219 protein-coding genes (2 of these 219 cut by a window edge) are annotated in these 226,216 nt (G+C 64.4%); 122 read left to right on the top strand and 97 right to left on the bottom strand.

Translation table 11 applies throughout. From position 1 onward, the window contains the following. From rpsG to rplQ, 32 genes are all read left to right on the top strand, one after another. On the top strand, positions 1-366 hold the 3' portion of the coding sequence (rpsG, locus tag GQB03_RS02420; RefSeq protein ID WP_159683699.1) for a 30S ribosomal protein S7. 105 nt of this gene lie to the left of the window's left edge; only the last 366 of its 471 coding nucleotides appear in the window; the start codon falls outside the window, past its left edge; its stop codon occupies positions 364-366. Between the two features lie 107 nt (positions 367-473). After that, positions 474-2,567 carry an elongation factor G gene (gene fusA / locus GQB03_RS02415; protein ID WP_159683697.1) on the top strand — a complete coding sequence of 698 codons (2,094 nt, stop codon included), beginning with the start codon at positions 474-476 and terminating at the stop codon, positions 2,565-2,567. A 37-nt stretch (positions 2,568-2,604) separates the two neighbouring features. Then, the gene (gene tuf / locus GQB03_RS02410) at positions 2,605-3,795 is read left to right on the top strand and encodes an elongation factor Tu (RefSeq protein WP_159683694.1); all 1,191 of its coding nucleotides are present in this window, start codon (positions 2,605-2,607) and stop codon (positions 3,793-3,795) included. Between the two features lie 56 nt (positions 3,796-3,851). Next, the gene (gene rpsJ, locus GQB03_RS02405; protein ID WP_159683692.1) at positions 3,852-4,163 is read left to right on the top strand and encodes a 30S ribosomal protein S10; all 312 of its coding nucleotides are present in this window, start codon (positions 3,852-3,854) and stop codon (positions 4,161-4,163) included. Between the two features lie 105 nt (positions 4,164-4,268). After that, positions 4,269-4,913 (top strand): 50S ribosomal protein L3, encoded by a 645-nt coding sequence (gene rplC, locus GQB03_RS02400; protein ID WP_159683689.1) that lies wholly within the window; start codon positions 4,269-4,271, stop codon positions 4,911-4,913. After that, the gene (gene rplD / locus GQB03_RS02395; protein ID WP_159683686.1) at positions 4,913-5,533 is read left to right on the top strand and encodes a 50S ribosomal protein L4; all 621 of its coding nucleotides are present in this window, start codon (positions 4,913-4,915) and stop codon (positions 5,531-5,533) included. Before rplC ends, rplD begins: the two co-directional genes overlap by 1 nt. Then, positions 5,530-5,835, top strand: a complete 306-nt coding sequence (gene rplW, locus GQB03_RS02390; protein ID WP_159683683.1) for a 50S ribosomal protein L23 — start codon at positions 5,530-5,532, stop codon at positions 5,833-5,835. The genes rplD and rplW overlap by 4 nt, the downstream gene beginning before the upstream one ends. 5 nt (positions 5,836-5,840) lie before the next feature. After that, complete coding sequence (rplB, locus tag GQB03_RS02385) at positions 5,841-6,668, top strand: 50S ribosomal protein L2 (protein WP_159683680.1); 828 nt, start codon at positions 5,841-5,843, stop codon at positions 6,666-6,668. Between the two features lie 10 nt (positions 6,669-6,678). Next, the gene (rpsS, locus tag GQB03_RS02380) at positions 6,679-6,954 is read left to right on the top strand and encodes a 30S ribosomal protein S19 (protein ID WP_159683677.1); all 276 of its coding nucleotides are present in this window, start codon (positions 6,679-6,681) and stop codon (positions 6,952-6,954) included. Between the two features lie 10 nt (positions 6,955-6,964). Next, positions 6,965-7,294: a 50S ribosomal protein L22 gene (gene rplV / locus GQB03_RS02375; RefSeq protein ID WP_159683674.1), complete on the top strand. Its 330-nt coding sequence runs from the start codon at positions 6,965-6,967 to the stop codon at positions 7,292-7,294. 9 nt (positions 7,295-7,303) lie between these two features. Next, complete coding sequence (gene rpsC, locus GQB03_RS02370) at positions 7,304-8,131, top strand: 30S ribosomal protein S3 (protein WP_159683671.1); 828 nt, start codon at positions 7,304-7,306, stop codon at positions 8,129-8,131. Beyond that, positions 8,100-8,513, top strand: coding sequence for a 50S ribosomal protein L16 (rplP, locus tag GQB03_RS02365; protein WP_159684095.1), 414 nt, complete (start codon positions 8,100-8,102; stop codon positions 8,511-8,513). The genes rpsC and rplP overlap by 32 nt, the downstream gene beginning before the upstream one ends. A 2-nt stretch (positions 8,514-8,515) precedes the next feature. After that, positions 8,516-8,710: a 50S ribosomal protein L29 gene (gene rpmC / locus GQB03_RS02360; RefSeq protein ID WP_159683668.1), complete on the top strand. Its 195-nt coding sequence runs from the start codon at positions 8,516-8,518 to the stop codon at positions 8,708-8,710. Next, positions 8,707-8,982, top strand: a complete 276-nt coding sequence (rpsQ, locus tag GQB03_RS02355; protein WP_159683665.1) for a 30S ribosomal protein S17 — start codon at positions 8,707-8,709, stop codon at positions 8,980-8,982. Before rpmC ends, rpsQ begins: the two co-directional genes overlap by 4 nt. A gap of 147 nt (positions 8,983-9,129) precedes the next feature. Further along, positions 9,130-9,498, top strand: a complete 369-nt coding sequence (gene rplN / locus GQB03_RS02350; RefSeq protein WP_159683662.1) for a 50S ribosomal protein L14 — start codon at positions 9,130-9,132, stop codon at positions 9,496-9,498. Positions 9,499-9,506: 8 nt separating this feature from the next. After that, entirely contained in the window at positions 9,507-9,824 is a 318-nt protein-coding gene (gene rplX / locus GQB03_RS02345; protein ID WP_159683659.1) for a 50S ribosomal protein L24, read from the top strand. Positions 9,825-9,835: 11 nt separating this feature from the next. Further along, the gene (gene rplE, locus GQB03_RS02340) at positions 9,836-10,375 is read left to right on the top strand and encodes a 50S ribosomal protein L5 (protein WP_159683656.1); all 540 of its coding nucleotides are present in this window, start codon (positions 9,836-9,838) and stop codon (positions 10,373-10,375) included. 7 nt (positions 10,376-10,382) lie between these two features. Continuing rightward, positions 10,383-10,688 (top strand): 30S ribosomal protein S14, encoded by a 306-nt coding sequence (gene rpsN, locus GQB03_RS02335; protein ID WP_159684090.1) that lies wholly within the window; start codon positions 10,383-10,385, stop codon positions 10,686-10,688. Between the two features lie 10 nt (positions 10,689-10,698). Further along, positions 10,699-11,094, top strand: coding sequence for a 30S ribosomal protein S8 (rpsH, locus tag GQB03_RS02330; RefSeq protein WP_159683653.1), 396 nt, complete (start codon positions 10,699-10,701; stop codon positions 11,092-11,094). Between the two features lie 13 nt (positions 11,095-11,107). Then, positions 11,108-11,641, top strand: a complete 534-nt coding sequence (gene rplF / locus GQB03_RS02325; RefSeq protein ID WP_159683650.1) for a 50S ribosomal protein L6 — start codon at positions 11,108-11,110, stop codon at positions 11,639-11,641. 12 nt (positions 11,642-11,653) lie between these two features. Continuing rightward, on the top strand, positions 11,654-12,007 hold the full coding sequence (gene rplR, locus GQB03_RS02320) for a 50S ribosomal protein L18 (RefSeq protein ID WP_159683647.1): 354 nt from the start codon (positions 11,654-11,656) through the stop codon (positions 12,005-12,007). Between the two features lie 12 nt (positions 12,008-12,019). After that, positions 12,020-12,544 carry a 30S ribosomal protein S5 gene (rpsE, locus tag GQB03_RS02315; protein WP_159683644.1) on the top strand — a complete coding sequence of 175 codons (525 nt, stop codon included), beginning with the start codon at positions 12,020-12,022 and terminating at the stop codon, positions 12,542-12,544. A 3-nt stretch (positions 12,545-12,547) separates the two neighbouring features. Then, positions 12,548-12,730 (top strand): 50S ribosomal protein L30, encoded by a 183-nt coding sequence (gene rpmD / locus GQB03_RS02310; RefSeq protein ID WP_159683641.1) that lies wholly within the window; start codon positions 12,548-12,550, stop codon positions 12,728-12,730. A 1-nt stretch (position 12,731) separates the two neighbouring features. Then, the gene (gene rplO / locus GQB03_RS02305; protein WP_159683638.1) at positions 12,732-13,169 is read left to right on the top strand and encodes a 50S ribosomal protein L15; all 438 of its coding nucleotides are present in this window, start codon (positions 12,732-12,734) and stop codon (positions 13,167-13,169) included. A gap of 11 nt (positions 13,170-13,180) precedes the next feature. Next, positions 13,181-14,506, top strand: coding sequence for a preprotein translocase subunit SecY (secY, locus tag GQB03_RS02300; RefSeq protein WP_159683636.1), 1,326 nt, complete (start codon positions 13,181-13,183; stop codon positions 14,504-14,506). 4 nt (positions 14,507-14,510) lie between these two features. Beyond that, a complete protein-coding gene (gene infA, locus GQB03_RS02295) occupies positions 14,511-14,729 on the top strand; it encodes a translation initiation factor IF-1 (RefSeq protein WP_159683633.1) in 219 nt (72 codons plus the stop codon). A gap of 31 nt (positions 14,730-14,760) precedes the next feature. Beyond that, positions 14,761-14,874: a 50S ribosomal protein L36 gene (gene rpmJ / locus GQB03_RS02290; protein ID WP_159683631.1), complete on the top strand. Its 114-nt coding sequence runs from the start codon at positions 14,761-14,763 to the stop codon at positions 14,872-14,874. A gap of 53 nt (positions 14,875-14,927) precedes the next feature. Continuing rightward, positions 14,928-15,290 carry a 30S ribosomal protein S13 gene (gene rpsM / locus GQB03_RS02285; RefSeq protein WP_159683628.1) on the top strand — a complete coding sequence of 121 codons (363 nt, stop codon included), beginning with the start codon at positions 14,928-14,930 and terminating at the stop codon, positions 15,288-15,290. Positions 15,291-15,302: 12 nt separating this feature from the next. Beyond that, positions 15,303-15,692 carry a 30S ribosomal protein S11 gene (rpsK, locus tag GQB03_RS02280; protein WP_159683625.1) on the top strand — a complete coding sequence of 130 codons (390 nt, stop codon included), beginning with the start codon at positions 15,303-15,305 and terminating at the stop codon, positions 15,690-15,692. Positions 15,693-15,706: 14 nt separating this feature from the next. Further along, entirely contained in the window at positions 15,707-16,336 is a 630-nt protein-coding gene (gene rpsD, locus GQB03_RS02275; RefSeq protein WP_159683622.1) for a 30S ribosomal protein S4, read from the top strand. Between the two features lie 42 nt (positions 16,337-16,378). Further along, the gene (locus GQB03_RS02270; RefSeq protein WP_159684087.1) at positions 16,379-17,359 is read left to right on the top strand and encodes a DNA-directed RNA polymerase subunit alpha; all 981 of its coding nucleotides are present in this window, start codon (positions 16,379-16,381) and stop codon (positions 17,357-17,359) included. Positions 17,360-17,389: 30 nt separating this feature from the next. Further along, positions 17,390-17,785, top strand: a complete 396-nt coding sequence (gene rplQ, locus GQB03_RS02265) for a 50S ribosomal protein L17 (protein WP_159683620.1) — start codon at positions 17,390-17,392, stop codon at positions 17,783-17,785. Between the two features lie 117 nt (positions 17,786-17,902). Here rplQ and GQB03_RS02260 read toward each other — a convergent pair whose 3' ends face one another. Genes GQB03_RS02260 through GQB03_RS02250 form a run of 3 tightly spaced genes read right to left on the bottom strand, consistent with a single transcriptional unit; the run spans position 17,903 to position 20,063 of the window. Continuing rightward, on the bottom strand, positions 17,903-18,271 hold the full coding sequence (locus tag GQB03_RS02260; protein ID WP_235026904.1) for an RNA-binding S4 domain-containing protein: 369 nt from the start codon (positions 18,269-18,271) through the stop codon (positions 17,903-17,905). Between the two features lie 21 nt (positions 18,272-18,292). Beyond that, positions 18,293-18,832, bottom strand: coding sequence for a response regulator transcription factor (locus tag GQB03_RS02255; protein WP_159683615.1), 540 nt, complete (start codon positions 18,830-18,832; stop codon positions 18,293-18,295). Further along, complete coding sequence (locus GQB03_RS02250) at positions 18,825-20,063, bottom strand: ATP-binding protein (protein ID WP_235026903.1); 1,239 nt, start codon at positions 20,061-20,063, stop codon at positions 18,825-18,827. Before GQB03_RS02250 ends, GQB03_RS02255 begins: the two co-directional genes overlap by 8 nt. 87 nt (positions 20,064-20,150) lie before the next feature. On the opposite strand from GQB03_RS02250, the gene GQB03_RS02245 reads away from it, so the two are divergent. The 5 genes from GQB03_RS02245 (at position 20,151) to GQB03_RS02225 (ending at position 24,013) form a co-directional block, all read left to right on the top strand. Beyond that, entirely contained in the window at positions 20,151-20,705 is a 555-nt protein-coding gene (locus tag GQB03_RS02245; RefSeq protein ID WP_327515940.1) for a copper chaperone PCu(A)C, read from the top strand. Between the two features lie 91 nt (positions 20,706-20,796). Continuing rightward, entirely contained in the window at positions 20,797-21,819 is a 1,023-nt protein-coding gene (gene galE / locus GQB03_RS02240) for a UDP-glucose 4-epimerase GalE (protein WP_159683609.1), read from the top strand. A 150-nt stretch (positions 21,820-21,969) separates the two neighbouring features. Beyond that, complete coding sequence (locus GQB03_RS02235) at positions 21,970-23,184, top strand: cation:proton antiporter (protein WP_159683606.1); 1,215 nt, start codon at positions 21,970-21,972, stop codon at positions 23,182-23,184. Positions 23,185-23,234: 50 nt separating this feature from the next. Continuing rightward, positions 23,235-23,537, top strand: coding sequence for a LapA family protein (locus tag GQB03_RS02230; protein ID WP_159683604.1), 303 nt, complete (start codon positions 23,235-23,237; stop codon positions 23,535-23,537). 95 nt (positions 23,538-23,632) lie between these two features. Beyond that, positions 23,633-24,013: a DUF2237 family protein gene (locus GQB03_RS02225; protein ID WP_235026902.1), complete on the top strand. Its 381-nt coding sequence runs from the start codon at positions 23,633-23,635 to the stop codon at positions 24,011-24,013. Positions 24,014-24,031: 18 nt separating this feature from the next. On the opposite strand, the gene GQB03_RS02220 is transcribed toward GQB03_RS02225, so the two are convergent. Both GQB03_RS02220 and uvrA read right to left on the bottom strand, forming a co-directional pair. Continuing rightward, positions 24,032-24,328 (bottom strand): hypothetical protein, encoded by a 297-nt coding sequence (locus tag GQB03_RS02220; protein WP_159683601.1) that lies wholly within the window; start codon positions 24,326-24,328, stop codon positions 24,032-24,034. Positions 24,329-24,421: 93 nt separating this feature from the next. Further along, a complete protein-coding gene (uvrA, locus tag GQB03_RS02215; RefSeq protein WP_159683599.1) occupies positions 24,422-27,256 on the bottom strand; it encodes an excinuclease ABC subunit UvrA in 2,835 nt (944 codons plus the stop codon). Positions 27,257-27,322: 66 nt separating this feature from the next. On the opposite strand from uvrA, the gene GQB03_RS02210 reads away from it, so the two are divergent. Then, complete coding sequence (locus GQB03_RS02210) at positions 27,323-28,528, top strand: MFS transporter (RefSeq protein WP_235026901.1); 1,206 nt, start codon at positions 27,323-27,325, stop codon at positions 28,526-28,528. A 29-nt stretch (positions 28,529-28,557) separates the two neighbouring features. Then, positions 28,558-29,040, top strand: a complete 483-nt coding sequence (ssb, locus tag GQB03_RS02205; RefSeq protein WP_159683596.1) for a single-stranded DNA-binding protein — start codon at positions 28,558-28,560, stop codon at positions 29,038-29,040. 115 nt (positions 29,041-29,155) lie between these two features. Here ssb and GQB03_RS02200 read toward each other — a convergent pair whose 3' ends face one another. The 3 genes from GQB03_RS02200 to GQB03_RS02190 form a co-directional block, all read right to left on the bottom strand. Then, positions 29,156-29,812, bottom strand: coding sequence for a ZapG family protein (locus GQB03_RS02200; RefSeq protein ID WP_159683594.1), 657 nt, complete (start codon positions 29,810-29,812; stop codon positions 29,156-29,158). Between the two features lie 140 nt (positions 29,813-29,952). Continuing rightward, positions 29,953-31,134, bottom strand: a complete 1,182-nt coding sequence (locus tag GQB03_RS02195; protein ID WP_159683591.1) for a MalY/PatB family protein — start codon at positions 31,132-31,134, stop codon at positions 29,953-29,955. Between the two features lie 44 nt (positions 31,135-31,178). Continuing rightward, entirely contained in the window at positions 31,179-31,442 is a 264-nt protein-coding gene (locus tag GQB03_RS02190) for a hypothetical protein (RefSeq protein WP_159683587.1), read from the bottom strand. 218 nt (positions 31,443-31,660) lie between these two features. Between GQB03_RS02190 and GQB03_RS02185 the strand changes: the two genes are divergently transcribed. Beyond that, positions 31,661-32,602 (top strand): MBL fold metallo-hydrolase, encoded by a 942-nt coding sequence (locus GQB03_RS02185; RefSeq protein WP_159683584.1) that lies wholly within the window; start codon positions 31,661-31,663, stop codon positions 32,600-32,602. 75 nt (positions 32,603-32,677) lie between these two features. Here the strand turns inward: GQB03_RS02185 and GQB03_RS02180 are convergent, their stop codons facing one another. After that, a complete protein-coding gene (locus GQB03_RS02180) occupies positions 32,678-33,355 on the bottom strand; it encodes a tetratricopeptide repeat protein (RefSeq protein ID WP_159683582.1) in 678 nt (225 codons plus the stop codon). A 105-nt stretch (positions 33,356-33,460) separates the two neighbouring features. On the opposite strand from GQB03_RS02180, the gene GQB03_RS02175 reads away from it, so the two are divergent. Then, on the top strand, positions 33,461-34,252 hold the full coding sequence (locus tag GQB03_RS02175) for a tRNA threonylcarbamoyladenosine dehydratase (RefSeq protein ID WP_159683579.1): 792 nt from the start codon (positions 33,461-33,463) through the stop codon (positions 34,250-34,252). A 6-nt stretch (positions 34,253-34,258) separates the two neighbouring features. Here the strand turns inward: GQB03_RS02175 and GQB03_RS02170 are convergent, their stop codons facing one another. Continuing rightward, positions 34,259-35,113 (bottom strand): peptidoglycan DD-metalloendopeptidase family protein, encoded by an 855-nt coding sequence (locus GQB03_RS02170; RefSeq protein WP_159683577.1) that lies wholly within the window; start codon positions 35,111-35,113, stop codon positions 34,259-34,261. 98 nt (positions 35,114-35,211) lie between these two features. Between GQB03_RS02170 and GQB03_RS02165 the strand changes: the two genes are divergently transcribed. The 9 genes from GQB03_RS02165 to GQB03_RS02125 all read left to right on the top strand — a co-directional run bounded on the left by GQB03_RS02165 (position 35,212) and on the right by GQB03_RS02125 (position 47,947). Further along, entirely contained in the window at positions 35,212-35,583 is a 372-nt protein-coding gene (locus GQB03_RS02165; protein ID WP_159683574.1) for a sirohydrochlorin chelatase, read from the top strand. A gap of 7 nt (positions 35,584-35,590) precedes the next feature. Further along, on the top strand, positions 35,591-36,082 hold the full coding sequence (locus tag GQB03_RS02160; protein WP_159683571.1) for an ATP-binding protein: 492 nt from the start codon (positions 35,591-35,593) through the stop codon (positions 36,080-36,082). A gap of 79 nt (positions 36,083-36,161) precedes the next feature. Beyond that, positions 36,162-37,214 carry an efflux RND transporter periplasmic adaptor subunit gene (locus GQB03_RS02155; RefSeq protein ID WP_159683569.1) on the top strand — a complete coding sequence of 351 codons (1,053 nt, stop codon included), beginning with the start codon at positions 36,162-36,164 and terminating at the stop codon, positions 37,212-37,214. 11 nt (positions 37,215-37,225) lie between these two features. Then, positions 37,226-40,474, top strand: coding sequence for an efflux RND transporter permease subunit (locus GQB03_RS02150; RefSeq protein WP_159683566.1), 3,249 nt, complete (start codon positions 37,226-37,228; stop codon positions 40,472-40,474). 74 nt (positions 40,475-40,548) lie between these two features. After that, positions 40,549-40,767, top strand: a complete 219-nt coding sequence (locus GQB03_RS02145) for a YgaP family membrane protein (protein ID WP_159683563.1) — start codon at positions 40,549-40,551, stop codon at positions 40,765-40,767. 99 nt (positions 40,768-40,866) lie between these two features. Beyond that, entirely contained in the window at positions 40,867-45,087 is a 4,221-nt protein-coding gene (locus tag GQB03_RS02140) for a PAS domain S-box protein (protein WP_159683560.1), read from the top strand. Beyond that, positions 45,072-45,974, top strand: a complete 903-nt coding sequence (locus GQB03_RS02135) for an ATP-binding response regulator (protein ID WP_159683557.1) — start codon at positions 45,072-45,074, stop codon at positions 45,972-45,974. Before GQB03_RS02140 ends, GQB03_RS02135 begins: the two co-directional genes overlap by 16 nt. Positions 45,975-46,051: 77 nt before the next feature. Next, a complete protein-coding gene (locus GQB03_RS02130) occupies positions 46,052-47,632 on the top strand; it encodes a SpoIIE family protein phosphatase (protein WP_159683553.1) in 1,581 nt (526 codons plus the stop codon). Between the two features lie 3 nt (positions 47,633-47,635). Continuing rightward, on the top strand, positions 47,636-47,947 hold the full coding sequence (locus GQB03_RS02125; protein ID WP_159683550.1) for a PilZ domain-containing protein: 312 nt from the start codon (positions 47,636-47,638) through the stop codon (positions 47,945-47,947). A gap of 8 nt (positions 47,948-47,955) precedes the next feature. On the opposite strand, the gene GQB03_RS02120 is transcribed toward GQB03_RS02125, so the two are convergent. From GQB03_RS02120 to GQB03_RS02110, 3 genes are all read right to left on the bottom strand, one after another. Then, positions 47,956-48,456, bottom strand: coding sequence for a disulfide bond formation protein B (locus GQB03_RS02120; RefSeq protein WP_159683547.1), 501 nt, complete (start codon positions 48,454-48,456; stop codon positions 47,956-47,958). A 66-nt stretch (positions 48,457-48,522) separates the two neighbouring features. After that, complete coding sequence (gene ybiB, locus GQB03_RS02115) at positions 48,523-49,440, bottom strand: DNA-binding protein YbiB (RefSeq protein ID WP_159684075.1); 918 nt, start codon at positions 49,438-49,440, stop codon at positions 48,523-48,525. A 72-nt stretch (positions 49,441-49,512) separates the two neighbouring features. Further along, positions 49,513-51,288 (bottom strand): ATP-binding protein, encoded by a 1,776-nt coding sequence (locus GQB03_RS02110; RefSeq protein WP_159683544.1) that lies wholly within the window; start codon positions 51,286-51,288, stop codon positions 49,513-49,515. Between the two features lie 105 nt (positions 51,289-51,393). Between GQB03_RS02110 and GQB03_RS02105 the strand changes: the two genes are divergently transcribed. Genes GQB03_RS02105 through GQB03_RS02095 form a run of 3 tightly spaced genes read left to right on the top strand, consistent with a single transcriptional unit; the run spans position 51,394 to position 53,671 of the window. After that, on the top strand, positions 51,394-52,293 hold the full coding sequence (locus tag GQB03_RS02105) for an NAD(P)-dependent oxidoreductase (RefSeq protein WP_159683541.1): 900 nt from the start codon (positions 51,394-51,396) through the stop codon (positions 52,291-52,293). Then, the gene (locus tag GQB03_RS02100) at positions 52,290-53,183 is read left to right on the top strand and encodes an NAD(P)-dependent oxidoreductase (RefSeq protein WP_159683538.1); all 894 of its coding nucleotides are present in this window, start codon (positions 52,290-52,292) and stop codon (positions 53,181-53,183) included. The genes GQB03_RS02105 and GQB03_RS02100 overlap by 4 nt, the downstream gene beginning before the upstream one ends. Further along, positions 53,180-53,671 carry an LEA type 2 family protein gene (locus GQB03_RS02095; protein WP_159683535.1) on the top strand — a complete coding sequence of 164 codons (492 nt, stop codon included), beginning with the start codon at positions 53,180-53,182 and terminating at the stop codon, positions 53,669-53,671. Before GQB03_RS02100 ends, GQB03_RS02095 begins: the two co-directional genes overlap by 4 nt. Before the next feature lie 9 nt (positions 53,672-53,680). Here the strand turns inward: GQB03_RS02095 and GQB03_RS02090 are convergent, their stop codons facing one another. The 3 genes from GQB03_RS02090 to mtnA all read right to left on the bottom strand — a co-directional run bounded on the left by GQB03_RS02090 (position 53,681) and on the right by mtnA (position 58,368). Continuing rightward, entirely contained in the window at positions 53,681-56,533 is a 2,853-nt protein-coding gene (locus GQB03_RS02090) for a bifunctional diguanylate cyclase/phosphodiesterase (protein ID WP_159683532.1), read from the bottom strand. A 141-nt stretch (positions 56,534-56,674) separates the two neighbouring features. Further along, complete coding sequence (locus tag GQB03_RS02085; protein WP_159683529.1) at positions 56,675-57,313, bottom strand: class II aldolase/adducin family protein; 639 nt, start codon at positions 57,311-57,313, stop codon at positions 56,675-56,677. After that, complete coding sequence (gene mtnA, locus GQB03_RS02080; RefSeq protein ID WP_159683526.1) at positions 57,310-58,368, bottom strand: S-methyl-5-thioribose-1-phosphate isomerase; 1,059 nt, start codon at positions 58,366-58,368, stop codon at positions 57,310-57,312. Before mtnA ends, GQB03_RS02085 begins: the two co-directional genes overlap by 4 nt. Positions 58,369-58,493: 125 nt before the next feature. On the opposite strand from mtnA, the gene GQB03_RS02075 reads away from it, so the two are divergent. From GQB03_RS02075 to GQB03_RS02045, 7 genes are all read left to right on the top strand, one after another. Next, positions 58,494-59,651, top strand: a complete 1,158-nt coding sequence (locus GQB03_RS02075; protein ID WP_159683523.1) for a pyridoxal phosphate-dependent aminotransferase — start codon at positions 58,494-58,496, stop codon at positions 59,649-59,651. Positions 59,652-59,775: 124 nt separating this feature from the next. Next, a complete protein-coding gene (locus tag GQB03_RS02070) occupies positions 59,776-60,024 on the top strand; it encodes a PP0621 family protein (RefSeq protein ID WP_159683520.1) in 249 nt (82 codons plus the stop codon). A gap of 11 nt (positions 60,025-60,035) precedes the next feature. After that, positions 60,036-61,568, top strand: coding sequence for a sensor histidine kinase (locus GQB03_RS02065; RefSeq protein ID WP_407644526.1), 1,533 nt, complete (start codon positions 60,036-60,038; stop codon positions 61,566-61,568). Beyond that, on the top strand, positions 61,565-62,944 hold the full coding sequence (locus tag GQB03_RS02060) for a sigma-54-dependent transcriptional regulator (protein WP_159683517.1): 1,380 nt from the start codon (positions 61,565-61,567) through the stop codon (positions 62,942-62,944). The genes GQB03_RS02065 and GQB03_RS02060 overlap by 4 nt, the downstream gene beginning before the upstream one ends. After that, positions 62,941-63,504 carry a 1,6-anhydro-N-acetylmuramyl-L-alanine amidase AmpD gene (gene ampD / locus GQB03_RS02055; RefSeq protein ID WP_235026900.1) on the top strand — a complete coding sequence of 188 codons (564 nt, stop codon included), beginning with the start codon at positions 62,941-62,943 and terminating at the stop codon, positions 63,502-63,504. The genes GQB03_RS02060 and ampD overlap by 4 nt, the downstream gene beginning before the upstream one ends. 115 nt (positions 63,505-63,619) lie before the next feature. Beyond that, positions 63,620-64,123 carry a peptidoglycan-binding protein LysM gene (lysM, locus tag GQB03_RS02050; RefSeq protein WP_159683514.1) on the top strand — a complete coding sequence of 168 codons (504 nt, stop codon included), beginning with the start codon at positions 63,620-63,622 and terminating at the stop codon, positions 64,121-64,123. Between the two features lie 447 nt (positions 64,124-64,570). Continuing rightward, positions 64,571-65,269 (top strand): transglycosylase SLT domain-containing protein, encoded by a 699-nt coding sequence (locus GQB03_RS02045; protein ID WP_159683511.1) that lies wholly within the window; start codon positions 64,571-64,573, stop codon positions 65,267-65,269. Between the two features lie 54 nt (positions 65,270-65,323). Here GQB03_RS02045 and GQB03_RS02040 read toward each other — a convergent pair whose 3' ends face one another. Both GQB03_RS02040 and GQB03_RS02035 read right to left on the bottom strand, forming a co-directional pair. Then, a complete protein-coding gene (locus GQB03_RS02040; RefSeq protein ID WP_159683508.1) occupies positions 65,324-66,496 on the bottom strand; it encodes a pyridoxal phosphate-dependent aminotransferase in 1,173 nt (390 codons plus the stop codon). 153 nt (positions 66,497-66,649) lie between these two features. After that, the gene (locus GQB03_RS02035) at positions 66,650-68,485 is read right to left on the bottom strand and encodes a phosphoenolpyruvate carboxykinase (GTP) (RefSeq protein ID WP_159683506.1); all 1,836 of its coding nucleotides are present in this window, start codon (positions 68,483-68,485) and stop codon (positions 66,650-66,652) included. 366 nt (positions 68,486-68,851) lie between these two features. Here GQB03_RS02035 and GQB03_RS02030 point away from each other — a divergent pair, with 366 nt between their 5' ends. From GQB03_RS02030 to pbpG, 3 genes are all read left to right on the top strand, one after another. Next, complete coding sequence (locus tag GQB03_RS02030; RefSeq protein WP_159683503.1) at positions 68,852-71,128, top strand: NADP-dependent malic enzyme; 2,277 nt, start codon at positions 68,852-68,854, stop codon at positions 71,126-71,128. 94 nt (positions 71,129-71,222) lie between these two features. Next, the gene (locus GQB03_RS02025; protein WP_159683500.1) at positions 71,223-72,401 is read left to right on the top strand and encodes a patatin-like phospholipase family protein; all 1,179 of its coding nucleotides are present in this window, start codon (positions 71,223-71,225) and stop codon (positions 72,399-72,401) included. 157 nt (positions 72,402-72,558) lie between these two features. Beyond that, a complete protein-coding gene (pbpG, locus tag GQB03_RS02020; protein ID WP_159683498.1) occupies positions 72,559-73,611 on the top strand; it encodes a D-alanyl-D-alanine endopeptidase in 1,053 nt (350 codons plus the stop codon). Between the two features lie 60 nt (positions 73,612-73,671). Here the strand turns inward: pbpG and GQB03_RS02015 are convergent, their stop codons facing one another. Next, positions 73,672-74,457 carry an IclR family transcriptional regulator gene (locus GQB03_RS02015; RefSeq protein WP_159683495.1) on the bottom strand — a complete coding sequence of 262 codons (786 nt, stop codon included), beginning with the start codon at positions 74,455-74,457 and terminating at the stop codon, positions 73,672-73,674. Positions 74,458-74,678: 221 nt separating this feature from the next. Between GQB03_RS02015 and GQB03_RS02010 the strand changes: the two genes are divergently transcribed. The 3 genes from GQB03_RS02010 to GQB03_RS02000 all read left to right on the top strand — a co-directional run bounded on the left by GQB03_RS02010 (position 74,679) and on the right by GQB03_RS02000 (position 77,609). Then, positions 74,679-75,629 carry a D-2-hydroxyacid dehydrogenase gene (locus GQB03_RS02010; RefSeq protein WP_159683493.1) on the top strand — a complete coding sequence of 317 codons (951 nt, stop codon included), beginning with the start codon at positions 74,679-74,681 and terminating at the stop codon, positions 75,627-75,629. 79 nt (positions 75,630-75,708) lie between these two features. Then, positions 75,709-76,965 (top strand): putative Na+/H+ antiporter, encoded by a 1,257-nt coding sequence (locus GQB03_RS02005; RefSeq protein ID WP_159683490.1) that lies wholly within the window; start codon positions 75,709-75,711, stop codon positions 76,963-76,965. 128 nt (positions 76,966-77,093) lie between these two features. After that, positions 77,094-77,609 (top strand): Mut7-C RNAse domain-containing protein, encoded by a 516-nt coding sequence (locus GQB03_RS02000; protein WP_159683487.1) that lies wholly within the window; start codon positions 77,094-77,096, stop codon positions 77,607-77,609. A gap of 67 nt (positions 77,610-77,676) precedes the next feature. On the opposite strand, the gene GQB03_RS01995 is transcribed toward GQB03_RS02000, so the two are convergent. Then, the gene (locus tag GQB03_RS01995; protein ID WP_159683485.1) at positions 77,677-79,086 is read right to left on the bottom strand and encodes an aminotransferase-like domain-containing protein; all 1,410 of its coding nucleotides are present in this window, start codon (positions 79,084-79,086) and stop codon (positions 77,677-77,679) included. Positions 79,087-79,329: 243 nt separating this feature from the next. On the opposite strand from GQB03_RS01995, the gene GQB03_RS01990 reads away from it, so the two are divergent. Together GQB03_RS01990 and GQB03_RS01985 are read left to right on the top strand one after the other, a co-directional pair. Continuing rightward, complete coding sequence (locus GQB03_RS01990; RefSeq protein ID WP_159683482.1) at positions 79,330-79,692, top strand: YncE family protein; 363 nt, start codon at positions 79,330-79,332, stop codon at positions 79,690-79,692. A gap of 149 nt (positions 79,693-79,841) precedes the next feature. Continuing rightward, positions 79,842-84,500 (top strand): CHASE domain-containing protein, encoded by a 4,659-nt coding sequence (locus GQB03_RS01985; protein ID WP_159683480.1) that lies wholly within the window; start codon positions 79,842-79,844, stop codon positions 84,498-84,500. 64 nt (positions 84,501-84,564) lie between these two features. On the opposite strand, the gene GQB03_RS01980 is transcribed toward GQB03_RS01985, so the two are convergent. From GQB03_RS01980 to GQB03_RS01970, 3 genes are all read right to left on the bottom strand, one after another. After that, the gene (locus GQB03_RS01980) at positions 84,565-85,101 is read right to left on the bottom strand and encodes a phasin family protein (protein ID WP_159683477.1); all 537 of its coding nucleotides are present in this window, start codon (positions 85,099-85,101) and stop codon (positions 84,565-84,567) included. 171 nt (positions 85,102-85,272) lie between these two features. After that, on the bottom strand, positions 85,273-86,115 hold the full coding sequence (locus tag GQB03_RS01975) for a Rossmann-like and DUF2520 domain-containing protein (RefSeq protein WP_159683474.1): 843 nt from the start codon (positions 86,113-86,115) through the stop codon (positions 85,273-85,275). Positions 86,116-86,140: 25 nt separating this feature from the next. Then, entirely contained in the window at positions 86,141-86,590 is a 450-nt protein-coding gene (locus GQB03_RS01970; protein ID WP_159683472.1) for a MarR family winged helix-turn-helix transcriptional regulator, read from the bottom strand. A gap of 217 nt (positions 86,591-86,807) precedes the next feature. Between GQB03_RS01970 and GQB03_RS01965 the strand changes: the two genes are divergently transcribed. Beyond that, entirely contained in the window at positions 86,808-87,902 is a 1,095-nt protein-coding gene (locus GQB03_RS01965) for an HPP family protein (protein WP_235026899.1), read from the top strand. Between the two features lie 17 nt (positions 87,903-87,919). Here the strand turns inward: GQB03_RS01965 and GQB03_RS01960 are convergent, their stop codons facing one another. From GQB03_RS01960 to GQB03_RS01930, 7 genes are all read right to left on the bottom strand, one after another. Further along, on the bottom strand, positions 87,920-89,125 hold the full coding sequence (locus GQB03_RS01960) for an ABC transporter permease (RefSeq protein WP_159683467.1): 1,206 nt from the start codon (positions 89,123-89,125) through the stop codon (positions 87,920-87,922). Then, on the bottom strand, positions 89,122-89,841 hold the full coding sequence (locus tag GQB03_RS01955; RefSeq protein ID WP_159683464.1) for an ABC transporter ATP-binding protein: 720 nt from the start codon (positions 89,839-89,841) through the stop codon (positions 89,122-89,124). The genes GQB03_RS01960 and GQB03_RS01955 overlap by 4 nt, the downstream gene beginning before the upstream one ends. A 5-nt stretch (positions 89,842-89,846) precedes the next feature. Next, positions 89,847-91,130 carry an efflux RND transporter periplasmic adaptor subunit gene (locus tag GQB03_RS01950; protein ID WP_159683461.1) on the bottom strand — a complete coding sequence of 428 codons (1,284 nt, stop codon included), beginning with the start codon at positions 91,128-91,130 and terminating at the stop codon, positions 89,847-89,849. Further along, entirely contained in the window at positions 91,127-92,566 is a 1,440-nt protein-coding gene (locus GQB03_RS01945; protein ID WP_159683459.1) for an efflux transporter outer membrane subunit, read from the bottom strand. The genes GQB03_RS01950 and GQB03_RS01945 overlap by 4 nt, the downstream gene beginning before the upstream one ends. Positions 92,567-92,590: 24 nt before the next feature. Then, positions 92,591-94,795, bottom strand: coding sequence for a PepSY domain-containing protein (locus GQB03_RS01940; protein WP_159683456.1), 2,205 nt, complete (start codon positions 94,793-94,795; stop codon positions 92,591-92,593). A gap of 231 nt (positions 94,796-95,026) precedes the next feature. After that, a complete protein-coding gene (locus tag GQB03_RS01935) occupies positions 95,027-95,578 on the bottom strand; it encodes a Spy/CpxP family protein refolding chaperone (RefSeq protein WP_159683453.1) in 552 nt (183 codons plus the stop codon). A gap of 819 nt (positions 95,579-96,397) precedes the next feature. Beyond that, complete coding sequence (locus GQB03_RS01930) at positions 96,398-97,720, bottom strand: amidohydrolase (RefSeq protein ID WP_159683451.1); 1,323 nt, start codon at positions 97,718-97,720, stop codon at positions 96,398-96,400. Positions 97,721-97,854: 134 nt separating this feature from the next. On the opposite strand from GQB03_RS01930, the gene GQB03_RS01925 reads away from it, so the two are divergent. Continuing rightward, complete coding sequence (locus GQB03_RS01925) at positions 97,855-98,754, top strand: LysR family transcriptional regulator (RefSeq protein ID WP_159683448.1); 900 nt, start codon at positions 97,855-97,857, stop codon at positions 98,752-98,754. A 34-nt stretch (positions 98,755-98,788) separates the two neighbouring features. On the opposite strand, the gene GQB03_RS01920 is transcribed toward GQB03_RS01925, so the two are convergent. Continuing rightward, positions 98,789-99,643: a LysR family transcriptional regulator gene (locus tag GQB03_RS01920; protein ID WP_200832068.1), complete on the bottom strand. Its 855-nt coding sequence runs from the start codon at positions 99,641-99,643 to the stop codon at positions 98,789-98,791. Between the two features lie 93 nt (positions 99,644-99,736). Between GQB03_RS01920 and GQB03_RS01915 the strand changes: the two genes are divergently transcribed. Beyond that, a complete protein-coding gene (locus tag GQB03_RS01915; RefSeq protein ID WP_159683446.1) occupies positions 99,737-100,117 on the top strand; it encodes a tautomerase family protein in 381 nt (126 codons plus the stop codon). A gap of 159 nt (positions 100,118-100,276) precedes the next feature. Here the strand turns inward: GQB03_RS01915 and GQB03_RS01910 are convergent, their stop codons facing one another. The 3 genes from GQB03_RS01910 to GQB03_RS01900 form a co-directional block, all read right to left on the bottom strand. After that, on the bottom strand, positions 100,277-101,365 hold the full coding sequence (locus GQB03_RS01910) for a DUF6515 family protein (protein ID WP_159683443.1): 1,089 nt from the start codon (positions 101,363-101,365) through the stop codon (positions 100,277-100,279). A gap of 17 nt (positions 101,366-101,382) precedes the next feature. Next, positions 101,383-101,949: a glycine zipper family protein gene (locus GQB03_RS01905; RefSeq protein WP_200832067.1), complete on the bottom strand. Its 567-nt coding sequence runs from the start codon at positions 101,947-101,949 to the stop codon at positions 101,383-101,385. A 103-nt stretch (positions 101,950-102,052) separates the two neighbouring features. After that, a complete protein-coding gene (locus GQB03_RS01900) occupies positions 102,053-103,537 on the bottom strand; it encodes a M48 family metalloprotease (protein ID WP_159683441.1) in 1,485 nt (494 codons plus the stop codon). 160 nt (positions 103,538-103,697) lie between these two features. Between GQB03_RS01900 and GQB03_RS01895 the strand changes: the two genes are divergently transcribed. Beyond that, entirely contained in the window at positions 103,698-104,384 is a 687-nt protein-coding gene (locus GQB03_RS01895) for a response regulator transcription factor (protein WP_159683438.1), read from the top strand. A 4-nt stretch (positions 104,385-104,388) separates the two neighbouring features. Next, positions 104,389-105,726, top strand: coding sequence for a sensor histidine kinase (locus GQB03_RS01890; RefSeq protein ID WP_159683435.1), 1,338 nt, complete (start codon positions 104,389-104,391; stop codon positions 105,724-105,726). Here GQB03_RS01890 and GQB03_RS01885 read toward each other — a convergent pair. From GQB03_RS01885 to GQB03_RS01860, 6 genes are all read right to left on the bottom strand, one after another. Continuing rightward, positions 105,698-107,053 carry a HAMP domain-containing sensor histidine kinase gene (locus GQB03_RS01885; RefSeq protein WP_159683432.1) on the bottom strand — a complete coding sequence of 452 codons (1,356 nt, stop codon included), beginning with the start codon at positions 107,051-107,053 and terminating at the stop codon, positions 105,698-105,700. The genes GQB03_RS01890 and GQB03_RS01885 overlap by 29 nt on opposite strands. A gap of 26 nt (positions 107,054-107,079) precedes the next feature. Beyond that, on the bottom strand, positions 107,080-107,766 hold the full coding sequence (locus GQB03_RS01880; protein ID WP_159683429.1) for a response regulator transcription factor: 687 nt from the start codon (positions 107,764-107,766) through the stop codon (positions 107,080-107,082). Next, entirely contained in the window at positions 107,763-108,188 is a 426-nt protein-coding gene (locus GQB03_RS01875; RefSeq protein WP_159683426.1) for a hypothetical protein, read from the bottom strand. The genes GQB03_RS01880 and GQB03_RS01875 overlap by 4 nt, the downstream gene beginning before the upstream one ends. A gap of 100 nt (positions 108,189-108,288) precedes the next feature. Then, entirely contained in the window at positions 108,289-108,534 is a 246-nt protein-coding gene (locus tag GQB03_RS01870) for a hypothetical protein (protein ID WP_200832066.1), read from the bottom strand. 144 nt (positions 108,535-108,678) lie between these two features. Further along, positions 108,679-110,304, bottom strand: a complete 1,626-nt coding sequence (locus tag GQB03_RS01865) for a methyl-accepting chemotaxis protein (RefSeq protein ID WP_159683423.1) — start codon at positions 110,302-110,304, stop codon at positions 108,679-108,681. Positions 110,305-110,407: 103 nt separating this feature from the next. Beyond that, positions 110,408-110,962 carry an antibiotic biosynthesis monooxygenase gene (locus GQB03_RS01860; RefSeq protein WP_159683420.1) on the bottom strand — a complete coding sequence of 185 codons (555 nt, stop codon included), beginning with the start codon at positions 110,960-110,962 and terminating at the stop codon, positions 110,408-110,410. Between the two features lie 140 nt (positions 110,963-111,102). Between GQB03_RS01860 and GQB03_RS01855 the strand changes: the two genes are divergently transcribed. Together GQB03_RS01855 and GQB03_RS01850 are read left to right on the top strand one after the other, a co-directional pair. Next, positions 111,103-112,089: an efflux RND transporter periplasmic adaptor subunit gene (locus tag GQB03_RS01855; protein ID WP_159683417.1), complete on the top strand. Its 987-nt coding sequence runs from the start codon at positions 111,103-111,105 to the stop codon at positions 112,087-112,089. Beyond that, positions 112,086-115,220, top strand: coding sequence for an efflux RND transporter permease subunit (locus tag GQB03_RS01850; protein WP_159683414.1), 3,135 nt, complete (start codon positions 112,086-112,088; stop codon positions 115,218-115,220). Before GQB03_RS01855 ends, GQB03_RS01850 begins: the two co-directional genes overlap by 4 nt. A gap of 37 nt (positions 115,221-115,257) precedes the next feature. Here GQB03_RS01850 and GQB03_RS01845 read toward each other — a convergent pair whose 3' ends face one another. Continuing rightward, complete coding sequence (locus tag GQB03_RS01845; protein WP_159683411.1) at positions 115,258-116,070, bottom strand: helix-turn-helix domain-containing protein; 813 nt, start codon at positions 116,068-116,070, stop codon at positions 115,258-115,260. 242 nt (positions 116,071-116,312) lie between these two features. Here GQB03_RS01845 and GQB03_RS01840 point away from each other — a divergent pair, with 242 nt between their 5' ends. The 3 genes from GQB03_RS01840 (at position 116,313) to GQB03_RS01830 (ending at position 120,247) form a co-directional block, all read left to right on the top strand. Further along, entirely contained in the window at positions 116,313-117,770 is a 1,458-nt protein-coding gene (locus GQB03_RS01840; RefSeq protein ID WP_159683408.1) for an alanine/glycine:cation symporter family protein, read from the top strand. A gap of 66 nt (positions 117,771-117,836) precedes the next feature. After that, the gene (locus GQB03_RS01835; RefSeq protein ID WP_159683405.1) at positions 117,837-119,240 is read left to right on the top strand and encodes an aspartate ammonia-lyase; all 1,404 of its coding nucleotides are present in this window, start codon (positions 117,837-117,839) and stop codon (positions 119,238-119,240) included. Next, positions 119,237-120,247 (top strand): type I asparaginase, encoded by a 1,011-nt coding sequence (locus GQB03_RS01830; RefSeq protein WP_159683402.1) that lies wholly within the window; start codon positions 119,237-119,239, stop codon positions 120,245-120,247. The genes GQB03_RS01835 and GQB03_RS01830 overlap by 4 nt, the downstream gene beginning before the upstream one ends. Positions 120,248-120,413: 166 nt before the next feature. Here GQB03_RS01830 and GQB03_RS01825 read toward each other — a convergent pair whose 3' ends face one another. Together GQB03_RS01825 and GQB03_RS01820 are read right to left on the bottom strand one after the other, a co-directional pair. Further along, positions 120,414-121,034, bottom strand: coding sequence for a LysR substrate-binding domain-containing protein (locus tag GQB03_RS01825; protein ID WP_159683399.1), 621 nt, complete (start codon positions 121,032-121,034; stop codon positions 120,414-120,416). 3 nt (positions 121,035-121,037) lie between these two features. Continuing rightward, positions 121,038-121,334, bottom strand: a complete 297-nt coding sequence (locus GQB03_RS01820; protein WP_159683396.1) for a LysR family transcriptional regulator — start codon at positions 121,332-121,334, stop codon at positions 121,038-121,040. A 93-nt stretch (positions 121,335-121,427) separates the two neighbouring features. Here GQB03_RS01820 and GQB03_RS01815 point away from each other — a divergent pair, with 93 nt between their 5' ends. The 3 genes from GQB03_RS01815 (at position 121,428) to GQB03_RS01805 (ending at position 123,201) form a co-directional block, all read left to right on the top strand. After that, the gene (locus GQB03_RS01815) at positions 121,428-122,162 is read left to right on the top strand and encodes a sulfite exporter TauE/SafE family protein (RefSeq protein WP_200832065.1); all 735 of its coding nucleotides are present in this window, start codon (positions 121,428-121,430) and stop codon (positions 122,160-122,162) included. A 5-nt stretch (positions 122,163-122,167) separates the two neighbouring features. Next, positions 122,168-122,344, top strand: coding sequence for a hypothetical protein (locus GQB03_RS01810; protein ID WP_159683390.1), 177 nt, complete (start codon positions 122,168-122,170; stop codon positions 122,342-122,344). 71 nt (positions 122,345-122,415) lie between these two features. Continuing rightward, positions 122,416-123,201: an SIR2 family NAD-dependent protein deacylase gene (locus GQB03_RS01805; RefSeq protein WP_327515875.1), complete on the top strand. Its 786-nt coding sequence runs from the start codon at positions 122,416-122,418 to the stop codon at positions 123,199-123,201. 15 nt (positions 123,202-123,216) lie between these two features. On the opposite strand, the gene GQB03_RS01800 is transcribed toward GQB03_RS01805, so the two are convergent. Genes GQB03_RS01800 through GQB03_RS01785 form a run of 4 tightly spaced genes read right to left on the bottom strand, consistent with a single transcriptional unit; the run spans position 123,217 to position 127,469 of the window. Beyond that, positions 123,217-123,858: a DUF2894 domain-containing protein gene (locus GQB03_RS01800; RefSeq protein WP_159683387.1), complete on the bottom strand. Its 642-nt coding sequence runs from the start codon at positions 123,856-123,858 to the stop codon at positions 123,217-123,219. After that, positions 123,851-124,495 carry an OmpA family protein gene (locus tag GQB03_RS01795; protein ID WP_159683384.1) on the bottom strand — a complete coding sequence of 215 codons (645 nt, stop codon included), beginning with the start codon at positions 124,493-124,495 and terminating at the stop codon, positions 123,851-123,853. Before GQB03_RS01795 ends, GQB03_RS01800 begins: the two co-directional genes overlap by 8 nt. A gap of 2 nt (positions 124,496-124,497) precedes the next feature. Further along, entirely contained in the window at positions 124,498-126,708 is a 2,211-nt protein-coding gene (locus GQB03_RS01790) for a DUF802 domain-containing protein (protein ID WP_159683381.1), read from the bottom strand. Then, positions 126,705-127,469 (bottom strand): DUF3348 domain-containing protein, encoded by a 765-nt coding sequence (locus GQB03_RS01785; RefSeq protein WP_159683378.1) that lies wholly within the window; start codon positions 127,467-127,469, stop codon positions 126,705-126,707. Before GQB03_RS01785 ends, GQB03_RS01790 begins: the two co-directional genes overlap by 4 nt. Positions 127,470-127,816: 347 nt before the next feature. Between GQB03_RS01785 and GQB03_RS01780 the strand changes: the two genes are divergently transcribed. Together GQB03_RS01780 and GQB03_RS01775 are read left to right on the top strand one after the other, a co-directional pair. Continuing rightward, positions 127,817-128,650 carry a substrate-binding domain-containing protein gene (locus tag GQB03_RS01780; protein WP_159683375.1) on the top strand — a complete coding sequence of 278 codons (834 nt, stop codon included), beginning with the start codon at positions 127,817-127,819 and terminating at the stop codon, positions 128,648-128,650. A gap of 40 nt (positions 128,651-128,690) precedes the next feature. Next, a complete protein-coding gene (locus tag GQB03_RS01775; protein WP_159683372.1) occupies positions 128,691-130,901 on the top strand; it encodes an EAL domain-containing protein in 2,211 nt (736 codons plus the stop codon). A gap of 46 nt (positions 130,902-130,947) precedes the next feature. On the opposite strand, the gene GQB03_RS01770 is transcribed toward GQB03_RS01775, so the two are convergent. Beyond that, on the bottom strand, positions 130,948-131,136 hold the full coding sequence (locus tag GQB03_RS01770) for a hypothetical protein (RefSeq protein ID WP_159683369.1): 189 nt from the start codon (positions 131,134-131,136) through the stop codon (positions 130,948-130,950). Between the two features lie 630 nt (positions 131,137-131,766). Here GQB03_RS01770 and GQB03_RS01765 point away from each other — a divergent pair. Continuing rightward, positions 131,767-133,002, top strand: coding sequence for an RtcB family protein (locus GQB03_RS01765; RefSeq protein ID WP_159683367.1), 1,236 nt, complete (start codon positions 131,767-131,769; stop codon positions 133,000-133,002). Between the two features lie 34 nt (positions 133,003-133,036). On the opposite strand, the gene GQB03_RS01760 is transcribed toward GQB03_RS01765, so the two are convergent. Both GQB03_RS01760 and GQB03_RS01755 read right to left on the bottom strand, forming a co-directional pair. Further along, on the bottom strand, positions 133,037-133,948 hold the full coding sequence (locus GQB03_RS01760; protein WP_159683364.1) for a hydrogen peroxide-inducible genes activator: 912 nt from the start codon (positions 133,946-133,948) through the stop codon (positions 133,037-133,039). A gap of 164 nt (positions 133,949-134,112) precedes the next feature. After that, a complete protein-coding gene (locus GQB03_RS01755) occupies positions 134,113-134,550 on the bottom strand; it encodes a hypothetical protein (protein ID WP_159683361.1) in 438 nt (145 codons plus the stop codon). Positions 134,551-134,614: 64 nt separating this feature from the next. On the opposite strand from GQB03_RS01755, the gene katG reads away from it, so the two are divergent. After that, a complete protein-coding gene (katG, locus tag GQB03_RS01750; protein ID WP_159683359.1) occupies positions 134,615-136,786 on the top strand; it encodes a catalase/peroxidase HPI in 2,172 nt (723 codons plus the stop codon). 365 nt (positions 136,787-137,151) lie between these two features. Here the strand turns inward: katG and GQB03_RS01745 are convergent, their stop codons facing one another. From GQB03_RS01745 to GQB03_RS01730, 4 genes are all read right to left on the bottom strand, one after another. Beyond that, positions 137,152-137,808, bottom strand: coding sequence for a hypothetical protein (locus GQB03_RS01745; protein ID WP_159683356.1), 657 nt, complete (start codon positions 137,806-137,808; stop codon positions 137,152-137,154). Next, positions 137,805-138,485: a hypothetical protein gene (locus tag GQB03_RS01740; protein WP_159683353.1), complete on the bottom strand. Its 681-nt coding sequence runs from the start codon at positions 138,483-138,485 to the stop codon at positions 137,805-137,807. Before GQB03_RS01740 ends, GQB03_RS01745 begins: the two co-directional genes overlap by 4 nt. A 1,062-nt stretch (positions 138,486-139,547) precedes the next feature. Beyond that, a complete protein-coding gene (locus GQB03_RS01735; RefSeq protein WP_159683350.1) occupies positions 139,548-139,946 on the bottom strand; it encodes a hypothetical protein in 399 nt (132 codons plus the stop codon). Positions 139,947-140,068: 122 nt separating this feature from the next. Next, positions 140,069-142,267: a phospholipase D-like domain-containing protein gene (locus tag GQB03_RS01730; RefSeq protein WP_159683347.1), complete on the bottom strand. Its 2,199-nt coding sequence runs from the start codon at positions 142,265-142,267 to the stop codon at positions 140,069-140,071. Between the two features lie 263 nt (positions 142,268-142,530). On the opposite strand from GQB03_RS01730, the gene GQB03_RS01725 reads away from it, so the two are divergent. Then, a complete protein-coding gene (locus GQB03_RS01725; protein ID WP_159683344.1) occupies positions 142,531-142,731 on the top strand; it encodes a hypothetical protein in 201 nt (66 codons plus the stop codon). Positions 142,732-142,810: 79 nt separating this feature from the next. On the opposite strand, the gene GQB03_RS01720 is transcribed toward GQB03_RS01725, so the two are convergent. Next, positions 142,811-144,127 (bottom strand): enoyl ACP reductase FabMG family protein, encoded by a 1,317-nt coding sequence (locus tag GQB03_RS01720; RefSeq protein ID WP_159683341.1) that lies wholly within the window; start codon positions 144,125-144,127, stop codon positions 142,811-142,813. A gap of 147 nt (positions 144,128-144,274) precedes the next feature. On the opposite strand from GQB03_RS01720, the gene GQB03_RS01715 reads away from it, so the two are divergent. From GQB03_RS01715 to GQB03_RS01670, 10 genes are all read left to right on the top strand, one after another. Further along, positions 144,275-144,667 (top strand): hypothetical protein, encoded by a 393-nt coding sequence (locus GQB03_RS01715; RefSeq protein WP_159683338.1) that lies wholly within the window; start codon positions 144,275-144,277, stop codon positions 144,665-144,667. 106 nt (positions 144,668-144,773) lie between these two features. Then, on the top strand, positions 144,774-145,988 hold the full coding sequence (locus GQB03_RS01710) for a TolC family protein (RefSeq protein WP_159683315.1): 1,215 nt from the start codon (positions 144,774-144,776) through the stop codon (positions 145,986-145,988). Continuing rightward, complete coding sequence (locus GQB03_RS01705) at positions 145,985-146,530, top strand: hypothetical protein (RefSeq protein WP_159683312.1); 546 nt, start codon at positions 145,985-145,987, stop codon at positions 146,528-146,530. The genes GQB03_RS01710 and GQB03_RS01705 overlap by 4 nt, the downstream gene beginning before the upstream one ends. Continuing rightward, on the top strand, positions 146,527-147,648 hold the full coding sequence (locus tag GQB03_RS01700) for an efflux RND transporter periplasmic adaptor subunit (RefSeq protein ID WP_159683310.1): 1,122 nt from the start codon (positions 146,527-146,529) through the stop codon (positions 147,646-147,648). The genes GQB03_RS01705 and GQB03_RS01700 overlap by 4 nt, the downstream gene beginning before the upstream one ends. A gap of 3 nt (positions 147,649-147,651) precedes the next feature. Next, positions 147,652-150,750 carry an efflux RND transporter permease subunit gene (locus GQB03_RS01695; RefSeq protein ID WP_159683307.1) on the top strand — a complete coding sequence of 1,033 codons (3,099 nt, stop codon included), beginning with the start codon at positions 147,652-147,654 and terminating at the stop codon, positions 150,748-150,750. A 29-nt stretch (positions 150,751-150,779) separates the two neighbouring features. Beyond that, positions 150,780-151,232 (top strand): hypothetical protein, encoded by a 453-nt coding sequence (locus tag GQB03_RS01690; RefSeq protein ID WP_159683304.1) that lies wholly within the window; start codon positions 150,780-150,782, stop codon positions 151,230-151,232. A 40-nt stretch (positions 151,233-151,272) separates the two neighbouring features. Continuing rightward, positions 151,273-151,761, top strand: a complete 489-nt coding sequence (locus tag GQB03_RS01685) for a hypothetical protein (RefSeq protein WP_159683302.1) — start codon at positions 151,273-151,275, stop codon at positions 151,759-151,761. Next, a complete protein-coding gene (locus GQB03_RS01680; protein WP_235026898.1) occupies positions 151,758-152,195 on the top strand; it encodes a c-type cytochrome in 438 nt (145 codons plus the stop codon). The genes GQB03_RS01685 and GQB03_RS01680 overlap by 4 nt, the downstream gene beginning before the upstream one ends. A gap of 14 nt (positions 152,196-152,209) precedes the next feature. Continuing rightward, on the top strand, positions 152,210-152,656 hold the full coding sequence (locus GQB03_RS01675; protein WP_159683299.1) for a DUF411 domain-containing protein: 447 nt from the start codon (positions 152,210-152,212) through the stop codon (positions 152,654-152,656). An 86-nt stretch (positions 152,657-152,742) separates the two neighbouring features. Next, positions 152,743-153,084, top strand: coding sequence for a hypothetical protein (locus GQB03_RS01670; RefSeq protein ID WP_235026897.1), 342 nt, complete (start codon positions 152,743-152,745; stop codon positions 153,082-153,084). A gap of 9 nt (positions 153,085-153,093) precedes the next feature. Here the strand turns inward: GQB03_RS01670 and GQB03_RS01665 are convergent, their stop codons facing one another. The 3 genes from GQB03_RS01665 to GQB03_RS01655 all read right to left on the bottom strand — a co-directional run bounded on the left by GQB03_RS01665 (position 153,094) and on the right by GQB03_RS01655 (position 155,435). Next, positions 153,094-153,495: a VOC family protein gene (locus GQB03_RS01665; protein ID WP_159683296.1), complete on the bottom strand. Its 402-nt coding sequence runs from the start codon at positions 153,493-153,495 to the stop codon at positions 153,094-153,096. 75 nt (positions 153,496-153,570) lie between these two features. After that, positions 153,571-154,761 (bottom strand): MFS transporter, encoded by a 1,191-nt coding sequence (locus tag GQB03_RS01660; RefSeq protein ID WP_159683294.1) that lies wholly within the window; start codon positions 154,759-154,761, stop codon positions 153,571-153,573. An 8-nt stretch (positions 154,762-154,769) separates the two neighbouring features. After that, positions 154,770-155,435, bottom strand: coding sequence for a hypothetical protein (locus GQB03_RS01655; protein WP_159683291.1), 666 nt, complete (start codon positions 155,433-155,435; stop codon positions 154,770-154,772). A 134-nt stretch (positions 155,436-155,569) separates the two neighbouring features. Between GQB03_RS01655 and GQB03_RS01650 the strand changes: the two genes are divergently transcribed. Further along, complete coding sequence (locus GQB03_RS01650) at positions 155,570-157,201, top strand: methyl-accepting chemotaxis protein (RefSeq protein WP_159683288.1); 1,632 nt, start codon at positions 155,570-155,572, stop codon at positions 157,199-157,201. Positions 157,202-157,221: 20 nt separating this feature from the next. Here GQB03_RS01650 and GQB03_RS01645 read toward each other — a convergent pair whose 3' ends face one another. Then, a complete protein-coding gene (locus tag GQB03_RS01645; protein WP_159683285.1) occupies positions 157,222-158,529 on the bottom strand; it encodes an amino acid deaminase in 1,308 nt (435 codons plus the stop codon). A 196-nt stretch (positions 158,530-158,725) separates the two neighbouring features. Here GQB03_RS01645 and GQB03_RS01640 point away from each other — a divergent pair, with 196 nt between their 5' ends. The 3 genes from GQB03_RS01640 (at position 158,726) to GQB03_RS01630 (ending at position 160,826) form a co-directional block, all read left to right on the top strand. Then, a complete protein-coding gene (locus GQB03_RS01640; RefSeq protein ID WP_159683282.1) occupies positions 158,726-159,652 on the top strand; it encodes a hypothetical protein in 927 nt (308 codons plus the stop codon). A gap of 137 nt (positions 159,653-159,789) precedes the next feature. Continuing rightward, positions 159,790-160,500: an AzlC family ABC transporter permease gene (locus GQB03_RS01635; RefSeq protein WP_159683279.1), complete on the top strand. Its 711-nt coding sequence runs from the start codon at positions 159,790-159,792 to the stop codon at positions 160,498-160,500. Next, positions 160,497-160,826: an AzlD domain-containing protein gene (locus GQB03_RS01630; protein ID WP_159683276.1), complete on the top strand. Its 330-nt coding sequence runs from the start codon at positions 160,497-160,499 to the stop codon at positions 160,824-160,826. The genes GQB03_RS01635 and GQB03_RS01630 overlap by 4 nt, the downstream gene beginning before the upstream one ends. Positions 160,827-160,828: 2 nt before the next feature. Here GQB03_RS01630 and GQB03_RS01625 read toward each other — a convergent pair whose 3' ends face one another. The 19 genes from GQB03_RS01625 to GQB03_RS01535 form a co-directional block, all read right to left on the bottom strand. After that, the gene (locus GQB03_RS01625; protein WP_235026896.1) at positions 160,829-161,221 is read right to left on the bottom strand and encodes a ferrous iron transport protein A; all 393 of its coding nucleotides are present in this window, start codon (positions 161,219-161,221) and stop codon (positions 160,829-160,831) included. Continuing rightward, positions 161,218-163,188, bottom strand: coding sequence for a ferrous iron transport protein B (gene feoB, locus GQB03_RS01620; RefSeq protein WP_159683273.1), 1,971 nt, complete (start codon positions 163,186-163,188; stop codon positions 161,218-161,220). The genes GQB03_RS01625 and feoB overlap by 4 nt, the downstream gene beginning before the upstream one ends. A 119-nt stretch (positions 163,189-163,307) precedes the next feature. Then, a complete protein-coding gene (locus GQB03_RS01615) occupies positions 163,308-164,393 on the bottom strand; it encodes an alpha-hydroxy acid oxidase (RefSeq protein WP_159683270.1) in 1,086 nt (361 codons plus the stop codon). Beyond that, positions 164,390-165,073, bottom strand: a complete 684-nt coding sequence (locus tag GQB03_RS01610) for a Fe2+-dependent dioxygenase (RefSeq protein WP_159683267.1) — start codon at positions 165,071-165,073, stop codon at positions 164,390-164,392. Before GQB03_RS01610 ends, GQB03_RS01615 begins: the two co-directional genes overlap by 4 nt. 55 nt (positions 165,074-165,128) lie before the next feature. Next, positions 165,129-167,435, bottom strand: a complete 2,307-nt coding sequence (locus tag GQB03_RS01605; protein WP_159683264.1) for a TonB-dependent receptor — start codon at positions 167,433-167,435, stop codon at positions 165,129-165,131. A gap of 357 nt (positions 167,436-167,792) precedes the next feature. After that, positions 167,793-168,215 (bottom strand): ExbD/TolR family protein, encoded by a 423-nt coding sequence (locus GQB03_RS01600; RefSeq protein ID WP_159683261.1) that lies wholly within the window; start codon positions 168,213-168,215, stop codon positions 167,793-167,795. Beyond that, the gene (locus GQB03_RS01595) at positions 168,215-168,976 is read right to left on the bottom strand and encodes a MotA/TolQ/ExbB proton channel family protein (protein ID WP_159683258.1); all 762 of its coding nucleotides are present in this window, start codon (positions 168,974-168,976) and stop codon (positions 168,215-168,217) included. The genes GQB03_RS01600 and GQB03_RS01595 overlap by 1 nt, the downstream gene beginning before the upstream one ends. Beyond that, a complete protein-coding gene (locus tag GQB03_RS23120; protein ID WP_159683255.1) occupies positions 168,973-169,770 on the bottom strand; it encodes an energy transducer TonB in 798 nt (265 codons plus the stop codon). The genes GQB03_RS01595 and GQB03_RS23120 overlap by 4 nt, the downstream gene beginning before the upstream one ends. Positions 169,771-169,939: 169 nt before the next feature. Then, on the bottom strand, positions 169,940-170,416 hold the full coding sequence (gene bfr, locus GQB03_RS01585; RefSeq protein ID WP_159683251.1) for a bacterioferritin: 477 nt from the start codon (positions 170,414-170,416) through the stop codon (positions 169,940-169,942). Then, positions 170,413-170,640: a (2Fe-2S)-binding protein gene (locus tag GQB03_RS01580; RefSeq protein WP_159683248.1), complete on the bottom strand. Its 228-nt coding sequence runs from the start codon at positions 170,638-170,640 to the stop codon at positions 170,413-170,415. Before GQB03_RS01580 ends, bfr begins: the two co-directional genes overlap by 4 nt. Before the next feature lie 217 nt (positions 170,641-170,857). Then, positions 170,858-171,280: a hypothetical protein gene (locus GQB03_RS01575; protein WP_159683245.1), complete on the bottom strand. Its 423-nt coding sequence runs from the start codon at positions 171,278-171,280 to the stop codon at positions 170,858-170,860. Positions 171,281-171,284: 4 nt separating this feature from the next. Continuing rightward, positions 171,285-172,487 (bottom strand): porin, encoded by a 1,203-nt coding sequence (locus GQB03_RS01570; RefSeq protein WP_159683242.1) that lies wholly within the window; start codon positions 172,485-172,487, stop codon positions 171,285-171,287. Next, a complete protein-coding gene (locus tag GQB03_RS01565; RefSeq protein WP_159683240.1) occupies positions 172,484-174,925 on the bottom strand; it encodes an EAL domain-containing protein in 2,442 nt (813 codons plus the stop codon). The genes GQB03_RS01570 and GQB03_RS01565 overlap by 4 nt, the downstream gene beginning before the upstream one ends. Positions 174,926-174,950: 25 nt before the next feature. After that, positions 174,951-176,324: a malonyl-CoA decarboxylase domain-containing protein gene (locus GQB03_RS01560; protein WP_200832064.1), complete on the bottom strand. Its 1,374-nt coding sequence runs from the start codon at positions 176,322-176,324 to the stop codon at positions 174,951-174,953. Between the two features lie 261 nt (positions 176,325-176,585). After that, a complete protein-coding gene (gene lgt, locus GQB03_RS01555; RefSeq protein WP_159683234.1) occupies positions 176,586-177,401 on the bottom strand; it encodes a prolipoprotein diacylglyceryl transferase in 816 nt (271 codons plus the stop codon). A 39-nt stretch (positions 177,402-177,440) separates the two neighbouring features. Next, the gene (locus GQB03_RS01550) at positions 177,441-178,133 is read right to left on the bottom strand and encodes a YceH family protein (protein WP_159683232.1); all 693 of its coding nucleotides are present in this window, start codon (positions 178,131-178,133) and stop codon (positions 177,441-177,443) included. A gap of 122 nt (positions 178,134-178,255) precedes the next feature. Continuing rightward, positions 178,256-178,840, bottom strand: a complete 585-nt coding sequence (locus GQB03_RS01545; protein ID WP_200832063.1) for a DUF3501 family protein — start codon at positions 178,838-178,840, stop codon at positions 178,256-178,258. A gap of 18 nt (positions 178,841-178,858) precedes the next feature. Beyond that, positions 178,859-180,205: a heterodisulfide reductase-related iron-sulfur binding cluster gene (locus tag GQB03_RS01540; RefSeq protein ID WP_159683227.1), complete on the bottom strand. Its 1,347-nt coding sequence runs from the start codon at positions 180,203-180,205 to the stop codon at positions 178,859-178,861. Positions 180,206-180,297: 92 nt separating this feature from the next. Beyond that, entirely contained in the window at positions 180,298-180,723 is a 426-nt protein-coding gene (locus GQB03_RS01535) for a rubrerythrin family protein (protein WP_159683224.1), read from the bottom strand. A 218-nt stretch (positions 180,724-180,941) separates the two neighbouring features. Between GQB03_RS01535 and ilvD the strand changes: the two genes are divergently transcribed. Next, positions 180,942-182,792, top strand: coding sequence for a dihydroxy-acid dehydratase (gene ilvD, locus GQB03_RS01530; RefSeq protein WP_159683221.1), 1,851 nt, complete (start codon positions 180,942-180,944; stop codon positions 182,790-182,792). Between the two features lie 132 nt (positions 182,793-182,924). Here the strand turns inward: ilvD and GQB03_RS01525 are convergent, their stop codons facing one another. Continuing rightward, entirely contained in the window at positions 182,925-183,563 is a 639-nt protein-coding gene (locus GQB03_RS01525) for a phosphoribosyltransferase family protein (protein WP_235026895.1), read from the bottom strand. A 65-nt stretch (positions 183,564-183,628) separates the two neighbouring features. On the opposite strand from GQB03_RS01525, the gene GQB03_RS01520 reads away from it, so the two are divergent. Next, positions 183,629-184,129, top strand: coding sequence for a YbaK/EbsC family protein (locus tag GQB03_RS01520; RefSeq protein WP_159683219.1), 501 nt, complete (start codon positions 183,629-183,631; stop codon positions 184,127-184,129). Here the strand turns inward: GQB03_RS01520 and GQB03_RS01515 are convergent. The 4 genes from GQB03_RS01515 to GQB03_RS01500 all read right to left on the bottom strand — a co-directional run bounded on the left by GQB03_RS01515 (position 184,126) and on the right by GQB03_RS01500 (position 188,640). Further along, positions 184,126-186,150 (bottom strand): M1 family metallopeptidase, encoded by a 2,025-nt coding sequence (locus tag GQB03_RS01515; RefSeq protein WP_159683217.1) that lies wholly within the window; start codon positions 186,148-186,150, stop codon positions 184,126-184,128. The genes GQB03_RS01520 and GQB03_RS01515 overlap by 4 nt on opposite strands. Further along, positions 186,147-187,061, bottom strand: a complete 915-nt coding sequence (locus GQB03_RS01510; protein WP_159683215.1) for a ChaN family lipoprotein — start codon at positions 187,059-187,061, stop codon at positions 186,147-186,149. The genes GQB03_RS01515 and GQB03_RS01510 overlap by 4 nt, the downstream gene beginning before the upstream one ends. An 81-nt stretch (positions 187,062-187,142) precedes the next feature. Then, positions 187,143-187,955 (bottom strand): HDOD domain-containing protein, encoded by an 813-nt coding sequence (locus GQB03_RS01505; protein WP_159683213.1) that lies wholly within the window; start codon positions 187,953-187,955, stop codon positions 187,143-187,145. Between the two features lie 49 nt (positions 187,956-188,004). Next, positions 188,005-188,640 (bottom strand): glutathione S-transferase family protein, encoded by a 636-nt coding sequence (locus GQB03_RS01500; protein ID WP_159683211.1) that lies wholly within the window; start codon positions 188,638-188,640, stop codon positions 188,005-188,007. 71 nt (positions 188,641-188,711) lie between these two features. Between GQB03_RS01500 and rhtB the strand changes: the two genes are divergently transcribed. The 3 genes from rhtB to hypF all read left to right on the top strand — a co-directional run bounded on the left by rhtB (position 188,712) and on the right by hypF (position 193,486). Next, positions 188,712-189,329 (top strand): homoserine/homoserine lactone efflux protein, encoded by a 618-nt coding sequence (gene rhtB / locus GQB03_RS01495; protein WP_159683209.1) that lies wholly within the window; start codon positions 188,712-188,714, stop codon positions 189,327-189,329. A gap of 587 nt (positions 189,330-189,916) precedes the next feature. Continuing rightward, a complete protein-coding gene (locus GQB03_RS01490) occupies positions 189,917-191,041 on the top strand; it encodes a hypothetical protein (RefSeq protein WP_159683207.1) in 1,125 nt (374 codons plus the stop codon). An 84-nt stretch (positions 191,042-191,125) separates the two neighbouring features. Next, positions 191,126-193,486, top strand: coding sequence for a carbamoyltransferase HypF (gene hypF, locus GQB03_RS01485; RefSeq protein WP_159683205.1), 2,361 nt, complete (start codon positions 191,126-191,128; stop codon positions 193,484-193,486). 57 nt (positions 193,487-193,543) lie between these two features. Here the strand turns inward: hypF and GQB03_RS01480 are convergent, their stop codons facing one another. Then, the gene (locus GQB03_RS01480; protein WP_159683203.1) at positions 193,544-193,840 is read right to left on the bottom strand and encodes a hypothetical protein; all 297 of its coding nucleotides are present in this window, start codon (positions 193,838-193,840) and stop codon (positions 193,544-193,546) included. Positions 193,841-194,029: 189 nt separating this feature from the next. Between GQB03_RS01480 and GQB03_RS01475 the strand changes: the two genes are divergently transcribed. From GQB03_RS01475 to GQB03_RS01465, 3 genes are all read left to right on the top strand, one after another. Further along, positions 194,030-195,061 (top strand): patatin-like phospholipase family protein, encoded by a 1,032-nt coding sequence (locus tag GQB03_RS01475; RefSeq protein ID WP_159683200.1) that lies wholly within the window; start codon positions 194,030-194,032, stop codon positions 195,059-195,061. Positions 195,062-195,167: 106 nt separating this feature from the next. Further along, positions 195,168-198,008 carry a type VI secretion system Vgr family protein gene (locus GQB03_RS01470; RefSeq protein ID WP_159683198.1) on the top strand — a complete coding sequence of 947 codons (2,841 nt, stop codon included), beginning with the start codon at positions 195,168-195,170 and terminating at the stop codon, positions 198,006-198,008. A gap of 13 nt (positions 198,009-198,021) precedes the next feature. Then, a complete protein-coding gene (locus tag GQB03_RS01465; protein ID WP_159683195.1) occupies positions 198,022-200,259 on the top strand; it encodes a M23 family metallopeptidase in 2,238 nt (745 codons plus the stop codon). A 638-nt stretch (positions 200,260-200,897) separates the two neighbouring features. Here GQB03_RS01465 and GQB03_RS01460 read toward each other — a convergent pair. The 3 genes from GQB03_RS01460 to GQB03_RS01450 all read right to left on the bottom strand — a co-directional run bounded on the left by GQB03_RS01460 (position 200,898) and on the right by GQB03_RS01450 (position 203,896). Then, positions 200,898-201,350 (bottom strand): YaiI/YqxD family protein, encoded by a 453-nt coding sequence (locus tag GQB03_RS01460; RefSeq protein WP_159683192.1) that lies wholly within the window; start codon positions 201,348-201,350, stop codon positions 200,898-200,900. A 71-nt stretch (positions 201,351-201,421) separates the two neighbouring features. Beyond that, a complete protein-coding gene (petA, locus tag GQB03_RS01455) occupies positions 201,422-202,057 on the bottom strand; it encodes a ubiquinol-cytochrome c reductase iron-sulfur subunit (RefSeq protein WP_159683190.1) in 636 nt (211 codons plus the stop codon). 141 nt (positions 202,058-202,198) lie between these two features. Continuing rightward, the gene (locus GQB03_RS01450) at positions 202,199-203,896 is read right to left on the bottom strand and encodes a sensor histidine kinase (protein ID WP_159683187.1); all 1,698 of its coding nucleotides are present in this window, start codon (positions 203,894-203,896) and stop codon (positions 202,199-202,201) included. A gap of 196 nt (positions 203,897-204,092) precedes the next feature. Here GQB03_RS01450 and GQB03_RS01445 point away from each other — a divergent pair, with 196 nt between their 5' ends. The 6 genes from GQB03_RS01445 (at position 204,093) to GQB03_RS01420 (ending at position 208,900) form a co-directional block, all read left to right on the top strand. Continuing rightward, on the top strand, positions 204,093-204,809 hold the full coding sequence (locus GQB03_RS01445) for a response regulator (RefSeq protein WP_159683184.1): 717 nt from the start codon (positions 204,093-204,095) through the stop codon (positions 204,807-204,809). Between the two features lie 288 nt (positions 204,810-205,097). Continuing rightward, positions 205,098-205,646, top strand: coding sequence for a general stress protein (locus tag GQB03_RS01440; RefSeq protein ID WP_159683181.1), 549 nt, complete (start codon positions 205,098-205,100; stop codon positions 205,644-205,646). 49 nt (positions 205,647-205,695) lie between these two features. Continuing rightward, entirely contained in the window at positions 205,696-206,178 is a 483-nt protein-coding gene (locus tag GQB03_RS01435; protein ID WP_159683178.1) for a hypothetical protein, read from the top strand. Between the two features lie 12 nt (positions 206,179-206,190). After that, positions 206,191-206,928 carry a YfdX family protein gene (locus GQB03_RS01430; protein ID WP_159683175.1) on the top strand — a complete coding sequence of 246 codons (738 nt, stop codon included), beginning with the start codon at positions 206,191-206,193 and terminating at the stop codon, positions 206,926-206,928. Then, positions 206,925-208,121, top strand: a complete 1,197-nt coding sequence (locus tag GQB03_RS01425; protein ID WP_159683172.1) for a patatin-like phospholipase family protein — start codon at positions 206,925-206,927, stop codon at positions 208,119-208,121. The genes GQB03_RS01430 and GQB03_RS01425 overlap by 4 nt, the downstream gene beginning before the upstream one ends. Positions 208,122-208,123: 2 nt before the next feature. Next, positions 208,124-208,900: a 3-hydroxybutyrate dehydrogenase gene (locus GQB03_RS01420; protein ID WP_159683169.1), complete on the top strand. Its 777-nt coding sequence runs from the start codon at positions 208,124-208,126 to the stop codon at positions 208,898-208,900. Between the two features lie 46 nt (positions 208,901-208,946). Here the strand turns inward: GQB03_RS01420 and GQB03_RS01415 are convergent, their stop codons facing one another. Then, positions 208,947-210,533: an inorganic phosphate transporter gene (locus GQB03_RS01415; protein ID WP_159683166.1), complete on the bottom strand. Its 1,587-nt coding sequence runs from the start codon at positions 210,531-210,533 to the stop codon at positions 208,947-208,949. A gap of 399 nt (positions 210,534-210,932) precedes the next feature. Between GQB03_RS01415 and GQB03_RS01410 the strand changes: the two genes are divergently transcribed. Beyond that, positions 210,933-211,205: a hypothetical protein gene (locus tag GQB03_RS01410; protein ID WP_159683163.1), complete on the top strand. Its 273-nt coding sequence runs from the start codon at positions 210,933-210,935 to the stop codon at positions 211,203-211,205. Here the strand turns inward: GQB03_RS01410 and GQB03_RS01405 are convergent. Further along, complete coding sequence (locus GQB03_RS01405; RefSeq protein WP_159683160.1) at positions 211,202-212,563, bottom strand: HD-GYP domain-containing protein; 1,362 nt, start codon at positions 212,561-212,563, stop codon at positions 211,202-211,204. The two genes, GQB03_RS01410 and GQB03_RS01405, sit on opposite strands and share 4 nt — an antisense overlap. A gap of 172 nt (positions 212,564-212,735) precedes the next feature. Between GQB03_RS01405 and GQB03_RS01400 the strand changes: the two genes are divergently transcribed. Together GQB03_RS01400 and GQB03_RS01395 are read left to right on the top strand one after the other, a co-directional pair. After that, a complete protein-coding gene (locus GQB03_RS01400; RefSeq protein WP_159683157.1) occupies positions 212,736-214,259 on the top strand; it encodes a mechanosensitive ion channel family protein in 1,524 nt (507 codons plus the stop codon). 137 nt (positions 214,260-214,396) lie between these two features. Beyond that, positions 214,397-214,648: a hypothetical protein gene (locus tag GQB03_RS01395; protein ID WP_159683154.1), complete on the top strand. Its 252-nt coding sequence runs from the start codon at positions 214,397-214,399 to the stop codon at positions 214,646-214,648. 54 nt (positions 214,649-214,702) lie between these two features. Here the strand turns inward: GQB03_RS01395 and GQB03_RS01390 are convergent, their stop codons facing one another. The 8 genes from GQB03_RS01390 to GQB03_RS01355 are packed head-to-tail and all read right to left on the bottom strand — an operon-like array spanning position 214,703 to position 221,927. Beyond that, the gene (locus GQB03_RS01390; RefSeq protein ID WP_235026894.1) at positions 214,703-215,632 is read right to left on the bottom strand and encodes a metal ABC transporter solute-binding protein, Zn/Mn family; all 930 of its coding nucleotides are present in this window, start codon (positions 215,630-215,632) and stop codon (positions 214,703-214,705) included. 2 nt (positions 215,633-215,634) lie between these two features. Further along, positions 215,635-216,507 (bottom strand): metal ABC transporter permease, encoded by an 873-nt coding sequence (locus tag GQB03_RS01385; protein WP_159683151.1) that lies wholly within the window; start codon positions 216,505-216,507, stop codon positions 215,635-215,637. Continuing rightward, positions 216,504-217,253, bottom strand: a complete 750-nt coding sequence (locus tag GQB03_RS01380; RefSeq protein WP_200832061.1) for a metal ABC transporter ATP-binding protein — start codon at positions 217,251-217,253, stop codon at positions 216,504-216,506. Before GQB03_RS01380 ends, GQB03_RS01385 begins: the two co-directional genes overlap by 4 nt. Then, positions 217,250-217,405, bottom strand: coding sequence for a hypothetical protein (locus tag GQB03_RS01375; RefSeq protein ID WP_159683148.1), 156 nt, complete (start codon positions 217,403-217,405; stop codon positions 217,250-217,252). Before GQB03_RS01375 ends, GQB03_RS01380 begins: the two co-directional genes overlap by 4 nt. 40 nt (positions 217,406-217,445) lie before the next feature. Then, entirely contained in the window at positions 217,446-217,880 is a 435-nt protein-coding gene (locus tag GQB03_RS01370) for a Fur family transcriptional regulator (protein WP_159683146.1), read from the bottom strand. A 42-nt stretch (positions 217,881-217,922) separates the two neighbouring features. Continuing rightward, positions 217,923-218,453, bottom strand: coding sequence for a poly-beta-1,6-N-acetyl-D-glucosamine biosynthesis protein PgaD (gene pgaD / locus GQB03_RS01365; RefSeq protein ID WP_159683142.1), 531 nt, complete (start codon positions 218,451-218,453; stop codon positions 217,923-217,925). Then, positions 218,408-219,682, bottom strand: coding sequence for a poly-beta-1,6-N-acetyl-D-glucosamine synthase (gene pgaC / locus GQB03_RS01360; protein ID WP_159683139.1), 1,275 nt, complete (start codon positions 219,680-219,682; stop codon positions 218,408-218,410). The genes pgaD and pgaC overlap by 46 nt, the downstream gene beginning before the upstream one ends. Positions 219,683-219,692: 10 nt before the next feature. Next, the gene (locus GQB03_RS01355; RefSeq protein ID WP_159683137.1) at positions 219,693-221,927 is read right to left on the bottom strand and encodes a PgaA family protein; all 2,235 of its coding nucleotides are present in this window, start codon (positions 221,925-221,927) and stop codon (positions 219,693-219,695) included. Positions 221,928-222,149: 222 nt separating this feature from the next. Between GQB03_RS01355 and GQB03_RS01350 the strand changes: the two genes are divergently transcribed. From GQB03_RS01350 to GQB03_RS01330, 5 genes are all read left to right on the top strand, one after another. After that, complete coding sequence (locus tag GQB03_RS01350) at positions 222,150-223,040, top strand: PEP-CTERM sorting domain-containing protein (RefSeq protein WP_159683134.1); 891 nt, start codon at positions 222,150-222,152, stop codon at positions 223,038-223,040. Between the two features lie 85 nt (positions 223,041-223,125). Beyond that, a complete protein-coding gene (locus GQB03_RS01345) occupies positions 223,126-223,446 on the top strand; it encodes a hypothetical protein (protein WP_159683131.1) in 321 nt (106 codons plus the stop codon). Positions 223,447-223,614: 168 nt separating this feature from the next. After that, entirely contained in the window at positions 223,615-224,979 is a 1,365-nt protein-coding gene (locus GQB03_RS01340; protein WP_159683128.1) for a TonB-dependent receptor, read from the top strand. A 12-nt stretch (positions 224,980-224,991) separates the two neighbouring features. Further along, on the top strand, positions 224,992-225,897 hold the full coding sequence (locus GQB03_RS01335; RefSeq protein WP_159683125.1) for a metal ABC transporter substrate-binding protein: 906 nt from the start codon (positions 224,992-224,994) through the stop codon (positions 225,895-225,897). Continuing rightward, positions 225,894-226,216, top strand: partial view of a metal ABC transporter permease gene (locus GQB03_RS01330; protein WP_159683123.1) — the start only. Its footprint extends 430 nt past the window's final position; 323 of the gene's 753 nt are visible here — the first part of the coding sequence; it begins with the start codon at positions 225,894-225,896; its stop codon lies off the right edge, out of view. The genes GQB03_RS01335 and GQB03_RS01330 overlap by 4 nt, the downstream gene beginning before the upstream one ends.

Below are 226,216 nucleotides of genomic sequence, written 5' to 3'. Positions count from 1 at the left end.
AAGGCTGTTGCCGAACGCATCGTCTATGGTGCCTTTGACCACATCTCGTCGAAGTCGGGCAAGGATCCCCTTGAGGTCTTTTCCGCTGCGCTGGGAAATGTGAAACCGGTGGTCGAGGTCAAGAGCCGTCGTGTGGGTGGTGCGAACTACCAGGTGCCGGTCGAGGTTCGTCCCTCCCGTCGCATGGCCTTGTCGATGCGCTGGTTGCGCGAAGCTGCCCGCAAGCGCTCGGAGAAGTCCATGGCGCAGCGTCTCGGGGGCGAGCTCCTCGAAGCCGCCGAAGGTCGTGGCGCAGCCATGAAGAAGCGGGAAGAGGTTCACCGCATGGCCGAGGCCAACAAGGCGTTCTCGCACTATCGCTTCTGATTTTTTCGGATTGCGAAGCATCGGCCCCTTACGGGGCCCGATTGTTTTGTAAAGCAATGTTCAAGAATCGCGGCCCTGGTCGCTGTTCAACAAGGTAGGAATACATCGTGGCTCGCAAGACTCCCATCGAGCGATATCGCAATATCGGTATCTCGGCGCACATCGACGCTGGCAAGACGACGACGACTGAGCGCATCCTCTTCTATACCGGCGTCAATCACAAGATTGGCGAGGTGCACGACGGCGCAGCCACCATGGACTGGATGGCGCAGGAGCAGGAACGCGGCATCACGATCACGTCAGCCGCGACGACGTGTTTCTGGAAAGGCATGGCTGCCAACTTCCAGGAGCATCGCATCAACATCATCGACACCCCGGGACACGTCGACTTCACCATCGAGGTGGAGCGTTCGATGCGGGTTCTGGATGGCGCGTGCATGGTCTACTGTGCTGTGGGCGGTGTTCAGCCCCAGTCTGAGACCGTGTGGCGTCAGGCCAACAAGTACAAGGTGCCGCGTCTTGCCTTCGTGAACAAGATGGACCGCCAGGGTGCCAACTTCTTCAAGGTGGTCGATCAGATGCGCACTCGCCTGAAGGCTGCTCCCGTGCCCATCGTCATCCCCATCGGTGCAGAAGAGACCTTCGTCGGCGTGGTTGACCTCGTCAAGATGAAGGCGATCTACTGGGACGAAGCATCCCAGGGGATGAAGTTCGACTACACCGATATCCCTGCGGAACTCCAGGCCGAGGCCGACAAGTGGCGCTCGGAGATGGTCGAGGCGGCTGCCGAGGCGTCGGAAGAGCTGATGGACAAGTACCTCGAGGAAGGCGATCTTTCGGAAGCCGACATTCTTGCCGGTCTGCGTCAGCGGACCCTTGCGTGCGAGATCCAGCCGATGTTGTGTGGCACCGCGTTCAAGAACAAGGGCGTTCAGCGCATGCTCGACGCAGTTATCGAGCTGCTGCCTTCGCCGGTTGATGTTCCGCCGGTTGCGGGTACCGACGAGGACGAGAAGGAAGTCTTCCGCAAGGCGGATGACGCCGAGAAATTCTCGGCTCTTGCGTTCAAGCTGATGACCGACCCGTTCGTGGGTCAGTTGACCTTCATTCGTGTCTATTCGGGTGTTCTGGCGTCGGGTTCGACGGTCTACAACTCGGTGCGAGGCAAGAAAGAGCGTATCGGTCGTATTCTGCAGATGCATGCCAACGAACGGGCCGAGATCAAGGAAGTGCTTGCTGGCGACATCGCTGCGTGCGTGGGTCTGAAGGAAGTGACCACCGGCGAGACGCTGTGCGATCCGGATGCGCCGATCATTCTCGAGCGCATGATCTTCCCCGATCCGGTGATCCACGTTGCGGTCGAGCCCAAGACCAAGGCAGACCAGGAAAAGATGGGTATCGCGCTGGGCCGTCTCGCCGCAGAGGATCCTTCCTTCCGCGTGCGCACCGATGAGGAGTCGGGGCAGACCATCATCTCGGGTATGGGCGAGCTGCACCTCGAGATCATCGTTGACCGCATGCGCCGCGAGTTCAACGTGGAGGCTTCGGTAGGTGCGCCGCAGGTGGCCTATCGCGAGGCGATCCGCAAGGCCGTCGAGCAGGAAGGCAAGTTCGTCAAGCAGTCGGGCGGTCGCGGTCAGTATGGTCACGTGTGGATCAAGCTCGAGCCGAACGAAACCGGCAAGGGCTACGAATTCGTCGATGCCATCAAGGGCGGCGTGGTGCCGCGCGAGTACATCCCGGCGGTCGACAAGGGTTTGCAGGACACGCTGCCGAACGGTGTGCTCGCCGGCTTCCCGGTCGTCGATGTCAAGGTCACGCTGTTCGACGGTTCGTACCACGATGTCGATTCGAACGAAAACGCTTTCAAGATGGCCGCTTCGATGGCTTTCAAGGACGCGATGCGCAAGGCCAACCCCGTCCTGCTCGAGCCGATGATGGCGGTCGAGGTCGAGACGCCTGAAGATTACATGGGTAACGTGATGGGTGACCTCTCCGGGCGTCGGGGTATCGTTCAGGGGATGGAAGACATTCCGGGCGGCATCAAAGCGATCAAGGCAGAGGTTCCTCTCGCAGAGATGTTCGGCTACGCAACGCAGTTGCGCTCGTTGAGCCAGGGCCGTGCGACCTATTCGATGGAGTTCAAGCACTACTCCGAGGCGCCGAGGAACGTGGCTGAAGCGGTAATCAACAAGAAGTAACCAGATTCTTATTATTTGATCTATAGGAAAACAGGAAATGGCTAAGGGTAAGTTCGAGCGGACGAAGCCGCACGTAAACGTCGGTACGATTGGTCACGTTGACCACGGCAAGACCACGCTGACGGCGGCGATCACGACGATCCTGTCGAAGAAATATGGTGGCGAGGCAAAGGATTACGCCTCGATCGACAGCGCGCCGGAAGAGAAGGCACGTGGTATCACGATCAACACCGCGCACGTCGAATACGAAACCGAAGGCCGTCACTACGCTCACGTGGATTGCCCGGGTCACGCCGACTACGTGAAGAACATGATTACCGGTGCGGCGCAGATGGACGGCGCGATTCTGGTGTGCTCGGCCGCTGACGGCCCGATGCCGCAGACCCGCGAACACATTCTGCTTGCTCGCCAGGTTGGTGTGCCGTACATCATCGTCTTCCTGAACAAGTGCGACATGGTCGACGACGAAGAGCTGCTCGAGCTGGTTGAGATGGAAGTGCGCGAACTGCTCTCGAAGTATGACTTCCCGGGCGACGACATTCCCATCGTCAAGGGCTCGGCGCTGAAGGCGCTCGAAGGCGACCAATCGCCGATCGGCGAGCCGGCGATCTTCGAACTGGCTGCTGCGCTGGATTCGTACATCCCGACGCCCGAGCGTGCGATCGACAAGCCCTTCCTGCTGCCGATCGAAGACGTGTTCTCGATTTCGGGCCGCGGTACCGTGGTGACGGGTCGTGTTGAGCGCGGCATCGTCAAGGTTGGCGAGGAAATTGAGATTGTCGGTATCAAGCCGACCGTCAAGACCACCTGTACCGGTGTTGAGATGTTCCGCAAGCTGCTTGACCAGGGCCAGGCCGGTGACAACGTCGGCGTGCTGCTGCGCGGCACCAAGCGTGAAGACGTCGAGCGTGGCCAGGTGCTGGCCAAGCCGGGTTCGATCACCCCGCACACCCACTTCACGGGTGAAGTGTACGTGCTGTCGAAGGAAGAGGGCGGTCGTCATACCCCGTTCTTCAACAACTACCGTCCGCAGTTCTACTTCCGGACGACCGACGTGACCGGTTCGATCGAGCTGCCGGAAGGCACCGAGATGGTCATGCCGGGCGACAACGTGTCGATCACCGTCAAGCTGATCGCGCCGATCGCCATGGAAGAGGGCCTGCGTTTCGCGATTCGCGAAGGTGGTCGTACCGTCGGCGCCGGTGTGGTTGCCAAGGTCATCGAATAAGTGACTTTTCGGGTGGCGGTACCTTTGCCGCCACCATCTGCTCTTTGGAAATAATCATGCAAAATCAGAAAATCCGCATTCGCCTCAAGGCCTTCGATTACCGTCTGATCGATCAATCCGCTCAGGAAATCGTTGAAACTGCGAAGCGTACCGGTGCAGTAGTGCGTGGTCCGGTACCGCTCCCCACCCGAATCGAGCGTTTCGATCTGTTGCGTTCGCCGCACGTCAACAAGGCTTCGCGCGATCAATTCGAGATCCGTACCCATCAGCGTCTGATGGATATCGTCGATCCCACCGACAAGACTGTCGACGCGCTGATGAAGCTCGATCTGCCGGCTGGCGTGGATGTGGAAATCAAGCTGCAGTAAGGCTTGCGGTTTGACTGCAAGGGCCGGTATAATCCGGCCCTTGCGTTTTTTGCGCATTTGTAACCAATGGCCCCGGTCAATCGCAACCGGGATTAGGAGAAAAAAATGAGTCTAGGCCTTGTCGGGCGCAAGGTCGGCATGACTCGCATTTTCGCCGAGGATGGTCGTTCCATTCCGGTGACAGTGCTTGACGTGTCCGACAATCGTGTGTCCCAGATCAAGACGCCTGAAGTCGACGGCTATGCCGCGGTTCAGGTGACTTTCGGCAAGCGTCGCGCTAGCCGGGTGAGCAAGCCCCTTGCGGGCCATCTCGCCAAGGCCGGGGTTGAAGCCGGCCACGTCCTGAAAGAATTCCGCGTTACGCCCGAGCAGCTGAGCAGCCTCAAGGCTGGCGATGTGATCAACGTCGACGTCTTTGCGGTCGGTCAGATGGTTGATGTTTCCGGGACCTCGATCGGTAAAGGTTTTGCTGGCGCAATCAAGCGGCATAACTTCAGCTCGCAGCGGGCGTCGCACGGCAATTCGGTGTCGCATAATGCGCCGGGTTCAATTGGTATGGCGCAAGACCCGGGTCGGATCTTCCCGGGTAAGCGGATGGCCGGTCATCTGGGCGACGCCAATGTGACGCAGCAAAATCTCGAAGTGGTGCGCGTCGATGTCGAGCGGCAGTTGCTCCTGGTCAAGGGGGCTGTGCCTGGGTCCAAGGGTTCGGATGTCGTTGTTCGTCCGGCAGTCAAGGCGGGGGCGTGATGGAACTGACACTGTTGAATGAGCAGGGGCAGGCCGCTGCAACCATGCAGGCGTCCGACACCCTTTTTGGTCGCGACTACAACGAGGCGTTGATCCATCAGGTTGTAACGGCATACATGGCTAACGCGCGTTCGGGCAACCGCGCGCAAAAGGGTCGTGCCGACGTGCAGAAATCGACTCGCAAGCCGTGGCGCCAAAAAGGTACCGGTCGCGCACGTGCTGGTATGGCGTCCAGCCCGGTCTGGCGTGGGGGTGGTCGTGTCCACCCGAACAGCCCGGACGAGAACTTCACCCAGAAGGTGAACCGGAAGATGTATCGCGCTGGCGTGGCTTCGATTCTTTCGCAGCTTGCGCGCGAAGATCGTCTTGCTGTTGTCGAGTCTTTTGGCGTTGAGGCGCCCAAGACCAAGCTTCTCTCGCAGAAGCTCAAGGGCATGGGGCTCGAGTCGGTGCTCGTTATTACTGACAACCTCGATGAAAACCTCTTCCTGTCGTCGCGCAATCTGCCGCACGTTCTGGTTCTTGAGGTAAGTGAAGCCGATCCGGTGTCGCTGGTTCGCTTTCCGAAGGTGCTGGTGACCCGTGGTGCGGTCGCCAAGATGGAGGAGATGTGGCAATGAGCAACTTCAGCGAAGCGCGGCTGATGCAGGTTCTGCTCGCCCCGCAAATCTCCGAAAAGGCAACCTTCGTGGCCGACAAGAACGAGCAGGTTGTGTTCCGCGTCGCGTCCGATGCGACCAAGCCTGAAGTCAAGGCGGCCGTTGAGCTGCTGTTCAAGGTCGAGGTTGAGTCAGTGCAGGTCGCCAACGTCAAGGGCAAGGTCAAGCGCTTCGGTCGCAACTTTGGCCGCCGCAAGGACTGGAAGAAGGCCTTCGTCTGCCTCAAGCCTGGCCAGGAAATCAACTTCGCGGCCGGGGAGTAATAGATATGGCACTCGTAAAAGTCAAACCGACCTCGGCAGGGCGCCGGGGCGTCGTGAAAGTCGTGAATGCCTCCCTGTACAAGGGTCGTCCGCATGATGCACTGATCGAGAAGAAGACCAGCAAGGCTGGCCGTAACAACTATGGTCGGGTTACCGTTCGCCATCAGGGGGGCGGTCACAAGCAGCACTATCGCGTGATCGATTTCCGTCGCAACAAGGATGGTATTGTCGCGAAGGTTGAGCGTATCGAGTACGACCCCAACCGTTCGGCAAATATTGCGCTGGTCTGCTATGCGGACGGCGAGCGCCGCTACATCATCGCGCCGCGTGGCCTCGAGGTTGGTGCGCAGTTGGTGTCGGGTGCGGAAGCCCCGATCAAGGCTGGTAACACCCTTCCGATCCGCAATATCCCGGTGGGTAGCACGCTGCACTGCGTTGAATTGTCGGCCGGCAAGGGCGCACAGTTGGCGCGAGCCGCAGGAACTTCCGTTCAGCTGCTTGCGCGCGAGGGTAGCTACGCGCAGCTTCGTCTGCGCTCAGGCGAGATTCGTCGTGTGCACGTCGAGTGTCGCGCGACGATCGGCGAAGTGGGCAATTCCGAGCATAGCCTGCGCAAGATCGGCAAGGCCGGCGCCAATCGCTGGCGCGGGATTCGTCCGACCGTTCGCGGTGTTGCGATGAACCCGGTCGATCACCCGCATGGTGGCGGCGAGGGTCGTACCGGCGAAGGTCGTGTTCCGGTCAGCCCGTGGGGAACGCCGGCGAAGGGATATCGTACGCGAAACAACAAGCGCACCGATTCGATGATTGTGCAGCGTCGCAACAAGCGTTAAGGGGTAAGAAATGGCACGTTCTATCAAGAAAGGCCCGTTCATCGACGCTCACCTGCTCAAGAAGGTTGACGCTGCACGTAACGGTCAAGACAAGCGCCCGATCAAGACCTGGTCGCGTCGCTCCACCATTCTCCCGGATTTCGTTGGACTCACGATTGCAGTCCATAACGGCCGCTTGCATGTGCCGGTCTATATCTCCGAGAACATGGTCGGTCACAAACTCGGCGAATTCGCGCTGACGCGTACCTTCAAAGGTCACGCCGCCAGTAAGAAAGCGAAGCGGTAAGGGGTGAGCTATGGAAACTAAAGCCATTCTCCGCGGTGTTCGGCTCTCTGCCCAGAAAGGGCGGCTTGTTGCTGATCAGATCCGCGGCATGAAGGTGGAGCAGGCGTTGAATACTCTCGCCTTCTCGCCGAAAAGGGGTGCGCAGATCATTCGCAAGGTCGTCGAGTCTGCGATCGCGAACGCTGAGCACAACGACGGTGCGGATATCGATGTGCTCAAGGTAAAGACGATTTACGTTGAGGAAGGCATGTCGCTGAAACGCTTTACGGCACGCGCCAAGGGTCGGGGCAACCGGATCCTTAAGCCGACCTGTCATATTTATCTGTCGGTCGGGGACTAAGGAGTTCGTATGGGACAGAAGATTCATCCTACCGGGTTCCGCCTCGCGGTGACTCGTGACTGGAACTCGCGCTGGTTCGCGCCTAGCGGTGATTATTCGAAGATGTTGCTCGAGGACCTCAAGGTCCGTGAGTACCTCAAGAAGAAGTTGTCGCACGCCTCCGTTGCGAAAGTGCTCATCGAGCGCCCGGCGAAGAATGCCCGCATTACCCTGTTCAGCGCGCGTCCGGGTGTCGTCATCGGCAAGAAAGGTGAGGATATCGAGCTGCTCAAGCGCGACCTTCAAGGCATCATGGGCGTTCCAGTCCACGTGAACATCGAAGAGGTTCGCAAGCCTGAAGTGGACGCTCAGCTGATTGCCGATTCTATCGCCCAGCAGCTCGAGCGCCGCATCATGTTCCGTCGCGCGATGAAGCGTGCGATGCAGAATGCCATGCGTCTCGGTGCCCAAGGCATCAAGATCATGAGTGCCGGTCGCCTGAACGGCGCGGAGATCGCCCGGACCGAATGGTATCGCGAGGGGCGTGTGCCGCTTCATACCTTGCGTGCCGATATCGATTACGGCGTCTCGGAAGCTAAGACGACCTACGGGATCATCGGTATCAAGGTCTGGGTATACAAGGGTGACATTCTCGCCCGCAACGAACAGCCTGCTGCAGGCGAAGCCGATACGGAAAACCGCCGCGGGCGGCGTGCTCCGCGCGGCGACAACGACCGTCCGGGCAAGCGCCCGGCACGTCGTGCCGGTGGTGAGCAAGGGGATGCCGACAAGTCCGGCAAACGCGTGAAGAAAGCAGGAGCGAATGATGCTGCAGCCGTCGAGAAGGAAGTATCGTAAGGAGCAAAAAGGCCGTAACACCGGCGTTGCTACCCGCGGTACCAAGGTCAGCTTCGGCGAATACGGACTCAAGGCAATTGGTCGCGGGCGTTTGACTGCCCGCCAGATTGAGTCCGCTCGTCGTGCAATGACCCGTCACATCAAACGTGGTGGTCGGATCTGGATCCGGATTTTCCCGGACAAGCCGATCTCCAGAAAGCCCGCCGAGGTTCGGATGGGTAACGGTAAGGGCAACCCCGAATACTGGGTTGCTGAGATCCAGCCCGGTAAGGTGCTGTATGAGATGGATGGCGTTGACGAGACGCTCGCACGCGAGGCCTTCCGCCTTGCAGCGGCAAAGCTGCCGCTTGCGACGACCTTCGTGACGCGTCAGGTGGGGTAATCATGAAAGCGAGCGAACTCCGCGCCAAAGGCGCGACAGAACTCAACAAGGAGTTGCTTGATCTGTTGAAGGCGCAGTTCAGCCTGCGCATGCAGCATGCAACTCAGCAGCTCGGCAATCCCGGTCAGCTGAAGACGGTACGCAGGGACATCGCGCGGGTGCGCATGGTCCTGGCTGAGAAGGCGGTGCAGAAATGACTGAGCAGATCGAAGCAGGTTCGTGCACACGCAGCCTCGTTGGGCGCGTGGTGAGCGACAAGATGGAAAAGACGGTGACCGTGGTGGTCGAGCGTCGAGTGAAGCACCCGCTGTACGGCAAGGTGATCACTCGTAGTGCGAAATACCACGCACATGTCGAGGATGGCAGCGCGTCCGAAGGCGACCTGGTGGAGATCACGGAATGCCGCCCGATCTCCAAGACGAAAGCCTGGAAGGTTACGCGCGTAGTCGAGAAGGCTCGCCTGGTCTGAGAAATTTTGACCGGTTGGAAGAAACTGCTTGGCAGGAAACTGCCAAGCAGTTATACTTTTAAGTCTTTGCGGCCCGTCCGGGTCGTGATCCTGCCCAGACGGGTTCCAAGACTGACCGCGCCGCGGATTAAGTTGGAGAGTTAATCAATGATTCAAATGCAGACTGTCCTTAACGTCGCCGACAACACCGGTGCGCGTTCTGTGATGTGCATCAAGGTGCTCGGCGGCTCCAAGCGGCGCTACGCAGGCATTGGCGACATCATCAAGGTGTCGATCAAGGATGCTGCGCCTCGTGGGCGAGTGAAAAAAGGTGATGTCTACAACGCTGTGGTGGTTCGTACTGCCAAAGGTGTTCGTCGTCCCGATGGTTCGCTCGTCAAGTTCGACGGCAATGCCGCTGTTTTGCTCAATACCAAGCTGGAGCCGATCGGCACCCGTATCTTCGGGCCGGTTACGCGTGAACTGCGTACCGAGCGCTTCATGAAGATCGTGTCCCTGGCGCCGGAAGTACTCTGAGGTTGGCGATGAACAAGATTCGTAAAGGTGACGAGGTTGTGATCCTCGCCGGCAAGGATCGGGGGCGTCGCGGTGCTGTCCTGCGTCGCGTCGATGATGAGCATGTTGTGGTTGAGGGAATCAATCGCGTAAAGAAACATGTTCGGCCCAATCCGATGAAGGGTCAGGTTGGTGGCATTGTCGAGAAAGAAATGCCGATCAATGTTTCCAACGTGGCGCTGTTCAATCCCGCAACGCAGAAGGCTGACCGTGTCGGCATCAAGGTGCTTGAGGATGGCCGTAAGGTTCGCTTCTTCAAGTCCAATGGCGAAGTGGTTGAGGCTTAAGGATAGACACAATGGCCCGCTTGCAAGATTTCTATAAGGAAACGGTTGTACCCCAGCTGCGCGAGCAGTTCGGCTACAAGTCCGTCATGGAAGTGCCCCGCATTACCAAGATCACGCTCAATATGGGTGTGGGTGAGGCGGTTGGCGACAAGAAGATTCTCGACAACGCGATCGGTGATATGACCAAGATTGCAGGTCAGAAGCCGGTTGCAACCAAGGCGCGCAAGTCGATCGCCGGTTTCAAGATTCGCGATGGCTATCCAATCGGTTGCATGGTGACGCTGCGTGGTCCGCGCATGTTCGAATTCTTCGATCGCCTGGTTACGGTCGCGATGCCGCGTATCCGTGACTTCCGCGGTATCGCGTCCAAGGGTTTTGATGGGCGTGGCAACTACAACCTCGGTGTGAAAGAGCAGATTATTTTTCCCGAGATTGAGTATGACAAGATCGACGCGCTTCGTGGCATGAACATCAGCATCACGACCACCGCGAAGTCCGATGAAGAAGCGCGCGCTCTGCTTGCCGCGTTCAAGTTCCCGTTCAAGAATTGAGGGTGATATGGCGAAACTGGCCCTGATCAACCGCGAGGAGAAGCGTGCCAAGCTGGCGGCGAAGTACGCTGCCAAGCGCACGGCGCTTGTCGCTCAGATCAATGACACCGGTCTTTCGGAAGAGGATCGTATGGCTGCGCGGCTGAAGCTGCAGCAGCTTCCGCGCAATGCAAGTCCGTCAAGGCAGCGCAATCGTTGCAACCTGACGGGCCGTCCGCGTGGTGTTTTTCGCAAGTTCGGTCTTTGCCGTAACAAGCTGCGCGAGATCGCATTCCGCGGCGAAGTTCCCGGCATGACCAAGGCGAGCTGGTAAGGAGAGAAATATGAGTATGTCCGATCCGATCGCCGATATGCTGACGCGCATCCGCAATGGTCAGCAGGCGCAGAAATCCACGGTCAGCATGCCGTCTTCGAAGCTGAAGATGGCCATTGCAAAGGTGCTCAAGGATGAAGGCTACATTGACGATTTTGCTGTTCGTGCAGAATCCGGCAAGCCTGAGCTTGATGTCGCCCTCAAGTACTATGCAGGTCGTCCGGTAATCGAGCGCATCGAGCGTGTGAGCCGTCCTGGTCTGCGCGTCTACAAGGGCAGTGGTGATCTGCCTCGTGTCATGAATGGCCTAGGGGTGGCGATTGTCTCGACCCCGAAAGGTGTGATGACAGATCGTGCAGCGCGTGCCAGCAGGGTTGGCGGCGAAGTGCTTTGCATCGTCGCATAAGGGAGGCTGAACAATGTCTCGTGTAGCAAAGAATCCGGTTGCGCTGCCGTCAGGTGTTGAGTTCAAGAATGATGGCGGCGTGATCTCGATCAAGGGGCCGCTCGGTACGCTGGTTCAGCGTGCGGTTCCGGCGGTAAGCGTCGAGCTCGAAGATGGCGCGGTGGTCTGTCGTGCTGTTGAGGGTGTTGCCAATGCAAACGCGTTGTCGGGTACCTATCGCGCACTGGTCAATAACATGGTTACCGGTGTTTCGAAGGGCTTTGAACGCAAGCTTACGCTCGTCGGCGTTGGCTATCGTGCTCAGGCCCAGGGCGACAAGCTCAATCTCACGCTCGGTTTCTCGCATCCGGTGGTGCATCAGATGCCTGCCGGTGTAAAGGTCGAAACACCTACCCAGACCGAGATCGTAATCAAGGGTACCGATAAGCAACAGGTCGGCCAGGTCGCTGCAGAGGTGCGCGCCTACCGGCAACCCGAGCCGTACAAGGGCAAGGGCGTCCGTTATTCGGACGAGGTTGTGGTGCTCAAGGAAACCAAGAAGAAGTAAGGGCTGGCACTCATGAACAAGAAAGTCGCACGTTTGCGCCGGGCACGTAAAACCCGTGCCAAGATCGCGGAACTGAAGGCTGTCCGTCTGACTGTCCATCGTTCCAACTGCCACATATACGCCCAGATTATCTCCGGTTGCGGTTCCAAGGTGCTCGCCGCGGCGTCCACCGTCGAAGCCGAAGTGCGTAGCCAGATTCCGAATGGCGGCAACGTCAAGGCTGCGGAATCCGTGGGCAAACTGATTGCCGAGCGCGCCAAGGCCGCGGGCATCGAGTCGGTGTCGTTTGACCGTGCCGGCTTCCACTATCACGGCCGGGTCAAGGCCTTGGCTGAAGCCGCTCGCGAAGGCGGCCTCAAGTTCTAAGCGAGGAAGGCAATGGCTAAGCAGCAAAGCAGGAAACCGCAGGTGGCCGATGAGCGTGACGACGGTCTGCGGGAAAAAATGGTGGCGATCAATCGCGTCACCAAGGTCGTGAAGGGTGGTCGCATCCTTGGTTTCGCGGCGCTGACGGTGGTCGGCGACGGCGATGGCGGTATCGGAATGGGCAAGGGCAAGGCGCGTGAAGTGCCGGTTGCCGTGCAGAAGGCAATGGACGAGGCTCGTCGCAAGCTGGTCAAGGTGTCGTTGAAGGGCGGCACGCTGCACCATACGGTGGTTGGTAAGCATGGCGCGGCCTCCGTGCTGATGCAGCCGGCCCCGAGCGGTACCGGCATCATCGCGGGCGGTCCGATGCGCGCGGTGTTCGAGGTGATGGGTGTTACCGACATCATCTGCAAGTGCCTGGGTTCGACCAACCCCTACAACGTGGTGCGTGCGACCCTGAATGGTCTGACCGCCGTGAATAGCCCGTCGGAGATTGCTGCCAAACGCGGCAAGTCCGTCGAAGAGATTCTGGGGTAAACGATGTCTGACAAGAAAGTTACAGTCACGCTCGTCAAGAGCGTGATCGGCACCAAGCAATCGCACCGGGCGACGGTCCGCGGGCTTGGCTTGCGCCGGCTGCACCAGACGGTGCAACTCGAAGATACGGCAGCGGTACGCGGCATGATCAACAAGGTTTCGTACCTGCTGAAGTGGGAGTCCTGAGATGAGACTGAATACCATCAAGCCGGCGGCGGGTGCCAAGTCGGCGGCCAAGCGTGTCGGTCGTGGAATTGGTAGTGGCCTCGGCAAAACCTGTGGTCGCGGTCACAAGGGGCAGAAGTCCCGCACCGGTGGATTCCACAAGACTGGTTTTGAGGGCGGCCAGATGCCGTTGCAACGTCGCTTGCCCAAGCGTGGCTTCGTGTCGCTGACCCGTGCTCGCAACGCGGAAGTTCGGCTTTCGGAACTTGCCCTGTTGCCTGTCGAGGATGTGGATCTTCTCGTCCTGAAGCAGGCTGGTCTTGTGGCTGGTGATGCACTGGCAGCGAAGGTTGTACTGTCGGGTGCGATCGACAAGAAGGTCAATCTCCGTGGTATCGGGGCGACCAAGGGGGCGCGTGCGGCCATTGAGGCAGCGGGCGGCTCGGTGGCGGCCGAATAAGGCACGAAGACGTGGCTAACCAGGCAGCAAAAGTCGGTAGCACCGGCAAGTTCGGCGATCTGAAAAACAGGTTGCTGTTCTTGCTGGGGGCGTTGATCGTCTACCGGATCGGCGCGCACATTCCTGTACCTGGCATCGATCCAGATCAGCTGGCACAGCTGTTTCAGTCGCAGCAAGGCGGCATCTTGGGCGTGTTCAACCTGTTTTCGGGTGGGGCGCTGTCGAGATTCACCATTTTTGCACTCGGGATCATGCCGTACATCTCTGCCTCGATCATCATGCAATTGATGACCGTGGCCAGTCCGCAGCTGGAAGCGCTGAAGAAAGAGGGTGAAGCTGGCCGGCGCAAGATTACCCAGTACACGCGCTACGGGACTGTCGCGCTGGCGCTCTTTCAGGCCTTCGGTATTGCTGTGGCGCTTGAGAGTCAGCCTGGACTTGTGCTCGATCCCGGGTTCATGTTCCGGCTTACAGCAGTCACGACGCTGGTTACTGGCACGATGTTCTTGATGTGGCTCGGTGAGCAGATTACCGAGCGCGGTGTCGGTAACGGCATCTCGATGATCATTTTTGCCGGCATTGCTGCAGGGCTCCCCAACGCGATCGGCGGGTTGTTTGAACTCGTACGTACCGGCGCGATGCATCCGGTCACTGCGTTGTTTATTTGTGTTCTGGTTGTCTTGGTGACGGCGGCAGTGGTGTTCGTGGAGCGTGGCCAACGTAAGATTCTGGTGAATTACGCGAAGAGGCAGGTCGGGAACAAGGTCTATGGTGGTCAGGCGTCGCACCTTCCGCTGAAACTCAACATGTCTGGCGTAATCCCACCGATTTTTGCATCGAGCATCATCCTGTTCCCGGCAACGTTGGGGCAGTGGTTCGGTGCTTCGGCGGGAATGGGGTGGTTGAAGGACATAGCTTCGACGCTTTCGCCTGGGCAACCAGTGTATGTGTTGGTGTACGCCGCGGCCATCGTGTTTTTCTGCTTTTTCTATACTGCGCTGGTCTTCAATGCGCGTGAGACTGCAGACAACCTGAAGAAGAGCGGGGCGTTCGTGCCGGGGATCAGGCCTGGTGAGCAGACGGCCCGCTATATCGACAGGATCCTGATGAGGCTGACGATGGCTGGTGCGGTCTACATCACGCTGGTTTGTCTGCTGCCCGAGTTTCTTATCCTGAAATGGAATGTGCCGTTCTATTTTGGAGGAACGTCCTTGTTGATCATCGTGGTCGTTACCATGGACTTCATGTCCCAGGTGCAGGCTTATGTGATGTCACATCAGTACGAAAGCTTGTTGAAGAAGGCGAACTTCAAGGGGGCGGGTCTGCCGCTGAGGTGAGTCGATGTCGAAGGAAGACATGATCGAGATGCAGGGTGAGGTTGAAGAAACCCTGCCAAACGCAACCTTCAGGGTTCGCCTCGAGAATGGGCATATGGTACTCGGCCATATATCCGGAAAAATGCGCATGCACTATATCCGCATTCTTCCTGGTGACAAGGTCACGGTCCAGCTAACGCCCTACGACCTCACGAAGGGTCGGATCGTGTTCCGGGCGAAGTAGTGGTACCAAGTTCAGTTTTTGGAGCAAGAAAATGAGAGTTCAAGCATCCGTAAAGCGGATCTGCCGTAACTGCAAAGTCATCCGTCGCAAAGGCGTGGTGCGAGTAATTTGTACCGACCCGCGCCACAAACAGCGTCAGGGTTGATCGGGTAGCCGTAATCGGTTAATATTTAACGTTTAGCTTTCTGGGGTGATCGAATGGCCCGCATTGCTGGGGTAAACATTCCCAACCACAAGCACACCGAAATCGCGCTCACCGCGATCTTTGGTATCGGTCGTACCCGCGCTCAAAAGATTTGTGATGCTGCGGGTGTGTCTCGTTCAGTCAAGATCAAGGATCTGACTGATTCTGACATGGAGCGGCTGCGCGAACAGGTTGGCAAGTTTGTGGTGGAAGGTGATCTTCGTCGCGAAGTGACGATGAGCATCAAGCGTCTGATGGATCTGGGTTGCTATCGTGGCGTGCGTCACCGCCGTGGTCTTCCGCTGCGTGGTCAGCGGACCCGTACGAATGCGCGTACCCGGAAAGGGCCGCGCAAGGCGATCGCCGGCAAGAAGTGATAGGAAAAACGAATGGTCAAGACTGCAGCTAAGGTTCGCAAGAAGGTCAAGAAGAACGTTGCCGAAGGCATCGTTCACGTTCACGCGAGCTTCAATAACACCATCATCACGATCACTGATCGCCAGGGTAACGCATTGTCGTGGGCGACTTCAGGTGGTGCAGGGTTCAAGGGTTCCCGTAAGAGCACTCCGTTTGCCGCTCAGGTGGCAGCCGAGGCCGCCGGGAAAGCCGCTCAAGAGTGCGGTGTCAAGAATCTTGAGGTTCGGATCAAGGGCCCTGGCCCGGGTCGAGAATCTGCGGTTCGTGCCCTGAATGCGCTGGGCATGAAAATCACCAGCATTACCGATATTACGCCTATTCCGCACAACGGCTGCCGTCCGCCGAAAAAGCGTCGTATCTGACAAGGAGTTGAGAAGTGGCTCGTAATCTTGATCCCAAGTGCCGTCAGTGCCGTCGCGAAGGGGAAAAACTCTTCCTGAAAGGCGAGAAGTGCTTTACTGACAAGTGCTCGATCGAACGTCGCGCGTATGCGCCTGGTCAGCATGGCCAAAAGTCCGGTCAGCGCCTGTCGGGCTATGGCGTGCAGCTCCGCGAGAAGCAAAAGATCCGTCGCCTTTACGGCGTTCTCGAGCGTCAGTTCCGCAAGGTCTATGCAGAAGCTGATCGTCGTAAAGGCCAAACCGGCGAGAACCTTCTGCAACTGCTTGAAGGCCGTCTTGATGCCGTTGCCTATCGTATGGGCTTTGGCGTGAGTCGTGCCGAAGCACGCCAGATTGTCCGTCACAACGGTGTTTTGGTGAACGGTCAACGGGTTAACATCCCCTCGTACACACTCCGTCCGGGTGACGTGGTTGAGCTGGCCGAACGCGTTCGGGGCCACCTCCGGGTGAAGGCTGCGCTTGAAGCAGCTGAATCGCGCGGTTTTCCGGAATGGATCGAGGTCGATGCAAAAGCCGGCAAGGGTACCTTCAAGGCTTACCCGCAACGCGCGGAACTCCCCGCTACAATCAACGAAGGTCTGGTCGTGGAACTCTACTCGCGTTAATTCGCGAGGTATCGAGTCGAACACAGATCCAAGGGAATGTCGATGCAAAGCAATGCTCTGCTGAAGCCCCGTATTATCGACGTACAGAACGTCTCCCCTGTTCACGCGAAAGTGACCATGGAGCCGTTTGAGCGGGGTTTTGGACACACGCTCGGGAATGCGCTTCGCCGTATTCTTTTGTCCTCGTTACCGGGCTACGCTCCGACCGAAGTTTCGATCGAGGGTGTGCTACATGAATATTCCACCCTGGATGGCGTACGGGAAGACATCGTCGACCTGCTGCTGAATCTCAAGGGCGTGGTTTTGAAGCTTCACAGCCGTTCCGAGGCTACGCTTCAGCTCAGCAAGAGCGGGGAAGGCGTGGTGACTGCGGCCGACATCGAGGCTACCCACGATGTCGAGATCATCAATCCGGACCACGTCATCGCGCATCTCGCGCCAGGCGGCAAGCTGGACATGCAGATCAAGGTCGAACAGGGGCGTGGTTACGTTCCGGGCAACGTGCGGACACCGGTTGGCGAAAACAAGGCAATCGGACACATCGTTCTGGATGCTTCGTTTAGTCCTGTTCGCCGGGTTAGCTATCTTGTTGAAAGCGCGCGTGTCGAACAACGTACTGACCTGGACAGGCTGGTTTTTGATATCGAGACCAACGGCTCGGCAGATCCGGAAGAGGCCATTCGGTATGCTGCGCGTGTGCTGATGGATCAGCTGTCGGTCTTTGCGGAGCTTGAAGGGACCCCGGCTGCGGTAGAGCAACCCAAGGCGCCGGCAATCGACCCAATCTTGCTGCGTCCGGTGGACGATCTCGAGCTTACGGTTCGCTCCGCGAACTGCCTCAAGGCAGAGAACATCTACTACATCGGCGATCTCATCCAGCGTACCGAAACGGAGTTGCTCAAGACGCCGAACCTCGGGCGGAAATCGCTCAACGAGATCAAGGAAGTGCTCGCGTCCCGTGGTTTGACGCTGGGCATGAAACTGGAAAATTGGCCGCCTGCCGGGCTCGAAAAGCTGGGCTGATTCGGCGGATAGACGAATAAAGGAACGAACATGCGTCACCGTCACGGTCTTCGCAAACTTAACCGTACCAGCGCACATCGCCAGGCGATGCTGCGAAACATGACGAATTCCCTGCTTAAGCACGAGGTTATCAAGACCACGTTGCCTAAGGCGAAGGAGCTTCGTCGAGTGGTTGAGCCCATCATCACGCTTGGCAAGAAGCCCAGCCTCTCTAATCGCCGCCTTGCCTTCAGTCGGTTGCGCGATCGTGACATGGTCGTGAAGCTCTTTGACGAGCTTGGTCCGCGCTTCGCAAGTCGAAACGGTGGTTACCTGCGCATCCTGAAGTTTGGTTTTCGCCAAGGCGATAATGCGCCGATGGCACTGATCGAGCTTATGGATCGCCCGGAAGGTGGCGAAGTGGTTGAGGTTTCGGACGCCGATTAAGGGGCGTTGTCGATCGAATAGGAAACCGGGGCGTGCCCCGGTTTTTTTTCGACAAAACGTTCGTCTGAGATCGTTTGTGATGTTGGGGTGGCCCAGGCGTTCATCCTTGGCATCGCTTCATGAGTCCCGCAGGCGCTGTATCCGGCGACGATCCTGTTTTGTTGGACGCCCGTGTCGCGATTGCTCTGGTTCCGGTGCAAATCTGCGTAGTTCAGCCAGTGTCGCCCGGTTGGTGGCACTTTCGATCGTTTCCCGGTACAGCTGTTGGGCAACCGCCGCAGGACCTCGCAGCGCAGACAGGGCTAGCAGGATCAACGAGCGCGGCTCTCCGCCCACGGGAAGAGATATTTCGTCGCCAGGCATGACTGACGTTGCGCGCTTGGCCTTGACGCCATTTACCGTTACCCGACCTGCATCGATCTGCGCGCTTGCAAGACTTCTTGTCTTGAAGAATCGGGCAGCCCATAGCCATTTGTCGAGGCGCATCCGCGCATCCTGGGGCATCCTTTACTCCTTCACCGGGCGCTTCTGAAGCTTGCGTTGGAGGGTTCTGCGGTGCATCTTGAGCGCTCGCGCAGTTGCGGAAACGTTTCCCTGTTGTTCGGAAAGCACTCGCTGTATGTGCTCCCACTCGAGGCGTTCTACGCTCATCGGCTGCGCTGGAGGCTGCTCATCGGGTACTGTGGGGTAGCGTCCAAGTGCTAGGAGGATACTGTCAACGTCCGCGGGTTTCGCAAGGTAGTTGTGGGCACCGAGTTTGACTGCTTCGACTGCGGTTGCGATGCTTGCGTATCCGGTTAAGACGAGGATGCGGCAGTAAGGGCTCGCATCCATCAAGGGTTTCAGGAGTGCCAAGCCCGATTGTCCGTTCAGATTAAGGTCAAGTACAGCCATTTCAGGTTGGAACTGCTTTGCAAGGCCGAGCGCCTCGTCAGGTGTTTGTGCGGCATGAACCCGGAGGTTTCGCTGCTCCAAGGCACGAGCGAGGATGCGGTTGAAAACGGGATCGTCATCGACAACGAGGATTTGGGGGTTCCTGTCAGGCATGGGGGGATTCGACCGGGAGTGTAATCGTCGCAACGGTTCCACGAGAGGTGGCGAACGAGAAATCAAGATGTCCGTTTGCACGTTCGATACTCGCTCGCGAGAGTACCAGGCCTATTCCCAGGCCGCGCTTAGGGTTTTCGCTCGATGCTCCGATCGTGCCGTCGAAGCCGCTCCCTTCGTCGATGACAGATATCTCGAGGGTGCTCGGCGTGGGAAGGCGGGCTTCTACCCTGACCGGTGCGCTTGACGCGTCCGCAGCGTTGTTGATGATGTTGAGTAAGGCATGCTCGACGTTTGCATCAAAGGTGGCCTCGATCTCTGCGAGCTCTTCGGTTAGAGCGAGCCGAACTGATGCCTCGGGACGTAGAACCTGCCATCTTGAGCAAAGCTTGCGGAGCCAGCTTCCGATGTCTTCACTTGGACTTTCGGCTGCACGTGGCAATCCGGCTTGCTGGGTGAGTCTGGTAAGGATGTTCTTACAGTTCTTCACTTGGGTGCGCATCATGTCTAGATCCTCCCTTGCTTGTGCAGAGTGCTCGGGGGTGCGGAGTTGCTCGCCGATCAGCACCGCGAGAGTGCCGAGTGGGGTGCCAAGTTCATGCGCGGCTCCGGCTGCCAGGCTTCCAAGGGCCAGGATCCGCTCGTCGCGGAGCGCCCGTTCGCGGGCTTGGGCAAGGGCGAGATCCCTTGAGCGGATGGCGGCCGTCATGCGGACGATGTAGAACGTGATCAAGGCAGCGGAAATCGAGAAGGTCAGCCACATCCCGGCAAGGTGCCAGTTGATCGCTAGTGCGGAGTCATAGACGTCAAGTGGGCGGTGATATTCCCACAACAATGTGTATGCTCCGATCGCAGTTCCAGCGAGGGCCCACGCGTGCGTTGCCGGCAACATCGCCGCACCAATTGCGACAGGGGGGAGCAGAATCGAGATTGCCGGATTCGTGGCGCCACCGCTGTAATAGAGGAAAGCGCTCCAACCGGCGAGATCAATGCTCAGGTGGATCCAGGTTTCGAGCGACGTGATCGGGAGCGCTCGTCGGTTCGGTGCGATCCCGAATAGCGAAGCCAGGGCAAGAATGCCGATGACCACCAGGAGAGGTGTCGCCGGCAGCGGTATTGCCAGCAAAGCCGGAACGAGGATGATCAGCGACAGCATTGCCGCGATCGAGAGCAACCTCAGCGTGAGTAGCCTGTTGCGAGTTCGGTCCCGAATGATAGGTATCGTTTTCATGTGTCGTTGCGATATGCCAGCCTGTGTGGCTCTACAGATAATATCGTCTGACAGGTCAAGGCCAATGCCTCCAATCGTGGGTGGACCATGCGACATAATGCCGCAACCCGCTTCAGGGCATTCAGCTTAAGATTTCCGGTTTCCACTCTTGGGGTGACTCAAATGCGCTTTAGGATGCTTGTTGGGGGAATTGTCGGGCTGGTGGTCGTCGGTAGTGTCTCCGCGGCAGATCTGGCTATCAGCAGCCCGTGGGTGCGTGGCACAGTTCCTGCGCAGAAGGCTACTGGTGCGTTCATGACCCTTTCCAGCAAGGCCGGCGTAAGGATCGTCGGTGCTTCGAGTCCGGCCGCGGGGGTGACCGAGCTGCATTCTATGGTCGTGGAGAATGGGGTCATGAAGATGCGTCCGATCGAGTCGCTCGCCGTTCCGGCTGGTGGATCGGTAGAACTCAAACCGGGCGGCTATCATGTCATGCTGATGCAACTGAAGGGGCCCGTGACTGAGGGCTCGACTGTCCCGATCACCCTCATGGTGGAAGGTGCCGACAAGAAGATCGAAGCCGTATCGGTAGATGCTCCTGCGCAGTCCCTTTCAGCCACGGGCGCAGTGATGAAGCACGAAGGCATGCATATGTCGCATTGAGAAGGCCGGCTTCATGGCCAGGCAGATCACGATCTTGCTGACTCCGCGGTATCATCGGCGGCGTTAGCGAAATCCTTGCAGGAGCTGCCGCATGAGTCTGGTGCTAGTGACCGGGGGCGCCGGTTACATTGGAACGCATACCTGTGTAGAACTGATGGCGGCCGGGCACGAAGTCGTGGTGGTCGACAATTTCAGCAACAGCAAACCCGAAGCGTTGCGCCGAGTAGTCGAGATTACCGGTCACGAGCTTGCCGGCAAGCACTGCGCGGATGTGCGGGACCGGGCGGCCTTGAGCGAAATTTTTGGTCGGTATCCGATCGATGCCGTGATTCATTTTGCGGCGCTCAAGGCCGTGGGGGAATCCGTCAGGGTCCCCCTTGCTTACTACGATAACAATATTGCTGGCACCGTGGCGTTGGCTGACATCATGGGTCAGAAGGGCGTCAAGGCTCTTGTCTTCAGTTCCTCTGCCACTGTATACGGCGATCCGGCGAGCGTGCCGATCCGAGAGAGCTTTCCGACTTCGCCGACCAACCCATACGGGCGGACGAAGTGGATGATGGAGTACGTGCTGCAGGACGTGGCTGCGGCAGATCCGGAGTGGCGAATTGCGTTGCTTCGATACTTCAACCCGGTTGGCGCGCATCCGAGCGGCCGAATCGGCGAGGACCCGAACGGAATACCGAACAATCTGCTGCCCTTTGTCAGCCAAGTGGCCGTGGGGCGGTTGGATAGACTGCAGGTCTTCGGTGACGATTACCCGACGTCCGATGGCACAGGGGTGCGGGATTATATTCATGTGATGGATCTGGCTCAGGGGCACGTCCGCGCGGTTGAGCGGCTTGCCGAACGGACTGGTGTCATGACGCTCAATCTGGGAACAGGGCGCGGATATAGCGTGATCGAAATGGTGAGGGCTTTCGAGCGTGCGAGCGGCCGTCTCGTACCATACCAGATCGCGCCGCGGCGGCCTGGGGACATTGCCCAGTGCTGGGCAGATCCCGCCTTGGCCGAAACGGAGTTGGGTTGGCGGGCCGACCGGGGCATCGATGCCATGTGCGAGGATGCGTGGCGCTGGCAATCGGCGAATCCGAACGGCTATCCCGATTGCTGACATGGCCCGACCGCAAGGGCACCGTTCGTTGCGTTGCGGTATGCTGGGGTCACCACAAACATCGATACAGGTGTTGGTGATTGGTCTGCTCCCGGGTTTCGGCTGGGCATTGCCCACCCATCGGCCCGGCCATATCAACAGAGAGACAGCATGCAGGGCTCCTTTCTTCCCGCCTGGCCGTTGGAGATCAATGGCTTTGTAGCCTTCAGTTTACTGATCTTGTCCGGCCTGCTTGGCGGACGGTTGGCGCAGCGCACCGGCGTGCTGCCGCGGATTACGGGCTTCATCGTTATCGGCTTCGTGCTCGGCCCGAGCGTGGCGGGGCTGTTCAGCCACGAAATGCTCGCCGGATCACAGGTTTTCGTCGATATTGCGCTCGGCCTGATTCTCTTTCAGCTCGGTCGCCTGCTCGATGTAGAACTTGCGTGGCACGAACGGCCGTTGCTTGCAGCATCCGTATTGGAGTCCGCTCTGTCATTTGCTGCGATTTACACGGTGCTGGCTTGGTTGGGGCTGACGCCGATTCACGCTGCGCTGGCGGCAGCCATCGGTATTTCGTCATCCCCTGCGGTAGTGCTGCTGGTCGTCAAGGAGCTTGGGGCCAAGGGGCCGATGACGGATCGGACCCTGATGCTGGTCGCGCTGAACAACATCCTTTCCTTTCTCGTCTTTACCGCGCTGTTGCCGCTCGTCCACTATGCGGTGCACAAATCGAGCTGGACACAATCCCTGCTGGCTCCCGGGTATGTGCTGCTGATCTCCATACTGGTAGCGGTGGCGCTCGCATGGTTGTTGCTCGGTCTCGCGTCGGTCCTGCCGCGTGACGAGATGACTCAGTTCGTGTTGGTCATCGGCATGATCGTCGGTGCAGTGGGCCTCGCGAAGTTGCTGAACGGCTCATCTTTGCTCACGCTGCTGGCCCTCGGTCTGCTGGTGCATAACATGGATGGCAAGGAAGTGTTGCTGCCCGTTGATTTTGGCAAGGGGGCCGAGCTGTTCTTCGTTATCCTGTTCGTTGTCGCCGGGGCAAAGTTGCATGTTGGCGATCTCGCCACCGCGGGTCTGAGTGCCGTCGCTTTCGTTGTGGCGAGGTTTCTCGGCAAGAGCATCGGCGTGATGGCGCTGTGCTCGGGCGAGATGTCCACGCGTCAGGCCGGCCTGACGGGACTTACGCTGGTGCCTATGGCCGGGATGGCGATTGGTTTGACGCAGACACTCACCGATTCGTTTCCGGGGTATGCCGAAACGCTTGCCGCGATCGTTCTTGGAGCGATCGCAATCCTTGAGACCTTCGGGCCGGTGTCTACCGAATACGCGCTCAAGCGCAGTGGAGAGGTCGATTCGGGGGCGAGCGTGCAACACTGAGCGGGCCGGCTTGAGCCGGTGCCGGCGGTCAGTAGTCAGAAGGGGGATTCATGCGCAGCGTGCTGTTGACCATTCTTGCCGTTCTTGGTGGCGTTTTCGCAATCCAGAACGTTGCCCCGGTGCCCATTACCTTTGTCGTCTGGCATGCCGAAACCTATCTGGCGGTTGCGATTCTGGGGGCCTTGCTGCTGGGTTTCCTGATCGGTGCGATCACCGTATTGCCTTGGGGCATTCGGGCGCGGAAGGATGCGAAAGGCGCTCACAAGCGGTTGGCAGCGCTAGAAGCGCGCACCGGCACGCCTGGCGCTCCTTCGCCGACGACATCGGGTACGGTTGCTGATGGTTCAGACTGAACCCGCGATGCTGATTCCAAGAGCGCGGAGCTCGGGCGGGAGCGCGAAGTTGTCGATCCGGAACGCGGTGAAGCTGGAACGGGTAAGGAGGTATCGTGAGTGGAGTAATTCAGAGCGGGGCGGTCAATGTTCTTGGCGAGCCTTTGCTCGCCTGTTCCTACGCGCCATTGACGGGATTCTTTCGCACGGGATGCTGCGAATCAACGCCCGATGATCCGGCGCGTCATCTCGTGTGCGCAAAGATGACCGAGGCGTTTCTCACGTTCTCCAGATTGCGCGGCAACGATCTAAGCACGCCGCGGCCCGAGTATCGATTTGCGGGACTCAAGCCTGGAGATCGTTGGTGTCTGTGCGCGGTACGCTGGCTCGAAGCGTACGAGGCGGGCGCAGCGCCACTGGTGGTGCTGGCTGCGACTCACCGTGATGCCCTGAAGATCATCACGCTCGACGCACTGCGCAGACATGCGGCCGATTGAGACGGCCGGCTGCCAAGACTACCAGTCGCGCCTGATGCGGTTCCGGTACTGCACGTCATGCGGCAACCGTGGCTGCATTTGCTCTAGCCCCTTGAGGAGTTGCTGGGCTGCCTCGTCGATCAGCTCTGCGGGAAGCAAGGGCAATTCACTTGGTCGTGCGAGAGATTTCGCCAGGTTCCGGGCCTGCCGTTTGCGCATGAATTCGTCGCTGGGCAGGTAAACCGCCAATTCGCTGCGCTCGAGCAAGGCCAGGAACTTCAGTCTGCTTTCGATGCGGTGCAGATACCTTTCGCGCGCTTCTTCCGGAGTGGCCATTGATGGACCTCCATCCCGTGATTTGTTCGAGACTATCACCAAAGAGGTATGTGGAGGGCGCCGTTTGCCAGTCCGGCACCGCCGCTCGCCAGTTCAGGACTGGAGTCGCGAGGCGAGAAGCGGGGCCAGATAGTGCCCCGTGTGTGACTCCGCGGTGACCACGATCGTCTCGGGCGTGCCGCAGGCCACGATCCGGCCGCCTCCGCCGCCGCCCTCGGGGCCGAGATCGATGATCCAGTCGGCGGTCTTGATGACGTCGAGGTTGTGCTCGATCACGATGACTGTGTTGCCATGGTCACGCAGCCGCTGCAGCACTTTGAGCAGCATCTCGATGTCGGCGAAATGAAGGCCTGTGGTCGGTTCGTCGAGGATGTACAGCGTGCGGCCTGTGTCGCGTTTCGAGAGTTCGAGTGCGAGCTTTACCCGCTGCGCCTCGCCGCCGGAGAGCGTCGTTGCGCTTTGACCCAGGCGGATATAGCCGAGGCCGACGTCGGCCAGGGTTTCGAGTTTTCGGGCGACTGCGGGGACCGCGGAGAAAAACGCCAGCGCCTGTTCAACCGTCATTTCGAGTACTTCGAAAATGGTCCGTCCCTTGTATCGAATTTCGAGCGTTTCACGGTTGTAGCGTTTGCCATGACAGACATCGCAGGGAACGTACATGTCCGGCAGAAAATGCATTTCGACCTTGATCAGCCCGTCCCCCTGACAGGCCTCGCAGCGCCCGCCCTTTACATTGAAGCTGAAACGTCCCGGTCCATAGCCGCGACCCTTCGCATCGGGCACGCCCGCGAAAAGCTCGCGGATTGGTGTCATCAGCCCGGTATATGTGGCGGGATTGGAGCGTGGCGTACGGCCGATCGGGGACTGGTCTACGTTGATGACCTTGTCGAAAAAGGCCAGGCCATCGATTTCGCGGTGCGGCGCCGGGTCCAGGTTGGAGCCATAGAGGTGTCGTGCAGCGACCGCGTACAGCGTGTCATTGATGAGAGTGGACTTTCCCGAGCCGGAGACGCCCGTGACGCAGGTGAGCAGTCCCACAGGTAGGTCCACGTCGATCGACTTCAGGTTGTTTCCTGCCGCGCCCCGGATCCGCAGCTGTCGCTCCGGTAGCGGTGGCGTACGCGTCTCGGGAATGGCAATCGACCTGCGCCCTGAAAGAAAGGCGCCGGTGAGTGACGCCGCACTCGCAGCGATGTCACCCGGCAAGCCCTCCGCGATTACCTGGCCGCCGTGCACACCTGCGCCGGGGCCCATGTCGACCACGTGATCGGCCGCGCGGATGGCGTCTTCGTCGTGTTCGACCACGATCACGGTGTTGCCCATGTCGCGCAGGCGTTTGAGTGTATCGAGCAGGCGGTCGTTGTCTCGCTGGTGCAGGCCGATCGAGGGTTCGTCGAGCACGTACATCACGCCGGTGAGGCCCGAGCCGATCTGGCTGGCCAGGCGGATGCGCTGCGCCTCGCCACCGGAGAGCGTGTCCGCCGAGCGGTCGAGGGTCAGGTAGTCGAGGCCGACATTGATCAGGAATTGCAGGCGGCTGGAAATCTCCGAAACGATCTTGTCGGCAACCTGGGCGCGGTGTCCGCTGAGTCGGAGCTGGTCGAAGAAAGCCCGGCAGCTGGCCAGCGGAAGCGCGCTCACCTGGGGCAGGTTGCGCTGGCCGACCCTGACGTATCGCGCTTCACTGCGCAGGCGGGTCCCCTCGCAGGCGGGGCAGGCATGGGTGGCACGGTATTTCGATAGTTCCTCGCGCACCGCAATCGAATCGGTTTCGCGGTAGCGCCGCTCGAGGTTGGGGATGATGCCCTCGAAGCTGTGCTCCTTCAGTGTCATCCGCCCGGCGTCGGAGAGGTAGCGGAAGGCGACCTTGGTCTTTCCCGAGCCGTACAGGACCACGTTGCGAATGTCTTCGGAAAGTTCGGCAAAGATGGTGTCGATGTCGAACTTGTAGTGCTGGGCGAGGCTCGACAGCATCTGGAAGTAGAACTGGTTGCGCCGGTCCCAGCCGCGGATCGCGCCAGAGGCAAGAGACAGGTCCGGGTGGGCGACGACGCGGGCCGGATCGAAAAAGTCCACGATGCCGAGGCCGTCGCATTTCGGGCAAGCGCCGGCCGGGTTGTTGAAGGAGAACAGCCGCGGCTCGAGTTCGGCGAGCGCGAAGCTGCACACCGGGCAGGCGAAACGGGCCGAGAAAAGATGCTCGGTCCCACTGTCCATTTCGACAGCCAGGGCACGCCCCTCCGCATGGGCCAGTGCGGTCTCGAAGCTTTCGGCGAGCCGTTGGCGCGATTCGGGGCGCACCTTGAGCCGGTCGATGACGACGTCGATGTCGTGGCGGATGTTCTTGTCGAGCTTCGGCAGCGCGTCGATTTCATGGATCTCGCCGTCCACGCGGATACGAACAAAGCCCTGGGCGCGCAACTCGCCGATCAGGTCGAGCTGTTCGCCCTTGCGGCCCGCCACCACCGGGGCGAGGATCATCAGCCGGGTGTCTTCGGGCAGTGCCAGTACGGTATCCACCATCTGCGATACGCTCTGCGCTTCCAGCTGGTGCTCCGGATGGTCCGGGCAATGGGGCGTGCCGGCGCGGGCGAAGAGCAGGCGCAGGTAGTCGTGAATCTCGGTGACGGTGCCGACCGTCGAGCGTGGATTGTGGCTGGTGGCCTTCTGCTCGATCGAGATTGCGGGTGAAAGGCCCTCGATCAGGTCGACGTCGGGTTTCTCCATGAGCTGCAGAAACTGGCGGGCGTAGGCCGACAGCGATTCAACGTATCTGCGCTGGCCTTCGGCATACAGTGTGTCGAAGGCCAACGACGACTTGCCCGAGCCCGACAACCCGGTGATTACCGTCAGCCGGTCGCGCGGAATATCGAGGCTGATGTTCTTGAGATTGTGGGTGCGGGCGCCGCGAATCCTGATGTAATCCATGTGTCCGACGGGTGCGGTGAGCAACCTGCTAATATACGCAATTCACCTTGCCTGACCAAACCCCGCATGTCCAAGACCGCGTCAGACCGGATGAGCCCCGAAGAGCGTCGTGTTGGTGCCACGTTGGCCTCGATCTTCGGCTTGCGCATGCTCGGCCTGTTTCTCATCCTCCCCGTCTTCGCTGTCTACGCCAAGACGCTTCCCGGAGGCGAAGACCTCTCCATGGTAGGGCTGGCGCTGGGGGCCTATGGTCTGACCCAGGCCTGCCTGCAACTGGCCTTCGGAGCCGCATCTGACCGCTTTGGCCGAAAACCGGTGATCGTGTTTGGCCTGTTGCTGTTTGCCCTCGGCAGCATGCTTGCCGCGATGGCAACCAACATGCACATGATGATCGCCGGCCGGGTGCTGCAAGGCGCGGGCGCCATCTCTGCCGCGGTGACCGCGCTGGCGGCCGACCTGACCCGAGAGCAGCACCGCACCAAGGTGATGGCGATGATCGGAGCGTCGATCGGTCTCGTTTTCGCGGGCTCGCTGGTGCTCTCCCCCGCGTTGTACGCGTGGATCGGGATGTCCGGCATCTTCTGGCTTACGGCGGTGCTCGCGCTGCTGGCAATCGTCGTACTGCTCACCGTGGTGCCCGCAGCGCCGCCGGTGCCGCGTGCCACCGGCCGGATCGTCGATATCCTGCTCGATCCGCAGTTGATGAGGCTGAATTTCGGGGTTTTCTGCCTGCATTTGATGCAGACGGCAATGTGGGTGCTGGTGCCGTCGGCGCTGGTGGCGACGGGGCACCTGCCGCTCGCCGAGCACTGGAAGGTCTATCTGCCGGCGGTGCTGGTTTCCTTCGTGTTCATGGTGCCGGCCGTGATAGTGGCGGAGAAGCACGGACGCATGAAGCTGGTTTTCAACCTGTCGATCGGACTTCTGTTGGTGGTGCAGATGGGCTTCTACCTGTACGGCCATGGCCTGATGCCACTGGCTTTGTGGCTGACGCTTTTCTTCGTGGCCTTCAATATCCTCGAGGCAACCCAGCCGTCGTGGATCTCTAGGGTGGCACCGGCCAGCGCCAAGGGGACCGCGCTCGGGATCTACAATACCCTGCAGTCGATCGGTCTTTTCCTGGGCGGGGCTTTGGGCGGGTGGATCGCCAAGCATCATGGCGCGGGAATGGTGAATCTCTTTTGCGGCGGCCTGGCCATCTGCTGGCTGCTCGCGGCGGCCGGCATGGTGGCGCCGGCAGTGCGCGCCCGTACAAGCGCGACCGCAAGCTGAATCAATAATTTCGAGAAGAGGAGTCTGGCATGGCATCGCTGAACAAAGTAATCCTGATCGGCAATCTGGGCGCCGATCCGGAAACCCGATACGCGCCTTCGGGCGACGCGATCTGCAATCTGCGTCTGGCCACGACCGAAACCTGGAAGGACAGGAACAGTGGTGAGCGCAAGGAAAATACCGAATGGCACCGGGTCGTGTTTTTCGGAAAACTCGCCGAGATCGCCGGCCAATACCTGCGGAAGGGTAGCCAGATCTACGTGGAAGGCCGCATTCAGACGCGCAAGTGGCAGGACAAGGAGGGGCAGGACCGCTACACCACCGAGATTCGTGGTGACGAGATGAAGATGCTCGGCAGCCGTCAGGGTATGGGTGGTAGTGATGCGCCATCGCGGGGCAGCGACCCGGGTGACTTCGATGCGCCGCAGAGTCGTCCTGCGCCATCTGCCCGCAAACCGGCGGCGCCGTCGAGTGGCGGTTTTGGCGATTTCGATGACGATATCCCATTCTGAGCCAATATCCCCTGTTCTGCCGTAATGGAAAGGCCCCGCACGCGGCGGGGCCTTAGTTTTTCTGGGGGCCGGACGGGGCACGCTTGCCCGCACCGCCGGTGAGATGTGCAGCTGCTCAGGGACGTTCGCCGCTCTCTTTTTCGGGTGACGAAGCGTCGTTTCTGTAAAGCTCGCCGAAGGTCTTCTCGGTGGGTTCGTCCGGGCTTTCGTCTCGAAGCACGGTCTGGGCGGCATCCCGCGATGAAGGGGCCGTGGCCTCCTCCGATGGCACCCCCGCCGGCTCGGCAGCAGGGGCCTCGGTACTGCCGTCCGGTGGGGTCGTCTGAGTCGGTGCTGGCCCATCGTCTTCACCCGATGGGGCTGGTTTGGTCGGGTCGATGGTTTCGGCGTCTTCCGCATCGACCCGGTTGGCAGCCTCACTGTCCGACCAGGTGGCGGAGGCTGCCGCGCCGCCCAGCAGCAGTCCGGTCACCCGTTCCCTGAAGAGAGCCTGCGTCGATCCGCTGGCGAGCTTCTCGTAGCCGGACGAGAGGTGTTCGAACAAGTCCCTGTAAGAGCCCGCCATCGAGGCGACCAGGCCAGCGGTCTTGTCGAAGTGGGACTCGACCTCCCGTTTGTAGTCGGAGATCTCGTCTTTCTGGCGCGACACCTCCGCCTCGAGTTCTTCGACGCGCTTCCTGGCACCCCCGAAGCCGCGGCCGATGAAGAAACCGACCACGGCTGCGGCAAACACTGCCGCGACGCCCACGAGCCACCACGTCTGTTCGGTCATAGCGATCCTCCTTTGAATTGATGCGTTATGCCTGGCCGCGAAACCCGGCCATGCGAGGCTTGTTGCAGGGGACCGGAGGGCGCTTCTCGCCGACGTTCTTCATGTCGGCGCAGGCGTGTTGTCGATGTCGAGTATATCGGTCATCCGGGCGACGCATGGTCCGGGCGGCCTGACACGGCCTTCCTGATGCGGGTGAGGCCCTCGTCAAGGATTGCCGGCGGACAGCCGAAATTTAGCCGGACGAAGCCCGGCGCACCGAAGGGCGCCCCGTCGGAAAGGCCCACTCCGGCCTCCTCGAAGAAGCGTACCGGCGAATCGATGTTGCGTTCGGCGATGAGTTGCCGGCAGTCGATCCATGCCAGATAGGTCGCTTCTGGCATCGTGCAGGCAAGTCCGGGAAGGCGCGCGATTTCGTCGACTACCTTTTGGCGGTTCTGCCTCAATACCTCGAGCAGTTCCAGCCGCCACGCTTCGCCGTGCGCGTAGGCTGCCTCGGTGGCGACCATGCCGAGGACGTTGGGGTGGGGCACTATGCCGCGCATCGCGCGCCGGTAGCGGGCGCGCAGTGTTGGGTCGGGAATGATGGCGAACGCGCAGTAGAGCGCGGCGATGTTCCAGGTCTTGCTCGGCGCCATGAGCGTAATCGTACGACGGGCCACGTCCTGGTCGAGCGAGGCAATCGGAATATGTGGGGTCGTATCGTCGAGCACCAGGCCGCAATGAATCTCGTCGGAGCAGATCACCATGTCATGTCGTTCGGCAATGATTGCGATTCGTTGCAGCTCCTCGCGGGAGAACACCCGGCCGACGGGATTGTGCGGGTTGCACAGCATGAAAAGGCGGCTTTCGGGGGTGAGCGTGCGCTCCACGGAGGCCCAGTCCCACTCCCAGCGACCGTCACGCAGTACCAAGGGGCATTGCTGCAGCTTGCGGTCGGCATTGCCGGGCGCCGAGAGAAACGGCGGGTATACCGGCGTCGCGGTAAAGATTCCGTCACCCGGTTCGCCGACGATCCGGCAGGCGAGATTGAACCCGGTGACCACCCCTGGCAACCAGACCAGCCAGTCGGCCTCGATCCGCCAGCCGTGATCCCTTTCGATGCCGGCGATCACGGCATCCGCAAGGCCGGGCCATGCATCGGCATAGCCGAACACGCCATGATCGATGCGTGTGTGAAGCGCGTCCAGGACGACTGGCGGGGCCGCGAAATCCATGTCGGCGACCCACATCGGGATGACGTCGCGATCATGATATCGACCCCACTTCTCGCCCGGAACGCTCCGGCGGTCGATGGTGTGCTGAAAGTCTGAGATGCTGGACATGCAGGGCTCCGGTGATGGCAGCCCCGAGTTTAACGTCTGCTCGCCTAAAGCCCGCCGCCGTGATGCTCGACGTAGTGTTTGAGTACCATCTTGAGCATCGCCACACGGCGCTTGTCGCCCTTGGCGCGTGCGTCGTCGAGGTCGTCGCAGATCATCCGTTTGATGCGCTTTTCACCACTCGGCGTATGCACCAGATACGAACCGAGTTCGACCGCGACCATTTCCGGAATATGCTCGTGTTCGGCAATGGCGAGAATTTCTTCCTCGTCCAGGTCCGATAGTTCGATGCAGTCTTGTAGCGTGAGCATGATGTTCCCTCCATTTTTGCCTTTGGACAGGCTTCAGGGATGTCCGACGCCGTCTGCCTGAGCGGTCGTACGCTTCTCTTTCTCCCCGTTCTGATGTCAGTAAAGCACTGAATCGGCTGCCGGGCATTGACATGGGGCAACGGGATCACGATTGCTTGCCCATCAGACTGTAGAATCGCCGTCTTCACTGAATCCGCAATGCAATGGAGAGAGACCAGATGAAAGAGCTCCGCACCCATCCGGACGGAATCCATGCGCTCGATTCCGGTTACGGTCGGCCACTGCTCGATGCAATTCATCTGGTCGAGCACTCGGGGCGTGTGGCCGTGATCGACACCGGTACCAACGACTCGGTGCCGCGCGTGATGGAAGCACTTGCGTACCTCGGCCTGTCCGTTTCGGCCGTCGATTTCGTCATGCTTACCCATATTCATCTTGATCACGCGGGAGGGGCTGGCGCGCTGATGCGGGCGTGTCCCGAAGCGAGGCTGGTGGTCCATCCACGTGGTGCGCGCCACATGGCTGATCCGTCGAAATTATGGGCCGGATCCGTCGCGGTATACGGGGAGGAGACGGCGCGGCGACTCTATGGCGAGATCATCCCCGTTGCGCAGGAGCGCATCATCGAGGCGGTAGACGGATGTGTCATCGAGATGGGGGGACGGCGATTCGAGTTCCTTGATACGCCGGGCCATGCGCGTCATCACGTCTGCATTTTCGATCACGGCGCGCGTGCCTTCTTTACCGGAGACACCTTTGGCCTTTCCTACCGCGAACTCGATGTGGACGGCCGCCCTTCAGTATTTCCGACGACCACGCCAGTACAGTTTGACCCGCAGGCCATGCATGCGTCGATTGACCGGCTTGTCGCCTATCAGCCCACCGCCATGTATCTGACTCACTACAGTCGGGTCACCGAAGTCCCGCGCTTGGCGGCGGACCTGCATCGCCTGATCGATGCGCACGTGGCGATCGCGGAGGCTGCGGTCGGTGAGGGTGTGGATCGGCATCGCAGGATCCGGGCGGGGCTGGAGGCGCTCGTGGATGACGAGTGTCTGAGACAAGGTTGGCCGCTGGATGGCGCTGCACTGCGTACCTTGCTTGAGATGGACATCGAACTCAACGCGCAGGGCCTCGGGGTCTGGCTCGATAGCCGCTGACCTTCTCTGGCGGTTTCGGCGATGGCCGTCCGTCGCCCGGGCACCAGTCTGCGGGGGTCGATTGGCCGGGAGTCCTCAGCGCCCGGCCGCGGCCTTGAGTTCGGCAGACAGGGTTTCGTACTTGATGCGGGCGGCGGGGTCGCCCTGTTCGGCGGCCTGACGGTACCAGTAGGCCGCCAGCCGGGTATCCTTGTCTTTCCCGTACCCCTCTTCGAACATGTGACCAATGATGTATTGCGCGCCGGGGTCGCCCGCCTCGGCTGCGGCCTGGTACCAGCGGGCAGCGAGCCTGTAGTCCCGGGGAACGCCCTGTCCGACGAAATACTGGGTGGCGAGACTCATCTGGGCGTCTCGCAAACCCTGTCCGGCCGCGCGGCCAAACCATTCGTGGGCAACTGCATAGTCGCGCTTCACGCCATCCCCGTGTTCATATAACAGCCCGAAATTGTATTGGGCCTGCGCCAGCCCGGCTTGCGCTGCGCGGCGAAGCCAACGCCATGCGGCGTTGCTCTCGTCGGAGTCGATTTCTCCCCGGTAAAGCATCATTGCGTAGTTGAAGCTCGCTAGCCGATTGCCGCCACGCGCACCAAGTTCAAACAGGCGGGCGGCTTCCGTAAGGTCGCCCTTGTCGTAGGCGGCGACACCTTCGGCGCTGAACTGCGCGGCATCCAACGGCTGGGCCATGGCCGACATGGCCGGAACGGCACTGGCGAGCGCTACGCAAACCAGAATTCTGAGCAGAATGCGGGGCATCGGGATCGTCCTCCTTGCGTGCTTCGATGGTAGCGGCGCCAGGGAGTTCAAGTGCGTGCGGGCCCTGTGTATGATCCGCCTCTGCATCGATTCAGGCTGTCCTTCATGAATGATCCCGAACGCACCGATCACATCCCCGTCGCGGCGGCCAGCGAGCGGCGTTTTGGCGGGGTTGCCCGGCTTTACGGCGACGCGGCGTTCGCCCGCATCCGCGCAGCGAGCGTGGCCGTGATGGGCATCGGTGGCGTTGGCTCCTGGGCTGCCGAGGCACTGGCGCGAAGCGGGGTCGGGCACATCGTGCTCATCGATCTCGATCATGTGGCCGAATCGAACATCAACCGCCAGATTCATGCGCTCGAAGAGACTCTGGGTGCCGCCAAGGTTGAAACCATGGCGCAGCGAATCAGGGCAATCGATCCCGCCGCCCGGGTTGATGCGATCGATGAGTTCGTGACGGCCGAGAACGCCGAATCGCTGCTGGCCGGTTGCGACTGGGTAATCGACGCGATCGATCAGGTCAAGGTCAAGGTGGCGGTGATCGGATTGTGCCATCGTCTCGGGATTCCGGTGGTCACCGCCGGCGGTGCCGGCGGCAAGACCGATCCGGCGAGGATTCGGGTGGATGACCTGTCGCGTACCGAGCAGGACCCGCTGCTGGCCAGGGTGCGCAAGAGCCTGCGCCAGACACAGGGTTTTCCGAGGGACCCGCGTCGGCGTTTCGGTGTGGCTGCGGTCTACTCCGATGAGCGCCTGCGCTACGCAACGGAGAGGGGCTCGGGCGAGGCACCCCAGGGATTGAGTTGCGCAGGATACGGGTCGAGCATGGTGGTTACCGCCAGCTTCGGACTCTTTGCCGCCGCCCAGGTCATCGACGGCCTGGCCCGCGGCGATGCCTGAGTCGCGTCAGCGGCCCGGTGCAGTCCGGCCGGGAAGCAGCAGAGCCGGATCTACGGCAGTGCCATTCAGGAATACGCTCCAGTGGACGTGCGGTCCCGTCGCGCGTCCGGTCGCACCGGCAAGGCCAATGATCTGCCCGCGCTCGAGGACCTGGCCAATCTTTACGTCGATGCGCTCGAGGTGGCAAAGCATGCTGATAAGGCCTTGCCCGTGGTCTATGAAAACGGTTTTGCCGTTGAAGAAATAGTCTCCGGTCAGGGTGATCTCGCCACCACCCGGTGCCGCGACGGGGGTGCCTTTCGGAACGGCAATGTCGAGCCCGCGATGGGGCGCTCTCGGCTCGCCGTTGAAGGTACGCCGGAGCCCGAACGCGCTCGAGTGCCGGCCGTTTGCAGGGAGTGAAAGAACCGGTTCATCCGTGTCGATCGCACGCCAGATCAGCTTGGCATCGTCCTGCAGGCGCTTTTCCTGCTCCCAGCGGGCAAGATCTTCCGGATCGGGGTCGACATGGCGCTTGTTGCGGACCACGAGGTGCTGCACCGGATAGCGCTTGTCGTGAATGTCGAGTTCCCTGGTTTCCAGTCGCCCCTGCTCGTCTGAGATGATGAGCGGGTAGGCGCCGGGCGTGGTGTCGAGCGGAATGCCGACAAGCGCCTGCCAGTTCCCGTTGTTCCGGTATACGAGCACCGGCTGGTCGCCGAATCGGGCGTGCGGTCGGGCCGAAGCTTCCGGGCCGAGGGGGACGCGGACGATTCCGCCCGGGACGGGGGCGTCCTGGAGTGCCAGGGCAAAGCCCGGCAAGAGCATCGCGAGCACGGCTGCGGCGAATCGGTTGGCAAGGAGGGGGAAGGGCTGCGGCATGAGCGGGGTCGTCTCGGCGTTTGATAATGATATGGTGTCATGAATGCACGGGTCGAGTGACCCGCCCGGAGCGGGTTCATTTTACGGAGAGATCCCATATGAAGCAGGCCGTCGTATTGTTTGCCCACGGGGCACGTGATCCGGCGTGGGCTGGGCCGGTGCGGCGGCTTGCCGCAACGATCGCCGAAACGGCCCCGGACTTGGTGGTCGAGGTCGCCTTTCTCGAGCTCATGGAGCCGCGTCTCGATGAAGCGATCGATCGCCTGGTGGAGCGCGGAGTGCGGCAGGTTCGTGTCGTGCCCGTATTTCTGGCGGAGGGCGGGCACCTGAAGCGCGACGTGCCGGTTTTGATCGATGCCGCCCGCGATCGGCATCCGGGATGCGAGCTTGTGCTGGTCCGCGCCGTCGGGGAGGACGAAGGCGTGATTCGTGCGATGGCGGCTTACGCCCTCGCCGGCTCGGGCGGCTGACTCGTTCATGGGTTGGCACTTCGGGCCGCTCGGTGGTGATTCGGCCGAGGGATGCGCCAGCTTTTCGCGCCGTGGCGAGGTGCCGGCGTTGGCTGCACGTCTTGCGCAGCTCTGTGCCAATGCCGACCTCGTTGAGCTCGGCTTGAATGAATTGATGCTCAATGCGATCGAACACGGTTTGCTCGGTATCGGCTTCGAGCGCAAGCGCACATTGATTGAATCGGGCTGCTGGCCGGCCGAAGTTGAGTGGCTCGAGGCTCGGCGGGAGCCCGGGATGGGCAGCGTGGTAGTGCAGTATCGACGGATCAATGAACTGATCTGTTTTACTGTCCGCAATCCCGGTGACGGTTTCGATTGCAGTGCTTACATGTCGGTCGCGCCGGCGCACAGTTCCGCCCCCAATGGGAGAGGGATTGCAATTGCCCGACAGCTGTGCTTCGAGTCTCTCTGTTATCGCAATGGCGGGCGCGAGGTCGAGGCGCTGGCCATCGCAAGATGACGCGGAGATCGGGATCGGGAAGCGCAGGTTTCCTCCGAGCGTGATTGACTTTCAATAGTATAAGCATATACTAATATTCATGAAGATCATTTCACCTACCCTGTCCTCGCTGATTCTCACGATCGGACTGGCGACGGGCATCGCAGCCGCCGCGGAGCCGGCGGTCGGGATTGCCCGAGTCGAATCCGGCCCTGTCGCGTCGAGCTACCCGGCGGAGGCATTCATCGAAGCGCTGGATGCATCGACCGTCGCCGCCCAGGTGCAGGGCCGGGTGATCGACGTCAGGGTTGACGCCGGAAGCCACGTCAAGCGCGGCGACGTCCTGATGAGGATCGACGCATCAGAAGCAGATCAGGCGGTTGCTGCCGCCGACGCCCAGGTGGCTCAGGCGCAGGCGAATTTGTCCAACGCCCGTGCCGCTTACGACCGAAGTCGCAGTCTCGTTGCGCGAAATTTCATTTCCAGGTCGGCGCTCGACCAATCCGAGGCGGCCTGGCGGGCTGCCGAAGCGCAGCTCAGGGCGGCTGTGGCGGGGCGCGCCCAGGCAACGACCAGCAGAGGCTTTGCCACCGTTACCGCGCCGATTTCCGGAGTCGTCTCGGAACGTCTTATCGAGCAGGGCGAAATGGCCCAGCCCGGGCGGGCGCTGGTCGCGATCTATACGCCAGGTTCAATGCGCGCGGTGGCAGACCTGCCCCAGTACAAGCTGGATGAGCTTCGCCGGGCCCCGCTGCAGGCTCGTGTGGAATTTCCGGCCGAGGGCCGCTGGGTGGATGCTTCGTCGGTCACGCTGTTGCCTGCGGCAGACCCGCGAACCCATACCGTACGGGCCCGTGTCCAGCTGCCGGCCAATGTGCCGGGCATTGTGCCGGGCATGTTCGCACGCGTGCATTTCCTGAGTGGTCAGGTTCCCCGACTGACCGTGCCCGTGGCCGCGGTACTGCGACGGGGCGAGGTGACCGCGGTATATGTAAGCGATGGCAAAGGCGGATTCCGGATGCGGCAGGTACGTCTCGGCGAAACCATCGGCGAGGGCCGTGTCGAAGTGCTGGCGGGGCTCGCGGGTAGTGAGGATGTGGCGCTGGATCCGGTGCGCGCGGGCATCGCGGTCAGATCCGCGGCCGGAAACTGAACGGAGGCGACATGTCCGAATCAGCCTCGCGTCTCGGTATCTCCGGCAGCATCGCTTCGGCCTTTCAGCGCAATGCACTGACCCCGTTGCTCGCCCTCGTGCTCTTCTTGATGGGCGTGTTCGCGACCCTCGTGACACCGCGCGAGGAAGAGCCGCAGATCGACGTGACCATGGCGAACGTGTTCATCCCGTTCCCCGGCGCATCCGCAAGAGACGTTGAATCGCTGGTGTCGACCCCTGCGGAGCAGGTGCTCTCGCGCATGGCGGGCGTAGAGCACGTGTATTCGGTGTCGCGACCCGGTATGTCGGTCATCACCGTGCAGTTCGAAGTCGGGGTGCCCAACCAGACAGCGCTGGTGCGACTCTATGACACCATCAACTCGAATCGCGACTGGGTAAGTCCACAGCTGGGAGTCGGCGATCCGATCATCAAGCCCAAGGGCATCGACGATGTGCCGATCGTCAGCCTGACCTTGTGGACGCCGGATCCGCAGCGCTCGGCTTTCGATCTGCAGCAGGTCGCTCGGGCGACGGAGATCGAGCTGAAGCACATTGCCGGCACCCGTGACGTGAGCACCATCGGTGGTCCCGGCCATGTGGTGCGGGTGCAGATGAATGCCGAGCGGATGAGTGCCTTTGGCGTCACCGCCCAGGATCTGCAGGCCGCCTTGCAACTCGCAAATGCCTCGCAGCCGGCCGGCAGCCTGGTGCGCGGCAACCGCGAGGTGCTGGTGCAGACCGGTACCTACATCGAGTCGGTGAACGATGTCCGGCGCCTTGTCGTCGGCGTTGCCGACGGCAAGCCGGTGTTCATGGCCGATGTGGCCACGGTGGATGACGGGCCGGACCAGGCCACCCAGTACGTGTGGTTCGGCACCGGCGCGGCTGCGGACAAGGCCGGGATCGACGCGAGCGGCCGTTTCCCCGCGGTGACCCTGCAGATCTCCAAGAAACCCGGTGTGAATGCGGCTGACGTGGCCGATGCGATTCTTGCCCGTACCAACGCGCTCAAAGGTGCGGTGATTCCGGATGGTGTCGAGTTCACCGTCACCCGCAATTACGGTGTCACGGCAAATGACAAGGCCCAGAAGCTCATCGGCAAGCTCGTTTTTGCGACCTCGGCGGTGGTCCTGCTGGTCCTGCTGGCGCTGGGCTGGCGCGAGGCGGTGATCGTCGGTCTGGCGGTGACGCTCACCCTTGCCGCGACGCTGTTCGCCTCGTGGGCCTGGGGCTTCACCCTCAACAGGGTAAGCCTGTTCGCGCTGATCTTCTCGATCGGGATACTCGTGGACGATGCCATCGTGGTTGTGGAGAACATCCACCGCTGGCAGCAGCTCGAGCCGCAGAAGCCGCTCTGGCAACTGATTCCGAAGGCAGTGGACGAAGTCGGCGGGCCGACCATCCTGGCGACCTTCACGGTGATCGCCGCATTGTTGCCGATGGCCTTCGTGACCGGGCTGATGGGCCCCTACATGAGCCCGATCCCGATCAACTCTTCGATGGGCATGTTCATCTCGCTGGCGGTGGCATTCGTGGTAACGCCGTGGCTCGCCCAGAGAATGCTCAAATCGGCGGATGCGCATCACCACGAGGGTGAGGACAAGCTGACCCGCAGGCTCGATGGCTTCTTTCGCCGCATCATGGGCCCGTTGCTCGACCCGCAGCGGGGTGGCCGGGCGCGCGCCGGACTGTGGGCCGTGGTGCTGGTATTGATTGCCGGTTCGGTGTCGCTTGCCGCTGTCGAGCTGGTTGTCCTGAAGATGTTGCCCTTCGACAACAAGTCGGAATTCCAGGTGGTCCTCGACATGCCGCCGGGCACGCCGCTGGAGGATACCAACAGGGTCCTGCACGAAATCGGCGACTATCTCGCCGAGGTTCCGGAAGTAACCGATTACCAAACCTACGCCGGTACGGCTGCGCCGATCAACTTCAACGGGCTGGTGCGTCAGTATTACCTGCGCAGCAACCCGGAGATGGGCGACGTTCAGGTCAACCTGGTCGATAAACATCACCGCGACCGCAAGAGCCACGAGGTCGCGATCGCGGTACGTGACGAGGTGATGGCGATTGCCCGGCGCAGCGGAGGCAATGCCAAGGTCGTCGAGGTCCCTCCGGGGCCGCCGGTGCTGTCGCCGATCGTTGCCGAGGTCTATGGACCGGACTATTCCGGCCAGATCGCCGTTGCGAAGACCGTTCGCGAAGCCTTCGAGGGCACCGCTGACATCCTCGGGGTCGACGATACGGTCGACGAGGTGGCGCCCAAGGTCGTGCTGCAAGTCTCCCAGGCCAAGGCCGCGTTGATGGGCGTATCCCAGGCCGACATCGTTTCAGTCGTGCGGCTCGGGCTCGCGGGCGAAGACGTCACTCCGGTCCATGGCGGCGACAACAAATACGAAATTCCGGTTCGTATCCAGTTGCCGGCAAGGGCCCAGTCCGGTGTGGACGCCCTGCTCAAGCTGAAGGTACGGGCTCGTGACGGAAAGCTGGTGCCGGTGTCCGAGCTCGTCGAAGTGCGCCCGACCAACCGCGATCAGGTCCTCTACCGCAAAGACCTGCTGCCGGTGGTCTATGTCACCGGGGACATGGGCGGAAAGCTCGATTCACCCCTCTACGGCATGTTCGCGATCCGCGACAAGCTCAAGGATCTGCCGCTGGTCGGCGAGCGCCTCGGCGGCACGCTTGACGAGTGGTTCATCCGTCAGCCGGTCGACCCGTACGCGGGCTACAGCATCAAGTGGGACGGCGAATGGCAGATTACCTACGATACCTTCCGTGACATGGGCATTGCCTACGGCGTGGGGTTGATCCTCATCTACCTGCTGGTGGTTGCCCAGTTCAGGAGTTACCTGGTGCCGCTCATCATCATGGCGCCGATTCCGCTGACCATCATTGGCGTCATGCCCGGCCACGCGCTGCTGGGTGCGCAATTCACCGCCACCTCGATGATCGGCATGATCGCGCTTGCCGGCATCATCGTGCGGAACTCGATCCTGCTGGTGGACTTCATCAACCATCAGGTCGGTGAAGGTATCGCCTTTGCCGAGGCGGTGATCCGTGCCGCGGCGGTACGAGCCAAGCCGATCGGCCTGACCGCGCTCGCGGCAATGATCGGTGCGATCTTCATCCTTGACGATCCGATCTTCAACGGACTGGCGATCAGTCTGATCTTCGGCATCCTCGTGTCGACCGTGCTGACACTCGTAGTGATCCCGGTGCTGTACTACGCCGCGTTCGCGCGTCGTTCCACATCACCCGATTGAGGGGGGCAGACCGGGGGGCGATTCCGTTGCCCGCCCCGGGCCCTGCCTCCAACCCGACCTAAAGGAGCAAGACCATGACCGTAAACCAGTTCGTCCGCATCTTCGCCGGCGCCTTCGTGCTGATCTCGCTGGCGCTTGGCGTGGAAGCCTCGCCGTTGTTCGTCAGCAAGAATTTCCTGTGGTTCACCGCCTTCGTCGGACTGAACCTGTTCCAGAGCGGGTTCACCCGTTTCTGCCCGCTGGAAAACATCCTGCGCAAATGCGGGGTGAAGGATTCCGTCGGCTGCGCCTGAGTCCGGGCGATAACTGCGTCGCGCTGCGCGGGCGCGCGGCGGGGTTCTTTCGCTCGCGACGGCCTCAAGTCATGAGCCGGCGATGCCGTTACGGCATGAATGCCGAACCATGCACGCAGCGCGTCCGATCCCCCTCCGGAATCACCGTATGATGCCGATCGCGTCGGGTCGGACGATGCCCGTCTGGTACCACGTTCCCCGCTGATCCTTGCGTTGGTGGTGTTCGCGGTCTGCATGGCGCTCGTCTTTGCGGTGGCCGAGCGACTGTGGGCGACCAGCGAGGCCCGCGAACTCGAGGCGACGCGTCACGAAGCCCGCCTCGTTGCCGAGGAGCTCAAGGACCGTTTTGAAAGTCTTGCGCATCTGCTGACCGGTGCAGCCGCTTTTGTGCGATCTTCCGATCGGGTGTCGACGAGTGACTGGCAGAGCTATCTGCACATCGCCCTCTCCCAGGTTGCCGCGCGGTCCGTCGTGCAGGGCGTGGCCTTCATACAGCAGGTCGATAAAGATCAGCTGGCAGCATTCGAGTCGATGCCCGATAGACCTGCCGGACATCCGGTGCGCGTGTTTCCGGCCGGTGAGCGGTCGCGTTACTTCCCGATTCGTTTCATCCAGCCTGCAACGCCCGAGAACAACAGGGTGCTCGGCTTCGATCTCTACACGGAGCCGGTTCGTCGCGCCGCGGTCGACGCAGCCCTTCGCAGTGGTCTGCCGACATTGTCAGGCCCGCTGGTACTCAAGACCGAACTCGGCGAGCGGCGGGTCGCGGCGGTGATGCTGTTACGGGTTCCGGATCGTCCAGAGGGACGGGGGCCGGACCAGCTCAGGGGCTTTACGCTCGTCGGATTCCGCTACGCGGATCTGATTCTCGGGATCGCGGATCGTCACGCCGCGACACTCGGCATTTCGGTCTCCGACGTCGGCGCTGCGGGGCAGATGCAGACGATTTTCGAGGAAACCCGGGGCTGGCCGGTGGCGCCCGGGCTCGGTCGATCCGTGACTGCCGGTGGGCGCACATTCGCACTTGCCTTCCATCCCGCTCCATCGCAAGCGGCGCTAACGGATGCCAGGGTGGCTTTCGCTGTCGGGACCTTGTTGAGCCTGCTGCTGGCGCTCCTGTCGTACAAGCTGCGCGTCGCGGAAGCGTGCGCGTCGGAACGTGCGAGGCACGCCACGACCGATCTCGCTGCCAGCGAGCGGCGTTTTGCGCTGGCGATGGAGGCAGCGTCGGAGGGCGTATGGGAATGGCGCGTGGGTGGCGCCAGCGTCTTCCTCTCGGCGCAGTGCAGTGCGCTGCTCGAGCCGCGGGTGGCGAACGACCGCGAGGGATTGCGCAGCCTGCTGCGCTTGCTTGGTCAGGCTGATCGTAGGGCGCTTCTGGCGAGCATCCGGGCTCTGGTGCGGGATTCGGTGCCGTGCGAGGTTGAGATCGATTTCGACGCGGGGTCGCGCGGGGCGAGGTGTCTGCGTGTCAGGGCCAGCGCAGACCGCATGCCGGATGGCTCCATGCTGGGAATTGCCGGCTCATTGTCCGACATTACCGATTTGCGCGAAGGCGAGCGGCGGTTGCGCCGGACCGAGAGTTTCCTTTCTCACCTTGTGGACGTGGTACCGGACGCCATTCTGGTAACGGATGCGGATTGTCGCGTGGTCATGCTCAATCAGGTTGCCGAACGTCTGTTCGGTCTCGAGCACGCGGCGGCGACCGGGCGAACCCTTTCGGAGATATTGGGTGACTCCTTCGGCACAAGGATGGAGCGCGAAGATCGGTGGGTTCTCGCGCACCGATCGGCGACCGCGCGAGAGGACGTTTTCGACGGACGTCCGCCCCGCCAGGTTCACCTCATGGTCCGCAAGGTGCCGATCCTGGATGTGAGCGACAGACCGGCGGTCGTGACGGTGCTCAATGACATCACGTCGCTGCGCAATGCCGAGCTGGAATTGCGGGCGTCCCTCGAGGAGTTCGATGCGCTGTTCCGCAATGCATCCCTTGGTTTCGTGCTGGTCGATCAAGCGGGTTTGATCCGAAAGTGCAACAGCGCCTTTGAAGGGATCATCAAGCGGGCCGAGGAAGAGTTGCTGCTCCTTGATTTCCGCAAGCTTCTGCCTGCAACGGAGGACGAGGTGTTCGAACCGATGTGGGAGCAGGCCTTCACGCAGGGTCGTTTCGGGCCGCTCGAGGCCCGGTGTCGAAGGTTTGACGGCGAAGTCGTGGCGGTCCGCATCGCGGGTGCCCGGGTCTCCCAGCTTGGAGGTGTCGGTGGCGTATGGTGCATCGTCGAGGACATATCGAGGGAGCACGCCGCGGACCGGGCCCTCGCGGCGGCGAATGCCGCCAACCGGACGATCCTTGCAGCACTGCCGGATGTCCTGGTCCAGGTGGACGAGTGTGGTCGATTCGTCCATGTGCATGCGGCGGATCCGTCCGAACTGACGGTCGACACCGAACATTTCCTCGGCCGGACGATCGAGGAGGTGTTGCCGCCGCAGCGTGCCGAGGCCTATCGGGCGTCGATCGCCAGGGCTGTCGCTGGCGGTGGCCCCCAGATCGTCGAGTATGCCGCCCGCGACCAGCGCGGCGAAATCCAGGACTACGAAGCGCGCACGACGCCGGTCCGCAGCGGTGGTGTGATCACCATCGTAAGGCGCATCACCGACCGGAAGAGGGCTGAGCGCGCGTTGCGCGAAAGCGAGTTGCGCTGGCAATTTGCGCTCGAAGGCGCGGGGGACGGTGTCTGGGACTGGAGTCTGCCCGCCCGCGAGGTCGTGCGTTCCGCCCGCTGGTATGCGACGCTTGGCTACGAGACCGATACCCAGCGGGGACAGTCCCGCCGCGACTGGCTTGCAATGGTCCATCCGGACGATCTGGCCAGCACCCGTGATCGTGTCGCGGCGATCGAAACCGGGAAGACCGACAGTTACGTCAATGAATACCGCCTGCGCGCCGCCGACGGTTCATGGCGCTGGGTGCTGAGTCGTGGCAAGGCGGTGTCTTTCGATCAAAACGGTGCCGTGACACGTGTGATCGGCACCACCACCGACATTTCGGAGCGCAAGCGCGCAGAGGCGGCCTTGCGCGAGAGCGAGGCGCGTTTCCGACGCATGGCGGATTCGGCCCCCGTGCTCATCTGGGTATCCGATGAACATGGCGAGCGCAGCTATCTGAACAGGACGTGGTGCAAGTTCGTGGGGGCTTCACTGGCTTCGCTGCTCGGTAGCGGTTGGCAACAGCATATCCACCCGGACGATCGGGCGGCCTACGTGTCCGCGTGCAAGGCGGCGATTGCCTCGGGTCAGGACTTTTCCGCCGAGCTGCGGCTGCTGCGTTCGGACGGGAGCTACCGCTGGCTTCTCGATACCGGCCTGGTGGCGCGCGATGCCGACGGACAGTTGAAAGGGTTCATCGGCAGCTGCGTGGACGTGACGGTGCTCAAGATGGCGGAGGGCGAGTTGCGGCGCCATGGCGAGCGTCTGTCGGAGCTGGTGGAGGAGCAGACGCGGGACCTGCGGCATGCCAAGGAAGTCGCGGAGGCCGCGAGCCAGGCGAAATCGATGTTTCTTGCAAACATGTCGCACGAGCTCAGGACGCCGCTGCACGCAATCCTCAGTTACGCTCAGCTCGGCGAGAATCGCGCCGGAGGTGTTCCGCCGGAGCGTCTCAAGGATTATTTCGGCCGCGTGAAGAGAAGCGGGGCCCGTCTGCTCGAACTGCTCAATGATCTGCTCGACCTGTCCAAGCTGGAAGCGGGGCGAATGACGATGTACCTGGATGACTGCAATCTGCGAAACGTGATCGACGAGGCGGTGCACGAGTTCGACGGGTTGGCGCACGTAAAACGGCTGGCCGTGGGTGTCTCGAGCCCGCCCGATGGCGTGGTCGCCCGCGTTGATGCGAAACGCATCGGTCAGGTCGTTCGAAACCTGTTGTCAAACGCGATCAAGTTTACGCCGGAGCATGGGCGAATCGAGATTTCGCTCACGGAATGCCGGATTCCGGCCGGGCGTCGCACCACCGATTCCGGTGCGACGCCCGGCGTGCGGCTCGTTGTTTCCGACTCGGGCGTCGGCATTCCGGCGGCAGAACTGGAGAAGATCTTCGACAAGTTCGTGCAGAGCACCGCCACCGCCTCCGGTGCGGGCGGCACGGGGCTCGGGCTGTCGATCTGTGCCGAGATCGTAAACGCCCACAAAGGACGCATCCATGCCGAATGCAATGCCGGCGGTGGCGCGGATTTCATCGTTGAGTTGCCGCTGGCCGCGGATACCCAGGGCGGACCCCGTCCCCGGACCGCGGAGCCGGCTGAATGGGGTTGCCTGTGAAGCAAATGCACATCCTCGTCGTTGACGACGAGCCCTTCAATCGCGAGATCCTGGCCGAGGTCCTCGATGATCCGGCCTACCGGATAAGTGTCGCGGAGGATGGCGGCCAGGCATGGGATCGCCTGACTGCGGACGGAGAATCATTCGACCTCGTCCTGCTTGACCGGATGATGCCCGGAATGGACGGGCTCGAGGTGCTCCGGCGGATGAAGGACACGCCGCGGCTGCGCGATCTTCCGGTAATCATGCAGACCGCAGCCGCTTCGCCGGATCAGGTGCGGGAAGGGATTGCGGCAGGGGCATATTACTATCTGACCAAGCCGTTCGAGCTCGAAACCTTGCTGACCATCGTGCGGGCCGCCCTCGACGATGCAAACCAGCGTACGCGCCTGCAGCAGCAGCTCAACGATCATGCGGGGTCGCTAGCCCTGGTGGTCAATGCGCGCTTCGAGTTCCGCACGCTCGAGGAGGCGCAGCACCTGGCAGTGGTCATCGCCGGCATGTGTGCGAATACCGAACTGGTCGCGATGGGGCTGTCCGAACTGCTGATCAACGCCGTCGAACACGGCAATCTGGGTATCACCTTCGAAGAAAAGACGCGTCTGAAGGAGCAGGACGGTTGGCAGGAGGAAGTCGAGCGGCGCCTTGGCCTGCCGGAAAATCTAGCCAAGCGGGCGGTGCTGTCGGTACGTCGCATTGAGGGGGGGTGGGAATTCGAGGTCTGCGACGAGGGCGAGGGGTTCGACTGGCCGCGCTTTCTGGAGCTTGCTCCGGAGCGCGCCTTTGCCCCGAACGGGCGGGGTATCGCCCTCGCGCGGCAACTCGCGTTCAGCGAACTCGAGTATCTCGACGGCGGCAGGAGAGTACGGGTAAGGACGGACGCCTGATCGGCCTCCGTTCATGCAATCGGGAGTTTTTGTCACCCAGGCGCAGTACCGCGCCGCAGGTCTCGAACAGGTTTGAAATGACACAACAGCTCGGTCTGAAGGTCCTCGTGGCGGACGATACCGCTGCCAACCGCAACATGATGGACGCGTTCTTGCGGAAACTCGGCTTCTCGTGCGTCACCGCGCGGGACGGGCGCGAGGCGGTCCAGGTGTTCGAGCACGAGCAACCCGATCTGGTGCTCATGGACCTGATGATGCCGGTGATGGATGGATTCGAGGCGACCCGGCTGATTCGCCAGAAGCAGGGCGCGCGCTGGGTCCCGGTGGTCATCCTGTCGGCGCTCAGCACGGAAGAGGACATCATTGCGGGTCTCGATTGCGGTGCCGACGACTATCTCACCAAGCCGATTTCGTTTGCCGTGTTCTCCGCGAAGATGCGCACGATGATCCGCCTGCTGACCATGCAGCGTTCGGTCTCCGACGCGCTCGAGCGCGTCAATGCAATTTCGAACGCGGTGATCGACGGGGTCATGTCGGTCGATGAGGACGGCATCATCCAGTCGAGCAACCGTGCGGCCTGTCAGTTGTTCGGTTACGACTGCGTCGAGCTCGTCGGCAAGAAGGTCGACATGCTGCTTGCCGACCCTGACGGGGCGGCGCTCGACCACATCGTGCGGCCCTGTCTGGCGGGCGGAGAGCCTCATTCGATCGGCCGTATCCGGGAATTCACCGCGCGCAGGAAAGGCGGCGGGACCTTCGTCGCCGAAATCGGTGTGAGCGAGATGAAGCTTGCTGACCGCCGGCTCTTCATCGCGGTGACCCGGGATGTGACCGAACGCCGGCGCGTGACGCGCCAGCTCGCCGAGAACGCCGACCGTCTGCAGCGTTTTCATGACGAACAGAAGGTCGAGCAGGACCTCGCCCGCTCTATCATGGAGCGTCAGATTCGGAGTGAATGGCTGCGAGATCCGAGAGTTGGGTTTGCGGTCATGCCCGCCAAGCATTTTTCGGGTGATCTGGTGCTGGTCGCGCGCTCGAATCAGAACCGGACCTATGCCATGCTCGCCGATGCCACCGGGCATGGTCTTGCCGCGGCGGTCAGCGTGCTGCCGGCACTCTCGCTGTTCTACCGTCTCGCGACGAGCAACGTACCCCTCGCGCACATGATCAGGGAGCTGAACGATCAGCTCCGGACGGCTCTGCCGGTCGGGCGCTTCGTCGGTGCGGGTCTGGTCTGCCTCGAAGAAGATGGTCTCGCCGGGGAAGTCTGGGTCGGTGGTGTTCCCGAAGTGCTGCTTGTGGCGCCGGATGGTTCGGTTGCCGGGCGCTTTGCCTCGCAGCAGTTGCCGCTCGGCATCGTGCCCAGCACACCCTTGGCGTCGCAGCCGGTGATCTTCGAGGCGAAACCCGGTCAGCAGATCGTGCTGTACTCCGATGGCCTCACCGAGGCGACAAACGCGGCGGGCGAAATGTTCGGCGAGGCACGCCTGCTCGAGGCGCTCGGCCGGGCGGGGCCCGCCGGACGTCTGGACGCGACCCGGACCGCTCTGGCGCAGCATCTTGCAGGTGTTCCTAACCAGGACGATGTCTCGCTGCTCCTGCTTGCCTGCGAGCCGACGCCCCGCAACGGCGATCCGAAAAACCCTATGGATCGATAGTGCATGGACAGACTGAAGCTTGATCCGGAGCGGCGTCGCAATCGCCGCATGGCGCTGGGCTGTGGTGCGAGGCTGTTCGTGCACGGACGGGGCGACCCGCTCGAAGCGGTCTGTACCGAGCTTGCGGTGGGCGGGCTGACCGTCCGGGCGGCCTACGTGCCGCGCGCAGGCGAAGTCCTGAAAGTGCAGGTCGCGTCACCGCCAGGCGGTATTGCACGACCGCCGTTGCAGGTGCGGGCGACGGTGCGTCGTTGCCAGCGGCTTTCGTCGGGCCAGTACGAAATCGGTCTCGAGATCGTCGAGGTGCTCGAATGAGCAGGGGTTCAGCGCGGGCGGCGCAAGGCCACCAGGACGCCGAACAGTGCAATGACCGCAAAGCAGACGAGTGACCAGTTCGCGATCGACAGACCGAGAAAGGTCCACGCCCGCTCGGTGCAATCGCCTGCACCGCGGAAGATCATCGGCAGCGCGTCGGCGAGCGGGAAACTCTCGAGCATGAATTCGAGTCCGGGGCCGCATTCCGAAACGGCGGGCGGATAAATCTGGATCCAGCTCTGTCGCGCGGCCACTCCGCCACCCGCGAGCGCAGCGACCAGCAACAGAAGGCCGTAGCCACGCCGCGCGCCGCCACCGGATCCGTGGAGCCCGGCGATCAGCGCGATCAGTGCGACCGCGACGAATGCGTAGCGCTGCATGATGCACATCGGGCAGGGTTCATAGCCACCGTAATACTGCAGGTAAAGACCGAAACCGAGCAGGCCGACGCAGGTTGCAAAGAGCAGCAGGAAGGGGTGTCTCGGGTGCTTGAGCAATGAGGCGATCATGTGACGTGGTGGCTGCTTTCGAGAGGCAATGGACAGGATCTGCGGGCCCTGGTTCCCGGTAGGCCTTTAGTCGTGGGCCAGTGCGCCGAGTGCGTCCGCTTGCCGCAACAAGGGGGTCGGGATGGGGATCTTGCCCGCCAGCATGTCGCGTATGGTTGCGGCGTTGGCAGCCGGCGAAATGCCCTCCGGCATGTCAGGCAACGGCGGCGCCCCGCCTTCGTCGCCCGGGTTCAGCAGCAGCCGTTCGCCATCGCGGTATCCGGCCAGCCTGGGCATGCGCCGCGGATTGGCGTAGGCCTCGCCCTCGGTGCCGCGCAGCAGCATGGCTCGGCCGCCGTCGTGGGCAAGAAAATCATCCATGCGTTCGAGGTATTCCGGGTGCGTGACTGCCACGACACGTACGCTTCGGCCGGGGCACGGATCCAGCAGCTTCGCCATGGTATGGCCGACACTGCGGACACCGAGTGTCAGTCGGGTGGCCAGCAGTCCGTCAAGGCCCGGAGAAAGCAGTCCGAGACCGACACATGCGGGTTTGCCGCTGGCGATCGTGCGGCTGGCCGCTTCGAGGGACGGGGCCTGTTCGACCCCGAGCGCTGCCAGCAGATCGAAGGGGCTGATCCGCGACTCGAAATCATGGCGCCCCTGTATCGCTACCGGTATGCCGCGCTCCGTCAGCATCATTGCCAGCAAGGGCATCAGGTTGGGTTGCCGGCGGGCGCCATTGTAGCTGGGCAGTATTACGCAGCGGGGGCCGTCAGGGATGCTGAGGCGAGGCGTGCGGCTGTCCAGCGCGCGCTTGAAACCAATCAGCTCCTCGGTGGATTCGCTCTTGATGCGCAGCGCGATGAGGATCGCACCGAGCTCCAGCGGCGGGACCTTGCCGTCGAGCATGTCACCAAACAGTGTTTCTGCCTGATCGGTCGACAAGGAGCGGGCACCCTTGGCGCCGCGACCGAGTTCCTTGATATAGGGGGCGTAGTTCATGGTCGGCATTATGGCCAATACCGGCGCTTGCTGCAGCGCAATCTCGCTGCGTTCGCGCGTGGCCATGCCGCTTCAGACTGCACGGCCGAGTGCATTGTGCAGGCAGGCCGCAAGCTGGTCGAAGCGGAAGGGTTTGATGAGGTAATCGTTCATGCCGGCGGCGAGGCAGAGCTCGCGCGTTCCGGTCACGACGTCGGCCGTGAGCGCGATGATCGGTACCGCTGGTGTGCCGTCCGCCTGCTCCCGCGCCCGCCAGCGGCGCGTCACTTCGTATCCGTCCATGCCGGGCAGACCGCAGTCCATGAGTACCGCGCGGTAGCGGTCCGATTGCATCTCGAGTGCCTGCTCGCCACTGTCCGCGACCTCGCATGTCAGCCCCAGGCGGTTCAGGCAATTGCTGGCGACGAGCTGGTTGGTGAGGCTGTCCTCGACGAGCAGTACGCAGCCACTGAGGGTGGGAGTCGGAGGCGGTGCGCGTCGATTGGCCGGTGCGCTTCTGCAGGGCAGGTCGAGCGTGAAGCGGCTGCCTTTGCCGGGTGCGCTGTCGACATGAATCGTTCCGCCGAGCAGGCTGGTCAGCTCACGTACGATCGCCAGCCCGAGGCCGCTTCCGCCGAAGCGTCGCGCATGAGAATTGTCAGCCTGGGTGAATGCATCGAAGATCCGATCCTGATCCTGACCTGAAATGCCGATCCCGGTGTCGTTGACGACGAGCTTCAGAACCCGCAGTCCGGGTGTCGCGCCTTCGGTCTCGCTGGCGATGAGCGTCACGCTCCCGCTGCCAGTGAACTTGATCGCGTTCCCGATCAGGTTGAGCAGTACCTGCCGGATCCGGCCCGCGTCGCCGGCCAGCGTCGGTGAAAGTTCCCCCGTGATCTCCAGGCGACAGTCGAGTCCCTTTGCACGGCCGCGCGGAAACATCAGCGTGGCGAGGTCTTCGAGCAGTTCACGCGGTGAGAATGCCTGGATGTCGAGCTCCATGCGGCCGGCCTCGATGCGCGAAAAATCGAGCACGTCGTCTATCAGTCCCAGCAGATGCTGGCCTGAATTCTCGAGGGTGCGGAGATATTCGCGCTGACTTGAATCGAGCGGTGTGAGCGTCAGCAGCTGGCACATGCCGAGCACGCCGTTCATCGGGGTGCGGATCTCGTGACTCATCGTTGCGAGAAAGCGGCTCTTCGCTTCACTGGCCTGTTCGGCCGCGTGGCGGGCGCTGTTCGCCTCTTCGAGCGCTCGCGAAAGCTGCAACTGGAGCAGGTTATTCGCCCGACTCACACCCGCGACCCGTTTTCCGTTGAAGATCAGCGAAACGACGAAAAGGGCCAGCGCAAGAGCGACGAGTTGATCGGTAAACGTGTTCCTGAGTGCGAAGGCGATGACGTTCGGCAGCAGCATCAGCCCGAAAAACCACAGATACGCGGGCAGCAGGCTGGTCAGGCTGACCATGCCGGAAGCCGCGACACCCATCAGGATGAGCGGCAGGATGGTTTGCAAGGCGATGTTGTCTGGCGTGTATAGCAGCAGACCGCTGGCACCCCAGATACCGCCGGCCAACGCGGCGCCGGTGATGAATCGCCGTGACCATTCACGTACGCTGCGCCGCTCTGGCGAGGCTGCGTACTGTCTGAATTGCCGCAGCCGCCACAAGGACACCAGGTTGTTGAGGCTCCACCATGTCGGCAAGGTCCACCATGGCTGTATGTCGTTGCGATAGAAAAACCAGATCAGGCTGCTGATGACCGCCGAAAACGGAAGAACGGAGGTTGCCAGGCGAGCGTGCAGGGCAAGCATCCGCTGCTGCAGAAGGGCTTCCGGAACGTCCGGGCGCGGATCGGGTGGGTTTTCCATGCTTCAGCGGATATCGGTTAGGATCTGAGCAACTTTAGGTGCTTCGGCCCGGGCAGCTTCGGGAGAAACACCGGATCTGAAATCGATCGTTCAACAGGAGCCAGCATGGAAACCGGATTCATTGGACTGGGACTCATGGGCCGTCCGATGGCGCTTAACCTTCTCAGGGCCGGGCATCGCGTGCGGGTATGGAGCCGCCGCGAGGCCTCGCTCGAGCCGCTTCTCGAGGCTGGTGCGAGCGCGTGCCGGAATGCCCGCGAGGTCGCCGCCTCGTCCGAGATCGTCATCAGCATGGTGGCCGACGCCCCGGACGTCGAGAAGGTCGCGCTGGGCAGCGATGGTGTCGCCGATGGCGCGCGGCCCGACGCGATCTTCATCGACATGAGCACCATCGCACCGAGCGCGGCGAGGTCGATCTCGGCACGACTCGCCGAACGTGGCGTGTGCATGCTCGATGCCCCTGTTTCGGGCGGCGAGGCGGGGGCGATCGCCGGCACCCTGACCATCATGGTCGGTGGCCCTGAGGCCGCCTTTCGCAAGGCCTTGCCGCTGTTCGAGGCGATGGGCGGGAAGATCACCCATATCGACGAAAAGCCCGGTGCCGGGCAGGTCGCCAAGGCCTGCAACCAGGTCATCACCGGTGTTGGTGTGGCCTCGCTTGCGGAGGCCCTGAATTTTGCCCGCAGCAGCGGCGTCGATCTTGCGGCGGTTCGCCAGGTGTTGATGGGTGGGCTGGCGAACAGCCGGATTCTCGAAAATCACGGACAACGAATGGTGGCGCGTGATTTCGCACCCGGCTTCAAGTCGTGGATGCACCTCAAGGACATGCGCATCGTGCTGAGCGAGGGCCATGCGCTGCACGTTCCGCTGCCGACCGCCGCGGCCGCGGCGCAACTGTACTCGGCGATGCTGGGTTCCGGCTTGGGTGAGGAGGATTCGGTCGCGATGTTGAAGCTGTTCGAGTCGATGAGCGGTTCGAGCGAAATGCGGGAGGAAGGCCAATGAAAGTCGGTTTTGTCGGACTGGGCGCGATGGGGCGCCCGATGGCGGAAAACCTTCTGCGCGCGGGGTTTCCGGTGGCCGTATGGGCACGACGTGCGCAGAGTGCGGCACCGCTCGAGGCGGCCGGTGCCGTGCTCCGTCCGACCCCGGCGGCGCTTGCGGCCGACGTCGATGTCGTGATCTCGATGGTGACCGGCAGCGGTGACGTCGAAGCTTTGGTGCTCGGTGGGGAGGGCCTGCTCGCAGGGTTGCGTCCGGGGGCGGTGCACGTGGACATGAGCACGATCGCGCCGACCACTGCGCGCGCGCTTGCGGCGCGCTGCAGTGAAAAGGGCGTGGTCTTTCTCGATGCGCCTGTCTCGGGTGGTGTCGCCGGTGCGGTCAACGGGACGCTCGCCATCATGGTCGGGGGAGACGAGGGCGCGCTTGAAAAGGTGAAGCCGGTCCTCGAGGCGATGGGCAAGACCATCCTCAGGGTGGGGCCCAGTGGTGCGGGACAGGTCGCCAAGGCCTGCAATCAGATGATCTTCGTTACCGCGGAACAGGCTTGTGCCGAGGCGCTTCGGCTGGCCGCTGCCAGCGGTGTAGATCCGGCCCGGGTCCGCGAGGCATTGCTGGGTGGTTCGGCCTGGTCCAGAGCGCTGGAAGGCTGGGGTGAGAAGATGGTCCGCCGCGACTTTTCGGGTGGTGTAGAGGCGCGCCTTCATCACAAGGACTTCGGAATCCTCATGGACGAAGCGATGCGCCTGGGCGCGCCGCTGCCGATTGCCGCGCAGGTGTGGCAGCAGCTCGACGCGCTGATGAGCAACGAGTGGGGGCGCAAGGACACTTCCATCCTGCTGCGGGTGCTCGAGCGAAGCGGTGGGGTGGACAGCGGTGAGGAGCGGATGTGATCCCGCGCAGGCGCGCCCTGCTGTCCGCCGCCGTGGCAGGCCTGCTGGCCGCAGCCTGTGCATCGGTGCCGATTGGTCTCGAGGCGCCGCAGGTGAGTCTCTCCGACGTCTCGCTGCAGGGCGGTGGCCTGTTCGAACAACGCATCGGACTGGTGCTGCGGGTGGTCAATCCGAACCGTCGGGCCCTGGCAATCGACGGCATGAGTTTCGACGTGGAACTCAACGGCAAGAAGTTCGCCCATGGCGTTTCCGACAGAGCGGTCACGATTCCCGGGCTCGGTGAAGCGCTGATCGACGTAACCGCAGTCACGTCGCTTGGCGATGCGCTGCGCCAGCTGGGCGCGTTCGGAGAGCATCGGGGTGTCGCGTATCGCCTGTCCGGGAAGGTGTTGATGAGTGGTTTCGGTTCGTTGCCCTTCGAGCGCAAGGGCGAGGTCAGCCTGCCCGATCCGTCCCGTGGGAGCGGGGGTGCGACCAGCCGCTTCTGAACGTTGTCGTCAGGCCCGGGTGGCGTCGGACGAAATGCTGCGTTGTACCGGGGCCATCGTGCCGAGCATGCGGGTGATTGCATCGGCCGGCAGCGGTCTCGAGAACAGGAAACCCTGATAGGCATCGCATTGCCACTCGCGCAGTAGTTGCAGTTGTGCGTCGTTCTCGACACCTTCGGCGATCACCCGGATGCGCAGGGTTCTGGCCATGGCGATGATCGTCTGCGCAATCGCCGCGTCATCGGGTTCATCGACGATGTCCTGGATGAATGATCGATCGATCTTGAGTTGGGAGATCGGGAAGCGTTTGAGATAGGCGAGGCTCGAGTAGCCGGTGCCGAAATCGTCGACCGAGATCTTGAGTCCCAGATTCTGGCATGCGCGCAGGATTTCGGTGGTGCGTTCCGGATCGCGCATGACCATGCCTTCGGTGAGTTCGAGTTCCAGCATCTGCGCGGCAAGCCCGGTGCCGGCAAGTGTGTCGGAGATCGTGCTCAGCAGATCGTTCTGGTCGAACTGTCGCGCGGACAGGTTCACCGCTACGGGCACTGCGGCGAGACCCTCCCGATGCCAGGTCTGGTTCTGGCGGCAGGCGGTTTCGAGTACCCACTCGCCTATGGGTACGATCAGCCCGCAATCTTCGGCGATCGGGATGAACTTGTCGGGCGGGATCAATCCCTGCTCTGGATGGCGCCAGCGCAGCAATGCCTCGAAGCCGATCAGTTCGCCCGACGCAGTGTCGAGCTGGGGCTGGTAATGAAGTTCGAACTCCTTGCGTTGCAGCGCTACGCGCAGCTGGGCCTCCAGCCGAAGTCTTTCGGAAACATGGCTGGTCAGATGGTGCTCGAAGAACTGGTAATTGTTGCGGCCCTGCTCCTTCGCGAGGTACATCGCGGCGTCCGCGTTCTTGATCAGTGATTCGGCGTCATTGCCGTCGCGCGGGAAAAGCGCGATGCCGATACTCGGGGTGACCGTGAGGCTGTGTTCGCGGATGTCGAAGGCGCGCTGCAGCGCATCCAGAATACGCGCCGCGACCTCGGCCGCCTGGCTGAGCCCCTGGATGTTGCGCAGCAGGATCACGAACTCGTCGCCGCCCATGCGGGCCACGGTGTCGTGCTCGCGGACGCAGTCGAGAAAGCGCTTCGAAACCTGCTGCAGCAGCATATCGCCCGCGTGATGCCCGAGAGAATCGTTCACGTACTTGAAGCGGTCCAGATCGAGAAACAACACCGCGGCCTGGTGATGTCGATCGCGGGCCGCGTCGAGCGCCTCTTCGATACGTGCATTGAGAAGGCTGCGGTTCGGCAGCTCGGTGAGCGCATCGTAGTGGGCGAGGCGCTGCATGGTCTGTTCGGTTTTCTGACGGTAGGTCATGTCGCCACAAATTCCGAGATAACCCTCGACCGTGCGAGAGCCGGGGTTGCGGAGCGTGGAGATCGACAGGCTGGCGGGAAAAAGGTGGCCGTCGCGATGACGCATCTGGATCGAGCGGGGTTCGCCGGGGGTGCGCTGGGCGGCGCTCACCAGCGCTGCGAACGCCTGCCGTTCGTCACCGTTGCCCCAGCGAGCGACATCGGCAGGGTCATGGAAAACGATCGGCGTCCGTTTTCCGACGAGTTCCTCGGCCGGCCAGCCGAATATCCGCTCGGCTGACGGATTGGCAAGCTGGATGATGCCGTCCGTGTCGGTGGTGACAATGGCGTATTCGGTGCTCTCGAAGATCGCCTTCTGCAGCGTGGCGCTTGCCGTCAGCTTGGCATCCGAGCGCATCCGGCTGTTGATCTCTTCCTGAAGCCAGCGATTGGTGCGGGCAAGTGCCATCGTCTGACGCTCGACCCGGCGTTTGATGCTGCGGCCGCGGTCCTGCAGAAAGAACACGATCAGCGCGGCGAGCGCACTTGCCGCCATGCCGAGAAGCAGCATGCCTTTTAGCGTTGCGCTCGGCGCCAGGCTGTAGTCACCGGCACGTGGTCTCGCGGTCACCACCCATTGCCTGCCGGCAAACGCGATCGTGCGACTGTAATCCAGCGGCGCGGGGTGATCCGATCCGAAGACGGGGCGCCGCGCGCCGTCCGTTTGATCCTCGACGCTTACGTCGAGCGGACTGGGTGCCGTTTCGGCGCCTGGCTCGAGGGCATGTCTGACCATTGCCGCGCCGTAGACGATGAGGCTGGCAACGCCTTCCAGGGGTGTGTTCGCGGTGTCGGCCCGCGGGCGGATGATCGGCGCGAACAGGATGAGTCCTTCCGGCTTGTCGAGCGTGATCTGACCGGCAAGCCGGATGGGTGGCGTGGCAACGATGGATCCGCTGCTGCGGGCCTGGTCGAGCGCGGATGCGCGCGGGCCGCGTCGGTCGGTTTCCGGGCCTTCGGGCAGGACGTCGGAAATCGCGTCGAAACCGATGAGCTCCTGAAAGGGCTTGAGCGGAGCGATGTATCGGTAGGGAAAGTATTCTTCCGCTGCGCGCCGCACGCCAAGTCCGCCCGAGGGCCGGTATTCGGTAATGGGTGTGGCGCCGTGTTCGCGCTCGAAACGAGGCCGATCCGTATCGGCGACCCGCGGTGAAAAGCATGCTGCGGTGACGTAAGGGTGGCGTTCGAGCAAGGCCTGGGTGACATGCGCGAAGCCTGCCTGGGTCAGTTCGGTGCTGGCCTCGATTGCGGCGCGCAGCATGCGCAGGTTACCGGTCAGGGCATCTGCTTCGGCCGTAATTGCAGCGACATGCTCTGCCGCCTGTTGTTCGAAGCGCTGACGGGTGAAGTCGCGCTCTGATTCCAGCGCATTCCGGTAGACGGACCACGTCATTGCCGCAAGCGCCACCAGCACGGCCAGCGCGGGGAAGGCACGTAACGCTCGGTGCATTGCCGTTCTGGCCGGGGACATCATGGCGATCGCGTTCTCTCTGGATAATCACGCAGTCCATTGCGAACCGGCTGCGTTTAGATCTGGCCAGAGAAATTACGGCGCGCCGCCAGGAAACTTGAATGCACGGTACTCCGGGGTTCAGCCTGGCGGCTGCCCGTAGCTGTCGAATCTGGCAAGAACCTCGGTCATCTCGTCCGGGCTCAACAACGCCGGATTGCCCAGACGCATGCTCTCGAGGTAGTGCCGGCAAAGTGCCTCGAACTCGATGCCGAGGGCGAGTGCGTGTGCGCAATCGCGGCCGAACACGATCATTCCGTGATTGGCCAGCAGGCAGGCCGAGCGATCCTCGAGCGCTTCGAGCGCATGGTCGGAGAGCGCCTGGGTTCCGAATGTGGCGTAGTGGGCGCAGCGCACGTTCGAGCCGCCAAAGCGCGCGATCATGTAATGGAAAGCAGGAATTCCCTGTCGGTGGCAGGCGATCGCCGTTGCGAACGGCGAGTGCGCATGCAGGATCGCCCCCGCCTCGGGCCGCGCGCGATAGATGTCGCGATGGATTCGCCATTCGCTCGAAGGTGCGCGCACGCCGCTCGATCTGCCGCCCATGGTCATCGCCACCATGTCGTCCGCACCGCACTGCTCGAAGGGCAGGCCGGTTGGCGTGATCAGAAAGCCCCTCGCGCGGCGTACGCTGAGATTGCCGGCGGTGCCTACGCTGAGTCCCGCTGCGTTCATGCCCCTGGCGGCATCGAGGAGCCGTGATGCAAGGGTGGAGGTCATGCGTGCTCCGGAAAGAGATCGGTCAGCGCGCCGGGTGCGCTGATTCCGCATTCCGTGATGATGCCGGTGATCAGCCGTGCTGGCGTGACATCGAAGGCGGGGTTGCGGCAGGCGACTTCCGGATTCGCGAGATGGACCGTCCGTAGGCAATCGGCTGCGTCCGGGGCGCTCAGCTGTCGTATTTCCTCGCCGCCGCGGTCTTCGATCGGAATCAGGCCGCCGTGCGGGCATCCGAAATCGATGGTCGATGCGGGACTGGCGATATAGAACGGGACCGCGTTGTCGTTTGCGGCGAGTGCCTTCAGATAGGTGCCGATCTTGTTGGCGCTGTCGCCGTTGGCTGCCACGCGGTCGGCGCCGGTGATCACCAGGTCCACGTCCCCGCGGGCCAGCAGGAAGCCCGCGGCATTATCGGCTATCAGGTTGAAAGGCACGCCCGATTCGCCGAGTTCCCAGGCGGTAAGCAGTCCCTGGTTGCGCGGCCGCGTTTCACTCACCCAGACCTCGGTGGGGATGCCGGCCTCGCGAGCCGCGTAAACAGGCGCGAGCGCAGTGCCGTAGCCGCAGGTGGCCAGCCATCCCGCGTTGCAATGAGTCATTACGCGCACGGGTCCCGGGCGTGCCGCGGCAATGGTGCGGATCAGTGCCAGTCCGTGTTCTCCGATGCGTCGGTTGGTGTCCGCATCCTCGGCGATGATCCGGTGCGCCTCCCGGGCCGCGGCCGCTGCACGGTCGCGTTCGGGGAGCGGCCGCAGCAAACGCGCGAGACGCTCCAGTGCCCACCGGAGGTTCACCGCAGTCGGCCGGGTCGCGGCGAGGCGGTCCAGCGCTTGCGCGAGGGCCTCGTCGTCGGCTTGGTTGCGCAGCGCGATCGCCACACCGCATGCAGCGGTGGCGCCGATCAGCGGCGCGCCGCGGACTTGCATGGAGCGGATTGCATGTGCCACCGCATCGAGGCTGTCGAGCGTGCACGTGGCACGCCGATAGGGCAGCGCGGTCTGGTCGAGAATGACCGCATGGTCGTCGCGAAAGCTGAGCGTCGTAAGGGTCTGCACGGCGGGAAAGGGGGTTCGAAAGCCCGCATTCTATCGGCCAGATGCGCATCGCAGTGCAATGGTCGCATCCCGTCGCCGCAGCCCGATAGAATGCGGAGTCTCTTCCCGCACCGAGATCTCCCGCCATGCCGACTTTCCCTGCAGCCATCCGTTCCCGTCTGCCGAACGTGGGTACGACCATTTTCACCGTGATGTCGCAAATGGCGCATGACGCAGGGGCAATCAATCTCTCGCAGGGGTTTCCCGACTTTCAGGCGGAGGACGCGCTTTTCGAACGGGTCGCACACTGGATGCGCGCGGGCGCCAATCAGTACGCGCCGATGGCCGGTGTGCCGTCGCTACGGGAAGCCATCGTCGCCAAGGTCGAGGCGCTTTATGGTGCGCGCTACGATGTGGCCGACGAAGTGACCGTGGTGGCCGGGGCCACCCAGGGATTGTTCACCGCAATCGCCGCGATGGTGTCGCCGGGCGACGAAGTGATCGTCTTCGAGCCTGTCTACGACTCGTATGTGCCGGCGATCGAATTGCAGGGTGGGGTGGTCGTGCGGGCGGTGCTCGGCGCGCCGGACTACAGGCCCGACTGGGCTCAGGTCGCCGCGCTCGTCACACCGCGTACCCGCATGATCATGATCAACACGCCGCACAATCCGACGGCGACCGTGTGGACGTCCGAAGACATGCGGGCGCTGGAGGCCTTGCTTCGCGGCACGGACATCGTCGTGGTGGCCGATGAAGTCTATGAGCACATCGTCTTCGACGGTCGTCGCCATGAAAGCGTGATGCGCTACCCCGGTCTGGCCGAGCGCAGCTTCGTGGTGTCGAGCTTCGGCAAGACGTATCACGTCACGGGCTGGAAAGTCGGCTACGTCCTCGCTCCGCGGGCGCTCATGAGCGAGTTCCGCAAGGTCCACCAGTTCAACGTGTTCACAGTGGCTACGCCTTTGCAATTCGCGCTGGCCGATTACATGGGCGATGCGTCGCGCTACCTTGGGCTGCCCGCGTTCTACCAGGACAAGCGCGACCGGTTTGCGGCGCTCATGCGGGCCAGCCGTTTCGAACTCCTTCCCAGCGCCGGCACGTATTTCCAACTCGCGGCTTATCGGCAGATCTCGGATCAGCCCGATACCGATTTCACCCGCTATCTGATCCGCGAAGCCGGCGTGGCGGCGATCCCGGTTTCAGCCTTCTATGCCGACCGGCGCGATGACCGGGTGATCCGTTTCTGCTTCGCCAAGAATGCCGAAACGCTCGTCGCGGCGGCAGAGCGTCTGGTGCGCCTGTGAGACGGTTGCCCGGGTTGCGGGCATCGGATCGCATGGTCGGCGGATGGCGGCGCAGGTCCGCGGAAGCTTTCTGCTAGACTGCGGCGAGCGTTCCCGCCATGCACATGCCGGACCCCCTTCAGTCGTGAACAAGCTGCTCCTATTCGTCCTTGTAATGCTCGCCGTCTATTGGGGGCGGCGTGCCTTTTCCAAGCCCGCAGCGCGTTCGGGCAAGGACCCTGCGGCCGGACGCGCCGGTCGAGCGGCCGAACCGGAGAAAATGCTTGCCTGCGTACATTGCGGCATTCACGTGCCCGAAAGCGAGGGCGTGCGCGACGACCATGATTTCTACTGCTGTGCAGAGCATCGGCGCCTGCATCACTCGCGGCATTGAGGCCGTCCCTGGTGTTGACCGCGAACCCGGATACCAGCTTTGACGCGGCCCGCTGGGCCGCAATGCGCTACTTCAATCTCTTTCGCCTGGTCATCGCCGCCGTCTTCCTGACGGTGGGGCGGGCCCTGGACCTCGGCCAGCAGGCTCCGACGCTGTTCATCGCGACTGCGGGCGCCTATCTGCTGGCTGTTTTGCTGCTCGGTTTCCCGGACGCGGGCAGGCGCCTGGGCATGAGCCGGCTGCTGACGATCCAGGTGCTGATCGATGTGGCCGCGCTGACCATGTTCATGTGGGCCAGTGGCGGTTATCGCAGCGGCATCCCCCTGCTGATGCTGGTGGTGCTCGCGGGCGCGGGGCTGGTCGCGGAGGGCCGGATGGTCCTTTTCTATGCCGCCCTGGCGACCGTCGCGGTGCTTGCCGAAAGCGGCCTGCGTCTGTTTCGTGACGGTTCCGCAGATTTCTTTTCCGTCGGGCTGCTGTGCATCGGTTTCTTCACCGTCGCGCTGGTGGCGCGGCTCCTGGCGCTGCGCGCTCAGGCCAACGAACGCCTTGCCCTGGAGCGGGGTGAGGACCTGCAGCGGCAGCAGGCACTCAACGAACAGATCATTCGCGACATGCCCGATGGCGTTGTCGTTCTGGCTGCGGATGGAAGGGTGCGCATGTTCAACCCGCGCGCGACAGACCTGCTCGGTGACTGGCTCGCTCCCGGCGAGCTCTTGTCGGCCCACGTTCCCGCCCAGGGGTTCGACTTTGTCGACCCTCGTCAATGCCGTGTCGAACATGGCAGCAAGACGCTGCAATGCAAGTCGATGGGGGTGGTCAATGACGCCGGCGACGTGCTGATATATCTCGAGGACCTGGACCGGGTTCAGTCCCAGGCGCAGCAGATCAAACTGGCTGCGCTCGGGCGTCTGACCGCGAGCATTGCCCACGAGATCCGCAATCCGCTTTCGGCGGTCACGCACGCGGCGGAATTGTTGCGCGACGAAAAGCGCAGCGAGATGCAGGTCAGGTTGATCCGCATCATCAATGACAACTCCCTGCGCATCGAGCAACTCGTCCGGGACGTGCTCGCGCTCGGGAGGCGCGATCAGGCGCTCACCGAGAAACTTCAACTCGATGCGTTCGTACGCGATTTCCTCGATGAGTTCACCGTCCACGATCTCGTGGAGCGCGCGGTGTTCCGGATCGAGCTGCCGGCCGATCTGACGATCGCCTTCGATCGTGCCCACCTCCACCAGATTCTCTGGAACCTGCTCGGCAATGCCCGGCGGTATTGCAGCGGGCTGCCGGGATCGATCCGACTTGTCGGAAGCGCGCTTGCAGACGGGCGCACGGCCCTGTCGATCATCGACGATGGCCCCGGCATTCCGGCCGAAGCGCGCAACCACGCGTTCGAACCTTTCTACACAACGCACTCCAAGGGTACGGGGCTGGGGCTTTACATCGCGCGCGAACTGGCCGACGCCAATCGCGCTTCCATCGATATCCTCGAAAATCAGCCGGGCGCCCAGTTGCGCCTGAGTGGACGCAGCACGCCATGATTCAGCAGGACCGACGCAGCCGATCAAAGACCCCCGAGGTACTCATTGTCGACGATGAGGACGACATCCGCGAACTGCTCGAGCTGACCCTCATCCGCATGGGGCTGATGGCGGACGGGGCCGCAACCGTGGCCGATGCCAAACGCCTGCTTGCGGAGCGCGAATACCGCCTCTGTTTGACCGACATGCGCCTGCCCGACGGAGACGGACTGGAGCTGGTTGCCCATATCAGCAAGCACTGCCGGGATTTGCCGGTGGCTGTCATCACGGCGTTCGGCAGCATGGAGAACGCGGTCACGGCCCTCAAGGCCGGTGCCTTCGACTACCTCGCCAAGCCGGTGTCGCTCGACCAGCTGCGCGCCCTGGTGAAATCGGTATTCCGGGTGCCGGGCGCCTCCTCCAGCGGCGAAGGTTCTCCTTCGAGCTCCCTGCTTGGCGATTCGCCAGCCATGGAACAGGTCCGAAGCATGATCGGCAAGCTCGCCCGCAGCCAGGCCGCAGTGCATATATCGGGTGAGTCGGGCAGCGGCAAGGAGCGTGCCGCGCGGCTCATTCACGAGTCGGGTTCGCGTGCCGACCATTCTTTCATCGCGGTGAACTGCGGCGCGATTCCGGAAAACCTCATGGAGAGTGAGTTTTTCGGTTACCGCAAGGGGGCGTTCACCGGCGCCGAAGCCGATCGTGATGGGTTCTTCCAGGCAGCCAATGGCGGCACCCTGTTTCTCGATGAGGTCGCCGACCTGCCGCTTTCGATGCAGGTCAAGCTCCTGCGGGTCATTCAGGAAAAGCGCGTGCGGCGTATCGGTGACACGGCCGAGACGCCGGTCGATGTGCGCATCGTCTCGGCGACACACAAGAACCTTCGGGCGCAGGTCGATGACGCGCTGTTCCGGCAGGATCTGTTCTACCGGCTCAACGTGATCGAGCTGCGCATGCCTTCGCTTCGCGAGCGGCGTGAGGATATCGAGGGTCTCGCCGTCGCCCTGTTGGCCAAGATCGCCGAGGGGGCGGGCAGCCCGCCGCCCACGCTGTCGCGCGCCGCGCTCGAGGCTCTTTCCCGCTACGGTTTCCCCGGTAACGTGCGGGAACTCGAGAACATCCTCGAACGGGCGCTTGCACTGTCGGGTGGTTCGGTGATTCATGAGGAGGATCTGCTGCTCGATCCGGTCGATGGGGAGGCGGGAACCCGCGGTGCGAGCGGTAGTGGTGAGGACCGGCCCTTGCAGGAGTACCTCGACGGCATCGAGCGTGCGGCGATTTCCGGCGCGCTGCAGAAGACGACCGGCAATCGCACGGCGGCTGCCCGGCTCCTCGGCATCACGTTCCGTTCGTTGCGATATCGCATGGAACGCCTGGGCATGAAAGACGGCTCGTGAGGATCGAGATAGACGCCTCCGGATGGGGACTTGGCGTTGAGCGCATCGAGTCGCCAAACCAGGATGAACGGCCGGCCGGCTGCGAGGTGGAGCTTGCGGTGATCCATGCCATCAGCCTTCCGCCGGATCAATTCGGTGGTCCGGGCGTGATGCAACTCTTCTGCAATACGCTCGATCCCGCAGAGCATCCGTATTATCAGGAGATCGCTCACCTTCGCGTGTCGGCGCATTTTTTCGTGCGACGGGATGGCAGGCTGATCCAGTTCGTGCCGACTACGCACAGGGCGTGGCATGCCGGGCAGTCGACTTGGCGGGGACGCTCTCGCTGCAATGATTTTTCGGTCGGTATCGAGCTCGAGGGGTGTGACACGCAAGGCTTTGAAGAGCGTCAATATCAGGTGCTCTGCGCGTTGCTGGCGGGACTTGCGAGGCGACATCCGATCGTCTCCGTGATGGGGCACTCGGAGATAGCTCCCGGACGAAAGACCGATCCGGGCCCGCTGTTTCGCTGGGCCAACCTCGAGTTGGCGCTCGCCGGATCGGGTTTGGTGCGCGCCTGACGGGCGCCGCACGGCCGGCGAATTGACACCAAATTTATTGCGGCAAAGCTGGTCTGTGCAGTCTGTCTGTCGTATAAGTTTTGGGTTGCAGCCATTTTCACTTCAGGAGATCAGCATGGGTTTGTTCAGTTTCATCAAGGATGCCGGGGAAAAACTGTTTGGTAGCGGTGAGGCTAAAGCCGCCCAGGAGGCAGCCGCCACGAACCCCACGGCCGACAACGTTGCCGCCGCCAACGACAAGGCCGCGGCTGCAATCAAGCATTACATCGCCACCCTGAATCTGGCGCCCGCCGATCTGGTCGTGTCCTTCGATGGCAGCACTGGCGTCGTCACCGTTTCGGGGACCGCGCCGGATCAGGCTGCGAAGGAGCGCATCCTGCTGGCTGCCGGCAATGTGCAGGGCGTCGGGGAAGTGCAGGACAACATGAGTGTCTCTTCGCCGGAAGCCGAAGCCGTTTTCTATACGGTCAAGCGCGGCGATACGCTCTCGGCGATTGCCAAGGCGCAGTACGGCAACGCCAACAAGTACATGGCGATTTTCGAGGCCAACAAACCGATGCTTTCTCACCCGGACAAGATCTATCCGGGCCAGGTTTTGCGCATCCCGCCGCAGGCCTGATCGCGCATCCGCTACCGCCCGTCGCGCGGCGTTCGGATCAGGAAGGGCGCCTCCGCGGAGGCGCCCTTACATTTTGTGTCAATGTTGTGAACCCGCGTGATTGTTCGCGTGCACGCTCGCCCGGAGCGGAAACGATGGTGGGGCGCGGCTTTCCGGCCGATTGACTTTAGCGGGGGCGGTACATAGAATCCGCTCCGTGCTGCATGGCAGCATTCTGCTTTTCAGGTGCGGTGATGCCCGTAATCGCGGGTACACAATCAATATGGACGTTCGCACCACGTGGATCGTCGTCTGGTTGCGGCGGCGGTCTTGACGACTACTGGCGACCATCGTTGCCCGGCCCGCGCTCTGCAGGTTGTGGCGAGCAAGCGAAGTTCCCGTTTCAGGCTTCATGGCGAGACCAGGGGACGCGCTTGTGCTCAAACGGGGCCACAGCGGGGAGGTACCATGAAAATCGCAACTTGCTTGTCGGCAGTACGCAATCGTCTTGCTCCCCGTCTTGGTCGCGTGATCCATGGAGGGCTCCTCACCGTCGGTCTGGTCACCACGGCCTATCATGGCGCGAGCTTCATCCAAAGCGGCTCGTTGGCATTTGGTGGCGCGGCCGTCGGTGCTGCCAGTGCCGCCGAATTGCACGCGCCCGATCTTGGCGATGCGGTGCCAACGCCAGTGGCCTCGCGGACCGTCAAACTGAGCCCGGAGATGGAGCGCGTAAAGCGTTTCGTGTCGCGGCGCTACAAGGTTTCGCGGGTCGCCCTGAGGCCGATTCTCGCCACAGCGGAGTCGACCGGACGCAAGCTTGGCCTCGATCCGCTGCTGCTGGTTGCCGTGATTGCCGTCGAGTCCAGCTTCAATCCGTTTGCCGAGAGTGGGGTTGGTGCGCAGGGTCTGATGCAGGTCATCCCCCGCTTCCACATGGACAAGATCGGCGACGATGCGGGCGAGGACGCGCTGTTCGATCCGCTCACCAACATTCGGGTCGGGGCGATGGTGCTCAAGGAAGGCCTTCAGCGAACCGGCTCTCTGCAGGCTGCGCTGCAGTATTACGGTGGCGCGAGCAATGACGCGCAGGCGCGCTACGCGAACAAGGTCCTCTCGATGCAGTCGCGCCTTGCGGTTGCCGCACGGGGTTCTGCCGACGCTTGAGTCGCGGGGCTGCGTAGTGAGAAGAACGGGCCGGCATCGCCGACCCGGGTTCGCTCAGCCACGGCGCAGTGTGCTTGCTATCCGCTCTACGGCCTCTTCGAGGCGTTCGTGTGATGTGGTGTAGGCGATGCGCAGATGTTCGTTGGCCCTGTGGTGGCCGAAATCGGTACCCGGTGTCGTCGCGACGAAAGCCTCTTCGAGCAGCCGTGCCGCCAGTCCCTCCGCGTCATTGCTGATGCCGGTTACGTCCGCATAGATATAGAACGCGCCCTGCGGTTCGGCCGCGATGCCGAAGCCGAGATCCCGCAGTGCCGGCAACAGCAGATCACGCCGTTCCCTGAAAATATCGCGCCGTTCTTCCAGCAGGGCCTGGGTTGCTGGTTCGAAGGCGGCGAGTGCGGCATGCTGTGCCGGTGTCGACGGCGAGATGAAGAAATGCTGGGCCAGTTTTTCGACCTCTCCGACATGCGATCGTGGCGCGACCAGCCAGCCGAGCCGCCAGCCCGTCATGCCGAAGAACTTCGAAAAGCTATTCACCACGAATACGTCGTCGTGGTGGGCAAGTGCGGTGTGGTCATCCGTCCCGTAGGTCAGCCCCTGATAGATCTCGTCGACAAGCAGGATGCCGCCGCGCTTCCTCACTGCCGCGTTGAGGCAGTCGATTTCCTCCGCCTCCAGCACGGTCCCGGTGGGGTTCGAGGGGGTTGCAACCATAAGGCCCCGTGTATTGGGTGACCATGCTGCCTCGACCTGGGCAAGCGTGGGCTGGAACGCGGTCGAAGCGTCGACCGGCAGCGATCTTGCCGTGCCTTCGAAGGCACGCACGAAATGCCGGTTCGATGGGTAGCTCGGGTCGGGCACGAGCCATTCGTCCCCTGGGTTCGTGGTGACCCCGAGTGCGAGCATGAGCGCTCCCGAGGCCCCATTTGTGACGATGATGCGTTCCGGTTCGACGTCGATGCCGAATCGATCATCGTAGAAGCGCGCGATCGCGTCGCGCAGCTGCGGTATGCCGGCCGCGCCGCTGTAGTGGACGTTGCCGGTGGCGATGAAGCGTGCGGCCGCTTCGCAGATCGGCGGCGGGGTCGGGAAATCCGGTTCGCCGACTTCCATGTGGATCACGTCGCGCCCCTGTGTCTGGAGTTCATGGGCGCGTACCAGAATGCGCATTGCACGAAAGGGCTGGATGTCGCGCATGCGTCGGGCAAGCGGGAGGTCGCGTTGCATGAAAGCTCTCCTGAGTGGCCTCTTCCCGAGACCACAGGTTCATGGGTCGGATCGGCCGGCATGGCCCCCGGCGTGTCGATGGCGGCAAACAAGCAAAAAAGGCCGGCGAACGCCGACCTTTCCTGTCCCGGGGCGGCGCAATGCCGCCCTCAATCAGACCGTAAGGGCCAGTTCGAAAAGCTCGCGCTTGAGCACCATCTGACGGGGCAGACGATCCTGCAGCTTGTCGAACCATTCCTTGTGCAACTCGAGCTCCTTCTTCCACGCGTCGGCGTCGATCGTGGTGAGGGCCTCGAACTGTTCCTTGGTGACCTCCGCATCGCTCCAGTCCATGTCCTCGAAACGCGGCATCCAGCCCAGCGAGGTTTCCTTGGCCGCAATGTTGCCCTTGCAGCGATCCACGATCCACTTGAGCACGCGCATGTTCTCGCCAAAGCCCGGCCACATGAACTCGCCCTTCTCGTTCATGCGGAACCAGTTGACGCAGAAGATCTTGGGGGTGTTTTCGACCACGTGACCCATCCTCAGCCAGTGGTTGAAGTAGTCACCCATGTGGTAGCCGCAGAAGGGCAGCATCGCGAACGGATCGCGACGGACCACGCCCTGGGCGCCGAAGGCGGCGGCGGTGGTTTCGGAGCCGAGGGTGGCGGCCATGTAGACGCCGAAATTCCAGTTGAACGCCTGATAGACCAGCGGCACGGTGGTGGCGCGACGGCCACCGAAGATGAAGGCCGAGATGGGCACGCCGGCTGGATCTTCCCAGTTCGGGTCGATCGATGGGCACTGACCTGCCGGGGCGGTGAAGCGGGAGTTCGGATGGGCAGCCTTGCGACCGGTTTCCTTCGCGATCTCCGGCGTCCAGTCCTTGCCCTGCCAGTCGATCAGGTGGGCCGGGGCTTCCTTGCTCATGCCTTCCCACCACACGTCGCCGTCGTCGGTCAGCGCGACGTTGGTGAAGATGATGTTTTCCTTCAGCGTCGCCATGGCGTTGAAGTTCGTCTTCTCGGACGTGCCCGGAGCCACGCCGAAGAAGCCGGCTTCGGGGTTGATGGCGTAGAACTTGCCGTCCTTGCCAGGCTTGATCCAGGCGATGTCGTCGCCAACGGTGGTGATCTTCCAGCCGTTGAAGGACTTCGGCGGGATCAGCATGGCGAAGTTGGTCTTGCCGCAAGCCGACGGGAAGGCCGCTGCGACGTAAGTTTTCTCGCCTTCAGGGGATTCGACGCCGAGAATCAGCATGTGCTCGGCCAGCCAGCCCTCGTCGCGGGCCATGGTGGATGCGATGCGTAGCGCGAAGCACTTCTTGCCGAGCAGGGCATTGCCGCCGTAGCCCGAACCGTACGACCAGATTTCGCGGGTCTCGGGGAAATGAACGATGTACTTGGTGGTGGGGTTGCAGGGCCAGCGGCTGTCCTTCTCGCCGTGAGCCAGCGGAGCGCCTACCGAATGAACGCAGGGAACGAATTCGCCGTCGGTGCCGAGTACGTCGAACACCGCCTTGCCCATGCGCGTCATCGTGCGCATGTTGGTGACGACGTAGGGGCTGTCCGAGATCTCGATGCCGATGTGAGCGATCGGTGAGCCCAGCGGGCCCATGGAGAACGGAACCACGTACATCGTTCGTCCGTGCATCGCGCCCTTGAACAGTTCGTTCAAGGTGCCGCGCATCTTGGCGGGCTCTTCCCAATTGTTGGTCGGGCCTGCGTCGCCCTTGTCCTGCGAGCAGATGAAGGTGCGGTCTTCCACGCGGGCAACGTCAGAGGGGTCGGAGAAGGCGAGATAGGAGTTCTTGCGCTTTTCCGGATTGAGCTTGATCAGCGTGCCCGACTCGACCATCTCGGCACACAGCCGATCGTATTCCTCCTGGGATCCATCACACCACACCACGCGGTCCGGTTCAGTGAGGGCCGCGATTTCGGCGACCCATTTCTTCAGGCCCTCATGACGGACGTATTCGGGCGCATTGACTGCGGCGGTGGGATGGTTCATGTCAGAGACTCTCCTGGAAAGGCACAAGCAAATAACCGAGTTCAGCGGGTTACCCATTGGGTGCGGGCCCGCGGCATTCCACGCCACGATGATCGATCTTTGCTGGGCCTCCCAGCCTGGGCGCGGTCGCGACATCTGCGGAAACTACGAACAGACTTCCGAAACATCGAAAGCCTAATATTATGCCACGGCCAATGCATCCATAAAAATCACGATGCGTCAAAAGCCTCCATCAAGGCAAGATTTTGCGCTGCGGGACTAGAATGTTGCGGCCACAGAAAAAAAGAACCAAAAATACGGCTAAACCCTAAGTGACGGTTCGTGCCCCTCCACGGCCAATCACTGGCAACTGATGAGACACCACACATGGATGAACGTATTCGTGCCGCTGCACTCGATTACCACCGCCTCCCGCGGCCGGGCAAGATTGCAATTGCGCCGACCAAGGCGTTGACCAACCAGCAGGATCTGTCCCTTGCGTACTCGCCAGGCGTCGCGGCGGCATGTGATGCGATTGTCGAGGATCCGGCCGAGGCGGCAATGCTGACGTCCCGTTCGAATCTGATCGGCGTCGTCACCAATGGCACCGCAGTGCTGGGCCTTGGCAATATCGGACCGCTTGCCGCCAAGCCGGTCATGGAGGGCAAGGGCGTCCTGTTCAAGAAGTTTGCCGGCATCGACGTCTTCGATCTCGAGGTCGACGAGCCGGATGCCGACAAGTTGATCGACATGATCGCGGCGCTCGAGCCGACGTTTGGCGGCATCAACCTCGAGGACATCAAGGCGCCCGAGTGCTTCTATATCGAGAAGAAGTTGCGCGAGCGGATGAAGATCCCGGTCTTCCACGACGACCAGCATGGGACGGCGATCGTGGTGGGTGCGGCGATCCTCAATGGCCTGCAGATGCAGGGAAAGGCGCTCGACGAGGTCAAGCTGGTCACCTCTGGTGCCGGTGCCGCTGCACTTGCCTGTCTCGAGTTGCTCGTGATGCTCGGCATCCCTGTCGAGAACATCTGGGTGACCGATATCGAGGGCGCCGTCTTCGAAGGTCGTACTTCGCTGATGGATCCGATCAAGGCGCGCTACGCCAAGAAGACCGATGCGCGGACACTGGCGGAGATCATCGAAGGCGCCGATGTCTTCCTCGGACTTTCGGCCGGCGGTGTCCTGAAGCCGGAGATGGTGGCGAAAATGGCCGCCAATCCGCTGATTCTTGCGCTCGCCAATCCGACCCCCGAGATCCTCCCGGAGCAGGTTCATGCGGTGCGCAGTGATGCGATCATGGCGACCGGCCGCTCGGATTACCCTAATCAGGTCAATAACGTACTTTGCTTTCCGTTCATTTTCCGTGGCGCGCTGGACGTGGGCGCGACAACCATTACCGACGAGATGAAGCTTGCGGCGGTACGAGCGATTGCGGAGTTGGCGCGTGCCGAGCAAAGCGACATCGTGGCTGCCGCCTATGGCGAGAAAGTATCCGGATTCGGTCCCGAATACATCATTCCGCGCCCCTTTGATCCGCGTCTGATCGTCAAGATCGCGCCGGCGGTGGCAAGGGCCGGCATGGACTCGGGGGTGGCGACGCGTCCGATCGAGGACTGGGATGCCTACGTTGCCCAGCTGAACAACTTCGTCTGGCATTCCGGCCTGATCATGAAGCCGGTTTTCGCGGCGGCGAAGATGAACCCGAAGCGGATCATCTATTCCGAGGGCGAATCGGAGCGCGTGCTGCGTGCGGTGCAGACCGTCGTGGACGAAGGTGTTGCGCGGCCGATCCTCATCGGGCGACCGGAGGTCATCCAGAACAATATCGAACGCTTCGGACTGCGCATGCGTGCAGTGGTGGATTTCGATCTGGTCAATCCGGATTCCGATCCGCGCTTCAAGGAGCTGTGGACGCACTATCACGCCTTGCTCGAGCGCAAGGGTGTGTCGGTCGAATACGCGAAGAAAGAGGTTCGTCGTCGCGCGACCCTGATCGGTGCGCTGTTGCTCAAGTTTGGCTACGGGGACGGGCTGATCTGTGGTACCTACGGCATGTTGCGACTGCACCTCGAATTCATCGAGACCGTGCTGGGTCGTCGTGCCGGGGTCAAGAACTGCTACACCCTGAACGTCCTCAATCTTCCCAACCGGACCGTGTTCCTCGCCGATACCTACGTTACCTATGATCCCTCGCCCGAGCAGGTGGTCGAGATGACCGTGCTGGCGGCCGAGGAAATGCGGCGCTTCGGCGTGGAACCCAAGGTCGCCCTGTTGTCGCATTCGAGCTTCGGCGCGGACGACTCTCCGACTTCGGAGAAGATGCGCGAAGCCCTTGCGATTCTTCATCGCGATCACCCGGATCTGGACGTCGAGGGCGAAATGCACGGTGATGCCGCGCTGGACGCCGAACTGCGTCTGCAGATCTTCCCCAACGCGAAGATGCGCGAAGACGCGAATCTGTTGATCTTCCCGACCCTCGACGCGGCGAACATTGCCTACAATCTGCTCAAGACTGCGGCAGGCGAGGGCATGACGGTGGGGCCGATCCTGCTTGGCGCGAGCAAGCCCGTGCACATTCTTACGCCAACGGCTACCGTGCGGCGAATCGTGAACATGACCGCACTGACGGTTGTCGAGGCGGCTCAGGAAGCATCCTGATCGCTCACGGGGTGGGTCCGCGGGGAGAGTCGAGCGCCGCGGACCCTAAAGATTGTCGTGACCCGTGCCGCTATCCCCGCCAACGGAGGACGGAATGAGCGGAACGGGCAAGGCCGCATTAGTACTGACAGGTGGTGGTGCGCGTGCCGCTTACCAGGTCGGCGTGCTGGTCGCGATTCGCGAAATCCGCGGACGGGCGCCCAGCAACCCCTTTCCGATCCTTTGCGGTACCTCTGCGGGTGCGGTGAACGCTTGTGCACTTGCCGTCGCCGCGCACGATTTCAACGCCGGGGTGAGGCGTCTCGCACACGTGTGGCGCAATTTCAGCGTCGATCAGGTCTACCGGTCCGACGCACGTGCGATCGTCGGTGCGGGCGCGCGCTGGGGTTCGGCCTTGTTGCTTGGCTGGCTCCTGCGGCAGACGCCGGTTTCCCTGCTGGACAACTCGCCCTTGCGCAGCCTGCTCGAACGGATGCTCGATTTTTCGGCCATCGGGCGGGCGATACAGGATGGTTACCTGCATGCGGTCAGTGTGACCGCATCGGGCTATGCGACAGGCGAGAGCCTGAGTTTCTTCGAGGCTGATGCATCGGTGGCGGGTTGGCGACGCACGCAGCGGGTGGGATTGCGGACACGCTTGAGCGTCGATCATCTGCTGGCTTCAAGTGCCATTCCGTTCGTTTTTCCCGCGATCAAGCTGCACCGCGAATTCTTTGGCGATGGCTCGATGAGGCAGCTCGCGCCGGTGAGCCCGGCAGTCCATCTTGGTGCCGACCGTATTCTCGTCGTCGGCGCCGGCCGAGGTGGGCCAGCACCAAGACAGCGGAGCAACCACTATCCCTCGCCGGCTCAGATTGCCGGTCACGCGATGTCCAGCATCTTTCTCGATAGCCTGGCCGTCGATCTCGAGCGTCTTCAACGTATCAATACGACCGTTTCGGTGCTTACCGACGAACAGCGTGCGGCCAACGGGATCAGCCTTCGACCGATCGAAACACTCGTGATCGCGCCGTCCCAGTCTCTGGAGCTGATTGCCTCGCGATATCGGGCGAGCTTGCCTCCGGTCATGCGTGCGGTCCTGCGGGGGGTCGGGGCAACCCGCCGGAATGGTTCGACGCTGCTGAGCTATCTGCTGTTCGAGCGTGGCTTCACCGGCGCCCTCATGAGGCTTGGCTATGGTGATGCGATGGCGCGCCGTGCCGAGGTCGCGGCATTCCTCCGATGTGAATCCAGGTCGCCGCTGCGCGATTGCGTGGAGCAAGCTTTGACATGAAATGAATTGCTGGAAATGAAGCTGGAAATTACTTCAAATTGTTCTTCTAAGTTTATATTTTTACGCCACAATATATACGTCTGAGTTGCGCGCAAGTTGTTCCGGGCGATTCAGCATGAGGCTCTGCCATGTCGCTGCAAAATAGGTTCGACACAAAATGAAGTTGCGCACACTCGTTGCAATGGGAATCGCTGCCGGTTTGATCTTTGCCGGCCCGGTTTCGAGCGTCTCCGCAGCCAACAAGACGCATGCTGCAAAGTCTTCGGCGAACAAGACCAAATCGGTGCGCAGCAAGACCGCAAAGACCGCGTCCGCCAAAGCGACCAAACGGGTGTCGGTCAAGAAGGCCAAACGCATGGAGCGGGCGAAGGCCGTCGCGGCGGCCTCCGCAGCGGCCGATGAAGGGCTTCCCGCCCTCGACCACGACGGCAATCCGATGCTCGCCTCCGCTTCGGTGCTGGTCGTGGACCAGTCTTCTGGCGAGGTGCTGCTTGAAAAGAACGCGCGATCGGTAGTGCCGATCGCATCGATAACCAAACTGATGACCGCTATGGTGGTGCTGGATTCGCATCCCAACCTGTCGGAATTCGTGGTGGTTGACGAGAACGATATCGATACCCTGAAGGGTAGCCGTTCGCGCTTGCCGGTTGGTTCGGTGCTGTCGCGCGAAGACATGCTGCGCGTTGCATTGATGGCCTCCGAGAACCGTGCCGCGTCCTCTCTGGCGCGGCACTTTCCCGGCGGGCTGCCGGCCTTTGTGGCGGCAATGAACCGCAAGGCCCAGTCGCTGGGCCTGACCGATACCTACTTCTATGACAGTACCGGGCTCAATTCGGGCAACGTCTCGAGTGCCCGTGATCTCACCAAGCTTGTTTCCGCCGCGTCCCGCTACCCGTTGATTCGCGAGTTTTCAACGAGTTCGGAGTATTACGTGGAGGTCCGTGGGCAAATGCGGCGCTTTGGCAACACCAATGCGCTGGTCAAGAGTCCGGAATGGCAGATCGGGGTGTCGAAGACGGGTTTTATCAACGAATCCGGCCGTTGCCTGGTGATGCAGGCGTGGTTGAAGAACAAGCCGATGATCATCGTTCTGCTCGATTCGTTCGGAAAATACACGCGCACTGCGGATGCCCAGCGGATCAAGCGCTGGGTGGAGCATGTCGGCGCGACGCCGGGCCTGGCAGTGCGGGCGCGAGCCGTATCCGGTTGATCGTGTGGTCGGGCGCAGCGTAAAAAAAGGCGGCCACGGCCGCCTTTTTCACGCGGATGATCACTCGCTCCAGGAGGATGGGGGCTCGACATGGCCGAGTGCGCGAGATATCTCGCGCGCCGTGTCGCGAACCAGTGGTGCCCAATCCGGATTGAAGCGCTCCGAAGGTGTCGACAGCGAGAGTCCGGCCACGAGCTCGCCGGCGTCATCGCGGATTTCTGCCGCGATGCAGCGGACGCCGTTTTCCACCTCGTCGAGGTCGTAGGCCACGCCATGTCGACGAACCTTGTCGAGCTCCTTCTCGAGCGCCTCGATGGTCGTGATCGACGTCGGGGTGCTACCCGGCAGGCCGGTGCGGCGGGCGTATTCGCGAACCAGCTGTTGGCCGTCCTCGGCGAGGAAGAGCTTGCCGCTGGCGGTGGTGTGCAGCGGGGCACGCGCGCCGACGATATGGACCACCCGGATCGCCGAGCGTCCGCTCGAGGTACGTTCCACGTAGACAATCTCGTCCTTGTCCCGGATGCCAAGGTTGACGCTCTCCCCGGTTTTCTGGTGGAGCTGGAGCATCGAGTGGATCGCCGTTTCACGCAGTGAAATGCGGGACTTGACCAGGCTGCCAAGCTCGAGCAGACGTATTCCGAGACGATAGACACCATTCTCGGATCGTTCGACGAGGCCGCTGGCGCCCATGGCTGCGAGGATGCGGTGTGCGGTCGATGGATGCAGGCCGGTCTCGTGTGCGAGCTGCTTGAGGGGCACCGGGTCTGCGTGCTGGGCGAGGACGTCGAGCAGCTTCATCATGCGCTCGATCACCTGAATGGAGTTTTTTGGTTCTGGCGTGGTCATTGCGGATATCCCTGAGTGCCGAATCCTACACGACCGACTATCATTTCACCTAGTGAAATACTGCGCCACTTGATGCATTGCCATGGATCTCCGGGTGGCCATTTTGCGGATTGATCAGCATCGGCGCCGGAGTCGTTTCTGGCCGGGCCGGGTGTGGCAGCACTTCCTTCGAATGGGCGGTTTTCGGCGTTGCACCGGGATGATGGATTGATGGAGGCTGGATGAATACGCGAATTGTCTTTCTTGAGCGGGATTCGGTGCCCGTGGCGTTCCGCAAGCCCGCGTTCGCGCATGAGTGGGTGGATTTTGGGCATACGCATCAGTCACGGGTGGTGGAACGGTTGGTCGGCGCGCAGATCGCCGTGATCAACAAGCGGCGGATCGGATCGGCCGAGCTCGAAGCCTTGCCTGGGCTGCGAATGATCGCCCTCGCGGCGACCGGCTCGGACAACATCGACCTCACCGCGTGTGCGACGCGTGGCGTAGTCGTGAGCAACGTGCGTGGCTATGCGCTCAGAAGCGTACCCGAGCATGTCATGGCGCTCGTTCTCGCGCTGTCGCGCCGCTTGTTCGAATATGTCGGTGACGTACGGGCCGGGCGCTGGGCCACGGCGCCAAACTTTTGCTTCCTGGATCATCCGATCAGTGATCTGCATGGCAAGACCCTGGTGCTGGTTGGTGCCGGCGCGCTGGGCGAAGGAGTGGCGCGGCTTGCGCAGGGATTCGGCATGGAGGTCGTGCGGGCCGAGCGCCGCGGCGTCCCGTCACCGAGGCCGGGATACCGGCCATTCGACGATGCCCTCGCCCTGGCCGACGTGGTCAGCGTTCATTGTCCTCTGACAACCGAGACCCGAGGGCTCTTCGATAGCCGGAGCTTTTCGTTGATGAAGCCGGGGGCGCTGTTCATCAACACCGCCCGTGGTGGTGTGGTTGACGATCAGTCGCTCGTGAACGCGCTGAAGGCCGGAACGATCGCCGGTGCCGCCATCGACGTGCTGACGACCGAGCCGCCCGCCGCCGATCATCCCTTGCTGGCCGGAGACATACCAAACCTCCTGATCACGCCACATGTCGCCTGGGCTTCCCGGGAAGCCATGGAGAGCATGGCCGGGCAGGTGATCGAAAACATCGAGGCCTTTGTCGGCGGCACGCCGCGCAATCGCCTTGTGTAAGCATCCCTTCGGCGCCCGCGTGGGCTGAGCCGTTATACTGGGCCATCAATCCGTAATATCAAGGCAAGGGAGCTGGACGATGAGTCCGACAGCAATCGAGGTAGTAGGCGCGGCGCTTTTCGGCATCGCGGTGGCGCATACCTTCCTCACGAAATATTTCGAGCACCTCGCCCATATTCAGCCGGCCCATGCCGGCGTGTGGCATCTGCTCGGCGAGGTCGAGGTCGTATTCGGTTTCTGGGCCTTTGTATTGCTGGCCTTCATGTTCTTCAACGCCGGCCCTGGCTCGGCGACTCACTATCTCGAGGGCCTCAATTTCACCGAGCCGGCCTTCGTCTTCGTGATCATGGTCGTTGCGGCCAGCCGACCCATACTCGAGCTGTGCAAGATCGGCGCTCGCAGTGTCGCGAGTTTCATGCCGATGAAGGACGCGATCGCCTTCTATTTCGTCTGTCTGTCGATCATTCCGCTGCTGGGCTCATTCATTACCGAGCCGGCAGCGATGACGCTGGCCGCCATCATGCTGCGCGACAATTACTACACGCAGGGTATTTCGCGTCGGCTGAAGTACGCCACGCTGGGGGTGCTCTTTGTGAACATCTCGATCGGCGGAACCTTGACGCCTTTCGCCGCACCGCCGGTGCTGATGGTGGCGGGAAAATGGAACTGGGATATCTGGTTCATGCTCGCCAACTTCGGTTGGAAAGCCGCCGTCGCGGTCGTCGTCAACGCGGCTGCGGTAACGATGCTCTTCAAGACCGAGCTCGACAAGTTCGAGAGGCTTGGCGGCGACAATGAAAGAAGCGTGCCATTTACCCTGATGGCAGGGCATGTGCTGTTCCTGTTCGGTGTGGTTGTCTTCGCGCACCATCCGGTGATGTTCATGGGCATCTTCCTGTTCTTTCTCGGGGTTGCCGAGGCCTACAAGCACTACCAGGACCGCTTGATCCTCCGCGAGGGCCTGCTGGTCGCCTTCTTCCTGGCGGGGCTGATCACACTGGGCGCCTTGCAGAAATGGTGGCTCGCGGACGTCCTTGGCGGCATGAGCGATACAACCCTGTTCTTCGGTGCAACGGTGCTTACCGCCATTACCGACAACGCCGCGCTGACCTACCTCGGTTCGCTGGTCGATGGTGTTTCGGAAGGCTACAAGTACTCGCTCGTGGCTGGCGCGGTGACCGGGGGTGGGCTCACGGTCATCGCCAACGCGCCCAATCCGGCCGGTTTTGCGATGCTGCGCTCGAGTTTCGATGACGGCGCGATCAATCCGCTCGGCTTGCTGCTGAATGCGCTTCCGCCGACCCTGGTCGCAGTGCTTGCCTTCCAGCTCCTGTAAGGAGGTCGGCGTGCTCGAGCCGGGCTGCGACACGGCATTCCTGATCGCGCCGCCCGGCACATGTATCGAGGCGCTCGACGCGCCACCCGCCTGGGCAGTGGGGTGGTAGGCGGGTCGGGCGCTTCCAGATGGCCGAGCCGATCGACCCCGATCTCCCGACGGGAGCAGTCGCCGGCCGGCGGGGCGGCGCCAGCCGGTTCCTTTGCGATGAGATGCTCGGGCGTCTCGCCCGTTACCTGCGCGCCGCCGGTTACGATACGGTCCTGGCGGCCGGCGGCTTGCCTGATTCGGTGTGGATCGGGCTTGCTCATCGCGAAGCAAGACTGCTCCTCACCTGTGATCGCGCGCTCGCGCAGGGCCGCCATGCGCGAGACTTGATCGTCAACCTCGAGCAGGGTGATCTCGATCGTCAGGCGGAGGCATTGCGCAAGCAATGTGGGGTCGACTGGCTGTGGCGGCCCTTCTCGCGTTGCCTCATCGACAATTCCCAGCTCGAACGCGCCGATGCCAGTGCGGTCGGTTTCGCGATGCATGGTATCGACACCGCGTCCTTGCGGATCTGCCCCGGCTGCGGGCGTCTCTACTGGGCCGGTTCCCACCATCGACGCATGCATGAGCGCCTGCGTGTCTGGCAGCAACGCTAAGCGGTTTGGCGCCTCGCCGGACTCTCACTCAGTCGTGGCGTCAATCGGGGCCAGATTTTCCGGTGGCTCAGGTGATGCGGGCGAGTTGCTCGGCGAGGAACCGCTCCAGCCTGGGATGTTCGGCGTAGGCAACGTTGAAACGCAAATGGGGGGACGGTTGGCAGTTCGGGCGGAAGACGGCGCCGGGTGCCAGGACGATATCGTGTTCGACGCCGAGGTGTGCGAGTGCGGTCGAGTCATTCAGACCCGGTACCCGCGCCCAGACGAACTGCCCCCCGCCCGGCTCGTTGTCGACCACCATGCCGACTCTCTCGAGCATGCGCAGGGTCCGGTCGGTCGCGCGGGCAAGGCGTCCCTGAAGGCGCTCGACGTACTTTCGATAGTGACCTTCGGTGAGCATCAGGTGCACCAGCCGCTCGCTGAATTCGGGGCTCGAGAGCGCGGTCATGATCTTCACATCGGTGAGCGCCTGGGCAAGGTCGTAGCGACAGGCGAGGTAGCCGACCCGGAGGTTTCCTGAGATGGTCTTGGAGTAACTCCCGATCTGGATGACGCGTTGCAACTGATCGAGCGTTGCCAGCCGCGTTGCCGGGCCCTGCTGCATGTCACCGTAGATGTCGTCATCGGCAATCAGGAAATCATGCTTTTCGGCAAGTTGCAGGAGGCGAAACGCGACCGCGGGAGAGATGCACGTACTGGTCGGGTTGCTCAGTACCGACTGGGTGAAGAACAGGCGTGGCTGATGATGTGCCAGCAGTGTTTCGAGCGCCGCGACATCGGGTCCGTCCGCATTGCGGGGGACGCCGAGCAGTCGGATGCCCTGCAATCTGAGCTGGGAAAACAGGTTCCAGTAGCCGGGATCGTCGACCAGTACGCAATCCCCTGCCTTCAGAAAGTAGCGAGCGATCAGATCGAGGGCCTGGGTCGCGCCATAGGTCAGAACGATCTGGCCCGGTTGGGCTCGGATGCCGAGTTCGGCCAGGCGGATCCGCAACTGGTCTCGTAGCGGCGCGAATCCCTGGGGGGTGCCGTAGCTGGTCGGGCGGGTGTCGGTCCTTCTGAGCAGCTGGCGCAGGTTGCGCAGGACCTCGTCTTCGTCCAGCCATTGGGGCGGGAGGTTGCCGGCTGCGACCTGCACCCGGTTTGGCGCGTCATCGGCAATTTCGCGCATCAACCAAACGCCATCCACCGCACGCTCGACCCGTTCGATCATCTCGGGTTCCTCACCGCCCGTCCGGCGGGCCGAAACATAGAAACCCGAGCCTCGCCTCGAGTCGAGGTAACCCAGTGCGACCAGGCGGTCGTAGGCCTCGACCACGGTGAAGCGACTGATCTGATGCGTTTCGGCGAGGCGGCGGATGGGCGGAAGCTTCATCCCTGCACGCAGGATGCGGTCGTCGATCTGGCTGCGCACGCCACTGACAATCTGCTCGACCAGCGCGATCGGCCGGTCCGGGTCAACGTGAATCTGGAGCATTGCAAGTCCCCTGCAATCGGTCGTGACTGTCATGGTTCCGGAACCGTGACAGTCCTGAACGCCTTGGGCTGATTTGGTGATGTTTGACTCTCAAGGTGTTCGGTAGTGTCAGGTTGTGCGGATTTTATTGTCAAGGGGTGGGCTATGGTGAGCGTCGATCTTTTCAAACGAGGTGTGGCGTCGGTTGCACTGATTGCGGCTGCGCTCGGGCTCGGCGGTTGTGAAGCAGGGTCGGAACCGCTGGTGTGGAAGGCGCAGCAGTTTGCATTCGTCGTGGATCGTGGACGGGGTGCCTTGCAGGTGCTTTCCGTACGGTCCGGCGTGTCTCTGTTGAAAACCATCCATCTCGGGCCGCTCAAGGACCAGCCGGCAATGTTTGTGGACGAATCCCGGGCCGTGCTCTGGGTTCGTGGCGATGCTCAGCTCATGCGCTTCGATCTGCCGTCGTTGCAGGGTTCGGGCAGGTGGCCCCTGCCGGCCGATGCGCAGGGCGCCTCCCTCGAGGTGAGTCCGAGCGGGGCGGTCACTCTGTATGCCGCCGGCAAGTCCTTCGTCATTGAAAGCCGCTTCGTCGCCGAACTGACGCCTGCGCTGGCGCCGTCGTGATGCGGGCAAAAGCTGCGGAGGGTCATCTACCGCGTACGCGGTAAAGTTTTGCCCGCAGTGGTCGATCTAGCTGTGCAGCGCCATCGTTTCTCCCGGCGCATGACAGGGATCGATTCACGAGGAGTGCAGGCAGATTGCATTCGCGTTCAATGGCGAAAATCGCGGCGCTTGCGCTCGCTTATGTACTTGGGGGGTGGTTCGGCCTCGCCTTGGCGATTCCGCCGGGATATGCGACAGGTATTTTTCCTCCGGCCGGCATCGCGCTGATCTGTGTACTCGCGTTCGGCTACCGGGTATTGCCGGGCGTGTGGCTGGGATCGTTCGTACTCAACGCGGTGATTGTCGGTCCTGCAGGGTCGCCGGGCGCCGTGGCGCTTGCCGCGGCGCTGGCGACCGGAGCCTGTTTGCAGGCGCTTGCCGGGGCGTGGCTCGTTCGCTGGCGCCCGGGATATCCGTCAAGCCTCAGCCGCGCGAGGGACGCACTGCAGTTCGTATTGCTCGGCGGTGCGGTGGCATGTGTCGTCAGCCCGACAGTCGGCGTTACGACCTTGTGGCTGAGCGGGCGGCTTCCGACGTCGGAATACGCGATCAACTGGTTTACCTGGTGGGTCGGCGATGCACTGGGCGTCTTCGTGGCCGGACCGCTTGCATGGGCCGTGGTGGGAGCGCCGGTGGCGGTCTGGAGAGGTCGCCGATCGACGCTTTTCCCCGCGCTGCTCGGAACGCTCGGCATCGTCGTCGGGATTTTCCTGATAGGAGCCGGCAAGGAAAGGCAGAGCATCGCGCGTGATTTCGAGGACAGCGCAACGCAGGGGGCGAACGTCCTGCGCTCCGCCATCGCACGCAACCTCGATGCCTTGTTCGCCACCGAGCGGTTCGTCGCGTCGGTCGGCACGGATGTCCTCGATCGAGAGCGCTTCCGGCTCTTCGCGGGTCCTCAACGGGATATCAATCCCAACCTGCAGGGCCTGAGCTGGAATCCGTGGGTGCCGCGGACGGGGCTTGCCGACTTCCTGCAGCGAATGTCGGCTCTGGGCGGGCCGACGATGATGTTCCAGCGAAATGCCAGTGGCGGACTGGAGCCGGTCGGTGATCGCCCCGCATACATGCCCGTTGCGTTCATCGAGCCGCTCGACGAGAACAGCACTGCGGTCGGTTTCGACATCCTTTCGAGCCCCGCACGGGCCGCTGCGGTGGCCAGCGCCCGCGACACCGGGGAGGTTGTGTCGACGGGCCGCATCCGTCTGGTGCAGGTTGATGACGATCAGTTCGGGGGGCTGGTCATGTATCCGCATTATCGCGGCGGACGTCTTCCGCCAACCCTCGAAGAACGCGAGCGGGAATTCCTGGGAGTTGCCGTCGCGGTATTCAGATGGGGCGACATCGGGGCTGCGGTCAACGCCGCGTTCGGCGGCGAAGGTGTCAGCGCGTGTCTGGTTGACCTTTGGGCCGCAAGTGGAGAACAGCGGCTTTTCGGGCCGCATGGCTGTGAGTTGCCGAGCGCCGAAAACGGTCTCGTGCTGACGTCTTCCGTGTCCAGCCTCGGGCGCCCGCTCGAATTGCGGGTAACCGCCACACCGGCTTTCGTCGCCGCGAATCGCGGCTGGCAGTCGTGGACCCTGCTTGTCGGGGGCGTGGTGTTCACCGGTTTGCTGGGCCTGCTGCTGCTGGTCGTTACCGGGAGCCGCGCGCAGATGGAGGCCCTTGTCGAGCAACGCACCCGCGAGCTGAGCGACAGCGTTGCCGGGCTCGCCGAGGCGCGCAACCGGCTCGAGCTTTCACTGGAGAGCTCACAACTCGGAATGTGGGATTGGCACATCGAGAGCGGGCAGGTCCTGCTGTCCGAGGGGTGGCGCGCAATCGCGGGGCGCGAGGCGCCGCTCCGTTACGGGTCGCTTGGCGATCTGGTGCGGACTTTCTTCAGTCCCGATGATTTCGACGCGCTGCGCGAGCGCCTGATTCCGGTGCTGAAGGGGGATGAACCCTACTTTCGGACAACCGTGCGGACGTGGCTCGGCGACGGGCGGCAGATCTGGGTCCATTGTCATGGCAAGGTCGTGGCGCGCGACGACAAAGGCCGCGCCCAGCGCGTCGTCGGCACCTGTGCGAACGTGACCGAGCAGGTCGAAAGCGAAGCCTTGTTGCGGGAGCGCGAGGCGCAGCTGCGACTTGTGACCGAAAATGTGCCGGCCCTGATCGCGCACTTCGATCGCAACATGAAACTCCTTTTTGCCAACCGACAGTTTGGCGGCGTTTTCGGCGACAGGACGGCGTCGCCGTTGATCGGCGCAGACCTCGATTTGCTGCCCGGAGATGCAACGGCGGACTGCATGAAGGCGCACTTCGACGAAGTGCTGAGCGGCAAGCCGACTTCCTTCGAATTTGCCTTGCCGGGTTCGGAGGGCGGCGCAGCCGGGCGAATCATGCATTGTCATCTGGTGCCGGACGTGGATGGCGTTGAGGTACGTGGCTGCATCGCGCTCATTTCCGACATCTCGGATCAAAAGCGCCTCGAATCCGCGCTGCTCCAGCGCGAAGCGCAGATCCGGCTTGGCGTCGAGGCCGGCGGTGTGTTTCCGTGGGAGTGGGATGTGGCCAGTCGCAAGCTGCGTTGGGCGCGCTCGCCCGAGGAGCTGATCGGCGTCGAGCTGGTGGAGGACATGCGGCCCTTCATCCATCCTGATGATCTTGTCCGCTACAAAGCGGCCGGGGCTGCGACGATTCTGCGGGGCGAGCCGTACGTACTCGATGCCCGGATCGTCGACGTCCATGGCACCGAGCGCTGGCTGGCCGCCCGCGGCGAGGGCATGAAAGGCCATGATGGCCGGGTCGTGAAGGCTTTCGGCGTGGTGATCGATATCTCGCTGCGCAAGCAGATGGAAGCGGCACTCGAAGTTGCGCGTCAATCAGCGGAATCGGCCTCCCGGGCGAAAAGCGATTTCCTGGCCAACCTCAGCCACGAGATCAGGACCCCGCTCAATGCGGTACTGGGCATGACCGAGCTGGTACTCGAATCGGAACTCGAGACGGATCAGCGAGGCATGCTCGAATCGTCGCTCTATGCCGGGCGGGCATTGCTGCAGATGATCAATGACCTGCTGGATTTTGCCAAGACCGAGGCGGGCCATCTCGATCTGGTCGAGGCGCATTTCAGCCTGCGCACCCTGATGAGGAACACGGTAAGACCGTTTGCGATGCGCGCGGCGGACAAGGGGCTCGCGTTCAGGCTCGATGTCGCAACCGACGTGCCCGACTGGCTCCTCGGCGATTCGGGCAGATTGCGGCAGATCCTGTTCAACCTGCTCGGCAATGCGCTCAAGTTCACCGCTGAAGGCGGGATCACGGTGTCGGTCGGTGCCGATGCGCTGACCGACGATAGCTGCATGTTGAGTTGCAGCGTCTGCGATACCGGTATCGGCGTTCCGAGCGACATGCGGGAGCGCATCTTCGACGCATTTACCCAGGTGGATGCGAGCACGACGCGCGAGTACGGCGGTACCGGCCTCGGGCTCAGTATCGTCAGGCAGCTCACGCACGCCATGCGAGGCCGCATTTCGGTGACGGACGGGGAGGGCGGCGGCAGCTGCTTCCGTTTCTCAGTACGCGTCGCGCGGGGGCAGGGTATTGCGCCCGTCGTGGGCGATTATCACGGCGGTCCGGTAGTGGTGGCGGCGGAATCCGAGGCATTGCGCGGGACGCTCGTCGCCTGGCTCACGGCCTGGGGGCTGCATGCCCGCGAGGTGGAAAGCGCCGATCGCATCGACGCCGCCCTCGACGGGCGTCCCGACTTGCTGATCGCGTCTTCGGCAATGATCGAGGCTGGCCTCTCGCGGGTGGGTGAGTGCTTTGCCGGGGCCGGCCAGGCTCCGAGGATCATTCCGCTTGACCGTGGGGCGCTGGTCGGGTTGCCCGCCGGGCTTGCCTGCGATCCGCTCGACGAACCGTTGTCGCAGCGGCAACTGATGGATCGCCTGGTGGAATGTCTCGAATCCCGGCAGCGTGCCGAAAAGGTGGCCGATCTTCCAGAACAGATCGGGGCGACGGTCATGGTGGTCGAGGACAATGCCGTCAATCGTCAGCTTGCAAGCCGTATGCTCGGCCGCCTCGGGCACCGGGTGGTGACCGCCGAAAACGGGCGCGAGGCGCTTGAAATGCTTGCGACCAACCGTTGCGACATCGTCTTCATGGACATGCAGATGCCGGTGCTCGGCGGTCTCGATGCGACCCGCATGCTGCGCGAGATGGAGGCGGAGAAAGGTGTCGAGCCCGTACCCGTGATCGCGCTGACCGCGAATTCACACGAGCTCGATCGTCAGCGCTGCGTCGAGGCAGGCATGAACGACTTTCTCTCCAAGCCCTTCCGAAAGGTCGATCTGGCCAGGATGATAGCCCGCTGGTTCGGTAGCGGAAGTTCCCCCCAGCATGTCACGCATGCCGTGCCGGGTGATGTCGGCACGCGACGCAGTGCGCCTCCGCCGGGCATCGACATGGCTTGGGTTCGTCCGCTGCAGGAGGCTCTCGAAGATGATTTCGATCTGATCGTCCGCCAGGTGCTGGATGAAATGCCTGGTGCCATGGCGCTGCTGCGTTCGGCGTTTGAACGAGGCGACCCCGATGCCTTGCGCCAGTCGGCGCATGCGCTCAAGGGGTTGGTTCAGAGCATCGGGGCGATGCGTCTTGGCGAACTTGCCCTGGCAATCGAGCAGGCAGGCCGTCAGCAGAAGAACGAAGGGGTCGCGGCGTTGCTCGTGCAGACCGAAGAAGAGGCCCGGGTCGTCACCGAGGCTCTGAAAGCGCTGCTCGAGTGACGCCCGGATTCATTTCGCTGCGTTGCTTGCGACGCGTATTCCGATCTCGCTCGCGAGCCCGTGTTCACGCCGCCTTCGGAGTCCGCTGTGGGACGATCCTGGTCGCAGCCGAAATGTTGGCCTCTGCAAGCTCTACCGCCTTGCGGGTGGTCTTGCTGAACGTGTCATAGGCCGAATTGGCTGCGTCGATCGCGGATTTGACTGCCGCGACGGCGAACTCCGATCCTGCCGGTGCTGCTTTCGCGGCCTGTTCCAGGGTGGTCGCGACCAGCTTGTTCATCTCACCGGCATTCTGCTCGACCACCGAACTGGCCTGCTCGGCACTCTGGATCACGATCTCGTAAACGCTGCGCAGATAGGCCAGACTCTTGGCGATGGCGGGCTCGAACATCGACGACTGCAGCATGACCAGTTCTTTCGGATCCTTGGAGGTCAGGATGGCCTTGCCGCCGCTGACGGATTCCTCGATCGCCTTGCGGCCGGTTTCGATGTTGAGCCGTGACAGGCGCTCCAGGCTTTCGGAGCCGAGGCGACTCAGCGTGAGGGCGGTCTCGAAGCTGGCCTTCTGGCCGGCCGAGATGTTCTGAATGATTGCGGACATGTTGAATTCTCCGATAATTTGAGGCTTGAATTGACTGGCGATGTTGCGCCGCACAATCAGAGTTTATTCTTCGAAATCCGTAAGTCAAGTTAAAATTGGTGCATCGCAGCAATGGTGATCCGGCGGCGAGGGCGCGCTGCTCTGTCGAACGCAATGCAGAGGCGCAGAGCGTCAGTTTCTCGCCCGAGCGGCAAGCCCTGCGGCCATCGCCGACAAGCTCCGGTAGGCCTCGGCAGCGGTTCCGTCCCACTGGTCGAGCGCTGCGGCCTGACGGCTTACGAGCGCGGTATCGCCGCGGGCCGCCGGACCGGTAAGCGCGGCTGCCGGGCCGAGACGCAGGCTGTTGTCGATGGCGTTGCGGACGAGGGGCTCGAGCAGGGCCATCGCGGTGCCATCATCCAGACCGCTCTCGCGGTAGGCGCGCAGGGCCACGTCGAGCAGGACGGTGGTGAAGTTCGACGCGAATACCGAGCCGGCGTGATAGAGCAGCTTGCGGTCCGCATCGAGCGCGAAACATCGTGCGCCGATTGCAGTGAAAGCGGCTTCGAGCGTCGCGCGTGCCGAGGGATCGCCTTCGATGCCGCACAGGCAGCCCGAAAATTGCGTCACCGCGCGAGCCGGGTCGGCGAAGCTCAGCGCCGGGTGGGCGCTCGCGACGGACCAGCCACGCGCGGCAAGTGGCGCGAGTTCGTCCGAGCCCAGAGCGCCGCTGCAATGGAAGGCCAACGCCTTTCCGGGAAGCGAAGGCCGCGCCGCAAGAGCGGCTGCGACGGGCCCGATCTCTCGATCGGGCACCGAGATCAGGTAAGCGTCCGCGGGTTCGAAGGCATCGAGCGACGGGACCGCGCTGCCCGCACCGATGAAGCGTACCGCCGCGTCGGCACTGCCCGGGGTTCGCGTCATCACGCCGCCGACGGAAAAGACCTGCGTGTGGCACCACAACTGACCCAGGGTGCGGCCGACCTTGCCGGCGCCGATGATGTTCAGCGTGGGGCGCTTCGGGGCGGATGTCATGTCGAATCTCCTCGAGTGCGGTGCGTCAGTCGGTCCCGGTCCGTTCGTCGCTGTCATTGAAGCTGGTGATCCGGGCGACCCGGAAGGTGCCTTGCAGCGACTGGAGTTCGGCCTCGTGAAGGCCGGCCAGGCGCGCGAGATGGGTCTCGCCGGCCGGCAACAGGCTGACTTCGACCTGGCGGCGGTCGGACTGACTGCGCTGGCGCTGAACCAGGCCGAGCTTTTCGCAGCGTGAAATCAGCGCAACCACGCCGTGGTGCTGCAGCTGGAGGCGTTCCGCCAGTTCGCCGACCGAGGCCCAACTGCGGCCGGGAAAGCCGCGGATGTGCAGCAGCAGCAGGTACTGCAGCGGCGTGAGGCCTTCGCTGCGTGCCGCCGTCTCGCTGAAGTGCAGGAATCGGCGCAACTGGTAGCGGAACTCCGATAACGCTTCGTACTGATCCTTGCCGAGGATGCGTCCTTCCGCCTCGCTCATTGATGTACTCGCTGTTGGGATGCAGCGTCTTATATCACACCCTTCCCGAACCGCCGGGCGCGGGGACCGGCCCCCCCATGCCCTTTTTATGTCACAACATGATATGTTTCCGCTCCCGCGCCTGAATCCGGGATCCTGTCCCGGCGCGCTCTCGTTGGTATGACCCGTGTCCCGATTTTTTTCCTGGCTCAGATCCTTCGTTCCGGAGTCGATCAACGTGAGCTGGCGCGAATGGTTTTTCAGCTGCCTCGGCGCCTTCATCGGCCTGGTCTGTACCGAGCTGATCGGCCGTCATACGCTGGGCGCGCTGAACCCCTGGTTCGTGGCGCCGATGGGCGCGTCCGCGGTACTCCTGTTCGCGGTCCCGTCGAGTCCCCTGGCCCAGCCCTGGTCGATCGTCGGTGGCAACATGGTGTCTGCCGTGGTGGGGGTGAGCTGCGCATCGCTGATCGAGGCGCCGGGCATGGCCGCCGCGCTGGCGGTGGCGCTGGCAATCGGCGCGATGATGAAGCTGCGCTGCCTGCATCCGCCGGGTGGTGCGGTGGCGCTGACATCGGTGCTGGGTGGCAGCGCGGTGACCTCGCTCGGATACCAGTTCGTGTTCTGGCCGGTCGGCCTGAATTCGCTATGCCTGCTCGTGTTCGCGCTGATCTTCAATCACGCGGCCGGTCGTCGCTACCCGCACGGCGCGCCGGTCGTCGTCCATCCGCATGGTACGCACGATCCGCTGCCGAGCGAGCGCCTCGGCGTGACCCTGGCGGACGTCGACGCGGTGCTGGCCGTCCGGGGCGACTTCATCGACGTCAATCGCGAGGACCTCGAGGGCCTGGTGGTGGCCGTCGAGCGCCGGATTCATCAGCGCTTTTTCGGCGAGCTGCGTTGTGAGGACGTCATGTCACGCGACGTCGTTTGTGTCGATGCGGGCGCCTCGCTGGTCGAGGCGTGGACGCTGCTGACCCGTCATCAGGTGAAGGCCCTGCCGGTGGTCGCCGGGGAGCGGCTCGCGGGGATCCTGTCGTTGCACGATTTCTTCGTTTCGCGGGCGCGGCCGCACGAGCTCGACGCTTCACCCGTCTTCAATGCGGACAGCAAGGTGCGCGATCTCATGTCCGCTTCGGTTACCACCGCGGCGCCGGGACAGGCGGCGGTGGAGCTGGTCCCGCTGTTCGCCGACCAGGGGCTTCATCACGTCCCGGTGGTCGATGTCGCACAGCGCGTGCTCGGCATGTTGACCCAGTCCGACCTCGTGGCCGCGCTTTTCCGGATGCGCATCGAGGAGGCACTCTCGGGCGCGCCGCGCGCCGCGGTCTGAAGCCGCGGCGGCGCCGCTCATTCGTGGCGCAGCGCGTCGATCGGGTCGAGCCGCGCGGCACGGCGCGCAGGGAAGAAACCGAAAACCACGCCAATCAGCGCCGAGATGCCGAAGGACATCACGTTGATGCCGGGGTTGAACAGGTAGGGAATGTTCATCAGCGACGACAGGCCGAGCGAGGCACCGGTCGCGAGGGCGACGCCGACCAGGCCGCCGAGGCTGGACAGCACCACCGCCTCGATCAGGAATTGCAGCAGCACCTCGTGCTCCAGCGCACCGATGGCGAGGCGAATGCCGATCTCGCGGGTCCGTTCGGTCACCGACACCAGCATGATGTTCATGATGCCGATGCCGCCGACCAGCAGACTCACCGCGGCGACCGCACCGAGCAGGGTGGTCATCACCCGGGTGGTGCTCGACAGCGCCTGGGCGATCTGCTTGGTGTCGAGCACGTTGAAGTTGTCGTCCTCGTTCTCGCCGATCTTGCGCCGCTCGCGCAGCAGCTTCTCGACCCGCGCCTTGACCGTATCGGTGGATACACCGTCATCGGCGGAGACGAGAATGGTGCGCACGTCCTGGTTGCCGGTCAGGCGGCGCTGCACGGTGCGGATCGGCATGATCACCACGTCGTCCTGGTCCGAGCCGAATGCCGACTGGCCCTTTGACGCCAGCACGCCGATCACCTGGCAGGAGAAATCGGCCACGCGCATCATCTCGCCGAGTGGGTCGCCACCGCCGAAGAGCTCGCGCTGGATGGTGCTGCCGATCACGCAGACGGCCTTGCCGCCGCGTTCTTCCGCCTCGGTGAAGATCCGTCCTGAAGAAAGCGTCCATCCCGCCGCGGTGAAATAGTCCCGCGTGCCGCCGGTCGCCACGGTGGACCAGTTGCGCGAGCCGACCACCACCGAGGCAGACTTGCGCGTCTCAGGAGCAACCGCCTTCACGCCGCTCACCTGCGCGGCAATGGCCTGCACGTCGGCGATCTTGAACATTGGTGCGCCGGCGCTGCCGCCGGGGCCCATGCGCTGCCCCGGACGCACCATCAGCAGATTGCTGCCAAGGCTGGAGACCTGGTCGGAGATCGATTTGGTGGCGCCGTTGCCGAGTGTCACCATGGTGATCACCGCGGCAACGCCGATGACGATGCCGAGGATGGTGAGAAAGGAGCGCAGCAGGTTGCGACGGATTTCGCGCAGGGCAAGCTGCAGAGTGTTCCAGATCATGCGCCGTCCGTCCTCGCTGGCTGCTGATGGTCGTGTGCCACCCGCCCGTCGACGAAATGAACCTGACGACTGGCGTATTCCGCCATGTCGGGCTCGTGCGTCACCATCAGCACGGTGATGCCATGCTGGCGGTTGAGTTCGGTGAGCAGTTCCATGATCTCGCGGCTGCGTACCGTGTCGAGGTTGCCGGTGGGCTCGTCGGCCAGCAGTACCGTCGGATTGGTGACGATCGCGCGGGCGATCGCCACGCGTTGCTGCTGGCCGCCGGACAGCTCGGCCGGGGTGTGGTCTTCCCAGCCATCGAGCCCCACCTGAGCGAGGGCCTTGCGCGCTGCGGCATGGCGGCTGGCCACGCCTTCGCCGCGATAGAGCAGTGGCAGCTCCACGTTCTCGAGTGCGGAGGTCCGCCCGAGCAGGTTGAAACCCTGGAACACAAAGCCGAGAAAGTGGCGCCTGAGCAGAGCCCGCTGGTTGCGGTCCATCGTTTCCACATGCACCCCCTGGAAGCGATAGCTGCCGGAGCTGGGGGTGTCGAGGCAGCCGAGGATGTTCATCACCGTCGATTTGCCGGATCCGCTCGGCCCCATCACGGCAACGAATTCACCGGCCTCGATGCGCAGATCAACCCCGCGCAGTGCCTGGAATGCCGCCTGACCACTGCCATAGGTCTTGGTGATGCCGGCCAGTTCGATCAGCGGTGGAGCGGTACCTGTCATGGGATTCACTTGCCGGCGCCGGTCGCTTCGGTGATCACCGCCATGCCGGCGGTCAGCTCACCGGAAACGATTTCGGTGACGCGGCCATTGGTCGCGCCGGTGTGCACGCTCAGCGAAGCCGGCCGGCCGTCCTTGAGGATCCATAGCGTGCGTGCACCGGGCACCTCGTCCTTGACCTTGACCGATTTCTCCTGGCGCGGCGGGCGCGGCATCAGGCTCGACATGATGCTGCGCGACTCGCGGGCACGCGGGGCGGCCGGTGTGAAGCGCAGGGCCGCGTTCGGGACCAGCAGGACGTCGTTCTTTTCCAGTGTGACGATTTCCGCGGTGGCGGTCATGCCGGGACGCAGGCTGAGGTCGTCGTTGGCCACCTTCAGGGTGGTCAGGTAGGTGACCACGTTGTCGGTGGTGGTGGCACCGTAGCTTACCCGGGTGATGTGTGCGGGGTAGCGTCGGTCGGTGTAGGCATCGACCGTGAATTCCGCCCGCTGCCCCTCCTTGACCTGACCCACGTCGGCTTCGTCGACCTTTACCTGCAGTTCCATCTGGGCGAGGTCCTCGGCCAGCGTGAACAGGGTTGCCACCTGCAGCGACGCGGCCACCGTCTGGCCTGGCTCGACCGCACGGGTCAGTACCACGCCGTTGATCGGCGAGCGGATCGAGGCTTTGGCGAGGTTGGTTTCATTGGTGCGCAGCGTGGCCTTCGCCTGGGCTACGCTGGCGCGAGCGCTGGCCTGGTTGGCGAGCGCGCGGGCGAGCGTGGCTTCGGCGGTTTCGAGTTCGGCCCTGGACGGTACCTTGCCGCCTGAGAGCTTGAATACTTCGCGCAGGCGCGAGAGATTGGCGCGCGATTCCTGTACGGTTGCATCAGCCTGCCGCACCGAGGCTTCCGCCACGCTTACCGCTGCCTTGGAGTTTGCCACCTGGTCTTCCAGCTTCGATACGTCCAGGCGGGCCAGCACCTGGCCCTTGGTGACCGGGCTGTTGTCGTCGACGAAGACGCTCTGGATGGTGCCGGACAATTCACTGCCGACGTCGACCTGGTTGGTCGGCTGCAGGGTCCCGGTTGCCGACACCATCACCACGAGCTGACCCTTCTCGGCCTTTGCGGTCTGGTAGCGGATGTTGTCGTCCCCGTTGCCCGAGCCCAGCATCAGGTAGGCGGCCGCGCCGAGTACGAGCAGTACCGCGAGCCAGATCGGCCAGCGCATACGGCTGCGCTTCTGCGTGGTGACGTCCAGTATGGCCGCGGGGTTGGTGTCGGGGGTGCGCGTCGGGGTGGTGGTCATGAGGGGTTTCCGTTGCTTTCATCCGATGCGTCGGCGGCCGACCAGCCGCCGCCAAGGGCCTTGTAGAGCTGGACCAGGGCGGTGAGGCGATCGCCCTCCGCGCTGGCCAGACTGTCTTCCGTGGTGAGCAGGCTGCGCTGGGTCTCCAGCACGGTCGCAAAATCGATCAGGCCGCTTCGGTAGCGATCGGCCGCGAGCAGGTTCGCGTTGCGGGCAGCGGCGCTGGCGGCTGCCAGCGCCTCACGGCGGCGGCCGGTGTTGTCCACCGCGGTCAGCGCGTTCTCGACGTCTTCGAGCGCGCCCAGCACGGTGCCGCGATAGTTCTGCAGGCTCTTCTCGCGTACTGCATCCTGCCGGTCGACCTGGGCCTGCAGCCGGCCGCCATCGAACAGTACGCCGCTGATGCCCGCCGTGATGCTGCGCAACACCGAGGCGCCGTTGCCGAGTGCTGAAAAAGCCACCGATTCCAGCGCCAGCGTACCGCTGAGCCTGAACGACGGATAACGATCGGCTTCGGCCACGCCGGTGCGGGCGACCTCCGCCGCAAGCGTGCGCTCTGCGGCGCGCACGTCGGGCCGTTGGCGCAGCACGTCGGCGGGTATGCCGACCGCGATCGCCGCCGGCATGTCCGGCAGGCGGCCTGTCGCGAGCGTTTCCTGGAGCCGGCCAGGCGCTTCGCCGGTCAGCACCGAAAGACGGTTGGCCGCGCTGGCGATGCTGGTCCGAAGACTCGGGATCTGCGCCCGGGTCTGCTCGGTGTTGGTGCGCGATTGTTCCACGTCGACCGAGCTGGCCAGGCCTGCCTGGGCCCGCCAGTCGGTGATCTGCAGCGTTTCCTCCTGGCTGGCGAGGTTGCGTTGCGCAATCTGCAGCCGCGCCTGGGCGGTGCGCAGGGTGATGTAATCGAGCGCCACCTCGGCGGCCAGCGATGCGTGCGCATCCGCAAGCGAGGCAGCGGCAGCGGCGCTGTCGGCCTGCGCGGCCTCGATACCACGGCGAATGCCGCCGAAGAGATCGATTTCCCAGTCGGCGTCGAAGCCGGCGACCCAGCTCTCGTTGACCGCAGCCCCGCCGCGCTTGCTCGCCCCGCTCGATGCGCTGGCGGTAAGGCCGGGGTCACGATCGGCCAGCGCGGCGCGCTCCAGGGCCCGCGATGCGCGCAGGCTTGCGCGGGCAGCGAGCAGGTCCGGGTTGGCGCGGAACGATTGTTCGATCAGTGCCACGAGCTGTGCATCGCCGAATTGCTGCCACCAGCGCTCCAGCGAATGCTGCCCCGCATCGCCGGTGATGTGCGCGGCATGCCATTCTGCCGGCGCCTGCGGTGCAAGGGGGCGGTAGTCGGGACCGACGCTGGCGCAGCCACCAAGCGCAAGCAGCAGTGCGGCGAGCAGGCCGGCGTGTCGCCAACGCAGTGGCCGGGGAGGGGTGTTGTTCATGGTCTGCAAGGTGTTGCCTGCCGGTCAGCCGAATACATCGACCCGCAGCGTACCAGTTCGCTTCCATTCGACGAGCAAATCCTCCGCCTCGTGCGCTTGTCTGTGACCTTGGTCGCGGATGATCTTGAGCAGCGCGGCTTCGACCGATTTGCCCAGGGTGGCGGAGCGGCCGCACATGTACAGCACGCCGCGCTCCTGCTCGAGCCAGCGGAACAGCTCGGCACCGTGCTCGAGCAGTCGGGCGTCGATATGACGGGCATCGCTGGCATCCCGCGAGAAGGCGGTGTCGAGATGGTCGAGGACCTTGCTCTCCCGAAGGCGTGCGAGACTGCCGTGATAGAAGAAGTCCCCGTCACTGCGGCGATTGCCGAAGAACAGCCAGTTCGGTCCGGCCTCCGGCGTGACGGCACGTTCCGCAAGAAATCCGGGGAAGGGGGCGATGCCGGCGCCGGCCGCCACCATGATCAGGGGTCGTGCAGGGTCCTCGGGTGGGTTGAAGGCAGGGTGCGGGCGCAACCAGGCCGTGATGCGATCGCCCTCGGCGAGCGCGTGGCAAAGATAGCCGCTGGCCTCGCCGATGTGCTCCGCGCCGTCGGCATCGCGCCAGCGATGCAGGCTCACGGTGAGTCGGATCAAGTGGTCGCCGACCACGGACGATGAGCCGACCGAGTAACAGCGTGGCGCGGCCCCGGCGTGCGGCGCGATCAGCAGCAGATCGCCCGGCCGGAACGTGACGTCGGCGGCATCGGCCTCGAACCCCAGCTGCCAGGTTTCGGTGAGTCCTTCGATGTCGGGATCATCGAGCCGGTGCTTGAGCGCCAGGGTAAGTGACACCGCCTGGTCCGCGGCGGGCGCGTCGGCCTTGTCGATGGACAGCCCGAGTGGTGTGGAGAGTCGCTCGAGCCAGCGCGTCCAGGCCGGTCCGGGGTCCGCGTCCGCCCGTTCGAGCGCAGTGAATTCGCTGGCGCCATGGCTCAGCAGTGCCTCGCGCAGTGCCTCGCCACCGCCGCAGAAGTTCGCGTAGCGCCGGTCGCCGAGTGCCAGCATGCTGAAGCGGCTGCCGGCCAGCTTGCTGCCGGGAATCTGTTTCATGAAACGGCGGGCGGGTTCGGGCAGTTCGCCTTCGCCGGTGGTCGATACGATCAGCAGGGTTTGTCCGTAGGCGGCAAGCGATTGCGGCGCGAGCGTCTCGAGCGAGGCGCAGGCCACCTTCTCGCCTGCCGAGCGCAGCGCCTTGGCGGTGGCTTCGGCGAGGCGCGCCGCGGTACCTGTCTGGCTGCCGAAGGCCACCAGAGTAGCGGCGCCTGCGTCGGCGCTGCCTGTCGAGGCCTGGCGCCGGCGGCGCCACCATGACAGGGCGCCGGTACCGGTCAGCCCGGCGAGGGCGAGTGCGCCGGCAAAGCTCACGCCGGCCGAGAGTGCGCCGCCCCAGGTGCCTTCATGCAGCTCGCGTACCAGGCCCGGGCCTTCGCTCAGCGTGTCGATGCGTCCGTCGGGCTGGACCAGGTGGCGCAGCGTGCCGTCGGCCTCCATCGTGGTAACCAGTGCGCTGCCGCCGCGAAAGCGCCGGGCGGCCACGACCGGGCCGGCGTCGGCTTGCTCGGCCACGTTGCGGATTGCGCTCGCCAATGCAATCGGCGGGCCCTGCTCGATCGGCGGCAGGGTGGGGCCGCCAATGTGCAGTGCCATCAATGTACCTGTCAGCGGCGCCAGCACCACCAGCGGCAGGGCCAGCCAGGCGATGCCCTGGTGCCAGCCGAGCAGGGTGTTGCGCAGGTGCGGCAGACCAAGGACGAGGCCGATTGCGATCAGCGCCGTCATCGCGTAGGCGGCTATTTCGACGACGATACCGAGGCCCAGCAGCAGATTCTTGTGGAGATCCAGCACGATGGCGAAGAAGTCCGGTCCCGGTTGCGTGGCCGAGGCGATACCGCTGGCGATATCGAAGTTTCCGGAGGGCCCGGTCGCGTCGCGGGACTTGAGCGTGAGCGTACCGTCGGCGGGGGACACCGCAACGCTGGTGGCGCGGCCTTCGGGGTCGATCGCCGCGAGGGTCGTGGCAACCGCGACACTGTCGGCGGCATTGCTGCGCGTCGGAGCGTCCGAGAAAAGCGGCTTGAGCGCGAGAATGCCGCCGGAGATGATTATCAGCGCGAAAACGGGCGTCAGGGCCAAGGCGACCCAGCGATGAAGGCGGCGCAACAGGGGGCGGATTCTTGTGGTGTTCATGATCGAAGCCTGGGAGTGTTTGGCCGGATCGGGCGCGCCGTGGATGCGGCGGTCACGTCCGGATGCAGGAATTGTCGGACGATCGCCGGTTAACCGCGGTTATTGCCATGTAAAGACGGGTAAAGCCGCCCGTGCATCGGGATGACGGTCATGGAGGAAAAAAAAGCCGCCGGTGATCAGCCGGCGGCGGACGAGGAGGTCACGGCCTCCGTTGCTGAAATCGATGACCGGTCAGCTCTGGCGACCCGGGCCCGCTCCCATCGGTTCACCCATCGGGCCCCCGCGCTTGCCCATGCGGTCCTGCATGCGCTGCTGCATTGCGGCCTTGCGCTCCTGCAGTGTCTTGCGCTGCTCCGGGGTCAGCAGTTTGTAAATCTCGTTTGCGCTGCGCGCCCGCATCTGCGCCATCTCGGCCATCGCTTGGGCGCTGCGCTCGGTCAATGCCTTGACCTGGGCTTCGTCATACTTGTCCGACATCATCATGTCGCGCATCGCGATCCGTGCGGCCCGCATTTCCTTGGCCTTCTCGCGCATCGCCGGAGCCTGCTCGTGCATCAGTGCAAACACCTTGTCCTGCTGCGCTTCGGTGAGATCCAGCCCGCGCAGCATGCGGGGCATCTTCTCGCCGCCGAAGAATCCACGTTCGGACTGCATGCTCATCGGCCCGCCGTCGCACTGGCCGTGACCGTGGCCACCCATCATCGGGCGGGCCTGGGCGGCGAGCGGAAGTGCGAGGGCGATGCTGCTGGCAACGAGAAAGCTGCGAAGGGTAAGGTTTTTCATGATCGTGTTCTCCAGTGTCGATTGCTGTTGGCTGCAGCCAGCGGTTTGTGGCCAGCTGTTGGATCGCAGTGTGCATGCGGCACCTGTTAAGTGCGGTCAGCGGCCTGTAAAGCGGGGTAAAGCTCTGTAAAGGCCGAGCGCCGGGGTTTTTGTGAGGTGACGGCGGCCGAGGGCTGGAGTAGTGCCGCGCGGGGGGCAGTTCGGTCCGTCCGCGGTCCTGCCCCTCGGCAGCAGTCGTCGCGCACGACCCGTGCGGCGAATCGGCGTGGTGAAGGTCTCGCGGCGCGAGCTCGAAGTGTCGTGCCGCGGTGTCCGAGGCCGCCCGGATGGGGCTTGCGCAGTCCGGATCTGCCCGGCGAGGGTGTTGTGGCGGCGCAGGCGGGACCGGCATCGCGGCAGCGAAAACGCCGAATGAGGAAATGCCCGGTCGGGCCGACCCAGCTCAGAACCTGCCGTCCGGCCCGAGACGCGTCAGGTCAACGCGCCGTGAAGCTCATGCCATGGTCACGCGCGCGGCATTGCATCGTCTGCGTTCCCGCCGGGCGACCATCGTATGCCGTGCGAAGCCGTGAAATCAGCGGCCACCGGTCAAATTCATCGGTGGTTCGTTTCGGTAGCTCCGTCCAGGTGTGCCCGGGATCGCAAATCGGGGCATGAGGCGGTGTTGTTCGAGCGATGGGTGCGCCGAAGTGTCCAGCTTCGGCGGTCTTCGGGTGCGATGCGCGGGGAGCGCATCCTCTGCGAGCCCGGCGCATGTGTCAGACGGCAGATGCCCGCTGTAACCAAGCGGGGCAGCGGGTTTTCGTGGTTCTTGCCGTTTCAGGGTTGTGCGAGGTAGTCCAGCGTGAGCGCCGTCATCGCCCGCGCGCCGACTGCGAGCGAGGCCTCGTCGATCTCGAACTTGGGAGAGTGGTTGGGGGCGGCGGTCTTCTCCTTGCCCGGTGTGCTCGAGCCGAGGAAGAAGAACATGCCCGGCACCTTCTTCGAGAACTCCGAGAAGTCTTCGGATGCGCTCAGCTTGGGCGTGACCACCGCGTGGCCGCCGGTGACCTGCTTGAGCGTCGGCAGCATCGTCGCAGTCAGCGTTTCGTCGTTCACCGTGGTCGAGTAGCCCGGCTTGACGAAGCTCACCTCGGCCTTCGCACCGCTGGCCTGCGCGATGGATTCCGCCGTCGTGCGCATGCGGGCCTGCGTGTCGGCGCGCATGCCGTCGTCGAAGGTGCGCAGCGTACCAAGCAGCTCGACGCTCTCGGGGATGATGTTCTCGCGATTGCCGCCGTGGATCGAACCGATCGAGATCACTGCGGGCTCTTTGGTCAGGTTGAGCTGGCGGCTGACGATGGTCTGCAGGCCCATGACGATCTGTGAGGCGCTGACGATCGGGTCGACGCCGTTCCACGGGAAGCCGCCATGGGTCTGCCTGCCGGTCACCTTGATCGCGAAGGTGTCGCCGGAAGCGAGGATCGGGCCTGGTTTGTAGCCAATCGTCCCCACCGGGAAGGCGGGAATCATGTGCAGGCCGAAGACCGCATCGACCTTCGGGTTGTCGAGCACGCCGGCATCGACCATGGCGAGTGCGCCAATATGGTCGTGTTCGCCGTCAAGCGGCTCGGAGGGGCCTTCCTCGGCCGGCTGGAACAGGAACTTCACCGTGCCCGGGAGCTGGTCCTTCATGCCGGCCAGCACTTCCGCGGTGGCCATCAGGATTGCGGTATGGGCGTCATGACCGCAGGCATGCATCACGTCGACTTCCTTGCCCATATGCGTGCCCTTGGCCCTGGAGGCGAAGGGCAGGTTCACCAACTCCTTGACCGGCAGCGCATCCATGTCGGCGCGCAGCGCCACGACCTTGCCGGGTTTGCCGCCCTTGAGCACGCCCAGCACGCCGGTGCCGCCGACGCCGGTCTTCACCTCAAGGCCGAGTTTGCGCAGGTGATCGGCCACCAGCCCGGCGGTGCGGTGTTCCTGGTTCGACAGTTCGGGGTGCGCATGGATGTCGCGCCGCCAGCCGATCATCTTGTTCTCGATGGCGCCGACACGGGTCTCAATGTTCTTCAGCACGTTTTCTTCGATGGCGTGCGCACCACTCATCGCACTCATCATTGCGACGCCCAGCGCGATCGAGATTTTCTTCAGCTTCATGTCCTGTCTCCTCTTCGTATTTATTCAAAGCGTGTGTTGGATCTGGGTGCATCGGGATGCGACGGAGCATACGAAGAGGGGGTACGATGCGTCCAATGCAAGATTTTCGTTAATTTGATTACAGTTCGTTATCAATGAATCTGGGCCAGCTCCGCCACCTGATCGCACTCGCCGAGCACCGCTCCTTTCGCAAGGCGGCCGATGCGGTATGCGTCACCCAGCCAGCGCTCAGCCGCAGCCTGCGGGCACTGGAAGAAGAACTCGGGGTGAAGCTGATCGATCGTTCCGGCAAATACGACGGCCTCACCGCCTATGGCCGAAAGGTCGTGGAGAGCGCCCGGCGCATCCTGTTCGAGACCGCCGAACTCCGACGTGGCGTCACGCTGCTCAAGGAGGGACAGCTCGGCAGTATTGCGATCGGCTTTGGCCCGACGCCGGCCTCGATCCTGCTTGTGCCCTTCCTGCGCGAGATGGCAACGCGTCAACCGGCGGTCCAGGTCAAGATTGCCCGCGGCGCGGTCGACATGCTGCTGCAATCGCTGCGCAACGAGGCGGTTGACGTCATTGCCGTCGATCTGCGTGCGCTGGGCGCCACCGAGGATCTGCAGGTGGAACCCCTGACACCCCTGCGCGGCGGCTTCCTGTGCCGTGCAGGTCATCCATTGCTTGCTCAAGCGCATGTTGAGCCGGCCCATCTGCGCCAGTACCCGGTGGCGAGCATGCCGCTCAGCGACGAAATCGCGCGCAACCTCGTGGCCGATCTGGGGCCCGAGGCCCACCCCGGGCGCATGATCACGATCAACTGTGAGGATATCGCCAGTCTGCTTGACACCGTTGAGGCGACCGATGCGATCTTTTTCGGTATCTTCGCCAGCGCCCGCGAGCGGATCGCTGCCGGCAGACTGCGGGAAATCCGGGTCGAGCCGCACGTCGAGCGGGCCGGAAGTTACGCCCTGGTGAGCCTCGCCCGGCGTACGGAGTCACCCGCGCTGGCGTTTTTCAGGGAGTTCGTCCGGATGAATTTCCACGAGTAAGGGAAAACTGCGCTGCGCGCATTCGTATTCGTGCTCAGCCACGAGGCCCGAAGATCTGCCCGAGCGCGTTGACCCAGCGATCCAGGCGCCGTCCCTTGCCACGCGCGTGCAGCACCACCGGAAGTTCGGGAAGTACCGGGAGCGCGAGTTGCGGGCCGACATCGACTGCTTGAGCCGGCAACATCCTGGGTGCCAGGGCGGCAACGCCAAACCCGGCCATGACCGCAGCGGCGACCGTGGCAATCCCGCCACCAACCATTGCTTCGCGCCAGCGGATGTCGGCCTCGTCGAGAATCGTTGCCGCCAGAGCACGGACGCCGCACGGTTCGGCCAGCGTGACCAGCGGCAAGGGCTCGGCCGGATCGGGTGTCCACTCCGGCGAGGCAAACCAGCCATATTGTTCCGCCGCGATCACCACGCCATCGGCGCGGCCAAAGTCGAGTCGAACGAGGACGGCGTCGAATTCCCGCCGGTCGAATGATTGCAGGAGGTCCGCCGACGACGCGATGCGGATGTCGAACACCACCCCGGGTTCGCATGCCTTGAGGGCGGTGAGCAATGGCGCGAACTCGCTCCCGACGACGTGCTCGCTGATCCCGATGCTGAGCCGTGGCACCGCTTCGGAGAACTGAGCCAGCGCCCGCGCATGGGCGTCCATCAGGGCCCTGGCGGAGACCAGAAAAACCTCCCCGTGATTCGTCAGATGTACATGACGCGGCGTGCGCTCGAACAGTCGGCGGCCCAGTCGTGTTTCGAGCCGCTTGATCTTCTGACTGACGCTGGCCTGGGTCGAGAACATTGCATCGGCCGTGCGGGTGAAACTGCCCAATTCGGCCAGGCGAATGAAGGTCTGAACCGTGTCGATGTCGAGTGGGCGATCGTCGATCATTGTCGTGGCTTATCTCAGAAATAGGGGCGCGGCGGGTTTCGGCCGGCCGCATCCTGGGTAGAGTGAAGACACCAGATTACGAAGGAGTTGGCAATGCCGCTTACGCATATTTCCATCCGGGCCGGCAAGCCGGAAGCTTATCGCCAGGCGATTTTCGACAGCCTGAATCGCGCGATGCATGAAACCTTCGACGTTCCGGCGGACAATCAATTCATGGTTCTGAGCGAGCATGCAAAAAGCAATTTCCGCTATGCACCGTCGTACCTGAACATCCGCAGAACCGAAGACATCATCATTATCCAGATCACTGCCAATGACACGCGGACCCCGGATCAAAAGAAGGCCTTCTTTGCGCTCATTGCAGAGCTGCTCCACCGGAACGTCGGGGTGAGAAAGGAGGATGTCTTCATCAACCTGGTCGAGGTCAATAAAGAGAACTGGTCCTTGGGCAACGGGCTGGCTCAGTACGCCTGATCGCGCGCGACCGGCGAGAGCGGTGGCTGCCCGGTATCGAGAGGACGGGGTTTCTTTTGCGCTCCATCCGTTTCGCGGAGCCCGACCGTCAGAGACTCGCTCGTGAAGGTGCAACGGGTTGCGCCTTCACGAGCGATCGGTCGATCGACGAGATCCGCCTCAGCGCACGGTATAGCCCCGGGCATCGAGGCAGGCGCCCATGGCGCGGTGATAGTCGGAGCGCAGTGCTTCTATCCGATCGCTGGACATGTCGAGCATCTGGCGGGTCGGGTCGAAACCGGTCTGGTCGCGCGCCCAAGCGTGGCATTCGTAGCGGTCGCGTGCCTGCTGCGCTTCGGACTGCCCCTTGCGCGGATAGATGAAGATCTGGTCCTGGCCCGCCGAGTAGTCGTCGCTGCGATAGTCGGCAATGCCTGCGGGCGGCTCGACGACCACGTATCCGTCGCCGCGCCGGGCGTAGTAGACATCGTTGGCCACGTAATAGGCGTTGCCACCGATCTGCATGGTGATGTAGCCGAGCGGGAGGATCGGCACGAAGATGCCGATCGGCGGTGCGATCACCATGAAGCTGGCGCCGAAGGGCCGGTACCACACGCCGTCGTCGAAGTAATAACGGGTGCTGCGATAGGTGATCACCCGGTGCTCGTGCGGCAGCGCGCCGATCACCGTGCCACGGCGTGGGTAGTGACGATTGTCGACATGGCGATCCTGGCGGAATCCGTTCCGGTTGTCGCCACGCTCGTCGCCGCCGAAGTAATGCATCTCGGCGTCCGTTCGGGGGCGATCATTCCGCCATTGGTCGCGATAGACGCGTGCATCGTCGCGCCCGTCACGGCGGGTGCCTTGCTGGAACTCGGCGCGCGCGGGCGGACGGCTGTCGCGGGCGTCGCGTGAGACTTCACGCCTGTCCTGGCGCGAATCCTGTCGGAAATCACCTTGCCGCCTGTCGCCGCGACGCGGGTCGGGCTGGGCGGCCTCGGGGGTGTCACGGCGATTGTCGCGGAACGTCCTTCGCGAATCCCGTTCGTCGGAGCGGGCATCGCGCTGTTCGTTCTGCGCGGCCTGTTGCGCGCCGCGACGTTCCGAGCGGATGTCGTTGCGACCTTCGCTGCGGAAGGACGGGCGATTGTCGGGTGGTCGCACGGCATCGTCGGCGTTGGCAAGGGGGGCCGCCGCGGCGAGTGCCGCGAACAGTATCGCACCGGTCAATGCCACAGGTGCGGGCAGGGCATGTCGAACGGATCTCATGTAGTGTCTCCGGGTGATTATTTGACCGTGTAGCCGCGCCCTTCCAGGCAGGCGATCAGCGCGCGGCGGTAACCGCGGTCATGGCCATCCTGGCGGGCCTCGCTGCGACGGGCGTAGGCGTCTTCGATCGCCTGGGCACGCGCTTCGCGCGCGTTGTCCGCGGCGCTGCCGGCCACTGCGCCGATGACGGCGCCGATGGCCGCACCCTCGGCGGTTCGGTGCGGATTGGCAACCGCTGCGCCGATCACCGCGCCGCTTACCGCGCCCATCGTGGTGCTGTATCCCGATGGTGGATCAGGCTCGACCCGCGGTGGCGGGGCGCTCGATCTGAGCGACATCCTGCTCGGGTCGAAACCGCTCTCGCGCACGGCCCACAGATGGCACTCGTAGCGGTCGCGGTCGAGCCGCTGGCTGCCCTGCCCGCGTAGCGGATATACCACCACCTCGGTCGGCGCCGGTGGATAGTCGACACGCGATTCGCGTGTCGGGTAGGGGCGCGGTGCCGCCACGCAACCGCTCAATGCCGCCGCTGCCAGCAGTGCCAGGCCGGTGTGGCGGTGCAGCGTTCTGGAAGGGAACATCATCACGACAGTCTCCTGGCTGTACAGGATGCCAGTCTGCGCGCCTCCGGCGTAAAGCGGGGTTCTCCGATGGTTAAGCTATGTAAGCAGAGTGTGCGCGAAGGTGTCAGCCCCTGGGCGCCCCGCGATCGTCCTGCCCGTCCCGCTTGCCGTCGGCTTTCATGCTGGCGCGCAGATCGCGCAGCCGGGCCTGTACCCGGGCCAGCGTGTAATCGTCGTCATCGCGAAGGTTGAGGGCGAGCTGAAACTGCTCGAGCGCCTCGCGCTGATTGCCGGTCAAGGCGTAGTACTCGCCCTGCTGGTAGTGGGATGCCATCGGGCGCCCTGCGTCGGCGTAGGCTTCGGCGGCAATCCGGTGCAGCTGGGCGTTGCCGCGCAGACCTGCCAGCCGGCGCTCCGCGAAACGCGCTGCGTCGGCCGGACGTCCGGCCTCGATCAGCGCCCGCGGGTAGTCGAGGACGAGTTGCAGATGGTCCGGGTAGCGCTCGAGCGCAGCCTCGTAATGCGGGATCGCCTTGTCGTAGCGCCGGGACTGCAGATAGATCTGGCCGGTGAGCGCCTCGATCATCGGGTGATCCTGGCCGTCCGCCGTGAGGGCGAGGGCGATCTTCAAGGCCGCGTCGAAGTGGCCGGCCCGCAGCTGGGCCGCTGCCAGGCCATAGCGCAACGCAGTCTTGCGCGCGCCTGACGGGTTCGCGCCGAGCGCCTGCTCGAGGGCTGCCACCGCTTCGGCGGGTTCGCCCTGATAGCTCTGCAGCAATGCGCGCACCATCAGGAAGTCGACACTGTCCGGTACCTGCCGGTACGGCGCGGAGAGCGCGCGGTCTTCGGCTTCGGCAATGCGCTGGGTGGTCAGCGGGTGGGTGCGCAGCCAGCTCGGCTGATCACCCTCGATCAGACGGGTGCGCCGTTGCAGGGTGTGAAACAGTTCGGCCATGCCGCGCGCATCGAAGCCCGCACCGACGAGAAGCTTGAAGCCCATGCGGTCGGCTTCTTCCTCGTTCTCGCGGGTGAAGTTGATCTGGCTTTGCATTTGCCCGGCGGTCACGCCCGCGATCGCGGCGCTGGCCATCTCGCCATTGCCGGCGCCGGCGGCCACGACCGCCGCCAGCAGCCCCGCCAGCGCGGCGATCTGGTTGCCCGATTGGGCTTGCATCTGGCGCGCCATGTGGTGCTGGGTGACGTGGGAGATTTCGTGGGCGAGCACCGAGGCAAGTTCGGATTCGTTGTCGGTTGCGAGGATCAGGCCGGCATTCACGCCGACATAGCCGCCCGGTAGCGCAAAGGCGTTGATCTCGGGCGAGTCCACCGCAAAGAAGGCGAACTGGCCGGTGATCTCGGCGGAAGACGAGGTCAGGCGGTGGCCGAGCTGGTCGAGGTAGGCATTGATCTCAGGATCGTCGAGGAAGGCGCCGCTGGACTCGAGCTGGCGTACGCTGCGCGCACCGATACGGTTGGCCTGGTAGTCGGGCAGGGCCTGCTCCGAGGGGTCGCCGAGATCCGGCAGGGTGATCGCCGCAAAGCCGTTGGTGGCAAGCGTGGCGGCCAGCAGCATGGCCGGCAGGCGGCGCAGTGCGGGGAAACGGGTCATTGCAGCTCCGGGTTCGTCAGTTGGAGGATTCTCGCCATGGATGACGTAAAGCTCGGTCAATTCGGTGTAAAGGCCGGTAAAGAGCGGTAAAAGCGCGTTGCCCCGGCGGCGGGACGCTTATCATCGGCGCATCCACCAATGGGTGCTTGCGGATCGGACCATGACCAAGATACTGCTGGTAGACGACGACGTTGAATTGAGCGGCATGCTCGGCGAATACCTCGAGCAGGAGGGCTTCGAGGTGGCGATCCGCCACGATGGCGAGGCGGGTGCCGCCGAGGCGCTTGCCGGAGGTTACGACCTGGCGGTGCTCGACGTCATGATGCCGCGCCTGAACGGCGTCGAGGCGTTGCGGCGGATTCGTGCCGACAGCGCCATGCCGGTGCTGATGCTGACCGCCAAGGGCGATGACGTGGACCGCATCATCGGGCTGGAGCTCGGCGCAGACGACTATGTGCCCAAGCCCTGCACCCCGCGCGAGCTGGTCGCCCGCATTCGTGCCATCCTGCGTCGCAGCGGCTCCGATCGCGGTGGCGAGGCCGGCGGACAGCTGGTGGTCGGACCGCTGTCGATGTGGCCCGAGCGTCGCACCGCGGACTGGCATGGCAAGCCCCTCGAGCTCACCAGCACCGAGTTCAACCTGCTCGAGGTGCTGGCCCGCAACGCCGGCCGGGTGGTCGGCAAGGGGGATCTCTCCGAGTTGGCGCTGGGACGCCCGCTGACCCGCTTCGATCGCAGCATCGATGTGCACATGAGCAGCATCCGCCACAAGCTTGGTCCGCGCCCGGATGGGCAGTCCTGGATCATGACGGTGCGCGGCATGGGCTACCAGATGGTCAAGGACTGACACGATGGGGCGCCTCTTCTGGAAGTTCTTCTTCGCCTTCTGGCTCAGCCTGCTGGTCGCGGGGGCCGCGGTCGGCTTCGCCGTGTGGCTGCACAACCAGAGCGAGCGCGACGAGATCCGGTTGCTGCAGGGCGGCCCGCGTGCCGCCTGGGTCCTCGACACCGCGACGACGATTCTCGAGGCTGCCGGTCCCGATGGCCTGAGTGACCTGCTCGAGCGCTGGCAGCGTCGCCACTGGCGCAGCCAGCTGATGGTGGTGGATGACACGGGACGGGACCTGCTTGGGCGCAGCGTCGCGCCCGAGGCACTGGCCAGCGCGCGTGCGGCGCGCGGCGCGGACGATCAGGTGCGCGAGGTGAAGACCGCCTCGGGTGCGACCTACCTGCTGTTCGTCACCAGTGACGGCGAAGCGCGGTCGCCGCGCGGGCGACGCCCGCCCGAGCCCTCGCCATGGGTGCCGATCTTCGTCGGGCTGATCGCCAGCATCGGCTTCAGCGTGTTGCTCGCGTGGTATCTCTCCAAGCCGGTGCGCCATCTGCGCTGGGCCTTCCAGGCTGCCGCCGAGGGCCGGCTCGACGCCCGGGTACAGCCCTTGATGGGTGGCCGTCGCGATGAAATCGCCGATCTCGGTCGAGATTTCGACCGCATGGCGCAGCAGCTCCAGCAGCTGATCGCGGCGCAGCGCCGGCTGCTGCACGACGTCTCGCACGAGCTGCGTTCGCCGCTCGCTCGCCTGCAGGCCGCAATCGGCCTGCTGCGCCAGAATCCTGCACGCCTCGACGCCAGCCTCGAGCGTATCGAACGCGAGTCGGAGCGGCTCGACGAACTGGTCGGCGAGCTGTTGACCCTGTCGCGCCTCGAGGCGGGCGGGGGCGATGCGCCGCTCGAGCAGCTGGATCTCATGGACCTGATCGCGGCGATCGCCGACGATGCCCGCTTCGAGGCCGAGGCGAGCGGCCGGCGGCTGCATTTCGAGGGGCAGGGCGAAGCTATCGCACGGGTGCGGGGCGAGCTGATGCATCGCGCCTTCGAGAACGTGATCCGCAATGCGGTCAAGTACACCGCCGAGGGCTCGCAGGTCGATGTCACCGCGAGTGTGCGCGAAGGCGTATTGCAGCTGTGTGTCGGCGACCGTGGGCCGGGGTTGCCGGAGAGCGACCTGGAAGCGGTTTTCGAACCTTTCCATCGTGGCAGCAACGGGCAATCCGCCAAGGGCTTCGGGCTTGGCCTGGCGATCGCACGTCGCGCGGTCGAGACGCATGGTGGTCAGATTCGCGCCCGCAACCGAGACGGGGGCGGACTGGAGCTGGAGATCATGCTGCCGCTGCAGCGGGAGGCTTGAGCGGCAGCACCACCTCGATCTCGAGGCCGCCGCGGTTGCTTGCGCGAACCTGGCCCGCGTGGGCCTGCGTGATGCCCTTGACCAGGGCCAGTCCGATGCCGCTGCCGCTGTCACCCGAACGGCTCGCATCGACCTGGTAGAAGCGCTCGAAGATCCTCGCCAGTGCGGCTTCTGGCACGCCCGTGCCGTGATCGCGGACAGTGATGCAAGCAGCGGCCTGCCGTTCTCCGACCGTCACCTCGATGTTGCCGCCGCCGTGGTGCAGTGCGTTCTCGAGCAGGTTCTGCAGCAGTTGGAAGACCAGCGCGCGGTCGACCGCGAGCCTTGTCGGAGACAGCCGCGCCGAGATGGTTCGGCCATGTCGTTCGGCCAGCGGAGCATATAGCTCGATCGCGTCGGCGGCGATTTCGGCGAGATCGCATTCGATGCGCTCGCCCTGCCAGGCGCCGGCCTCGAGCCGGGCGAGGCGCAGCAGTGCGGCAAAGGTGTGCAGCTGTTCCGCAGTCTGTCCGGCGAGCGCCTCGAGACGCTGGTGCAGCGGATCATCGCGCGGTGTCTCGGCGAGCGCCTCTTCCAGCGCGTTGTGCAAGGCGGTGAGGGGGCGGCGCATGTCATGGGCCAGCGCGGTGGACACGTGCTGGGTCGATTCGATGCGCCGGGCGATTTCGTCGAAGGCCTGGTTGAAGCGCAGGGCCAGCTCGTCGAGCTCGTCTCCGCCCGCGCCCACGTGCAGTCGGTCGCTGAGCGCGCCTTCCTGGATGCGCCTCGCGGCCGCCGCCATCGACGACAGGCGGCGGTGCAGATGCGCCATGAAGACCCAGGTGAGCAGGCCGGAGACGAGGATGATCAGCGTGGCCGACCACCACATGCGATTGATCATGCTGCCGCGAAAGGCCGCCAGCGGTGAGCGCCTGCCGACCAGCAGGCGCTCACCGCCGAACAGTACGAAGACCTCGCCCTCGATGTAGTGACCGCCCGCATCCTTGAGGCGGAACCACTTTGCGTCGCTGGCGGGGGCGCCCTCGGGCCAGGCTGCCAGATTCCCGGCGAGGCGGGTGCCGTCGCCGCCGAGCAGCAGGTAGATTGCGTCCGCATCCACCGCCGAGCGGATGCGGGCATCGACCTCGCGCCGCAGGGCCTCGAGGCCGTGGTCGTGGAAGCGTGCATCGAGGGCAAGGATCTCCTGCTCGATGGCGGCGCGTACTTCGGCCCGGATGTGTCTTTCGGCGTCGCGCAGCAGCGGGTAGAACACCGCACCGACGATGCAGGCGACCGCGAGCGGCAGCGCGATCGCGAAGCGGTAGAAGGGGCTGGCGGGGATGCGCATCGGGTCCGGGAGATCCTGCCCGGCCGTCACTCGCCGCGCAGCCCGAGCCTGTAGCCCGCGCCGCGTACGGTGTGGATCAGGGCGGGCAGGCCGGGTGCGTCGATGGCGGCGCGCAGGTTGGACACGTGAACGTCGATGACGTTGGTTTGCGGGTCGAAGTGGTAGTCCCACACCGCTTCGAGCAACATGCTGCGGGTCACCACCTGATCGGCGTGGCGCATCAGGTATTCGAGCAGGGCGAAGGCCTTGGGCTTGAGCGCGATCTCGCGGCCGGCGCGGCGCACGGTGCGGCGCAGCAGGTTCATCTCGAGATCACCCACGCGCAGCAGTGCGGCTTCAGCCGGCTTGGCGCCGCCGCTGCGGCGCTGCAGTGCATCGAGGCGGGCCAACAGCTCGGAAATGGAGAAGGGTTTGACGAGATAGTCGTCGCCGCCGGCGCGCAATCCCTCTATGCGCTCGTCGACCTCGCCGAGTGCACTGAGCACGATGATCGGCAGATCCTTGCCCGAGGCGCGCAGGGTGCGCAGTATGGTGAGTCCGTCGACCTGCGGCAGCATGCGATCGAGCACGATCGCATCGAAGTTCTCGGTGGTGCCCAGGAAGAGGCCATCACGGCCGTTGTCGGCCAGTTGGGTGATGTGTCCGGCCTCGCGCAGGCCCTTCTGGAGATAGCGGCCCTGTTCGGCGTCGTCCTCGACAATCAGGATCTTCATTTCTGGCGAGTCGGGCCGGGGACCCTCTGGGCAACAAGTCGTTGCGCATTCTCGCGCTGCAGGCCGGCACTCTGCAATTGCCGCCGGTCAGCCGCCTGCAGCCGCGTGATGCGACAGTGTCCGGTCTGATTGAACAGTTCATCGCTGCCGATCCGCAATTCGTGACCGAGCACCGAAATGCGTTGCGGCGGTTCGGTCAGGAAATTGCCGCAGCCCGGTGAAACGTCCACTCGATAGGGTTCTTCGACCCCAAGCCACAGGATTCCGGTGTCGGGGGCCGTGGCAATCCATTCGAATACCTGCGATACGCGTACCAGCGCCGGTCGGTGATTCGGCGGGTCGGGGCGCGTCGAAGCGGCAAGCAAGGGCGGGGAGAGCGCCAGCGCGAGTGCAGCGAAGGGCGCGGTCAGAAACTGCGACATGGCCGCATTGCTCCTGGCTTTCTTCGCGAACATCGCACGCGGCGCTCTTGAAAAGGCAAGGGCGCCGTCAATGGCGGCGCCCCGACTGATTCCGCGGCGATCAGGTCGCCGGCGTCGCGGCCGGCTTGGCTGCCGGAGCGGCTTTTTTCTTGGCCACGTGCTTGACCTTGTGGACCTTCTTGACAGCGTGTTTCTTCGCGGGTTTGGCGGCGACCTTGGCCGGTGCGGCGGCAGCGGCCTCGGTGGTGGCGGGGGCTGCGTCAGCGGCCTGGGCGACACCGAAGCCCAGGCTCAGTGCGGCGATCAGTCCGGTGGCGGCCAGCTTCATGCGGGTGTTGATGCTCATCTTGATACTCCTCGGCGGTTTGTGTGTCCGGCAACACAGTCTGTTGCGGTGAGGAGAGTCTGCGCGGACTGGCATGAAGCGATGCTGGTGCGCGGATTAAGAAAGATTAATCTTCGTCCGCGGGCCGCGGCGTCGCGATCAAGCCTAGACCTTGAAGCGCGACACCGACTCCTGCAGACGATCGGCGAGACGCTGCATTTCGCCGGCGGCGGTCACGGTACGTGCCACCGTGGCATCGTTCTGGCGCGCCATGCCGGCGATCGCCTCGATGTTGCCGGTGACCGTCTCGGTGGCGCGGCGCTGCTCCTCGGTCGCTTGCGCAATGCGGTCCAGGCCGTCGCGGACCTCGGCCACCGAAGCGCCTGCGGCCTTCAGCACTTCGGCGACGTTCCCGGCCGCCTCGCGGCTGGCCGAGAGATGGCCGATTCCCTTGTCGAGCGAGCTGCGAACCGCTTGCGACTGGCCGGAAATCGTGCCGGTTATCGCATCGATCTCTCCCGCCGAGCGGGCCGATTTTTCCGCCAGCTTGCGCACTTCGTCGGCCACGACGGCGAAACCGCGGCCCTGCTCTCCTGCGCGCGCGGCCTCGATTGCCGCATTGAGCGCCAGCAGGTTGGTCTGCTCGGCGATCTCGCGGACCTCGCGCGTCATCGAGCTGATGGCGGTGGTCGAATCGACGAAGGCGTTCACCGACTCGACCATGTGCTGTACGGCCTGGCCGACATGGTCGACTTCGGCGATCAGGTGGTCGAGGCTCTGCTGTCCGGCGGCTGATCGTTCCTCGCTCTCGCGCGACAGCTGGTGCACCGATTCGGTGCTGGCGGCGATATGGCTGATGTTGCTGCCCAGCGCTTCGACGGCCGCCGCGGCCTCGATCGATTGATTGTTCTGCTGGCGCGAGCCGCTCGCCACCCGCTCGGCTTCGCCGGACAGGCCGCGGGCGGAAGCCGAGACCTCGACCGCCGAGGTGCTGACCTGGCGGACCAGATCGGCAACCGTGCCGAGCATGCGGTTGAACAGCGATGCGGTACGGCCGATCTCGTCCTCGCTCACCACCTTGAGCCGGCGTGTCAGATCCCCTTCGCCCTTGGCCAGTTCGGCGAGCCCTGCGGACATTTCATCGAGCGGACGGATCACGAAGCGGCGGATGAACAGAAACACGATCAGCATCACCGGCAGCGACACGATGAAGGCGAAGAGGATGCTCTTGTTGCGGAAGGTGGCAACCGCGGCATTGGTCTTCTCGAGCGAGATATGCATGCTCACCGCGCCCAGCGGTGTGCCCGGTGCGACCTGGTGGCAACCGATGCAGTTCTTGCCGAGGTAGTTCTCCGAGGCGAGTGCGGGAATGACCACCCGCAGATGTTCGCCGAGTTCGGGCGTGGTCTCGAGGGCAAGATACGGTTTGCCACTCTGCAGCGCCTCGCGCTCGACCTCGTCGACCGCGCCGGCATCGGCCGCACCGCCGGGGCCGTAGACCTTGCTCACCGCTTCGCCACGAAGCACCTTGAGTCCCCGGATCGCGGACAGCTCCTTGATCTGGTCGAGGAAGACGTCGCGTTGGGCGACGGTGCCGGTGATCATCATGCCGGTCAGGCCGGCCATGGTCATCTCATTGACCGCGTGCGAAAAATCCCGGGCCTGATCGATGGCGATGTTCCGGGTAGCTTGTGTCTCCCAGGTGATCATGCCGCCCCAGGCGATGATCAACATCAACCAGATCGCGCCGGTGAGGCGCAGCCAGATAGGTGTATCGGAAAATCTTCTCATGGTATCCGCGGCTTTGAGCAGCCGTTCGCGATGGTGTGGTGAGATCGCTAACGGCCGCCGCGGGGCCGGCTTTAGTGCCGGCGTCAAGTGAACGGAACGGCGCTCAACGAGCGGGGGGACTGAGCCATCCCTTGAGCATGCGGGTCAGGCGCGGCATCAGCAGGTAGGTCATGGTGGGAACGACCAGTCCGGTGAGTATCGCGGTGCGCAGCAGAAAGGGCAGATCCTCGAGGAGCGGTCCGACCAGCCACAGGTAGAGCGATACTGTGGGGAAGATTCCGAGCCAGGTGACCACTGTCATGCGGCCGCGCGGCGGATGCAGCGAGGGGGGAACGACCGGTGGCGTGAACCATGCTTCGAGTCCGGTGAGCGTGCGATAGGCAGGCTCGTTCTCGGCCAGCTCGACGAGCCGCGCATGAAAGCGCCGCCGCTCGGGCGACTCATCCCAGAGCTGCATGGCCGTTTCGCAGGCGAAGCGCACGACCACCTGATAGTCGTCACCCGGCTTTTCGGGGGGAATCAGGTCGGCACCGAGAAAGCCGTTCGTCGCGTGCATCGCCGCGAACATGTCGCGGATCGTGGCCTCGTATTCCCTTTCGCGGCCCGGACGGGCGCGGCGGCGCGCAATGCGCGTGACGGGCGCGTCGGATGTGCTCATCTGATGGCTCCAAAAATCTCGAGATTATGTGATTTGACGACTTCTGTCCATCCCGTTAAGCGCCGTCGCGAGACCGTCGTCCATCTGTCATAGAATTCGGCCAGTCGTTCTGCCTTGTACGCCGCTTACGGAACCATCCCATGAAACGAAGCCTGATGCCTGTCGTCCTGTCCGCTCTGTGTTCCATGGTAAATGCCGCAGACTGGTCCAGTCGACCGCTCTCCGAACTGGCGGTGCACCCCGAGTTCCGGGCACTCGCCAGCGTGGAGCCGCGCGATGAAGCGCAGCTCTCCGCGGAGGTGGCCGGGCGGGTGACGGCCCTGCCGGCACGGATCGGCGAACGGATCGGCAAGGGCGCGATGGTGGCGCGGATCGACGACCGTCAGTACCGCATCGACGTGCGCCAGGCGCAGGCCCAGTTGACGGTGATGGACAACCGCATTCGCCTTGCCGAGGCGCAGCTTGCGCAGTCTGAGTCGCTGGCCGCGCAGCAGTTCATCAGTGCCGACGCGCTGCGCATCCGCCGCACCGACCTGGCGGTGCTGCGCAGCGAGCGCGAGGCCGCCCGGGCGGGTCTGGCGTCGACCCGGTTGGCGCTCGAAAAGACCGTGGTGCACGCACCGTTCGACGGTGTGGTGCGCAGCCGAAGCGCCAGCGTTGGAGACCTTGCCGCCGCCGGCACGCCGTTGGTGGTGTTCGCCGCGACGGGCGAAGTGGAGGTGCGGGCGCGTGTGCCGCGCGAGCAGCTCGCGGGGTTGCGGGGCGCCGGCAAATGGCAGCTCGTGGCGGGCGACACGGTGGCAGCGCTTTCGATCAAGCGGGTCTCGCCGCTGGTAAACCAGGCTGAGCAGACGCGGGAGGTGATCTTTTCCGCGGTGGCGGCGCTGCCGCCAGGCGTTGCCGGCGAGGTCCGCTGGGAAAGTCCGCAGGCGTACCTGCCTCCGGGTTTCGTTCAGCAACGGGCAGGAAGGTTCGGAACCTTCGTCGATGAGGCTGGCAAGGCAGTGTTCCGGGCCCTGCCGGATGCCCAGGCCGGCCGGCCGGTTGCAGTCGACTGGCCGCCCGGCACCAGGGTGATCGACGCAGGTCGCTTTGCGCTGGAACTGCCTGCCGGAGCCGCCAGGTGAGCTGGTACCGGCGCCTCATCGACAACCATCCGCTCGCCAACATCACCTTCGTGCTGGTGCTGGTCGGCGGGCTGGTCACCTACCTGACACTGCCGCGCGCGCAGGATCCGGAGATCAGCTTCAACTGGGTCAACATCATCACCACCCTGCCGGGTGCCTCGGCCGAAGACGTGGAGCAGGAGATCACTGCGCCGCTGGAGGACGCGATCGGCCAGCTCAAGGACGTGAAGTACGTGTCGTCGAGCAGTCGAGAGTCGGTGTCGTCGATCCTGGTGCGCTTCCAGGAAATCTCGGAGCGCAATTTCGACAAACGTGTCGCCGACCTGCGCCGCGAGATCCAGAACAAGGCCGCCGACGAGCTGCCCGAGGCTGCCACCGATCCGAGCATCGTCGAGATCACCACCTCTAACGGCTTTCCGACCGCGATCCTGGCGCTGCACGGCCCTGCCGGCGGGGAGCAGCTGCGCCGTGCGGCCTTCGATCTCAAGAAGGACCTGGAGCAGCTTCCCGGGGTGGACTCGGTGATCGCCGCCGGTCTCGACGATCCCGAGCTGCACGTCGATTTCGACCCGGCGGCGCTGTCGGCGCGCGGTATCTCGCCAGCCAGAGTGTCGGATACGGTTGCGGCCTGGTTCCGCAACACGCTGGCCGGGCGCATCCGGGTGCAGGATCGCGAATGGCTGGTGCGCCTGCAGGGCAAGACGCCCGACCCCGAAGTGCTCGCCCAGGCAGCGATTCCGGTAGCGGGCGGACGGGTCAGTCTAAACGAGGTGGCGCGCGTGACGCGCGGGCACGAGCGTACCAGCCAGATGGTGAGCTACAACGAACAGCCGGCGATCATGCTGTCGATCACCAAGCAGGCCAAGACCAACACCCTGCAACTGGTCGAGCGGCTCAATGCGCTGGCAGCGGAGCGCAATCCGCTGTTGGCCGGGCAGGGGCTTGCGCTGACCATGCTCGACGACCAGACCGACGTGACCCGCAACGCGATCGGCATCATGGAGTCGAACGCGCTGCTCGGCCTGATCGCGGTGCTGGCCATGTGCTGGCTGTTCCTCGGCACCCGGCTCGCCTTGCTGGTGGGGCTGGGCGTGCCGTTTTCGCTGGCCGGCACCTTCCTCGTGTTGAGCATGATCGACTCGACCCTTAACCTAACCGTGCTGCTTGGCGTGGTGATTGCGCTGGGCATGCTGGTCGACGACGCGGTGGTGGTGGTCGAGGCCGTCTACTACCGGCTGACCCGTGGCGAGGAGGCGCGCTCGGCCGTCGTCGCTGGTGTCAAGGAGGTCGCCCTGCCGGTGCTCTCGTCGGTGCTCACCACCATCGCTGCCTTCCTGCCGCTGATGCTGTTGCCGGGCATCCTGGGCAAGTTCATGTTTGTGGTGCCCTTCGTGGTGACCGTGGCGTTGACGGTCAGCCTGGCCGAGGCGTTCTGGATCCTGCCCACCCATGTGCTGGCGATCAGGCCCGGGGTGGCGGCGCGCAAGGGGCGCGCCCAGGAAATGCGCGAGCGTTTTACGCACTGGGTGCGGATCAGGTATTCGCGCACTCTCCTGCGGGTGATGCGCTGGCCGAGGCTGGCCGTCGCGTTCCTGGTCCTGATCGTGCTCGGCGCCGGCGGCGCGGTGGGTGGCGGGCTGGTGCGCATGCAGTTCTTCGCCTTCGATTCGTTCCGGCTGTTCTATGTGAACGTCGACATGCCGGCCGGGATCGCGCTGGAGCGCTCGCTGGCCGAGTCCGAGCGGGTGGCGCGGATCGTCCAGCGCGAACTCGATCCGGACGAGGTGCGCTCGGTCACCGCCTACGCGGGCCTCAAGTTCACCGACACCGAACCGCTGTATGGCGACCAGTACGCCCAGGTGCTGGTGTCGCTGCAGCCGCGCCGCGGCGTGCTGCGCGAAACCGCCGAGGTCATCGAGTCGCTGCGCGGCCCGGTGTCGTCGGTGCCGGGCGAGGCCAAGGTGTCCTTCCTCGAGCTCAAGGGGGGGCCACCCACTGCCAAGCCAATCAGCGTCAAGGTCAAGGCCGACGACTACGTCGAGCTGCGCGCCGCGGCCGATGCACTGCGGGCGGCCGTGGCGAAGATTCCGGGCGTCAAGGACCTCACCGACGACGACGTGCCCGGCCGAACCGAACTCAAGCTGCTGCTCGATCGCGAGAAACTCGCCAATGCCGGCGTCGGTGCTGGCGAGGTGTCACGCGTGCTGCGACTGTACGGCGAGGGTGAGACCGTGGCCAGCACCCGCGACGACGGCGAGAAGGTGGACGTGGTGGTGCGGGCGCGGCCGGAAACGCTCACCGACATCGACCAGCTCCTGCAGCGCACCGTACCGCTGGCTGATGGCGGCAGCGCACCGCTGTCGGCCCTGGTCGACCAGCAGCCCCGCATTGCCAAAGGCTACATCCGCCACTACCAACTCAAGCGCGCGATCACCGTCGAGGCCGATCTCGACAGCGCGAAGATGGACACCCTGGAAGCCAACAAGCGGCTCAAGGCAGCGTGGGCCGAACTGCAGCCGCGCTTTCCGAATACCCAGCTGGACTTCTCGGGCGAGCTCGACGACATCCAGGAGAGTATCGATGCCATGACCAAATTGTTCGTGCTCGGGGTGGGGTTGATCTACCTGATCCTCGCGACCCAGTTCAGGAGCTACTGGCAGCCGCTGATCATCCTCGCCACCGTGCCGCTGGCCTTCACCGGCGTGGTGCTGGGGCTGATCGTCTCCGGCAACCCGCTGTCGCTGTACACCCTCTACGGGGTGATCGCCCTGACCGGTATCGCGGTGAACTCGGCAATCGTGCTCATCGATGCGGCCAACGAGCGTCGCGGCGCCGGAATGAGCACGCTGCACGCGGCGGTCTATGCGGCACGTCGCCGGGTGGTGCCGATCGTCATTACCTCGACCACCACCATCGGCGGGCTCTTCTCGCTGGCGGTCGGGCTGGGCGGCAAATCGCTGATGTGGGGGCCGGTGGCGGCCAGCATCGTATGGGGGTTGGGCTTCTCGACCATCCTCACGCTCTTCGCGATCCCGCTCATCTATCGGCTGACGATGGGCCGCAGCGCATCCGGGGAGGCGCGGCGAGGCGGCTGGAAGGCGTTGTTCGCACGTCGCGGCCGCGCCTCGTAAAGGGCGCGAGGATCCATGGCGGCGTCCTTGGGGCGGCTCAGAAGCGTGCCCGCAGATGCCACTCGCCGGGCGCGATGTCGTTGACCACCGCGCTGCGCGTGGCTTCGTCGATACGTGGGTCGTCGCTCGCGTACAGCCCGCACAGGCGTAGCGCGCTGCGCACGCTGATGGTCTGGCCGAGGTATTCGTAGACCACCCGTGCGCAGCAGGGCATGCGCTCCCCGCTGCCCGAGGCGCCGAGCTTTAGACCGGTGAGACGGCTCACGCGGTTCTTGAAGGACGGGAACAGGATCGTCTGGGTCATCTCCAGACCGGTGAGCGACTCGTAGTCATTGAGGAAGATGCGGTCGCCGAGCATGTGCGCCATGCCGAGGTAGACGCCGTGGCAGGGCTTTTCGTGCGGATGCTCGATGAGCCGTTCGGTGCGCCGGTAGCAGACCCGCTCGCCGTCCCGCAGCAGGCACACCAGTGTGCGCAGGATCTTGCCCGGGCAGGCCATCGACATGTAGGTCTCGAAGTAGTAGCCGAGGTACTTGTCGAGGCCGGCCGTGCCGATTTCGCGCAGGCGTGAAAAGTGCGCCAATTCTGGCGCACCCGCGTCGTTCGGCTCGTCGCGGCGCGGGCGGACCTGCACCAGGCGCTCGAACTGGGCGCTGGGCAACAGGATCTCGTGTTCCTCCACCCCGAAGAAGTCGCAGAAGCGCCGCAGCGTGTTTGCGGACGGTCGGTAGCGACCGCTCAGATAGCGGTTGAACTGCGGACGATTGACCTCCAGGCGCCGACAGACCTCGGCAATCGAGCGGTAGTAGCTGCACAGCAGGCGCAGGTTGCGCGCGAAATCCTCATGCATGGCGGTCTTGCCTCTCCGGATGGTTCAAAGTGCCTTTCGCAGTATGGCGCAGTATTCGCACCAATGCGTGACACACTGATCCACTTCGGCAAATGTACCGCCGGTCTCCACCTTGTTGTAATGGACCCGCTTCCCGCAACAGAACGACAACAGCGGCCCGAGCCGCAACTGGAGACTGACCATGTATCTGAATACGTTCCCGTTCCCCGGCCGTGCGGCCGACTGTCATGGAGGATTTGCGCATGCTTGATATGCTCAACGATCTGCTGTGGGGCAAGGTGCTGATCGTGGTGCTGCTCGGCATCGGCCTGTGGTTCACCGTTGCTTCGCGCTTCGTGCAGTTCCGCTACTTCGGCCGGATGTTCCGCATCCTCGGCGCCAACCAGGCTTTCTCGCATGACCAGCACGGTCACCTCAGCTCCTTCCAGGCGCTGATGCTGTCGGTGGCCGGTCGCGTCGGCGGCGGCAACATCGCCGGTGTCGCGGTGGCGATCACCCTCGGCGGTCCCGGCGCGGTGTTCTGGATGTGGGTGGTCGGGCTGATCGGCATGGCCACCAGCTATTTCGAATGCACCCTCGCCCAAGCCTACAAGAAGGCTGAACCCGACGGCACCTACCGCGGCGGCCCGGCCCACTACATCGCCCGCGGCATGGGCGCAAACTGGAAGTGGCTCGCCGCGGTCTACTCGGTGCTGCTGCTGGTGACCTTCGGCCTCGGCTTCAACGCGCTGCAGTCGTATTCGGTTGCGACCTCCTTCCAGGACGCCTTCGGCATTCCGGTCCTTGCCACCGGCCTCGGCCTTGCCGTGGTGATCGGCGCGATCGTTTTCGGTGGGGTCAAGCGCATCGCCAAGGTTGCCGAGGTGCTGGTGCCGGTGATGGCGATCGGTTATCTGCTGATCGCGGTGGTGGTGCTGGTGCTCAACATCACCGAGCTGCCCGCGGTGCTGACGCTGATCGTCAAGAGCGCCTTCGGCCTCGAGCCGGCCATCGGTGGCGGCATCGGCGCGGCGATCCTGATGGGCGTCAAACGCGGCCTGTTCTCGAACGAAGCCGGCCTGGGCAGCGCGCCCAACGTCGCCGCCGTCGCCTATGTGCCGCACCCGGCCAACCAGGGCATCGTGCAGGCCTTCTCGGTGTTCATCGACACGCTGATCCTGTGCTCCTGCACCGCCTTCATCATCCTGCTCGGCACCGTGTATCAGCCCGGCGTTGCCACCGATATCGGCGGCGTGGCGCTGACCCAGGCTTCGCTGGCCGGCCATGTGGGCGAGTGGGGACGGGTCTTCGTGAGCATCGCGCTGTTCCTGTTCGGCTTCACCACCATCGTCTACAACTACTACCTCGGCGAGAACAGCCTGAGCTTCTTCAGTGACGAGAACCGTCCGCTGATCATCGGCTACCGCGTGCTCGTGATCGCCCTGTGCGGCTGGAGCGCCACCACCGACCTCGGCACCGTGTTCGCCTTTGCCGACGTGACCATGGGCCTGCTGGCGCTCGCCAACCTGCTCGCCCTGGTGGTGCTCTTCAAGGCGGGGCTGCGGATCATGCGCGACTACGACCGGCAGATCGACGCCGGCATCGAGCAGCCGCTCTTCGACGCCCGCCACTTCGCCGACCTCAACATCGATCAGGACGCCTGGGTGCTAGAGCCCGAGGACGAAGCACGGATCGCCGCAGCCCGCGCCCGTACTGCCTGACCTTCTTCGTTGTGGGCGGCCGGGAGGGAAAGCGGCCGTCCGCACTTTTTATCAAGTGAGACCTTCATGAATACCCGTATCGAACACGATCTTCTCGGCGACATGGAATTGCCCGCCGACACCTGGCTCGGCGTCCAGACCCAGCGCGCGGTCGACAACTTCGCGATCACCGGCGTGCCGATCAGCCACTTCCCGCATTTCGTCAATGCGCTCGCCATGGTCAAGGCCGCCGCAGCCCGCGCCAACCAGGAGCTTGGCCTGCTCGCGCCGCACAAGGCCGAGGCCATCGTCTCCGCCTGTGACGAGATCATCGGCGGCCGCCTGCACGAGGCCTTCGTGGTCGACCTGATCCAGGGCGGCGCTGGCACCTCGACCAATATGAACGCCAACGAGGTGATCGCCAACCTGGCCCTCGAGAAGCTCGGCCAGCCCAAGGGCGCCTATGAGCACCTGCATCCCAACGACGACGTCAACAAGTCGCAATCGACCAACGACGCTTACCCAACCGCGGTGTGCGTCGGCCTGCAGTTCGCCACCGAGCCGCTGGTCGAGGCCGTCGCCAGCCTCAAGGCGGCGCTCGAAGCGAAGGGCCGCGAGTTCGCTGATGTGCTGAAGATGGGCCGCACCCAGTTGCAGGACGCGGTGCCGATGACGCTCGGCCAGGAGTTCGAGGCCTTCGCGGTGATGCTCGGCGAGGACATCGACCGGATTCGTGAGATCAACCTGCTGCTGTGTGAAGTGAACCTCGGCGGGACCGCCATCGGCACCGGCATCAACACCCACCCGGACTACGCCCGCCTGGTGGTACGCCATCTCGCCGAAATTTCCGGCAAGCCGATCGTGTCTGCCTCCAATCTGGTCGAGGCCACCTCGGACATGGGCGCCTTCGTGCTCTTCTCGGGCATCCTCAAGCGTCTCGCGGTCAAGCTCTCCAAGGTCGCCAACGACCTGCGCCTGCTCTCCAGCGGTCCGCGCACCGGCTTCGGCGAGATCCACCTGCCGCCGATGCAGCCGGGCTCCTCCATCATGCCGGGCAAGGTCAACCCGGTGATCCCCGAAGCGGTCAACCAGGTCGCCTACCAGGTGATCGGAAACGACCTCGCGGTGACCATGGCGGCCGAGGCCGGTCAGCTCCAGCTCAACGCCATGGAGCCGCTGATCGTCTACAACCTGCTCAACTCCACCAAGATGCTCGCCTCCGCCTGCACCCTGCTCGAAGAGCGCTGCATCCGCGGCATCCGCGCAGACCGCGAACAGTGCGCGCAACACGTCGAGCGCAGCATCGGCGTGATTACCGCGCTGGTGCCGCACATCGGCTACGCCAATTCGTCGCGCATCGCCGCACAGGCGCTGCACAGCGGTGCAACGGTGCGCGAGCTGGTGATCGGCGAGGGCCTGCTCAGCGAGGCCGAACTCGACCGCCTGCTCAGCCCGCAGTCGATGCTCGCGCCGCAGGGCAGCGCACGATGACAGCGAAGGTGCTGGTCCTGCACACCGGCGGGACCATTGGCATGTCCGGCTCGCCCGAGGGCTACCGCCCGATGGCGGGCTTCGGCGAGGTGCTGCGGCAGACCCTGCGCGGCTGCACCGGCGCCGGCATGCCGGCCTTCGAGGTGATCGAGCTCGACAGCCTGATCGACAGCGCCAACCTGCAGCCGGCCAACTGGGTCACCATCGCCGAGGCGCTGCTCATGCGCTGGGAAGCGTTCGATGGCTTCGTGGTGCTGCACGGCACCGACACCATGGCTTATACCGCCTCGGCGCTGTCCTTCATGCTGCGCGGCACCGACAAGCCGGTGATCCTCACCGGCTCGCAGATTCCGCTGGTGGCGCCGCGCAGCGATGCGGCCGAAAACCTGCAGGCGGCGATGATGCTGGCGGCGCGGCCGTCGATCCGCGAGGTGTGCATCTGTTTCGGTCGGCGCCTGCTGCGCGGCAACCGCGCCAGCAAGCTGCGCAGCACCGGTTTCGATGCCTTCGACACGCCCAATTACCCCTGGCTGGCCGAGATCGGCATCGACGTCGCGCTGCATCCGGAACGTTTGCTGCCGGCTGCGCCGCGTGCTTTCTGCGCACCCGCGTTCGACGCGCAGGCGGTGGCGGTGCTGCACATCTACCCGGGTATTTCCGCGCGCATCGTGGATGCGGTGCTGGACAGCCCGGCGGTGCGGGGCCTCATCCTGCGCTGCTACGGTGTCGGCAACGCGCCGGACGCCGACGCGGAACTCATGGCTGCGCTCGCGAGGGCGGTGGCGCGCGGCATCGTGGTGGTCAATACCACCCAGTGTCTCGACGGCAGCGTTGCACAGGGCGCCTACGCAACCGGCGCGGCGCTCGATCGCATCGGCGTGGTGGCGGGCGGCAACATGACGCTCGAGGCTGCCTTCGCGAAGCTCCACGTGCTGTTGGCATCCGGCGGTACGGTCGCCGAGCTGCGCGAGCGTTTCGCCGAATCGCTGTGCGGTGAGCTCGACTGATTGCCCCCCGTAGGGCCGCCGCAGCGCGGTGGCCCTTTTGACGGCGCCGACGCTGGTTCAGATCGGGGCCGTTGTTTTTTCCCCTCCCGCGAGCGACCTTTCTTCCTGGCTCCGCTGGGAGCGACGTCGCGGACCAAGGGGATTCCCGGCGGCCAGGAGTGGCTTCTCAGGTTGCAGGGGTGCTTGAAAGCGCATCTGCCAGCGCACGAACGCTGCTCAGTTCGCCGCCTTGCGGCGTCATGCAGATGAGCAGCTTCCGGCAGGCCCAGGCGTCGGACAGCGCAACGATGTGGGCACCGCTGCCGCCATGACGCGCCGCTGCGCTCGCCGGCATGACCGCAGGGCCGACACCGGCGGCGACGACTTGAGCGATCGCATCGAAGCTGGCCAGGCAGACCCTGTGCCGCGGAACCCGGCCGCTGCGACTGGCCTGGGCTGCCAGGAAGCGGCTGAGTCCGCTGTCCCGTGCCAATCCCACGAACGGATGCTCCAGCAACTCGCCGAACGCAATCGAGCGGCGGCGCCCTCTGCGCCAGGTCTCGGGCAATAGCGCGACCAGACGGTCCTCGAGCCACGGCTGGGCGTGCAGGCCGGAGGTATCCACATAGTCCGCGACGATGCCGACGTCGGCGACCCCGCGGCGGAGCGCGTCGATCACTGCATCGCTCGAGCGTTCCTGCAGGTCGACGTCGACATCGGGGTTCGCGAGCAGGAAGCGCCCGATCGCGCCTGGCAGGGCTTCCGACATTGCCGCGGTGTTGCACAGCAGCCGTACGGTGCCGCGCAAGCCCTAGCCGAAGCTCGCCATGTCGACGTGCAGGGATTCAAGTTCCGCAAGGACGCGGTTGGCGTGGCGCACCAGCGCGCGCCCGGCATCGGTCGGCGAGGTCCCGGTCTTTGACCGATTCAGCAGGCGCGCGCCGGTGCAATCCTCCAGAGCCCTGAGCCGCGCGCTCGCTGCGGCGAGTGACAGGTTCACGGCCGAAGCGGCGGCGGTGATGGTGCCCTGTTCGATCACGGTCGCGAAGAGGTGCAGATCGAACGGGTCAATGCGGTAGTCGACGGTGCGACGCCTTGTTCTGGTCACGGCCTTCATCCTGCGGAATTCGTGAAGGATATCTGCGGCGCAATCAGATGGACAGAGGCCCCGCACAGCCGACACCATCGTCCCATGGATGCAATGAATCTACTGACGGTGGTTGTGGTCTTCGTGCTTGCCGGTACGGTGAAGGGAATCACCGGAATGGGCCTGCCGACCGTGGCGATGAGCATGCTGGGTCTGTGGATGGCGCCGGTGCAGGCCGCAGCGCTGATCGTTGCCCCCTCGCTGGCGACCAACCTCGCGCAATGCCGTGGGGCGCACCTGAGATCGCTTGTCGTGCGTCTGTGGCCAGGCTGGGCTGCAGTGGCGGTCGTGACCGTTTGCGCACCGGGGTTCGGGGGCGCAGTGCCGATGGAAGCGGTGAGGAGTTTGCTGGGTGGAACGCTCGTCGCATATGGCGCATGGGGTCTCTGGCGACCCGCTCTGCCGGATCTATCGGTCAGCGGCAAATGGCTTGGTGTCGTCGCCGGCGCGGCAACCGGGGTGGTGACGGCCTGTACCGCCGTCTTCGTGCTGCCCTGGGTCCCCTACCTGCAATCGCTGCGGCTGGACAAGGACGAGATGGTGCAGGCGCTGGGGCTGTCCTTCACCGTCGCGACGCTCGCCCTGGCCGTGCGCGTCCACGTCTCGGCTCCGCCCGATTGGTGGTCCGCCTCGACCGCGCTCGCCGTGTGCGCGGCGCTTGCAGGCGCCTTCTGCGGACTCAAGTTTGGGGCGGGGTTGCGGGCCCGTCTGGCCGGCCCGGCATTTCAGCGCGCACTGTTTCTGGTGTTCATCGCGCTTGGGGCTGCCAACCTGATGCGCAGCGGATGACGGCAATGAACGGCCACCCGGAACTCCTGAGCGTCGCTGCGCTGCTCGAGCGGGCCTATGGCCTGGCTCTCGTGCTTCTGGATGAAGCGCCGGCCGAGGGCGACACGGGCAGTCCGGTTGCGCACGAGCTCGTCGATGTGCTCGATGAGTTGCGCGTTACCGTGCTGAGGCTGGTGGTTTAGCATGCATGTCCCGGATGCATTGCGGTGGGCGAGGCGAGCGCCTGCCGGTATCGATAGCGAGGAGCGGGCAGGTGAACCGGATACCAGTACAGCAGACCTTGGACGAGCGCCTTGAGGCGGCAGCTACTTTGCTTGGCGAGGCCGGGCGCATCGCGGTGCTCAGCGGCGCCGGCATGTCGGCCGAGAGCGGCATTCCCACCTTCCGCGATGCGCTCACCGGCCTGTGGGCGCGCTTCGACGCCACCGAGCTGGCTACGCCACAGGCCTTCGAGCGCGACCCCGCGCTGGTGTGGGGCTGGTACGAGTGGCGGCGCATGAAGGTGCTGCAGTCGCAGCCCAACCCGGGGCACATCGCCCTTGCGCAGCTCGCCGCCCGCGGCGTGGCGGTGACCGTAGTCACCCAGAATGTCGACGACCTGCACGAGCGTGCCGGCAGTCGTGCGGTCCATCATCTGCACGGCAGCCTCCATGTGCCGCGCTGTTTCGATTGCGGTGCGCGTGCCGCTTTCGGGCCGCAGATCCCGGCGGAGCCAGAGGGCGGTCGCAGGCTCGATCCGCCGCGCTGCACCCGCTGTGGCGGGCCGATCCGGCCCGGCGTGGTGTGGTTTGGCGAGATGCTGCCCGAGGATGCCTGGCAGGCTGCTACCGAAGCGATCCTGAACTGCGACGTGATGATCATCATCGGCACCTCCGGGCTGGTCTATCCGGCCGCCGGCCTGCCCGACCTCGCCGCGGGCCGGGGCAAGCCGGTCATCCAGATCAATCCCGCGCCGACCGATCACGACGCCTACGCCCGGGTGAGCCTGCGTGGCAAGGCCGGCGAGCTTCTGCCGGCGCTGCTTGCGCGGCTGGGTTGAGCGCCGGGCCGAGCCTCAGCCGCCCTTGCGGCGTGTGGGCTTGCGCTTCTTCGCGGCCTCGCCCGCGGGGGCGCTTTTGGTGGCGCTGCCGCGCCCGGCGTCGGCCTGCTCCAGCCACAGCAGCGCGTCCACCCAGGAGATGAACTGCTCGACGTATTCGGGCGAGATCGCGCGCATCTGCTTGAGCGTCTGCAGCACCAGGTGATGCGAATTGAGCGGGCCGGCGTTTTCGGGGGCCTGGTCGAGGGCGCGGGACAACTGCCGGTCTGCGTTGAGCCGCGACCAGGTGCGGCGGAACTGGCGCACCGACTTGAGCTCTCCGGGCACGCCGGGCGGCGTTGCCACGCCCTCGGCGGAGTCCATCGCGTGGGCCTCGATGTGGGCGAGCAGTTCGGCCAGCGGGCTGCAACGATCCGGTCCCGCCGCTTGCGCGGCCGCATCGTCGCGGCCCGCCCCGGTGGCGTGTGCGAGACGCGTGCGATAGTCGTCGAGCGCGCGCTCGAGGCGCTCGTCGAGCCGCTGGCGCAGGCTGCCGTCGCGGCCGGCCGCGCGTCGCGCGAGCGCCTCGATGAAGCGCAGGCCGACCGGGTCGAAGCCTTCGGCGCCGTGCGCCCGCAAGGCGTCGATCTGCGCCTGGTGCGATGCCGCTTCAGGCATCGGGCTTTGCGCCCGGCGCGCCGTTTCGCGGCACCGGCGCCATCTCCACCCGACGGTTGCGCGCGCGACCGTCTTCGTCGGCGTTGGAGGCCACCGGCTGCTCGGCACCGAAGGCCGCGGCGAACACCGAGGCGGCCGGCACGCCCTGTTCGATCAGCGCGCGCGTCACGGTGAGCGCGCGCTGTGCCGAGAGCTCCCAGTTGTCGGCAAACCTGCGGTTGCTGTCGCGCACCGGGCGGTCATCTGTGAAACCGCTGACCATCAGGGCCTCGTCATTTACCGCGAGAAAGGCCGCCAGAGGCGTGGCGAGGCTCTTGAGCAGCTGCTGGCCTTCGGGCTGCAGCTCGTCGGAGTTGAGCGCGAACAGCACGCTACCGCTGATGCCGATGCGGCCGTTGTCCAGCGTTACCCGGCCGGCGGCGAGCGGTACCGCGAGGGCTTTTTCAAGTGCCGCGCGGCGCTGCTCGGCCAGCTCGCGCTTGTGCATCTCGGCCTTGAGCTCGCTGGCCAGCTCCATCTGCACCCCGACCACGCCGACGAGGATCAGCACGAAGGCGCCCAGCAGGCCGGCCATGAGGTCGCCGAAGACCGCGAATACCGGCGCGGAGTGTTCGATGCCGGCGTCGATCTCGCCCATCGTCACACCTCGCCGGCCAGCGCCGCCGGCTTGCCGGAGAGCTGCTGCAGGTCTTCGACGATCTGCTTCTGCGACATGATCGACAGGTCGATGATCTCGCGCGCCTGGGCGACGTAGTAGGCAAGCTGCTCGTCGCTGCGGCCGAGGGATTTGTCGAGCGCGCCCTCGATGCGCCCGAGGGTCGCCATCAGGCTGTCGTTCGATTCGCTGAAGCGCTGCACTGCGAAGCCGAAGGCCTCGCCGAGGCTCGCCACCTCGACCGCGCCAGTGCCGAGCTGGTCGGCGAGCGCGCCCATGCGTGCGGATTCGGCATCGACGCGTTCGCCGAAGCGGCTGCTGGCCTGTTCCAGCAGCGCGGCGGAGGAGGACACCAGCGCGTCGATGGCGCTGCGCTGCTCGGTGGAAGCGTGGTTGATCGCGTCGAGCAGCGCGCCCAGGGTTTCCATGATGCGGCTGCGTTCGGTCAGCATCTCGTTGTCGCGGGCGATGCTCGCGGAAAGCGCGTTGCGCAGCTCGCCGATGACTTGCGCGGCAGCGCGCGGGGCCTCGGCTGCGCTGTTCATGAGGCGTGTCACCTCGTCGATGGTGGTGCTCGCCTGCTCGCGGGCGGTGGCGGCCATCTCGCGGGCGGTGTCGCCCAGGGTGGCGCAGATCTGTTCCTGCCGCGCGAGGGTCTGCGCCCCGGCCTGCTGCCATTCCTGCTGCAGCGAGGCCGCCATGGCATCGAGCGCACTGGCGTGCGCGGCCAGCCGTGCTTCGTCGCGTGCGGCGAGCTCGGCCTGCAGGCTCGCAGCAGTGTCGGCCAGCGTCGCGAGCAGTGCCGCCGAGCGGGCGTCGAAGGTTTCGGCGAATGCCTGCAGCGATTCGCCGAGCTGCGCGCCGAGGCGTTGGCTGGTGGCTTCGTGTTGCGAGAGCGCCGTGCTCCAGCTGTCCGCCACGCCGGTGACGGTGGTGGCGAAGCGGCTGGACAGGCCGTCGAGCTGCGCGCCCACGGTGTCGGCCAGGCCGCGATGCAGGGCGCTGCTTTGTGCCGCCATTTCCGCGGTGCTGCTGGCAAGCTCTGCGCGCAGGCCGCCGTGCGCCTGCTCCACCGAGGCCAGCAGTGTTGCCGAACGTTGTTCGAAGGTGTCGGCGTAGCTCGCCAGCGTGTTCTCGAGCCGTCGACCGAGCTTCTCGCTACTGCGCTCGTGGCTGGCCAGCGCAGTCGTCCAGGTGTCGGAGACGTTGCCCACCGCACTGTCGAAGCGCCCGGCGAGTCCGTCGAGCTGCGTCTGCACCTGCTCGGCCACGCGCCTCTGCAGGGCGGTGGTTTCGTGCGCGATGCTCCTCATCGTGGCTTCCACCGCAGGCCGGATGGTCTCGCCGGCGAGGCGGGCGCTTTCGCCGAGACTGTGCTTGAGTGCGTCACCGACCGAGGCGGCGAGGGCCTCGTACATCTCGCGCGCGTCGCTGTAGAAGCGCCCTTGCTCGGCCAGCATGCGCTCGTTCATCTGTACGCTGTGGCGTTCGACACGGTCGACCATCGCGTCGAGCTTTTCCGCGACCGCCGGCAGAGTGCTTGCCTGCTGCTGCAGCGCCTTGAATGTTTCCTGGTGCTGGTGGGCCAGCGAGAAGCCGCGCAGCGTGGTGGCGATGCGGGTGTCCAGCAGCTGCGCGGTGCGCAGGCGGGTGCGGCGGCACAGCGCGGAGATCAGCCCGAGCATGGCGGATGCCGCGACGCCGGCCACCGAGGTGCCGAAGGCGACGCCGAGGCCCTTCACCGGAGCCGCGAGCGAGGCGCGGATGGTCTGCAGGTCGGTCGTGTTTTCCAGCGCGATCACCGCGCCATTGAGCGTCACCACCATGCCGAGGAAGGTGCCGAGCATGCCCAGCAGCACCAGCAGCCCCACCAGGTAGGGCGTCAGCGCCGGGCCGGGCAGGCCGACGCGTTCGCCCTCGATGCGCAGGCGTACCGGGTTCTGCAGCGAGGGCGGCAGGCGCGCGAGCCAGTCCGCGGGGTGGGCGAGACCTTCCGGAATGTTTTCGAGCGCTTCGGCAAGTGCGCCTGTGGCGCTGTCGAAGCGGCGCAGCTCGGCCACACCAGTGAGGTACACCGCGCCGATCAGGGCGGTCATCGTGAGCGCCAGCAGGCTGCTGCCGATGTAGCCAAAGCCGATCCAGCCGACCGCCGCAAGGCCGATCAGGAAGGCCACCAGGGAGATGATTCTGTTCATTGCTGCTTCGTTACCTCGTTATCCAGTGCCGCGATCAACCCCTCGACCGGCTGCAGGCGCAGTGCCAGCTCGGCCAGCAACACTGCCCGCAGGTCCTTGCGGAACAGCGCCAGCCAGCCGTCCGGTTGCATCCACTGCCGCGGATCATCCTGCGCAGGCGCCTGTGCAAGCGTCGCCCGGTGCGCGGCCAGCAACGCTTCGAAGCGTTTGCCAAGCAGCGCCGGTATGGTCGCCAGCAGATTGCGCTCTCGCGGCGCCAGCGCCTCTTCCATCAGGGCATCCAGCTCGGCGAGCCGCCTGAGCCTCGGGCTGCGCCCTGCCAGCGCCTTCCGTGCCGCGGCGCGCAGGGGCGCGACAGCCGTCGCGATGTCCCGCTGACGGGCAATGTAGTAGCGATGGTAGGGGGCGAAGTCGGTCGCGCTGTCGATGGTGGCGCCCGGCTCGGGGGCGGGCAATTCTAACCCCGGCCTGCCTTGAGACTGCATGCCGTCCGTCGTGATCGGTGTGGCCAGCGCAGCGCGCACGCGGGCGAGCTCCCCGCGCAGTGTATTGTCGGCTGGGGGCTGCGTGCCGGTGCGGCCTTGCGGCACGCCCGCATTCAGGGCGGAGTAGAGCGACAGCGCATCGGCGATGTCCAGCCATTGGCCCAGCCGCTCGGCGAAGGACTGCTTCGAATCCGCGACCTCGTCGACCGTCAGCTCGGCGAGCACGCGGACCAGCCTGGAAGAGCCGAAAGTTGTGCGCGAAGCGCCTTGCGTCATGGCGGAATCCGACGCCCGGAAGGCGAAAAAAGGGGCAAGGCTACTACAAAGCAGCGGAGCGGTCAGCGCCGGACCCGGTGCGGATCGCCGCTCGGCCCGGCGCGTGGCGACACCTGCCGCGGCGCGCCCGCGAGGCGGTGATCGGGGCGGATGTGCGCAGCCAGGCCGTCCGCGACGCGCTTCCATGCATGTCCCGGTCATGGCATGAACTCCCACCGTGGCGGTGGTTCGAGTTCAAGTTGATGCGCTGTCGGCCGTAGCTTGGATGTAGTGGGGGCGAACCCTGTCTATGCGGGGCGCGGTGATGCAGCCGGCCTGACCCGCGGCCGGAGACCAGGACCAGTTGGATGAAATCGTATCTTCGTTTGTGGGGCCGCAGCATTGTTGCCCCGTTCGTGGCCGTGATCGTGCTTGTCAGCGGCAGCTGCCTTGCCGCGGAGGAAACCCTCAAGCTCGGCGGGACCGGTGGTGCGCTCGGCACGATGCAGCAGCTTGCCGACGCCTACGCACTCAGCCATCCGGGTGTGCGCGTCCAGGTACTGCCCAGCCTGGGCAGTTCCGGCGGCATCAAGGCCGTTCTCGCGGGTGCCATTCAGATTGCCGTGTCGTCGCGGCCGATCAAGGAGGCCGAACTGAAGCGCGGTGCGCTCGTCGTCGAGTACGCCCGCACACCCTTTGTCTTTGCCACGTCGGTTCCGGCCCGCGTTGACGGCATCAGCACCGCCGAGCTGGTCGAGATCTATGGCGGGCGGATTTCCTCATGGCCCGACGGCCGCCGCATCCACCTCGTGCTGCGTCCTGCCGGAGACTCCGACAGTGATTTGCTCAAGAGCATCTCCGCGGCGATGCGTGAGGCGGGCGAGGCGGCAGAGATGCGCAAGGGGATGCTTTTCGGCGTCACCGATCAGGAAGCCGCCGATCTGCTCGAGAAGACTCCCGGCTCGCTCGGCACCTCCACGCTCGCTCAGATTCTGTCCGAACGACGCCGACTCAAACCCTTGAAACTCGACGGGGCAGAGCCTTCTCCTGCCAACATCGCCAATGGCAGCTACCCGCTGCACAAGTCGATGTTCCTCGTGACGGGGCCGGCCAGTTCCGCTGCGGCGCGGGATTTCGTCGATTTCGTCCGCTCTGCGGCCGGGCGCGAGATCCTCGAACGCCAAGGTCACTGGGCACGATGAGCGGGGGCCGGTAAGGATGCGCGGGGCTCAGGGCATCGCCGTGATAAAGGTATTGATCACGCTGTTTACGGCCTTGCTGGCACTGGCCCTGCCCGCGGCCTGGTTCGGCATGAACTACAGCGCGGCGGCGGGGGCGATCTCGACCAAGGCCGAGGTGAAGGCCGAGGCGCTTAGTCAGCTCGCGGCTTCAACCCCCGATCTGTGGCGATACAACGAACACCGGATTCGTGATCTGCTGATGCGCCAGCCCCTCGATTTGAACGGCGACACCGCGCGCGTGATCGCGGCCGATGGCGATCTGCTCGTGGAGGTCGACGGCAAACCGCGCTGGCCCGTGATCCATCGCAGCGCCGGCCTCTACGACAATGGTGTCGAAGTGGGGCGGGTCGAGGTCATCCATTCGATTCATCCGCTGTTGATCGGAACGCTCTCGGTGGGCGTGGGGGCGCTGCTGCTCGCGCTGGGGGTCAATTTCGGCCTGCGGGTGCTGGTGCTGCGCGCCGGTGCGGCCGTCAAGGCGCTCGACGAGGAGCGCGCCCGTGCTCAGGCGATCCTCCATTCGATCAGTGACGCGGTGATCGCCACCGACGCCGGCGATCGTGTCGACTACCTCAATCCGGTGGCCGAGGCGCTTACCGGTTGGACGCTTGCCGAAGCCCGTGGACGCGATCTTTCGGAGGTCGTCCGGCTGATCGACGAGAACAGCCTCGAGCCGATCGAAAATCCCTTGCGCCGGGCGATGCACGAGCATCAGCCGCGCCTCTTCGAGGGCAGCGCCGCGCTCGTGAGGCGGGACGGTTCGAGCGTGGCGATCGAGGAGCGGGCCGCACCGATCGTGAACGAGGACGGGAAGGTCGTCGGCGCCGTGACGATTTTCGGTGACGTCAGCGCGGCCCGCAGCATGGCGCTTCGCATCACCTGGGCGGCCACCCACGATACGCTTACCGGGCTGGTCAACCGCCGTGAGTTCGAGGCCCGGGTGGAAACGGCGCTCACCAGCGCCCGTAATTCCGACCTCGGCCATGTTCTCTGCTATCTCGATCTGGACCAGTTCAAGGTGGTCAACGACACCTGCGGTCATGCCGCCGGCGATGCGCTGCTCAAGCAGCTTGCAACCCTGCTGCAGGCGCATCTGCGCGATTCGGATACGCTGGCCCGTCTTGGCGGTGATGAGTTCGGGGTGCTGCTGCAGGCCTGCCCGCTGGAGCGTGCCGAACGCATTGCCGCGGAGTTGATGGCGGCCGTAGGAGCATTGCGCTTTTCGTGGGACGGCAAGGTCTTTGCCGTCGGCGTCAGTGTCGGCCTGGCCGCCGTGACGGCCCAGTCGGAGAGCACCGCGGCCCTGCTCAGCGCGGCCGATTCAGCCTGCTACCTTGCCAAGGAGCAGGGGCGCAACCGGGTATGTGTATACCGCAGCGCGGATGTGGACATGGCCCGGCGGCGACAGGACATGGATTGGACCAGCCGTCTCACGCTGGCGCTCGAGCAGCAGCGATTCGTCCTCTACTACCAGCGCTACCGCGCGCTCGGCAGTGCGGGTGAGCAGCATCTCGAGATCCTGCTCCGCCTGATCGACGAACAGGGCGCGGTCGTCCTGCCGGGCAGTTTCCTGCCGGCGGCCGAGCGTTACAACCTGATGCCGGCCATCGACCGCTGGGTCATCGCCGAAGTGTGCAGGCGCTACGCCGGCCTGACCGAGAGCCTCGGGACGCCGCTGGTCTGTGCGATCAACCTGTCCGGCACTTCGCTGAACACCGAAGGCCTCGCCGACTACATCCTCGAACAAATCCGCCTGCACGACATCGCCCCGGCCTCGCTGTGCTTCGAGATCACCGAGACCGCTGCCATCAACAACCTTTCGCGCACAGCCGAACTCATGAAGGGGTTGAGCGACAACGGCTTCCGCTTTGCGCTCGACGATTTCGGCACAGGCACGAGTTCCTTCGGCTACCTCCGCAGCCTGCCGGTGAACTATCTCAAGATCGATGGCCATTTCGTGCGTCAGATGGACAAGGACCCGATGGACCGGGCGATGACCGAATCGATCAACCGCATCGGTCACATCATGGGTCTGAAGACCGTGGCGGAGTTTGCCGAGACCGACCTGATCATCGATGAACTCAGGGCGGTCGGTGTCGACTTTGCCCAGGGCTACGGCGTCGAGCGGCCTCGACCGGTACCTGACGGGCCCGCGGGGCCGGGGCCGTCCGCCGCGCCGCCGGCCGGGTCGGAGCCCTCGCCCCGGGCATAGCCGGCCGATGTGCGGCCGCGCGCGGACCGGTATCGCGAGCCGCCGCTCAGTTGCTCTTGCAGACCGCGTATGCGCCCAGATACACGGTGGCGCCGCGGGCGTCGGTGTAGCCGATGTAGCTGGCGGTGCAGGTGGCGCCCGAGTAGCTGATCTGGCCGCCGCTGACGGCGGTGACTTCGTGAGGCTGGAGTACGCGCAGCGTGGTCGACTGCGCGGCGTGGTTCGTGGTGTTCATGATGCGCTCCTGGATTGGATGCGGCCGGGCTGGGTGAGGTGCATCGGCCGGCCGCCTGTCCGACGCACGCGACGAGTGTGCGCGTTGCCTCGTGGGCGCCGCAGGCAGAAATGCGATCGGCGAATGTGATTTTCTTCACTTGAGTGGCTGGCATCCGGCGCGGCATCGCCTCCGTGTTTCGTTACCCCGGCGAATGCCGGGGGCCAGGGCTTTGCCATTTGCAGGTCTGGATCGTGAACAGCAACAAACTGCGCCTCGCCGAGATCGCGGCGGTGCGGCTGGTTTGAAAGAAGAAGCGAGATGAGCGTCGTCGAGTGGTGCTGCCGATCGATCTGTCGGTGAAGCGCGAAGTCCCGGTCGACAGGGGCCGACTGGTACCGTCGAATTGCCGGCCCGATCGGGCGGTACACGGTTTCGACCGGGGTCGGATACTCATCTACGAGGATTGCGGTGCCGAATGCCTCTGGACGTTGCAGTGACAGAAGTGGTGGTATGAAGTGGCCAGGGGGCGTCCCGATTCCACCGCCGTGCGATGAAGCCCCTGATGCGCCGGGGCGCACACCAGAAAGAGACCGCCCGCCGTGTCGCGCTGGCCGGTCTGAAGCAGGACTCGGAATTAAAGGAACACCCATGAAGATCGAACACCAACCCGACCACGACATCCTGCACCTCGACCGTGCCGCCCCCATCAAGCTGTGGACCCACGGTGTGCCGGTGGAGGACGACGCCCGGGCGCAGCTCATCAACACCGCCCGCATGCCCTTCATCTACCGGCATCTGGCGGTGATGCCCGACGTGCACCTGGGCAAGGGCTCGACCATCGGCAGCGTGATCCCCACCCGCGGGGCGATCATCCCTGCTGCGGTGGGCGTGGACATCGGCTGCGGCATGATGGCCGCGCGCACCACGCTCACCGCCGCTGACCTGCCGGATAATCTCCACGGGCTGCGCACCGCCATCGAACAGGCCGTGCCGCACGGGCGCGACCTGACCCGCGGCCAGCGCGACCGCGGCAGCTGGGGCCGCCCGCCAGCGCCAGTGGATGCCGCCTGGAAGGCGCTGCTGCCGGGCTTCCGGCGCATCGTCGAAAAGGCCCCGCGCCTGGTGAAGACCAACAACCACAATCACTTGGGGACGCTCGGTACCGGCAACCATTTCATCGAGGTCTGCCTGGACGAGGCCGAACGGGTGTGGTTCATGCTGCACTCCGGTTCGCGCGGCGTCGGCAATGCCATCGGCCGCCACTACATCGAGCTGGCCCAGGCCGACATGCGATCGCACCTCGCCAAGCTGCCGGATCGCGACCTGGCCTACTTCGAGGAAGGTGCGCGGCACTTCGACGACTATGTCGAGGCCGTGGGCTGGGCGCAGGACTATGCTCTCCGCAACCGCGAGGTGATGATGCAGCATGTGGTCGCCGCCGCCCGCGTGGTGATCGCCAGGCCCTTCGAGACCGATGTGGAGGCGGTGAACTGCCACCACAACTATGTGCAGAAGGAGACCCATTTCGGGCACGAGGTGCTGGTGACCCGCAAGGGCGCGGTGTCGGCGCAGAAGGGCCAGCTTGGCATCATCCCCGGCTCCATGGGTGCGAAGAGCTACATCGTTCGCGGCAAGGGTAACCCGGAGAGCTTCTGCTCCTGCAGCCACGGCGCCGGCCGCACCATGAGCCGCAACGCCGCGAAGAAGCGCTTTACCGTCGAAGACCAGATCCGCGCCACCGAGGGCGTGGAGTGCCGCAAGGATGCGGACGTGATCGACGAGATCCCGATGGCCTACAAGGACATCGATGCGGTCATGGCTGCGCAGTCGGCACTGGTGGAGGTGGTGCACACCTTGCGGCAGGTGGTGTGCGTGAAGGGGTGAGGCCCCTGGCAGGGGGGGCGGGCCTGCAGGCGATTCAGGGCGTTCGCGGGTCGCCCGCCTCGCCGCGAAGCAGTTCGCCCAGCAGCTTGAATTCGTGCACCCGCTGCGATGTCGGGCGCCACACCAGGGCGATCTGCCGCCGTGATTCGTCGGACAAGGGGATGAGCTTGACGCCGGTTCCCTCGGTGATGCGCGCATCGATGGCCAGCCTGGGCAACAAGGTGATGCCGATGCCGGCATCAACCATCGGGACGAGCGTATAGAAGCTGCTCGCCTCGAACTTGCTGCGCACGTGCATGCCGGTCAACTTGCACACCTCCAGCGCATGGGCCCGGAGGCAGTGCCCCTCTTCGAGCAGCAGTAAGGGCTCTTCGTGCATGTCTTTCACCGTGAGCCGCTTCTTCCGGGCCAATGGATGATGCCGATTGACCGCCACGAAATACTCGTCTTCGAACAGCACGTGGGTGGCGAGGTCGCCGGTGTCGAACGGCATTGCGATCAGGGCCAGGTCGATCGCGCCGTCCTGCAATTGCTCGAGCAGCGGCAGGGTCAGGTCCTCTTCGAGAAACAGGCGTAGCGACGGGTGGCGTTTGCGGATGGCCGGCAGTGCCCGGGGCAGCAGGAATGGGCTGATGGTCGGGATCGCGCCCAGGCGCAGGTCTCCCGACAGCGGTTCGCGTTTCGAGATTGCCAGGTCCATGATGCCGTCCGCCTCTCGCAAAATGGACCGCGCACGCAGGGCAATCTCCTCGCCCAGGGGGGTGATCAGCACGCGGCGCTTGTTGCGTTCGGCCAGCGGCACGCCGAGGATGGTCTCCAGGTCACGGATGCCGGCGCTGAGCGTGGAGGGTGTGACGTTGCATGCCTCGGAGGCCTTGCCGAAATGTCCCGTATCGACAAGCGCCACAAGGTATTCGAGTTGTTTCAGGCTCGGCAGCAGCTTCATCTTCAGATTCTCTGTATTCGTTATTTCCGAATACTGACTCGATCAATGATTGATTTACCCTGGCCCGGGGGCATCCTAGACTTCAAGGCCGTTTCCCATGACATGAGGCTTCGACCCGGACTTTGCACGAGCGCGTTGGCGAACACGATAATGGCAGGCGAGAACTATTCCAAGCCCATCTGAGCAAGGTGCCGGTCAGCGGCGGCGGTCGTCCCGAGCGGGCCGAAAATGCCTTCAGAATGGATATGGCGGCGCGCCCTGCGGATGGTCGAGCGCTCCTGCCGAGGCCTGAACGATTTCCGGCGAAACGTTTCAGACTCGTCATGTTCCGCCCCTTCGGCGGAACGAGGCCGGGCCCGAAGCTTCGGAAACCGCAGGTGTGCGGCGAGGCCGAATCGGCGCTTCCGTTTCGATGAACATGCAAAAGAACATTCCGGGCCTGTTGGCCCGGGCGGCGGATGGTTCGTCCGGGAAACAACCATCCCCTGATTCAGGTCGACGCCACCCACCCCGGCATCAACCGCGACTGGCCTGCGCTTGCCGGTCGGCCTTGCTGATTTATCGGGTTCGATTTCGGCGACACGGAATTTCAGGCAGATCATCCGGATCTTTCAAGGTGCAATTGCTGCACGACAATCTCGCTCAGGGAGCAAGGAGGAGTTAGCAATGACGGAAACGACGAAGTCCGCAGGTAAATGTCCGGTGATGCACGGGGCGGCCACTTCGGCCAGCATGGCGAACATGGAATGGTGGCCGAAGGCATTGAACCTGGAGATCCTGCACCAGCACGACACCAAGACCAACCCGATGGGAAAGGACTTCGACTATCGGGAAGCAGTCAAGACGCTTGACTTCGAGGCACTCAAGCGCGACGTCAAGGCCCTGATGACCGACAGCCAGGACTGGTGGCCGGCCGACTGGGGCCACTACGGCGGCCTGATGATCCGCATGTCCTGGCACGCGGCCGGCACCTATCGAATTGCCGACGGCCGCGGCGGCGCGGGACACGGCAACCAGCGCTTCGCGCCGATCAACTCCTGGCCCGACAATGCCAACCTCGACAAGGCCCGCCGGCTGCTCTGGCCGATCAAGAAGAAATATGGCAACAAACTCAGCTGGGCGGACCTGATCGCCTACGCCGGAACCGCCGCCTATGAATCCATGGGCCTCAAGACCTTCGGTTTCGGCTTCGGCCGCGAAGACATCTGGCACCCCGAGATCGACACCTACTGGGGCGCAGAGAAGGAGTGGCTGGCGCCGAGCGAGAACCGTTACGAGGACGTGGCCAATCCCGCAACCATGGAAAATCCGCTCGCCGCGGTGCAGATGGGCCTGATCTACGTGAACCCGGAAGGGGTGAACGGCAATCCCGACCCGCTGAAAACCGCCGCCCAGGTGCGCGAGACCTTCGCCCGCATGGCCATGAACGATGAAGAGACGGTGGCGCTGACCGCCGGCGGCCACACCGTGGGCAAGTGCCACGGCAATGGCAATGCGGCGAACCTCGGCCCCTCGCCGGAGGGCGCGGAGCTTGAGGAGCAGGGCCTGGGCTGGCAGAACCACACCACCCGCGGCGTCGGGCGGGACAGCGTGACCAGCGGCATCGAGGGCGCGTGGACGAGCCACCCGACGAAGTGGGATAACGGCTACTTCGACCTGCTGCTCAAGCACGAATGGGAGCTCAGGAAGAGCCCCGCCGGCGCCTGGCAATGGGAGCCGGTCGGCATCAAGGAAGAAGACAAGCCGGTCGACGTCGAGGACCCGAGCATCCGCTACAACCCGATCATGACTGATGCCGACATGGCCATGAAGATCGACCCGGCCTACCGCCAGATTTCGGAGCGCTTCCACAAGGATCCGGCCTACTTCTCCGAAACCTTCGCCCGCGCCTGGTTCAAGCTCACCCACCGCGACATGGGGCCGAAGGTGCGTTACATCGGCCCGGATGTGCCTGGCGAAGACCTGATCTGGCAAGACCCGGTGCCCGCCGGCCGCAAGGACTATGACGTTGCGGCGGTCAAGGCAAGGATCGCCGCGAGCGGGCTCGGCATCGCGGAGATGGTCGCGACGGCCTGGGACAGCGCCCGGACCTTCCGCGGCTCCGACCTGCGCGGCGGCGCCAACGGCGCGCGCATCCGTCTTGCCCCGCAGAACGCCTGGGAAGGCAACGAACCGGCGCGGCTGGCCAAGGTGCTGGCGGCGCTGCAGCCGATTGCCAGCGAGACCGGCGCCAGCATCGCGGATCTCATCGTGCTCGCCGGTAACGTCGGCATCGAGCAGGCAGCCAAGGCGGCCGGCTTCGACCTTGAGGTGCCCTTTGCGCCCGGCCGCGGCGATGCCACCGACGCCATGACCGACGCCGACTCCTTCGCAGTGCTGGAACCGATCCACGACGGCTATCGCAACTGGCTCAAGAAGGATTACATCGTCAGCGCCGAGGAGCTGATGCTCGACCGCACCCAACTGATGGGGCTGACCGCGCCCGAGATGACGGTGCTGGTCGGTGGCCTGCGCGTGCTCGGTGCCAACCACGGCGGAAGCAGGCATGGCGTATTCACCAGCCGGGAAGGTATCTTGAGCAATGACTTCTTCGTCAACCTGACCGACATGGCCTATGCGTGGAAGCCGGTCGGCAACAACCTGTACGAACTCCGCGACCGCAAGTCGGGCCAGGCGAAGTGGACGGCGACACGGGTCGATCTGGTCTTCGGCTCCAACGCCATTCTGCGCGCCTATGCCGAGGTCTACGCCCAGGACGACAACCAGGAAAAATTCGTCCTGGATTTCGTTGCGGCTTGGACCAAGGTGATGAACCTCGATCGCTTCGATCTGAACTGAGCTCCCGGGCGCCGTCCGGTGCAGGCTCGTACTCGACTCAGGGGAGTGCGAGCCGTACCGGCGGCCACCGAAGCGGCAACCGCCTTCCGATGTGCTCCGGCCGGCTCTTGGCCGCAGGGGGGGGCAGCAGTGCAATTGCATCGCGTCTATCAAAAGGAGGAGCAGGAGGAGGGGGCAAAAATGGACGAGCTCAATGCGGTGTCCACGATCTCGGCCACGGCCGCGGGCGGACGCAATGGACACACGCAGTCGGCAGATGGGTTGGTCGGCGTCGATCTGTCCGTGCCGAAGGCAACGGCTGCGCTGAGCTGCGCACGGGGGATGGTGCCGGCCCGGATGTACGTAATTGCCGGTGCGGTTTGCGCTCAGCGGCGGAGCTGGGCCGGCACCGCATTTTCAAGGTCGCCGAGGATCGGAGACAGATCCAGCCTGCCCCCCGTGTCCTTGCCGCGAATCGCCGTGTTCATGCCGTCCTCGCCTTTCAGCGTGCCTTCCCACACCCTGGTGCCGGATGCGGTTTCGTAGATGGTGATTCGCAGGTTTTCGGCCGACAGTGCCATGTAGAGCGGAATGTTGAGCATGAAGATGTTGCCGATCGCCTTGGCGGTCGACCAGGGTCTAGTGAGCCAGCGTTCGATCACCACTACGCCATCCACCACGTTTGTCGCACCGACCGCCCGCATGGTCGCGGCGGCGCGGTCGGGCAGTTCGGCATCGACGGTGCGCGCTTCGTAGCCCTTGCGCGTGACGAGGAAGTCCACTACGTCCGCGCGCAGCGATGTGCGTACCTTCTGCTTCACAGCGTCCAGCTCCTGTGCGGACATGTCGGCATCCGGCGAATCCATCTCCAGCAGCACCGGCAGTACCGCCAGCCGGCTCAGCCTTCCGACCGAACTGGTCGAGCGGTAGGACTGAGCCGACCAGGTCGATGGCGTCACCGGCGCCTCGGTGCGCCACTCGCGGGTGCAGCCGGCCAGCGCGACCAGCATCGCCAGGACTGCACAATGTACCAACGGTTTCACGGTGCCTCCAGGGCTGTCAGCCGGTCGACCACCATGCTTGCCAGCACCTGCACGTACTCGGCGGCGGTCTCGGTCACCAGGGCGGCGTCTCGAGTGGCGAAGCGCTCGAGACTGGCGCATTGGGGCGGCGGCGCGTCGGTGCTGCGGTTGGTCTCGGCGATGATCAGGCGGTCCTGCAGCACCTCCCGCTCCGCGGCCGTGACCCGCAGGTCGGCGCTGGCGATGAAGCATACCCGCTCGGGCCGCTCGCCGGCCACGCCGAAGGCATTGACCGTGACGTCGACCTGTGCCGGCGGTCCCGCCTCGTCGAGCGCCAGCGCCGTCCCGCGCAGGCGCAGCGCTCCCAGCAGTGCGGCCTCGAAGGCGTTGTTCTTTAGGGCCTTGGCCACGCGCTCCCAGGTCCTGCGCTCCGAGCCGGCCATGATCAGCGCGCCCGGCGCTAGCAACAGTGCTCCCACCACCAGGCCGCTGGCGAAGAGCGGCGGTGCGACGACACCGAGCGCGCCGGAGGCCACGCCGGGGCCGAAAAACGCCATCCACTCGCCGGAAGTGTCGGTTGGCAATTCGGTCGGTCCGACGGTTCGTACCGAAAAGTCGTATCGCGCGGGCAGCAGTGGGTCGGCCATTGCGTTCGACGAGATCACCAACCACATCAGCAAGGCACCGATACGCCCCATCGTGCGAGTTCCCGGTCATTTGGGTTGCGCGTCAAGATTAGCGCGCGTGCGCGGGGTGGGGGGATTGATTTGTGGAAATGGATTTGTAGGACGGAGCGTGTGCCTTCGGTCGGCAGTGATTGGCCGGGTCTCGTCCTGGCAGACGAGTTACTTTCTAGTCGCGACTAGAAAGTAACCAAAGAAGCGCCCCTTCTGTGCCACCGGCGGCGGGCGGAGCTCGGCGGCACAGAAGGGGAAGGCTGCTGCCGGCTCGGCTTCGCCGTTGCCCGCAAGTTGCGGCTGCCGTAGTGGCGAGCGCGGCTAGTCCATCTTGGCGGGCTCGACTCCGCTAGCGGATACTATAGTTCTAGACCTGACCCCAAAGCTCCTCCGATCTGGAGAGCCGTTTCGGCCAGACTTTTGCCTGCCAGCGCTTGACTCGAAAGACGGTATCTGACCCCTATGGCGCTAACTGCGGTTTTAAGATCATCAAAGTTGTCGTGGACAATCTCCGTGCAGACGCAAAAGGTTTTGTAAGTCTTTAGAAATTGGGCCTTTCGGTTCAATCTGCGTGACCTTGCCATCTGATCTGCCGTAGCCAGAGTGCTCCTCAGAATACATAAACGTGGCGACGGCACCAGTGGGGCGCGCAATGACTGAGATATTTGAATCCGTCTTCATCGTTCCACGGACCCACCCAGAAGCTGTGAGATGCCACTCGGTCCACTCTAAACTTGCACTCATGTTGTCCCCACGTTCGGCAAAAGTGCGGTCGATATCGGTAGGTGAAAGTGGCGATTCTCAATGTGTCCGCGGATGCGCCCTAATGCGCGCCCCTCGATGGCTACGCGATACCTAATCACGATAGGGCATTGCTATATAGCACATGCTTGCACACCAACGGAAATGCGAATCAAATATCTAGCAACTTCATGGGGAAAATGGTCTTACGCTGTTATTTTTTGGCGGCTTCACGGTTAGGCTGGCCAGTGCCAGCGTTAATGGTGGCGCGTGCCCGAGGCAGTAGCGGCTTTGCGGGCCCCGGTGCGCGACACAGAAGTCCCCGGGTGGGCGAACAATCTCCTAACACTTCTTGTCCTGGGCAATCCAGTTGATTGTTGAGACAACGATCAGATCATCGTCACTGAATCTGAGCGCATAAGAATGAGTCGTCAAGCCCGTGTATCCCCCGTATGCATTCTTGGCGTTGTACTCGACGCACACTTGCCAAGCTCTCTCATAGTTGAGTCCTGCTGTCGTGCCTGTGACTACTTCTGGGCCTCGCAGGACGGCAAATGCTTTGAGGCTTTCCGGATCAAGCAAGACCCGTTTCAGGTGGCTCAAAATGGCAACCTGTGCTTCTTGACGAGTTGGTTGCCTTCCTTCTGGGTGCATCACAATACCCGTGGGTACCGATACGCAGCCCGTAAGCACCACAGCTACAAAAAATCCTGACACGCGACTGCTGTTGCTTTCACGCACGATGCTGTCCCCGGTTGTTTGTATTCATCACAGCCTTTAGTGGGATTTGCGTTGAGGTTACGCATTTACCGGCAAAAAAATTACGTCGTGTTATGACATAAGGTGCGTTCTGAAATGTTCCATCAGATCCCTTTGAACAACCCATTGAACTCATTCGCCGCCTTCGTATCCCCCTGCATGATCCGCCGCGACAGGTCATAGACCCGCTGCGTTGTCTCCTGCACCTGCTTTTTCAGATCCGCCTTCTGTTGCTCGTTCAACCTGTCCTGTCCGGCGTAGCGGGCGAGTAGCTGGTCGATGAGCTGGTTCATTTCGATGCTGAGCTGGTCCTTGTCGCGGCCGATGCGGGCGGTGTCGTCTGCCATGCGGCCGGGAGTGGTGATGAGGGTGTGGATGCGGGCCTTGTAGGCGGCGACGAAGTCGGGGGCGTTGCGGATGAAGACGCCGTTGTTGCTGTCCATCATGAAGCTGCGCAGGTCGGCGTTGGATGAGCCGATGAAGATGTCGCGGTCGAAGACCATGACCTTGGAGTGCAGCGAGAGGTTGGCGCCTTCGACCGGTTGGTATTCCAGGTAGCGCAGCGTGGCGGCCTTGTCGGAAGGGCCTTGTTCGCGCAGGTGGTCGGCCAGCGCCTTGAGTTGCCATACGGCGAGCAGGTTCACCACGTTGAGGTCGGTGGTGGCGAGCGAGTTGGTGATGATGTTCAGGGTGACGCCCTTGCAGGGGCGTGTGCCGTCAAGCGAGGCGGTAATGTCCTGCAGCAGGTTGGCGGGCAGGAACAGGTAGGCGTTGTGAACGATGACTTCGCGCGGCGCGGCGTCCGTTTGCGAGCAGACTTCCTGCAGGGCCGAGCGCCACAGCGACTGGATGTGCTTGCTGGCGGCGGCTTCGCGGTCGTGGCGGGCGCCGTAGTTGCGCTTGCCGTCGGTGACCGGAAGGTTTTCGAGGTAGAAGATCTGCGCCTGCGGGTCGATCGGCAGCGGCGGCACGGTCACGGTGCGGCGGTAGTCGGTAACGTAACGCCGGACATGCTCGCGTTGCTGTTCGGCGACCGCCTTGATGCGTGCGGGCAGGGCCACGAAGTGCTTGTCTACATAGCGGTCGACACAGGCCTGGTCCTTACCCTTGTCGCAAGCCTCCTGCGCGGCCTGGATCACCTTGAAGTTCATGAGGAGGTCATTCGGTGCATGGTCGCGCACCTCGGCCAGCGGCGCGACCATGCTGTGCAGGTTCCACAGCCGGTCGAAGCTGTCGGCCAGCGCCTGGCTGGGCCCGCTGAGCGGCAGCCGCGCGTCGGTGTCCATGAAGATATATTTCTCGGCCAGCGGGTTGGGGTGCATGTGGTAGGAGTCGGCCACGTTGCGCCCGCCCAGCATCAGGGTGCTGCGGTCTGCCAGCAGGAATTTGTGGTGCAGGAATTCGGTGAGGTAGTCCCAGTCCTTCTGTGCCTGGGCGTTGTCCTGGCGGGACAGTGGCAGGTAGCTGTTGACCGCGTCGAACACCGGGTTCACCTGCTCGCCGAAGGTCTGGCGGATGAAGGCGAGTTTGAGCTTGGCGGCGAGGCCTTCGGCGCCGCCGACGTAGCGTGCCTTGAAGAACAGCTTGCCAAGCTCCTTGAGCTGTTCGGTGCGCTTGCTGTCGGCCGAGGCCGCGCCGCCGGAGAGGGCTTCGGCGTCAATGTCCTGCCCGCGGCTGATCGCGTAGGCCATGACCTGCGGGTTCTTGCCGTAGAGGCCGGAGAGGAACAGGCCCGAGCCTGCGAAGCTGCGATTGGTGTAGGGCTGGCCGGTATCGGCCGCGAAGGCGTTGTCCACCGCCTGCAGCTTCTGGGTGTCGCAGGCTTGGGTGTTGACGCCCACGTCGGCGCAGCTCAGGGTCAGGAAGGCGGCGTCCTTGACGATTTCGAGTGTCGGGCGGTTGTAGAAGCGCACCTCGATGCGGCCTTTGCCTTCCTGCTCGAGCCAGCTGAAGCGGTCCAGATCCTTGTATTCGCTGAAGTAATCGACCAGCAGGCGCACCTTGACGCCGCGCTTCGCGGCGTCGATGAGCGCCTGGCTGAGGCGCGACGAGGAGTAGTCGTCGTCGAAGATGTAGTAGGCGAGATCGAGGCTCTGCTTCGCGCCTTCCACCAGCGCCAGCTTGTCCGCGAACGCGGCGTCGTTGTCCATCTCGACGCGACCATCGACGAAGGCCAGTGGGCCGGCGCTGGCCTGTTGTTCCAGCGTGCGGGCGAGCGGCGGCTGGTGCATCGGCGCGTTCGAGGCGCAGGCTCCGAGCAATGACGCCAGCAGCGTGGCGAGTGCGAGGTGTTGCAGTTTCAAGTCGATCTCCCTGGAGATTCCTTCCGTTGCCGTGCGCATGTGGCGCGCGGGCTTCACGGCGTGGTTTCGGGCGAGCTTAGCGTCTTCGGATATGACAGTACAGCGTCACGACAGGCGCTTCTTTGGACCTCCGCTTGCCTTTGGAAACAACCGCGTCGGGAATTCCGCTGTCGTGGGGGTGTCCGTCATTGGCAGGCCTGACGACTTGCGGGGCGACGGGATTCGCCCTCGCCCGATTTTCTGACGAGGTACTGGAGGCAATCATGACCAGAACAGTCACCGGCGATTTCGGTTCGGAAGACGCCATGAAGAATGCAATGGACGACCTCATCTCCAACGGGATTCCGCGCGAGGAGGTGTTCATGGACAGCGAGCACATGCAGCTCAAGGTGATGGTGCCGGACGCCATCGAGGCGAGTGTCGGCGAGATTCTCAGGCGGCATCACGCCAGCAAGCTGCACTGAGTTGCCGCCTTGCGCGGATGCAAGAAAAAACCGGGGCCTGAGCCCCGGTTCGTTTTTTCTAGCCTGAGAACGAGTCGGGTCAGGCGTGCATTGCGTTGAGCTGCTTGGCGATGACGTCGTGATTGAGCCATAGCACCGGGCCGGCTGGTGCCGATGATTCGTGGAACATCAGCGGGCCGGTGGCTTCGAGCACCAGGGAGCTCAGGTGGTCGGTGATGAGGGCCTTGCGGTCCTTGTGCAGGCCGACGATCTCGTCCGAGGCGCCGATCATGATCTCGGCCAGGGCTTCGCTGTTGGGCATCGGCCAGGCGGCGAAATTGCGGTAGGAGGTCATCACCTCGCTGGTGTGGAAGCCGTCGATCTTGGCGACGATGGACTCGATCGACACCCCGTCCTGCAGCAGGTCGTCGCAGGCCTTCCACTGCGATTCGGCCCAGGCGCCGCCGTTTTCCTTGCGCAGCGCGTGCAGCAGCGAGATCAGCGGCAGCTCGACGCCGACGAAGATGTCGGACGAATTGGTGCGGATCTCCGGGCAGTTGTACACCGTGGCCTTGACGCCTTCGGCCCAGGCCGCCTCGGCGATGCGCTCGAGCCGCATCTTGGCGTAGCCCTGGGTGTAGTTGGTGTAGGTCTGCCACTGGTAGCGGTCCTCGATGAGGATCTCGGTGCCGTGGTAGCCGTATGCCGAATAGCGCACTTCGCCGCCGCTCGCCTCGAGACGGGCGCGGATCGCCGCGCTGGCTTCGATGAGATGGCCGAAGGTGTTCGCCGAGACCTCGTCGAAGTTCATGAGGATGAGCTTGCCCAGATCGCTGTCGAGCAGCACCTGCGAAGACATGAAGCGATCGCCGCGGCCCTTGTAGATGCGGTTGGCGATCGCCAGGAAGACCTTGGCCTTCGGGATGCCGCCGGCCATGGTGTGGGCGAAGAATGCACTGCGACCGTCCGGGATCATCGCGTCGAGCTGCTTCATCACCTCGGCCACGGTGTCCTTGAAGCGTTTTACGCCGACCTCGCGGCATTTCTCGATGTGTGCCCAGTCGAGCTTGTCCTCGGTCCAGGTCTTGAGCGTGAGCTTGCCGAGCAGCTCGGTCGGGGTGGGCTCGCCCGGTGGCGCATCGAGGTCGAAACCGGCCATCAGCGGCAGGTTGATGATGTGCCCGCCGAGATTGGCCTCGGCTTCGGCCAGTTCCTCGGCGGTGAGCGGGCGCAGCGCGTTGTTCTCGTCGCGACGGCCGACCGTGATGCCGACGATCTTCATGCCGGCCTTGCGTGCCTCGTTCACCAGGCCATTGGCGTAGCCGCGGCCGAACAGTTCGCCGAACAGCACGAACACGTCGCCCTTGCGGAAGATGTTCGTCTGCGGAACCTGTCTGAGGGGAATCGGCGAATCCATATCGATGTTCTCCAAACGTGCGAATTTCTGATGTTGTGGGCGCGATTCTACCTTGCGATACGCCGGTGCTGGGCATCGCCGAGAGATGGTCGGGAACGTTCCAACCCGATGGTGGTCAATTCGCGGTCTTCGGATACACTCCCGGTCATGTCGCGCCTGCGCAATCTATTCCTGCTGCTGATCGCCCTGTGGCTGCCGATCCAGTCGGTGGTGGCCTATGCCATGCCGTTCTGCGCGCATGGCGAGGGTGGGCAAGTGGCAATGGCGCAAGAGATGCGGCATGCCACCATGGCGCACGGCGAATCGCAGCACGACCACGTCGTCAACGCCGCGCCGCAGGACGAGCAGGGGCCGATCGGCGCGTGGGCCAACTGCGATCAGTGCGGGGTCTGCCACCTTGCCTGTGCAAGCTTCCTCGGCCCGGCAGCGATGCAGATGGCCGCGCCTTACAACGATCACATCCAGCACGCGAGTTCGCCCCACGCGGTGACCTACCCATACCTCGCGCGCTTCGAACGACCACCTTCATTCGCCGCCTGATACGGGCGGCCGATACATCCCGAACTGATTCTTCCACGGACCCTGCCCGCAGGCGTCCGCGCTGCCGCCCGTTTTCGAGCCTTCGTGCAACGTACTCGAGAACTTCATGCGACAGCTTCTTCTTTGCATTGCGCTCCTGTGGAGCGCCGCGCCGTGGGCGGCTGAGCCGCCGGCGACGCCGAATACCCTTGCGCTCTCGGCGGCGGTCGATGCGGCGCTGGCGCGCGACCCGCAGGCCGCCGCCTTCGCCGCCCGCGAGCGCGAACAGGACGCGCGCGCCGCGCTGGCCGACGGGCTGACGCCCGGGCCGGGCAGCGTCACGCTCGGCCACACCTCCGACCGGCTCGACCGCGACACCGGCAAGGCGGAATGGGAGCTCGAGGCGGCCTGGCCGCTGTGGTTGCCCGGCCAGCGCGGCGCGCATGCCGAGCTCGCCCGGCGCGAGTCGTCGGCCCTCGATGCGACCCGCCAGGCCCGTCGGGCGGCGCTTGCAGCCGACGTGCTGGAGTCTGCAGGTGCCTGGCGCCTGGCGGCGCTCGAGGCCGAACTTGCAGAGCGTCGCCTTGAGGCTGCCTCGGCGCTACAGGCCGACCTCGAACGTCGCCTCGCTGCCGGCGAGGTCGCGCGCTTCGAAGCCAATTTGGCCCGCAGTGAGCAAGTCGAGGCACGGGTCGCGCATGAGGATGCGCGCGCCGCGCTGGCCGATGCCGAGCGTGCCTGGCGGCTGCTGACCGGCCTGCCCGGCGGCCAGCCGGTGTTGCTCATCCCGTCGGCTGTACCCGCCGAGGACGTCGAAGTGCCGGCGCTGCGGCTCGCCCGCGAGGCCGAGGCGGTGGCCACCGCGCGCCTGCGCAGCGAACGCGCGCGCCGTCGCGAGGCCCCCGAGCTGGCACTGCGGGTGCTGCACGGGCGTGACGAGCGGGGCGTGCCATGGGGCAACCAGCTCGGCGTAAAACTGACCATTCCGTTCGGCGGCGGGCCGGCCTGGCGGGCCGATACTGCGGGTGCCGAGGCCGAATTGGCGCAGGCTGCGGCCGAGCTGCAGGCCGAAGCGCAGCGTAGCGCGGCGACGCGGGAGCAGGCCGAGCTCGCCGTTTCGCGTTCGGCACGCAGCCTGCAGGCGGCGCTGGCACGCCAGCGTCTTGCCCAGGACAACCTCTCGCTCGCCGACAAGGCTTACCGCCTCGGCGAATTCGATCTCGAGACCGTGCTGCGCGCGCGCAGCGCTGCCCACACGGCGGTGCTGGCGGTTCGCCGTGCGGAAATCGGCCAGGAGCAGGCTGCGCTGAAGCTGCTGCTGGCCCGGGGAGTGACACCTTGAAAGCCATGAATATTCGCTCGATTGCTTCGGCGCTCGCCGCCGCGGCGCTGTTCGCCGCGGGCCCGGCACAGGCCCACGAGGGCCACGACCACGCCGCCGATCTGCCGCCCTTGCCGCTGCAGGCGACCGGACCGCGCCTGGAGGCGCGTTCCGCCGATCTTGAGCTGCTGGCGGTGCTCGAGGATCGCCAGCTGGTGATCTATCTCGATCACTTCGCCAGCAATGTGCCAATCACCGATGCAAGGCTCGAGCTCGAGAGCGGTGACTGGTCGGCGAAGGCGCAGGCCCGCCCCGACGGCAGTTACGTGGTCGATGCGGCACCGCTGGCCGCGCCTGGCTCGCACCCGGTTGTGATCACGGTCGAGGCCGGTGACATCGTCGATCTGCTCAATGGCGAGCTTCAGGTCGGCGCGCCGCAGCCGCCGGCCGGGCCTGCAGCGGAGCGGGCCGGCGTCGTGCCCCGGTCAGGCTGGGTGCTGGGCGGCCTGGCGGCGCTTGGCGTGTTTGGCGTTCTTGTGATGCGTATCCGGAGGTCGGCATGAAAGGATCGATCAGGGCCTTGCGGAAGCTGGCCGTGCTTGCGGGCCTGGCGTTCGGCGTGCTCGCCCATGCGCATGAAGGCCATAGTCATGGCGACGAGCCCGCATTGCCCGCCCCGCCGGCCGGCAGCGCGCCAGCGCGGCTTGCCGACGGCAGCGTCTTCCTGCCCAAGCCGGTGCAGCGCCAGCTCGGCATTCGTACCGCGCTGGCCGAGGCAGGCGCCTTCAGCACGGCGGTGGAGCTCTCGGGCAAGGTGATCGCCGATCCGTCGGTGGCCGGCATGGTGCAGGCGCCGGTCGACGGACGCATCGAAGCGGGGCCGAAAGGCATGCCCTTGCCAGGCACGGCTGTCACGCGTGGGCAAGTGCTGGCCTGGTTGGTGCCGGTAATCGGTGCTGCCGAACGGGCCGGCCAGCAGAGCGCCTTGGCGGAGCTGGACGGTGCGTTGGCGCAGGCGCAGCGAGATCTGGCTCGGCTGGAGCAACTCGACGGCAGCGTTCCGCACAAGCAGATCGAGGCGGCGCGCCTCTCGGTGGATGCCATCTCCGCGCGGCGCAGCGCCACGGCGCGTGGGCTCGACGGCCGCCAGGCCCTGGTGGCGCCGGTGAACGGGGTTGTCGCTGCGCTGCGCGCCGGCGCGGGCGAGGTGGTCGAGGCGCGGGCGACGGTGTTCGAGATCATCGATCCGGCACGGCTGATGGTCGAGGCGCTGGCCTACGACCCGGCGCTGGTCGGCACGCTTGGCGACGCGCGCATGCAGGCCGGCGGGCGCAGCGTGACGCTCGCCTTCGCGGGCGCGGCGCGCAGCCTGCGCGAGCAGGCGCTGCCGGTGCTGTACCGGGTGCCGGCCGAGGCGGCGGCCTTTGTGGCCGTCGGCCAGCCGGTGACGCTCACCGCCAGTGCCCGCCAGCGGGCGAATGGCGTTGCGGTGGCCGCCTCGGCGGTGCTGCGCGACGGCGGCGAATCCTACGTGTGGCTGCACGAGTCGGCCGAACGCTTCGTCCGGCGGATGGTGACCAGTGTGCCGCTGGATGGCGCGCGGCTGCGCATCGCCGGCGGGCTGGCGGGCGGCGAGCGGGTGGTGGTGGATGGTGCCTCGCTGCTCGGCCAGGTGAGATAGCCGATGTTCAACGCAATCATCAATTTTTCGCTGCGCTCGCGCCTGGTGGTGCTCGCCGTGGCCGCGGCGCTGGTGGTGTGGGGCCTGCTGTCGCTTGCGCACACGCCGGTGGATGTGTTCCCGGACCTCAACAAGCCGACCGTCACGCTGATGACAGAGGCTGGCGGGCTGGCCCCGGAGGAGGTCGAGCAACTGGTGACTTTTCCGCTGGAGACCGCGCTCAACGGCATGCCCGGCGTGACACGGGTGCGTTCGGTGTCGGGCGTGGGCCTGTCGGTGGTGTACGTGGAGTTCGACTGGGGTACCGACATCTTCCGCAATCGCCAGCAGGTGGCGGAGCGGCTGGGCCTGGTGCGCGAGCAGATGCCGGCCGGGGTGGCGCCGCAGATGGGACCGATCAGCTCGATCATGGGCGAGATCATGCTGATCGCGCTGCCGCTGGCAGACGGCGCCAACCCGATGGCGGTGCGCGAATATGCCGACTGGGTGCTGCGGCCGCGCCTGCTGACGGTGCCCGGGGTGGCGCAGGTGATCCCGATCGGCGGCGAGGTCAAGCAGTACCGCGTCGAGCCGGACCCGGCGCGGATGCGCGCGCTGGAGATCTCGCTGCACGACCTCGATACCGCCCTGCGCGAGTTCGGCGGGCTTGCCTCGGGCGGCTTTCTGGAATCGCAGGGGCGCGAATGGCTGATCCGCGGCCTTGGTCGCACGGTGCGCATCGAGGATCTCGAGAACCTCGCGTTGGGTACCCGCAACGGTCAGGCGGTGTTGTTGCGCCAGGTGGCGAGGGTAGGCTTCGCACCCGGACTCAAGCGTGGAGACGCGGGCTACAAGGGCCGCCCGGCGGTGATCGTGTCGGTGCAGAAGCAGCCGGGCACCGACACCGTGGCGCTGAGCGCGCGCATCGATGAGGCGATCGCCGGCCTCGCGGCGAGCCTGCCGGCAGGCGTGAGCGCGCCGCAGGTGCTGTTCCGTCAGGCGGATTTCATCGACCACTCGGTGTCCAACGTGCAGGAGGCGCTGCGCGACGGTGCGGTGCTGGTGGCGGTGATCCTGTTCCTGTTCCTGCTCAATGTGCGCACCACGCTGATTTCGCTGACCGCGATCCCGGTGTCGCTGCTGGTGTCGGTGCTGGTGTTCCGTTATTTCGGACTGTCGATCAACACGATGACACTGGGCGGGCTGGCGATCGCCATCGGCGAGCTGGTCGACGACGCGGTGGTCGATGTCGAGAACGTGTTCCGGCGGCTGCGCGAGAATCGCCAGGCGGGCAGCCCGCGTGGCGCCATCGAGGTGATCGCCTCAGCTTCGCGGGAGGTCCGCTCGGGGGTGGTGTATGCGACGCTGATCGTGGTGCTGGTGTTCGTGCCGCTGTTTGCGCTGCCGGGCATCGAGGGGCGGCTGTTCAGTCCGCTCGGCGTGGCCTATATCGTCTCGATTCTTGCCAGCCTGGCGGTGGCGCTGACCCTGACACCGGTGCTGTGCTACTACCTGTTGCCACGGCTCAAGCGTCTCGACCACGGCGACAGTGCGCTGGTGGCTGTGCTCAAGCGCTGGCAGGCCGCAGCGCTGGCGTGGTCCTTTCCGCGCAGCGGCTCGGTGCTGATGGTCGCGGTGGCGCTGGTGGTCGCGGCGGCGGCGAGCGTGCCGTGGTTTGCGCGCACCTTTCTGCCGCCGTTCAACGAGGGCACACTGACCATCAGCGTGCTGCTCAACCCGGGCACTTCGCTGTCGGAGTCGAACCGCATCGGCGCGCTGGCCGAGCGTTTGATCCTGCAGGTGCCTGAGGTCACCAAGGTGGGGCGGCGCACCGGCCGGGCGGAGCTCGACGAGCATGCCGAGGGCGTGCACTCGAGTGAGATCGATGTCGATCTGGCGGCCTCGGCGCGCCCGCGTGCGCAGATCATCACCGAACTGCGTACGCGTCTCGCCAGCCTGCCGGCCTCGGTGTCGGTGGGCCAGCCGATCTCGCACCGCCTCGACCACCTGCTGTCGGGCGTGCGGGCGCAGATCGCGCTCAGGATCTTCGGTGACGATCTCGATGTGCTGCGCGCCCGGGCCGAGGAGCTGCGCACCCGCCTGTCGAAGATCCCCGGTATTGCCGACCTCTCGATCGAAAAGCAGGTGCGCATTCCGCAGGTCAAGGTCAGCCTCGACCACGCTGCGATCGCTCGCTACGGCGCCACCCCGGGTGACGTGCTGCGCCATGTCGAGATGCTGGTGGGCGGCGACAAGGTAGCGCAGGTGCTCGACGGCAGCCGCCGCTTCGATCTGGTGGTGCGCCTACCCGACAGCGCACGGGCTGCCGGGCAGCTTGGCGATCTGCTGCTCGAGACGCCGGCGGGCCGGGTGCCGCTCAAGCTGCTGGCCCGCGTCGATGAGGCCGACGGCCCCAACCAGATCGGCCGCGACAACGGCAAGCGCCGCATCGTCATCGCCGCCAATGCCGCTGGCAAGATCGACGAGGTGGTGGCGGCGATCCGCGCCGAGATTGCCGCCACGCGGCTGCCGGCCGGCTACTACACCACGCTCGAGGGCCAGTTCCAGGCGCAGGAAGAGGCCGCGCGGCTGATTGCCGGGCTGGCGCTGGTATCGCTGACGATGATTTTCCTGGTGCTCTACAACCGTTACCGCTCGGCACTGCTGGCGGCCGTGATCATGGCCAACGTGCCGCTGGCGCTGGTGGGTGCGGTGGTCGCGCTGTGGCTCTCCGGGCAGCCGCTGTCGGTGGCGGCGCTGGTGGGTTTCGTCACGCTGACCGGCATTTCGGCGCGCAACGGCATCCTCAAGATCAGCCACTACATCAACCTGTGCGCCTTCGAGGGCGAGCGCTTCGGCGAGGCGATGATCGTGCGCGGTTCGCAGGAACGGCTCACGCCGGTGCTGATGACCGCGCTGGTCGCGGCCTTCGCGCTGATCCCGCTGCTGGTTTCGGCCGATGCGCCGGGCAAGGAGATCCTCCACCCGGTTGCGGTGGTGATCTTCGGTGGCCTGATCAGCTCGACCCTGCTCGATTCGCTGATTACCCCGCTCATGTTCAACCGCTGGGGGCGCGCCCCCCTCGAAAGACTGCTCGCCGCCAAGGCGACCGACGCTTACTGATCTTCAAATTTCCTACGGAGTCGAAAACCATGAAACCGAGCACCCTTGCACCGTTTTTCATTGCCGCCTGTCTCATCTTTGCCGGAGGGCCGGTGATGGCCCACGACGACGCCACGCTGGACACCATGACCGCGCCGAACGGCGGCCAGCTGCGCATGGCGGGCCCGTATCACTTCGAACTGGTGGTTGACAGGACCGCCAGTGGCGCGGCGGATGCGCCGGTCTACGTTTACCTCAGCGACCACGCCGGCAATCCGCAGCCGGCCAAGGGTGTTACCGGCACCGCCATCCTGTTGAGCCCGAAGGGCAAGGCGTCGGTGCCGCTGGCGGCGGATGGCGAGTCGCGGCTCAAGGGCATGGGCAAGTACGCGGCCGACCCGGCACTCAAGGCCGTGGTGTCGCTCAAGTTCGCCGACGGCAGCACTGGTCAGGCGCGCTTCGAGCCGCTCGCGCACGACGCCACACAACATCACATGCACTGATTTTCAGCCGCAGATCGCGGCATCCTGAAGGAGTCACATCATGAAAACGCTTGTTACCCGTACGACGCTCGGTGGACTTGTCCTGGCCGCTGGCATGGGGCTCGCGACGCTCACGCCGGTGCTGGCTGCGGATGCGCCGCAACCGGACGCCCAGTGGGTCCAGAAAGTGGAAGAGCACATGCGCGAGATGCAGGAACTGATGGTCAAGTACTGGAAGACCACCGATCCCGCGGAGCGTGAGAAGCTCGCCGAAGAGCACCGCAAGGAGATGCTGGAAGGCATGGAACTGATGCACCAGCAGGGCGGCCCGATGATGCAGGGATACATGGGCGGTCCGGGAATGATGATGGGTGGCCCCGGCATGATGCACGGATACGGTGGCGGCATGATGGGCGGCGGCCCGGGCGCGATGAATCGCAACTGGGGCAGCGCTGACGCTCGGGTGGCACATCTCGAGAAGCGCGTCGATGCGCTCGAGATGATGCTCGACCAGCTCGTGAAGCGCCCCGCGGCGCCTGCCGGCAAGTGACCGGCCGTCTCGCGATGGTGCTGCTGGCCGCGACGCTGGCCGGATGTTCGGGGGAGTCCGCTTCCCCGGGCGCGGCTGACGCGGCGACGCTCGTGCTGGGCGAGGCCTTGTACGCGAAACATTGCGCCAGCTGTCATGGCGCTGGCCGCGAGGGCCAGACTGAGTGGCGCAGCCGCAAGCCGGACGGGCGGCTGCCTGCGCCGCCGCATGACGAAACCGGCCACACCTGGCACCACCCGATGGCGCAGCTGTTTGCCATGACCAAGTTCGGTCTGGTGCCGCCGCTTGCGCCTGAGGGATATCAAAGCGACATGCCTGCCTTTGCCGGCATATTGTCGGACGACGAGATCCGTGCGGTACTGGCCTGGATCGAGAGCGCCTGGCCAGAGGAGGTGCGCCGCATGCGTGCCGAGCGCTTTGCTCAGAACCGCTGATGAAGGAGGAAAACATGAAGAATGGAAAATTCGCGGGGGTGCTGGTCGCGCTGTGCCTGTCCGCCGGCTTCGGCCAGGCGCTTGCGAGCGAGCCCGAGATCACCATGTTCAAGGACCCCGGCTGTGGCTGTTGCGGTAAGTGGGCTGAGCATATGCGCGCCAACGGCTTTGCGGTGAGAGAAGTGCCGAGCCGCGAGATGAGCGCGATCAAGCGCCAGATGGGCGTCCCGGAGCGGCTCGGATCGTGCCACACCGCGCGTATCGGCAAGTACGTGATCGAGGGTCATGTGCCCGCCGCCGACGTGAAGCGGCTGCTGGCCGAAGGCGCGGACGTGGCAGGACTTTCCGCCCCGGGCATGCCTGCCGGTTCGCCCGGCATGGAGAGCTCGATCCGCGCCGATCAATACGAGGTGGTGAGCTTCGATCGCGCGGGCAATGCGACCGTCTTTGCGCGGCATTGAGGTATCGTGCCATTCATCGGCAGCGCGCGACATGGGCCGCGAGGCAGTGCCAGAATCCGAAGCGAGGCCAATCGAGGGAGCTGAAAATGAAGCAGTCCGGACTGCGTGGCCGTCTTGCCGGGATGGTGCTCGCGGCAACGATATCGGTACTGTCTGCCGGCCCGGTGCTGGCAACCGATGACACCGTCACCGGCGACAGGGGCGCGGATATGGCGATCGATCTGGTGGTGGTGCGGCCACTGGGTCTGGCGGCGACGGTGGTCGGGGCGGTCGGCTGGGTGGTGGCGTTACCCTTCACGCTCCCCACCGGGCAGGCCGGGGAAACGGCTCACCAGTTCGTCGGGCGCCCTTTCGAGTACACCTTCAACCGGCCGCTCGGTGACATGGATCACTGCGGCCGCGATGCCCACCCCTGCGGGAACCGCTGAGCGCACGTTTCATTCGATCCAGAAATGCGGGTTCCAGGCCACCTCCCAGGGGTGTCCGTCCGGGTCCGAAAAGTATCCCGAGAAGCCGCCCCAGTCGGTATTGCCGGCAGGTTTGAGGATGCGCCCGCCGGCGGCCATCGCTTCGGCGAGTACGGCGAAGACGTCTTCCCTGGTGCGCACGTTGTGCGCCAGCGTGATGCCGCCGAATCCACTGCCGGCCGGATCGAGCCGGGCGTCGGCGGCCAGTGCGGCACGCGGATAAAGCCCCAGCCAGAGCCCGTGCAGGCCGAAGAAGGCCACTTCGGGCGTGCTCTCGGGCTGCAGTGGCAGCTTGAGTCCTTCGGCGTAGAAGCGGCGGGCCCGGTCGAGATCGGACACGCCGAGGGTGATCAGGCTGATGCGGGCTTCCATGGTGCGGCTCCCTGCGCGGTGGAACGGACATCCTGCCCTTCCTGCCGTGCCCGGGCAAGGGCCGGGGCCGTTCGTTCAGACTGCCGGCAGCCTGCGGCGCATGCCGAGGCCGCGCCACGCAATGATCACCAGGACCACGCCGATTACCGGAAGGGCGAGCCAGTTGAGTGTTTCCCAGCCGGCGCGGTCGAGCAGCACACCCGATGCCAGTGACGTGACGCCGGTGGTGCCGGCCACGAGCAGGTCGTTGAGACCCTGAACCCGGGCCTTCTCGGCCGGGCGATAGGTTTCGGTGAGCAGCGTCGTACCGCCGATATAGAGGAAATTCCAGCCCACGCCGAGCAGCACCAGGGCCATCCAGAAGTGGTTTACCGTGCTGCCGCTCAGCGCGATCGATGCGCAGGCGGCCTGCAGCAGGGCGCCGCAGAACATCACCTGCAGGGCACCGAAGCGGCGGATGAGGTTGCCGGTGAAGAAGGACGGCGCAAACATCCCGATCACGTGCCACTCGATGACGAAGGCCGCATCGGCGTAGGGATGCCCACAGAAGCCCATCGCCAGCGGCGTGGCGGTCATCAGCAGGTTCATCATGCCGTACCCGACGGCTGCTCCGACCACCGCGACGAGGAATGCCGGCTGGCGCGCGATCTCGCCAAGCGGGCGGGCCTCGCCGCTCGTTTCGGCGTCGCTCTGCGGCGGAATCCTCAGCGCCGACTGAACTGCCAGCGCGACGAGCAGGACGCCGCCGAGGACGAGATAGGCTCCGAGGAAATCGATCTCGAACAGTCCTCGGGTGAGTTTGCTGGTTTCCGGTCCGAGAATTCCGCCGACGATGCCGCCGGCCATCACCCAGGAAATCGCCTTGCTCTTCCATTGGGGCGGGGCGACGTCGGCTGCGGCAAAGCGATAGTACTGGGCGTAGGCGTTGTAGCCGCCGAACACGAAGGTGCCTGCGCACAGCAACCAGAACGCGTGCAGGTAGATTGCCAGCGAGCACAACGCGCAGCCGACGAGGCCGAATGTCGTTCCGAACATGAAGCCGGCGCGCCGTCCGGCACGACGCATGTGCAGGGAGGCCGGCATTGCCATCAGGGCCGTGGAAATCACCCAGCAGGCAATCGGCAGGGTGGCCAGCGCCTTGTTGCCGGCCAGCGACAGCCCGGCGAGGCCGTTGATCGCGATGAGCGTCACGTTGTTGGTGAACAGCAGCGCCTGGGCAATGATCAGCAGGACGAGGTTGTGAGCGGGCGATTTTTGCTCGGGCATGGTGTGACTCAGCATTTCCGGACGAATCGAGGGGAGCGCGCGGGGCGGCATGTTGCCGTCAGGCCGACCAGCATGTCGAGTACGCAGTAGAAAGCGCCTGCGGCAAAGGGCGGGTTCAGGGTGGTCCAGCCAAGCCAGGGGGCGCTTGCCTGCCAATGCCAGTTGCCGAGCCAGGTGCCCCACAGCTCCATGGCAAGCGAGAGCAGGAACATGGTGGCATACAGACGCGGTGCCGGACCGAAGCGCAGGCACAGCAGGAACAGCGTCACGAGGACTGCGCTGAACTGGTCCGCGCCGGTGGTCCACAGTACCGCGGCGGCTACCGTCGCGGTCGCGCCGATCGGCCGGATCAGGCTGGCGGGCAGGCGCTCGGCGAGGCCGAGGCCGAGCAGATACAGCAGAACGTGCCCGGGCGGCACGAAGGCGGGCAGACCCGCCTCGCGATAGGTATAGAGCCCCCACACGAGGGCGAGAAAGAGTTCGCCCGCGGTGGCGATCAGCAGGCAGGCCAGCATTGCCGTGCGTCTCGCCGGTGCCGCGTGAAGCAGCAGGGTGGCAAATACCGCCCAGGTCCACAGGATTACCGCATGCGTTCCCCATGTGCCGCCGTACTGATCGAGAAGGAGGCCCAGGGCAATCGTGAGGGTGATCGTCAATGCGGCAGGGCGCGACACGGTGTGCTCTCGCAGCGGGCCCGGGTCTGGGCTTTTTTTCGGGCGAAACAGCTAAAGTAATTCACGATTTGCCGATATACCGAATGGAATAGAGATGACAAGGCGTTGCGCGGCCTGTATCGAGGATAAATGCGATGAAGAAAACAGTCTCCATAAAACTGCAGCTCCTGCTGCTGGGGGTCGTCACCTGTGGGCTTTTCGTCATCGCGCTCGGCAGTACCCTTTGGGAAATGCGCAACAGCCAGCAGAAGCTGATTGCCTATATCGATACCGAACTCGCGGCCGAACGCCACCTCAGGGAGCTCTATGCACAGGGTCTGCAGATGGGGCAGGCGATTCGCAACGTATTGCTCGATCCGGCCAACCCCAAGGCCTACGCGAATCATGACAAGGCGGAGCAGGGGTTCGATGCCGCGCTCGACGGGCTGGCGGCACTCGATCTGCAGGGGGCCGGCGCCCGCAATCTGCTGACCGGGCTCCGTGCCGGTCAGGCTGCCTGGCAGCCGCTGCGCAGGGCGGTCATCGAGACGGTCCGCGCCGGCGACCTCGCTGCGGCACGGGAGACGCTCGTGAAGCGCGAAACGCCTGCCTGGCGAAGCGTCAAGCAGGTCATGCTCGACGGCTTGGTGGAAGCGCAGCAGCAGACGGTCGAGACCCGTGCCGCATTGGTCGACATGCTGCAGGCGGCACAGCGCAAGGCGTTGCTGCTCGGGGCGTTGGCGCTGGTGGCGAGCGTGATCGTGACGGTTCTGATCCTGCGCAGACTCGCGGCGCAAGTGGGGGGCGAGCCCGCCTATGCGGTTGAAGTCGCGAGACGGATCGCCGCGCGCCAGCTCGACGAGGCGGTCCGGGTCGAAGGGGGGCGCGAAGGCAGCGTGCTCGGCGCCATGGCGGAGATGCAGGCACAGCTTTCCGGTGCGCTGGGTGAGGTGCAGCGCAATGCCCGGGCGCTCGGCGAGGCGGCGGGCAGTCTGCAGGCGAACGCTGCGCGGGTCGAGCGTGCGTCCCTGTCGCAGAGCGAGTCGGGTGGCGCCATCGCGGCGGCGGTGGAGCAGATGACGGTGAGCATTTCGCAGGTTTCCGACAATGCCAGCGAGGCCGACAGGCTTGCTGGAGAGGCGGATCAGCGCGTGCACGAGGGCATTCGGGTGATCGATGAGGCGGGCGAGGCAATGCAGGCCATCGCCGGGCGCATCGAGGCGTCGGCTGCGGTGATGACCGAACTGGGACGCAATACCGAAGGCATCTCGGGAATCGTCAAGGTGATCGAGGAGCTCGCCGGCCAGACCAATCTGCTTGCCCTCAACGCCGCCATCGAGGCAGCCCGGGCCGGTGAGCAGGGCCGCGGGTTCGCGGTGGTGGCGGACGAGGTCAGGAAACTTGCAGAGCGGACCGCGCATTCGACCCAGGAGATCGCGCAGATGGTGCTGCGGGTGCAGGAGAGCGCCCAGCAGGCGATCGAGGGTATGCGCGATGGTGAGGCGCTTGCCGGTGAGGGCCTCGCCCGCTCCGGACTCGCGCGTGATGCGGTGAGCATGCTCGAGGCCAGCACCGCGCTGGTGCGGGATGCGGTGGCCTCGATCAATCTGGCGCTGCGCGAGCAACGTTCGGCGAGCGCCGAGATCGCCCGCGGCGTGGAGCACATTGCCGCGATGAGCGAGGAGACCCACACCGCCAGCCGCGATTCGGCGCAGCGTGCCGACGATGTGAAGGGCCTGGCCGTCGGTCTGGCCGACACGGTGGGACGCTTCCGGCTCGGCGCCTGAGTGCCAGCGGGCTCTCTCGCTCAGAAAAAGGTCCTGATCGCCCCGCTCACCCGGTAGGACGAATCGACCGTCCACAGGAGCGGCCACTTGTCGAAGGTGGTGCACGGGTGCGAGATCCCGAAGCCGACGAGATCGCCGACCGCCAGCGGGTGCGATGACGGGCCGTCGACGAAGGCGTGCTGATCGTTGAGGCTGCTGACACGGAAGCCGTCGAGCGGCTGCGGCTGCCGATGGGTGCCGCGGCGCAGCCACCAGCGGGGCAGCGGCAGGTCGATGTCGTAGGAGGCGTCGCGCTTGCCGAATGCCACGATCACGCGCCCCGGTTCAGGACAGGACTGGACTTGCGCGACGATCTCCAGCGCCGGACGCAAACCGGTGCCGAGCACGGCCAGTCCCGGATTGCGTGCCGCAATCGCCTCGGCAAGGTGATGGTAGTGAACGCTGTCGTGGGTGAGATAGCAGCCGCTGCGCAGGATCAACCGGCTGCTCCCCGGGAGCGTGACACCAAGACCTGCCACGACGAGATCGAAGAAGGCCGAGCCGCCGGCACTGAGGATGATTTCGCCAGCGCAGAACAGCGCCCGCGCATGGCATGCCAGGGCGAGCGTCCTCACGGTATCGAGCATCGCCTCGACCTGCGGTTGTTGCCGCTCGGCAGGATGGCCTGCGAAGATTCCTTCGAAGGCTTCGATACCCCGCAGCGCAATGCCTGGCGCCGCATCGGCAATCCGCTCGGCAAGCGCAAGGCCCTGTTCGACGCCGCGTACCCCGGTGCGGCCACCGCTGGCACCCACCTCCAGCAGAACCTGCAGCGGCCGACCGGCGGGGCGCTCCGCGATTGCCCGACACAGTCGTTCGAGTCCTGCCTCCGAGTCGACCAGGCAGTAGAAGTCGAACGTCGGGTCGCGCGCCATTTCGTCGAGCACCCAGCGGATATCGGCAAGCCCGACCAGCTGATTGGCGTAGAGGATGCGCGGCACGCCGTGCCGGCGGTATACCCGCAAATGGGCCGGCGTCGCCGCGGTCAGCCCCCAGGCACCGTCATCGAGCTGGCGCTGGAACAATTGCGGCGCCATGGTGGTCTTGCCGTGGGGCGCTATGCTGGCGCCGCTGTGAGCCAGGAAGCGGCGCATCCAGATGCTGTTGCCGGTCAGCACATCCTCGCGGATCAGGGCGGCCGGCAGGGCGAAGGCCTCGTCGTCGAGCGTGAGAGCGGCAGTCGCGATTTCGCCGAGCCGCAGGCCGTAAAGATGCGGCGGGACGATCTTGAATTTCCAGTCGAGCCGGGTCTCGAAAATCGCGTCGAGGTGAAGGGAGGGCGTGTTCATGGCTGATCGGTCCTTCCGGGCGGGCGCGCCGGGCAGATTGCCCGTAGCCGGCATTACAGCAGACTCGTCGCCATCGCGTACCCGAAATGCGCACGGGTCTGGTGTCGTGCCGGGTTCGCGCGGGCCAAGCACGTTCGCGGCCGGTACAATGCGCAGATTCGCGGCGCGCGAGGAGCCCGCCAGGAGGATGATTGAAATGAAAGTGCAGGTTGAATGTCGCGGCGAGGCCTTGCAGAGTGCCGCGCCGATGCTGACCAAGGTGATAGAAACCCTGATCGCACGTACGGTGGAGCGTGACCCGGAGCTCGATCTGGAAGACCTCGAGCTGATCGTCGTGGCCGAGGATTACACGTTGGCCCTGGCCCAGCTGACCGGCGGTGATGCGGTCGGCGGCGAAGGCGTGGTGCGGGCGATCCACGGGGAGGAGTCGGTGACCGTGCTGCTCGACGGGCGTCACATGTCGGCGGCACTGGCTGGCGACGCCGAGGCCGTGGCGGGTTTTGTCCATCTCTTTCACCGCGAGCTGTGCCGCATTCACGATGCACGCATCCGCCTCGGTCGTGCGGAAGGGCTGGCCGCACTGCTGGATTGCGATTTCGACCGTCAGCTGTTGCCGATCGCCGAGTCGATGTGGGCGGAGTATTTTTCGACCCGCCGCGCGGTATGGTCGCTGCCGGCTTCGTCTGATCTGATGCTCAATCACCTCGCCGACCTGCACGACGCGCTGCCGCCCTCCATGCAGGAGGAAATCACCTTGCATCTCGCGGCCAACGACCTCGATGCGTTGTTCGCAAGGAGCCTCGGCAGGATCACCCACCTGCTGCAGACGGCCGCGCATTGCCAGGGTTATCTCGCCGGTCTCGACCGGCCTCTGGGGCAGTTGAGTCCGGAGCTCGAGCAGATTCTCGCATCGGGTTTCCTGCGCGAAGCATGGCCGCGACTCGGCGAAGTGCTCGGCCAACTCTACGGCGGCAAGACGCGTAGCGCCGAGGCGTTGTATGCGGCGCTGCTGCCGGAAATCCAGGCGGTCTTTGCGGCACTCGGCCTGGCCATCCGGCGGGCCGAGGATGGTGGCGTATGGCTCGATCCCATGCCGGTGTTCGGCGCCACGCCGATGCAGTGAGGCCAGGCGGGCCAGGGCGTACTGCCGCCGCGACCGGGCCAGTACCGCTGCGTGCGAGGTCGACGGCCGCCGCGCATCCGGTTAGGCTGGTCCGGACCGATCCGGCTCCGGATCGCATTTCACTTTGATGTTTCGCCATGAATGACTCGTTCCGGCGCGGTGCTCGCGAGGGCTTCCGCGCCTTTCTCCCTTTGTCGGTCGGATTGGTCCCGTGGGCGATGGTTACCGGGGTGGCGATGCGCGCCGCCGGTTTCTCGATCGTCGAGGCGATCGGCATGACGCTGATGGTCTTCGCGGGAACCGCGCAGATCGGCACCTTGCCGCTGATCGTCAGTGGCGCGCCGCTGTGGCTGATCGTCGCTACCGCCCTGGTGCTGAACCTGCGCTTCGTGATCTTCAGCGCCGCGATTTCGCCCGCTTTCGAAGGGATTCCGCTGCTCAAACGGCTGATGTCGGGCTACCTGCTGGTCGACGGCGTGTTTGCGGTCGGCGCCCAGCGGATGCTGGCGTCAACCGATAAGGACTGGCGTTTCGGTTTTTTCCTTGCTCCGTCGCTGTGGGCGTGGAGCCTGTGGCAGGTATTCGTGCTGATTGGGGTACTCGGCGCCGAATTGGTGCCGCAGGGCTGGTCGCTCGAGTTCATGGCGACGATCGCCCTGATGACGTTGCTGGTGCCGCTGGCGGCGTCACGGCCGATGCTGGTGGCGGCGCTTGCCGGCGGAGTCGCGGCGGTGGCGCTGCGCGGCATGCCGCTCAAGCTGGGCCTGATCGCCGGGATCATGGTCGGCATCGCCGCAGGTTTTGCCGCGGAACACTGGCAGCATGGCAAGGAGGCGGAGGCGCCATGATCAGCGGCGTATGGTTATGGGTGACCTTTGTGCTGATCGCGCTGGCAACCCACATTCCGCGGGGCAGCTTCATCGTTGCCGGCAGTCGTGCGAGGCTTCCCTCCGCGCTGCAGCGCGCATTGCGCTATGCGCCGGCGGCGGCCCTGTCGGCGCTGGTGTTGCCGGACGTGGTGCTCGACGGCGGCGAACTCGATCCGCTCAATCCAAAGCTTGCCGCCGCGCTGGCGGTGCTGCTGATGACTGCGCTCCGGCCGCGCAATCCATGGCTGCCCTTCATTGCCGGCATGGGTGTTCTGCTGCTGCTGCGCAAAGGCCTGGGCTGGTAGTTTCAGGTGCGGCCGCGGCTGGGCAGCTTCTCGACCCACAGGTCACCCGCGACGACGTGCTCCAGCGCGATCTCGACATGATCGCAGAGCACCACGGTGAGCGGATGTTGCTGCAGGACTTCCAGCGGATGGCCAATCGACAGGCCGTAGGCGAGCAACTGTTCGCGCTGCAAGGGATCGATGGCGGCATCGAATTCGGCCAGGCGAATCCTGCTTCCGACCGGAACGCCGATCAGGCGAAGATGCTCTCGATTGCTCATCGTGGGCGTTGGTTGGTGTCCGCCGGCCGGGCCGCGGGCGGTATGCGGCATGAGCAGTGTAGCCCAGCGGAACAGGAAATGCGGGGCGGCCGGCAGCGGCCGGGCGATGGCTGCGCCCGAGGTCTCGATGGTCACCAGAAAATCCTCAGTAGCTGATGCAGGATGCCGCCGACCAGGAAGGCGGTCGGGATGATCATCGCGAGCATGAGCGCCGCGGTGCGTGCGCCTTGCTCCTTGATGATCATCATCATGCTGGCGATGCAGGGAACGAACAGGGTGAGGGTGACCATGCCGACCACCGCCTGTTCGGCCGAGAGCTGGCCGGACAGCGCGAACAGGCCGGTGGCGCCGAAGTCCCGGCGCAGGAAGCCCATCACGAAGGCTGCGCTCGCCTCGGGCGGCAGGCCGAGCCAGCCGGTGACCAGCGGTTCGCCGGCGCGGATGATCCACGGCAGGACGCCGAGGCGGTCGAGCATGAACATGATGAAGGTGCCGAGCAGGAACAGCGGGATCACCTCGATCAGGTACCACTTGAGTCGGCCGCCGGTCTTCTTCATGACATTTCCGAGCACCGGCAGGCGCATCGGCGGCAGCTCGGTGACCAGCGGAATGCGCCGCCCCTTGACGAGCTTGCCGGCCAGCCAACCGGTGAACAGCAGTACGAAGAGTATCGTCACCGCCCAGATCACGGTGCCACCGAAGGTCATGCCGCCGAGCAGGCCGAGCACCACGCCGAGCTGGGCCGAGCAGGGAATCGCCAGTGCCATCAGGAAGGTGGTGATGAGTCGCTCGCGGCGGGTATGCAGGATGCGCGTGGTGAGGGTGGCCATGGTCACGCAGCCGAGGCCGAGCACCATTGGCAGCACCGCCCGGCCGTTGAGGCCGAGCAGTGCGAACATGCGGTTGGCGATGACCGACAGGCGCGAAAAGTAGCCGGAATCCTCGAGCACCCCGAAGGCGAGGAAGAAGGTGGTGACGATCGGCAGGATCAGCGCCAGCGCGTAGGTCATGCCCATTGTCCACAGGCCGTATTGGCCGACGAAGAGATCGGTGAACCAGCCCTGCCCGAAGGCGCCGGTGAAGAAGTCGGTGACCGCCGGATTGAGGATCTCGCCGAACAGCTTCTCTTCGAACAGGCCGACCAGCGTTTCCGCCCCGAAGACGCCGACCAGTTCATAGACCACGAACAATACGGCCAGCAGGATCGGCCAGCCCCACAGACGATGCACCGCGAGTTGGCCGAGCCGCTGCGCCATCGGCCGGCGCGCGCGGGCATGCTGATCCATCACCGTCTTCGACAGCGCATCGGCGGCGCGGCCGCGTTCGGCGGCGAGCCGGGCGGCGAGCGGTTCGCTGCCCGCGCCATCGGCTTCACTGCGCAGGGCGAGCAGTTCCGGGTAGTGCACGCCGCATCGGGCCTGCAGCCAGTCCTCGACTTCGGAATCGCCGCCGAGGAACAGGATTGCGAGGCCGCGCGAGGCGAGGCGTGGATGCGGGGCATGTTCTTCGACGAAAGCCGTGGTGCTGCGCAGGATCGCTTCGGTGGCGTCATCGTAGTGCAGCAGGGGCGCGGGCGCCCTGGCGACGGCGAGTGCGTCGATCAGCGGCTGCATGCCTGATCCGCCGGTGGCGATGGTGGGCACCACCGGAATGCGCAGGACCTCGCCGAGCGCCTTGTGGTCGACCGCCACGCCGTGTGCCGCGGCCTCGTCGCTCATGTTGAGGGCGAGCACCATCGGCACGCCGAGTTCGGCCAGCATCGCGGTCAGGGTGAGGGTGCGGCGCAGGTTCTTGGCATCGCCCACCTGTACCGCAAGACGCAGTTCCTCGTTGAGCAGGGCGCGCATGGTGGCGCGTTCGTCGTCGCTGCGGCCCGGCAGCGAGAGCACGCCGGGTGTGTCGAGCAACGAAATCGCTCGATCGAAGCGGGCCGTCGCACGCGACACCTCGACCGTGGTGCCGGGGTAATTGGAAACGTTTACATAGGTGCCGGTGAGACGGTGAAAAAGGACTGATTTGCCGACGTTCGGATGTCCCACCAGCAGCATCGATGTGTGATCGAGCGGACTTTCCGGGGAGAGGGGCGGCGGGCTGAGATCCATGGCGGGGCGGAACGGATGAGTGGGGCAGGAGTTTAAGCGAATCGCTGACGAATGATAGTGATTCGCACTTGTATTTTTGTTGATGCGGGTCAACTCCCGGGCCCTGAGCCGGGCGGCTCTCAGGGTGCAAGCAGGTCGGACGAGATGTCCGCTATCCGCGCGCAGCCGCACAGTGCCATCGCAATCTCCAGTTCGTCGCGCAGCAGCCGGATGATGTGCGCCACGCCGGCTGCGCCTGCATTGGCAAGCCCGTGTATGACGGGCCGGCCGATCAGTACCGCGTCGGCGCCCAGCGCGATTGCCTTGAGTATGTCGGTGCCGCGGCGGATGCCTCCGTCAACCAGTACCGCGAGGCTGTCGCCCACGGCATCCGTAATTGCCGGCAGCGCACGTGCGGTCGCGACGGCGGTGTCGAGGACCCGTCCTCCGTGGTTGGAGACGATGAGCCCCGATGCGCCGGCGTCCAGCGCAATGCGCGCGTCGGCGGGATGGAGGACGCCCTTGAGGATGATCGGCAGGCGGCTCTCGCGCTGCAGCCAGGTGAGGTCGTCCCAGTCCGCGGCCTGGTTGACCAGCCCGGCGCAAAGGCCGGTGCGCCCGCCTGGGGGGCGCGGCGGCAGGCCAGCGAGGTTGACCGCCGAGATGTCCGGCGGGAGCGCGAAACCGGTCCGGCGTTCGCGGTCGCGGGCGCCGCTGCAGGGCGCGTCCACGGTCAGCACCAGGGCCTCGTAGCCCGCGGCCTCGGCACGCGCCACGAGCTCGCGGTTGAAGCCGCGGTCGTGCTGCAGATACAACTGGAACCACAGCGGCCCACGGTCCGCATCATCGGCGATCGCTCCTGCGATGGTTTCGAGCGAAATGCTGGCCTGGGTGCTCACCACCATGCCGGCGCCCTGGGCGGCGGCGGCACATGCGCTGGCGATTTCGCCGTCCGGATGGGCAAGACGCTGGTAAGCCACCGGTGCCAGCAGGATCGGATGGGCGAGGGCGCGACCGAGCAGCGTCGTGCCGGTGTGGCCGCCGGCGAGGCTGCGCAGTACCCGTGGATACAGTGCCATGCCATCCCAGGCCGTGCGATTGGCGGCGACGGTCAGTTCGTCCGCCGCTCCGCCCTCGAAATAGGCAAGGGCATTGGCATCGAGCCGGCTGCGTGCGAGCGCCTGGTGGTCGGCGAGGCTGACCGGGCCGCTGCCGGCTGCGCTCATGTGTCGGCCCACATGCGCAGCAGATTGTGATAGGTGCCGGTGAGCGCGACCGTTTCGGCATTGTCGCCATCGCGGCTTCGCAGACGGGTGATTGCCATGTCGAGGTCGAACAGCAGGCGCCGCTGCTCGTCGCTGCGGACCATGCTCTCGATCCAGAAGAAGCAGGCGATGCGCCAGCCGCGGGTGACCGGCGCGACCTGGTGGACGCTGTTGCCCGGGTAGAGCACGGCGTGGCCCGCCGGCAGCTTGATGGCGCGCGATCCATAGGTGTCCTGAACGATCAGTTCCCCGCCCTCGTACTCGCCCGGATCGGAGAGAAACACGGTACAGGAAAGATCGGTACGCACGCGGACGCCGTCGTCGGCACGGAAACGGATCGCATTGTCGACATGCTCTCCATAGCTTGGCGTGTCGCCGCCATACCGGTTCAGGCGCGGGGTGACGAGCTTCTTCGGCAGCGCTCCGGTGAGAAAGAGTGGGCTGCGCTCGACCGCGGTGACGACGCTTTCACGAACGATGCGCGCAGCCTTGCAGTCGTGCGGCAGCTGCTGGTTGCGCTTGACCAGAGCGGCCTGTGTGCCGGCGGAACTGCGACCGTCTTCCCAGGGGGCGTCGGCGAGGAGCCGCCGGGCTTCCTCGAGTTGGTGTGCATCCAGCACATCGGGGATCTGCAACAGCATGGGGCGTGTTCCCGGAAGAAAAAGACCGCCCCTGACGGGGCGGCAAAGAGGTGATTCAGAACTTGAGGCTGGTGGTGAGCATGAAGATCCGGCCCGGGCCAGGTACGTAATGGCCCGGATAGAGCGAATCGGCGTAGAGCTTGTCGAAGACGTTGCTGAGGTTGGCCTTGATCACGATCTTCTCGGATGGGAGTGTGTATTCGGCCATGAGATCCATGGTGGCGTAGCCTGGAGCATACCAACCGGGGTTGCGGTTTGGCTGCTGGCGGCTGCGGAAGTTCACGCCGGCGCCGACTCGGAAGAGGTCGGTGAGCAGATAGGTGCTCCACACCGTGCCCGAATGCTTCGGCGTGAGTGAGGGACGGGTGCCCACGCCTTCCGAGCCTTCGGCTCCCTTGTCGATCTTGGCGAAGGGCATCCACATGTAGGAACCGTAGATTTCCCAGCGCGGCGTGATGTATCCGGAGAAGTCCCACTCGAAGCCGGTCGCGTGACGTTTTCCGGAGAGGACCGCGATGTTGATCAGTGGGTCGGTGTTGCGCTCGTTGAGCTTGGTCGAGCGGAAGATCGCGAAACGGTTGGTGAAACGTCCGTCGGCTGAGTCGATCTTCGCGCCGATCTCGATGTTCTGGCTTTTCTCCGGTGGCGTGTCGACCGTCGCGGCGTTGTACGAATAGGTGTCCCCTGAAGTATTGAAAGAAGTGCCCCACGAGAAATGCCAGGACTGCAGCGGATTGGGCTGGTAGAGCACGCCAAAACGCTTGCTCCACTTGTAGATGCTCTGTTCGTAGTTGCTGGCGGTGACCGGGCCGGGGGCGGTGCCGGGGATCGAGTAGGTGTTGTATTCGCCGTGCATGCCGTCGAAACGCAGACCGGCGACGAGCTTCCAGTGGGGGGCGACCTCGACCAGATCCTGGGCATAGACGCCCCACGCGGTGGATTCGAAGTCGCTGGTCTTGCGCAGCACGCGGCTCGCCTCATCGACCCAGGCACCGTCGTCCGGCGTGCCGATGGTCGTGTAGGGCTTGCTCAGATCAACGCCGCCCTGTGCCGCATTGCGAGCGCCGTACACCGTCTTTTCCTCGCGGGCGAGGTCGACCCCGGCGAGTAATTCATGTTTGAAGCCCGCCGCTTCGAATTTTGTGGAAAGGTCACTTTGCAGGTGCAGGGTGTCCATGTCCTGGATCTTGAGGTGGGTTCCGCGGCGCAGCACCGTGTCGGGGCCGAAGGTCTCGAGGCTGGCTGCGATTCCGCCCGGCTGGTCCCCCGCGGCAGCGAAGCGGATTGCACCGGAGCGTTGGTCGCGTTCGTACGAGCCCTTGCGGATGACGGTGCGCAGCTCGGTGTCACTCGAGAAACGGTGAATGTGGCTTGCGGTGTAGTAGGTCGCGGAACCATCGTTGTAGTCGCTCGCGGAGCCGTAGTAGGTGTCGGGATCGATCGGCAGCAAGGTGGTGTCGCGGGCACTCGATGTCGTGGTCGGGCGGATCCATGGCATGCCGTAGTTGATGCCGTTGTTGTTGTCGAGGTGGAAGAAGCCGACCTGGAATTCGTCGCGGGTGCCGATACCCCAGCGCAGCGCGCCGGCCGCGCCCCATTTGTCGATGCTCGACCCGGCACCGTTGCTGTCCGCGTCGGTCTTCATGAGGTTGAGACGTACTGCGGCGTTTTCCCCGGTCTTCTTGTTGAAATCGGCAACCACCCGTTTGTAGTCGTGGCTGCCCAGCGTGACGTCGACCTGGTTTTCGTCGATGAGGCGCGGTTCCTTGTTGACCTGGTTGACTGCGCCGCCGGTCGAGCCACGACCGAACAGCATCGAGGCGGAACCGCGCAACAGTTCGAGGCGGTCCAGATTGAATGTGTCGCGGTCGTAGAAGGCCGGATCACGGATGCCATCGACAAAGATGTCGCCGCTTTGCGCCAGCGGGAAACCGCGCAGGCGAATGTCCTCCTCGGCGCCTTCGGCGGCCTGGAAGGTGATGCCGGCGGTGTTCTTGAGTGCCTCCTTGACGGTGTCGAGGTTGCGCTCATCGATGAGTTTCTCGGTCACTACGGTGACGGACTGGGGAATGTCGCGCAGCGCCTGCTTGCCTTTGCCGATGCGCGTTTCGGTTGCGCGCAGCGCTTCGCGGCCGCTTGCGGCCTCGCGCTGATCGGTGACGACCACGGTACCCAGGGTCCGCGTCTTTTCCGTCGCTTCGATCTCTGCTTCGCTGCCTTGGGCAAAGCTGTTCATCGAAGCGGCGAAGATCAGTGCGCCGAGCGGGATGTGCGACCGCTCTGGTAGCCGGGGGGCGCTTGTACGGTCAGCGGGTCGTCGGGCGATCGTGTTTCGTCGGACGGGGCATTTCTTCTTCTGCATCGGGATTGAACTCCGGTGGCGGCCGTGCCTGGTGGAGGCCGGCGGGGATACAAGGGTCTGGGGTTGGGATGTCGTGCCAGCGCATCGCTGAACACTTTTGTAACAATAAGGCAAATGATAACGATTCGCAATAGCAATTATTGCGAATCGGTGAGTGCCCGTCGTTCGAGCGTCGCGGGTGCTTTCAAGCATCCCCGCGAACGCCGATCTATCCGGCCGTCCTGCCGTGCGTGCTGATATCGCCGCGAGATGCCGGCGTGTTCGCCCCGTGTGGATTGATCCGCTCGCCGTGTGTCTTTCGTCCCGTGTTTCGGGGCGCCTGCAATGAATGCAGGAACATCGTGCGAACGGAACGCTTCAGGGGAGGGGGTCGGGTTGGGTGATGAAGCCGATACGCTGAAGGCCATTGCGACGGGCGGCGGCGAGCAGCTCGGCGAGCTTCTGATAGCGCGTGTCGCGATCGGCTCTCAGGTGCAGCTCGGGCTGCGGCTCGAGGGCCGCCGCTTCGGCGAGCCGCTGATCCAGGGCCGGTGCTTCGAGCGGCGCATCATTCCAGAACAAGCGGCCCTCGGCGTCGATGCTGAGCGTAATCGTCTCGGGTTTGTCCTCGGCCGGCGTGCTCGAGGCTTGGGGCAGGTCGATCTTGACCGCATGTGTCATGAGCGGTGCGGTGATCATGAAGATGATCAGCAGCACCAGCATGACGTCCACCAGCGGCGTGGTGTTGATCTCGCTCATTGGAGCGTTGCCGCTGGTCTGGTCGAATCCGCCGAAGGCCATCATGCCGCTCCGCTGGTGGCAAGGTGGCTGCCTGAAGCAGTATTCGCGGCGCCTCCGCTCGTGCGAGGCTGCAGGCGTGCGCCGGTGCTGAGGAAGGCATGCACGTCGTGGGCGAACGCATCGAGACTCGCCAGGGTGAGTCGGTTGGCACGTGTCAATGCGTTGTAGGCCAGCACTGCGGGAATCGCGACAAAAAGACCGGCTGCGGTCATGACCAGCGCTTCGCCGACCGGACCGGCAACCGCATCGAGGCTCGCCATTCCGGTGCTGGAGATGCGTGCGAGCGCATGGTAGATGCCCCAGACAGTACCGAACAGCCCGACGAAGGGCGCCGTCGAACCTATTGACGCGAGTACCGTCAGGCCCGATTCGAGACGTGCGGTACTGCGACTGATTGACTGGCGCATCGCGCGGGTGATGAACTCGTCTGCTTGCAACTGGTTGCCGAGGCTCGAACCGGATCGTGCCCGGAGATGCTCTGCGGCCGTCGTCGCCTGGTGGAGCAGATCAGCGGCCAGCGGATCGCCACGCTTGCCCGATAGCGCCGCAAGCCCTTCGTCGAGGCTTGATGCCCGCCAGAACCGGTCGGTCGCTTCGCTGCTACGGCTGCGCGCGAGGAATTGCCAGCCTTTGGACAACATCAGGTACCAACTCGCGACCGACATGAGCAGCAGGGTGACCGCCACGGCGTGGCTTATCGCGTCGCCCTGAGCCCAGAGGTGGGCGAGATCGAATGCCGAGGATTGGTTTTCGGACGTCATCTTTCGTGGTTCTCCAGTTTGAATTTGATGGGCACGATCACCCACTGTTCGATTGCGGTGCCGTTCTCGCGAGCCGGTTCAAAACGCCACCGCGAGACGGTTTCGAGTGCAGTTCGATCGAGGCGGGGCGAGCCGGTGCTGCGTGCGAGTTCAACCTTGCCGGCCCGCCCGTCGCGGGTCACCCACACGCGCAATCTCACCGTGCCTTCTTCGCCAAGCCGGCGGGCAAGGGCCGGATAGGCGGGGGCCGGGTTGTTGAGATAGGCCGCATCGAAGCGCGCCGCCTCGGATACCGGTTGGCGCGCGGGTTCGGCCAACGAGTCATTCGTTCTGGCTCCCGAGTCTTGCGTCTGACTCGCGACGGCCGGCATGCTCGTCATTGCCGGGGCGCTTTCGGGCTGCACGGACGAAGGCGCATCGACCGGAGCCTGTGGCGTTTCGTCGGGAATCGGTTTCGGGGGCACCGGTTTGGCTCGACTGGGCGGCTGCTTGACCGCGCGCGGTGCGGGTGGCGTGACGACCTGAGGGCGTGGTGGAGGCGGCGCTTCGACGACAGGCTGGGCAATCTCGACGAAGGTGACGGCGAGTGGCATTGGCACGGCTGTCTCGAGCGGCTCGGACGCTCTCGAGATGGCCCACAATGCGGCCATGTGCGTTGCCACGACGAGCACGAGCAGGCTGATCCTGGTGCTCGGCCCCGGTGGGGTGGCGCGGCCTCTCGGTGCGGCGGGTTTGCGGGCCGGATATCCGACTGACGCCAGCCGCGGTGCGCTCAGGGCGATGGACGAAGTCATGGCGTCACCCCGGCGCGATCGCTGGCCGTGGGTTGGGCAATGGTGCAAGGCATTGGGTGCAGCTCGTGAAGTCGCGCAGCAGAGGCGCGTATTGCTTAGGGGAAAGTCGCTTGTTGCTGGCCAGGCCGGACTGCGATCCCGGGCGGTAATGCAGTCCGGCGGGGCGGGTTCAGCTACTTGTCTGCATCTGCGACTGGAGGTAGTTCTGCAGGCCGACCTTGTCGATGAGTTCGATCTGCGTCTCGAGGTAGTCGATGTGCTCTTCGGTATCTTCGAGAATCTCTTCGAAGATTTCGCGCGATACGTAATCCTTGCTGGACTCGCAGTAGCTGATCGCCTCGATCAGGTTTGCCCGGCCGTCACTTTCAAGCTTCAGGTCGCCAGCGAGGCACTCGGGGACCGTCTCGCCGATCAACAACTTGTTCAGGCTTTGGAGATTGGGCAGACCTTCGAGAAAGAGAATGCGCTCGATCAGCTTGTCCGCATGCTTCATTTCCTCGATCGATTCTTCGTATTCATGCTTGCCCAGGGCATCGAAGCCCCAGTTCTTGTACATGCGGGCATGGAGGAAATACTGGTTTATGGCGGACAGCTCGATCGTGAGCTGCTTGTTGAGGAACTGAATGACCTTCTTGTCGCCTTTCATGCTGCTGCCTCCCTGAGGACGAAGTGGTTGCGCAACTGTGCGCCAGGTTGGGGCAGCTCACAAGCGTGAACCTGTTTCAGGCAGTCCCGCGCACAGGACGCGCAGCGACCACATTCCGAAGCCACCCCGAGTGTGCGCCTCAGATCGAGCAGCGTCTTCGCTCCCGCGGAGGCGGCTTCCCGGATGTGGGTGTCGGTCACGGCGTTGCAAACACAGACGTACATGGCTGGGATCAACTTTGCGAACAAGAATGATTCGCATTAAATGCTTTGCGCCGCGTATTGTCAAGTGCCGACGTTGCGCCGCGCGTGAGATAGGTCGTGAAGTCGCCGCTCTCGACGAGCGGTCATCATCGACCGGAAGGTCCGGCCGCTCGGACGATGTGTGGGCCGCGATGCCCGAGAGACTCCGGCGAGCCCAGCAGCGACCCGTTTCCGGCTCTTATCTGATTCGCAGCAATACGCGCACCGATTCGTCTACATCCGTATCCGAGAGGTAGCCGATCAGGTTGGGATTGGATGCCAGCCAGCGCCGCAGTTGAGCAGGTGATTCGGCCTCTTTGGGCGGCAGGGCACGGCCGGTAAAGACGATACGCGACCAGTAGGTGCGGATCTGAACCGGATTCTTGCCGGTAAGTGCCAGATAGAAGCCATCTCGCACGTTGCCGGGGGGGAGGTCGGCCAGTGTTACCGGAGTGCCGTCAGGGAGCACCGCAGTTCGGCCAAGGTAGAGTCGTTCCACGTCTTGGCGGTCGAGTGTCATGACGAGGCTTGTCTTGCCGGTAACGACGACGGTATCGGCTTGCGCGCAGTGCGCGAGACCAAACAGCATGCAGACGAGGAGGGTGCGGGGAAGGGAGAACATGCGCTTAGAACAGCACATCCATCGAGACGCTGAGCGTGTTGAGCGTTCTGCCTCCGATTCGCGTTGCCGCCGCAGCGCTTGTCGGATAGAAGCTGCCAGCGGACGCCCGCTCCAAGTGCGCTTGAGTCCATTCGGCCTTGAGGGCCAGCATCCGGTTGAGGTCCCACCGCGCACCTAGTGTCAGGGTTTCCTGCGAGTTGTCCCTGATGAGATTGAAGAATCCAATGCTTTGCGCGAACCCCGTCGGGACGGGGCCGCGAAGGGTTTGTTCGAGTGTGTTCTGTTTCGAGAACAAGACGTACGGTGTCACAGCGCCGATTCGTCGTCCCACGCTCAGATATGCTCCTTCGACGCTCGGAATGTATCGATTGGTTCGCCGCTTTGCGTATTCTCCACTGATGATGTTGCGTCCGTCATCCCACTGAAAGCCCAGGGAGTCGAAGCGGGCATGCCCTTGCTCGCCACCTATCTGCGCGGCGAGTGCCTGTCCTGCCGCACCCGATGCGATCAAGGCATTCTTTAGCTGGATTGAACTGTTACTGCTCCGGATATAGCTGAATCGCGTTTCGGCATGCCCAAAGTGGAGGGTCAGGTTGTCATATCGAACGGCAAGGTTCAGCCCCACGGTATCGCGCAGCTCGACCACGCTATCGTCGAACAGATCCAGCTTTGAGTTCCCGAAATACGGGTGAACCTCAAGTTCGAGCCCTGATACCTGCTCGCGGTAGAGGAGGTCGATCCCGTCGAGTTCATTTACCGGGACAAGAGAGTAAACGTCGACCGGCGGTCGCACCCAGACATTCGTGTAATTGACTTGCAACGAGTCAGAAAGCATGAAGAAGGGCGCCCGCATCCGACCCCCGCGGATCGTCACGCTGGGTGTGAGTGCATAGCGGAGAAACGCCCACGTCACATGAGGCGTATAACTCCCGAGAGAATCTTCCGAGGAAACGATTTGAACGGTTGCATCAACCTTTGGGGCGAGAGGCAGGCTCGCCTGGATTCCCAATATCGAATCCGGACTAAGATCCAGACGGGAATCTGAGGGTTTATTGACCCCCCAACGTACGAACTGCGCTTCGCCGTCGTCTGTATATACGAAGCCCACGGTTCCGAATCCGGTCAAGCTCAGTGCAGAAGTATCGGACGCTGATGCGATCGAGGCCGCTAGCGCAAGAGATAGTGCTCCAACCAGCTTGCTGATCATCTGACAACTCCACTGCCTGTACGCAAATTCGGTGCAGCAGCAAAACTTTCTGCCTTCTGGGGGCGGGCGTAGAGATAGCCTTGGCCGTAATCGCACCCCATGTTCCGTAGAAGTTCGGCCTGGGCTTCGGTTTCGATGCACTCGGCGACTACGGTGATGCCGAGGTCGTGAGCGAGCTCGATGCTGCGGCCGACGATTGCTCTCAGGCGCCGGTCCTCCATGATCGAGCGGACGAACGATCCGTCCAGCTTGATGACATCGCAAGGCATGGTGTGCAGATATGACAGCGCCGAGAAGCCGGTGCCGAAATCGTCGATCAACACCGCCATGCCCGCGTCACGAAGGGCTTGCAGGGTGCCCGCGGTGCGTGTGTCGGGTGCGGCCAACAGGCTCTCCGTGATCTCGAAGCGAAGCAGCGAGGGAGGGATCTGATGCAGTTTCGCTATGGCCATGATCTCGTCAGCCAATCCTGCCAGGGTGAATTGCTTGGCCGAGAGATTGATGCTGACCGGTAGCGAAACACCCTCCGCGGATTGTGTCTGCCAGGCACGAATCTGGCCACAAACCTGATCTACCACCTGCATGCAAAGAGGATGAATCAGATCGAGTGTTTCGGCGAGGGGAATGAAGTGAGCCGGCCCCAGCAAACCTTCCGTCGGGTGCGGCCAGCGGGCCAGGGCTTCGTAACTGCAGACCCTGTTGTCGGCGAGCGATACGATCGGTTGGTAGTACACGGTCAGGTCGCGCCCGCGCAGTGCCGCCCGCAGATCCGATTCGAGTCTCAGCGAATGAAGCGCCTTGGTATGCATCGAGGCATGGAACACTTCGACTGCGCCTGCCTTGCTCTGCCGCGCCTGATGCAACGCATTATCAGCGTCGCGCAGCAAGGATTCCGCATCGTCGGAAATTCCCTCGCTCAGGGCTACGCCGATGCGGGTGTTCGGGTAGAGCGTATGTCCCTCGACATCCACCGGCTCGGCGAGGCGTTTGCGCAGGGACTCCGTGAGTCGCAAGGCCTCGGTCGCGTCACTGATGCCGTTCAGCAGCACCGCGAACTGATCGCCACCCACCCGGGCTGCGACATCGCCCTGGCGAAGCGTGCTTCGGATTCTGTCGGCCAACTGGCGCAGCAGTGCATCGCCGGCTGCATGACCGAAGCTGTCGTTGACCAGTCGGAAGCGCTCAAGATTGATGGCAAGCGCCGCGAAGCGGAAATCTTCATCCCGGTTTCGCTGGCCAAGAGCACTTTTCAGGTGGGCCACGAACAGGCCCCGATTGGTGAGACCGGTCAGGCCGTCATACAGCGCATCGTGCACGAGGCGTTCTTCAGCGGTCTTCCTCAGGTTGATGTCGCTGGTCGAACCGGCCATGCGGAATGCCCGTCCGGTCGTTTCGTCACGCAGCGCAACGCCGCGGGTCATGACCCACTGGTAGCTCCCGTTCGGCAACCGTATGCGGTGCTCCATCATGAACTGCGGGCTGTAGCCCTTCATGTGGGCGATGAGTTTTTGCCGGAAGGTCGGGGCTTCGTCGGGATGCAGGCGCGCGAAGGAGGTGGCTGAGTTGATCTGCGAATCGTTCGGCGCGAGTCCGGCAATCTCGCAGAAACGGGGGGAGACGTAGATGCTGTCCGCAAGGATGTCCCAGTCCCACAATCCGTCGTTGGCGCCCCGGATCGCCAGGGCGTAGCGCTGCTCGCTGGCCTGGAGACGCTCTGCCGTGGTTTGCAGTTCGCCGATCCGCGCCTGGAGGTTGGCGGCCATGATGTTGAAATCGCGCGAGAGCTGGGCAAGTTCGTCACCGCCCTCTTCGGGCAGGCGGTGATCCAGATGGCCGTCGGCAATCGCACGGCTGCCCCGCAGCAGGCGACCGAGGTTGCGAGTCAGTAGATAGCCGATGCCGTACAGCAGGATGAAGGTAAGAAGGATCTCGGCAAGTGCGATGAGCCCGCCTTGGTGAAGAATTGCTTCACGCGCCGCGGCAAGCACCGAAACGGATACGCCGAACTGCATGAAGCCGACCTGGTTGCGTTCGAGCAGGAGGGGGCGCCGGATGTGGATCAGGCTGCGCTTCATTCCGTTTTCCATCCCGATACTGTCTTCCGGATCGGGTTTGGGCAGCCCGATCATCTGTGGCATGCCCGCGCGCAGCAGAATCGAACCGTCGGCGCCGCCTATGCGCACGTATACGAGACCCTCGCCTGCCTCGTCGAGCAATTCGCCGAGGACGTCCTGAAGTTCGTCGTAGCGGCCCTGCGCGCCATAGGCCGCGGCAACCGTGTGCAGCATTGCCGCGTTCTGCTGTACCAGCGTGCTCATGCTCGCCGTTGCAGCCTCGTTCATCAGGCGTGCGCTGTTGGCGAGCAACAGCGTGAGCAGCACGACCTGGACGACCGTACTGGCAAGCAGAAGGCGCAGGCGGATCGAAAGGTTCTTCATGCTGGGCAGCATCCAGGTTCCCGGATCATCGCCGCACCTGCCTGCGAATGGCACTCGAGGCCGCGACCCGCTGCTCGCGTGCGAAGGTTTCCACATTCCGTTCGATCGCGTCCGGGTCATAAAGGTAATTGACCATCAGCCCCCATGACTGGGCGAGCCCTTTCGCCGAGGTGTCGCCGAGCCAGTTGAGTCTCTCGACGCGTGCGCCGTTGCCGAGATGAAAGCGTGCGACAGGATCGTAGGGCTTGCCTTTCTGCCGGGCCTCGAGCAGATAGCCGGCCGCAATGCGGGTCAGCGGACCCTTGAGTGCGTCTGCCAGTGCAGCATGCTCGACCCACTCCGGCTGGCCCGCGAGCACCGCGTTGATTTCGGGAGCATCGAGGCCCTTGATTTCGAGGGTGCCGAGCTTTTTCAAGTCGCCCGGCAGGAAGGCTTCGGCCACGGCCTGCGGGTTTTTCACTGCCCACTCCCGCAACAGCGGAATCGGGGAGAGCGTCGCGAAATTGTGCAGCTTCGGAAAGTCGCGCTGGAGGTCCTCGATGACGCGTTTCAGGAGGAAGTTGCCGAAACTGACCCCGCGAAGGCCGACCTGGGTGTTGCTGATCGAATAGAAAATGGCGCTGTCGGCCTTGCCGGCATCGAATACCGGGGCGTTCTCGTCGAGCAGGCTCTGGACATTGTCCGCGAGCCTGTCGGTGAGCGCGACCTCGACGAATATCAGGGGTTCGGCGGGCATGCGTGGATGGAAGAACGCGTAACAGCGGCGGTCGGAGTCGAGGCGGTTCTTTAGGTCCTGCCACGAGCGGATCTCGTGAACCGCTTCATATTCGACCAGTTTCTCGAGCAGCGCGGCGGGCGAATTCCAGGTTATTCGCTGCAGTTCGAGAAAACCGACGTCGAACCAGGCAGAGAGCCGGTTCTCGAGTTCCCGGTCGAGAGCCTGAAGTTCATTGTCTTGCTTGAGGAAGCGGAGCAGGTCGACGCGCATGTCCACAAGGAACTTGACCCCCTGGGGGATCGCATTGAACTGCGTGAGAATGCGGATGCGCCGCGATCGCATTGCCATTCTGAGGCCCGCCTCGGCATCCCACTGCTTCGCGGTGCCGACCGCGGCCTGATAGCTCTCGTGAGCCTTGGCGACCTGTTTCGGATTGGGGCCGAACTCGAGCGCGATGAGTTTGAGAAAGGCGTGCCGTCCTTCGTCATCCAGCTGAAGATATGTGTGGGCGAGGCGGGCTGCTCTCTGCCGCGCCGAAACCTCGCCACCCAGTCCTTCCACGCATTCGGTCAACTGGGTCCGGATCTTGTCGAGCAGACGCGGGGACAGATCGACATCGTCCTTGCCGGAAACGATCCGGCGGACGGTCGACAACCCTCTACTGACAAGATTGTTTACCACCAATGCGACCCCCTCCCGTTTTTCGCTCCATTGCCGCCGCCCGCAGCTCCAGGCGCTTTCCGTTTCCGCAGATGTCGCGAGTCTCGTCCATCGCAGGTTTTCCAGGATGCCCTGCGCGCAATGCCTTTTCCCCGAATCTCTCTTGTCATCATCAAACAAACCGCTTGATCATGCCGACAGCAGCATTGCTGAACTAATGACGGACAGAAATTCCGGAAATTGAGGGATGTTGCCAAAACAAATGCCACAAGCGTGAATTTGTCACGATTTTGATGGCGGCGAAACCGTCGCGGACCCCCTGTCGGCAGTAACCAGAATCACGATCCCGGCCAGGATCATCGGCACGCAAAGCCATTGCGCGGTGGATAGCTGGAAACCCAGATCGGAAAATATTCCCGGGTCCGGGGTGCGGAAGAATTCCATGGCGAAGCGCAACGAACCGTATCCGATCAGGAATACCGCCGAGACTGCCCGCACCGGGCGTGGGCTCGCCGAATAGAGCCAGAGTATGACGAAGAGCAGCATTCCTTCGCCCAGCGCCTGGTAGATCTGCGAGGGATGCCGTGGCAGTTGATCGACGTAGGGAAAGACCATGGACCATGGCAGGTCCGGGGAGGCCGGGCGTCCCCAGAGTTCACCGTTGATGAAGTTGCCGATCCTTCCTGCAGCGAGTCCGGTTGGCACCAGAGGGGCGATGAAGTCGGTTACCTGCCAGAAGCTCCGCTTGGTCTTGCGAGCAAATAGCCACATCGCGACCAGAACGCCGAGAAAGCCACCATGAAAGCTCATGCCGCCTTTCCAGACCGCAACGATCTCGAGTGGATGGCTGAAATAGTATCCGGGCTGATAGAACAGTACTTCGCCCAGGCGGCCCCCGATGACGACACCAAGCACACCGTAAAACAGCATGTCGTCGATCTGCTGGGCGTCCCAGCCAAGTTCGGGGCGACGTGCCGCATGGCGTCGCCCGAGCAATACGAAGAGCAGGAAAGCCACGAGGTACATGAGGCCGTACCAGCGAACTGAAAGCGGGCCGAGACTGAAGGCGATCGGGTCGAACTGGGGGTGAATCAGCATGGATGTTTCCGGTGGGGAGCGCGTCGCCGAAGCGTTGCGCTATTCAAACTGTTTGCGGAACTGCTCGAACTCGGCGGTGAGCCATTCGACCTGCTGGCGCAGACGCCTCACTTCCTCCTCGAGTTCCCCGAGGCGGCTGCCGCGAGGTGCCGCGCTTTCCGCTGTCGCATAACCGTCGGCGTACTGCTGCAACACTTCCGCACCTGACATCAGGTGTGCATGACGGGTTTCTTTCGTGCCTGGTGCGCGTGGCAGGGCGGTTGCCATCGGCGGGTACTTTTCCGACAGGTGAAGCAGTACCGCCTCCACCTCGGCGAGGTCCGCGAAGTGGTGCATGCGTTCGCCCCGAGAGCGGATCTCGCCGGGCGTCTGTGGCCCCCGAAGCATCAGCAGCGCCAGGACCACCTGCTCCGCGGGTGGCAGCGAGTGGCGCAAGCGGATCTGATGTTCATACTTCAGCACCCGGGCGCCGGCCTGGTGACGGATGCTGATGAGGCGTCGCTCGATCAGTCGGTCCACTGCGTCCTGCACGGTCGATTCCGCAAGCTCCATGACCGGTTCCCGCCCCGTGAGCTGATTGCAACCGGTAACGATTGCGTTGATCGACAAGGGGTAGCTGTCCGGAGTGACGAACGATTTTTCGATCAGTACCGAGAGCACCCTGACCTCGATCGCATCCAGGTCGAAACCTTCGCTGCTCGCGTTTCCGGATTCCTGCGGATTCTGATCCATGGTCGGCTGCCTTCGCGGTTGGGTGCCGCAATGATAGCCGACGTACCGATTATCGGCCGTCCGGATTCAGGGGCGAGGAAGCTCTGCCGCCTGGGTGCCGCGGCCGTTCCGGTCCCGGGGGGTCATGCAAGGTCGGTGACAAGCGACGCCTGTGTCTCGGGCGCGATTTCGTCGATCTCGACGTGGTAGGCAACATGGTCGATGCCCATGCCGAGTGCAGCACCGGCCTTCAGCGCGGCGCGCATTTCTGCAGTCAGCTCGAAGCGTAGAAAGTGAACCGACGAGGTCTTCTCCTCGTTCTCGCGTTGAAGGTCCTCGTCGGCGATCGCAAAGCTCTTCTCGAAGCCGTCTGCCCGAACCCATGTCTGTCTTTCGATGCCCTTGAATTCGCGCAAGCGCGCGGCCCTTTCCTGTGGGTCGGGGTACTCGATTAGCATCGTCGCCTTCAGATTGCTGCCGTCCGGAATCAGTGGATTGTAGGCGTCGAGTTCGTCCTGGATGCCCGCCGACTCGAAGGTGCGTTCGATGCGCAGCATTTCCTGGATCTGATAGCGGACCGTCTTTTCGTCCTCGAACAGCAGGGTCACGCTGGTGCCGAGGTGCACCGTGCGCAGGCGCTTGTGCGCGATCATCTCCGCCCGGAACTGGCTACGCCGGCTCGCATATTCCTCCAGGGACCAAAGATCGCTGCGTGTCAGTTGTGACATGGCGTTGCCGCCCTCCATTCAGATGCCGTAAGCCCGTCGTACGAGACTGATCGGATGCACCAACTCCGGGTTCTTGCCTTGTTGTTCGGCGATGCCCTGGGCGAGATGATGGCCGCCGAGCGGGCAATCGGAACTGATGATGTCCGGTTCTGCCCCCGCCATCTGGCGGAATACCGGTTTGCCGATCTTCATCGCCATGGCATGAAATTCCTTCTTCACCCCGAATGTACCGGCGTGGCCGGAGCAGCGTTCGGTGGTCGCGATCTGACTGTCCGGAATCTTCTTGAGAAATTCCTCCGTCTTGCGACCGATGTTCTGCACCCGTCCGTGACAAGGGACGTGATAGGCAACCTTGCCGAGGCCTCGCTTGAAATCGGTGTTGAGCAAACCATCCTTGCCACGCGCGACGAGGTATTCGAACGGCTCCCACATCGCGTCACGCACGGCAAGCACATCCGCATCGTCGGGGAACATCAGTGGCAGCTCCTGCTTGAACATCAGCGTGCACGAGGGTACGCCGGTGAGGATCGCGTAGCCAGCGCGTGCCAGTTCGACCAGGTGCGGGATGTTGATGTTCTTGAGCGTCTCGACGCCGTCCAGATCCCCCTGTTCGAGTTTGGGCATGCCGCAGCATGCTTCCTTCTTCAACAGGACCCAGGGGATTCGGTTGTGATCGAGGATGGCGACAAGATCGTGCCCGATCCCGGGTTCGTTGTAATTGATGAAGCAGGTCGAGAACAGTGCAACCTTGCCGGGTGTGCGCTCACCGTCGCGTACTTCGGTCGATGTTGCCTTCCCGGCGGCTGAGCGGAACTTCGTCGTCGCAAACTCGGGAAGCCAGGCCTTGGCATCCACGCCCAGCGTCGCCTCCAGGGCCTTTCGCATCGAAGGAAGTTTGTTCACCGAGTTTACGACCTGGGTGACCACGGGTATGCCGGCGAAGAGGCCGGTCTTGTCTGTCGACGAAAGGATGGTGTCACGCAGTCTGGGTCCGTTCTTCTTTCGCTCGACGGCCTTGGCGCGCAGCATCAGGTGAGGGAAGTCCAGATTCCATTCATGAGGGGGCACGTAAGGGCACTTGGACATGTAGCACATGTCGCACAGATAGCATTGATCGACGACGTCCTTGAAGCGCTCCTTTGGCACGCCATCGAGTTCGCCGGTCGGGCCGTCGTCCACCAGGTCGAACAGCGTTGGAAATGCGCCGCACAGGCTGACGCAGCGACGACAGCCATGGCAAATGTCGAACGTGCGTTCCATTTCGGCGTGGAGCTTCGCCTCGTCCCAGAACGCCGCGCTCTTCCAGTCAAGCGGATGCCGGGTCGGCGCCTCCAGGCTTCCCTCGCGAACGGTACCGCTGGCCATCATCACACCTCATCTTCTTGAAGGATTTCTCGAGTGGGCGGGGGCGGTCGTACGAGGCCGCCGGACAGCCGGGTCCGGCGGCCACGAGATCTTCAGGCGTCGGCCTTCACCTCGTCGAGCGTGCGCTGGAACTTGTTCGCATGGCTTCGTTCTGCCTTGGCGAGGGTCTCGAACCAGTCGGCAATCTCGTCGAAGCCTTCCTCGCGGGCGGACTTGGCCATGCCCGGGTACATGTCGGTGTATTCGTGGGTCTCTCCCGCGATCGCGGCGGCCAGATTGTCCGCGGTTGCGCCGATCGGCAGGCCGGTAGCGGGATCGCCGCATGCCTCGAGATATTCGAGGTGCCCGTGAGCGTGGCCGGTTTCGCCTTCTGCCGTTGAACGGAAGACCGCAGCGACATCGTTGAAGCCTTCAACATCCGCCTTGGCTGCAAAGTACAGGTAGCGGCGATTCGCCTGCGATTCGCCCGCGAACGCGGCTTTCAGATTCTCTTCGGTCTTGCTTCCCTTGAGTTGCATGATCTTCCTCCTCGGTGGACAGATACGAGCACGCCTGCCAGACCCAGCCGGCTGGTCCTTTAACCTAGTTCGGGGACAAGTCGCAATGAAATTGGGATTGCCAATGATCCCGATAGCACTCGGCTATCGGTCCGGGCGCCGCTGTCCGCAAATCGATTTGAAGCGCTAAACTACAGGGCTACCCCAGTCCCCAAGTTTTTGTGCAAGTGGAGATCAGCATGCCGCAATATCGTTCCCGAACTTCCACCGCCGGCCGCAACATGGCAGGCGCCCGTGCGCTGTGGCGCGCTACCGGTATGAAGGACGGGGATTTCGAGAAGCCGATCATTGCGGTTGTAAACAGTTTCACGCAGTTCGTCCCGGGTCATGTCCACCTCAAGGATCTTGGCCAGCTGGTTGCCCGCGAGATCGAAGCGGCGGGCGGCGTTGCAAAGGAATTCAACACCATCGCGGTGGATGACGGCATTGCCATGGGTCACGGTGGCATGCTTTATTCGTTGCCGTCCCGCGAGCTGATCGCCGACAGCGTCGAGTACATGGTCAACGCGCACTGCGCGGATGCCATGGTGTGTATCTCGAACTGCGACAAGATCACCCCGGGCATGCTGATGGCCGCGATGCGGCTCAACATCCCGGCGATCTTCGTCTCGGGCGGCCCCATGGAAGCGGGCAAGGTGAAGTGGGAAAACAAGGTCATCGCACTCGATCTGGTCGACGCAATGGTCAAGGCTGCCGACAGCGCCTGCTCCGACGAAGAAGTGGCCGCCGTCGAGCGCTCCGCGTGCCCGACCTGCGGGTCCTGCTCCGGCATGTTTACCGCAAACTCGATGAACTGCCTGACTGAGGCGCTCGGCCTGTCGCTGCCGGGCAACGGCACCATCGTCGCTACCCACGCGGACCGCAAGAAGCTCTTTCTGCAGGCGGGGCGCACCATTGTCGAGCTTGCGCGCCGCTATTACGAGAAGGAGGATACTTCGGTGCTGCCACGCTCGATCGGCAGTTTCAAGGCCTTCGAGAACGCGATCAGCCTCGATGTGGCGATGGGCGGATCGACCAATACCGTGTTGCATTTGCTGGCGGCGGCCAGCGAGGCCGGCGTGGGGTTCACGATGCAGGACATCGACCACATCTCACGCAAGGTGCCTTGCCTGTGCAAGGTTGCGCCGGCGGTGTCCGATGTGCATATCGAGGACGTGCATCGCGCCGGCGGCATCATGGGCATCCTCGGCGAACTCGATCGCGGCGGCTTGCTGCACACCGACCTGCCCACCGTGCATGCAAAGACAATGGGCGAGGCACTGGCCCGCTGGGATGTCATGCAGGCACACGACACCAGCGTGTTCGAGCTTTACAAGGCCGCGCCGGGTGGGGTTCCGACACAGGTCGCATTCAGCCAGGATCGGCGCTGGAACGAACTCGACATGGATCGTTCGCGCGGCGTGATCCGTGACCGCTCGAACGCGTTCAGCCAGGATGGGGGGCTCGCGGTGCTCTACGGCAACATTGCCGAGAAGGGATGCATCGTCAAGACGGCGGGCGTGGACGAATCAATCTGGACGTTCAGTGGGCGGGCGCGGGTGTTCGAGAGCCAGGAGGCCGCGGTCGAGGGCATCCTGGCCGACAAGATCGTAGCCGGCGACGTGGTGGTGATCCGCTACGAAGGGCCCAAGGGTGGGCCGGGCATGCAGGAGATGCTCTATCCGACCAGCTACCTTAAGTCCAAGGGGCTGGGCAAGGCCTGTGCGCTGTTGACCGATGGACGTTTTTCCGGCGGCACGTCCGGTTTGTCGATCGGTCATGCGTCGCCCGAAGCGGCATGCGGCGGGGCGATCGCGCTGGTCGAGGAAGGTGACACGATCGAGATCGACATTCCGAACCGGACCATCGGGCTTGCCGTGAGCGACCAGGAGCTTGAGCGCCGCCGCGCCGCGATGGACGCCAGGGGTGCAGCAGCCTGGAAGCCGGTCAATCGGGAGCGTCACGTCTCGGCGGCGCTGCAGGCCTATGCCGCGCTGACGACGTCGGCCGATACCGGCGCGGTGCGGGATGTGAGTCAGATCCAGCGCTGAATGCCGGAAGCGCCTTGACAAGGCCGCCGTATGGCGGCTTTGTCGTTCACCGGGAGGCTGCCCGCGACGCAGCACGGGCAATGGCTGCCGGGCTGCGCCCGTCGCGTCCGTTGTGCCCCGAGAAATGCCTGCTCAGTCGGCCATGATCGCGTGACCGTTTTCGATCGCGGTCACACGCGCGAGAGCGATGACCGGTACACCCATCGACTCCAGTTCGGCACGTCCGTGCTTGAATGCCTTTTCCATGATGAAGGCTGCGGCAAGCACCTCGGCGCCGGCCTCGCGGACCATCTCGATCAGTGCTGCGCCGGTTCGACCGTTGGAGAGGATGTCGTCCACCAGCACCACGCGCGCACCTTGCCACAGATACTTCTGGCCGATCACCAGCCGGGTTTCGCCACCCTTGGTGGGAGAGGGGACAATGCGCGAGTAGGCGGGTGGCTCGATCTGCGGCGCATACTTCTTTGCATAGACCATGGGCACGTCGAGCGCGATCGAGACCACCAGGCCCGGGGCGATGCCGCTGGCTTCGGCGGTGAGCACGATGTCGGGCGCGAAGCCGCGCACGCGTGCCCCGATTTCCTGCCCCATGGCGGTCATGAAGGCCGGTTCGATGCGGTGATTCAGGAAATGATCGATCTTGATGATCTCGTTCGCGGCAATCGTTGCCTCGTCGCGGATTCGCTCGACCAGGGGCCGGAAGGGCGCATTCAGCGCCGCACAGGAGAGAGTCATGGTGTAGGTCTTGCGGACAAAGCCGGATCTTAACATTCGCACTCGAAAACCTTCGACGGTGGCGCTAAGATTCGCCACTTCGTTCCGTCAGAAAATACCGCATGAACTCCCCCGTGCCAGCCCAGCCCATTTCATCGGTTCAACGTGTGGAGCAGGCGCTTGCCGCCCTCGGGATCGAGACCAGCATCATCGAGTTTGCGGCGAGCACCCGCACTGCGGTCGATGCGGCTCGCGAGATCGGTTGCGACGTTGCCCAGATCGCGAAATCGATCGTCCTGCGGGGGCTGCAGGACGATACCTGCGTACTCGTCATCGCCAGCGGCGCGAGCCGTGTGGATGAACACAAGGTGGCGACCCTCGTCGGCCAGCCGGTTGCCAAGGCGGATGCGACGTTCGTGCGCGCACGCACCGGTTTTGCCATCGGCGGTGTGGCTCCGGTGGGGCATCTCGGCGCAGTGACGGTGCTGGTCGATGAGGGCTTGTGGTCGCTCGATCCGATCTGGGCCGCGGCAGGCGCGCCGAACGCGGTTTTCTGTCTGTCAGCCGATGATCTGCATCGCATTCCCGAGATTCGGGTGGGCGATGTGGCGCGGCAAACCTAGTTTTCCGGCAGCACCGCGATCGATTGTGGCCTGACCGGCCAGACGCCCTTCCTGCGCACCCTGCCGTCGTCGATGGCGAGCCAGCTCTGTCCGCCATAGTGCGGCAATGGGCGCGTTGCGGCGTCGAGCGCAGTGGCATCCCGTGCGGAGATGATCGCGAGCGGCTGCCCGTTCTCGCGTCGCAGTGTCCACATCGCGACATCCGCCGCTGCGGTTTCCGTTGGCCGGGTGGCCAGGGCGTGGCGGGCGAGCCAGTCATCGATCATCGCGTCGGGGCCGATGAGCAACAGCGCTTGGTTGCCGGTCGCCGCCGGGGGTGGAGTGCCGGCGGTCGGGTGGTCGAGAAGGCGGCCAGCCAGCTGCCGGGCGACGCTGCCGAAGGGCGCGTCTCCCAGAATGAGCAGGCCGGCCTTCGGGTCGAAGGTGACGTCGCGCAGGATGGGCGGGGCTTCGCCCGGCCCCAGCCGGCGCAGCAGGCGGGCATCCGGGTCAAGCTCCACGCGTATCGCATCGGCGGCGACTTCGAGGCCGAAGACCTGCGTCGGCCGGTCCATGCGTACGCGCAGGTCGTTCGAGCTGCCCGGCCCGACAACCCGTAGCGGTATGTCCAGCTGGTACGCGGGAGCACGCTGGTCCAGCCGCAAGCGAAGCTCGCTGCCGTGTCTGCTGGCCGAAGTCATCGTGATGCTCGGCAAGGAAGAGCGCGTGGTCCATTGCGTGAAGAAGGTTTGAAGGTCGTCACCGCTGGCCTGCTCGAATGCGTGTTGCAGGTCACGCCAGGAGGCTGTCCTGAATCGCCAGTCTTGCCAGAACGTACGCAGGCCGTGCTCGAAGGACGCGGCACCGATGCGGTCACGCAGCATCACGAAGAGCATGGCGGCCTTGCCGTATCCGATCGCCTGCGAGGCACCGTGGTGGCGCGACGTGAAGGCGCGTAGTGACGTGGTGCTGCCTGGCGGAACCGCGGCGAGGTCGCGCAGCCAGCTCGCACGCATTTCGGCCGCCTTGTCGCTGCCAGCTTCTTCGGCGTAGGCGTAATCGGCCATGAAGGTGGTCAGGCCTTCGCTCCAGTTGCCGGTCGGGTAATCGGGATAGACACCGTTTCCCCACCAGTTGTGGAGTACCTCGTGGCCGAGCGAGGTGTGCCGGATGAAGGGTAGCCGCAGCACGGATTCGCCGAGGTACGTGAGGGTCGGCATGCCGAAGCCGGTTGGCGTTGGACTTGAGACGACGCTGAATCCACCGAAGGGATAGGGACCGATGGCCGATTCGTAGCGGGCGATATAGCCGGCAACCGAATCGAGATAGCCATCGGCGAGCGGGCCTAGCGAGGGGGCGAACACGGTGCGCAGCCGCAGCGGGCGGCCGTCGATGCTGCGGATCAGTCTTTCGTCGATGCGGTACGGGCCTGCCATCAGGTCGATGCCCTCTCCGGGCCAGGGGAACTCGAAATGCGCCGTGTAGCCGTTGTCGTCATGCCGCTCGTCCGTCAGGTTGCCAGGGACAAGACCCTTCTGGCCGCGCGGCAGTGTGAGCGTCAGGGACCAGCTGTGGAGCTGGGGATTTCCTGCCTTGAACGGGTGGGGGTACCACAGCGCCGCAGCTGGCAGGAAACTGCCTTCGGGTGATGCCACGGCTACCGCGGGGCCGAGCGTGTCGCGATGTTGCTGGCTGGTATCAAGCAGCGCCAGCGTACCACTCCAGCGCAGGGTGACCTGCCGCCCGCGTGGCCCTGCGGGGATCTGCCAGCGCTGCAGGCCCTGAGCCACACGGCGGGGCGCTCGCCGGTCCGATCCGTCCAAGGTCGCAGCGAGGCCCGCGGCGAGCACGATCTCGGTTTCGTCCGTGTCATTGATGGTCAATGTCGCCGAGCCGTTCAGTTTGCGCGACTGTGGGTCGAGGGCTACCGAGAGGTCGATGGCAACCGGGGCGACGGTTCCGGTGCCGGCCTGCACGAACTGGGAGACCGCCAGCAGCATGGCCAAGCCGATCCTTCGGGCGAGGCGGGATACCTGTTTCATTGACGTTTCGTGAGCGCGGTGTCGGGTCCGATCGCGAAGATGACGTCGGCTGCGTCGGCAACCAGTTCGTCGCAGTTGGTGTCCGTATTCCAGGGTAGAGCGGTAGCGAGCGAGTCGATGCCGAGGTCGCGCAGCTGATGTGGCACGCCGAAGCCGTGGATGATGTGGCCGCTCCCCATGATGCCCACGACGAGCGCTCCGTCGTGCGTTTTCGACGCCTGAGCGAGGCCTTCGGCCATGGCGCGGTCCCATACCTGCTGGGCTTGTACGAAACGTGTGCTGCGCAGTTCGTCCGGGCGCTTTCCCGTCGGATGCTCTGCCATCACGCCGGCGAGCCATTGCCGATAGGCCGGCGATGGCGGGGCCGGGTTGCCGACGCCTTCGCGCAGGGACTGCGGTGTCGATTCGAGACCGTCGCGGCTGACCGCGCGGATCAGGGCGGAGTCAACGTTGAGCGCACGCATCGCGACACGGTGCTCACGTGCGAAGCGGAAGATGCCCATGTACAGCGCCGGGTCGAATCGCCAGCCCTGGCGCCAGCCGGTCCTGTCCAGGAACTGAGCTTCGGTGAGCCTGCCGGCGACCCAGTCGTCCAGCGCCGGCTGCGTCTTGCGCGGGAACATTTCGAGGCCTATCACCATCTCCGGTCGGGCTGCGAACAAGCGCTTGAGCGTGTCGAGTTGCCAGTCGTGATGTGCCTGGTCGTCGTGTGATTCGCCGAGCAGCACGATACGGTGCGCGGCGAGCCTGTCGATCACCGCCGATTCTTCAAGCGTCTTTCCGTCGGGAGTGACCCAGCCTTGCTGGGGCAGGCAATGCGCCGCGGAACCGGACGGCGGGTTGAGGGACGCACCACCGCAGGATGTCAGGCCGGTCGATAGCAGGAGCAGAGCGATGACGAGTCGGTTCATGATCGCGAGCATTCATGCTGCTTGTTCGTGGTTCGGTGAGACGTCACGGGCGCGCCGGGGTTCCCGCGGTCCGGGGCCGCTTCAGCCCTGCGCTTCGCCCGCGCGGAGAAGCTCGTCGCAGTCGAGTTCGAGTTCATTCTCGAGCAGGGGGGACCACTGGGCGAACTCCGCTGCCGGCAGGTAGCCTGCAAGCTGCCGCCCGGCCGCGAGCAGTCCGGCCAGCAGCATGGGCTTTTCCGCGATTTGTCCCGTCGAGGGGGGCGAATGGTGAAGGGCAATCGCCTCAGCGACTTCGGGCGGCAGTTTCCAGCTACGCGCAATCATCGCGCCGATGTCGGCATGACTCACGTTGAGCAGAGCGTCGAGCCGGGTGCCAAGGGCGTCGATCGTGTTCGCTTCGCCCCGGCACAGTTGCGCGTGCTCCGGATGTTTCTGCAGCAGCAGCGCGATGCCGGCTTCGTGCAGCAGTCCTGCCAGAAATGCGAGATCGGCGAGCGCCCGTTTGCCCGAGCGCCTGGCCGCAGCCCAGGCCTGCGTCGCCACGACATGGCTTGCGCTCCAGATGGTTTCGAGTGCCCGGGCGTCGATATCGGTGACCTTGAGCCGGAGCGCCGTACTGGTGGCTACCGCCAACACCTTGGTCTTGCCAAGCAGAACGACTGCTTCGAGGATGGTTCGGCGGGGCCGGATCTGGCCGAATACCGGTGAAGCGGCGACCCTGAAGACCGCTCCCGTGATCGCCGGATCGAGCGCGACGACGCCGGCGATTTCGTCCAGGCCGCTGTCCTCGTCGGCAGAGATGCGCATGAGCTCAAGCAGATGGGCATCGGGTGCGGGCAGGGTAATGCCGCTCGCGAGAACTGAGTCGACCTGCTGTTGTTCGGCTGGAGTCATCCTGCTTTCCTGTGTCTGGATCGTGTCGGCTTGGCGATTCCGGATGGCATCAAGCTTCCTTGCTCTCGCGGGCCCTGGCGCGCTCGGCCGCAGGCCGATGCCAGTGCCTCTCAAGGTAGGCATCGAGGGCCGGTTGCCCGCCGTCGATGCGTGCCGAGCGGGCCCATGCAAGCGTGTGGGCGACCAGAATGTCGGCACCGCAGAAACCGCTCTCGAGCAGCGTGTCGCGGCCCTCCAGGTGGCCAGCAAGGCGGCGCATCGCACGCTGGAATTCCCATGCGGCGGTGGGCTCGATGTCGCCGCGACGCAGCTTCTCGGGCAGCGCAAAGCGGTGTTTGGCAATCGTCCATAACGGTTGTTCGAGCTCGGACATGACGAAGAAACTCCATTCGAAGTAAGCGGCGCGTTCGGCGCGATGTTGCCGTCCGGGCACGAGCCCGGACTTGGGAAAGCACTCGCCGAGATGGGTGATGATGGCCGCGGATTCGGTGAGGGTCAGCTCGCCGTCGCGCAGTGTGGGTACCTTGCCGCCGGGGTTCAGGTCGATCAAAGGGGGCTGGCGGCCTTCGCCCTTGAACAGATTGATTCGGACATAGTCGTATTTCGCGCCTGCTTCCTCGAGTGCCCAGGCTGCACGCAGGCTGCGTGTGTTGGGACAACCGTAAAGCGTGAATCGTGGCGACATGTTGAGTCTCGCAGAGTACTATCCGGTTTCGATTCTACGGTGCCGATGCACCGCGTACAGGGGTTTTTCCGATGTCTTTTGCAGGGTGGGTCGCATTTTTTCTGGCGAGCGTGGTGATCGCTGTTTCTCCGGGACCTGGGGCAGTCGTATGCATGAGCACCGGCCTTCGGCACGGCTACCGGGCAACGCTCAAGATGATTGCCGGGCTTGAGGCCGCCTTGCTGGTACAGCTTGCGATTGTCTTTGCCGGTCTGGGGGCTTTGCTGGCAGCCTCGACGACGGCCTTTTCCGTGATGAAATTTGCCGGAGCCGGCTACCTCGTCTGGCTTGGCGTACAGAAATGGCGTGCCCCTGTCGACGGCGGCGCTGAGCAGGCTGCCGACACGACACCCAGCCGTGGCCTCTTCCTGCAAGGGCTGCTGGTCAACCTCACCAATCCCAAGGCGATCGTTTTCATGGCCGCACTGGTACCCCAGTTCATCGATCCCCATGCCGCGCAGTGGGCGCAATTTGCCATCATGAGCGTTACGATGGTGGCGGTGGATACAGTCGTGATGTCGGGCTATTCATTGCTCGCGGCGCGATTTCGGCCGTTGTTGCACAACGCTGCGGCGTTGCGGACCCAGAATCGCATCTTCGGCGGGCTGTTTGTCGGTGCCGGAGCCTTCCTCGCGTCGGCGACCCGCTGAACGACCTGAGGGGTGGTTCGCCCGCCCGATCTGACTGGGGACAATGCGTGATTCCGAAGCACGGTGCCGACGCTTGATGTGCGTCGGCATGTGGCGCGCGGGATACGCACGGCGTCGCGAGCGGGCCTTTTTGGATTCCATGCCGATTGCCTGAAAGCGCTCTTGAAACGATCGATTCCTGATCGATCGGTGGCTTGTGGCGCCACCTTTGAGGGAAAAGCCCAGCGAATCCGGAACCGATTCCCCACTCCCGGGGCGAGAAGCGCCAGCAGAAACGGGGCGCCGTTGAGTCGTGTGGCTGGATCGAGGATGCGGATAAGAGGTAAGGTACGCTTATTGCTTCGGCGATACTCAGGATGCTGAGTGTCGGGCGACGTGCCTGTGCGACGCCGCTTCGAGTCCGGACATGGGGCCTGCCATGGCACGGGATCCCGGCTTGCAGCGGTTTCCGAAGCACGTCATGCGTTGTAGTGAAATAGATCGGATATGGAACATATTTTTCCCCCTTGCTCCCGTGGCGGAGCGGTAGCGGTCTTCCCGGGGCTGAATGGTTCGAGTGTTCGCGACGCCGCTCGAAGGAGTGCGCTGTGAGCGCCGAGCTTGCCCCGTTGCGCCTGCTCGTCACCTGGGATGGCCAGAAACCGCTGTCGGTCAGCATCGAGAACGACCGCCCGGTAACGGCAGACCGACTGGTCGGCCGCGCCGCCGACGAAGCCGTGAAGATTGCCCCCGTGATCTGCAATCTCGCCAAGCGTGCCCACGCCGCGGCTGCCAGCGCAGCGGTGGCGGCTGCGCGCACGGGCGAGGCTCATGTCACGAGTGTCGAGGAAGAACGCGCGGTGGCGGCGGAAGCCGCGCAGGAACACCTGTGGCGCCTGCTGCTGGACTGGCCCGTGATGTTCGAACGTCCGGTGCCGCGGGACCGCTTTGGGAACCTGCATCGTCGCCTGGCCCTGCTCAAGGATCAGCAGGATGCCTTCACGGTGGGTGGGGCGATTCTCGACATGGTGGCGCTCGAGCTCATGGCCGGCTTCTATCAGACGGTACGCGGACCGCGGAACCTGACCGAGTTCGTCGAGCGCTGTCGGCGCGGCGGCAGCGTCGGCGCGTCGCTGGCAAGCCTGATCGAGACCGGTTCGATACATTGCGAAGGGTATTGCGTGCCCCTCCTGCCGGTGAGTTCGGCCGCTGATTGGGCCGCGATGCTCAACGGCATGCCGGACGCAGTGTTTCGCCGGCATCCACAGTGGCGCGGACAGCCCATGGAGACTGGCGCACTTGCGACGCATCCGGGGCGTCCGCTGGTTGCGATGCTGCTTTCGCGCGGTCACCGGATCGCGGCCCGTCTGTTTGCACGCGTGATGGAGCTGTCCGACTGTGCGAGTCGCTTGCGGCATCCGCTTGCCCCGGACCTTCCTGCCCTGGTGGATGCCGCACCGCTCGGTCCCGGGATGGGGCTCGCGCGCGTCGAAACCGCGCGTGGCGTGCTGCTTCACGCGGTCCGGCTCGAAAACGAGAAGGTGGCTGATTACGCGATCGTCACCCCTGGACTCTGGAATTTCCATCCCGGTGGGGCGTTCGCCAGCGAGGCGATGTGCTGGCAACCCTCGTCCGATCGGGCGGCGACCCTTGCCCGCCTGCGCTGGCTGGCGCTCTCGCTCGATCCTGGCAAGGCCTTCGAAGTCGTGCTCGCGGAGGCCGCCGATGCGTGACCGGTACGTCGATACGGTGCGAGCCCACTCGGGCATCCCGCGCCGCCGGTTCGTGAACCGGCGGCGCGGGATGCGGGCGGACTGATGGCCGAACTCCCACAATTGGTGCAACTCGAGCGTCGTATCGTTCGGGTGCGAGGCGTGGTCCAGGGGGTCGGCTTCAGACCGTTCGTGTTCCGGCTTGCGCGCGATCTCGAGCTCTCGGGCTGGGTCCGCAATGACAGCGAGGGCGTGGAGATCGAGGCCCAGGGTCTGCCCGGAAACATCTCGGCGCTGCTTGCGCGCCTGTACGGCGAGGCGCCGACGCTTGCGCGGGTGGACTCGGTTGAAACGGCGCTTTCCGAAGTCGATCCACTCGATCGCGGATTCACCATCAGAGCCAGCAAGACCGGCGCGGTGAATACCTGCATCGGGCACGATACGGCGGTTTGCGGCGACTGCCTTAAAGAGTTGTTCGACCCGGCCGGCCGGCGTTGGCGGCATGCTTTCATCAACTGCACCCAATGCGGGCCTCGTTACACCCTGACCCGGACCCTGCCGTACGATCGCAGTACCACCAGCATGGCGGGATTCCAGCAATGCGAAGCCTGCCAGGAAGAGTACGACACGCCATCGAATCGCCGCTTCCACGCCGAGCCCAACGCGTGTCCCGAGTGCGGGCCGACGCTGGCGCTTTACGAGGCCTCGGGCGTACGCGTTGCCACGCGGGACCCGATTGCCGACACGCTGCTGCGCCTGCTTACCGGAGAGATTGTCGCGGTGAAGGGGCTCGGTGGGTTCCATCTCGCCTGCGATGCCCGTAATCCCGAAGCTGTAGACCGCCTGCGTGCGATGAAGGGGAGGGGGAACAAGCCCTTCGCGGTAATGGTTGCGAGTCTTGCATCGGCACGTGAGTGGGCGTGGTTGTCGGTGCAGGACGAGCGCGCACTTGACAGCGCCGAGCGACCCATCGTGATCTGCGACAAGCGCAAGCATGTGGATCATGAGCTATGGGGCGTGGCGCCGGAGCTGGCCGGGATCGGCCTGATGCTGCCATCGACGCCGATCCACTACCTGCTCTTTCACGACAACGCCGGGCGTCCGTCGGGAACGCACTGGCTGGATGTCGCACAGGATCTGGTGCTGGTGATGACGTCGGCCAATCCGGGCGGCGAGCCGCTCGTTATCGCCAACCAGGAGGCGATGCGCCGTCTCGGCGGGCTCGCCGATGCCTACCTGTTGCATGATCGCGACATCGTGATGCGCTGCGATGATTCCTTGGTCCTGGCCGAACCCGGCGCCCCTGCCGCCCAGGCGCCCCAGCTGCGATTCCTGCGCCGTGCCCGGGGCTATACGCCACGAGCGATTCGCCTGGGCCGCAAGGGGCCCTCCGTACTCGGCATGGGGGCGCAGTTCAAGAATACGGTATGCCTGACCCGTGGCGACGAGGCGTTCCTGTCCCAGCACGTCGGCGATCTCGATAATCCATCGGTTTGCCATGCGCTCGACGAGGCAGTCGATCACCTGCAATCGATCATTGCCGTGAGTCCCGAGGCTATTGCCCACGATCTCAGCCCAGACTTCTATTCGACCCACATTGCCCGTACGCTGGCCGACGCGATCGGTGTCCCGGCGTTCGCGGTACAGCATCATCACGCTCACATTGCTGCGGTACTGGCCGAGCACGGCTGCGACGAGCCAGTGCTGGGGGTGGCGCTGGACGGGTTCGGCCTGGGCAGCGATGGGACCGCGTGGGGGGGAGAGTTGTTGCGGGTCGAGGGAGCCGCATTCGAACGCGTTGGTCATCTCAGCCCGCTGCCGATGCCGGGTGGCGATGCGGCAGCCCGGGAGCCGTGGCGAATGGCCGCCGCGGTGCTGCATCATCTTGGTGCCGCGGAGCGGATCGCGTCCCGCTTCAATGCTCAGGCGGCGGCGCCAATGTTGTCGGGGCTGCTCGACAAGCCTCGTCTGTGCCCGCCCTCTACCAGCCTCGGACGAGTCTTCGATGCGGCTGCCGGCCTTCTTGGCGTCTGTGAAGTGATGAGCTACGAAGCAGAGGCGGCGATGGTCCTCGAAAGCCTGTCCTCTGCCTATGGTGCCGCGCTTGCCGTGCCGGTGGGCTGGCGGGTGCGTTTGCGAGAAGAGAGCATCGATCTCGATCTCATGCCTCTGCTTGCCTCGCTCGTGGATGAACGCAATGCAGCTCGCGGCGCGGCGGCCTTCCACGCCACGCTGGTTGCGGCACTTGAAGATTGGATCGTGCAGGGCGCACGACGTTGCGGGATCCGAACGGTTGCCCTTTCAGGAGGATGCATGGCCAATCGGCAACTCGCCCTCGTGCTGCCGCGCCGGCTTGCCGGGAGGGGGCTCACCGTGCTCACCGCCCGGGCGGCGCCGAGCAATGATGGAGGGATCGCGCTGGGCCAGGCGTGGGTGGCGATCAACCGCTTACTTGGCCAAGGCTGAGCGATCTCGCATTGCGAGCCTGAGGAACTGGGCTGGTTGAGCACGGCTCTGCCGGACTCAGTTGTAGTTTTCCCTGCGGGCAGCGGCCTGCTCGATCGCGTGGTCGAGCATCTTGACCGTTGCCTCGACACCTTCGACCGCCGCGGATTCTTCGATCATGTGATAGGCGAGCACCAGTAACCCACGCATCTTCGTGAAAGCGCGTTCATTGTCGCAGCCGACCGGCGAGTGATTTTCCAGAATCGCCTGCACGATTCCGGGCTCGCGCAGGCGCACCCCGCAGAGCATCGACAGACGGACGAGTTCTGTCGCGAGGTCGTCCAGATCCTTATCGAAATGGAGAAAGGAAGACATTGAGGAAGCTCCTGTGTGAATGGCCAGCCATTTCGGTGTAAGCTGTGCTGCATTGCAGCAAAAACTATTGATGCTTTGCTTTGCGTTGCGTAAATAGTTCAGCCGTTTTGTGGATTTATACCCGAAAGTGGGCGATTGTGCAGCGCGGCGGACTGCCCGTGAGCAAAGCGGTGTCGCAAGGAGCGGAAAATGCGCCTGAAACGAACATCTGCGAAGCGCAGGATCAGTCTTGCTCTGCAGGGCGGAGGGGCCCACGGTGCCTTCACATGGGGTGTGCTCGACTACCTGCTGGAGGCGAGTGATCTCGACTTCGAGGGGGTGAGCGGTACCAGCGCCGGCGCAATGAATGCCGTCGTGCTTGCCGACGGACTGCTCAAGGGCGGACGCGACGGGGCTCGACAGGCCCTCGCGAATTTCTGGCGGGCGGTAGCCGGCAGTGTGCCTTTCGAGGTGGCCGTTCGCACGCTCGATGGCGAGAGTATTACGCTCACGCCGGCGATGAAAATGATGATGGGCTGGACGAGCCTCTTCTCGCCCTATGAGTTGAATCCCTTCGATCTGAATCCGTTGCGCGAGCTGGTGACGAGCATGGTCGATTTCGAGCGCCTGCGAAGCAACTGCCCACTGCGGCTTTTCATCGCGGCGACTGCGGCCAATACCGGGCGCCTTCGACTGTTCAAGGAGCACGAGCTGACGCCAGACGCGTTACTCGCGTCCGCGTGCCTGCCAAGCATCCATCATTCGGTGGAGATCGACGGCGAGCCATACTGGGATGGCGGATTCACGGCCAATCCTGCGGTTTTTCCGCTCTTTTACGAGTGTGTCAGCAGGGACATCCTGCTGGTGCTCATCAACCCCCTGCGCCATCGCGAAACGCCGCGTAGCGCCGAAGACATCCGCACGCGTAGCCGCGAGCTCGGTTTCAGCGCCAATTTCCTGCGCGAGATGCGGATGTTCGCCCACGCCCGTGAGTTTGCCGGCGAACAGCCATGGTGGGCGCGGGGGCGGCTGGAACGTCGTCTGCTGGCGACGAATTTTCATCTCGTAGAAGCCAGCGATGAGATGAGCAAGCTGTCGTCCGACACCAAGCTCGCTGCCCATGGCCCATTTCTCGAGCAATTGTGCGAGCTCGGTCGCGAGCGGGCGCGTGCATGGCTCCGCAGAAAAGGCCGTTTTGTCGGGAGCAAATCCTCCTTGGAACTGGCCGGCCTGTTCGGCTAGGGAGGCTGGCTGGAGCGTCCGGCCTCAAGGCTTGCCCGCGTGACCGCGCTTGGTGTTTTTATGGATATGGCATAGCATTGCCGGCTTCCATGCAACGGTAGTGCCGATGAGCCCGCTGTTCAGTTCCGAAACCCGTCTTTATGCGTTGCGCTGGCGCGAGTCGGGCCCGGCGCTTCTCGTGGAGGCCTGGTGGGGGCAGGAGACGCTGAACGGTGGCTTCGAGTTCCAGATCGATTGCCTGTCAAACGATGCATTCATCGATCCGGAGACGTTGCTCGGCAAGGCGCCGAGCCTGCTGGTGAGCCTGCCGGACGGAAGCCGAAGCCATCGCTCGGGGCTGCTTCGCGCTGCGCGCAGACTGGACGCCGATGGCGGCTTCGGTCGCTATCGCATCACCATGGTGCCGTGGACCTGGCTGCTCTCGCAGGTGAGCCATTGCCGGGTGTTCCAGGAAAAGACCGTGGCCGAGATCGTCGATCAGGTCTTCTCGGGATACAGCGCACATGCGGCCTGGTCCTGGAGCGACGATGCATCCGCCTTCCTGGCGGAAATCCGTCCCCGAAACTATTGCGTGCAATACCGTGAATCCGACTACGCTTTCATTTCCCGGTTGCTTGCCGAAGAGGGGCTCGGCTGGTGCGTCGAGGAGGACGAGGCCGCACCCGCCGGGCATCGCATGCGTATCTTCGCGGACAGCTCCCAGTTGCCCGAGGATCTTCTTTCGGCCCATGCCGCTGGTGGTCCCGGCATCCGTTTTCATCGTGCTGATTCGCAGGAGGAGCAGGATGCGATCGTTGCCTTCGGCCTTCGTCAGCGCGTATCCATCACTCGCTCGAGCGCGCTTTCGTACGATTACGGGCGCAAGCGTTCGGTGGCAGCAAGCGTACCGGTCGGGCGGTCGGGTGACGCTCCCGCTCTGGAGCGTTACGACTTCAGCGGCGCCTGTGCGTGGGCCAACGAAGCTGAGGCCGAGCGCTACCAGCGCATTGCGGCGGAATCAAGCGAAGCGCACCGCCAGCGATTCGTCGGGCGCGGTACGGTTCGCAGCTTCCGGCCCGGCACCCGCTTTACCTTGTTCGAATCTCCCCTGAAGCCGTCTGGCCTTTTCGATCAAGATGGCGAGGGCGACAGCTTCAGCCTCGTGGATATTTGCCATGCAGGCATCAACAATCTTTCCGGCGAGCGGATCGAGGCCATTGCCACAAGGCTCCGTGCGACAGGCGCCTCTGCCGAGTCATCCGGCATTGCAAGCACTGAGGAATCGCGTCCGACGGATGCTCCACTGCGGTTGTCGGAAGTGCTCGTCCGGCTTGCCGCCGAGCATGGCTACGGCAACGAGTTCCAATGCATCCGCGCCAGCGCGAGGTGGCGTGCGCTGCTCGTCGACGATACCGGGCAGCGCTTCAATCCCCGCCCGACTGCGCCCGGCCCGATGAGTGCAATCGTCGTCGGACCCGACGGCGAGACAACGCCATGCGGCCCGGACGAGCTGTGGTGCGACGCGTTGGGTCGCGTCAAGGTTCGCTTTCACTGGCAACGGGGCGACGAATCGGATGACAGGCTGAGCTGCTGGTTGCGACTCGCAAGCCGTCAGGCGGGGGCCGGCATGGGGTGGCAGTGGTTGCCGCGTATCGGTCAGGAGGTGCTGGTAGGCTTTGTCGAGAGCGACATCGACCGGCCGGTGATCCTCGGCGCGCTGTACAACGGGCAGGGCGAGGGCGGTGTGGTGCCGACGCCGGGCGGTGAACACGCTCGCGAGTCAGACCCCAGCGTGTTCGACCGCGCTACCGATGGGGTGAGCGCGGCGCAGGGCAACCTTGCTGGTGGCAACGGTCCGGCATGGCACGGCGCGGCGGGCGAGTCCCACCGGCATGCCGGCGCGCTGAATGGCTTCAAGAGCAAGGAGTTCGGTGGAGCAGGCTACAGCCAACTGGTATTCGACGACACCGACGCCCAGCTGCGCGTCCAGCTCAAGAGCACCGAAGCAGGCAGCGAACTGAATCTCGGCCACCTGATTCATCAGGCCGATAACTACCGCGGCAGTTTTCGGGGAGCTGGTGCGGAATTGCGGACCGACGCCTGGGGTGCATTGCGGGGCGCGCAAGGGGTGATCCTGAGCAGCTGGCAGGCAGGAAGCGACGCTGCCCCGGCGGGCGACCTTGCTACCGCCGTCGCGCTGTTGAGACAGGCAGAAGGTCTTGCCCGAGTGTTATCCAGCCAGGCAGGCACGCACCGGACAGTGCAACTCGCGGCGGTAGAGGGTTCCCGGGCGAGTGGGCAAAGCCGCATCGATGCGGCTGCCGCACCGCTGAAGGCCCTCCTCACCGCAGCAAGTGGTACGGTCGATGCCGATCGATTCGAGCACGCACGCAGTGATGCTGCGGCAAAAAGCACCGCGGCCGCTCAGGATACGGTGCCACATACGACGGACCCGCTCATCGTCCAGGCCGCCAGAGCCGGTATTGGCATGGTTGCGGGTCAGCATCTGCAGTGGAGTTGCGGCGAGGTCATCACCTTGGCAAGTGGTGAGGACGCCAGCTTCGCCATCGGCGGCAAGGCCCGCATCCATGCTGGCCAGGCGATTGGCCTGCTGGCCGGGGCGCTTGAGGGCGGCAAGGACGAGGGCGGCGTCAGCATGATTGCCGCACGTGACGATATCGACCTGCAGGCGCAAAGCGACGCGCTCAAGCTGCAGTCGAAGAAGGATCTGAAGCTCGTCTCGGCCACCGCCGACGTGACCTTCGCCGCCGCCAGGAGGGTTGTGCTGGCCGTCTCGGGTGGTGCCAGCATCACCATCGATGGTGGCATTGCCGTCGCTTGCCCCGGCACGATCACCGTGCATGCGAGCAAAAAGAGCTTCTCCGGCCCGCAGAGCTCACCCCATGTGCTTCCGAGCTTTCCACGCGGCGACTTCAAGCAGAAAAAGCGCTTCGCATTCTCGTCATGAGCTGCCATCGCCCATGCTGATCAGCCCGCCATTCCTGCTGCCACGCAACGCCAACGAAAGCGACGCTGACTTCGTCGCGCGCTGCATGCCGGATACGTCAGTGATGGTGGCTGGCACTCAGGCACCCGAGGGCGCCTTCCCGGTTTCCTTCAGGCTCGGCTGGCATGGTGGGCGCCATCTCGAGGCGCCGGTCGATGCCAGTGGTGCGGTGCTCGACGTACGTGCAATTGCCGATGGCGAAATCGTCTATGCGCGTCGCCCGACGGCTCGCAATGCAAACCCGAGCCCCACTGAGCCGCGCAACTACAATCCCTACGGCGATGCCCCTGCCTGGACCGACGACGGATGCGTGATCATCCGCCACACCACTGAAATCGGCGCCGATGCGCAGAATCAGCCGGTCGTGGTCAGTTTCCTGTCGATCTACATGCACTTGTCGGAACTTCGTGGAGCGGCGCATCGCGTGGCGGCCGGAGGGCAGGACCGGGCGGTCTACCGCAAGGACGAGATCGGCGTGGCCGGTATGATTTACGGCAACGATCGTCAACTGCACCTCGAGATCGTCTGCGACGATGCCAATCTGGAGGCACTGATTGGCCGTCGGGCGGGTGCATTGAACACCGCCGTGGACGGCCGCAACGATGTGATTTTCGGCGAGATGTATTTTCGCCTGCCAGCCGGAACTCCCTTCTTCGCACAGCGCCCAGCATTCAACGAGACCAGGCCGGCAGTGGCACCGGCCCATGTCCTGCAAGGCGTCCCGTGCTACGTGGGGCTGCGTTACGCGGGCGGAGACGGGCCGCAGGGCCATCGCGGTGATGCGTGGCTGACGAGCTACGACGAAGATGGTGTAGCGCTTGGCGATCCCCTCAATGAAGGCGATGCCGAATATGAGTTGTACCGGAGCGCCAACGACATCAGCAATGCCTATCCTGCAAACGCGAGACCGGCCCCGAGTGCCGTCTACGAACTGCTGCGCTTCGGTCGTGTCATCGGCCCTGATGCCCTTGTCCCGGCGGATGTGCCTCACTGGCGGGAAGTGCGTTACCCGGGCGGACAAGGCTGGGTCAACCTGAACGCCGCCGGCGTGCGCAAGTTCAGCGACGCGGATTTTCCGCAATGGCGCGGCTGGACACTGATTGATGACGACGTCGATGCAGACAGCCGCTGCGAGTCCGCCGCGCTGACCCGCTTGATCGAAGATCCCGGCGCCGCCGACGGCAGCCTAACGCGGTCAGAACTCGAACGACGCCTCCAGCTACCAGCGGTCCGAGAGCGGCTGGCGCGTGTGATCTGCAAGTTTCCCGGCGAGTGGGATCGAGCCAGCGCAAGGGGCCGCTGGGGCTGGCTCGTCGGGGATCCTGAGTTCGGGTTGGACGCCAGTGATTTTGGCGAGCTCATCGCGCACATCGAGGCGCTTACGTTTCCCTGGGCCGCGGCGGGTACGGGGATCGGTGGTACCCACTGGCATTGGGATCCGCTGTACTTTGTTCTTAATTGGCGCAATTGCACGTGGCTCGGGGCTGCTGACCTTGAACGGGTACTGGTATTCGCTCCCGCGAAAGGCGTCGCGCGGGCCGTCTCATTGCGGATCCCGATGGGGCAGACGATGAGAAAGTATCTTCTTGCGGGTCGGGCAATACGCATCGCTCATTGTCTAGCCCAGATAGGCCATGAAACCGGTTGGTGGTTGTATCGCGAAGAGCTTGGAAACTCGCGGTATTTTAGAACGATGTATGAGTTGATTACGCCTAACGAAGCAGTTTCAGACTACCGCTCGGGGCTTGCTCAGCGGCTTCGTTTGGTTAACCCGGGTGAAGGTGAGATTGCGTATTCGAGGCGTCGCCCAAGCGCTGTTGCAGCTAAAGCTGTGAGTCTGGGGAATGGGGTGGTAAGCGCAGGAACGGGAGGCATGTCGGGCGACGGGTCCAGGTTTCGAGGTCGAGGGTTTCTGCAGCTTACTGGGCGTAAGAACTATCAAAGCTACAGTCGATACAGGGGCCGCGATTTCACGACAGATCCCAATCCGTCAACGGTAAGCACTGACGACTTAAGTGCATGTGATGTTTCGGGCTTCTATTGGGTACGGGAACAGGTAAACCGAGAGGCAGACTTGGGGGAGACCACCGTGCAAGTCTCACGCGTCGGCGGGCTTGTGAATCGGGGAAACGCTAAGAAGCACCCGTTGCACAAACACGAGAGGTTAAAGGCATTCCAGTCAATTTGGGGGCGCATCAATGACGTTGGCTAAGCACCCGGGACGTTGCTGGCTCGCCATTCCCGCAGTAACGACGGCCTTGGCCGGTTGCGCTAGCGTTTTCGCGTGCGGCCTTCCCGTTGCTTTTGAAGGGATGCACGAGGTTGCTCGAACGTCAGCAGCGGGTGTCACTGTTGTTCAGTATTCGGAAAAGGCCTCCGTTACGGCCTATCAGACCGACTTCGATACAAGGAAGGTGGCTGTTGCGTTTGGGCGGGATCCTCGCGCGGTTAATGAGGTGGCAGGCATCAGCCCTCTAAATCGTGGCAAAGAAAGTCGAAAGACTCTTTTGGTGGCTCCGCCGTACGCGGATCAAATTGTTCGGCGACATTATTCGAGAAAAAAACGCCATCACCGGAACTGGACAATTTGGCGCGAAGAAATCCAGTACGGAACGCAAGGCTACTCTGCGGGCTATACGATCGATTGCGCTACCGCTTACAGGCTACGGGATCATGATGTAATCGCTGTTTCCGAGTGTTTTTCGCTAGAAAATTGGCCACGATTTATACGAACTTTGGATGCGATGACTGAAGTAATCGATGGTGCGGTTATACCTAGTGCGAGCCAGTAAGGGAGTTCTTGCATCGAAACTGCCGAGTCGGGCACAAGCTTCTCCGGGCTTGGCAACCCTACCCCCGCAAACTCCCCGCCAAAAACCGATCCAGTTGCTTCGCAAAGTTCTGCCGGTCCGAATTGCTGAACGCGGACGGTCCGCCGGTTTCGACGCCGGTGGAGCGCAGGATGTCCATGAAGTTGCGCATGTCGAGCGCTTCGCGGATGTTCTCGCGGCTGTAGAACTCGCCGCGCGGGTTCAGGGCGAGGGCGTGCTTGTCGATGACGGCGGCTGCGAGCGGGATATCGGCGGTGATGACGAGGTCGCCCTCGCTGACCTGCTCGGCGATGTAATTGTCGGCGACGTCGAAGCCTTTCGCGACCTGAACCGCGCGGATATAGGGCGACGGTGGGGTGCGCAACATCTGGTTCGCTACCAGAACCAGATCGGTGCGGGTTCGCTCGGCGGCGCGGTAGAGGATTTCCTTGATGGAAACCGGGCAGGCATCGGCATCGATCCAGATCTGCAAGTACTGACTCCAGAGAGGGGCTTGGCGGATGGTACGCGGCCCGCCGTAGCCGCGTCCATGCCATCGACGCGTCACGCGACTTTTTCGCCCACCCGGATGACGCTGTCCGAGAGGTATTCGTACACCGGTACCGGGAGGTTGGTCGGTGCGGGCACGCCGCGGAAGACACGGCCTGCGAGGTCGAACTTCGAGCCGTGGCAGGGGCACAGGAAACCTCCGGGCCAGTCCGCACCAAGGCCTGCGGCTTCGCCGGCGGGCTTGAGCACCGGCGAGCAGCCCAGGTGGGTGCAGATGCCGATCATCACCGCGAGGCCGGGTTTCTGCGAGCGGTAGATGTTCGCGCAGCTCTCGGGCTGTATCGACTTTTCGGAGAGCGGATCGGACAGCAGCCCCTCGTCGGTCTTGAGCGAGGCGAGCATTTCCGGGGTGCGCCGCAGTAGCCAGATCGGCTGCTTGCGCCATTCGATGACCTTGAGTTCGCCCGGGCCAATCTGGCTGATGTCGGCTTCAACTGGCCCGCCCTCGGCAAGTGCCCGGGCCGATGGTGTCAGGCTGTCGACAAACGGCACTGCCGTTGCGATGAGCCCTCCGCCCCCGACTACCGCGGTCGCCAGCAGCAGCCGCCGGCGGACGGGATCCTCAGGGTGTGGCGTAAAACTTTCGTGTTGATCCGGGGTGTTTCCGGGGATGGTGTGCTGTGCGCTCATGTCGGGCTCCGTGACGTTGGAGGAGGCCGGGACACCGACCTACGCACTCACGGTAGCTGGCTGCGCGCACGGGCACAGTTGCCGGAGGTAACCGATTGAAGGTGACCAACGTCATGACTTCCGGGCGGACCTCCGGTGTGATTATTCATCGCCCAGATCCGGCGCGGTGCGCAGGCTGATGCGCACCTCGGTGCCGTGCCCGGGAGCGCTCCGGATCTCTAGCCGGGCCCCGATCAGCCCTGCCTGCTCCTGCATGCCGACCAGACCATAGTGCCCCGGATGTTTGGCCCCGACATCGAATCCATGACCGTTGTCGTGGATGTTGAGTTCGAGACCGTCGGCATCCAGCGTATCCCTCAGGTTCACCTCCGTGCGATCCGCCCGCGCATGCCGTTCGATGTTGCGCAAGGCTTCCTCGGCGATGCGGAACAGCACCTCGGCGCGTGTTTCGGCAAAACGCCCGGCGACCGGGGCGCAATGGAAGTCCACCGTGATTCCCGTGCGCTCGCCGAAGCGCTTCAGGAACTCGCCCAGGGCCGCGCCGAGCCCAACGTCCCGGGCGGCGTTGAAACGCATCTGGGTGATGGCGGCGCGGGCTTCGTCGAGGCCGTGTCGCGCCGCATCCTCGGCCTGCTCGAGTTCTTCCGCCAGGGCATCCGGGTTGCTTTTGGCAAGGCGTTTGAGCAGACGGATTTCGGTCAGCATTGCCATCATCGAATGCGCCAGGGTGTCGTGGAGGTCGCGAGCCAGCTTGAGCCGCTCGCGCACCTGGGCGGCGTAGCGCGCTTCGCCGGCAAGCCGTTCGATCTCGCGGGTGCGGGAGGCGACACGTCGGTCGAGTTCTGCGTTGAGGGTGGCGAGTTCGCGGCGCTCGCGGGTGAGGTTGCCGAACAGACCGTCGAGTGCCACGCCCAGGCGGGTGGCTTCGTCGCTGCCATGCGGAATCGCGATGTGGCCATCGTCTCCGCCGGTGAGCAGGCGCTCGGCCGAATCGGCAATGACCGCAATGCGCCGCGTCAGCCTGCGGGCGATGATGAGGCCGCCGGCGGCGCCGACCAGCCCGAAGGCGAGAATGGTGGCGAAGATTCGCCACTCCATCACGTGCGCGCCTTTCTCCGCCTGGTCGGCGGGTTGGATGACCTGTACACGCCAACCCATGCGTGTCAGCGCCGGACTGGTGGCGGGCCGGGCCCGGGTTCGCATGAGGTCCTTGCCGGTTGGCTCCGCCCGGCCAAGCCAGTTGGGTGGCCCGATGCGCACGATTCCCGCCTGGTCGACCAGCATCCACGCTTCGCCGGCGGAATCGTCGAGTTCGGGATGCAGGTTGCGCGCGAGGGCGTCCGCCCAACTCCAGTCCAGACGGGCCACGAGTGCCCCGACCTCGACGCCCGCCGCAGTGTTGATCTGGGTAGTGAGCGCGACGAAGCGACCTTCGAGATTTGGTGTGGCGGGCGCGGCTGACGTCGCGTCGGCGCGTGCGAGCATTTGCCCGTCGCGGTCGAACACCTCGATCGAGGTCATTTCCGGAAAGCCCTGCCGAACGTCCTCGAGGACCGGTTCGACCGATTCGATGCGACGGCGGGCGAGCTGCGGCGCGAGTATCGCGGCGGCGGCCTCCAGCGCCTGCTGGCGCAGTCCGATGCCGAGCGATAGTTCGGTGGCGATGTGATCCGCGGCGGCTTCGAGTCGCTGGCGCTGTTGGCTGATCAAGGTGTCGCGCACCGTGGTGCCCGCCCAGAGTCCGGCGATGATCGCCAGGCCGACGCTGACGGCGAGGATCAGCCAGCCGACGGCGGCACCCAGACTGCGACGCGGGTCGAGCGAGGCCAGGCTGTTCATCGTGCGCGGTCTCCAGAAGTGACTTTGGTCATGGTCCGAAGCTTACCAACGGGGCTGTCGTTGGCCTGCTGCGGTGGGGTAAGCTTGTTCCACGCCGCCGGAGCCGTTGCAGTGTTTTTCCGGTGGTTGCGTGCACCTCCTGGCACGCAGCGCGTTTCCGTAGCGGATGCGTTGCGTCGGACATGGGAATCTTCGCATGAGTTCAGATTCAGACGTTTGCGGCAAGGCCGCGTCGAACGCCCCGCTGCGGGTGGTGGTGGTCGACGATCAGGCGCTTATTCGGCGAGGCATGTCCTTGATGCTCGATGCTCAGCCCGACATCTGCGTGGTCGGCCAGGCGAGCGACGGCGAAGAGGCGGTGCGCCTGGTGCTGAATCTGCACCCGGATGTCGTGCTCATGGATCTGAACATGCCGCGCATGGGCGGGGTTGCGGCGACCCGCGAGATTCTCGCTGCGCTGCCGAAGACGAGGGTGATGGTGCTCACCACCTTCGATACCGACGAGCTCGTTTTCGACGCAATCAGAGCAGGGGCATGCGCCTATCTGCTCAAGGATGCGAGTGAAGACGAAGTGATCGATACGGTCTATGCCGTTCATCGCGGTGAATCCCGCATGACACCGGCGATCGCGCGCAAGGTGATGGACCAGTTCCGGGTTCTTGCCGCCAGCCCCGGTGCACCCCGTCCGACCGCCACCGACGTGGGCGAGGATGAGCTGGATCGCCTGACCGGCAAGGAAGAGCAGATCCTGCAACTCATTGCCCAAGGCATGAGCAATCGCCAGATCTCGGCGAAGGTGTTTCTCGCCGAGGGGACCGTCAAGAACTACGTCAGCCGGATCATGGAAAAACTCCATGCGCGCACCCGCACCGAGCTTGCCGTGATGGCCCTGCGCAGTCACCGGGTCGACTAGCGCGGGGTTTCGCCGCAGCGGTGCGCCGGCCGAGCTGCACCACCGGTCTCCAATGCCTGACTGCGCCCGGAAGCGACTTCCGCGCGCATCCTCGTTTCCCTCCGATCACCTTGCCTCTCGGGCGCCCTCGCGTGCGCCCGAGAGGTGACCTTCGGCATGTCCGGTCATGACTTCCTGCTCCCCCGATTGATGACTTAGGACAGCTGTATTGCGTATGTCGCGAGCCTAGATTGAAGCCATCGGAGACGCCCTGCACGTGGCAGGACCCGAATCCTCAAGGAGGCAATCATGAACAGGCCCGATATTGCAGTCGCAGAATTTTCTTCTCACGATCAGGCGGATCGTGCCGTCCGGGCCCTGGGCCGGGCCGGCTTCGACCTTGCCCGGATCTCGCTCGTCGGCGAAGGCTTTCATTCCGAGGAGCGCGTGCTTGGCTATGCCAGCGCTGGTGACACGGCCGCCAGGTTCGGTCGCGTCGGTCTGTTTCTGGGCGCGCTGTCGGGTGTCCTGGTCGGCGCAACGCTGACGGTCATGCCGCTGATCGGCAACGTTGTGGCGGTCGGCTGGTATTCGGCCAGCATCGCCGGCGGTATCGAAGGCGGACTGCTGGGCGGCATGGTCGGTGCCCTTGTCGGGGCACTCAGCGCGGTTGGCCTGGGCCATCACCCGGTCCTGCGGTATCGCAGGAATCTCGGTGCCGATCACTACAAGCTGTTCCTGAACGGCAGCGGACGGGAGTCCTTGCGTGCCCACTACGTCCTGGCCGACGCCGACATCACCTGCATGGCGCCGCGCCAGGCCCCCGGAATCGAGCCCGACATGGCGGCGGCAGGCTGAGCCCGCGGCGGCCGTCCATCCCGCAACGCGTCCTGTCTGGAGACCCCGGATGAATCCGCACCGTAACCTCGCGATCCTGGTGGCATGCCTGGCGGTACTCGGCACAGTCACGCAGCCGAACGCCGCGGCGATGAGCTCGCATGTTACGACTGCGCCCTTTGCCAATGGCGGCGTGGGGGCGACCGAGCGGCTCCGGATGCATGCGATTGCGGGTGCCTACCCGTTGCACATGAGCTTCTCGGCGGAACCGGACAAGGTCTCTTTGACGCGGGTCCCGGTGTTGATCCGCAATGCGCGCGGCGACACGGTGTTCGAGCTATCCAACGCCGGGCCGCTGCTTTACGTGGCCTTGCCGGATGGCGACTACACCGTGCGGGCCACCGCCGAAGGGGTGACCGAGATGCGGCGGGTGAGCATCCATGCAGGGCATCCGCAGGACCTGCGCTTTCTATGGTCCGACGGTCCTGGCCAAGTGTCGGGGCCAAATCCTGGCCGCGCGAGCGGTCGTACTTCACTTCCATTGTTCAAGTAAAGGAGTCTCAAGATGAAAACCGCATCGATTGTTTCAACCCTTCGCCTCCCGTCCATGACCGCGGGTGCCCTTGCCGTCGCGCTGGCGATCGGCATGGCGGTACCGTTGGCGCGTGCCGCCAAGCCGGCCCCGGCTGCGGTTCAGCAGGCCCCCGCGCCCAAGGTGACTGCCACTTCGAGCGAGGCCGATGCCCTGATGAAGTTCTCCCAGGCCGGGCGCGATACGATCGACAGCGTCCGCCTTGCCCGTCGCGAACTGTTCGACGGAAAGACCGACCTGGCCATGCAGGACATGAAGCTCGCCCAGAAATCGCTGCTGGTGGCCAAGGCCGAAGCGCCGAGCTTTGCGAGTACCACGGTGGTCAGCGTCCAGGGCAAGGTGATCGGCAAGGATGCCAGCAACGTGACGGCCGACATCGTGCCGGTCGGCGGCGATCTGGTGCTTGCCGACCAGTTCAAGCCTGCGCCCAAGCATGTGCCGATCCTCGAGAAGGCCCGCGAGTTGTTCGGCAAGGGTGATCGCAAGGGCGCGGTCGACACGCTGACGAAAGGCAAGGTGGAGGTGTCCTACCTGCGGCAGTGGATGCCGATCGCCTCGAGCGGCAAGCTCATCGACCAAGCGATATCGCTCTCCGGCGATCACAAGTATTACGAAGCGAATCTGGCGCTCAAGGCGGTGGAAGACGGGCTGCAGCACGACTCCGTCTCTTTCGTTGAACCGGTGCCGGCCGCATCGGGCGCCGCATCATGAGTCGGGTCCGCCCGGGAGAGGCCACGGGTAGCGCCGAGGCGTGTGTGCTCGTCCTGCAGGGCGGCGGCGCGCTCGGCGCATATCAGGCAGGTGTGTTCCAGGTACTGGCCGAACGTGCCCGGGTGCCCGACTGGGTGGCAGGTATCTCGATCGGAGCGGTCAACGCCGCGCTGATCGCAGGCAACCCGCCGGAGCGCCGCGTGCAGGCCCTCGAGGCATTCTGGCAGCGGGTCACCACGCTCGCGCTGCCACGCACGCCGGCTGCGCCGACGGAACTCCAGCTCTGGTTCAATCGCATCGATGCCGGCCTCGGGCTGGTGCTCGGCCAGCCGGCATTCTTTGTCCCGCGCTGGCCGACGCCCCTGCCGCACTGGCCCCGTCCGACCGGGACGCTGAGCTATTACGACACGGCACCGCTGCGCAGGACACTCGAGGAGCTGGTCGATTTCGATCTGCTCAATTCGGGGCGGATGCGGCTTTCGGTCGGCGTGGTCAACCTGCGCACCGGCAATTTCAGCTATTTCGATACGGCCCGGCAACGCCTCGATGTCCGTCACATCATGGCAAGCGGGGCTCTCCCGCCCGGCTTCCCGCCGGTGGAGATCGATGGCGAATGGTACTGGGATGGCGGGCTCGTTTCGAACACCCCGCTTGACTATGTGCTGGACCAACCCGGCAACGCGCAGCGCCTGGTTTTTCAGGTGGACCTGTTCCAGGCGGAGGGGACGGCACCGAGGACACTCATCGACGTTGCCGAGCGCGAGAAGGACATCCGCTACTCCAGCCGCACCCGGCTCAACACTACCAATGCGGTGCGCCGCCAGCGTATGGCGGAGGCCGCGCGCAACCTGCTGGCACGGCTGCCCGAGGCATTCCGCGACGACCCCGATGCGGCGCTGCTGCGCGAGGCGACCGAGGCACGGGCGCTGACCGTGGTGCATCTGATTCATCGCCGCAAGGCTTACGAGAGTCAGTCGAAGGACTACGAGTTTTCGAGGTGGTCGATGCTGCGTCACTGGGCGGCCGGCCGCGATGACATGACCCGTACGTTGGAGCATCCCGACTGGCTCACCCGAAAAACCGGCGCCGCAGGTGTCCAGGTCTTCGACCTCACTCGCAACGCGCGCCGTCACCAAGCCGACCGCAGCCGCACGGCCAGGATACGGCAGCAACCTCAATCTCAAGGAGCATGAACATGGAACTTCAAGACCAGCGTTGTATCGTTACCGGCGCCGCCAGCGGAATCGGCAGAGCCATCGCCGCCCGGTTCCTGCAATTGGGCGCACGCGTGGCAATCGCCGATCTCGATGAATCGGCCGCCCACAAGACGGCCGACGAGCTCGGGCCAGACGGGCGCGCCATCGGTGTGCGCATGGACGTGAGCGACGAGGAACAGGTGAGCGCGGGTGTCGCCAAGGTGGTGTCGCAGTGGGGCGGGGTGGATGTGCTCGTCAGCAACGCGGGCATCCAGATCATCTCGCCGCTGGAAGAGCTGGCTTTCGCGCAGTGGAAGAAACTTCTCGCGGTGCATCTCGACGGCGCCTTCCTGACCACGCGGGCCTGCCTGCCACACATGTACGCGAACGGCCACGGCAAGGTGATCTATACCGGTTCGGTACATTCCAAGGTCGCCTCCCACCTCAAGGCGCCCTATGTCACCGCCAAGCACGGCTTGCTGGGCCTCGCCAAGGTGGTCGCCCTCGAGGGGGCGCCGCATCATGTCGCTGCCAACGTGATCTGCCCGGGATTCGTGCGCACCCCGCTGGTCGACCGGCAGATACCCGAGCAGGCGAAGGATCTCGGCATCTCGGAAAAAGAGGTGGTTCGCGACGTGATGCTGAGAGAGACCGTAGATGGAGAATTCACTTCCACGGATGACATTGCAGAGGTGGCCGCCTTCCTTGCCGCCTTTCCGTCACTGGCCCTGACCGGCCAGTCCGTGGTCGCGAGTCACGGATGGTTCATGGCGTGAGCCCATGTCTCCCGGTTCCTGATACGGCTGCGCCCGGGTAGTCGTATCAGGAGGGAAGCATCATGCCGCGGATCATGAAGAACACCATCGCGGCCATCAGTGCCGACGCGGGCACGGTGATCACCCACGCTGCGGCGATGCGCAGCAGCTGCGAGCGCTTGACCAGTTCGTATCGATAGACCTTCTTGAGGTTCTTGCGCTCCCGCTTCGAGAAGTTGGCGGGATCGAGCTGCGCTTTCGCCTGCAGCTTCAGTTCCGCAAGCATGGCACCTTTCTCTTGTACCTGGGCCTTGTTGAAGCGCTCCATGAAGGCGTCGATGGCCTGCTGATCTCCCTCCGGGTGGTGCGCCTTGATCTCGTCTTCCATGCGGGCGTTGTTGCGCTTGATCCATTCGCGCAGGAAGCCGACACCGAATACGCCGCCGACCGCGATATGGGTGGAACTGACCGGCAGTCCCATCTGGCTGGCGACGATCACCGTGAGGGTCGCAGCCATGGCGATACAGTAGGCGCGCATCTGGTCGAGTTCGGTGATCTCCGAACCGACCGTGCGAATCACCTTGGGGCCGAACAGGGCGAGGCCGACCGAGATGCCGATGGCACCGACCATCATGACCCATAGCGGAATGCTGGCCTTCGTATGAAGTGCCCCGCCCATGCTGCCGACCGCGTCGACGATGGCGGCGAGCGGCCCTACCGCGTTGGCCACGTCGTTCGAGCCGTGGGCGAAGGAAAGCAGCGAGGCGGCGAAGATGAGCGGTACGGTGAACAGCTGATTGACGCCCTGCTTGCTGTTCTGCAACTGCCGCGACTTTCGCGCGACCAGCGGCCGGACCGTGAGGAGTACCACTGCCGCGAGGCCAAAACCGTAGAGCACCGCCTGTGTGAAGCTTACCTTCCAGATGTGTTTGAGCCCCTTGAGCATCAGGTAGGTACTGAATGCCCAGGCCATCGCCGCCACCAGTAGCGGCACCCAGCGTCGTGCCGCCTGGGCCATGTCCGCCTGGTAAGTGATGCGGTGCTTGATGAAGTAGAGGAAGGCGGCGGCAATGATGCCGCCGAGCACCGGCGAGATCACCCAGCTGGCGGCGATTGCGTAGATCTTGTCCCAGTTGCCGATACCGAAGCCGCTGGCCGCGACCCCTGCACCCAGTACCGCGCCGACGATGGAGTGAGTGGTCGAGACTGGCGCCCCGATTGCGGTTGCGATATTGAGCCAGATTGCGCCTGCCAGCAGGGCTGACATCATCAGCCAGATGAAGGTGTCGCCGCTGGGGACCAGCGCGGGATCGATGATGCCGCTGCGAATCGTATCGACCACCTCGCCGCCTGCGATGAGTGCGCCCGCCGCCTCGAAGATGGCGGCGATGATCAGCGCGAGGCCAAGGCTCATTGCCTTCGAGCCGACTGCGGGGCCGACGTTGTTGGCGACATCGTTGGCGCCGATGTTGATCGCCATGTAACCGCCGATCATCGCTGCGATCACCAGCATCATGCTTCCGGGCCCGCTGTTGCGGGTGGAGGCGAACAACATGACGCCGACGATGAAGAGCAGGGCTATGCCCAGCCGGCCCATTTCGCCCCGACCGCGTTTCGTGGCGCGTTCGAGATCGCTGATGTGTTTGAGGTCCACTGCTGCTGTCCGCTTTTGACGAAGGCCGCATTGTTTCAGAAATATGAATGCAATCAAAACGCGATTCTCGTCCGACGAGACCGTGTTGTCCTTGGCGGGTATGTGTTGATCGGCAGTGGTGGTCGGTAGGCGCGCCGACGAGTGGTTCGGATGGCGGGCAACGGCCGTATCAAGGGCGCGTGCCCGCAGCCGGGGCCTTCCGTTCGATCGGTGGCTACCGTGGACATGCGCTCCGCGTCCGCTACCCGTGGTATGCAGGTCGTTCAACTGCCGCCAGACGGTGAGAACAGCCTCGCAATCCGGGACGTCGGGGAAAGGATCGCGATCAAGGCCCGGAAATCGCAGTTGCGCTAGGCTTGTGCTCCCGCGGGCCTCGGCCAGCTCACTCCTGGAAGATCCATGGCCATTGAAATGGCGTTTCCCCTGATCGTCACCCTGTTATTTTTTGCGGGCGCATTCCTGCTTGTCGGCCGGCATCTGCGCAGCATGCAGCGGCAACGAGATCTGCCGTCGCGCGATGCCTGGCTGGCGGCGCGGGGCGAGGCCGGCGCGAGTTGTCCGGGCTGTGGGTCGGGCGAGACCGAGGAGCAGGGTCTGGACGACAAGGATGACGACACCAGAGTCGTGCGCTGTGCCCAATGCAGGACCTTGCTGTATCGGTATGAACGCTAGGCGCTCTGCCGGTGCGGTCCCGCGGCGGCGTTGATCGTCCGCTCGCGTCTGTCCGGACGGGCGCCGGGAAAGTAACGGGCGACGATCTCGTTGAGTAACGCGTCCGCGCGGGCTTCGTCGAGTCCGGCGCAGGCGGCGTGAAGTTCGCCGCTGATCGGGACGAAGGCACGAAGAATCGTCGGATCGAACTGGTTCGCGAGCTCACCGGTGAGCATGTCGATGATTTTGTCGTAGGGGTAGGGCCGCTTGTAGGGGCGCGTGGAAGCGAGCGCATCGAAAACGTCGGCCACCGCGAATATGCGCGCGATCAGCGGGATTGCGTCGCCCTTGAGGCCGAGCGGGTAGCCGCTGCCATCGTAGCGTTCATGATGGCCCGCAACCACATCCACGCCGGAGGCGAGCCAGGGATACTGCTTGACGATGTCCACGCCGTGGCCCACATGCTGGCGCATGATGCGCTTTTCCGCCTCGTCGTGGCCGCCTTCTTTCAGCAGGACCGTGTCCGGTGTGGCGATCTTGCCGATGTCGTGAAGAAACGAGCCGATGATGAGCCGCTGGATCAGCTTGCGGTCAAGCTGCAGGGTTTCGGCGAGCCGTACGGCATAGATCGTGACCCGGTAGTTGTGCAGGGCGGTGTCTCCGTCACGCTTGGCGATCGCACTGCCCAGAGTCTTGAGTGTGCCGATATTGCTCGACATGAGCTCGCGTGCCGAGCGGAGAAGCCGGCGGTTCAGGAACGCGACCAGCGGATAGACCATCGCGAACGATGCGAGGACCGTTGCCGCAGTCATCAGAGAGACCATGCGCACCAGGCCTTCGAGCGATTCGATGGTACCCCTGTCGAAACGGTAGATTGCGCTGCCGTAGCCCACCAGCGCTCCGTTCGGATCGTGAATCGGGCCGACCATGAGCATGTGCGGCTGTCCGAAAAGCGATATGCGTCGCCAGATTTCTGTGTGACGGTCCGGTCGTGCCGGGGCTTCGCGGGCCAGGGCCGCTTCATAACCGGACGCGCCCGGTGACTGCATCGTGGCTGCCGGATTGCCATCAGCATCGTAAAGACGAATGATCCGGAAACCGTCCGAGGTCAGTCGCGCCAGTTCGGCGTCGAGCCTCGCCTTGCGCGAAGTGTCCGGCGCGGCGGCATAAGCGCTGAACAGCGCGGCGTAGCGAACCGTCTCTTGCCGGACTCGATCGGCAAGCTGTGCGTCGACCTGACTGATGCCGAAACGCCATGCCGCAAAAGCGCACAGTGAGGTGAGCACCAGCCAGGCGGCGACAAGGCGCAGGAACAGGCTGCGGCGCGGGTGGTCGAGAAGCGCGTCGTCGAGACGGGTGAGCGCTTGTGGCGTATGCATGAACGGAAGCTGACGATCGAAGGGAGGCGCAAGTATATCGTCGGGGAATGCTCCGACGGAGCGCCGTTTCCGGCCGGATCCGAGCGCGACGCCGGGTTTCGCCGCGGAGGCGAGGCGCTTGCCCGGGTCCGTGGTAGGCTTGTTGTCACATTTCTGTAACGTTGTGACGGCGATGACGAGACTGCCTTTCCTCAGTGTGGAAGCGCCCTTTACGCTGGCGTTGATGGTCTTGTGTTTCCTGGTCATCGCGCGCCCCTTGTATGCGCGCCGCCGTTCGCAGCTCAACACCCTTGTCTTCTATGTGTGCTGCCTGCTCGGCGATCTCGCCGCCGGACTGATCGGCGACCTGGCGGTCGAGGGGCCGGCACGCTGGCTGCGGGAAGCCGCCGTGTTCGGTCAGGGGCTGGCGGTCATCCGCTTTCTTGGCCTCGCGTTCTTCGAGGTGCTGGTGCCGCGCTTCAAGATTGCAATTTCACGGATTCTTGCCGACATCCTGGTGATTGCCGTCTATGTATTGTGGGCCTTCGTGCGGCTCAATCTCGCGGGGGTGGAGTTCACCCACATCTTCGCCACCTCGGCGGTTCTTACCGCGGTGTTGGCGATTTCGATGCAGGACACGCTCGGCAACCTGCTCGGCGGCCTGGCGTTGCAGATGGACAATTCGCTCGAGATCGGCGACTGGATCGTGCTGGACGACATCTCGGGCAAGGTCATCGATATCCAGTGGCGTTACACGGCCTTGCTGACCCGTTCCGGCGAGAAGGTCGTGATGCCTAACAGCCATCTCATGAAGAATCGCTACATGGTCTTGTGCGATCGCGAGAGTTCGGCTGGCTGGCGGCGCTGGGTGTGGTTCAACGTCGATCTCGCGGTGCGTCCGGCGCGGGTCATCAAGGTCGTGACCGACGATATCGTCACGGCACGGATTCCCAATGTGCTGGACCGCCCGGCGCCCAACTGCGTGCTCATGGAATTCGGCGAAGGCTACGCACGATACGGCCTGCGCTATTGGCTCGACGATCCTTCCCTCGACGATCCGACCGACTCCGAGGTGCGTCAGCACGTACTCGCCGCGCTCCAGCGCAAGGGCATCCGCCTTGCCGTCAGCGATCACACCGTGCACCTGGTCAAGGAAGGGCAGAGCCATCGCAAGGAGGTGCGCAGCCGCGAGCTGACCCGGCGTCTTGAAGCGGTGACCGGTATCGAGATGTTCCAGTGCCTCAACGAGGACGAGCGCGTCGATCTTGCGCAACGCCTGGTGTATTCGCCCTTTGCCCGCGGCGACATCCTGACCCGTCAGGGGGCGGTGGCACACTGGCTGTACATCATCGTCTCGGGTGAGGTCGAAGCGTGGTGGCAGCCGCCCGAAGGGCCGCAGCGCCTGCTCGAGAAGCGCGGGCCGGGCAGCGTGTTCGGTGAGCCGGGGTTGATGACCGGCGCGCCCCGCCGTGCCACCGTCATCGCGATTACCGATGTCGAGGTCTACCGGCTCGACAAGGAGAGCTTCAGCCACATTCTCCACGCCCGGCCCGAGTTGGCGGAGATCATGTCTGCGGTGCTCGAGCGGCGTCTCGAGCGCGTGCGCGAGCTCGAAGCGGGTTACGAGAGCGACCGGGTGGGCCACGCATTCGATCGTCGGGAACAGGCGGAAACCGCGGCCCTGAGCCAGCGTATCCGCGATTTCTTCCGGATCTGAGCGGCCGCTTGCCCGGCGCCGGTCGCGATGCGGGACGGGACCGTCGTCGGCGCGGCGCGAGCATTGAAATGATTCCTTGCATCGACCGCCTTCCGATGGCCTAGGATGAGAGCTCCTTCAACGACAGGGTAAGCATCATGCGTCTAAAGCATTCGTTGATCGGCGTTTCCGCGCTGCTGGCCATCGTGTCTGCGCTGACCGCATTTTCGGGTACGTCGTCCGTCCGCGAGGCCCGCGCCGAGCCGAGCCTCGCTCCGCAGGAGTGCAGTTGCTCGGCAGGGATCAATCTGGCTCCGGCGGGCGCGCCTGTATCGATGATCCGCAATTGCCAGTGCGGCGCGCTGCAGTGCGTGGTCCACGTGCAATCCGGTCAGCTGCAGTGCCGATGAACGGATGACTTGACCGGCGTGTCGCCGATCGCCGGCGCCGGGCGGGCCGCGAGGTTACTGCGTGCCCGTCGGCGCGAGCGCGGCGGTCAGCGTCGCAAGATTGCGATCCATCATGCCGATGTAGGTGGATGCCGCGGGATCGCGTTTGGACAGGGCATCGGAATACAGGACGCCACCTACCTTCGCGCCGGTTTCGCGCCGGATGCGCTCGAGCAGGCGCGGATCGGTCACGTTTTCGAGGAAGACCGCCGGCACGCGCGTTTCACGGATCTGGCGAATCAGTGCGGCCACGCCCGCGGCGCTGGGGTCGGCTTCATTGCCGAGCCCCACCGGGGCGATGAAGTCGAGCCCGTAGGCGTGAGCGAAGTAACCGAAGGCGTCGTGAGAGGTCACGATGCGCCGCCGGTCCGCAGGCAGCTTCAGCACCGCCCCGCGGATGCGGGCATCCAGATCCCGCAGCGCAGCCTTGTAGGTGTCGGCCTTGCGGTCATAGTAGTCGCTGCCTGCCGGGTCGGCGGCGCTGAGTGCGGCGCGGATGTTGTCCACGTAGATGAGCACGTTGCGCGGGTCCTGCCAGGCGTGCGGATCATTGGCGCCATGGGCGTGGCCGGCATGATCGTCGTGCCCGTCATCGTGTGCGTCCTCACCGTGCAGTGCGGCAATGCCGGTGCTGGCAATCACCAGCTGTTGCACGCCGGCCGCACGAGCGAGTCGCTCCATCCAGTTGTCGAAACCGAGGCCGTTGGCAAAGACGAGGCGGGCGTCCTTGACGCGACGTGCGTCGGACGGGCGAGCCTGGAAGGCGTGTGCATCTTCGTCCGGGCCGACCAGCGTGGTGACCGAAACCCGTTCTCCACCGATCTGGTGCACCAGGTCGGCAAGAATGCTGAAACTGGCCGCCACCGGCATCGGCGGGGTAGCGGAGGCAAAGCTCGGGGCGAGCAGGCTGGCGAGGAGCGCGAGAACGCGCAGCAGATGTTTCACGATCAGTGTTCCAGGTGGGTACGACGGGGAAGCAGACGGCTGACCAGACCGTTCGGGGCGAACAGCAGGGCGGCGAAATAGAGGATGCCGAGCATCAGTACGATGGCCGGCCCGGCGGGCAGATCGAGGTAGAAGGACATCAGCAGGCCCGCCACCGCGCCACCGAAGGCTTGCGCCACGGCGCTCGCCAGCAGTCGTCCCAGGCTGCGGGTCCACAGCCGGGCCGCAGCGGCAGGCAGGATCATGATGCCCACCGCCATGAGGGTGCCGAGTGCATGGAAACCGGCCACGAGATTGAGCACCACGAGGATCAGGAAGCCGTAGTGGGTGACCGGCGAGAGCGGGCTCACGGCGCGAAGGAAACCGGGGTCGACGCACTCGAGCACCAGTGGGCGCAGCATCACGGCAAGGGCAAAGAGGGTGACCGTGGCAATGCCGGCGATCAGCAGCAGCGAGGGATCGTCGAGTGCCAGCACCGAACCGAAGAGCACGTGCAGCAGATCGAGGTTGCTGCCGCGCAGTGACACGATGAGTACCCCGGCGGCAAGCGACAGCAGATAGAAGGCAGCGAGGCTGGCGTCCTCCTTGAGCACCGACGAGCGTGCCACTACGCCGGCGGCAAGGGCCACCACCACCCCGGCGACGAGGCCACCGACGGTCATCGCGCCGAGTGACAGGCCGAAGGCGAGGTAGCCGAGCGCGGCACCGGGCAGGATGGCGTGGCTCATTGCGTCGCCCATCAGGCTCATGCGCCGCAGCAGCAGGAAGGCGCCCACCGGCGTCGCGCCGAGCGCCAGCGCGAGGCAGCCCGCCAGTGCGCGACGCATGAAGTCGAAGTCGAGAAAGGGGTCGAACAGCCAGCCGACGAGCGTCATGCGGTCTTCCTCGGCAATTCGTCCACATGGCAGACCGGCGCGTGCTGGTCGAATTCCTCTGCATGGCGGCGGGCGCGGGCCAGGTTTGCCCGGGTCAGCACCGTGCTCGTGTCACCGTAGGCGATCGGTTCTCGGGCGACCAGCAGGCAGGTGGTGAAATGGCGGCGTACCTGCTCGAGATCGTGCAGTACGGCAAGTACCGTGCGGCCTTCGCAGTGCCAGTCGAGGATGATGTGCATGAGGTCTTCGCTGGTGCGCTGATCCACTGCGGCGAAGGGCTCGTCGAGCATCATGACCTTGGCCTGCTGCAGCAGCAGACGGGCAAAGCGTACCCGCTGCAGTTGGCCACCCGAGAGCGCGCCGATCGGACGCCCGACGAATGCGCCGAGGCCGACCGTGTCGAGTGCCTCGCGGATACGCTCCCGGTCTTCTCCGGAGAGGCGGCCGAAGGCGCCGGTGCGGCGCCACAGGCCGGTTGCGACCAGATCGAAGACCGACAGCGGGAAATCCAGATCGAGGCCGTGCGCCTGCGGCAGGTAGGCGATGTCGGCAGCGGAGATGCCGCGCAGGGCGATGCTGCCACCCAGCGGACGCAGTTCCCCGGTGATGCCTTTCAGCAGGGTGGATTTCCCCGCGCCGTTGGGGCCGACGATGGCCATCAGCGAGCCGTCGGGGATGCTCAGGTCGAGGTGATGGACCGCGGGATGGCGATCATAACCGAGGGTAAGGTTCTCGAATCGGATCATGAGCCGGCAAGTACCCAGAAAACGGTGAGCCACAGCAAGGCGGCAAGACCTGAAACGGCCACGAGCCGCTGGCCGAGTCCGCTCGTCAGCAGGGTTGCTCGGGGCTCGGCATGATCGTGGTGCACCGGGGTGCCATGAGTGTGGGCTGTCATGGGGTGTGATGGTGGCGGGTGTGTCGAGCGGTGCCGGATTTCAGTCCGACTGCCGGCTGCAATGGGGGCAGGCGCCATGGACGATGAGCTCGGCTCGATTCATCCGGTAGCCGTCGGGCAGTGCGATGGCGAAGGCGGGGGTGAGCGCCTTGAGGCAGAACAGCTGGCCACAGGCGTCGCAATGGAAGTGGGCGTGCTCGTGGGCGGCGGCGGTTGCAACGCCGAAGCGCCACACGCGATCGTCGCCCGCCATGCGATGGGCAATGCCCTGTTCGACCAGCCAGTCCAGGTTGCGGTAGAGGGTGACGCGGTCGTGGGCGATGCCGTCCCGCGCCAGTGCGGCCGCTATCTCATCGTGGGCGAGCGGTTGGCCGCTCGCCAGCAGGATGTCGAGCACCGCAACCCGCGTGCGGGTGACCCGTCCACCGTGGGTGGAGATCAGACGACTCGCGTCGGTGTGTTTCTCGTCGGACATGCTGCATTTCGATGGCGGATTCGATAATGCAACAGTGTAGCGTTAACAGTCGGCCGCCGCCAATTCTCGTGTCGGCGCCGGATGCGTGCGGCTGCGCGCCTGCTCGACGTCGACCATCACCACCTGCCCGTGCGCATCGTGATGGACCACCGCGATGCGCGCGTCGCGCCAGCGCTCGATGTCCGCAGCCTGCACGCCGATCATCGTACCCAGCGCTTCGGCACTCACGGTCGGCCGCATGCGCCGACGTTCGACGCCGCGAAAGCGCCAGTGGTTGTACTTGGCCCACAGGACCAGGGCGAATCCCATCGAGAAGATCACCACCGCGTAGAGCACGAGCAGGCCGAGAAACCCCTGGTAGCCCTCCAGCACGATCATGTGGAAGTGAAAGCGCTCGAGACCCGCGAGCCAGCCGACGAGGGTGATCGCCGGCAGCCACAGATAGACCCATCCCACCCAGAACACCAGGGTGAGGGTCCGCGACACGAAGCGCTGCTGCCAGCTCTGCAGGTCGGGGCGTTCGATGATCAGTGGGGTTGCACGGGGTGCAGACCGCGATCCGGACTTTTCCATGTTGCGCGTTTTCTTCCTCTGATGATCACGGCGGGGAGCGCGACCAGGGTGGTGGATACGTTGATGAGCCAGTAGGCGAGCGGATACCAGATCATCCAGTAGTAGTAACGGGCGAGCCGTTTTTCGTAGCGATGGTCGAGAAACATGCTGACCCCGACCTGAAGCAGGCAGGTGGTGCCGATGACCAGCCCGCTCCAGCCTGGGAGTACCGAACGGATGCGCAGCTCCGGCGGTAATTCGAAGAGCAGTCCGAGGCCGAAGAGGAGGAACACCAGGCCCATCGAATAGGCCCAGGCGACACTGGCGAAGTATTCGAGGTACACCGGCCACAGCCGGCGGTTGGTCCATTGGGCGAGCACGCCCTTCTGCGCGAACAGCACCTGGGTGCCGCCCATCGCCCAGCGCAGGCGCTGGCGCCACAGGCCGCGCAGGGTCTCGGGCATGAGGATCCAGCACAGCGCCGAGGGTTCGAAGCGCACGTCCCAGTGGCGTACCTCGAGTTTCCAGCTGATGTCGATATCTTCGGTGAGTGCGTCGGGGCTCCAGTAGCCGACTTCGTGCAGCGCTGCGCGGCGGAAGCAGACCATTACCCCGGAGACGGTGAAGACCTTGCCGTAGGTGCGCTGGGCGCGCTTGATGAGGCCGATGATCGACGAGAACTCGCCCACCTGAACGCGCCCGAGCAGGGTGGAGCGGGTGCGGATGCGTGGATTGCCGGTCACCGCCGCGACGCGGGGGCTGTGCACCAGGTGGCGCATCATCCAGCGCAGGCAATGCGGGTCGACCCGCGAATCGCCGTCGATGCACAGGAAGAAGTCGTGGCGTGCCAGCAGCGCGGCGGTGTTGAGGCCTACCGCCTTGCCCTGGTTCTCGGCGAGGTGTACCGCGCGCACCCTGTCGTGGGCCTGCGCCAGGGCGTTGATGACCATCGGGGTCTCGTCGGTGCTGCCGTCGTTGATCAGCAGGATCTCGAATTCCGGGTAGTCGATGGCCAGTAGGGCGTCTACCGTTTCACCGATGCACGCGGCCTCGTTGTGACAGGGCACGAGGATGCTCACCGGTGGATAGTGGTCGAGCGGCGGCGGGCTGTCCGGGGCCGGATCGTGGCGTTCGTAGTGGGCCCAGTAGAACAGCCCGCCCGTCATCCACAGGTAGGCCATGAAGAGCGGGTAGTAGAACGAAAAGCCGAAGAGCCCGGCAGCGACGATTTCCAGCAGGTGCATGAGCATGTCCGGTTCCTCAGAAGCGCCAGTTCACGCCGGCGTACAGGAAGCTTCGGTGTTCCTGCTTGCCGTCGTAGGGGAACATCCGCAGGCCTGCGCCGTAATCCACCGCGAGGGCGGGGCCGAGCTGCCAGCGATGTCCGTAGCGGATCGCGTAGAACGGCTTCCAGCCGTATTCCGGATCGGGGTTGCCGGCAAAGCCGAAGGCGTGTTCGTCGTAGCGGCCCGCGGTGACGGAGACAACATGGGTGAGGCTGCGCGCGTAGCTGCGCCAGCCGCGGATCCGCGCGTCGAGCCCGAGGGACAGGGCGGTGTCGCGGCGTGGATTGAAGTAGGCGACGTCCACCCGTTCGCCGCGACTGGTGTAGGCGTCGGCCGCAAGATCGAGGCTGAAGCCGGGTTCGCTGATCAGCCGCTGGACCAGTCCGAGGCTGAACGCGGTACGGCGGTTGCCGTCGTTGAAGTCGTGTTGGACCACCCCGAAGCTGAGCGCCCGCGACTCGTTCCAGCGATACGAAAGCGCGGCGGAATAGCGGTCGGCGAGGGTCTGGAAAGTGGCACTGCGCCCCTTGAGCGGCAGATCGTCGGTGTTGTGCTCGAAGCCGGCACGCAAGGACCAGTTGTCGCCTGCCGACCAGCTCGTGCGCAATGCCAGCGTCTGATCGCGGCCGTTGTCCACTGCCTGACCGATCTCCGCCACCGTCTGCCAGTCGCGCACGACGTGTTCTGCGCCAAGACCGATCCGTTCGTGACGCGGCGAGCCGCCGTCGTAGTCCGAAGCGGTCCGCAGGTGATGGGCGAAGACGCGCCAGCGACTGTCGATCGGCGCCGAATAGAGGTAGGTGTGCCAGTCAAGGTCGCGGTTGCCGGTGACCGAGCCTGCGCCGCTGCCGACTTCGATGCGGCTGTCCAGCTCCGGCCGGGCAAGCACTGCCTGATCGCGCAGCAGACGTTGTACCCCCGGATGTTCCGGTGCCGCGTTGGCCAGCTCGCGGGCGAGCGCGTCGGCCGCGGCGCGGTCGCCGATCATCCGCAGCGCTTCGGTGAGTCCGATGCGGGCGTCGATGTCGTCCGGCCGGGCCGACAGGCGGCTGCGGTAGATTGCCTCGGCGCTGCGGGGGGCGCCGCGCGCGGCCAGGATGCCTGCTGCGGCAATCTGCGCGCCAGCGTCCTCGGGCGCCTGATCGAGCACCGCGTCGATGCGGGCCTGGGCGAGCGCGGGGCGTTCCGCGTAAAGGGCCGCTCGTGCGGCGAGAATGGCATTGTCGCGTCGCAGCCGCTCGGGGGCAGCGGCAGTGAGGGCGGCGAGCCGTTCGATCACCGCGTCGGCTGCGACATGGTGTTCCGCTTCGAGTTCGGCGTAGTAGAGGGCCTGCAGCCACTCGATGCGATCCGGATCGAGTGCCAGCGCGGCGCGGTAGCGCGCGGCGGCGGCCTGGGGTTCGCGCAGACTCATCAGGGCGTCACCGAGCTGTGCTTCGACATAGGCGGGAAGCGGCGCGGCGCGGGAAAGCTCGTCGCCGAGGGCAAGCGCTTCTGCGCTGCGACCACGCAGGGCAAGGGCCTCGATGCGATCAAGCCGCAGGCGACGCGCACGCACGCCGGCGCCGCGCTCGTCGGCCTCGGCAATGCGTTGCGCGTTGTTTGCCAGCGCCGCGTCGAGGGTGGCGTAGCGGTCCGCCGTCCAGCTCGCCGCCAGCGCCTGGCGCGCGGCGCGGATCTCCCGCGCCCCGGTTTCCGCGGGGTCTTCCTCGGGGGGGGCTTGTGTGCCCGGCTGCGGGGCTGCCGGTGCCGGTGCCGGTGCCGGTGCGGGTATGGTCGCGAGTTCAAGGCCGCGTCGGTAATCGGCCGAGTCCGGTCGACGCTTCAGCAGGATCCGGTACGCCCGGACGGCAAGTGGCCTGTCACCGCCGAGCCGCGCCGATCGGGCAAGGGCGGCGAGCACGTATTCGGGCAGGCGCGCCACGTCGAGACCCTTTGCCGCGGCCAGTGCCTGTTGATGCTGCTCCGCCCAGCTCAGCACCGCCACGAGGTCGAAGCGATAGCGCGCGATCCGCGGCTGCGTGCGGACCAGTCGCTCGAGTGTCGGCACCGCAGTGGCGAAATCGCCTGCACGCGCCGCGCGGACCGCGGTCGCATGCATCTGGGCGGGCGTCGGGTCGGCGGCGATCGCCGGCCCGGCCAGCAGGGTGAGGGCCAGTGCGATGCTGCCGGATATCTTGGTGAGCTTGAAGTGCATTGCTGCCGTCATGGTGGTTTTCGGCGCTTCCGATGCGCGCCTCGTGGCCATGATTGCGGATCGGTCGGCCGTTTCTTGAGCATGACTTCCGCTTCGACAAGCACTATTTCACGGTGCGTGTCCGAGTCGGCGATGCTGCAGTTGCGACGCCGGCCCGGAGTGTGACTTTTGTTGTTCAGGGATCGGGGCCGGACGTCCGAGAATCCGGCCATTCGACAATTTCAGGAATGAGTCATGCCTCGCCCCGACCGGAAAACCCGGATTCTTGCGGCACTCGCAACGGCGGGATTGCTGTACTGCGGCAGTGCTTCGGCCGCGCCGCTGCTCGATCCCTATGCAGCCCGACCGGAAGGTGTCGGAGGCGGTCTCAACACCGAGTGGGTGCAGGTGGCCGATGATTGGCACTTCAGCAACTACGTCTACCAGGGCGAGCGCATCGGCGATACCGGCTGGGGGAGCGGTTTCTGGGGCGTGGGGGATATTCCCGCGGCCTTCGCGCTGGCCGACGGCGATCCGAATCTGGTCGCCCGTGCCGGTGGTGTGAGCGCGCAGCTCAGCTATGCCAACGACCTCTACAACAGCACCTGGGGAATCGCCTCCGGCTGGGACAAGGACCATGTTCGCGAGGTCGCGCCCGTGGTGGCCACGAGTGGCCAGCAGACCAACTACGCGGCGCGCTTCAGCGGTTACCTCTATATCGCCGAGGCGGGTCTGTACGACTTCGGGATCTTCGTCGACGATGCTTTTTCGTTCTCGCTGATCGGTGCGGGCGGGAGTGCGTTGAGCGTCGGCCGGGATACCTTCATCGGTGCCAGCGGACGCGATTTCTACACCTTGTCCGGCGCGAACGGCGGCGGTGTGGCGCTCGACGTCGGCTACTATGCGCTCCAGCTCGACTACTTCAATCGCCTCGAGGCGGGCGTCCTCGACCTGGGCTGGTGGCTGCCGGGCGATGCCCGGTGGCAATCGATCGACGGTGCCCAGCTGTACGCTGCGCTGCCACCCGTCACGCTCGAGCAGGGCGGTGCCGTACCCGAACCCTCCTCGGTGCTGCTGCTCCTGCTCGGGGCGGGACTTCTGGCCTGGCATCGCGGCCGAGCCCGGAAAATGACCGCGGGAACCTGAATACCGTCGGCCGCGCTGCGGCCGTTCTGCTTGCATCATCTAATGCAACCATGTAGCGTTTGGCGCTCACTGCCGAACGCTACCGATGTCCTTCCTGCGCCGCTACCTGTTCTTCGCCCTGCTCTGCCTGCTGTTTCCGGTTGCGCAGGGCATCGGCTATGCGCATGCGCTGACCCACCTGGGCGGCGAACCGAGGCATTCCCTCGACATGCACCAGGACGGCGGCCATGCGGCCGATGCGCTGTGCAAGTTGTGCCTCGGGATGGCCGGCGGTGCCGCCGCCGCGGTCGGCCGCCAGCAGGCGCATGCCCCTGGTGGCAGTGTCGTGCAGCGGACCCCGATGGCGCCTGCGCCGACGTGGCGCCCGCTTCAGCCATACGCGGCGCGGGCGCCGCCCGCATCCTGAGTCGACGCGCCGTTTAGCGGCGCATTCCCCCGAAGGTCCGCCACACCCCCGTCCGTCGGAGGTGCGGCGCTTCCTTGCTTGCTCGCCCGGCCAAGTGTCGCGACGGCACTTCCGGTCGGGTGCGTTAATCGACATCAGGACAAAGAAATGCAAACTGGATTGCGGCGCATGCTTGCGCCCATGCTACTGATCGCCCAGCCCGCACTGGCGGGCGACGCTTCCGTCGCCGAGCTGCGCGACGAATTGAGACTCCTGCGCGAGAACTACGCCTCGCGGATCGCCGAACTGGAGCGTCAGATCGCCGGCGTCGAGGCCCGTGCGGCCGCCGTGACGCCACCCGCGACCGCACAGCGGACGGCGCCCGCTCGCGGCAATGCCTTCAACCCCGAGATCTCCCTGACATTGCAGGGTGCCTACCGCAGCATGAAGAATCTCGCCGAGCGCGAGATCAGTGGTTTCGCCGCGGCACACGGGCATGATCACGAGGAGGGGGGCGAGCAGCGCGGCTTTACGCTCGACCACACCGAACTCATGCTGGCCGCCAACGTGGACGATCGTTTCCGCGGTGTCGCCAACCTGGCGCTCATCGACGACGCGGTGGAGGTTGAGGAGGCATGGTTCCAGACCCTGGGCCTCGGTCACGGTCTCACCGTCAAGGGCGGGCGCTTCCTGTCGGCGATCGGCTACGCCAACGTTCAGCATCCCCATGCCTGGGATTTCGCCGATTCGTCGCTGATGTATCGGGCCCTGTTCGGCGAGCACGGCAGTTACGGCCAGGACGGTGTGCAGCTCTCCTGGGTGGCACCCACCGAGTTGTTCATCGAGCTCGGTGGCGAGATCGGCCGTGGCGCCGGCTTCCCGGGTACCGACCGGAACGGCAACGGCATCGGCGCGACGACGGTATTCGCCCATGCCGGCGGGGACGTCGGGGCTGCCAGCAGTTGGCGCGCGGGCCTGTCGTGGCTCGGTACGCGAGCAGCAGCCCGAGAGTCGCACTACGAGGACAGCCTCGCCGGTGAGGAAGTGGTTGGTGCCTTCAGCGGCCGCAGCCGCACCTGGATCGCGGATGCGGTATGGAAATGGGCACCGGACGGCAATCCGGCGGCGCGCAACCTGACCCTGCAGGCAGAGTATTTCATGCGTCGCGAGAGCGGCGATCTCGCCTGCTACGAGGATCCGGACGAGGCAAGCGGGGCGACCGCCTGCGCCAGCCAGGTCGACAGCCGTTACCGCAGCCGGCAGAGCGGCTGGTATGCCCAGGCGGTGTATCAATTCATGCCCGGCTGGCGCATCGGCGCCCGCTACGACAGGCTCGACTCCGGATCGGTCGATCTCGGTACCAACGCGTCCAACATCGAGCAGGCCGATTACCGGCCGACCCGCAGCACGCTGATGGTCGATTGGAGTCCGAGCGAGTTCTCGCGCATCCGCTTGCAGGCCGCGCGCGACAGATCGATGCAGGGGGTGACCGATAACCAGCTGTGGCTGCAGTACGTCATGAGTCTCGGTGCGCATGGCGCCCATGCCTTCTGACCGGAGCACGCGATGAATCGAATATTCCGTGTTTTCCTGGGCTGTGCCGCCCTGTTGGCTGCATTGCCGGCTACGGCGGCACTGCAGGTGCTCGCCTGTGAGCCCGAGTGGGGGGCCTTGGTACGGGCGCTGGGCGGTGCGGACGTGGGCGTGCGCGAGGCGACCACGGCGCGTCAGGACGTGCATCGCGTACAGGCCCGGCCGAGCCTGATCGCCGCGGCCCGGCGGGCCGATCTGCTGGTCTGCAGCGGTGCCGAGCTGGAGATCGGATGGTTGCCGGTGCTGCTGCGCCAGGCGGGCAATCCGCGCATCCTGCCGGGCGCGCCGGGTTACTTCGAGGCCGCGGCGGTGGTGAACATGCTGGAAGTACCGACGCGGGTCGATCGCGCCGACGGCGATGTGCATCCGGACGGCAATCCCCACATCCAGACCGATCCGCACAACATCCTGAAGGTGGCCGACGCCCTGGCGGTGAGGCTGGCGGAAATCGATCCACCAAACGCCACCGGCTATGCCGCGCGCCACGCCGATTTCGCGCGGCGCTGGCGGGTGGCGATGACTGGCTGGGAGACCCGGGCGAGGCCGCTTGCCGGCATGGGTGTGGTGGTGCAGCACAAGGCGTTTGCGTATCTGCTGCACTGGCCGGGGCTGCGGGAAATCGGTGCGATCGAGCCCAAACCGGGCATCGAGCCTTCGAGCGCGTCACTCGCCGCCCTGCTTGCCGGTCTCGCTACCGATCCACCCCGGGCAATCCTGCGCGCCGCCTATGACGATGGCCGCGGCAGCGAGTGGCTGGCCGGGAAGCTCGGCATCCCGGTCGTGGTATTGCCGTTCACGGTGGGCGGGTCGGAGCGGGCGACGGACCTCTTCGGTTTGTTCGACGATACGGTCGACCGTCTGCTTGCGGTGGCGCGATGAGCATCGACGTGGGCCTGCAGCTCGAGATCGTCTGGCCGGCACTGATCGCGGGCGCCCTCGTGCTCGCCAGCCACGTGCCGCTGGGCATGCAGGTGCTCGCCCGCGGCATCGTGTTCATCGACCTCGCCGTGGCGCAGGTGGCGGGGGTGGGCGTGATCGCGGCCGAACTGGCCGGGCTGCACGCGCAAGGCTGGCCCGGTCAGGCGGCGGCGCTGGCGGCGGCACTGGCTGGCGCCGCGCTGCTCACCTGGAGCGAGCGGCGCAGGCCGCAGGAGCAGGAGGCCCTCATCGGCGTGCTTTTCGTTCTCGCCTCCAGCCT

Source organism: Cognatazoarcus halotolerans (assembly GCF_009800965.1).
In the GTDB taxonomy this organism is placed as follows: Bacteria; Pseudomonadota; Gammaproteobacteria; order Burkholderiales; family Rhodocyclaceae; genus Cognatazoarcus; species Cognatazoarcus halotolerans.
Note: the sequence above shows the minus strand (reverse complement) of the source record. Positions and strands in the feature narration are given on the sequence as shown.

Coding starts and splice junctions, on each gene's coding strand:
- tuf (WP_159683694.1), top strand. CDS start 2,605: ATGGCTAAGGGTAAGTTCGAGCGGACGAAGCCGCACGTAAACGTCGGT.
- rpsJ (WP_159683692.1), top strand. CDS start 3,852: ATGCAAAATCAGAAAATCCGCATTCGCCTCAAGGCCTTCGATTACCGT.
- rplC (WP_159683689.1), top strand. CDS start 4,269: ATGAGTCTAGGCCTTGTCGGGCGCAAGGTCGGCATGACTCGCATTTTC.
- rplD (WP_159683686.1), top strand. CDS start 4,913: ATGGAACTGACACTGTTGAATGAGCAGGGGCAGGCCGCTGCAACCATG.
- rplW (WP_159683683.1), top strand. CDS start 5,530: ATGAGCAACTTCAGCGAAGCGCGGCTGATGCAGGTTCTGCTCGCCCCG.
- rplB (WP_159683680.1), top strand. CDS start 5,841: ATGGCACTCGTAAAAGTCAAACCGACCTCGGCAGGGCGCCGGGGCGTC.
- rpsS (WP_159683677.1), top strand. CDS start 6,679: ATGGCACGTTCTATCAAGAAAGGCCCGTTCATCGACGCTCACCTGCTC.
- rplV (WP_159683674.1), top strand. CDS start 6,965: ATGGAAACTAAAGCCATTCTCCGCGGTGTTCGGCTCTCTGCCCAGAAA.
- rpsC (WP_159683671.1), top strand. CDS start 7,304: ATGGGACAGAAGATTCATCCTACCGGGTTCCGCCTCGCGGTGACTCGT.
- rplP (WP_159684095.1), top strand. CDS start 8,100: ATGCTGCAGCCGTCGAGAAGGAAGTATCGTAAGGAGCAAAAAGGCCGT.
- rpmC (WP_159683668.1), top strand. CDS start 8,516: ATGAAAGCGAGCGAACTCCGCGCCAAAGGCGCGACAGAACTCAACAAG.
- rpsQ (WP_159683665.1), top strand. CDS start 8,707: ATGACTGAGCAGATCGAAGCAGGTTCGTGCACACGCAGCCTCGTTGGG.
- rplN (WP_159683662.1), top strand. CDS start 9,130: ATGATTCAAATGCAGACTGTCCTTAACGTCGCCGACAACACCGGTGCG.
- rplX (WP_159683659.1), top strand. CDS start 9,507: ATGAACAAGATTCGTAAAGGTGACGAGGTTGTGATCCTCGCCGGCAAG.
- rplE (WP_159683656.1), top strand. CDS start 9,836: ATGGCCCGCTTGCAAGATTTCTATAAGGAAACGGTTGTACCCCAGCTG.
- rpsN (WP_159684090.1), top strand. CDS start 10,383: ATGGCGAAACTGGCCCTGATCAACCGCGAGGAGAAGCGTGCCAAGCTG.
- rpsH (WP_159683653.1), top strand. CDS start 10,699: ATGAGTATGTCCGATCCGATCGCCGATATGCTGACGCGCATCCGCAAT.
- rplF (WP_159683650.1), top strand. CDS start 11,108: ATGTCTCGTGTAGCAAAGAATCCGGTTGCGCTGCCGTCAGGTGTTGAG.
- rplR (WP_159683647.1), top strand. CDS start 11,654: ATGAACAAGAAAGTCGCACGTTTGCGCCGGGCACGTAAAACCCGTGCC.
- rpsE (WP_159683644.1), top strand. CDS start 12,020: ATGGCTAAGCAGCAAAGCAGGAAACCGCAGGTGGCCGATGAGCGTGAC.
- rpmD (WP_159683641.1), top strand. CDS start 12,548: ATGTCTGACAAGAAAGTTACAGTCACGCTCGTCAAGAGCGTGATCGGC.
- rplO (WP_159683638.1), top strand. CDS start 12,732: ATGAGACTGAATACCATCAAGCCGGCGGCGGGTGCCAAGTCGGCGGCC.
- infA (WP_159683633.1), top strand. CDS start 14,511: ATGTCGAAGGAAGACATGATCGAGATGCAGGGTGAGGTTGAAGAAACC.
- rpmJ (WP_159683631.1), top strand. CDS start 14,761: ATGAGAGTTCAAGCATCCGTAAAGCGGATCTGCCGTAACTGCAAAGTC.
- rpsM (WP_159683628.1), top strand. CDS start 14,928: ATGGCCCGCATTGCTGGGGTAAACATTCCCAACCACAAGCACACCGAA.
- rpsK (WP_159683625.1), top strand. CDS start 15,303: ATGGTCAAGACTGCAGCTAAGGTTCGCAAGAAGGTCAAGAAGAACGTT.
- GQB03_RS02270 (WP_159684087.1), top strand. CDS start 16,379: ATGCAAAGCAATGCTCTGCTGAAGCCCCGTATTATCGACGTACAGAAC.
- rplQ (WP_159683620.1), top strand. CDS start 17,390: ATGCGTCACCGTCACGGTCTTCGCAAACTTAACCGTACCAGCGCACAT.
- GQB03_RS02260 (WP_235026904.1), bottom strand. CDS start 18,271: ATGCGCCTCGACAAATGGCTATGGGCTGCCCGATTCTTCAAGACAAGA.
- GQB03_RS02255 (WP_159683615.1), bottom strand. CDS start 18,832: ATGCCTGACAGGAACCCCCAAATCCTCGTTGTCGATGACGATCCCGTT.
- GQB03_RS02250 (WP_235026903.1), bottom strand. CDS start 20,063: ATGAAAACGATACCTATCATTCGGGACCGAACTCGCAACAGGCTACTC.
- GQB03_RS02245 (WP_327515940.1), top strand. CDS start 20,151: ATGCGACATAATGCCGCAACCCGCTTCAGGGCATTCAGCTTAAGATTT.
- galE (WP_159683609.1), top strand. CDS start 20,797: ATGAGTCTGGTGCTAGTGACCGGGGGCGCCGGTTACATTGGAACGCAT.
- GQB03_RS02235 (WP_159683606.1), top strand. CDS start 21,970: ATGCAGGGCTCCTTTCTTCCCGCCTGGCCGTTGGAGATCAATGGCTTT.
- GQB03_RS02230 (WP_159683604.1), top strand. CDS start 23,235: ATGCGCAGCGTGCTGTTGACCATTCTTGCCGTTCTTGGTGGCGTTTTC.
- GQB03_RS02220 (WP_159683601.1), bottom strand. CDS start 24,328: ATGGCCACTCCGGAAGAAGCGCGCGAAAGGTATCTGCACCGCATCGAA.
- uvrA (WP_159683599.1), bottom strand. CDS start 27,256: ATGGATTACATCAGGATTCGCGGCGCCCGCACCCACAATCTCAAGAAC.
- GQB03_RS02210 (WP_235026901.1), top strand. CDS start 27,323: ATGTCCAAGACCGCGTCAGACCGGATGAGCCCCGAAGAGCGTCGTGTT.
- ssb (WP_159683596.1), top strand. CDS start 28,558: ATGGCATCGCTGAACAAAGTAATCCTGATCGGCAATCTGGGCGCCGAT.
- GQB03_RS02200 (WP_159683594.1), bottom strand. CDS start 29,812: ATGACCGAACAGACGTGGTGGCTCGTGGGCGTCGCGGCAGTGTTTGCC.
- GQB03_RS02195 (WP_159683591.1), bottom strand. CDS start 31,134: ATGTCCAGCATCTCAGACTTTCAGCACACCATCGACCGCCGGAGCGTT.
- GQB03_RS02190 (WP_159683587.1), bottom strand. CDS start 31,442: ATGCTCACGCTACAAGACTGCATCGAACTATCGGACCTGGACGAGGAA.
- GQB03_RS02185 (WP_159683584.1), top strand. CDS start 31,661: ATGAAAGAGCTCCGCACCCATCCGGACGGAATCCATGCGCTCGATTCC.
- GQB03_RS02180 (WP_159683582.1), bottom strand. CDS start 33,355: ATGCCCCGCATTCTGCTCAGAATTCTGGTTTGCGTAGCGCTCGCCAGT.
- GQB03_RS02175 (WP_159683579.1), top strand. CDS start 33,461: ATGAATGATCCCGAACGCACCGATCACATCCCCGTCGCGGCGGCCAGC.
- GQB03_RS02170 (WP_159683577.1), bottom strand. CDS start 35,113: ATGCCGCAGCCCTTCCCCCTCCTTGCCAACCGATTCGCCGCAGCCGTG.
- GQB03_RS02165 (WP_159683574.1), top strand. CDS start 35,212: ATGAAGCAGGCCGTCGTATTGTTTGCCCACGGGGCACGTGATCCGGCG.
- GQB03_RS02160 (WP_159683571.1), top strand. CDS start 35,591: ATGGGTTGGCACTTCGGGCCGCTCGGTGGTGATTCGGCCGAGGGATGC.
- GQB03_RS02155 (WP_159683569.1), top strand. CDS start 36,162: ATGAAGATCATTTCACCTACCCTGTCCTCGCTGATTCTCACGATCGGA.
- GQB03_RS02150 (WP_159683566.1), top strand. CDS start 37,226: ATGTCCGAATCAGCCTCGCGTCTCGGTATCTCCGGCAGCATCGCTTCG.
- GQB03_RS02145 (WP_159683563.1), top strand. CDS start 40,549: ATGACCGTAAACCAGTTCGTCCGCATCTTCGCCGGCGCCTTCGTGCTG.
- GQB03_RS02140 (WP_159683560.1), top strand. CDS start 40,867: ATGCCGAACCATGCACGCAGCGCGTCCGATCCCCCTCCGGAATCACCG.
- GQB03_RS02135 (WP_159683557.1), top strand. CDS start 45,072: ATGGGGTTGCCTGTGAAGCAAATGCACATCCTCGTCGTTGACGACGAG.
- GQB03_RS02130 (WP_159683553.1), top strand. CDS start 46,052: ATGACACAACAGCTCGGTCTGAAGGTCCTCGTGGCGGACGATACCGCT.
- GQB03_RS02125 (WP_159683550.1), top strand. CDS start 47,636: ATGGACAGACTGAAGCTTGATCCGGAGCGGCGTCGCAATCGCCGCATG.
- GQB03_RS02120 (WP_159683547.1), bottom strand. CDS start 48,456: ATGATCGCCTCATTGCTCAAGCACCCGAGACACCCCTTCCTGCTGCTC.
- ybiB (WP_159684075.1), bottom strand. CDS start 49,440: ATGAACTACGCCCCCTATATCAAGGAACTCGGTCGCGGCGCCAAGGGT.
- GQB03_RS02110 (WP_159683544.1), bottom strand. CDS start 51,288: ATGGAAAACCCACCCGATCCGCGCCCGGACGTTCCGGAAGCCCTTCTG.
- GQB03_RS02105 (WP_159683541.1), top strand. CDS start 51,394: ATGGAAACCGGATTCATTGGACTGGGACTCATGGGCCGTCCGATGGCG.
- GQB03_RS02100 (WP_159683538.1), top strand. CDS start 52,290: ATGAAAGTCGGTTTTGTCGGACTGGGCGCGATGGGGCGCCCGATGGCG.
- GQB03_RS02090 (WP_159683532.1), bottom strand. CDS start 56,533: ATGCACCGAGCGTTACGTGCCTTCCCCGCGCTGGCCGTGCTGGTGGCG.
- GQB03_RS02085 (WP_159683529.1), bottom strand. CDS start 57,313: ATGACCTCCACCCTTGCATCACGGCTCCTCGATGCCGCCAGGGGCATG.
- GQB03_RS02075 (WP_159683523.1), top strand. CDS start 58,494: ATGCCGACTTTCCCTGCAGCCATCCGTTCCCGTCTGCCGAACGTGGGT.
- GQB03_RS02060 (WP_159683517.1), top strand. CDS start 61,565: ATGATTCAGCAGGACCGACGCAGCCGATCAAAGACCCCCGAGGTACTC.
- lysM (WP_159683514.1), top strand. CDS start 63,620: ATGGGTTTGTTCAGTTTCATCAAGGATGCCGGGGAAAAACTGTTTGGT.
- GQB03_RS02045 (WP_159683511.1), top strand. CDS start 64,571: ATGAAAATCGCAACTTGCTTGTCGGCAGTACGCAATCGTCTTGCTCCC.
- GQB03_RS02040 (WP_159683508.1), bottom strand. CDS start 66,496: ATGCAACGCGACCTCCCGCTTGCCCGACGCATGCGCGACATCCAGCCC.
- GQB03_RS02035 (WP_159683506.1), bottom strand. CDS start 68,485: ATGAACCATCCCACCGCCGCAGTCAATGCGCCCGAATACGTCCGTCAT.
- GQB03_RS02030 (WP_159683503.1), top strand. CDS start 68,852: ATGGATGAACGTATTCGTGCCGCTGCACTCGATTACCACCGCCTCCCG.
- GQB03_RS02025 (WP_159683500.1), top strand. CDS start 71,223: ATGAGCGGAACGGGCAAGGCCGCATTAGTACTGACAGGTGGTGGTGCG.
- pbpG (WP_159683498.1), top strand. CDS start 72,559: ATGAAGTTGCGCACACTCGTTGCAATGGGAATCGCTGCCGGTTTGATC.
- GQB03_RS02015 (WP_159683495.1), bottom strand. CDS start 74,457: ATGACCACGCCAGAACCAAAAAACTCCATTCAGGTGATCGAGCGCATG.
- GQB03_RS02010 (WP_159683493.1), top strand. CDS start 74,679: ATGAATACGCGAATTGTCTTTCTTGAGCGGGATTCGGTGCCCGTGGCG.
- GQB03_RS02005 (WP_159683490.1), top strand. CDS start 75,709: ATGAGTCCGACAGCAATCGAGGTAGTAGGCGCGGCGCTTTTCGGCATC.
- GQB03_RS02000 (WP_159683487.1), top strand. CDS start 77,094: ATGGCCGAGCCGATCGACCCCGATCTCCCGACGGGAGCAGTCGCCGGC.
- GQB03_RS01995 (WP_159683485.1), bottom strand. CDS start 79,086: ATGCTCCAGATTCACGTTGACCCGGACCGGCCGATCGCGCTGGTCGAG.
- GQB03_RS01985 (WP_159683480.1), top strand. CDS start 79,842: ATGGCGAAAATCGCGGCGCTTGCGCTCGCTTATGTACTTGGGGGGTGG.
- GQB03_RS01980 (WP_159683477.1), bottom strand. CDS start 85,101: ATGTCCGCAATCATTCAGAACATCTCGGCCGGCCAGAAGGCCAGCTTC.
- GQB03_RS01975 (WP_159683474.1), bottom strand. CDS start 86,115: ATGACATCCGCCCCGAAGCGCCCCACGCTGAACATCATCGGCGCCGGC.
- GQB03_RS01970 (WP_159683472.1), bottom strand. CDS start 86,590: ATGAGCGAGGCGGAAGGACGCATCCTCGGCAAGGATCAGTACGAAGCG.
- GQB03_RS01960 (WP_159683467.1), bottom strand. CDS start 89,125: ATGATCTGGAACACTCTGCAGCTTGCCCTGCGCGAAATCCGTCGCAAC.
- GQB03_RS01955 (WP_159683464.1), bottom strand. CDS start 89,841: ATGACAGGTACCGCTCCACCGCTGATCGAACTGGCCGGCATCACCAAG.
- GQB03_RS01950 (WP_159683461.1), bottom strand. CDS start 91,130: ATGACCACCACCCCGACGCGCACCCCCGACACCAACCCCGCGGCCATA.
- GQB03_RS01945 (WP_159683459.1), bottom strand. CDS start 92,566: ATGAACAACACCCCTCCCCGGCCACTGCGTTGGCGACACGCCGGCCTG.
- GQB03_RS01940 (WP_159683456.1), bottom strand. CDS start 94,795: ATGAACACCACAAGAATCCGCCCCCTGTTGCGCCGCCTTCATCGCTGG.
- GQB03_RS01935 (WP_159683453.1), bottom strand. CDS start 95,578: ATGAAAAACCTTACCCTTCGCAGCTTTCTCGTTGCCAGCAGCATCGCC.
- GQB03_RS01930 (WP_159683451.1), bottom strand. CDS start 97,720: ATGAAGCTGAAGAAAATCTCGATCGCGCTGGGCGTCGCAATGATGAGT.
- GQB03_RS01925 (WP_159683448.1), top strand. CDS start 97,855: ATGAATCTGGGCCAGCTCCGCCACCTGATCGCACTCGCCGAGCACCGC.
- GQB03_RS01920 (WP_200832068.1), bottom strand. CDS start 99,643: ATGATCGACGATCGCCCACTCGACATCGACACGGTTCAGACCTTCATT.
- GQB03_RS01915 (WP_159683446.1), top strand. CDS start 99,737: ATGCCGCTTACGCATATTTCCATCCGGGCCGGCAAGCCGGAAGCTTAT.
- GQB03_RS01910 (WP_159683443.1), bottom strand. CDS start 101,365: ATGAGATCCGTTCGACATGCCCTGCCCGCACCTGTGGCATTGACCGGT.
- GQB03_RS01905 (WP_200832067.1), bottom strand. CDS start 101,949: ATGATGTTCCCTTCCAGAACGCTGCACCGCCACACCGGCCTGGCACTG.
- GQB03_RS01900 (WP_159683441.1), bottom strand. CDS start 103,537: ATGACCCGTTTCCCCGCACTGCGCCGCCTGCCGGCCATGCTGCTGGCC.
- GQB03_RS01895 (WP_159683438.1), top strand. CDS start 103,698: ATGACCAAGATACTGCTGGTAGACGACGACGTTGAATTGAGCGGCATG.
- GQB03_RS01890 (WP_159683435.1), top strand. CDS start 104,389: ATGGGGCGCCTCTTCTGGAAGTTCTTCTTCGCCTTCTGGCTCAGCCTG.
- GQB03_RS01885 (WP_159683432.1), bottom strand. CDS start 107,053: ATGCGCATCCCCGCCAGCCCCTTCTACCGCTTCGCGATCGCGCTGCCG.
- GQB03_RS01880 (WP_159683429.1), bottom strand. CDS start 107,766: ATGAAGATCCTGATTGTCGAGGACGACGCCGAACAGGGCCGCTATCTC.
- GQB03_RS01875 (WP_159683426.1), bottom strand. CDS start 108,188: ATGTCGCAGTTTCTGACCGCGCCCTTCGCTGCACTCGCGCTGGCGCTC.
- GQB03_RS01870 (WP_200832066.1), bottom strand. CDS start 108,534: ATGAGCATCAACACCCGCATGAAGCTGGCCGCCACCGGACTGATCGCC.
- GQB03_RS01865 (WP_159683423.1), bottom strand. CDS start 110,304: ATGAGAAGATTTTCCGATACACCTATCTGGCTGCGCCTCACCGGCGCG.
- GQB03_RS01860 (WP_159683420.1), bottom strand. CDS start 110,962: ATGAGCACATCCGACGCGCCCGTCACGCGCATTGCGCGCCGCCGCGCC.
- GQB03_RS01855 (WP_159683417.1), top strand. CDS start 111,103: ATGAAACGAAGCCTGATGCCTGTCGTCCTGTCCGCTCTGTGTTCCATG.
- GQB03_RS01845 (WP_159683411.1), bottom strand. CDS start 116,070: ATGCATGAGGATTTCGCGCGCAACCTGCGCCTGCTGTGCAGCTACTAC.
- GQB03_RS01840 (WP_159683408.1), top strand. CDS start 116,313: ATGCTTGATATGCTCAACGATCTGCTGTGGGGCAAGGTGCTGATCGTG.
- GQB03_RS01835 (WP_159683405.1), top strand. CDS start 117,837: ATGAATACCCGTATCGAACACGATCTTCTCGGCGACATGGAATTGCCC.
- GQB03_RS01830 (WP_159683402.1), top strand. CDS start 119,237: ATGACAGCGAAGGTGCTGGTCCTGCACACCGGCGGGACCATTGGCATG.
- GQB03_RS01815 (WP_200832065.1), top strand. CDS start 121,428: ATGAATCTACTGACGGTGGTTGTGGTCTTCGTGCTTGCCGGTACGGTG.
- GQB03_RS01810 (WP_159683390.1), top strand. CDS start 122,168: ATGAACGGCCACCCGGAACTCCTGAGCGTCGCTGCGCTGCTCGAGCGG.
- GQB03_RS01800 (WP_159683387.1), bottom strand. CDS start 123,858: ATGCCTGAAGCGGCATCGCACCAGGCGCAGATCGACGCCTTGCGGGCG.
- GQB03_RS01795 (WP_159683384.1), bottom strand. CDS start 124,495: ATGGGCGAGATCGACGCCGGCATCGAACACTCCGCGCCGGTATTCGCG.
- GQB03_RS01790 (WP_159683381.1), bottom strand. CDS start 126,708: ATGAACAGAATCATCTCCCTGGTGGCCTTCCTGATCGGCCTTGCGGCG.
- GQB03_RS01785 (WP_159683378.1), bottom strand. CDS start 127,469: ATGACGCAAGGCGCTTCGCGCACAACTTTCGGCTCTTCCAGGCTGGTC.
- GQB03_RS01780 (WP_159683375.1), top strand. CDS start 127,817: ATGAAATCGTATCTTCGTTTGTGGGGCCGCAGCATTGTTGCCCCGTTC.
- GQB03_RS01770 (WP_159683369.1), bottom strand. CDS start 131,136: ATGAACACCACGAACCACGCCGCGCAGTCGACCACGCTGCGCGTACTC.
- GQB03_RS01765 (WP_159683367.1), top strand. CDS start 131,767: ATGAAGATCGAACACCAACCCGACCACGACATCCTGCACCTCGACCGT.
- GQB03_RS01760 (WP_159683364.1), bottom strand. CDS start 133,948: ATGAAGCTGCTGCCGAGCCTGAAACAACTCGAATACCTTGTGGCGCTT.
- GQB03_RS01755 (WP_159683361.1), bottom strand. CDS start 134,550: ATGATCTGCCTGAAATTCCGTGTCGCCGAAATCGAACCCGATAAATCA.
- katG (WP_159683359.1), top strand. CDS start 134,615: ATGACGGAAACGACGAAGTCCGCAGGTAAATGTCCGGTGATGCACGGG.
- GQB03_RS01740 (WP_159683353.1), bottom strand. CDS start 138,485: ATGGGGCGTATCGGTGCCTTGCTGATGTGGTTGGTGATCTCGTCGAAC.
- GQB03_RS01725 (WP_159683344.1), top strand. CDS start 142,531: ATGACCAGAACAGTCACCGGCGATTTCGGTTCGGAAGACGCCATGAAG.
- GQB03_RS01720 (WP_159683341.1), bottom strand. CDS start 144,127: ATGGATTCGCCGATTCCCCTCAGACAGGTTCCGCAGACGAACATCTTC.
- GQB03_RS01715 (WP_159683338.1), top strand. CDS start 144,275: ATGTCGCGCCTGCGCAATCTATTCCTGCTGCTGATCGCCCTGTGGCTG.
- GQB03_RS01710 (WP_159683315.1), top strand. CDS start 144,774: ATGCGACAGCTTCTTCTTTGCATTGCGCTCCTGTGGAGCGCCGCGCCG.
- GQB03_RS01700 (WP_159683310.1), top strand. CDS start 146,527: ATGAAAGGATCGATCAGGGCCTTGCGGAAGCTGGCCGTGCTTGCGGGC.
- GQB03_RS01695 (WP_159683307.1), top strand. CDS start 147,652: ATGTTCAACGCAATCATCAATTTTTCGCTGCGCTCGCGCCTGGTGGTG.
- GQB03_RS01690 (WP_159683304.1), top strand. CDS start 150,780: ATGAAACCGAGCACCCTTGCACCGTTTTTCATTGCCGCCTGTCTCATC.
- GQB03_RS01685 (WP_159683302.1), top strand. CDS start 151,273: ATGAAAACGCTTGTTACCCGTACGACGCTCGGTGGACTTGTCCTGGCC.
- GQB03_RS01675 (WP_159683299.1), top strand. CDS start 152,210: ATGAAGAATGGAAAATTCGCGGGGGTGCTGGTCGCGCTGTGCCTGTCC.
- GQB03_RS01670 (WP_235026897.1), top strand. CDS start 152,743: ATGAAGCAGTCCGGACTGCGTGGCCGTCTTGCCGGGATGGTGCTCGCG.
- GQB03_RS01665 (WP_159683296.1), bottom strand. CDS start 153,495: ATGGAAGCCCGCATCAGCCTGATCACCCTCGGCGTGTCCGATCTCGAC.
- GQB03_RS01660 (WP_159683294.1), bottom strand. CDS start 154,761: ATGCCCGAGCAAAAATCGCCCGCTCACAACCTCGTCCTGCTGATCATT.
- GQB03_RS01650 (WP_159683288.1), top strand. CDS start 155,570: ATGAAGAAAACAGTCTCCATAAAACTGCAGCTCCTGCTGCTGGGGGTC.
- GQB03_RS01645 (WP_159683285.1), bottom strand. CDS start 158,529: ATGAACACGCCCTCCCTTCACCTCGACGCGATTTTCGAGACCCGGCTC.
- GQB03_RS01640 (WP_159683282.1), top strand. CDS start 158,726: ATGAAAGTGCAGGTTGAATGTCGCGGCGAGGCCTTGCAGAGTGCCGCG.
- GQB03_RS01635 (WP_159683279.1), top strand. CDS start 159,790: ATGAATGACTCGTTCCGGCGCGGTGCTCGCGAGGGCTTCCGCGCCTTT.
- GQB03_RS01630 (WP_159683276.1), top strand. CDS start 160,497: ATGATCAGCGGCGTATGGTTATGGGTGACCTTTGTGCTGATCGCGCTG.
- feoB (WP_159683273.1), bottom strand. CDS start 163,188: ATGGATCTCAGCCCGCCGCCCCTCTCCCCGGAAAGTCCGCTCGATCAC.
- GQB03_RS01615 (WP_159683270.1), bottom strand. CDS start 164,393: ATGAGCGCAGCCGGCAGCGGCCCGGTCAGCCTCGCCGACCACCAGGCG.
- GQB03_RS01610 (WP_159683267.1), bottom strand. CDS start 165,073: ATGCTGTTGCAGATCCCCGATGTGCTGGATGCACACCAACTCGAGGAA.
- GQB03_RS01605 (WP_159683264.1), bottom strand. CDS start 167,435: ATGCAGAAGAAGAAATGCCCCGTCCGACGAAACACGATCGCCCGACGA.
- GQB03_RS01600 (WP_159683261.1), bottom strand. CDS start 168,215: ATGGCCTTCGGCGGATTCGACCAGACCAGCGGCAACGCTCCAATGAGC.
- GQB03_RS01595 (WP_159683258.1), bottom strand. CDS start 168,976: ATGACGTCCGAAAACCAATCCTCGGCATTCGATCTCGCCCACCTCTGG.
- GQB03_RS23120 (WP_159683255.1), bottom strand. CDS start 169,770: ATGACTTCGTCCATCGCCCTGAGCGCACCGCGGCTGGCGTCAGTCGGA.
- bfr (WP_159683251.1), bottom strand. CDS start 170,416: ATGAAAGGCGACAAGAAGGTCATTCAGTTCCTCAACAAGCAGCTCACG.
- GQB03_RS01580 (WP_159683248.1), bottom strand. CDS start 170,640: ATGTACGTCTGTGTTTGCAACGCCGTGACCGACACCCACATCCGGGAA.
- GQB03_RS01575 (WP_159683245.1), bottom strand. CDS start 171,280: ATGTTCTCCCTTCCCCGCACCCTCCTCGTCTGCATGCTGTTTGGTCTC.
- GQB03_RS01570 (WP_159683242.1), bottom strand. CDS start 172,487: ATGATCAGCAAGCTGGTTGGAGCACTATCTCTTGCGCTAGCGGCCTCG.
- GQB03_RS01565 (WP_159683240.1), bottom strand. CDS start 174,925: ATGAAGAACCTTTCGATCCGCCTGCGCCTTCTGCTTGCCAGTACGGTC.
- lgt (WP_159683234.1), bottom strand. CDS start 177,401: ATGCTGATTCACCCCCAGTTCGACCCGATCGCCTTCAGTCTCGGCCCG.
- GQB03_RS01550 (WP_159683232.1), bottom strand. CDS start 178,133: ATGGATCAGAATCCGCAGGAATCCGGAAACGCGAGCAGCGAAGGTTTC.
- GQB03_RS01545 (WP_200832063.1), bottom strand. CDS start 178,840: ATGTCACAACTGACACGCAGCGATCTTTGGTCCCTGGAGGAATATGCG.
- GQB03_RS01540 (WP_159683227.1), bottom strand. CDS start 180,205: ATGGCCAGCGGTACCGTTCGCGAGGGAAGCCTGGAGGCGCCGACCCGG.
- GQB03_RS01535 (WP_159683224.1), bottom strand. CDS start 180,723: ATGCAACTCAAGGGAAGCAAGACCGAAGAGAATCTGAAAGCCGCGTTC.
- ilvD (WP_159683221.1), top strand. CDS start 180,942: ATGCCGCAATATCGTTCCCGAACTTCCACCGCCGGCCGCAACATGGCA.
- GQB03_RS01525 (WP_235026895.1), bottom strand. CDS start 183,563: ATGTTAAGATCCGGCTTTGTCCGCAAGACCTACACCATGACTCTCTCC.
- GQB03_RS01520 (WP_159683219.1), top strand. CDS start 183,629: ATGAACTCCCCCGTGCCAGCCCAGCCCATTTCATCGGTTCAACGTGTG.
- GQB03_RS01515 (WP_159683217.1), bottom strand. CDS start 186,150: ATGAAACAGGTATCCCGCCTCGCCCGAAGGATCGGCTTGGCCATGCTG.
- GQB03_RS01510 (WP_159683215.1), bottom strand. CDS start 187,061: ATGAACCGACTCGTCATCGCTCTGCTCCTGCTATCGACCGGCCTGACA.
- GQB03_RS01505 (WP_159683213.1), bottom strand. CDS start 187,955: ATGACTCCAGCCGAACAACAGCAGGTCGACTCAGTTCTCGCGAGCGGC.
- GQB03_RS01500 (WP_159683211.1), bottom strand. CDS start 188,640: ATGTCGCCACGATTCACGCTTTACGGTTGTCCCAACACACGCAGCCTG.
- rhtB (WP_159683209.1), top strand. CDS start 188,712: ATGTCTTTTGCAGGGTGGGTCGCATTTTTTCTGGCGAGCGTGGTGATC.
- hypF (WP_159683205.1), top strand. CDS start 191,126: ATGGCCGAACTCCCACAATTGGTGCAACTCGAGCGTCGTATCGTTCGG.
- GQB03_RS01480 (WP_159683203.1), bottom strand. CDS start 193,840: ATGTCTTCCTTTCTCCATTTCGATAAGGATCTGGACGACCTCGCGACA.
- GQB03_RS01475 (WP_159683200.1), top strand. CDS start 194,030: ATGCGCCTGAAACGAACATCTGCGAAGCGCAGGATCAGTCTTGCTCTG.
- GQB03_RS01470 (WP_159683198.1), top strand. CDS start 195,168: ATGAGCCCGCTGTTCAGTTCCGAAACCCGTCTTTATGCGTTGCGCTGG.
- GQB03_RS01465 (WP_159683195.1), top strand. CDS start 198,022: ATGCTGATCAGCCCGCCATTCCTGCTGCCACGCAACGCCAACGAAAGC.
- petA (WP_159683190.1), bottom strand. CDS start 202,057: ATGAGCGCACAGCACACCATCCCCGGAAACACCCCGGATCAACACGAA.
- GQB03_RS01450 (WP_159683187.1), bottom strand. CDS start 203,896: ATGAACAGCCTGGCCTCGCTCGACCCGCGTCGCAGTCTGGGTGCCGCC.
- GQB03_RS01445 (WP_159683184.1), top strand. CDS start 204,093: ATGAGTTCAGATTCAGACGTTTGCGGCAAGGCCGCGTCGAACGCCCCG.
- GQB03_RS01440 (WP_159683181.1), top strand. CDS start 205,098: ATGAACAGGCCCGATATTGCAGTCGCAGAATTTTCTTCTCACGATCAG.
- GQB03_RS01435 (WP_159683178.1), top strand. CDS start 205,696: ATGAATCCGCACCGTAACCTCGCGATCCTGGTGGCATGCCTGGCGGTA.
- GQB03_RS01430 (WP_159683175.1), top strand. CDS start 206,191: ATGAAAACCGCATCGATTGTTTCAACCCTTCGCCTCCCGTCCATGACC.
- GQB03_RS01425 (WP_159683172.1), top strand. CDS start 206,925: ATGAGTCGGGTCCGCCCGGGAGAGGCCACGGGTAGCGCCGAGGCGTGT.
- GQB03_RS01420 (WP_159683169.1), top strand. CDS start 208,124: ATGGAACTTCAAGACCAGCGTTGTATCGTTACCGGCGCCGCCAGCGGA.
- GQB03_RS01410 (WP_159683163.1), top strand. CDS start 210,933: ATGGCCATTGAAATGGCGTTTCCCCTGATCGTCACCCTGTTATTTTTT.
- GQB03_RS01405 (WP_159683160.1), bottom strand. CDS start 212,563: ATGCATACGCCACAAGCGCTCACCCGTCTCGACGACGCGCTTCTCGAC.
- GQB03_RS01400 (WP_159683157.1), top strand. CDS start 212,736: ATGACGAGACTGCCTTTCCTCAGTGTGGAAGCGCCCTTTACGCTGGCG.
- GQB03_RS01395 (WP_159683154.1), top strand. CDS start 214,397: ATGCGTCTAAAGCATTCGTTGATCGGCGTTTCCGCGCTGCTGGCCATC.
- GQB03_RS01385 (WP_159683151.1), bottom strand. CDS start 216,507: ATGACGCTCGTCGGCTGGCTGTTCGACCCCTTTCTCGACTTCGACTTC.
- GQB03_RS01380 (WP_200832061.1), bottom strand. CDS start 217,253: ATGATCCGATTCGAGAACCTTACCCTCGGTTATGATCGCCATCCCGCG.
- GQB03_RS01375 (WP_159683148.1), bottom strand. CDS start 217,405: ATGACAGCCCACACTCATGGCACCCCGGTGCACCACGATCATGCCGAG.
- GQB03_RS01370 (WP_159683146.1), bottom strand. CDS start 217,880: ATGTCCGACGAGAAACACACCGACGCGAGTCGTCTGATCTCCACCCAC.
- pgaD (WP_159683142.1), bottom strand. CDS start 218,453: ATGGAAAAGTCCGGATCGCGGTCTGCACCCCGTGCAACCCCACTGATC.
- pgaC (WP_159683139.1), bottom strand. CDS start 219,682: ATGCTCATGCACCTGCTGGAAATCGTCGCTGCCGGGCTCTTCGGCTTT.
- GQB03_RS01355 (WP_159683137.1), bottom strand. CDS start 221,927: ATGACGGCAGCAATGCACTTCAAGCTCACCAAGATATCCGGCAGCATC.
- GQB03_RS01350 (WP_159683134.1), top strand. CDS start 222,150: ATGCCTCGCCCCGACCGGAAAACCCGGATTCTTGCGGCACTCGCAACG.
- GQB03_RS01345 (WP_159683131.1), top strand. CDS start 223,126: ATGTCCTTCCTGCGCCGCTACCTGTTCTTCGCCCTGCTCTGCCTGCTG.
- GQB03_RS01340 (WP_159683128.1), top strand. CDS start 223,615: ATGCTTGCGCCCATGCTACTGATCGCCCAGCCCGCACTGGCGGGCGAC.
- GQB03_RS01335 (WP_159683125.1), top strand. CDS start 224,992: ATGAATCGAATATTCCGTGTTTTCCTGGGCTGTGCCGCCCTGTTGGCT.